The sequence below is a fragment of the Aliigemmobacter aestuarii genome (genome assembly GCF_004799285.1).
GTDB classification, from domain to species: Bacteria; Pseudomonadota; Alphaproteobacteria; order Rhodobacterales; family Rhodobacteraceae; genus Aliigemmobacter; species Aliigemmobacter aestuarii.
In genome coordinates this window covers 337,591-563,723 of record NZ_SSND01000001.1, presented here as the reverse complement: position 1 = coordinate 563,723, position 226,133 = coordinate 337,591, and the positions used below count along the sequence as shown (strand labels likewise).

Annotated in this window: 209 protein-coding genes and 3 tRNA genes (2 of these 212 only partly in view); 114 read left to right on the top strand and 98 right to left on the bottom strand. The window is 67.0% G+C overall.

Translation table 11 applies throughout. The features are described from left to right. From E7811_RS02630 to E7811_RS02565, 14 genes are all read left to right on the top strand, one after another. Positions 1–450, top strand: partial view of a Glu/Leu/Phe/Val family dehydrogenase gene (locus tag E7811_RS02630; protein ID WP_136393032.1) — the 3' portion only. 981 nt of this gene lie to the left of the window's left edge; only the last 450 of its 1,431 coding nucleotides appear in the window; its start codon lies off the left edge, out of view; the stop codon is at positions 448–450. 134 nt (positions 451–584) lie between these two features. Continuing rightward, positions 585–1,001 carry a TadE/TadG family type IV pilus assembly protein gene (locus E7811_RS02625; RefSeq protein WP_136393031.1) on the top strand — a complete coding sequence of 139 codons (417 nt, stop codon included), beginning with the start codon at positions 585–587 and terminating at the stop codon, positions 999–1,001. A 3-nt stretch (positions 1,002–1,004) separates the two neighbouring features. Beyond that, the gene (locus tag E7811_RS02620) at positions 1,005–2,321 is read left to right on the top strand and encodes a pilus assembly protein TadG-related protein (RefSeq protein ID WP_136393030.1); all 1,317 of its coding nucleotides are present in this window, start codon (positions 1,005–1,007) and stop codon (positions 2,319–2,321) included. 161 nt (positions 2,322–2,482) lie between these two features. Continuing rightward, a complete protein-coding gene (locus tag E7811_RS02615; RefSeq protein WP_136393029.1) occupies positions 2,483–3,007 on the top strand; it encodes a dTDP-4-dehydrorhamnose 3,5-epimerase family protein in 525 nt (174 codons plus the stop codon). Next, the gene (locus E7811_RS02610; protein ID WP_168732906.1) at positions 3,000–4,388 is read left to right on the top strand and encodes a glycosyltransferase family 2 protein; all 1,389 of its coding nucleotides are present in this window, start codon (positions 3,000–3,002) and stop codon (positions 4,386–4,388) included. Before E7811_RS02615 ends, E7811_RS02610 begins: the two co-directional genes overlap by 8 nt. 51 nt (positions 4,389–4,439) lie before the next feature. Beyond that, a complete protein-coding gene (locus E7811_RS02605; protein WP_136393027.1) occupies positions 4,440–5,690 on the top strand; it encodes a sarcosine oxidase subunit beta family protein in 1,251 nt (416 codons plus the stop codon). A 117-nt stretch (positions 5,691–5,807) separates the two neighbouring features. Next, positions 5,808–6,104, top strand: a complete 297-nt coding sequence (locus E7811_RS02600; protein ID WP_136393026.1) for a sarcosine oxidase subunit delta — start codon at positions 5,808–5,810, stop codon at positions 6,102–6,104. After that, complete coding sequence (locus E7811_RS02595; protein ID WP_136393025.1) at positions 6,101–9,043, top strand: sarcosine oxidase subunit alpha family protein; 2,943 nt, start codon at positions 6,101–6,103, stop codon at positions 9,041–9,043. The genes E7811_RS02600 and E7811_RS02595 overlap by 4 nt, the downstream gene beginning before the upstream one ends. Beyond that, positions 9,036–9,578 carry a sarcosine oxidase subunit gamma gene (locus tag E7811_RS02590; RefSeq protein ID WP_136393024.1) on the top strand — a complete coding sequence of 181 codons (543 nt, stop codon included), beginning with the start codon at positions 9,036–9,038 and terminating at the stop codon, positions 9,576–9,578. The genes E7811_RS02595 and E7811_RS02590 overlap by 8 nt, the downstream gene beginning before the upstream one ends. Next, complete coding sequence (locus tag E7811_RS02585; protein WP_211092076.1) at positions 9,578–10,723, top strand: amidohydrolase; 1,146 nt, start codon at positions 9,578–9,580, stop codon at positions 10,721–10,723. The genes E7811_RS02590 and E7811_RS02585 overlap by 1 nt, the downstream gene beginning before the upstream one ends. A gap of 62 nt (positions 10,724–10,785) precedes the next feature. Then, on the top strand, positions 10,786–12,783 hold the full coding sequence (dnaG, locus tag E7811_RS02580) for a DNA primase (protein ID WP_136393022.1): 1,998 nt from the start codon (positions 10,786–10,788) through the stop codon (positions 12,781–12,783). Positions 12,784–12,896: 113 nt separating this feature from the next. After that, positions 12,897–14,897 carry an RNA polymerase sigma factor RpoD gene (gene rpoD / locus E7811_RS02575; RefSeq protein ID WP_136393021.1) on the top strand — a complete coding sequence of 667 codons (2,001 nt, stop codon included), beginning with the start codon at positions 12,897–12,899 and terminating at the stop codon, positions 14,895–14,897. Between the two features lie 103 nt (positions 14,898–15,000). Next, entirely contained in the window at positions 15,001–15,504 is a 504-nt protein-coding gene (locus E7811_RS02570) for a hypothetical protein (protein WP_136393020.1), read from the top strand. Positions 15,505–15,741: 237 nt separating this feature from the next. Beyond that, a complete protein-coding gene (locus tag E7811_RS02565; RefSeq protein ID WP_136393019.1) occupies positions 15,742–16,158 on the top strand; it encodes a secondary thiamine-phosphate synthase enzyme YjbQ in 417 nt (138 codons plus the stop codon). A 3-nt stretch (positions 16,159–16,161) separates the two neighbouring features. Here the strand turns inward: E7811_RS02565 and yghX are convergent, their stop codons facing one another. Further along, complete coding sequence (gene yghX / locus E7811_RS02560) at positions 16,162–17,049, bottom strand: YghX family hydrolase (RefSeq protein WP_136393018.1); 888 nt, start codon at positions 17,047–17,049, stop codon at positions 16,162–16,164. 169 nt (positions 17,050–17,218) lie between these two features. Between yghX and E7811_RS02555 the strand changes: the two genes are divergently transcribed. The 3 genes from E7811_RS02555 (at position 17,219) to ribD (ending at position 19,396) form a co-directional block, all read left to right on the top strand. Next, a complete protein-coding gene (locus E7811_RS02555; RefSeq protein ID WP_136393017.1) occupies positions 17,219–17,581 on the top strand; it encodes a hypothetical protein in 363 nt (120 codons plus the stop codon). A 238-nt stretch (positions 17,582–17,819) separates the two neighbouring features. Further along, positions 17,820–18,287 (top strand): transcriptional regulator NrdR, encoded by a 468-nt coding sequence (gene nrdR, locus E7811_RS02550; RefSeq protein WP_136393016.1) that lies wholly within the window; start codon positions 17,820–17,822, stop codon positions 18,285–18,287. A 14-nt stretch (positions 18,288–18,301) separates the two neighbouring features. Then, positions 18,302–19,396, top strand: coding sequence for a bifunctional diaminohydroxyphosphoribosylaminopyrimidine deaminase/5-amino-6-(5-phosphoribosylamino)uracil reductase RibD (gene ribD, locus E7811_RS02545; protein ID WP_136394198.1), 1,095 nt, complete (start codon positions 18,302–18,304; stop codon positions 19,394–19,396). A gap of 97 nt (positions 19,397–19,493) precedes the next feature. Here the strand turns inward: ribD and E7811_RS02540 are convergent, their stop codons facing one another. Genes E7811_RS02540 through E7811_RS02530 form a run of 3 tightly spaced genes read right to left on the bottom strand, consistent with a single transcriptional unit; the run spans position 19,494 to position 22,360 of the window. After that, positions 19,494–19,922 (bottom strand): VOC family protein, encoded by a 429-nt coding sequence (locus E7811_RS02540; protein ID WP_136393015.1) that lies wholly within the window; start codon positions 19,920–19,922, stop codon positions 19,494–19,496. Between the two features lie 60 nt (positions 19,923–19,982). Continuing rightward, positions 19,983–21,341: a surface lipoprotein assembly modifier gene (locus tag E7811_RS02535; RefSeq protein WP_136393014.1), complete on the bottom strand. Its 1,359-nt coding sequence runs from the start codon at positions 21,339–21,341 to the stop codon at positions 19,983–19,985. Next, positions 21,341–22,360 carry a hypothetical protein gene (locus tag E7811_RS02530; RefSeq protein ID WP_168732883.1) on the bottom strand — a complete coding sequence of 340 codons (1,020 nt, stop codon included), beginning with the start codon at positions 22,358–22,360 and terminating at the stop codon, positions 21,341–21,343. The genes E7811_RS02535 and E7811_RS02530 overlap by 1 nt, the downstream gene beginning before the upstream one ends. A gap of 244 nt (positions 22,361–22,604) precedes the next feature. Between E7811_RS02530 and thyX the strand changes: the two genes are divergently transcribed. Next, positions 22,605–23,510, top strand: a complete 906-nt coding sequence (thyX, locus tag E7811_RS02525; RefSeq protein WP_136394197.1) for an FAD-dependent thymidylate synthase — start codon at positions 22,605–22,607, stop codon at positions 23,508–23,510. Between the two features lie 147 nt (positions 23,511–23,657). On the opposite strand, the gene E7811_RS02520 is transcribed toward thyX, so the two are convergent. After that, a complete protein-coding gene (locus E7811_RS02520) occupies positions 23,658–23,924 on the bottom strand; it encodes a hypothetical protein (protein ID WP_136393012.1) in 267 nt (88 codons plus the stop codon). Positions 23,925–24,162: 238 nt separating this feature from the next. Here E7811_RS02520 and E7811_RS02515 point away from each other — a divergent pair, with 238 nt between their 5' ends. Continuing rightward, positions 24,163–24,489, top strand: coding sequence for an arsenate reductase family protein (locus E7811_RS02515; protein WP_136393011.1), 327 nt, complete (start codon positions 24,163–24,165; stop codon positions 24,487–24,489). Between the two features lie 80 nt (positions 24,490–24,569). Here the strand turns inward: E7811_RS02515 and E7811_RS02510 are convergent, their stop codons facing one another. Then, positions 24,570–24,776, bottom strand: a complete 207-nt coding sequence (locus tag E7811_RS02510; protein ID WP_136393010.1) for a cold-shock protein — start codon at positions 24,774–24,776, stop codon at positions 24,570–24,572. 200 nt (positions 24,777–24,976) lie between these two features. On the opposite strand from E7811_RS02510, the gene E7811_RS02505 reads away from it, so the two are divergent. Beyond that, a complete protein-coding gene (locus E7811_RS02505; protein WP_136393009.1) occupies positions 24,977–25,333 on the top strand; it encodes a hypothetical protein in 357 nt (118 codons plus the stop codon). A gap of 16 nt (positions 25,334–25,349) precedes the next feature. Here the strand turns inward: E7811_RS02505 and E7811_RS02500 are convergent, their stop codons facing one another. From E7811_RS02500 to thrS, 5 genes are all read right to left on the bottom strand, one after another. Then, the gene (locus E7811_RS02500; RefSeq protein ID WP_136393008.1) at positions 25,350–25,877 is read right to left on the bottom strand and encodes a DoxX family membrane protein; all 528 of its coding nucleotides are present in this window, start codon (positions 25,875–25,877) and stop codon (positions 25,350–25,352) included. A 4-nt stretch (positions 25,878–25,881) separates the two neighbouring features. After that, complete coding sequence (locus E7811_RS02495) at positions 25,882–26,622, bottom strand: HvfC/BufC N-terminal domain-containing protein (protein WP_136393007.1); 741 nt, start codon at positions 26,620–26,622, stop codon at positions 25,882–25,884. Then, positions 26,619–27,485: an MNIO family bufferin maturase gene (bufB, locus tag E7811_RS02490; RefSeq protein WP_136393006.1), complete on the bottom strand. Its 867-nt coding sequence runs from the start codon at positions 27,483–27,485 to the stop codon at positions 26,619–26,621. Before bufB ends, E7811_RS02495 begins: the two co-directional genes overlap by 4 nt. Before the next feature lie 59 nt (positions 27,486–27,544). After that, entirely contained in the window at positions 27,545–27,838 is a 294-nt protein-coding gene (locus E7811_RS02485; RefSeq protein ID WP_136393005.1) for a BufA1 family periplasmic bufferin-type metallophore, read from the bottom strand. A gap of 221 nt (positions 27,839–28,059) precedes the next feature. Then, the gene (gene thrS / locus E7811_RS02480) at positions 28,060–30,009 is read right to left on the bottom strand and encodes a threonine--tRNA ligase (protein WP_136393004.1); all 1,950 of its coding nucleotides are present in this window, start codon (positions 30,007–30,009) and stop codon (positions 28,060–28,062) included. Positions 30,010–30,258: 249 nt separating this feature from the next. Here thrS and E7811_RS02475 point away from each other — a divergent pair, with 249 nt between their 5' ends. The 3 genes from E7811_RS02475 to E7811_RS02465 all read left to right on the top strand — a co-directional run bounded on the left by E7811_RS02475 (position 30,259) and on the right by E7811_RS02465 (position 32,702). Next, the gene (locus E7811_RS02475) at positions 30,259–31,011 is read left to right on the top strand and encodes an alpha/beta hydrolase (protein WP_136393003.1); all 753 of its coding nucleotides are present in this window, start codon (positions 30,259–30,261) and stop codon (positions 31,009–31,011) included. Positions 31,012–31,130: 119 nt separating this feature from the next. After that, a complete protein-coding gene (locus tag E7811_RS02470) occupies positions 31,131–31,988 on the top strand; it encodes an alpha/beta hydrolase (protein WP_246020169.1) in 858 nt (285 codons plus the stop codon). A gap of 3 nt (positions 31,989–31,991) precedes the next feature. Next, positions 31,992–32,702, top strand: a complete 711-nt coding sequence (locus E7811_RS02465) for an alpha/beta fold hydrolase (RefSeq protein ID WP_136393001.1) — start codon at positions 31,992–31,994, stop codon at positions 32,700–32,702. A 53-nt stretch (positions 32,703–32,755) separates the two neighbouring features. Here E7811_RS02465 and phaZ read toward each other — a convergent pair whose 3' ends face one another. Continuing rightward, positions 32,756–34,051: a polyhydroxyalkanoate depolymerase gene (gene phaZ, locus E7811_RS02460; protein WP_136393000.1), complete on the bottom strand. Its 1,296-nt coding sequence runs from the start codon at positions 34,049–34,051 to the stop codon at positions 32,756–32,758. A gap of 103 nt (positions 34,052–34,154) precedes the next feature. Between phaZ and phaC the strand changes: the two genes are divergently transcribed. The 4 genes from phaC to E7811_RS02440 all read left to right on the top strand — a co-directional run bounded on the left by phaC (position 34,155) and on the right by E7811_RS02440 (position 38,247). Further along, positions 34,155–35,948: a class I poly(R)-hydroxyalkanoic acid synthase gene (gene phaC, locus E7811_RS02455; RefSeq protein ID WP_136392999.1), complete on the top strand. Its 1,794-nt coding sequence runs from the start codon at positions 34,155–34,157 to the stop codon at positions 35,946–35,948. Between the two features lie 142 nt (positions 35,949–36,090). After that, a complete protein-coding gene (locus tag E7811_RS02450) occupies positions 36,091–36,540 on the top strand; it encodes a Phasin (protein ID WP_136392998.1) in 450 nt (149 codons plus the stop codon). A 150-nt stretch (positions 36,541–36,690) separates the two neighbouring features. After that, positions 36,691–37,254: a polyhydroxyalkanoate synthesis repressor PhaR gene (gene phaR / locus E7811_RS02445; protein WP_136392997.1), complete on the top strand. Its 564-nt coding sequence runs from the start codon at positions 36,691–36,693 to the stop codon at positions 37,252–37,254. 42 nt (positions 37,255–37,296) lie between these two features. Next, entirely contained in the window at positions 37,297–38,247 is a 951-nt protein-coding gene (locus tag E7811_RS02440; RefSeq protein ID WP_136392996.1) for a LysR family transcriptional regulator, read from the top strand. 50 nt (positions 38,248–38,297) lie between these two features. Here E7811_RS02440 and E7811_RS02435 read toward each other — a convergent pair whose 3' ends face one another. The 18 genes from E7811_RS02435 to E7811_RS02350 all read right to left on the bottom strand — a co-directional run bounded on the left by E7811_RS02435 (position 38,298) and on the right by E7811_RS02350 (position 55,521). After that, positions 38,298–39,491 (bottom strand): DegT/DnrJ/EryC1/StrS family aminotransferase, encoded by a 1,194-nt coding sequence (locus tag E7811_RS02435; protein WP_136392995.1) that lies wholly within the window; start codon positions 39,489–39,491, stop codon positions 38,298–38,300. Between the two features lie 144 nt (positions 39,492–39,635). Continuing rightward, complete coding sequence (locus tag E7811_RS02430) at positions 39,636–40,937, bottom strand: NAD(P)/FAD-dependent oxidoreductase (RefSeq protein ID WP_136392994.1); 1,302 nt, start codon at positions 40,935–40,937, stop codon at positions 39,636–39,638. 8 nt (positions 40,938–40,945) lie between these two features. Continuing rightward, positions 40,946–42,301, bottom strand: coding sequence for a glutamine synthetase family protein (locus E7811_RS02425; protein ID WP_136392993.1), 1,356 nt, complete (start codon positions 42,299–42,301; stop codon positions 40,946–40,948). Between the two features lie 20 nt (positions 42,302–42,321). After that, positions 42,322–43,002 (bottom strand): type 1 glutamine amidotransferase, encoded by a 681-nt coding sequence (locus E7811_RS02420; protein ID WP_136392992.1) that lies wholly within the window; start codon positions 43,000–43,002, stop codon positions 42,322–42,324. 87 nt (positions 43,003–43,089) lie between these two features. Next, the gene (locus tag E7811_RS02415; RefSeq protein ID WP_136394196.1) at positions 43,090–44,424 is read right to left on the bottom strand and encodes a glutamine synthetase family protein; all 1,335 of its coding nucleotides are present in this window, start codon (positions 44,422–44,424) and stop codon (positions 43,090–43,092) included. Positions 44,425–44,607: 183 nt separating this feature from the next. Further along, positions 44,608–45,435, bottom strand: a complete 828-nt coding sequence (locus tag E7811_RS02410) for an ABC transporter permease (RefSeq protein WP_136394195.1) — start codon at positions 45,433–45,435, stop codon at positions 44,608–44,610. Next, the gene (locus E7811_RS02405; RefSeq protein WP_136392991.1) at positions 45,435–46,319 is read right to left on the bottom strand and encodes an ABC transporter permease; all 885 of its coding nucleotides are present in this window, start codon (positions 46,317–46,319) and stop codon (positions 45,435–45,437) included. Before E7811_RS02405 ends, E7811_RS02410 begins: the two co-directional genes overlap by 1 nt. Positions 46,320–46,367: 48 nt before the next feature. Continuing rightward, on the bottom strand, positions 46,368–47,090 hold the full coding sequence (locus tag E7811_RS02400; protein ID WP_136392990.1) for a transporter substrate-binding domain-containing protein: 723 nt from the start codon (positions 47,088–47,090) through the stop codon (positions 46,368–46,370). Between the two features lie 103 nt (positions 47,091–47,193). Continuing rightward, positions 47,194–48,027, bottom strand: coding sequence for an ABC transporter ATP-binding protein (locus tag E7811_RS02395; protein WP_136392989.1), 834 nt, complete (start codon positions 48,025–48,027; stop codon positions 47,194–47,196). An 85-nt stretch (positions 48,028–48,112) separates the two neighbouring features. Next, positions 48,113–48,886: a phosphate/phosphite/phosphonate ABC transporter substrate-binding protein gene (locus tag E7811_RS02390; protein ID WP_136392988.1), complete on the bottom strand. Its 774-nt coding sequence runs from the start codon at positions 48,884–48,886 to the stop codon at positions 48,113–48,115. Beyond that, entirely contained in the window at positions 48,883–49,326 is a 444-nt protein-coding gene (locus E7811_RS02385) for a tellurite resistance TerB family protein (protein WP_136392987.1), read from the bottom strand. The genes E7811_RS02390 and E7811_RS02385 overlap by 4 nt, the downstream gene beginning before the upstream one ends. Beyond that, a complete protein-coding gene (locus tag E7811_RS02380; RefSeq protein WP_136392986.1) occupies positions 49,326–49,619 on the bottom strand; it encodes a DUF1330 domain-containing protein in 294 nt (97 codons plus the stop codon). The genes E7811_RS02385 and E7811_RS02380 overlap by 1 nt, the downstream gene beginning before the upstream one ends. 3 nt (positions 49,620–49,622) lie before the next feature. Beyond that, positions 49,623–50,540, bottom strand: coding sequence for a PhzF family phenazine biosynthesis protein (locus tag E7811_RS02375; protein ID WP_246020168.1), 918 nt, complete (start codon positions 50,538–50,540; stop codon positions 49,623–49,625). A 13-nt stretch (positions 50,541–50,553) separates the two neighbouring features. Then, entirely contained in the window at positions 50,554–51,333 is a 780-nt protein-coding gene (locus tag E7811_RS02370; RefSeq protein WP_136392985.1) for a 23S rRNA (adenine(2030)-N(6))-methyltransferase RlmJ, read from the bottom strand. Positions 51,334–51,454: 121 nt separating this feature from the next. Then, the gene (locus E7811_RS02365) at positions 51,455–52,420 is read right to left on the bottom strand and encodes a calcium-binding protein (protein WP_136392984.1); all 966 of its coding nucleotides are present in this window, start codon (positions 52,418–52,420) and stop codon (positions 51,455–51,457) included. A 345-nt stretch (positions 52,421–52,765) separates the two neighbouring features. Continuing rightward, a complete protein-coding gene (locus E7811_RS02360; RefSeq protein ID WP_136392983.1) occupies positions 52,766–54,409 on the bottom strand; it encodes a CTP synthase in 1,644 nt (547 codons plus the stop codon). 176 nt (positions 54,410–54,585) lie between these two features. Next, complete coding sequence (gene secG, locus E7811_RS02355) at positions 54,586–55,044, bottom strand: preprotein translocase subunit SecG (RefSeq protein WP_136392982.1); 459 nt, start codon at positions 55,042–55,044, stop codon at positions 54,586–54,588. Positions 55,045–55,125: 81 nt separating this feature from the next. After that, positions 55,126–55,521, bottom strand: a complete 396-nt coding sequence (locus E7811_RS02350) for a DUF6524 family protein (protein ID WP_136392981.1) — start codon at positions 55,519–55,521, stop codon at positions 55,126–55,128. Between the two features lie 183 nt (positions 55,522–55,704). On the opposite strand from E7811_RS02350, the gene E7811_RS02345 reads away from it, so the two are divergent. Together E7811_RS02345 and E7811_RS02340 are read left to right on the top strand one after the other, a co-directional pair. Continuing rightward, positions 55,705–57,003, top strand: coding sequence for an adenylosuccinate synthase (locus tag E7811_RS02345; protein WP_136392980.1), 1,299 nt, complete (start codon positions 55,705–55,707; stop codon positions 57,001–57,003). A gap of 4 nt (positions 57,004–57,007) precedes the next feature. After that, a complete protein-coding gene (locus E7811_RS02340) occupies positions 57,008–57,283 on the top strand; it encodes a DUF2842 domain-containing protein (RefSeq protein ID WP_136392979.1) in 276 nt (91 codons plus the stop codon). A 51-nt stretch (positions 57,284–57,334) separates the two neighbouring features. Here E7811_RS02340 and E7811_RS02335 read toward each other — a convergent pair whose 3' ends face one another. After that, positions 57,335–59,911, bottom strand: coding sequence for a hypothetical protein (locus tag E7811_RS02335; protein WP_136392978.1), 2,577 nt, complete (start codon positions 59,909–59,911; stop codon positions 57,335–57,337). 137 nt (positions 59,912–60,048) lie between these two features. Here E7811_RS02335 and E7811_RS02330 point away from each other — a divergent pair, with 137 nt between their 5' ends. Then, on the top strand, positions 60,049–60,717 hold the full coding sequence (locus tag E7811_RS02330) for a thiamine diphosphokinase (RefSeq protein ID WP_136392977.1): 669 nt from the start codon (positions 60,049–60,051) through the stop codon (positions 60,715–60,717). 12 nt (positions 60,718–60,729) lie between these two features. On the opposite strand, the gene E7811_RS02325 is transcribed toward E7811_RS02330, so the two are convergent. Next, positions 60,730–61,689, bottom strand: coding sequence for a DMT family transporter (locus E7811_RS02325; RefSeq protein WP_246020166.1), 960 nt, complete (start codon positions 61,687–61,689; stop codon positions 60,730–60,732). Between the two features lie 163 nt (positions 61,690–61,852). Here E7811_RS02325 and E7811_RS02320 point away from each other — a divergent pair, with 163 nt between their 5' ends. From E7811_RS02320 to E7811_RS02310, 3 genes are all read left to right on the top strand, one after another. After that, positions 61,853–63,256, top strand: a complete 1,404-nt coding sequence (locus tag E7811_RS02320) for a calcium-binding protein (protein ID WP_168732904.1) — start codon at positions 61,853–61,855, stop codon at positions 63,254–63,256. Between the two features lie 70 nt (positions 63,257–63,326). Beyond that, positions 63,327–64,586 carry a calcium-binding protein gene (locus E7811_RS02315; protein ID WP_136392975.1) on the top strand — a complete coding sequence of 420 codons (1,260 nt, stop codon included), beginning with the start codon at positions 63,327–63,329 and terminating at the stop codon, positions 64,584–64,586. A 119-nt stretch (positions 64,587–64,705) separates the two neighbouring features. Beyond that, complete coding sequence (locus tag E7811_RS02310; protein ID WP_136392974.1) at positions 64,706–65,857, top strand: calcium-binding protein; 1,152 nt, start codon at positions 64,706–64,708, stop codon at positions 65,855–65,857. Between the two features lie 35 nt (positions 65,858–65,892). Here E7811_RS02310 and E7811_RS02305 read toward each other — a convergent pair whose 3' ends face one another. Together E7811_RS02305 and E7811_RS02300 are read right to left on the bottom strand one after the other, a co-directional pair. Then, the gene (locus E7811_RS02305) at positions 65,893–67,266 is read right to left on the bottom strand and encodes an L-serine ammonia-lyase (protein ID WP_136392973.1); all 1,374 of its coding nucleotides are present in this window, start codon (positions 67,264–67,266) and stop codon (positions 65,893–65,895) included. 130 nt (positions 67,267–67,396) lie between these two features. Beyond that, the gene (locus E7811_RS02300) at positions 67,397–68,083 is read right to left on the bottom strand and encodes a glutathione S-transferase family protein (protein ID WP_136392972.1); all 687 of its coding nucleotides are present in this window, start codon (positions 68,081–68,083) and stop codon (positions 67,397–67,399) included. 285 nt (positions 68,084–68,368) lie between these two features. Here E7811_RS02300 and rpiA point away from each other — a divergent pair, with 285 nt between their 5' ends. The 5 genes from rpiA (at position 68,369) to E7811_RS02275 (ending at position 74,455) form a co-directional block, all read left to right on the top strand. Continuing rightward, complete coding sequence (rpiA, locus tag E7811_RS02295; protein WP_136392971.1) at positions 68,369–69,154, top strand: ribose-5-phosphate isomerase RpiA; 786 nt, start codon at positions 68,369–68,371, stop codon at positions 69,152–69,154. A 4-nt stretch (positions 69,155–69,158) separates the two neighbouring features. Continuing rightward, a complete protein-coding gene (gene gor / locus E7811_RS02290; protein WP_136392970.1) occupies positions 69,159–70,517 on the top strand; it encodes a glutathione-disulfide reductase in 1,359 nt (452 codons plus the stop codon). A 55-nt stretch (positions 70,518–70,572) separates the two neighbouring features. Next, entirely contained in the window at positions 70,573–71,766 is a 1,194-nt protein-coding gene (gene hflK / locus E7811_RS02285) for an FtsH protease activity modulator HflK (RefSeq protein WP_136392969.1), read from the top strand. Beyond that, positions 71,766–72,653: a protease modulator HflC gene (hflC, locus tag E7811_RS02280; protein WP_136392968.1), complete on the top strand. Its 888-nt coding sequence runs from the start codon at positions 71,766–71,768 to the stop codon at positions 72,651–72,653. Before hflK ends, hflC begins: the two co-directional genes overlap by 1 nt. A 359-nt stretch (positions 72,654–73,012) precedes the next feature. After that, on the top strand, positions 73,013–74,455 hold the full coding sequence (locus E7811_RS02275) for a DegQ family serine endoprotease (protein ID WP_168732903.1): 1,443 nt from the start codon (positions 73,013–73,015) through the stop codon (positions 74,453–74,455). 71 nt (positions 74,456–74,526) lie between these two features. Here the strand turns inward: E7811_RS02275 and E7811_RS02270 are convergent, their stop codons facing one another. The 3 genes from E7811_RS02270 to E7811_RS02260 all read right to left on the bottom strand — a co-directional run bounded on the left by E7811_RS02270 (position 74,527) and on the right by E7811_RS02260 (position 76,257). Further along, entirely contained in the window at positions 74,527–75,174 is a 648-nt protein-coding gene (locus E7811_RS02270; protein WP_136392966.1) for an HD domain-containing protein, read from the bottom strand. Continuing rightward, positions 75,171–75,728, bottom strand: coding sequence for a peptidoglycan-binding domain-containing protein (locus tag E7811_RS02265; RefSeq protein ID WP_246020164.1), 558 nt, complete (start codon positions 75,726–75,728; stop codon positions 75,171–75,173). The genes E7811_RS02270 and E7811_RS02265 overlap by 4 nt, the downstream gene beginning before the upstream one ends. Positions 75,729–75,855: 127 nt before the next feature. Then, on the bottom strand, positions 75,856–76,257 hold the full coding sequence (locus E7811_RS02260; RefSeq protein ID WP_136392965.1) for an OB-fold nucleic acid binding domain-containing protein: 402 nt from the start codon (positions 76,255–76,257) through the stop codon (positions 75,856–75,858). Positions 76,258–76,423: 166 nt separating this feature from the next. Between E7811_RS02260 and E7811_RS02255 the strand changes: the two genes are divergently transcribed. Together E7811_RS02255 and E7811_RS02250 are read left to right on the top strand one after the other, a co-directional pair. Further along, positions 76,424–76,747: a 2Fe-2S iron-sulfur cluster-binding protein gene (locus E7811_RS02255; protein ID WP_136392964.1), complete on the top strand. Its 324-nt coding sequence runs from the start codon at positions 76,424–76,426 to the stop codon at positions 76,745–76,747. After that, on the top strand, positions 76,747–77,469 hold the full coding sequence (locus tag E7811_RS02250) for an FG-GAP repeat domain-containing protein (RefSeq protein ID WP_136392963.1): 723 nt from the start codon (positions 76,747–76,749) through the stop codon (positions 77,467–77,469). The genes E7811_RS02255 and E7811_RS02250 overlap by 1 nt, the downstream gene beginning before the upstream one ends. Before the next feature lie 43 nt (positions 77,470–77,512). Here E7811_RS02250 and E7811_RS02245 read toward each other — a convergent pair whose 3' ends face one another. The 3 genes from E7811_RS02245 to E7811_RS02235 all read right to left on the bottom strand — a co-directional run bounded on the left by E7811_RS02245 (position 77,513) and on the right by E7811_RS02235 (position 79,251). Next, on the bottom strand, positions 77,513–78,178 hold the full coding sequence (locus tag E7811_RS02245) for an SDR family NAD(P)-dependent oxidoreductase (protein ID WP_136392962.1): 666 nt from the start codon (positions 78,176–78,178) through the stop codon (positions 77,513–77,515). A gap of 15 nt (positions 78,179–78,193) precedes the next feature. After that, positions 78,194–78,640: a DUF1178 family protein gene (locus tag E7811_RS02240; protein ID WP_136392961.1), complete on the bottom strand. Its 447-nt coding sequence runs from the start codon at positions 78,638–78,640 to the stop codon at positions 78,194–78,196. A 71-nt stretch (positions 78,641–78,711) separates the two neighbouring features. Then, the gene (locus E7811_RS02235; protein WP_246020162.1) at positions 78,712–79,251 is read right to left on the bottom strand and encodes an NUDIX hydrolase; all 540 of its coding nucleotides are present in this window, start codon (positions 79,249–79,251) and stop codon (positions 78,712–78,714) included. A gap of 268 nt (positions 79,252–79,519) precedes the next feature. On the opposite strand from E7811_RS02235, the gene E7811_RS02230 reads away from it, so the two are divergent. From E7811_RS02230 to thpR, 3 genes are read left to right on the top strand one after another with little or no spacing between them, the layout of a single operon-like run. Then, positions 79,520–80,086: a glutathione peroxidase gene (locus E7811_RS02230; RefSeq protein ID WP_246020161.1), complete on the top strand. Its 567-nt coding sequence runs from the start codon at positions 79,520–79,522 to the stop codon at positions 80,084–80,086. 17 nt (positions 80,087–80,103) lie between these two features. Then, positions 80,104–81,258 (top strand): acetoin utilization protein AcuC, encoded by a 1,155-nt coding sequence (locus E7811_RS02225; protein WP_136394189.1) that lies wholly within the window; start codon positions 80,104–80,106, stop codon positions 81,256–81,258. After that, on the top strand, positions 81,255–81,800 hold the full coding sequence (gene thpR / locus E7811_RS02220; protein WP_136392960.1) for an RNA 2',3'-cyclic phosphodiesterase: 546 nt from the start codon (positions 81,255–81,257) through the stop codon (positions 81,798–81,800). Before E7811_RS02225 ends, thpR begins: the two co-directional genes overlap by 4 nt. Before the next feature lie 14 nt (positions 81,801–81,814). On the opposite strand, the gene E7811_RS02215 is transcribed toward thpR, so the two are convergent. Next, positions 81,815–83,050: a 3-deoxy-D-manno-octulosonic acid transferase gene (locus E7811_RS02215; protein WP_136392959.1), complete on the bottom strand. Its 1,236-nt coding sequence runs from the start codon at positions 83,048–83,050 to the stop codon at positions 81,815–81,817. 264 nt (positions 83,051–83,314) lie between these two features. Between E7811_RS02215 and E7811_RS02210 the strand changes: the two genes are divergently transcribed. Both E7811_RS02210 and E7811_RS02205 read left to right on the top strand, forming a co-directional pair. Beyond that, entirely contained in the window at positions 83,315–84,352 is a 1,038-nt protein-coding gene (locus E7811_RS02210; RefSeq protein ID WP_136392958.1) for a cytochrome-c peroxidase, read from the top strand. 119 nt (positions 84,353–84,471) lie between these two features. Next, the gene (locus E7811_RS02205; RefSeq protein ID WP_136392957.1) at positions 84,472–85,023 is read left to right on the top strand and encodes a hypothetical protein; all 552 of its coding nucleotides are present in this window, start codon (positions 84,472–84,474) and stop codon (positions 85,021–85,023) included. 55 nt (positions 85,024–85,078) lie between these two features. Here E7811_RS02205 and E7811_RS02200 read toward each other — a convergent pair whose 3' ends face one another. The 8 genes from E7811_RS02200 to E7811_RS02165 all read right to left on the bottom strand — a co-directional run bounded on the left by E7811_RS02200 (position 85,079) and on the right by E7811_RS02165 (position 94,522). Continuing rightward, positions 85,079–86,488, bottom strand: a complete 1,410-nt coding sequence (locus E7811_RS02200; RefSeq protein ID WP_136392956.1) for an amidase — start codon at positions 86,486–86,488, stop codon at positions 85,079–85,081. A 91-nt stretch (positions 86,489–86,579) separates the two neighbouring features. Further along, on the bottom strand, positions 86,580–87,605 hold the full coding sequence (locus E7811_RS02195) for an extracellular solute-binding protein (protein ID WP_136394188.1): 1,026 nt from the start codon (positions 87,603–87,605) through the stop codon (positions 86,580–86,582). Positions 87,606–87,802: 197 nt separating this feature from the next. After that, positions 87,803–88,606: an ABC transporter permease gene (locus E7811_RS02190; protein ID WP_136392955.1), complete on the bottom strand. Its 804-nt coding sequence runs from the start codon at positions 88,604–88,606 to the stop codon at positions 87,803–87,805. Then, positions 88,599–89,510: an ABC transporter permease gene (locus E7811_RS02185; protein ID WP_136392954.1), complete on the bottom strand. Its 912-nt coding sequence runs from the start codon at positions 89,508–89,510 to the stop codon at positions 88,599–88,601. The genes E7811_RS02190 and E7811_RS02185 overlap by 8 nt, the downstream gene beginning before the upstream one ends. 4 nt (positions 89,511–89,514) lie before the next feature. Continuing rightward, entirely contained in the window at positions 89,515–90,588 is a 1,074-nt protein-coding gene (locus E7811_RS02180) for an ABC transporter ATP-binding protein (RefSeq protein WP_136392953.1), read from the bottom strand. Between the two features lie 96 nt (positions 90,589–90,684). Beyond that, on the bottom strand, positions 90,685–92,142 hold the full coding sequence (locus tag E7811_RS02175) for an amidase (protein ID WP_136392952.1): 1,458 nt from the start codon (positions 92,140–92,142) through the stop codon (positions 90,685–90,687). Positions 92,143–92,240: 98 nt separating this feature from the next. After that, positions 92,241–94,088 carry an ATP-binding protein gene (locus E7811_RS02170; protein WP_168732902.1) on the bottom strand — a complete coding sequence of 616 codons (1,848 nt, stop codon included), beginning with the start codon at positions 94,086–94,088 and terminating at the stop codon, positions 92,241–92,243. 116 nt (positions 94,089–94,204) lie between these two features. Further along, a complete protein-coding gene (locus tag E7811_RS02165) occupies positions 94,205–94,522 on the bottom strand; it encodes a DUF6476 family protein (RefSeq protein ID WP_136392950.1) in 318 nt (105 codons plus the stop codon). On the opposite strand from E7811_RS02165, the gene E7811_RS02160 reads away from it, so the two are divergent. The 4 genes from E7811_RS02160 to E7811_RS02145 all read left to right on the top strand — a co-directional run bounded on the left by E7811_RS02160 (position 94,521) and on the right by E7811_RS02145 (position 99,043). Continuing rightward, positions 94,521–95,576: an RluA family pseudouridine synthase gene (locus E7811_RS02160; RefSeq protein ID WP_136392949.1), complete on the top strand. Its 1,056-nt coding sequence runs from the start codon at positions 94,521–94,523 to the stop codon at positions 95,574–95,576. The genes E7811_RS02165 and E7811_RS02160 overlap by 2 nt on opposite strands. After that, the gene (locus tag E7811_RS02155) at positions 95,573–96,340 is read left to right on the top strand and encodes a hydroxypyruvate isomerase family protein (protein WP_136392948.1); all 768 of its coding nucleotides are present in this window, start codon (positions 95,573–95,575) and stop codon (positions 96,338–96,340) included. Before E7811_RS02160 ends, E7811_RS02155 begins: the two co-directional genes overlap by 4 nt. A gap of 123 nt (positions 96,341–96,463) precedes the next feature. Continuing rightward, positions 96,464–98,245, top strand: coding sequence for an IlvD/Edd family dehydratase (locus E7811_RS02150; RefSeq protein WP_136392947.1), 1,782 nt, complete (start codon positions 96,464–96,466; stop codon positions 98,243–98,245). A 63-nt stretch (positions 98,246–98,308) separates the two neighbouring features. Next, a complete protein-coding gene (locus E7811_RS02145; RefSeq protein WP_136392946.1) occupies positions 98,309–99,043 on the top strand; it encodes an SDR family oxidoreductase in 735 nt (244 codons plus the stop codon). 17 nt (positions 99,044–99,060) lie between these two features. On the opposite strand, the gene E7811_RS02140 is transcribed toward E7811_RS02145, so the two are convergent. Continuing rightward, positions 99,061–99,783: an SDR family oxidoreductase gene (locus E7811_RS02140; RefSeq protein WP_136392945.1), complete on the bottom strand. Its 723-nt coding sequence runs from the start codon at positions 99,781–99,783 to the stop codon at positions 99,061–99,063. Between the two features lie 208 nt (positions 99,784–99,991). Between E7811_RS02140 and E7811_RS02135 the strand changes: the two genes are divergently transcribed. From E7811_RS02135 to E7811_RS02105, 7 genes are all read left to right on the top strand, one after another. Beyond that, positions 99,992–100,678: a GntR family transcriptional regulator gene (locus tag E7811_RS02135; protein ID WP_136392944.1), complete on the top strand. Its 687-nt coding sequence runs from the start codon at positions 99,992–99,994 to the stop codon at positions 100,676–100,678. Further along, positions 100,675–101,520 (top strand): fumarylacetoacetate hydrolase family protein, encoded by an 846-nt coding sequence (locus E7811_RS02130; protein ID WP_136392943.1) that lies wholly within the window; start codon positions 100,675–100,677, stop codon positions 101,518–101,520. The genes E7811_RS02135 and E7811_RS02130 overlap by 4 nt, the downstream gene beginning before the upstream one ends. Before the next feature lie 213 nt (positions 101,521–101,733). Continuing rightward, positions 101,734–102,630, top strand: a complete 897-nt coding sequence (gene rpoH / locus E7811_RS02125) for an RNA polymerase sigma factor RpoH (RefSeq protein WP_136392942.1) — start codon at positions 101,734–101,736, stop codon at positions 102,628–102,630. A gap of 252 nt (positions 102,631–102,882) precedes the next feature. Continuing rightward, positions 102,883–103,575 (top strand): phosphatidylserine decarboxylase, encoded by a 693-nt coding sequence (locus tag E7811_RS02120; protein WP_136392941.1) that lies wholly within the window; start codon positions 102,883–102,885, stop codon positions 103,573–103,575. Between the two features lie 3 nt (positions 103,576–103,578). Continuing rightward, positions 103,579–104,334: a CDP-diacylglycerol--serine O-phosphatidyltransferase gene (pssA, locus tag E7811_RS02115; RefSeq protein WP_136392940.1), complete on the top strand. Its 756-nt coding sequence runs from the start codon at positions 103,579–103,581 to the stop codon at positions 104,332–104,334. 122 nt (positions 104,335–104,456) lie between these two features. Beyond that, the gene (locus E7811_RS02110; RefSeq protein ID WP_136392939.1) at positions 104,457–105,476 is read left to right on the top strand and encodes a Gfo/Idh/MocA family protein; all 1,020 of its coding nucleotides are present in this window, start codon (positions 104,457–104,459) and stop codon (positions 105,474–105,476) included. Between the two features lie 5 nt (positions 105,477–105,481). After that, positions 105,482–106,417 carry a capsular polysaccharide export protein, LipB/KpsS family gene (locus E7811_RS02105; RefSeq protein WP_136392938.1) on the top strand — a complete coding sequence of 312 codons (936 nt, stop codon included), beginning with the start codon at positions 105,482–105,484 and terminating at the stop codon, positions 106,415–106,417. Positions 106,418–106,608: 191 nt separating this feature from the next. Here the strand turns inward: E7811_RS02105 and E7811_RS02100 are convergent, their stop codons facing one another. The 3 genes from E7811_RS02100 to E7811_RS02090 all read right to left on the bottom strand — a co-directional run bounded on the left by E7811_RS02100 (position 106,609) and on the right by E7811_RS02090 (position 111,223). Beyond that, positions 106,609–108,435 (bottom strand): M3 family oligoendopeptidase, encoded by a 1,827-nt coding sequence (locus tag E7811_RS02100; RefSeq protein ID WP_136392937.1) that lies wholly within the window; start codon positions 108,433–108,435, stop codon positions 106,609–106,611. A 113-nt stretch (positions 108,436–108,548) separates the two neighbouring features. After that, positions 108,549–110,147 (bottom strand): ATP-dependent DNA ligase, encoded by a 1,599-nt coding sequence (locus E7811_RS02095; protein ID WP_136392936.1) that lies wholly within the window; start codon positions 110,145–110,147, stop codon positions 108,549–108,551. Next, the gene (locus E7811_RS02090) at positions 110,144–111,223 is read right to left on the bottom strand and encodes a ligase-associated DNA damage response exonuclease (protein ID WP_136392935.1); all 1,080 of its coding nucleotides are present in this window, start codon (positions 111,221–111,223) and stop codon (positions 110,144–110,146) included. Before E7811_RS02090 ends, E7811_RS02095 begins: the two co-directional genes overlap by 4 nt. 312 nt (positions 111,224–111,535) lie before the next feature. On the opposite strand from E7811_RS02090, the gene E7811_RS02085 reads away from it, so the two are divergent. From E7811_RS02085 to E7811_RS02055, 7 genes are all read left to right on the top strand, one after another. Further along, the gene (locus tag E7811_RS02085; RefSeq protein WP_168732960.1) at positions 111,536–112,927 is read left to right on the top strand and encodes a circularly permuted type 2 ATP-grasp protein; all 1,392 of its coding nucleotides are present in this window, start codon (positions 111,536–111,538) and stop codon (positions 112,925–112,927) included. 4 nt (positions 112,928–112,931) lie between these two features. Continuing rightward, a complete protein-coding gene (locus E7811_RS02080) occupies positions 112,932–113,882 on the top strand; it encodes an alpha-E domain-containing protein (RefSeq protein WP_136392934.1) in 951 nt (316 codons plus the stop codon). Further along, positions 113,882–114,691 carry a transglutaminase family protein gene (locus E7811_RS02075; RefSeq protein WP_136392933.1) on the top strand — a complete coding sequence of 270 codons (810 nt, stop codon included), beginning with the start codon at positions 113,882–113,884 and terminating at the stop codon, positions 114,689–114,691. Before E7811_RS02080 ends, E7811_RS02075 begins: the two co-directional genes overlap by 1 nt. Before the next feature lie 31 nt (positions 114,692–114,722). After that, on the top strand, positions 114,723–115,448 hold the full coding sequence (locus tag E7811_RS02070; RefSeq protein WP_136392932.1) for a proteasome-type protease: 726 nt from the start codon (positions 114,723–114,725) through the stop codon (positions 115,446–115,448). Between the two features lie 247 nt (positions 115,449–115,695). Then, the gene (locus tag E7811_RS02065; protein WP_136392931.1) at positions 115,696–116,334 is read left to right on the top strand and encodes a TetR/AcrR family transcriptional regulator; all 639 of its coding nucleotides are present in this window, start codon (positions 115,696–115,698) and stop codon (positions 116,332–116,334) included. Further along, a complete protein-coding gene (locus E7811_RS02060; RefSeq protein ID WP_136392930.1) occupies positions 116,331–117,638 on the top strand; it encodes a phenylacetate--CoA ligase family protein in 1,308 nt (435 codons plus the stop codon). Before E7811_RS02065 ends, E7811_RS02060 begins: the two co-directional genes overlap by 4 nt. A 1-nt stretch (position 117,639) precedes the next feature. Continuing rightward, positions 117,640–118,401: an enoyl-CoA hydratase/isomerase family protein gene (locus E7811_RS02055; protein WP_136392929.1), complete on the top strand. Its 762-nt coding sequence runs from the start codon at positions 117,640–117,642 to the stop codon at positions 118,399–118,401. On the opposite strand, the gene E7811_RS02050 is transcribed toward E7811_RS02055, so the two are convergent. Together E7811_RS02050 and E7811_RS02045 are read right to left on the bottom strand one after the other, a co-directional pair. Further along, complete coding sequence (locus E7811_RS02050) at positions 118,389–119,342, bottom strand: alpha/beta hydrolase (RefSeq protein WP_136392928.1); 954 nt, start codon at positions 119,340–119,342, stop codon at positions 118,389–118,391. The genes E7811_RS02055 and E7811_RS02050 overlap by 13 nt on opposite strands. Next, the gene (locus E7811_RS02045; RefSeq protein ID WP_136392927.1) at positions 119,339–119,623 is read right to left on the bottom strand and encodes an SCP2 sterol-binding domain-containing protein; all 285 of its coding nucleotides are present in this window, start codon (positions 119,621–119,623) and stop codon (positions 119,339–119,341) included. Before E7811_RS02045 ends, E7811_RS02050 begins: the two co-directional genes overlap by 4 nt. Positions 119,624–119,697: 74 nt before the next feature. Between E7811_RS02045 and E7811_RS02040 the strand changes: the two genes are divergently transcribed. The 5 genes from E7811_RS02040 to E7811_RS02020 all read left to right on the top strand — a co-directional run bounded on the left by E7811_RS02040 (position 119,698) and on the right by E7811_RS02020 (position 124,821). Next, entirely contained in the window at positions 119,698–120,327 is a 630-nt protein-coding gene (locus tag E7811_RS02040; protein ID WP_136392926.1) for a tetratricopeptide repeat protein, read from the top strand. 17 nt (positions 120,328–120,344) lie between these two features. After that, a complete protein-coding gene (locus tag E7811_RS02035; RefSeq protein WP_246020159.1) occupies positions 120,345–123,239 on the top strand; it encodes a helicase-related protein in 2,895 nt (964 codons plus the stop codon). Between the two features lie 75 nt (positions 123,240–123,314). Beyond that, positions 123,315–123,593: an RNA-binding S4 domain-containing protein gene (locus E7811_RS02030; protein ID WP_136392925.1), complete on the top strand. Its 279-nt coding sequence runs from the start codon at positions 123,315–123,317 to the stop codon at positions 123,591–123,593. A 49-nt stretch (positions 123,594–123,642) separates the two neighbouring features. Next, positions 123,643–123,981, top strand: a complete 339-nt coding sequence (gene fdxA / locus E7811_RS02025) for a ferredoxin FdxA (RefSeq protein ID WP_136392924.1) — start codon at positions 123,643–123,645, stop codon at positions 123,979–123,981. Positions 123,982–124,311: 330 nt separating this feature from the next. Continuing rightward, positions 124,312–124,821: a CarD family transcriptional regulator gene (locus tag E7811_RS02020; protein WP_136392923.1), complete on the top strand. Its 510-nt coding sequence runs from the start codon at positions 124,312–124,314 to the stop codon at positions 124,819–124,821. Positions 124,822–124,883: 62 nt separating this feature from the next. On the opposite strand, the gene cobS is transcribed toward E7811_RS02020, so the two are convergent. Then, on the bottom strand, positions 124,884–125,630 hold the full coding sequence (gene cobS / locus E7811_RS02015) for an adenosylcobinamide-GDP ribazoletransferase (protein ID WP_136394185.1): 747 nt from the start codon (positions 125,628–125,630) through the stop codon (positions 124,884–124,886). Positions 125,631–125,725: 95 nt separating this feature from the next. On the opposite strand from cobS, the gene cobT reads away from it, so the two are divergent. Beyond that, positions 125,726–126,736: a nicotinate-nucleotide--dimethylbenzimidazole phosphoribosyltransferase gene (gene cobT / locus E7811_RS02010; RefSeq protein ID WP_136392922.1), complete on the top strand. Its 1,011-nt coding sequence runs from the start codon at positions 125,726–125,728 to the stop codon at positions 126,734–126,736. A 24-nt stretch (positions 126,737–126,760) separates the two neighbouring features. Here cobT and E7811_RS02005 read toward each other — a convergent pair whose 3' ends face one another. Then, the gene (locus E7811_RS02005; protein WP_136392921.1) at positions 126,761–127,216 is read right to left on the bottom strand and encodes an Lrp/AsnC family transcriptional regulator; all 456 of its coding nucleotides are present in this window, start codon (positions 127,214–127,216) and stop codon (positions 126,761–126,763) included. Between the two features lie 133 nt (positions 127,217–127,349). Here E7811_RS02005 and hppD point away from each other — a divergent pair, with 133 nt between their 5' ends. Continuing rightward, positions 127,350–128,444 carry a 4-hydroxyphenylpyruvate dioxygenase gene (gene hppD, locus E7811_RS02000; RefSeq protein WP_136392920.1) on the top strand — a complete coding sequence of 365 codons (1,095 nt, stop codon included), beginning with the start codon at positions 127,350–127,352 and terminating at the stop codon, positions 128,442–128,444. Between the two features lie 174 nt (positions 128,445–128,618). Here hppD and E7811_RS01995 read toward each other — a convergent pair whose 3' ends face one another. Continuing rightward, positions 128,619–131,846 (bottom strand): pilus assembly protein PilP, encoded by a 3,228-nt coding sequence (locus E7811_RS01995; protein ID WP_136392919.1) that lies wholly within the window; start codon positions 131,844–131,846, stop codon positions 128,619–128,621. Between the two features lie 171 nt (positions 131,847–132,017). On the opposite strand from E7811_RS01995, the gene E7811_RS01990 reads away from it, so the two are divergent. Then, positions 132,018–132,764, top strand: coding sequence for an SIMPL domain-containing protein (locus tag E7811_RS01990; RefSeq protein ID WP_136392918.1), 747 nt, complete (start codon positions 132,018–132,020; stop codon positions 132,762–132,764). Between the two features lie 55 nt (positions 132,765–132,819). Here the strand turns inward: E7811_RS01990 and E7811_RS01985 are convergent, their stop codons facing one another. From E7811_RS01985 to E7811_RS01975, 3 genes are all read right to left on the bottom strand, one after another. After that, positions 132,820–134,112 carry an O-acetylhomoserine aminocarboxypropyltransferase/cysteine synthase family protein gene (locus E7811_RS01985; RefSeq protein WP_136392917.1) on the bottom strand — a complete coding sequence of 431 codons (1,293 nt, stop codon included), beginning with the start codon at positions 134,110–134,112 and terminating at the stop codon, positions 132,820–132,822. A gap of 210 nt (positions 134,113–134,322) precedes the next feature. Next, positions 134,323–134,586, bottom strand: coding sequence for a hypothetical protein (locus E7811_RS01980; protein ID WP_136392916.1), 264 nt, complete (start codon positions 134,584–134,586; stop codon positions 134,323–134,325). A gap of 309 nt (positions 134,587–134,895) precedes the next feature. Continuing rightward, a complete protein-coding gene (locus E7811_RS01975; protein WP_394345605.1) occupies positions 134,896–135,339 on the bottom strand; it encodes an Lrp/AsnC family transcriptional regulator in 444 nt (147 codons plus the stop codon). A 99-nt stretch (positions 135,340–135,438) separates the two neighbouring features. On the opposite strand from E7811_RS01975, the gene E7811_RS01970 reads away from it, so the two are divergent. After that, on the top strand, positions 135,439–136,032 hold the full coding sequence (locus E7811_RS01970; protein ID WP_136392914.1) for a LysE family translocator: 594 nt from the start codon (positions 135,439–135,441) through the stop codon (positions 136,030–136,032). Here the strand turns inward: E7811_RS01970 and E7811_RS01965 are convergent. Then, a complete protein-coding gene (locus E7811_RS01965) occupies positions 136,029–137,030 on the bottom strand; it encodes a hypothetical protein (protein WP_136392913.1) in 1,002 nt (333 codons plus the stop codon). The two genes, E7811_RS01970 and E7811_RS01965, sit on opposite strands and share 4 nt — an antisense overlap. An 81-nt stretch (positions 137,031–137,111) precedes the next feature. Here E7811_RS01965 and E7811_RS01960 point away from each other — a divergent pair, with 81 nt between their 5' ends. Beyond that, positions 137,112–137,534, top strand: a complete 423-nt coding sequence (locus tag E7811_RS01960; RefSeq protein WP_136392912.1) for a hypothetical protein — start codon at positions 137,112–137,114, stop codon at positions 137,532–137,534. Positions 137,535–137,536: 2 nt separating this feature from the next. On the opposite strand, the gene E7811_RS01955 is transcribed toward E7811_RS01960, so the two are convergent. Then, a complete protein-coding gene (locus E7811_RS01955; protein WP_136392911.1) occupies positions 137,537–138,331 on the bottom strand; it encodes a dimethylarginine dimethylaminohydrolase family protein in 795 nt (264 codons plus the stop codon). A 57-nt stretch (positions 138,332–138,388) separates the two neighbouring features. Further along, a tRNA-Tyr gene (locus E7811_RS01950) sits at positions 138,389–138,472 on the bottom strand. A 154-nt stretch (positions 138,473–138,626) separates the two neighbouring features. Between E7811_RS01950 and rlmB the strand changes: the two genes are divergently transcribed. Continuing rightward, positions 138,627–139,415, top strand: a complete 789-nt coding sequence (gene rlmB, locus E7811_RS01945; RefSeq protein WP_136392910.1) for a 23S rRNA (guanosine(2251)-2'-O)-methyltransferase RlmB — start codon at positions 138,627–138,629, stop codon at positions 139,413–139,415. A gap of 177 nt (positions 139,416–139,592) precedes the next feature. Continuing rightward, entirely contained in the window at positions 139,593–140,048 is a 456-nt protein-coding gene (locus E7811_RS01940) for a CoA-binding protein (RefSeq protein WP_136392909.1), read from the top strand. A 206-nt stretch (positions 140,049–140,254) separates the two neighbouring features. On the opposite strand, the gene E7811_RS01935 is transcribed toward E7811_RS01940, so the two are convergent. Further along, complete coding sequence (locus tag E7811_RS01935; protein ID WP_136392908.1) at positions 140,255–140,575, bottom strand: phosphoribosyl-ATP diphosphatase; 321 nt, start codon at positions 140,573–140,575, stop codon at positions 140,255–140,257. Further along, positions 140,572–141,333, bottom strand: coding sequence for an imidazole glycerol phosphate synthase subunit HisF (gene hisF, locus E7811_RS01930; protein WP_136394184.1), 762 nt, complete (start codon positions 141,331–141,333; stop codon positions 140,572–140,574). The genes E7811_RS01935 and hisF overlap by 4 nt, the downstream gene beginning before the upstream one ends. Positions 141,334–141,494: 161 nt before the next feature. Here hisF and E7811_RS01925 point away from each other — a divergent pair, with 161 nt between their 5' ends. Beyond that, positions 141,495–142,439 (top strand): hypothetical protein, encoded by a 945-nt coding sequence (locus E7811_RS01925; protein ID WP_136392907.1) that lies wholly within the window; start codon positions 141,495–141,497, stop codon positions 142,437–142,439. Here E7811_RS01925 and hisA read toward each other — a convergent pair. Next, positions 142,436–143,155 (bottom strand): 1-(5-phosphoribosyl)-5-[(5-phosphoribosylamino)methylideneamino]imidazole-4-carboxamide isomerase, encoded by a 720-nt coding sequence (gene hisA, locus E7811_RS01920; protein ID WP_136392906.1) that lies wholly within the window; start codon positions 143,153–143,155, stop codon positions 142,436–142,438. The genes E7811_RS01925 and hisA overlap by 4 nt on opposite strands. A 143-nt stretch (positions 143,156–143,298) precedes the next feature. On the opposite strand from hisA, the gene E7811_RS01915 reads away from it, so the two are divergent. After that, entirely contained in the window at positions 143,299–143,682 is a 384-nt protein-coding gene (locus E7811_RS01915) for a DUF2147 domain-containing protein (RefSeq protein WP_136392905.1), read from the top strand. A 46-nt stretch (positions 143,683–143,728) separates the two neighbouring features. On the opposite strand, the gene E7811_RS01910 is transcribed toward E7811_RS01915, so the two are convergent. From E7811_RS01910 to E7811_RS01880, 7 genes are all read right to left on the bottom strand, one after another. After that, positions 143,729–144,643 carry a glutaminase gene (locus E7811_RS01910; RefSeq protein ID WP_136392904.1) on the bottom strand — a complete coding sequence of 305 codons (915 nt, stop codon included), beginning with the start codon at positions 144,641–144,643 and terminating at the stop codon, positions 143,729–143,731. Continuing rightward, complete coding sequence (gene hisH / locus E7811_RS01905; protein WP_136392903.1) at positions 144,643–145,284, bottom strand: imidazole glycerol phosphate synthase subunit HisH; 642 nt, start codon at positions 145,282–145,284, stop codon at positions 144,643–144,645. The genes E7811_RS01910 and hisH overlap by 1 nt, the downstream gene beginning before the upstream one ends. 46 nt (positions 145,285–145,330) lie before the next feature. Continuing rightward, positions 145,331–145,918, bottom strand: a complete 588-nt coding sequence (hisB, locus tag E7811_RS01900; protein WP_136392902.1) for an imidazoleglycerol-phosphate dehydratase HisB — start codon at positions 145,916–145,918, stop codon at positions 145,331–145,333. A gap of 103 nt (positions 145,919–146,021) precedes the next feature. Beyond that, a tRNA-Gly gene (locus E7811_RS01895) sits at positions 146,022–146,096 on the bottom strand. 327 nt (positions 146,097–146,423) lie between these two features. Beyond that, positions 146,424–146,498, bottom strand: a tRNA-Gly gene (locus E7811_RS01890). Between the two features lie 110 nt (positions 146,499–146,608). Then, on the bottom strand, positions 146,609–147,853 hold the full coding sequence (locus tag E7811_RS01885) for a glycerate kinase type-2 family protein (RefSeq protein WP_136392901.1): 1,245 nt from the start codon (positions 147,851–147,853) through the stop codon (positions 146,609–146,611). Beyond that, the gene (locus E7811_RS01880; protein ID WP_136392900.1) at positions 147,850–149,733 is read right to left on the bottom strand and encodes a heavy metal translocating P-type ATPase; all 1,884 of its coding nucleotides are present in this window, start codon (positions 149,731–149,733) and stop codon (positions 147,850–147,852) included. Before E7811_RS01880 ends, E7811_RS01885 begins: the two co-directional genes overlap by 4 nt. A 199-nt stretch (positions 149,734–149,932) precedes the next feature. Between E7811_RS01880 and E7811_RS01875 the strand changes: the two genes are divergently transcribed. Then, positions 149,933–150,937, top strand: coding sequence for a CobW family GTP-binding protein (locus tag E7811_RS01875; protein ID WP_136392899.1), 1,005 nt, complete (start codon positions 149,933–149,935; stop codon positions 150,935–150,937). Positions 150,938–150,985: 48 nt separating this feature from the next. On the opposite strand, the gene E7811_RS01870 is transcribed toward E7811_RS01875, so the two are convergent. Continuing rightward, positions 150,986–153,421, bottom strand: a complete 2,436-nt coding sequence (locus E7811_RS01870; RefSeq protein WP_136392898.1) for a DUF3131 domain-containing protein — start codon at positions 153,419–153,421, stop codon at positions 150,986–150,988. Positions 153,422–153,563: 142 nt separating this feature from the next. Here E7811_RS01870 and E7811_RS01865 point away from each other — a divergent pair, with 142 nt between their 5' ends. Further along, positions 153,564–157,118, top strand: coding sequence for a glycosyltransferase (locus E7811_RS01865; RefSeq protein WP_136392897.1), 3,555 nt, complete (start codon positions 153,564–153,566; stop codon positions 157,116–157,118). 196 nt (positions 157,119–157,314) lie between these two features. Here the strand turns inward: E7811_RS01865 and E7811_RS01860 are convergent, their stop codons facing one another. From E7811_RS01860 to E7811_RS01845, 4 genes are all read right to left on the bottom strand, one after another. After that, positions 157,315–157,929 (bottom strand): hypothetical protein, encoded by a 615-nt coding sequence (locus tag E7811_RS01860; protein ID WP_136392896.1) that lies wholly within the window; start codon positions 157,927–157,929, stop codon positions 157,315–157,317. A gap of 247 nt (positions 157,930–158,176) precedes the next feature. Next, positions 158,177–159,601: an FGGY family carbohydrate kinase gene (locus tag E7811_RS01855; protein ID WP_136392895.1), complete on the bottom strand. Its 1,425-nt coding sequence runs from the start codon at positions 159,599–159,601 to the stop codon at positions 158,177–158,179. Further along, on the bottom strand, positions 159,598–160,821 hold the full coding sequence (locus E7811_RS01850) for an NAD(P)/FAD-dependent oxidoreductase (protein WP_136392894.1): 1,224 nt from the start codon (positions 160,819–160,821) through the stop codon (positions 159,598–159,600). Before E7811_RS01850 ends, E7811_RS01855 begins: the two co-directional genes overlap by 4 nt. Then, on the bottom strand, positions 160,814–162,250 hold the full coding sequence (locus E7811_RS01845) for an NAD(P)/FAD-dependent oxidoreductase (RefSeq protein WP_136392893.1): 1,437 nt from the start codon (positions 162,248–162,250) through the stop codon (positions 160,814–160,816). Before E7811_RS01845 ends, E7811_RS01850 begins: the two co-directional genes overlap by 8 nt. A 275-nt stretch (positions 162,251–162,525) precedes the next feature. Here E7811_RS01845 and dctP point away from each other — a divergent pair, with 275 nt between their 5' ends. Beyond that, a complete protein-coding gene (dctP, locus tag E7811_RS01840) occupies positions 162,526–163,563 on the top strand; it encodes a TRAP transporter substrate-binding protein DctP (RefSeq protein ID WP_211092097.1) in 1,038 nt (345 codons plus the stop codon). Positions 163,564–163,763: 200 nt separating this feature from the next. Here the strand turns inward: dctP and E7811_RS01835 are convergent, their stop codons facing one another. After that, entirely contained in the window at positions 163,764–164,549 is a 786-nt protein-coding gene (locus E7811_RS01835; RefSeq protein ID WP_136392892.1) for a CbiX/SirB N-terminal domain-containing protein, read from the bottom strand. Positions 164,550–164,672: 123 nt separating this feature from the next. On the opposite strand from E7811_RS01835, the gene E7811_RS01830 reads away from it, so the two are divergent. The 5 genes from E7811_RS01830 (at position 164,673) to E7811_RS01810 (ending at position 171,129) form a co-directional block, all read left to right on the top strand. Beyond that, positions 164,673–166,388 carry an SH3 domain-containing protein gene (locus E7811_RS01830; protein WP_136392891.1) on the top strand — a complete coding sequence of 572 codons (1,716 nt, stop codon included), beginning with the start codon at positions 164,673–164,675 and terminating at the stop codon, positions 166,386–166,388. A 139-nt stretch (positions 166,389–166,527) separates the two neighbouring features. After that, the gene (locus tag E7811_RS01825; protein ID WP_136392890.1) at positions 166,528–167,520 is read left to right on the top strand and encodes a hypothetical protein; all 993 of its coding nucleotides are present in this window, start codon (positions 166,528–166,530) and stop codon (positions 167,518–167,520) included. Positions 167,521–167,793: 273 nt separating this feature from the next. Next, positions 167,794–168,447: a protein-L-isoaspartate O-methyltransferase family protein gene (locus E7811_RS01820; RefSeq protein ID WP_136392889.1), complete on the top strand. Its 654-nt coding sequence runs from the start codon at positions 167,794–167,796 to the stop codon at positions 168,445–168,447. Between the two features lie 46 nt (positions 168,448–168,493). After that, positions 168,494–169,879, top strand: coding sequence for a TolC family outer membrane protein (locus E7811_RS01815; protein ID WP_136392888.1), 1,386 nt, complete (start codon positions 168,494–168,496; stop codon positions 169,877–169,879). A gap of 143 nt (positions 169,880–170,022) precedes the next feature. Then, positions 170,023–171,129, top strand: coding sequence for a hypothetical protein (locus E7811_RS01810; RefSeq protein ID WP_168732901.1), 1,107 nt, complete (start codon positions 170,023–170,025; stop codon positions 171,127–171,129). A gap of 87 nt (positions 171,130–171,216) precedes the next feature. On the opposite strand, the gene E7811_RS01805 is transcribed toward E7811_RS01810, so the two are convergent. The 3 genes from E7811_RS01805 to E7811_RS01795 form a co-directional block, all read right to left on the bottom strand. Then, positions 171,217–171,543: a DUF6280 family protein gene (locus tag E7811_RS01805; RefSeq protein WP_136392886.1), complete on the bottom strand. Its 327-nt coding sequence runs from the start codon at positions 171,541–171,543 to the stop codon at positions 171,217–171,219. A gap of 317 nt (positions 171,544–171,860) precedes the next feature. Next, complete coding sequence (ygfZ, locus tag E7811_RS01800) at positions 171,861–172,649, bottom strand: CAF17-like 4Fe-4S cluster assembly/insertion protein YgfZ (RefSeq protein ID WP_136392885.1); 789 nt, start codon at positions 172,647–172,649, stop codon at positions 171,861–171,863. A 54-nt stretch (positions 172,650–172,703) separates the two neighbouring features. Further along, entirely contained in the window at positions 172,704–174,458 is a 1,755-nt protein-coding gene (locus E7811_RS01795) for an ABC transporter ATP-binding protein (protein ID WP_136392884.1), read from the bottom strand. A 245-nt stretch (positions 174,459–174,703) separates the two neighbouring features. Between E7811_RS01795 and E7811_RS01790 the strand changes: the two genes are divergently transcribed. Then, positions 174,704–175,864, top strand: a complete 1,161-nt coding sequence (locus tag E7811_RS01790; RefSeq protein WP_246020284.1) for a pyridoxal-phosphate-dependent aminotransferase family protein — start codon at positions 174,704–174,706, stop codon at positions 175,862–175,864. A gap of 204 nt (positions 175,865–176,068) precedes the next feature. Here E7811_RS01790 and E7811_RS01785 read toward each other — a convergent pair whose 3' ends face one another. Genes E7811_RS01785 through ccmI form a run of 3 tightly spaced genes read right to left on the bottom strand, consistent with a single transcriptional unit; the run spans position 176,069 to position 178,055 of the window. Next, a complete protein-coding gene (locus E7811_RS01785) occupies positions 176,069–176,299 on the bottom strand; it encodes a DUF1289 domain-containing protein (protein WP_136392882.1) in 231 nt (76 codons plus the stop codon). Next, positions 176,296–176,781 carry a Holliday junction resolvase RuvX gene (gene ruvX, locus E7811_RS01780; protein ID WP_136392881.1) on the bottom strand — a complete coding sequence of 162 codons (486 nt, stop codon included), beginning with the start codon at positions 176,779–176,781 and terminating at the stop codon, positions 176,296–176,298. Before ruvX ends, E7811_RS01785 begins: the two co-directional genes overlap by 4 nt. Then, entirely contained in the window at positions 176,778–178,055 is a 1,278-nt protein-coding gene (ccmI, locus tag E7811_RS01775) for a c-type cytochrome biogenesis protein CcmI (protein ID WP_136392880.1), read from the bottom strand. The genes ruvX and ccmI overlap by 4 nt, the downstream gene beginning before the upstream one ends. Positions 178,056–178,355: 300 nt before the next feature. On the opposite strand from ccmI, the gene E7811_RS01770 reads away from it, so the two are divergent. The 7 genes from E7811_RS01770 (at position 178,356) to E7811_RS01740 (ending at position 185,504) form a co-directional block, all read left to right on the top strand. Beyond that, a complete protein-coding gene (locus tag E7811_RS01770) occupies positions 178,356–179,603 on the top strand; it encodes a sarcosine oxidase subunit beta family protein (protein WP_136392879.1) in 1,248 nt (415 codons plus the stop codon). Between the two features lie 109 nt (positions 179,604–179,712). Next, positions 179,713–180,036, top strand: coding sequence for a sarcosine oxidase subunit delta (locus tag E7811_RS01765; protein WP_136392878.1), 324 nt, complete (start codon positions 179,713–179,715; stop codon positions 180,034–180,036). Beyond that, positions 180,033–183,044: a sarcosine oxidase subunit alpha family protein gene (locus tag E7811_RS01760; RefSeq protein WP_136392877.1), complete on the top strand. Its 3,012-nt coding sequence runs from the start codon at positions 180,033–180,035 to the stop codon at positions 183,042–183,044. Before E7811_RS01765 ends, E7811_RS01760 begins: the two co-directional genes overlap by 4 nt. Next, a complete protein-coding gene (locus E7811_RS01755) occupies positions 183,037–183,588 on the top strand; it encodes a sarcosine oxidase subunit gamma (RefSeq protein ID WP_136392876.1) in 552 nt (183 codons plus the stop codon). Before E7811_RS01760 ends, E7811_RS01755 begins: the two co-directional genes overlap by 8 nt. A gap of 173 nt (positions 183,589–183,761) precedes the next feature. Then, a complete protein-coding gene (locus E7811_RS01750; RefSeq protein ID WP_136392875.1) occupies positions 183,762–184,187 on the top strand; it encodes a hypothetical protein in 426 nt (141 codons plus the stop codon). An 85-nt stretch (positions 184,188–184,272) separates the two neighbouring features. Beyond that, positions 184,273–184,875 (top strand): superoxide dismutase, encoded by a 603-nt coding sequence (locus E7811_RS01745; RefSeq protein ID WP_136392874.1) that lies wholly within the window; start codon positions 184,273–184,275, stop codon positions 184,873–184,875. 185 nt (positions 184,876–185,060) lie between these two features. Further along, positions 185,061–185,504, top strand: coding sequence for a host attachment family protein (locus E7811_RS01740; protein ID WP_136392873.1), 444 nt, complete (start codon positions 185,061–185,063; stop codon positions 185,502–185,504). A 74-nt stretch (positions 185,505–185,578) separates the two neighbouring features. On the opposite strand, the gene E7811_RS01735 is transcribed toward E7811_RS01740, so the two are convergent. Next, positions 185,579–186,148, bottom strand: coding sequence for an LOG family protein (locus tag E7811_RS01735; RefSeq protein WP_136392872.1), 570 nt, complete (start codon positions 186,146–186,148; stop codon positions 185,579–185,581). 111 nt (positions 186,149–186,259) lie between these two features. Here E7811_RS01735 and E7811_RS18090 point away from each other — a divergent pair, with 111 nt between their 5' ends. Both E7811_RS18090 and E7811_RS01725 read left to right on the top strand, forming a co-directional pair. Further along, the gene (locus tag E7811_RS18090; RefSeq protein WP_246020157.1) at positions 186,260–187,630 is read left to right on the top strand and encodes a LysM peptidoglycan-binding domain-containing protein; all 1,371 of its coding nucleotides are present in this window, start codon (positions 186,260–186,262) and stop codon (positions 187,628–187,630) included. Positions 187,631–187,694: 64 nt separating this feature from the next. Continuing rightward, a complete protein-coding gene (locus E7811_RS01725) occupies positions 187,695–189,551 on the top strand; it encodes an ABCB family ABC transporter ATP-binding protein/permease (RefSeq protein ID WP_136392871.1) in 1,857 nt (618 codons plus the stop codon). Positions 189,552–189,578: 27 nt separating this feature from the next. Here E7811_RS01725 and E7811_RS01720 read toward each other — a convergent pair whose 3' ends face one another. The 3 genes from E7811_RS01720 to E7811_RS01710 form a co-directional block, all read right to left on the bottom strand. Next, positions 189,579–190,625 (bottom strand): calcium-binding protein, encoded by a 1,047-nt coding sequence (locus E7811_RS01720; RefSeq protein ID WP_136392870.1) that lies wholly within the window; start codon positions 190,623–190,625, stop codon positions 189,579–189,581. Positions 190,626–190,745: 120 nt separating this feature from the next. Next, a complete protein-coding gene (locus E7811_RS01715; RefSeq protein WP_136392869.1) occupies positions 190,746–194,438 on the bottom strand; it encodes an efflux RND transporter permease subunit in 3,693 nt (1,230 codons plus the stop codon). Next, on the bottom strand, positions 194,435–195,553 hold the full coding sequence (locus tag E7811_RS01710) for an efflux RND transporter periplasmic adaptor subunit (protein WP_136392868.1): 1,119 nt from the start codon (positions 195,551–195,553) through the stop codon (positions 194,435–194,437). Before E7811_RS01710 ends, E7811_RS01715 begins: the two co-directional genes overlap by 4 nt. 339 nt (positions 195,554–195,892) lie before the next feature. Between E7811_RS01710 and E7811_RS01705 the strand changes: the two genes are divergently transcribed. From E7811_RS01705 to der, 3 genes are all read left to right on the top strand, one after another. Beyond that, positions 195,893–196,540 (top strand): hypothetical protein, encoded by a 648-nt coding sequence (locus E7811_RS01705; RefSeq protein ID WP_136392867.1) that lies wholly within the window; start codon positions 195,893–195,895, stop codon positions 196,538–196,540. A gap of 82 nt (positions 196,541–196,622) precedes the next feature. Continuing rightward, positions 196,623–197,981 (top strand): outer membrane protein assembly factor BamB family protein, encoded by a 1,359-nt coding sequence (locus E7811_RS01700; RefSeq protein ID WP_246020156.1) that lies wholly within the window; start codon positions 196,623–196,625, stop codon positions 197,979–197,981. A 63-nt stretch (positions 197,982–198,044) separates the two neighbouring features. Further along, entirely contained in the window at positions 198,045–199,517 is a 1,473-nt protein-coding gene (gene der / locus E7811_RS01695; RefSeq protein ID WP_136392866.1) for a ribosome biogenesis GTPase Der, read from the top strand. 28 nt (positions 199,518–199,545) lie between these two features. Here the strand turns inward: der and E7811_RS01690 are convergent, their stop codons facing one another. The 7 genes from E7811_RS01690 to miaA all read right to left on the bottom strand — a co-directional run bounded on the left by E7811_RS01690 (position 199,546) and on the right by miaA (position 209,181). Continuing rightward, complete coding sequence (locus E7811_RS01690) at positions 199,546–200,778, bottom strand: MFS transporter (protein ID WP_136392865.1); 1,233 nt, start codon at positions 200,776–200,778, stop codon at positions 199,546–199,548. A 66-nt stretch (positions 200,779–200,844) separates the two neighbouring features. Continuing rightward, positions 200,845–202,941, bottom strand: a complete 2,097-nt coding sequence (locus E7811_RS01685) for a dipeptide ABC transporter ATP-binding protein (RefSeq protein ID WP_136392864.1) — start codon at positions 202,939–202,941, stop codon at positions 200,845–200,847. Between the two features lie 93 nt (positions 202,942–203,034). Further along, positions 203,035–204,243: an ABC transporter permease gene (locus E7811_RS01680; protein ID WP_136392863.1), complete on the bottom strand. Its 1,209-nt coding sequence runs from the start codon at positions 204,241–204,243 to the stop codon at positions 203,035–203,037. Positions 204,244–204,255: 12 nt separating this feature from the next. Further along, the gene (locus tag E7811_RS01675; protein WP_136392862.1) at positions 204,256–205,302 is read right to left on the bottom strand and encodes an ABC transporter permease; all 1,047 of its coding nucleotides are present in this window, start codon (positions 205,300–205,302) and stop codon (positions 204,256–204,258) included. Positions 205,303–205,414: 112 nt separating this feature from the next. Next, positions 205,415–207,058 (bottom strand): ABC transporter substrate-binding protein, encoded by a 1,644-nt coding sequence (locus E7811_RS01670; RefSeq protein WP_246020155.1) that lies wholly within the window; start codon positions 207,056–207,058, stop codon positions 205,415–205,417. A 238-nt stretch (positions 207,059–207,296) separates the two neighbouring features. Beyond that, entirely contained in the window at positions 207,297–208,094 is a 798-nt protein-coding gene (locus E7811_RS01665; protein ID WP_136392861.1) for an AraC family transcriptional regulator, read from the bottom strand. Positions 208,095–208,293: 199 nt separating this feature from the next. Further along, positions 208,294–209,181: a tRNA (adenosine(37)-N6)-dimethylallyltransferase MiaA gene (gene miaA, locus E7811_RS01660; RefSeq protein ID WP_136392860.1), complete on the bottom strand. Its 888-nt coding sequence runs from the start codon at positions 209,179–209,181 to the stop codon at positions 208,294–208,296. Positions 209,182–209,374: 193 nt separating this feature from the next. On the opposite strand from miaA, the gene pyrH reads away from it, so the two are divergent. From pyrH to lpxB, 13 genes are all read left to right on the top strand, one after another. Then, positions 209,375–210,100, top strand: a complete 726-nt coding sequence (gene pyrH, locus E7811_RS01655; protein WP_136392859.1) for a UMP kinase — start codon at positions 209,375–209,377, stop codon at positions 210,098–210,100. Positions 210,101–210,397: 297 nt separating this feature from the next. Continuing rightward, entirely contained in the window at positions 210,398–210,961 is a 564-nt protein-coding gene (gene frr / locus E7811_RS01650; RefSeq protein ID WP_136392858.1) for a ribosome recycling factor, read from the top strand. 26 nt (positions 210,962–210,987) lie between these two features. Further along, complete coding sequence (gene uppS, locus E7811_RS01645; protein ID WP_136392857.1) at positions 210,988–211,731, top strand: polyprenyl diphosphate synthase; 744 nt, start codon at positions 210,988–210,990, stop codon at positions 211,729–211,731. Continuing rightward, complete coding sequence (locus tag E7811_RS01640) at positions 211,728–212,561, top strand: phosphatidate cytidylyltransferase (protein WP_246020154.1); 834 nt, start codon at positions 211,728–211,730, stop codon at positions 212,559–212,561. The genes uppS and E7811_RS01640 overlap by 4 nt, the downstream gene beginning before the upstream one ends. A 3-nt stretch (positions 212,562–212,564) precedes the next feature. Continuing rightward, the gene (gene dxr / locus E7811_RS01635; RefSeq protein WP_136392856.1) at positions 212,565–213,752 is read left to right on the top strand and encodes a 1-deoxy-D-xylulose-5-phosphate reductoisomerase; all 1,188 of its coding nucleotides are present in this window, start codon (positions 212,565–212,567) and stop codon (positions 213,750–213,752) included. 5 nt (positions 213,753–213,757) lie between these two features. Continuing rightward, complete coding sequence (rseP, locus tag E7811_RS01630; RefSeq protein WP_136394178.1) at positions 213,758–215,095, top strand: RIP metalloprotease RseP; 1,338 nt, start codon at positions 213,758–213,760, stop codon at positions 215,093–215,095. Positions 215,096–215,187: 92 nt separating this feature from the next. Further along, a complete protein-coding gene (locus E7811_RS17860) occupies positions 215,188–215,337 on the top strand; it encodes a hypothetical protein (protein WP_168732900.1) in 150 nt (49 codons plus the stop codon). Between the two features lie 138 nt (positions 215,338–215,475). Continuing rightward, positions 215,476–217,866 (top strand): outer membrane protein assembly factor BamA, encoded by a 2,391-nt coding sequence (gene bamA, locus E7811_RS01625; RefSeq protein WP_136392855.1) that lies wholly within the window; start codon positions 215,476–215,478, stop codon positions 217,864–217,866. Then, entirely contained in the window at positions 217,866–218,438 is a 573-nt protein-coding gene (locus E7811_RS01620) for an OmpH family outer membrane protein (protein ID WP_136392854.1), read from the top strand. The genes bamA and E7811_RS01620 overlap by 1 nt, the downstream gene beginning before the upstream one ends. A gap of 59 nt (positions 218,439–218,497) precedes the next feature. Further along, positions 218,498–218,986: a 3-hydroxyacyl-ACP dehydratase FabZ gene (fabZ, locus tag E7811_RS01615; protein ID WP_136392853.1), complete on the top strand. Its 489-nt coding sequence runs from the start codon at positions 218,498–218,500 to the stop codon at positions 218,984–218,986. Next, positions 218,983–219,765 (top strand): acyl-ACP--UDP-N-acetylglucosamine O-acyltransferase, encoded by a 783-nt coding sequence (gene lpxA, locus E7811_RS01610; RefSeq protein WP_136392852.1) that lies wholly within the window; start codon positions 218,983–218,985, stop codon positions 219,763–219,765. Before fabZ ends, lpxA begins: the two co-directional genes overlap by 4 nt. After that, positions 219,762–220,568 carry an LpxI family protein gene (locus E7811_RS01605; protein ID WP_136392851.1) on the top strand — a complete coding sequence of 269 codons (807 nt, stop codon included), beginning with the start codon at positions 219,762–219,764 and terminating at the stop codon, positions 220,566–220,568. The genes lpxA and E7811_RS01605 overlap by 4 nt, the downstream gene beginning before the upstream one ends. Continuing rightward, on the top strand, positions 220,565–221,704 hold the full coding sequence (gene lpxB / locus E7811_RS01600) for a lipid-A-disaccharide synthase (protein ID WP_136392850.1): 1,140 nt from the start codon (positions 220,565–220,567) through the stop codon (positions 221,702–221,704). The genes E7811_RS01605 and lpxB overlap by 4 nt, the downstream gene beginning before the upstream one ends. A gap of 79 nt (positions 221,705–221,783) precedes the next feature. Here the strand turns inward: lpxB and mnmA are convergent, their stop codons facing one another. Then, a complete protein-coding gene (gene mnmA, locus E7811_RS01595; RefSeq protein ID WP_136392849.1) occupies positions 221,784–222,923 on the bottom strand; it encodes a tRNA 2-thiouridine(34) synthase MnmA in 1,140 nt (379 codons plus the stop codon). Positions 222,924–223,080: 157 nt separating this feature from the next. On the opposite strand from mnmA, the gene sciP reads away from it, so the two are divergent. From sciP to ligA, 3 genes are all read left to right on the top strand, one after another. Continuing rightward, a complete protein-coding gene (gene sciP / locus E7811_RS01590; RefSeq protein WP_136392848.1) occupies positions 223,081–223,359 on the top strand; it encodes a CtrA inhibitor SciP in 279 nt (92 codons plus the stop codon). A 95-nt stretch (positions 223,360–223,454) separates the two neighbouring features. Then, positions 223,455–224,171 carry a response regulator transcription factor CtrA gene (gene ctrA / locus E7811_RS01585; RefSeq protein WP_136392847.1) on the top strand — a complete coding sequence of 239 codons (717 nt, stop codon included), beginning with the start codon at positions 223,455–223,457 and terminating at the stop codon, positions 224,169–224,171. Between the two features lie 540 nt (positions 224,172–224,711). After that, on the top strand, positions 224,712–226,133 hold the 5' portion of the coding sequence (ligA, locus tag E7811_RS01580) for an NAD-dependent DNA ligase LigA (protein ID WP_136392846.1). It continues 726 nt past the right edge of the window; 1,422 of the gene's 2,148 nt are visible here — the first part of the coding sequence; the start codon lies at positions 224,712–224,714; its stop codon lies beyond the right edge, outside the window.

The window sequence follows — 226,133 nt, the reverse complement described above, 5'->3', positions numbered from 1 at the left end:
ATCGAGGCCGCCAACGGGCCGATCACCTTCAGCGCCGACGAGATCCTGCGCCGGAAGGGCACGGTGATCATCCCGGACATGTATGCCAATGCGGGCGGCGTGACGGTCAGCTATTTCGAATGGGTCAAGAACCTGTCGCACATCCGTTTCGGCCGGATGCAGCGCCGCGCCGAAGAGGCACGCTCGCGCCTTCTGGTCGAAGAACTGGAACGGCTGTCGGCCGACAAGGGGCTTGGCTGGACGCTGGCCGATGACTTCAAGGAACGTTTCCTGACCGGCTCGGACGAGCTGATGCTCGTGCGGTCGGGTCTGGATGACACGATGCGCACCGCCTATCAGGCCATGCGCGAGGTCTGGCACAGCCGCAACGATGTCGAGGATCTGCGAGTCGCGGCCTACATCGTTGCGATCGACCGCGTGGCCAAAACCTATCGGTCCAAGGGGCTATGAGCCTGTAAAACCGAAATTGTTTCACGATTCGGGACTGCGGCCAGATTTGTGCCGCAGTTCCGCCCTTAATGCGCCAGCTTGGGCGATCACACCGGGTGTCGGGTGGGGTAGTGCATTCGAAAGGTGAGCTGCCCATGTGGAACTGTGCCCCAAAGAGTGCTCTGGCGTGGATCAAGCGTCAGTTTTGTAAAGAAGACGGCGGAGCCACCGTCGAGGTCATCATCTGGATGCCCTTCTTCGTCATCCTGTTTTCGCTGGTTGCGGAAACGGCGCTGATCTTCGGTGGCAAGGCCCGCATCGAGCGTGTGGTGCAAGATGTGAACCGTGCCGTGTCTGTTGGTCGTATCCGTGACCTGAACGAGGCGGAAGAACGCGTGAAGACCGCGATTGCGGATCTTGCCCCGCGGGCTGTCGTCACGACCACGGTGACGGACGGGATCATCCGGACTCAGGTCCTTGTGTATATTAGCGATTTTTCGACGCTCAGCTTCATCGATGCGTTCGACGACGTCCAGATGGCCGTCGTGTCCCAGCATTTTGCGGAGATCTGACCGATGCGCGGAAAAATCCGGAACCAAATCAATGCCTTCGTCCGCAAGGACGAAGGCGCCTCAACCGTAATGGCGCTGTTTTTCGGCTTCTCGATGCTGATGCTTTCGGGCTATGCCATCGACCTGTCGAACGCGATGGCCGTCAGGACACAGATGCAGGTCGCGGCCGATGCCGCCGCCCATGCCGCCATCCTGGAACGCGAATTCGGAACGCCGGAAACGGCGGTTGCGAAGGCGCTTGAGATCGCTGAAAGGAACATGCCCGCCGACCGGCACGGCTTTGTCATCGAGGCGCAGGACGTGCAGTTCGGCGACTATGATCCGGCCACGACCGTCTTTACCCCCGACCCCGATGCGACAGGCGCCGTGCGGGTGATCGCGCGCCGCACCACCGACCGCGGCAACCCGCATGGCAACTACTTCCTTGCCCTCGCGGGGATCGAGACGATGGACATCGTCACCGGTTCTGTCTTCGTCACCTACCGCCCGACCTGCCTGCGCGAAGGCTTCGTGGCCGAGCTTGAGGTCGATCTGCAATCGAACAACGAATACAGGGCCGGATTCTGCATCCATTCCAACAACACCATCTCGTTGAACAACAACAACATCTTCGAGACGGGGACGGTGGTTTCGCTGTCAGACGTGGACAATCTGGAACTGCCCAATTCGGGCTATGAACAGAACGAGGGCCTGCGCGAGGCGCTGCGGGAAGGAACGTGGAACATCCGCATCCTGGAACGGATCGACAACATTATCGCCGGTCTTTATGCGATGGATGACCGTTTCGTGCCCGACTACATCCTTGGCAGCGGCATGCTTACGCTGTCCACCACCAACCTGAACGCCAGCCATTTCACCTCGGGCCGGGTTCACACCTACGATTGCCCGACAAGCAACGGACGGTTGAGCTTTGCCAACGGCACGATCCTGCGCGACGTGGTGCTGGTGACGGACTGCCAGATCAAGATGGGCAACCAGATGGTGCTGGAAAATGTCGTGATCGCCACGACGAACACGGCGTCCAAATCCATCTATGCGCCGCAGGACCTTCAGATCGGGCGCGACGACAACTGCGCCGAAGGCGGGGGCTCGCAGCTGATCACGATGGGATCGGTCGATGTGGCCGGGAACCTGAAGATGTACGGCGGCCAGATCCTTGCCAAGGTCGATGTCTCCTTCGCGGCGAATGCCGGCGGATTGCACGGGGCCGCGATCGTGGCGGGCGGGACCATCTCGGGCACGTCCAACATGGACATGGGTTTCTGCGGTTCGGGCATGGAAAACAACTTCATGGCCGAATACTTCCGGCTCGCGATCTGATCTGGCGGCGTGTGCCAACAGATCAGGGGCTTGGCCCGGAAGCGCCCCGGAAGTGCCGCCTAGGCACCCCGGCAAGGACCCTGAACAGGACCACCGCGCAGCGTTGCTTTTCGCTGCGCGGTGTCGTCTTGTAGGGGCTGAGCCAACAGGCGGAGGCCCCCGTGGTCACACTCGACGATTTCACTGACGATGCACCCTGGGTACCCGCCACGCCGGCCTTCGCGGACCTCGCGGTCGAGAACCAGATCGAAGGCCTCCGGCTGCGGCGGCTGGTGTCGAACTCGGACGGGCGGGGGACGCTGACCGTGCTGATGACGGATCTTCATGATCCGTCCTTTGTCACGCCGCATGTCTATCACGTGATGGCCGAAGCCGGATCGGTCCGGGCCTGGGTCTATCACAAGCGGCAAAGCGACCGGCTGGCCTTTCTTGCCGGCAGCTTCCGGGTGGTGCTTTACGACCTGCGACCCGAAAGCCCGACGCGCGGCGCGCTGAACGTGCTGGACGTGGGGGCGGCCAATCCGGTGCTGCTGACAATTCCGGCCTTCGTGGTGCATGGGGTTCAGAACCTTGGCCATGAGGCCGCGCATTTCATCAACATGCCGACCCGGGCCTACGATCCGGCGCATCCCGACAAGTCGCGCCTCGATCGCGATCATCCGGGCATCCCCTACCGCTTTGGCTGACGCGCCCGCGATCAGCGTGATCATGGCCACCTGGGGCAGGGGGCGGCACATCCTGCCCTCGGTCCTTTCGGTCATGGAACAGGATCGCGACGACTGGGAACTGCTGGTCGTGGGCGATGCCTGCGCCGATGATACCGAGGCGGCGTTGCGCCCCTATCTTTCGCCGCGCCTGCGCTGGCTGAACCTGTCTGACCGCGTGGGCAGCCAGAGCGGCCCGAACATGGCCGGGATCGACCACGCCCGCGCGCCGCTGATCGCCTATCTGGGCCACGATGACATCTGGGAACGGTTCCACCTGTCCAGCCTCGTCGACCTTTTTGCCGCCCGGCCCGAGGTGGATTTCGCGGTGGCGGGTAGCCTGTTCCACCTTCCCACCGGCATCCGGGGGGGCATCGTTTCGGGCCTCTTTTCCGGGGATGGCGCGGTGCCCGACGGCGAGAGGCCGCATTTCTTCCCGCCCAGTTCCTTCGCGCATCGGCGCGCCGTGATCGACCGCATCGGCGGCTGGCGCCGGCCCGAGGCGATCTCGGCCCCGGTCGATGCCGATTTGCTGACGCGGGCACGGGCGGCGGGGATGGTCTTTGCCTCGACCGGGCGGCTGTCCTTGCACAAGTTCGCCGCCGGGCATCGCTATCTCAGCTATCTCAGGCCGTCGAGCGAGGAACAGGCGGCCATGCTCGAACAGGTGCGCCAGCCCGACCGCGGGCCCGCGCTGGATCGCCTGATCGCGGAATCGCAGGCGGCGGGCCGGTTCATGACCATGCGCATCGCGGATTTCGGGGCACTGCCGCCGGGCGAGGTGGCGCGGCAAAACGCCGTTCGCAAGGGGATCGAACGGGCCGGTGCCGCCCTTCTGCGGCAGGGGGCGGTGATGACGCCCGAAGCCTCGTTCTGCGCGATGGACTGGCAGGACGCTCCCCGCGACGGTATCCGCTGGACAAGGCTGAACCCCCGGCCGAAGGTGCTGATCCCGTTCCGGGGGCACGGTTTCGCGCTGATGCACATCGTCATGGCGCATCGTGATCCGGCGGCGCTGGCGGCGCTGCGGCTGGCCTGCAACGGCTCCCCGCTGGCCTGCGAACCCGCGGGGCCGGTGATCGCGCCGGCGGGCGGGGCGGTGGCCCGGCGCCTGTTCCGCGCCTGCCTGCCTCTGCTGCACGACGCCCCCTCGATCCTCGATCTTGACCTAGATCCCGACCAGGCGCCCGCGCCCGGAAGGCCGGGGATCGGCCATGGCGACATCAGCCTTGTTCCGGCCGCGCCCTTCACCGGAAAGCCGGGGCCGGTGGGCCGGTGGGCTGCGGCAAGGAACCGCGAGCGCCTTGCCCGCTTGCGACAAAGCCTGTCGCAGTCAGGCAAGGAATCCGATGCGATCCCTTGATTATTGCCACCGATCGCGGTCCAATCCGCCATCGGTGAAGGGAGACGGTCCATGCGCTATTCCGGCTTGAAGGTCCTTGGCGAAGGACTCTTTGGCAACAAGGGCTGGAAACCCGCGTGGCGCGATCCCGCGCCCAAGGCCGAATATGACGCGATCATCATCGGCGGCGGCGGGCACGGGCTGTCGACGGCCTATTACCTGGCCAAGAACCACGGGATGACCAACATCGCGGTTCTGGAAAAAGGCTATCTGGGCAGCGGCAACATCGGCCGGAACACGACCATCGTGCGCGCCAACTACTTCCTGCCGGGCAATTCGGAATTCTACAGCCATTCGCTGAAGCTGTGGGAAGGGCTGGAATCCGAACTGAACTACAACGTGATGCATTCGCAGCGCGGGCTGATCAACCTGTTCCATTCCGACGGACAGCGCGACGCCTTCGCCCGGCGCGGCAATGCGATGATCAACCAGGGCGATGACGCGATCCTGCTGGACCGCGAGGGCGTGCGCGAACATCTGCCCTATCTTGATTTCGAACAGACCCGCTTTCCGATCTATGGCGGGCTTCTGCACCCGCGCGGCGGCACGGCGCGGCATGACGCGGTGGCGTGGGGCTATGCGCGCGGCGCCGACCGGCGCGGCGTCGACCTGATCCAGAACTGCGAGGTGACGGGCATCGACGTTTCCAACGGCCGGGTGACAGGGGTGCAGACGACGCGCGGCGCGATCCGGGCCAAGAAGGTGGGGATCGTGGTCGCGGGCCGCTCCAGCCAGGTCGCCGCGATGGCGGGCATGCGCCTGCCGATCGAAAGCCACATCCTTCAGGCCTTCGTCAGCGAGGGGCTGAAGCCGGTAATCCACCATGTCATCAGCTTCGGCATGGGGCATTTCTACATCTCGCAATCCGACAAGGGCGGCCTCGTCTTTGGCGGGGATCTGGATTTCTATGCCTCCTACGCTGCGCGGGGCAACCTGCCGATGGTGGAACATGTGATGGAAGCGGGCATGACACTGATGCCGATGATCGGGCGGGCGCGCGTGCTGCGGTCCTGGGGGGGCATCATGGACATGTCGCCTGACGGATCGCCCGTCATCGACCGCACCCATGTGGACGGGCTGTTCCTGAACTGCGGCTGGAACTACGGCGGCTTCAAGGCGGTGCCGGCCTCGGGCTGGTGCATGGCCCATCTGATGGCCACCGGCCAGCCGCATGACGTCGCCCGCCGTTTCCGGCTTGACCGTTTCGCCACCGGCCACCTCATCGACGAGGAAGGCACGGGCAGCCAGCACAACCTGCATTGAGAGGCGCGCGATGACCCGGCACCTGCACCCGGCCCGATCCGAGGACGCCTCCGGCGGGGGTATTTCGATCAGGTTGAAGCCCCGTTTCCTTCCCCTCCAGCCAGTCGAGGCGATCTGATGCGTATCCCATGCCCCCTGTGCGGCACCCGTGACCGGCGCGAGTTCTATTACTACGGGTCGGATGACTATCTGAACCGGCCCGCCGCCGATGCGCCTGCCGCCGCCTGGGATGACATGCTGCACAACCGCGACAACCCCGCCGGGGTGACGCGGGACCTGTGGTATCACGAAACCGGCTGCGCCCAGTGGCTTGCGGTGACGCGCAACACCGTCACTCATGAAATCCTTGGTTCCGAACTGGTGGCCGATCTGAAGACCGGGCCGAAATCCGCGCGGAAAGGCGGTGAGAAATGAGGATCGAGGGCAAGGGGCTGATCGACCGCGACAGCCGGGTGGGCTTTCGCTTCGACGGGCGCGACTACATGGGGTTCAAGGGCGATACGCTGGCCTCGGCGCTGTTGGCCAATGGCGTGCGGCTGGTCGGCCGGTCATTCAAGTATCACCGCCCGCGCGGCATCCTGACCGCCGGATCGGAAGAGCCGAACGCGCTGGTCGAGATCCTGGAAGACGGCCAGCAGACCCCGAACACCCGCGCCACGGTGCAGGAGATCTTTGACGGGCTTCAGGCGAAAAGCCAGAACCGCTGGCCATCTGTCCGGTTCGACGCGCTGGCGATCAACGACCTTGCCGCGCCCTTCCTTTCGGCCGGGTTCTATTACAAGACCTTCATGTGGCCGCGCGCCTTCTGGGAAAAGCTGTATGAACCGGCGATCCGCCGCGCCGCGGGACTGGGAAGCCTTTCGGGCCGCCATGACGAGGCCGTCTATGAAAAGGCTTTCGCCTTCTGTGATCTGCTGGTGATCGGTTCGGGTCCTGCCGGGCTGATGGCGGCGCTGACGGCGGGCCGCGCCGGGGCGGATGTGATCCTTGCCGACGAGGATGCCCGCATGGGCGGCCGCCTTCTGGCCGAGACGGGCACCGTCGGCGGGCAGCATGGCCCCGACTGGGTGGAAGAGGTTCTGGGCGAACTGCGTGCCATGCCCAATGTGCGCCTGATGACGCGGACCACCGTGACCGGTGTCCATGACGACGGCACCTATGCCGCGCTGGAACGCGTGGGCCTGCATGTGGCGCCGCGCCCGAACCTGCCGCGCGAGTGTTTCTGGAGGATCGTCGCACGGCAGGCGGTTCTGGCCTCGGGCGCGCTGGAGCGGCCGATTGCCTTCCCCTCGAACGATCGGCCGGGCATCATGATGGCGGGGGCGGTCAGGGCTTATCTGAACCGCTGGGGTGTGGCGCCCGGCAAGCGCGTCACGCTGTTCGCCAATACCGACGCGGCCCGCGCGACCGCGCGCGACCTGATGGCCGCGGGCGTCAAGGTCGCCGCCATCATTGACCCGCGCCCCGACGCCTCGACCGTCGAGGATTGCCCGGTCTACGCGGGGGCGCAGGTGATCGACACCGCCGGGCGGCTTGGCCTGTCGCGGATCACCATCGCGCACCGCGGGTCTGAGTTCCGGATAGAGACGGATTGCCTGGCCATGTCCGGCGGCTGGAACCCTACGGTGCACCTGACCTGCCACAAGGGCGGGCGGCCCGTCTGGAACGAGGCGCTTGCGGCCTTCGTGCCCGCGCCCGGTGCGGTGGCCGGGCTGATCCCGGCGGGGTCGGCCAACGGGGCGATGTCGACCGCTGCCTGCCTGCGTGAAGGCCGGGATGCGGCCCTCAGCGCCCTGGCCGCGCTGGACCGCAGCGCGCCCGATGTGCCCCTGCCCGAGGCCGAGGACGACACCTATGGCATCGCGCCGCTCTGGCATGTGCCGGGCAAGGGCGGCATGTGGAAGCGCCAGTGGCTTGATTTCGCCAATGACGTGACGGTCAAGGACGTGAAGCTGGCGGCGCAGGAAAACTATGCCTCGGTCGAGCATATGAAGCGCTACACGACGCAGGGCATGGCCCCCGATCAGGGCAAGAATTCGAACGTCGCGGCGCTGGCAGTTCTGGCCGATGCGACGGGGCGCGGGATTCCCGAAACCGGCACCACGACCTTCCGGCCGCCCTTTGCGCCGGTGTCGGTCGCGGCGATGGGTGCGGGCGGGCGCGGCAAGGGCTTTGCGCCGCAGCGCTTCCTGACTTCGCACGAGGCCAGCCTGGAACGCGGCGCGCCGATGATCGAAGCGGGGATGTGGTATCGCCCCAGCTATTTCCCGCGCCCCGGCGAGGCGACCTGGCGCGAGGCCTGCGACCGCGAGGTGGCGATGGTGCGCCATGCGGTGGGCATCTGCGATGTCTCGACGCTAGGCAAGATCGACATTCAGGGCCGCGATGCAGCGCGGTTTCTGGATTTCGTCTATACCAACACCTTTTCGACCCTGCCGGTGGGGCGCGTGCGCTATGGCCTGATGCTGCGCGAGGATGGCCATGTGATGGATGACGGCACCACCGCGCGCCTGGGCGAGACGCATTTCCTGATGACCACCACGACCGCCGCGGCGGGCCAGGTGATGCGGCATCTGGATTTCGTCCGGCAGGCCTATTGCGCGGGCTGGGACGTGCATTGCCTCTCGGTCACGGAAAACTGGGCGCAGTTCGCGGTGGCGGGGCCGAAGGCGCGGGCGCTTCTGAATTCCGTCCTCGATGCGCCGGTCGATCCGGAAGCCTTCCCGTTCATGGCCTGCGGTCCGGTCCGGGTGCACGGAGTCGACGCGCGCCTGTTCCGCATCTCGTTCTCGGGCGAGGAAGGGTACGAGATCGCGGTGCCCGCGCGCTATGGCGAGGCGCTGTTCCGCGATCTTCTGGCGCGGGCCGAAACGATGGGCGGCGGCCCCTACGGGATGGAGGCGCTGAACGTCCTGCGACTGGAAAAGGGGTTCATCACCCATGCCGAGATTCACGGCCGCGTCACGGCCTTCGACATCGGGATGGAACGGATGATCAGCCCGAAGAAGGATTGCATCGGCAAGGCGGCGGCGCAGCGGCCCGGCCTCATGGGGCCGGAGCGCGAACAGCTTGTCGGCCTCAAACCCACGTTGCCCGACCAGATGCTGACCGCGGGGGCGCATCTGTTCACCCCCGGCGAGGAAGTCTGCCGTGCCAGTGATCAGGGCTATGTCACATCGGTCGGGCCATCGGCGACGCTTGGTCACTGGATCGGGCTGGCCTTCCTGAAGAACGGCCGCGCCCGCAACGGCGAGATGGTGCGGGTCGTCGATCACCTGCGCAAGATCGACATCCTCGCCGAGGTCTGCGACCCGGTGTTCCACGATCCCGAGGGGAGAAAGCTCCGTGCCTAGTCTGATCGCGAAAACCCCGCTTGAGGGAACATGGCCCGTAACCCACGGCGGGCTGACGCTGGCCGAGGTGGAATTGACGCGGGTGACGTCTGTTTCCGCGCCCAAGGTGGGCCGGGATCTGGCCGCGGGGCTGAAGGCGCTTGGTGTCAGCTTTCCAAAACCGAACCAATTCACAGGCTTTGACGCGGTCAGGATGGTCTGGACCAGCATGGATCAGGCATTTATGATCGGCGGCGATCCTTCCGGCCTGTCCGGCGCGGTGATGACTGACCAGTCCGATGGTTGGGCCTGCCTGCGGCTTGAGGGGGCGGGGGCGGATCAGGCGCTGATGCGGCTGGTGCCGCTGGACCTGCGCCGGGATGCCTTCCCGCCCGGCGCTGCGGCGCGCGCGCCGCTCAATCACATGCAGATGATCCTGATGCGGCTGGAGCCCGACTGTTTCGAGCTTCTGGTATTTCGGTCGATGGCCAGAACCGCCTGGCACGAGATCGAGGAAGCGATGAAATCGCTTGCCGCCCGCGCGGGCCTTGTCTGATGCTGACGAATGCCGATCTGGTCGAACTGACGGCCTTCCGGCATGCGCTGCACCGCAGGCCCGAAGTTTCCGGTGAAGAACGGGAAACCGCCGCGACCATCGTCGAGGCCCTTTCGGCGCTGCGGCCCGATCATGTCATTACGGGGTTGGGCGGTCATGGCGTGGCGGCGGTCTTTGCCGCACCCGCGCCGGGGCCGACGGTGATGTTCCGCGCCGAACTGGATGCTCTGCCGATCACCGAGCTTTCCGGCGCTGCCTATGCCTCGGAACTGCCGGGGCGCGGGCACCTCTGCGGCCATGACGGGCACATGACGATCCTGATGGCGCTGGCGCGGCTTTTATCGCGCAGGCCACCCGCGAAGGGCCGGGTCGTCCTGATGTTCCAGCCCGCGGAAGAAGACGGTTCAGGCGCTGCCGCCGTGCTGGCCGATCCGCGCTTTGCCGACGTCGCCCCCGACTGGGCCTTTGCCATCCACAACATGCCGGGCGTGGCCATCGGCGAGGCGCTCTTGGCCGAGGGGCCGGCCAATTGCGCATCGATGGGGCTGGCGATGACCTTCACCGGCAGGACCTCGCACGCAAGCCAGCCCGAGGCCGGGGTGTCGCCCGCGCCCGCTCTGGCCGAACTGATCCCCGCGCTGTCGGCCCTGGGGCAGGGGGGCGCCCTTGGGCCGGATTTCCGGCTGGTCACGATCACCCACGCGCGCCTTGGCGAACCGGCCTTCGGCATCGCGCCGGGCGAGGCGCATCTGTGGGCAACGCTGCGCACGCTTGGGGATGAGGGGATGGCCGACCTGCTGGCCTCGGCCACCGCGCTGGCCGGGGATGCCGCCGCCCGGCACGGTCTTTCGCTGTCGATCAGCCATCACGATGTCTTTCACGCCTGCACGAACGACCCCGAGGCGACGGCGATCCTGGCGCGCGCTCTGGACGCCTGCGGCATCGCGCACCGGCCCGACGATCTGCCGATGCGCGGGTCCGAGGATTTCGGGCGGTTCGGCGCGCAGGCGAAGGCCGCGATGGTGTTTCTGGGCTCGGGTCGCGACCATCCGCGCCTGCACAACCCCGATTACGACTTTCCCGATGACCTGATCCCGATCGGGGCGCGCATCTTCGAACGGATCGCGCGTGACCTGCTGGACTAGGGGGCCGCATCTTTCCGGCCATCCGACTGGACTTCACGCCCCCTTGGCCCGATATTCCGGACATGTCGCTGCCTCCCGGATTCCTTGACGAACTGCGAAACCGCGTGACGCTTTCCTCGGTCATCGGCCGGAAGGTGACCTGGGACATGCGCAAGTCGAACCAGGCCAAGGGCGATTTCTGGGCGCCTTGTCCCTTTCATCAGGAAAAATCGGCCTCGTTCCATGTCGATGACCGCAAGGGGTTCTATTACTGCTTTGGCTGCCATGCGAAGGGCGATGCGCTGTCCTTCGTGAAAGAAACCGAAAACGTGGGGTTCATGGAGGCGGTCGAGATCCTGGCGCGCGAGTCAGGGATGACGATGCCCGCCCGCGACCCCCGTGCCGCCGAAAAGGCCGACCGGCGCAGCCAGCTGGCCGAGGTGATGGAAGAGGCGGTGAAGTGGTTCCGGCTGCAGCTTCACGCTTCGGGCGGGGCCGAGGCGCGGGCCTATCTGGAACGGCGCGGGCTGCCCGGCCCGGCGCAGGACCGGTGGGAAATCGGCTGGGTACCGGATCAGCGGCAGGGGCTGTTTCACGCGCTGACCGCAAAGGGTGTTGCGCCCGATCTTCTGGTCGATGCCGGACTTTGCGCCCGCCCCGACGAGGGCGGCGCGCCCTTTGACCGGTTCCGGGGGCGGGTGATGTTTCCGATCCGCGACGGGCGCGGGCGCTGCATCAGCTTCGGTGGCCGGTCGCTGGACCCGAAGGCGCGGGCCAAGTACCTGAACGGGCCGGAAACCGACCTGTTCGACAAGGGGCGAAGCCTGTTCAACATCGCCCGCGCGCGTGAGGCGGCGGGCAAGGGACAGACGCTTCTGATGGCCGAAGGCTACATGGATGTGATCGCCCTGTCCGAAGCAGGGTTCGGCGCGGCGGTCGCGCCGCTTGGCACGGCGGTGACCGAAGACCAGTTGCGCCTGATCTGGCGGATCCACCCCGAACCGATCGTCATGCTGGACGGTGACGCGGCAGGCCAGCGCGCCGCGCTCAGGCTGATTGACCTGGCCCTGCCGCTGATGGAGGCGGGGCAGGGCCTTCGCTTTGCTGTCCTGCCTCAGGGGCTTGATCCCGATGACCTGCTGCGCAGCGCCGGGGCAGGCGCCATGCAGCAGGTGATCGACGCGGCCCAGCCGATGGTCCGCCTTATGTGGCAGCGCGAGACCGAGGGGCGCGATTTCGACAGCCCGGAACGGAAGGCCGCGCTGGACAAGTCGTTGCGCGCGACGCTGGCGCGCATCGCGGACCCGTCGATCCGGGCGCATTACGGCGAAGAGATCAAGGACCTGCGGTGGCAGCTTTTCGGCCGTGGCGGGCGGAAGCCCGCGCGCGGCGCCTCGGGCTTCCGCCCGTTCCAGGGGGGCGCACCCGGTGGCTTCGGGCGCGGCGGGCGCTTCGTGCAAGCCCCCGCCGTGCCGATGCCCGCGACGCGCGCCTCGCTTCTGGCCAGCGGGGCCGAGACCGCGGCCGATTTCGTGCGCGAGGCCGTGATCCTTGCTGCCTGCATCCGCCATCCCGCGCTGGTGGCGAAGTTCGAAACCGCGCTGGAACGGCTGGAATTTTCGACCAAGGGCCACGACCGGCTGCGCAACCTGCTGCTGTATCACCACGGGCGCGACGATCTGGAACAGGCGCTGCAGGCCGAGGCCCCGGTGGATGCCGACGAGGTGCTGCGCCACCCCCATGTTCTGGCCACCAGTGCGATCCGGGCCGGGGCCGATCCGGTTGCCGCGGAAACCTGCGTGGCCGAGGCATTGGCGCGCCTTCAGGCCGATCGTGCGCACAGGGTTGAAATCCGCGACGCCGAGGACGATCTGAAAGGGGTTGTCGACGAGGGGCTGACCTGGCGCCTGTCGCGCGCCGCCGCCGATCGGCAAAGCGCCGCCCGTGGCCCGCAGGACACCAAGGGCGACGCGATCCTGGCCTCGAACGGGGTCGAACTGGACCGCGAGGAACTGGAACGTGCCCGGCGCCTGCACGAGTCGATCGACTTCACCCGGGGCGGTCGGCCCCGCAACCATTAGGCAACGAGGAGGGGCCAAACAGGGAAAAACACCGCCCGCGCCCTTTCCCCCGCCGTGATTCGCGTTATTGATTCGTAACGCCCGCAGACCGATTCGCCCCCGAAGGAGCATCCATGGCCCTCAAAGACACCGACGACGCCAAGACCGAAGATCAGGATACCGAAGCCTCTCTGGACATGAGCCAGGCGGCGGTGAAACGGATGATCGCCGAGGCGCGCGAACGTGGCTACATCACCTATGATCGCCTGAACGCCGTCCTTCCGCCCGATCAGGTTTCCTCGGACCAGATCGAGGATATCATGGCGATGCTCAACGAAATGGGCATCGAGGTCCGCGAGGAGGACAGCGAGGAAGCCGAAGAGGGCGACGTCGCGGGCGAGCTGGTGGAAACCTCCACCTCGCGCGAGGTGGCGATTGCCGGCGGTCCTTCGGAAACGCTGGACCGCACCGACGATCCGGTGCGGATGTATCTGCGCGAGATGGGGTCGGTCGAACTGCTGAGCCGCGAGGGCGAGATCGCCATCGCCAAGCGGATCGAGGCGGGCCGCAACACGATGATCGCCGGGCTCTGCGAAAGCCCGCTGACCTTCCAGGCGATCACGATCTGGCGCGACGAACTGCTGAATGAAGAAATCCTGCTGCGCGATGTGATCGACCTCGAGGCGACCTTCGGCCGGTCGCTGGATGGCGATGACGACATGGAAGGCACGGCGCTGGACGACCTGCCCGAGGGGACGCCTGCCTCGTCGCGCAACCGCAACGGTTCGGACGAGCCCGAACTGGATGCCGACGGCAACCCGCTGTCGCGGGAAGGCGACGACGACGAGGACGACGACGCCTCGAACATGTCGCTGGCCGCGATGGAATCGGCGTTGAAGCCGCGCGTCCTGGAAACGCTGGAACTGATTGCGCGCGACTATGCCAAGCTGTCCGACATCCAGGATCGCCGGATGCATGCGGCGATGAACGAAACTTCGCGGTTTTCGCTGGAAGACGAGGCCGCCTATCAGAAGCTGCGGTCGGAAATCGTTCTTCTGGTCAACGAATTGCATCTGCACAACAACCGGATCGAGGCGCTGATCGACCAGCTTTACGGGATCAACCGCAAGATCATGTCGATCAACTCGGGCATGGTGAAGCTGGCCGATCAGGCCCGCATCAACCGCCGCGAATTCATCGACGAATACCAGGGCTATGAACTTGACCCGACCTGGCTTGACCGGATGGCGGCGAAGTCGGGCCGGGGCTGGCAGACCCTGATCGAAAAGCACCGCGACCCGATCGAGGGCCTGCGTGCCGAGATGGCGCAGGTCGGCCAGTATGTGGGCGTCGATATCTCGGAATTCCGGCGCATCGTTTCCCAGGTCCAGAAGGGCGAAAAGGAAGCCCGTCAGGCCAAGAAGGAGATGGTCGAGGCGAACCTGCGCCTGGTGATCTCGATTGCCAAGAAATACACCAACCGCGGTCTGCAATTCCTTGACCTCATCCAGGAAGGCAACATCGGCCTGATGAAGGCGGTGGACAAGTTCGAATACCGCCGTGGCTACAAGTTCTCGACCTATGCGACCTGGTGGATCCGCCAGGCGATCACCCGGTCGATCGCCGACCAGGCCCGCACGATCCGCATCCCCGTGCACATGATCGAGACGATCAACAAGCTGGTGCGCACCGGCCGACAGATGCTGCACGAGATTGGCCGCGAACCGACGCCCGAGGAGCTGGCAGACAAGCTGCAGATGCCGCTGGAAAAGGTCCGCAAGGTGATGAAGATCGCCAAGGAACCGATCAGCCTTGAAACCCCGATCGGGGACGAAGAGGACAGCCAGCTTGGCGATTTCATCGAGGACAAGAACGCCATCCTGCCGCTCGACAGCGCCATTCAGGAAAACCTGAAGGAAACCACGACGCGGGTGCTGGCCAGCCTGACCCCGCGCGAGGAACGCGTGCTGCGGATGCGCTTTGGCATCGGCATGAACACCGACCATACGCTGGAAGAGGTGGGCCAGCAGTTCAGCGTGACCCGCGAGCGCATCCGCCAGATCGAGGCGAAGGCGCTGCGCAAGCTGAAACACCCCAGCCGCAGCCGCAAGCTGCGCAGTTTCCTGGATCAGTAAGGAAAAACGCCCCCGGAAGGGGGCGTTTTGGTTTGGAGGCCCGTGGGGTATGTCTCAGAAAAGACAGCCGTTTGTTCCAATTTCGGATGAGCAGAAGCGAAGCATGATTGTTTCGATGATTGCTGTTGCGGAAGACTATGAAGCCAGTGAAGAGCTGCTGGCAGGAAAAGTTGATCCTAGGCATGGTCGTGCCGCTAATCTGCTCGGACTCCTAGCGTTTGAAATCCGTTTGAAATGTGCAGTTCTTGTGGATACGGGACAACGTCCTGTATCCCATAGTTATGATAAGTTGTTGTATTTACTATCTGAATCGGCGCGGCTTCGAATAGTTGAACTTGCTACTGACAGATCTGCGGGACATGTAGATTTCTCGCGGTTCGAAGAAATCCTTCGCAGGCTTTCTCGTGCATTCACACTTGGTCGTTACGATTATGAATTGAATGATCAGCGGCAGCCACATGAGGCGAGAGAAGCCGGATCCGTTTGGATCGCTAACGGTGGAGATCCATTTGAGGCTGATGTTGCCTTTTTCCCAATGGAGCGCGAAGCGCTAAATTTTGGGCTTGCTACATGGCTGCAAGAGAACACCGACACTTTATTGGCCTAACCGCCCCTGAATTTTCGCGCACGCCAACCTGACCATCTCCGCCCGGTTAACAGGGGCCTGCAAGGCCCCCCGGGCAGCGGATGGCCGGCCCGGCGGCCAGCCGCTTTGGGGACGCCAGCGCGATGATTGAGGTCGCGCGGATGTGGCCCTATAAAGCGGCGACCACAACCTTTGGTGCGGCAGGCCCCGGCCATCCGCTGCCCTTTCGTTCTCTCCCCCCTCAGGCCCCTCAAGCCCATGCACATCACCCTGACCATCCCCACCCATGGCCCCGGCCTTTACGAGATCACCCGCCAGGTGCGGGACTGGGCCGAAGGGGCGGGACTGTCCGAGGCGGTGCTGACGCTGATGATCCGGCACACCTCGGCCAGCCTTCTGATCCAGGAAAACGCCGACCCCGAGGTGCGGACCGACTTGACCGAATTCTTCAACCGGCTGGTTCCGCCTTCGGATCATCCCTCGATGTCCTTTCTGACCCACACCTACGAAGGCCCCGACGACATGCCCGCGCATATCAAGGCGGCCCTTCTGCCCACCTGCCTGACGATCCCCCTGATTGGCGGGCGGCTGGCGCTTGGCACATGGCAGGGAATCTACCTGATGGAACACCGCCGGGCGCCCCATGCCCGGCAGGTCGCGGCCGTCCTGCGCTGACGCTCAGGCAAGGTATTTCCCGAACCAGTCCAGCGTGCGCTGCCAGGCAAGTTCCGCCGCCGCCTGATCGTAGCGCGGCGTCGTGTCGTTGTGAAAACCGTGGTTCACGTCCGCATAGACATGGGCCTCATAGGTCGTGCCCGCCACCTTCAGCGCCGCCTCGTATTCCGGCCAGCCCGCGTTGATGCGGTCGTCCAGACCGGCATAGTGGATCAGCATCGCCGCCTTGATCTTCGCCACATCCGCTGCGTTCGGCTGGCGGCCATAGAAAGGCACGGCGGCGCGCAGTTCCGGATAGGCCACCGCCGCGGCGTTGCAGACGCCACCGCCATAGCAGAACCCCACGATCCCCACCGCGCCGGTCGATCCCTCATGCGCCATGAGATGTTCCACCGCCGCGAAGAAATCGTTCATCAGCTTTGCCGGATCGACTTGCTGTTGCAACGCGCGGCCTTCGTCGTCATTGCCCGGATAGCCACCCACGCTGGTCAGCCCGTCCGGGGCCAGCGCCAGATACCCCGCCTTGCCAAGGCGCCGCGCCACATCCTCGATATAGGGATTGAGCCCGCGGTTCTCGTGCACGACGACCACGGCGGGCAGCTTTCCGGCGGCCCCTGCCGGTCGCGCCATCAGCCCGCGCACCTCGCCATGCCCGTTGGGCGAGGGGTAGGTGACATATTCGGCGCTGATCGCCGGATCGTCCATCGGCACCTGCTGGGCCAGGGCATAATCCGGTTTCAGCATGTTCAGAAGCGCCAACGCCGTCAGCCCACCCACCGCGAACTTGCCCGCGCGGTCCAGAAATTCACGCTTCGTGATTTTTCCGTGGGCATAATAGTCATAAAGTTCAAGAAGTTCCTGGTCGAAATCCTTTGCCGTCATCCGTGTCATCGCGCATCCTCCCCTGCTTCTGTCCTGGCCAAGGATAACCGCCCAAGGGCGGGATTTCCGCTCACATTGAGGTGACGGGGAGGGGACGGAGAATTGACGGGCGGGGGGAAGCGCCGCGGCCCCTTCCGGAACGGCGCCGAGCGGTCTATCCTTGGCGCAATTGCCGGAGATGACGATGTATCGAACGATTGCCGCTTTCCTTCTTTCCGTCACCGCCGCCGGGGCGGGCATGCCGACCGTGACGCCCCTCGGGCCGGGCAGTTTCGCCGTCCATCCCGAGGGTGGGCTTTCCGCGACCGAGGCCTTCTGCGCCGCGGGCACCTATGCGCGGGGCACGCTCGGTCTTGCCACATCCGACCGGATCTGGCGTACCTCGCCCGTGCCTCGTCCCGCGGGCCAGTCGATGACCTTTTCCACCAGCCCCGAAGGCGCGGCACCCGTGACGGGCCTTCTGCTCTTTGGTCCTGATGACGGATCGGTCACCGTAGGTTTCGCAAGGGCGCTTTGCGCCGCCGTGCGCGATCTAGACTGATCGGGCATGATGCCCTATCGCGCGGGCAGGCCAGCGCCCTAGCCGAGCCGGAAATCCTGTCCGCGCCGTCCGGTCCCTCGGGAATTGAGTCCGCCACGCCACACCTGGCGCCCCCAATATCCTGCGCCCCGAATTTCGCGCTAGGCGAAATGCGCCGCCTTGCGCTAGGGTCTGTGGATAACTGGGGACGGATACCCCAGACCCGAGGCAGACAGACAAGAAACAAGGGGGACGGCCGATGCGCTGCCCATTCTGCGGTAACATCGATACCCAAGTGAAGGATTCCCGGCCCGCCGAGGATCATGTTTCCATTCGCAGGCGGCGCTTTTGCCCGGCCTGTGGCGGGCGTTTCACCACCTATGAACGGGTTCAGTTGCGCGACCTCGTGGTGATCAAGTCCAGCGGCAAGCGCGAGGATTTCGACCGTGACAAGCTGGAACGGTCGATCCGTATCGCCATGCAGAAACGCCCCATCGACCCCGACCGCATCGACCAGATGATCTCGGGCATCGTGCGGCGGCTGGAAAGCATGGGCGAAACCGACATTCCCAGCCGGACGATCGGCGAGATCGTGATGGAAAGCCTCGCGCGGATCGACACCGTAGCCTATGTCCGCTTCGCCAGCGTCTACAAGAACTTCCAGGCGGCGGACGACTTTGACAAGTTCGTCTCGGAACTGCGCCCCGGCATCAAAGAGGACGAGTGAGCGACACCGCCCACATGGCCCATGCGCTGGCTCTGGCCGCGCGGGGGCTTGGAAACACATGGCCTAACCCGGCGGTCGGATGCGTGATCCTTGCCGGGGGGGCGGAAACCGGCGGTCCTGACAGGGGCCGCATAGTGGGGCGCGGTTTCACCCAGCCGGGTGGCCGCCCCCACGCCGAACGCCTGGCGCTTGACATGGCCGGGGCGGCCGCACGGGGCGGCACGGCCTATGTCACGCTCGAACCCTGCGCCCATCATGGCAAGACCCCGCCCTGCGCCGAGGCGCTGATCGCCGCAGGCGTGGCGCGCGTGGTGACGGCGCTGACCGATCCCGATCCGCGCGTTGCGGGCAAGGGCCATGCGATGCTGCGCGCGGCGGGCATTGCCGTGACCGAAGGCGTGATGGAAGACGCCGCGCGCCGCCTGAATGCGGGCTTCCTGAAACGCGTGACCCGCGGGCTTCCTTTCGTCACGCTGAAGATGGCCGCCACGCTGGATGGCCGGATCGCCACCGCGTCGGGCGAAAGCCGGTGGCTGACAGGCTCCGGGGCGCGCCGCGCCGTCCATGCGATGCGGATGCGGCACGATGCGGTGATGGTGGGGGCGGGCACCGCCCGCGCCGATGATCCCGACCTGACGGTGCGCGACATCGGCGCAAGGCACCAGCCGGTGCGGATCGTGATCGACAGCCGCCTTGCCCACAGCCCCGACAGCCGCCTGGGCCGCAGCGCGCGCGACGTGCCGATCTGGATGCTCCATTCCCCGGATGCCCCGGCGCCGTCCCGCGCGGCCTGGGCCGCCACCGGGGCCGAACTCATCGAGGTGCCCGCGCAGGATGGCCGCGTCGATCTGCGCGCCGCACTCGGGGCGCTGGCCGGAAGGGGGCTCACGCGCGTCCTTTGCGAAGGGGGCGGGCAGTTGGCCTCGGCGCTTGTCGGCGCGGGGCTTGTCGACGAACTGGCGGTCTATCACGCCGGTTGCCTGATCGGCGCCGAAGGTGCCCCCGTGCTTGGCCCGCTGGGAATCGGCCCGCTGGCCGATGCGCCGCGCCCGCGCCTTCTGGACGTCACTGCACTTGGCCCGGATGCCCTGACCCGTTGGGCCTTCTGAGCCTGCCGCGCTTTCCTTCTGTCGATGGCATCATTGGGGGGCATGGCAAAGCCAGGAAGGGGGCTGACGGCCCCCCGTTGCCCCCGTTCCGCGGTCCCTACCAGTGGCCCGTGTTCGGCATCGAAACCCAGGGTTCGGCCGGTTCCTTCGCCCCGCCCATCTGCAACAATTCGATCGAGATATTGTCGGGGCTGCGCACAAAGGCCATGCGGCCGTCGCGCGGGGGCCGGTTGATCGTCACGCCATTGTCCATCAGGTGCTGGCACATGGCGTAGATGTCCTCGACATCATAGGCGAGGTGGCCGAAATGCCGGCTGTCCGATGGCAGGCCTTCGTCCCCGTCCCAGTTCCAGGTCAGTTCCACCGGGCATTCCGGCTGGCCGGGCGGGGCCATGAAGACCAGCGTGAAACGGCCCTGCTCGTTCTCATAGCGCCGCGTCTCTTCAAGCCCCAGAAGGCGGTAGAAGGCCATCGATTTCTCAAGGTCCAGCACCCGGACCATCGTGTGAAGGTAACGGATCTTCATCGGTCGTCTCCTTTGACGGTTTTCCCCGAACCTAGCAGAGCGGGGGCCGATTGCGACCCCTCAGAAGGCGCTTTCGAAACCCAGCGACAGGCCAAAGTCGCGCGCGTCGAACAGGCCGACGTTGGATCGCGTCTCGCCCGCCGTCACCTGCAGCGTGGGCACAAAGCCCATGTAATCGACCTGCTCGAAAGTCATCGACAGGTTGGCCGAAAGCCGGTCGTCCTGCCGCCCGCCGGGTGCATAGCGTGACCGGTCATAGTCGCGCCGCTCGAACTCTACCCCGGCCGAAAGGCGGATGCCCTGCACGGGTTCCGCCTTGGTCCACCCGAGCCGCAGGCTTTGCGCGTCATGCGCCATCTCCACCGATCGCGACCAGGTCCGGGCAAGGCCGATCTCGGCCTGCAGCCGGTCGCGGTTGGCAAGTTGCCGGACCCAGCCGAAATCGGCCTTTGCCTCGTCCGAGGATTGCAGCGTGCTGTCACGCCGCCAGTTGCGTTCCGCCGCGAAGGCCAGTTGCACCGCGTCCCTTCTGCCGATCGACCGGTCGAATTCGGCCTGCAGTTGCAGATAGTCCGACAGATCCTCGCCGCCGTACCAGTTGTGGCCGAAGGTCGCGCCAAGACCGATCCCGAAGGGCGACTGCACCGGGTCGATCTGATGCCGGATCCCCGCCTCGATCGCCGAATAGGCGAAATCGCTGCCCGTCGCGCCGGGGGCGATGCGCTTGGCCTCGGACGACAGCCACACCGATTTCTGCATCGCCGAAAAGCGCAGTTCCGTCGTCGAATATTCGCCCGGAAGCAGCCGGTAGGTGGCGGTCACGCCGGCCGTGGCCTCATACCCCGACAGCGCCCGCGCGGCGCCGCTCAGGTCCACGGGAAAGCCGTAGAACCAGAACGAATTCCGCCGCGATCCGTTGTTCACGTTCGACGAGGGCGAGGCCGAGAAATGGAAGTCGAACACCCAAGGGTTGCGCGACCGGACATAGGTGAAAGCCTCTTCGGCCTCGGCCCGGGCGCCCGGATCCGGTGCGACCTCTGCCGCCCGGCGCAGCCACAGTTGCGCCGCCGTCCGGCGTTCGTCCGAGGCAAGCGCCTGCGCCATCACCATGGCCGAACCGAACCGCAGCCTGTCTTCCCCGGCCAGTCGCCAGGCTGACCGCGCCGCCGCCTGCGCCTCGTCCGTGCGCTCCAGATCGCGCAGCGCCTGGCTTTTCAGGATCAGCGCCTGCACGTCGCCCGGATCGCGCGACAAAAGCGCATCGACCAGTTCCAGCGTCCGGCCGGGTTCGCCCGTATCCAGCAGGATCTGCGCCGCGACCCGCATCTCTTCGGGTGACAGGCGGGTTTCCGCGTCTGCGGCCCCCGCTGTGACGCCGGCGCAAAGCGCCAGCGCCCAGGTCAGACGGGGCAGGCGCATCAGTTGGAGTCGCGATAGACGATAAAGCCGCCGGTTTCGCGCATCGTCACGTTGTCGAGTGTCGGATATTCCGCCTCGGACACCACGATGCCCACGATCTCTTCGGCATTGGTGCCTGACATCAGCGCATAGTAGCGACCGGATTCATGTTCGCGCGGGCCATCCGACGTTGCCACGGTATTGCCGACCTCGCCGAGGATTTCACCGTTGCGGTCCATCACGCCCGGTCCGATCTTGAACAGCAGCACCGGAAGCCGCGACTGCCCCACCTCGGTATCTTGGCTCAGCAGGTCAAGATAGGCATCCGTCACGTCATTGCCCTGCAGGTCGATGTAGCGCCGGTTGCGGATCTCGCCGCGCACCGCTGCGCCGTCGTTGAAATCGTCGAAGTCGATGTCGATCACCGCCCGGCCCTGGGTGAAGCCGACGCCGCCGCTGCCGCTGAAGTCGCGCACCGCCGCGTAATCGCCCCGATAGCTGGCCTGACCCGACCGCGGCAGGCGCACGCCACCGTCACGCTGATAGATGAACCCGCCAAACCCATAGGTGCGATAGTCGCCGGTTCGCACGATTGCGAATTTCGTCCGGCCCGACCGCGACACGCCATAGATGGCACGGTGGTTGAACTGGTTGATTTCCTCCCCGGTCAACGGGTCGGTGGCCTTCAGCCGCGCTTCGTAGACGGCGTAGGGGCCGATCGCGCTGACCGCGCGGCCGCGACGATAGGGGCGGTCGCCGTCAAAGGCCAGGCCGTCGACGGCGAACGTATCGGTGGCGCGGTCATAATTCACCGAACTGACCCGGCCGTTGCCCGAATCCGCGTCATCGGCATCGCCTCTCGGCTCATACCGGATGATCCGGCTGGATGACGTGGGGTTCTGCGTGCCTGGCGGATAGTTGAGATCGCCCGAGATGCCGTCGCCGCCGCCATCATCGGTGCCGCCGTCGGTACCGCCATCGGTGCCACCGTCGGTGCTGCCGTCCTCGGCAACGAAGGGATTTCCTGAACAAGCCGCCAACAACAACAATACCCAGAGTGCGTGTCTTGCGCGCGCCATCTTTTCTGTCCCATTACCAAAGGTCTTGAGCGAAAACGTGCCGGAAAAACCCTTGTTCGTCAACGCCCTTGCGCGGTTTCTTAAACTGGGCGGGGGATTGACGCAGGAAGGCAACACGCCGCATATGGCGGTTTCCGCGGGGCCGCCTGCTAGATATAGTGTCAGACGACTCGCGCCCGCAGACATTTCACGAAAGGCCATGCCGATGCCCCTGACGCCCGACCAGATCGCCGAAATCGAAAGCCAGCGCGCCAACCCGCGCCCGACCCTGCGCGCCGTCTCGGACGGGATGGAGGCGCATCTGTACCGCGCGCATCAGGTTCTGGATCACGGGTTTATCCGGGTGATCGACTACATGGGCGACGATGCCGCCATCGTGCAGGCCGCGCGCGTCAGCTATGGGGCGGGCACGAAACACGTCCAGAACGACGAAGGGCTGATCCGCTATCTGATGCGGCACTGGCACTCGACCCCGTTCGAGATGTGCGAGGTCAAGCTGCACGTCAAGCTGCCGGTCTTCGTCGCCCGCCAGTGGATCCGCCACCGCACCGCCAACGTCAACGAATACTCCGCCCGCTATTCGATCCTCGACCGCGAATTCTATATCCCCGCGCCAGAACAGCTGGCCGCGCAATCGACGGTGAACAACCAGGGCCGGGGCGAGGTGCTTTCAGGGGCCGAGGCCGCGCGCGTGCTGGAAACGCTCAAGCGCGATGCCGCGCAATGCTATGACGATTACGAGGCGATGCTGAGCCAGGACGGCCAGCAGGGCCTGGCCCGCGAACTGGCGCGGATGAACCTGCCGATGAACATTTACACCCAGTGGTACTGGAAGACCGACCTGCACAACCTGTTCCACTTCCTGCGCCTGCGCGCCGACGCCCACGCGCAATACGAGATCCGCGTCTATGCCGAGGCCATCTCCGCCTGCGTGAAGGACTGGGTGCCCCTGGCCTATGCCGCCTTCGAGGACTACCGCATGGGCGGCGTCACGCTGTCGGCCAAGGCGATTGCGGTGTTGAAACGGCGCCTCGCCGGGGAAGCGGTGGAGCAGGCGGATTCCGGCATGTCCAAGGGTGAATGGCGGGAGTTTTGTGAGGTGTGGGGGTGAGTCGTTTTTCTGGGCGGTTTAGCGGCTCAGAGGCTGTTTTCGACCTGTCGCCCTGCCAAATATCTGAACGAGCGTAGCGCAGGCCCCCCACGAAAAACCCCCGCCGAACCGGCGGGGGTTGGGTACCAGGGAAACACTGTAACCGGATCACTCTTTCGCGGGGCGGCTCGACACCTGGCCACCCGTCAGGGTGCTGCCGATGTTGCCCCAGCCGCCGTTGCCGCCGCCCGAGACGAAGCTGGCCACGCCACCGTTGCCTTCAAGGCCAAGCGCCTCTTTCAGCGGCGAGTTGTTGCCGCCGCCGCCGCCCTTGAGGGCCGAGGCCATCGACTTGGCGTTGGTCGGGTTGTCGGCCAGAACGGGGCTTGCCAGGGCAAGCAGGGCTGCGGCCAGTACTGCGGTCGTCTTGGTCATCTCGTTTCCCCCCATGTCGGTTGATGACAGTCAAGTGCAGGGCATTACGGCCCGGCGCGCCCGACGGATCGCCCGATCACGCGGATGTCATCCCGCGCCAGCCTGCCGTGATCGGGCCAAGGCCCCGCCCGCCCGGCACCTTGCAAGCGGCGCGCGCGCCCCGTAATCCTGTCGCCAACGGCCGATCCGGCGGCGACTGAAGCCCCGGACCCGCCCCAGGCACGAAAGGTTGCGGCACATGATTCTCTACGGCATTCCCACTTGCGATACCTGCAAGAAGGCGCAGAAGGCGCTGGAAGCGGCGGGACATTCCGTCAGCTTCCGCGACATCCGCCGCGACCCGCTGACCGCGACCGAGATCGCCCGTCTGGTGGCGGAATTCGGCGACCGGCTGATCAACCGGACGTCAACCACCTACCGGGGATTCAACGATTTCCTGAAGGCGTCCGAGGCCGAGGTGCAGATCGCCGAGGCCCCCACGGTGATGAAGCGCCCGGTGATCGAGGCGGACGGGGCGCTTTACCTCGGCTGGGATGAGGCGGTGCAGGCGAGCCTGCTGAAATGAACCGGCCCACCGGGCGGGGTGGGCCGGAATTCCGTTCGGAATCAGGGGGTTGGGCTTCCGTTTCCGGTGCCCGAGGCTGATCAGAGCAGTTTCAGGTCGCTGGCCGAGGCGCGACCGTCGCGGCCCGCCTGAAGTTCGTAGCCGATCTTCTGATTGTCGTTCAGGCCCTTGAGTCCGGCGCGTTCCACCGCCGAGATATGCACGAACACATCCTTGCCGCCATCATCGGGGGCGATGAAGCCATAACCCTTGGTGGCATTGAACCATTTGACGGTGCCGGTCGGCATTCCGCATCTCCTCTTCAGTCTTCCCGGATCGCGGGATTGCGCCGGGCCGTGCAGCAGGTCTTTCTTGGTCGTCTTGCTGCCAGAGACAGGAGGCGGTCGGAAAGTCTGTCGTCACTGGAAAAATCATGCCAGAACGCCCAAGTAAATCAAGCGTCGCGAAAGGACGGCCTTCGGCGGCGCGAAAGGCAGGAAAGAAATTCATGCGCAACGCGGCACTCGTTCTGGGCATCATCGGCGGCCTCTGGGCCATGGTGATCGGGTTCTTCGGCTATGGCTATACCGTCTTCATCGACACCTATGGCGAAGTGCCGGATCTGGCCACGCAGGTGCAGAACCCGGCGCTGATCAAGGCAGCCGGGTTCCTCGCGCCGATCCTGGCGATTGCGGGCGGGGCGATGGCGCGGTCGGCCAATATGGTCGCGGCGGCGCTTCTGGCAGTGGCGGGGGTGCTGGTGTGGTATGCCTTTGGCTTTGGCGTCTTCACCATGTTCCCGATCGGGATGTGCATGCTGGGCGCGATCCTCGCACTCGCCGCGCGCCAGCCCGACCCGCACTAGCGCAGGCCCAACCCCGCTAGCGCAGACCCAGCATCCGGTCGGCCGAAAGGGGCCCGGCGCCCTTGGCCACAAGCACAAGCAGCAGCAGGATCCACAGCGCCCGCTGATCAAGGATGACGGCATCGGGCAGCCGGTCGAACCACGCGCCCCAGGGCACGCCATGGCCGATGATGTCGGTCGCGCTCTGCACCACGACAAAGCCGATCATTCCAACTGCGGCGAGCCGCGTGAACAGCCCCAGGATGATCAGCGTGGGCAGGATGAATTCGGCCAGCGTCCCCGCCACCACAACCAGGCGGTGGAACAGCCCCAGTTGTCCCGGATCATAGCCCGCCGCCTCCATCGCGCGGGGAAAGATCTGGGCATAGGCCCCCAACGAGGGCGACAGCACGCCGAAAAGGCCGGGGCCGGGCTTGGTCGTGCCCGATCCCCAGAAATACATCAACAGCACCCCGGCAAAGACGATCCGTGCCAAGGTGGGCAGGGTCGGGGCGGACAGGCGTTCGATCTCGGCGGCGAGCCGATTGTAAAGTGTTGCGATCATCGGATCACTCCCTTGTCAGTGCGGTGAGGGCACCGCCCCCGATCAGGATGGAAAGAAGGCCGCTCAGGTCCGGAAGCGGCCCGGCCGCCTCCAGCGCTTCGGCCACGGTCGCGCCAGCGGCCAGTGCCGTGATGAACGCGGCCCCGCCCGCCGGCAGCAGATGCGGCGCCGGATCAAGGCCGGGACGCAGGATCACCACATCCTCCGGCCTGCGCGCGGACGGGGCGGGCGTGCCCCGCGCATGAGCGGACCAGATGCCATGGACGGGCCAGTCGGACCGGATCAGCCGAAGCGCGGGGGAAAGGCCAAAGCGGGCGGCCATGAACTCCTCGGCCGACAGGTCGGCCAGATCCGAATGGGCGAGGGGGGCCGCATCGGCCGCGTGATAGCTTTCGCGCAACGCCAGTTCCAGCCGCGCGACATCCGCCAGATAGGGCAGGTGCGCCACCGGCGGAAAGCCGGTCAGGAAAGCGGGCATCTCGGCGCCGTAAAACATCAGCATCCGGCTTTGCGGGGGATGGGCGCGCAGGAAGACCCCGGCCATCGCCTGAAAGAACTCGGTCCCCAAAAGATCCCGAAGCAACGGGAATCCCTGTTCCAGCGCCTTGGTCAGGCTGACGGCCACATTGTTGCGATAGACATCGAACCGACGGCCCGCAGGACGCCTCGCGGGATCGATCAGGCCGGGCGGGACCGGGCGTTCGGGGTCCAGAAGGGCGGCGTGGAATTCGGCCTGGCCTGTCATGCCCGCCCCCCGGCCATAACGGCGCCCATGATTGCGGCGGCGCGGGCGGCCTCGGCCGCGAGCGTGGGCCAGTCGGGCACGTCATTGTCCCATTCGATCAGCGTCGGCAGCGCGCCGCCGCGGGCGATGCTGCGCGCGTAAAGCCGCCAGACCGGATCAGCCACTTCGGCCCCGTGGCTGTCGATCAGCAGGGGGGCGCCGTGATCGTCTGCATCCACGTCATGCCCGCCCAGATGAACCTCGCCCACCAGATGCAGCGGGAACCGGTCGATATAGGCGTCCGTGTCCCAGCCCTGGTTGGTGCAGCTGACATGGACGTTGTTGACATCCAGAAGCAGGCCACAGCCCGTGCGGCGGGCGATCTCGGTCAGGAAGTCGATCTCGTCCATCTCGGTCTCGGCGAAGGCCAGATAGGTGGACGGGTTTTCCAGAAGCATCCGGCGGCCCAGGGTGTCCTGCACCTCGTCGATGTGCCCGGCCACGCGGTCAAGCGTGCGGGCCGTGTAGGGCAGCGGCAACAGATCGTTCAAAAAGGCGCCCTCATGGGTCGACCACGCCAGATGTTCGGAAAAGCTGGCAGGCTTCAGCCAGTCGCACAGCCGCTTGAGCCGCGCGAGGTGGTCGGGGTCAAGCCGTCCCTCGCCGCCAATCGACAGGCCCACACCATGCACGGAAAGAGGAAACCGTTCGGCCAGGTGGCGCAACTGCGCCAGCGGGCGGCCGCCGTCGCCCATGTAGTTCTCGGCATGGATTTCCAGCCAGCCGACCGGGGCAGGGTCCTGAAGGATCGCGGCGAAATGCTGCGGCTTGTAGCCGACACCGGGCATGGCGGGCAGATGGCGGAGCGGGGCTTCATCGAACATCGGCGACCTCTTTAATCGGAAAGCTCCCTTCCGGCATAGGGCCGGAAGGGAAGGCTGCATCAACCTTGCGGCAGATCACGGTCGAGCGCTTCGAGGCTGCCCATCCGACCGTCGGGCAGTTCCATCGTCGCGCAGGTGCCGGTCGGCACGAGCTTCCAGGCGTTGCCCTGATAGTCCACGGTCGAGGTGCCGGCGCAGCTCGTACCCGGGCCGGCAGCGCAATCGTTCTGACCGGCCAGCGAAACGCCAAAGCATTTTTCGTTGGCGTCCTGGGCGGTGGCCGGGGTCACGGTCGCCGAAAGAGCGGCTGCCAGAGCGCCCGCCACGGCGAGGGTCTTGACGTGCTGAGACATGAGGAATTCCCTTGGTTGACTGGTTGATTTCACAGTGATGCCGCACTGTTGCGACACCTCCAGTCGTATGCGGCGGATTGCCTCACCGGCCAATCACAGACCCGTGCTTGACGCCGCCGTGAGCGTTTCGGCATCTGCGGCAAGGTCGCGCCGCAATGCCGCAAAAATAAAAAACGCCGGATGGGATCCGGCGTTTTCATTTGTTTTCAAAGTGTTCGAGATCAGCGCAGGTCTGGCGGAAGCGCCTCGGCCGTCAGTTCGGCTACAATCTGATCCAGCGATTTCGTTTCAGTCCGCGTTTCACCAAGGCGGCGGACTGAAACAGTTCGCTCTTCGACTTCCTTCATGCCCACGGCCAGGATCACGGGAACCTTGCCCACGGAATGTTCGCGGACCTTGTAGTTGATCTTTTCATTGCGAGTGTCTGCTTCGGCCCGCACGCCCGCTGCCGTCAGGGCCGAAACGACCTCGGCCACGAAGGGATCGGCATCCGACACGATCGAGGCCACCACCACCTGACGCGGCGCCAGCCAGAACGGAAGCTTGCCCGCGTGGCTTTCGATCAGGATGCCGATGAAGCGTTCGAAACTGCCCAGGGTGGCGCGATGCAGCATCACCGGGCGATGCTTCATCCCGTCTTCGGCGACGAAATTCGCGTCCAGCCGTTCGGGCAGCACGAAATCCACCTGAAGCGTGCCGCATTGCCAGTCCCGCCCGATCGCATCGGTCAGCACGAATTCCAGCTTCGGGCCATAAAAGGCACCTTCGCCGGGGTTCATGATGAAATCGTAGCCCGCCGCGCGGGTCGCATTGGCCAGCGCCGCCTCGGCCCGGTCCCAGACATCATCCGACCCGGCCCGGTTTTCCGGGCGGTCCGAGAATTTGATCTTGAAGCTTTCGAACCCCAGGTCGCGATAGATCGCCGACAGGAATTCGATGAAGCGCTTCGTTTCGCTTTCGATCTGGTCCTCGCGGCAGAAGATATGCGCGTCATCCTGCGTGAAGCCGCGCACCCGCATGATCCCGTGCAGCGCGCCCGAAGGTTCATAGCGCGCGCAGGATCCGAATTCCGCCATCCGCAAGGGCAGGTCGCGATAGGATTTCAGCCCCACGTTGAAGATCTGCACATGGCAGGGGCAGTTCATCGGCTTCAGCGCGTTGATCGTCTTTTCGCGGGCGTGTTCCTCGTCCACCTCGACGATGAACATGTTTTCCTGATAGTTGGCCCAGTGGCCCGAGGCTTCCCACAGCTTGCGGTTCACCACCTGGGGCGTGTTCACCTCGACATAGCCGCCGCGCTTCTGCTGACGGCGCATGTAATCCTGAAGTGTGGTGTAGATCGTCCAGCCGTTCGGATGCCAGAAGACCTGACCGGGCGCCTCTTCCTGCATGTGGTAGAGGTCCATCTCGCGGCCCAGCTTGCGGTGGTCGCGCTTGGCGGCTTCCTCAAGCATGGTCAGATGGGCCTTCAGATCCTCGCGGTTCTTGAAGGCCACGCCATAGATGCGCTGCAACTGCTTGTTCTTCGCGTCGCCGCGCCAGTAGGCGCCCGCCACATGCATCAGCTTGAACGCATCCGCCGGAACCTGCCCTGTGTGTTGCAGATGCGGGCCGCGGCACAGGTCCTGCCAGGGACCGTGCCAGTACATGCGGATCGGCTGGCCATCATCGGGGATCGCCTGAACCAGTTCCACCTTGAAGGGTTCGCCGCGCTCTTCGTAATAGGCGATGGCGCGGGCGCGATCCCAGACCTCGGTCCTGACCGGATCGCGGGCGTTGATGATCTCTTTCATCTTTTTTTCGATCGCGCCCAGGTCCTCGGGCGTGAACGGTTCCTCGCGGTCGAAGTCGTAATACCAGCCGTCCTTGATCACGGGGCCGATGGTGACCTTCACATCCGGCCAAAGCTCCTGCACGGCGCGGGCCATGATATGCGCCAGATCGTGCCGGATCAGTTCCAGCGCCGGGGCATCGTCCTTCAGCGTGTTGATGGCGATGGTCGCGTCCGACGGGATCGGCCATTGCAGATCCCAATGCGCGCCGTTCACCTGCGCCGAGATCGCCGATTTCGCCAGCGACGTGGCAATGGAGGCGGCCACTTCGGCCGGGGTCACGCCGGCGGAAAAGTCGCGCTTGTTGCCATCGGGAAAGGTGAGGGTGATCTGGGACATGTCGTCCTCCTCGTCGGTTTGGCGCCCACGGAACGCCCGGTTGCGGGTTATGTCGGCCGCTCAATGCGCCCTCGCGCGGGGAAAGTCAATCGGGGCATGGCCTTGGCCGCCGAAGGCCGCCCCGCATGGCCCCCCGCGCGGCGGGGCCGGGGGCGCGCCTGCCCGCGCGAAAAGCCTGGACGATCGCCCAGGCTCTGGCCGATGGGGCCGTGGCGCGGTATAGACGGAACGAATGTAACCGGGGGCCGCATGACCGAATTCCTGACCACGCCGCAAGGCCGCCGCATCGCCCATGACCGCCTGCACGGATCCGGGCCGGGGGTGGTGTTTCTTGGCGGCTTCCGGTCCGACAAGGAGGGCACAAAGGCGCTTGCCTTGCAGGCCTGGGCCGAACGGACCGGCCGCGCCTTCCTGCGCTTCGATTATTCGGGGCACGGGCAATCCTCGGGCGAATTCCTGGACGGGGCGATCGGCGACTGGTTCGAGGATGCGCTGGCCGCGATCATCGCATTGACGACGGGGCCGCAGGTCCTTGTCGGTTCGTCGATGGGGGGCTGGATCTCGCTTCTGCTGGCCCGGACGATCCCGGACCGCATCGTGGGCCTTGTCGGGATCGCCGCCGCCCCCGACTTCACCGAAGACAGCATGTGGGCGGGCTTTTCCGAGATCCAGCGCCGCGCGCTGATCGAGGCGGGTCAGGTGGCATTGCCATCGGAATATTCGGACGAACCCTACATCATCACCCGCCGCCTGATCGAAGAAGGGCGCGGGCGGCTGGTGCTGCGCAGCCCGTTGAACTGCGGCTTTCCGGTGCGGCTCTTGCAGGGCACGGCCGATGCCGATGTGCCCCCGGCGGTGGCCCTCAGGCTGCTGGACCACCTGACAGGGCCGGACATCCGGCTGACCCTTGTGAAGGGCGCGGATCACCGTTTTTCGACGCCCGATTGCCTGGCGCTGATCGAGGCGGCTCTCACCGAGATCCTTGGGAAAGGTGCTGCATGAGGTCTTTTGGCAAGTGGCTGGGTCGTGGTCTTGTTTTCATTTTTTCTGTAATTGTTGCGGCGTCGTTTCTTTTTCCGCGCGATCATGTAAGTGAAAATATTACAAATCTTGGCAATGCCTTGCCGGATGATATTGATTCATATCTTCAGGAAGCTGAATCGCAAAATTCGAACATTACACCCGGTGCGGAGCGGCGGATCGTCTGGGCCGTCGAACCGGGCCGCAGGACGCCCGTCGCGGTCGTCTACCTGCACGGGTTTTCCGCCACGTCCGAGGAAATCCGCCCCGTTCCCGATCGCGTTGCCGCAAGTCTTGGCGCGAACCTCTACTTCGCGCGCTTGACCGGGCACGGGCAGGATGGCGCAGCGCTCGCCGCTGCGCGGGCCGATGACTGGATCGCTGACCTGTCCGAGGCTCTGGCCATCGGGCGGCGGATCGGCGACCGGACGATCCTGATCGCGACCTCGACCGGGGCGACGCTGGCCAGCTTTGCGGCGACCGACGCGGCGGCTTCCGAGGGCCTCGCCGGGGTGGTGATGATCTCACCCAACTTCGGGCTGCGGTCGGTCGCGGGGCGCATCCTCGACCTGCCCTTGGCGCGCTGGTGGGGGCCGGTCGTCGCCGGGGCCGAACGCAGCTTCACCCCCCAGAACGAGTCGCATGCCCGCTGGTGGACGACGCGCTATCCCACGACTGCGCTGTTCCCGATGGCGGCACTGGTCCGTGCGGCGCGCGATCTGCCGTTCGATCGGGCGCAGGTCCCTGCGCTGTTCCTGTTCTCGCCCGATGACCGGGTGATCGACCCGGACGCCGCCGCCGAGGTCGCCCGCGCCTGGGGCGGACCGGTGCAGGTCGAACGCCGCCACATGGCACCGGGGGACGATCCCTATTCCCATGTGATCGCGGGCGACATCCTGAGCCCCGGCCAGACGGCGGAAACGGTCCAGCTGATCCTGACCTGGGCGCGGGGGCTCTGAGACATGTCCGATCCCGTCCTTTTGATCCCCGGAATGATGTGCGATGCCCGGCTTTACCGGCATCAGATGAAGGTCCTGTCGCGCGACCGGGCCGTGATGGTGGCGCCCCTGACCGGGGCTGCGACCGTGACCGACCTGGCCGCCGCGATCCTTGCCGTGGCGCCGCCCCGCTTCGCCCTTGTCGGGCTGGGGCTTGGCGGGGATGTGGCGCTGGCCATCCTGGGGCGGGCCATGGCGCGGGTGACGCGGGTCATCCTGATGTCGACCGACCCTCTGGGCGAGACACCCCAGGCCGCCGCCGCCCGCGAGCCGAGGATGGTGGCCGCCCGCTCCGGCCGCCTGGACGAGGCCCTGACCGGGGAAATTCCGGACAACAGCCTGGCCGACGGCCCGCAAAGGGCCGAGATCCTCAGGCTTCTGCGTGACATGGCTTGGGGGCTGGGGCCGGATGTCTTTGTCAGCCAGAGCCGCGCGATGCAGCGTCGCCCCGATCAGCAGCGCGTGCTGCGGTCGGCCCGGTTGCCCGCGCTGATCATGGCGGGCGCCGAAGACAGGCTTGTGCCGCTGCGCCGCCAGCAGTTCGCCGCCCATCTGATGCCTTTCGCCACGGTTCGCCAGATCGAGGGGGCGGGGCATCTTTTGCCGCTGGAACAGCCCGAGGCCGTCACAAGCGAAATGATCGCGTTCCTCGCCGGTCCGATGATGCTGCGCTAGAAGGCGGGGCAGGGCGGACCTTGGGCCGCGCCGCCCCCCCCGGAACACGGCGATCAGGCCCCCGAAGCGAGCCGGATCGACGGTTTGGCGGGCTTGCGCGGCGCGGGCGTGTCGGCCCGTCCGGAATGTTCGTCGATGAAATTCAGAACGAGCGGGCGGATGTTCAGGCGCCAGCTCTTGCCCGCGAAGATGCCGTAATGCCCGGCGCCGGGTTCCACATGGTGGGCCTTCTTCGATTCGGGCAGCCCGGTGCACAGCTTCAGCGCCGCGACGCACTGGCCGGGGGCCGAGATATCGTCATTCGCGCCTTCCACGGTCTTGACCGCAACGCGGGTGATCGCGCCGATGTCCACATGCTTGCCCGCCACGGTGAATTCGTTGCGCGCGATCTCGCGGTTCTTGAACACGCGCTCCACCGTCGACAGGTAGAACTCGGCGGTCATGTCCATGACGGCCAGGTATTCGTCATAGAACCGGTTGTGCGCATCGTGATCCGACGCTTCGCCCCGGGCGGCGCGCATGATCTGGTCCTGGAAGGCCTTGGAATGGCGTTCCCAGTTCATCGACATGAAGCCCGCCAGTTGCAGAAGCCCCGGATAGACCAGCCGCCCGGCGCCCTTGTACTTGAACCCGACGCGCTGGATCGCCCACTGTTCCAGCTGGCCCATCGTCACCCGGCGGCCGAAGTCGGTGACTTCGGTTGCGGCGGCGTCCGGGTCCACCGGCCCGCCGATCAGCGTCAGGCTGCGCGGCTGCGCCTCGGGGTCCTCGCCCGCCAGATAGGCGGTCGCGGCCAGTGTCAGCGGGACCGGTTGGCAGACGGCGATCACATGGGTGTCGGGCCCCAGGGCGCGCATGAAATCGACAAGATAAAGCGTGTAATCCTCGACATCGAACTTGCCGGCGGAAACCGGGATGTCGCGCGCATTGTGCCAGTCGGTCACGAAGACGTCGCAATCGGGCAGGAGCGAGGCCACGGTCGACCGCAACAGCGTCGCGTAATGGCCCGACATCGGCGCCACCAGCATCACGCGCCGCGCCATCGGTTCACGGCGGCGGACGGAAAACTGGATCAGGTCGCCGAAGGGGCGTTCCACCACGCGGACCACATCGACCAGATGGTCGGTGCCGTCCGGCCCCACGATCGACCGGATGCCCCAGTCGGGCTTGGCCACCATGCGGGCAAAGGTCCGTTCCGTCACGTCGCCCCAGGCGGCGGTCATCTGGAAGATGGGGTTCATCGACAGCGCGAAAGCCGGATAGGACGCCATCGCACGCGCCGTCGCGCCCAACCATTCGTTGGTGTTGCGCATGCTTTCCATCAAGTCGTAGGTGGCCATGTACTTCATGCGCGTCCGTGTCCCTTCACCGACTGAGTCCAAATCGTCGCTTTAAACGCGGCAAACCCCAAGCTATGCTGCGTAGCGGCGAGGATAGGGGGGAAAGATTAACATGACAACTGAAGAGAAGGACGCAGGCGAGCGGCTCGAGCGGCTGAACGCCAATCTGGCCAAACTCGACGAGTTGTCCAAGCGTCTCACGTTGGCGCTATCACACCGCAAACAGGCTGATCCGTCGCTGCACGGGCCCAGTCAGGACGTCTACGTGAAGGCCGCCGCAGCCTATGTTGCGGAAATGATGCAGAACCCGTCGAAAATTCTCGAAGCCCAGGTGAACTACTGGGGCAAGACGCTCAAGCACTATGTCGATGCCCAGCAGGCGCTGCTTTCGGGCGAGTTCAAGGCCCCTGCGGACCCGACCCCGAAGGACCGCCGATTCGCCAATCCGCTTTGGGAAAGCCATCCGTTCTTCAACTATCTCAAGCAGCAGTACCTGCTGAATTCCGAGGCGATCACCGGGGCTGCGGCCGCGCTGGAACATCTGGAACCTTCGGAAAAGAAGCGCGTGGAGTATTTCACGCGCCAGATCGTCGACATGATGTCGCCGACGAATTTCCTGGGCACCAATCCCGACGCGCTGGAAAAGGCGATCGCGACCGATGGCGAAAGCCTTGTCCAGGGGCTTGAAAACCTCGTCCGCGACATCGAAAGCAATCAAGGCGAGCTTCTGGTCACGCTGGCCGACAAGGAAGCCTTCCGCGTCGGCCAGAACATCGCGACGACGCCCGGCGCGGTCGTCTATCGCAACAAGATGTTCGAACTGATCCAGTATGCGCCGACGACCGAGACGGTGCACAAGACGCCGCTGCTGATCTTCCCGCCGTGGATCAACAAGTTCTACATTCTTGACCTGAAACCGCAGAACAGCCTGATCAAGTGGATCGTGGACCAGGGTTTCACCCTGTTCGTGGTCAGCTGGGTCAATCCGGATGCTTCCTATGCCGACGTGGGGATGGATGACTATATCCGCGACGGCTTCATGCAGGCGATGGTCGAGGTCCGCCGCATCACTGGCGAGGAACAGATCAACTGCGTGGGCTACTGCATCGCGGGCACCACGCTTTCCCTGACGCTGGCGCACCTTCTGAACCACGGCGACAAGTCGGTGAAGTCGGCCACGCTGTTCACGACGCTGACCGATTTCTCGGATCAGGGCGAAGTGGGCGTGTTCCTCAACGACGACTTCGTTGACGGGATCGAACGGCAGGTCGCACAGGACGGGATCCTGTCCAAGCTGTTCATGTCGCGCACCTTCAGCTTCCTGCGATCGAACGACCTGATCTATCAGCCCGCGATCAAGAGCTACATGATGGGGGAAACCCCGCCTGCCTTCGATCTGCTGTTCTGGAACGGTGACGGCACCAACCTGCCGGCAAAGATGTCGGTGGAATACCTGCGCGGCCTGTGCCAGAGCGACGAGTTCTCGAAAGGGACCTTCACGGTGATGGGGCGCCCCGTCAGCCTGAAGGACATCACCCTGCCGGTCTGCGCGATCGCCTGCGAGACCGATCACATCGCCGCCTGGAAGGGCAGCTTCAACGGCGTCCGCCAGTTCGGCTCGAAGGACAAGACCTTCATCCTGTCGGAGTCCGGCCATATCGCCGGCATCGTCAACCCGCCCACCAAGGACAAGTACGGCCATTACACGAACGACGGGCCGATGACGACGCCGGACGAGTGGAAGGCAGGCGCGACCTATAACAAGGGGTCATGGTGGCCCCTGTGGAAAGAGTGGCTGGCGAAGCGCTCGGGCAAGCAGGTTCCGGCCCGCGTGCCCGGTGATTCGACCAACCCCGTCCTGGCCCCGGCGCCGGGAACTTACGTTACGGCAATCCCAAAGGCTTGATTCAAGGCCGGAATTCCGAACGGCACGCGCTCTCCTCGCGGTTTTGCTGCAGCGCAGAAAAAGAGGTTGATTTTCTGCACTGCAGCATCTATGTTCCTTTCATCAGGAAACGGGCCAAGCCCGAACCATTTGGAGCAAGACAATGACCAAGACCCCCGACTTCACCAAAGTCATGCAGGACATGATGGCTTCGTTCCCGGTTGACGCGGCTGCGTTCCAGAACGCGTTCAAGACCCAGGCCGCCATGGGCGAGAAGCTGTCGAAAGTGGCTCTGGAAGCCGCTGAAAAGTCGACCGAGATCACCGCCAAGTGGGCCAAGGACGCGATCGCCAAGATGTCCGACGCCACCAAGGCGAAGGCTGATCCGGCCGAATACACCAAGGCCGCTTCGGACCTGGCTTCGGCTGCTGCCGAAATGGCTGCCGAGAACATGGCTGCCTTCGCCGAGGTCGCCAAGAAGGTTCAGATGGAAACCGTCGAACTGATGCTGGCCGCCGGCAAGGACGCGACCGAGGAAGCCACCGCTGCCGTCAAGAAGGCCACCGCCGACGTGACCGCGGTTGCCAAGAAGGCCGCTGCTGCCGCGAAGTGATCTGACGATCGCCCGCGTCCTCCACTCCTCCCTGTCGGAAGACGCGAAAGGGCGGGCCTCGGTGCCCGCCCTTGTTTTTTTTCTGCACTGCCGTAAGGTTTTCGGCAGCGCAACAAGAAAGACGCTGCAAAGATCAAGGGAGGGAGGCCGATGGCCGATACCGACAAGCCGCTGCTCATCAAACGCTATGCCAGCCGCCGCCTCTACAACACCGAGACCAGCGACTATGTCACGCTCGAGGATATCGCGGGCTTCATCCGCGCCGGGCGCGAGGTTCAGATCGTCGATCTGAAATCCGGTGACGACCTGACCCGCCAGTATCTGCTGCAGATCGTGGCCGAACACGAAGCCAAGGGCGAGAATGTCCTGCCGATCAACCTCTTGACGGATCTGGTGCGCAGTTACACCTCGGGCATGCAGTCGATGGTCCCGCAATTCCTGCAATCCTCCTTCGACATGCTGCGCGAAAGCCAGTCCAAGATGATGGAGAACTGGCAGCACCTGCCCAACCCGATGTCGGGCGTGCCGGGGTTTGAGGCGATGCGCAAGCAGCAGGAGGCGTTCCTCAAATCCATGATGGGCGGGATGAAGGGCTGGGGCACCTCGGGCCCCGTGCCCGAGGCCGAGGACGAAAAGGAAAGCCCCGCGAACGACGAACTGGCCCAGATCAAGAAGCAGTTGGCCGAACTTCAGTCGAAGCTGTCCAAGCTCTGACCTGACGGGGCAGGCGCGGGCGGGCGCGGGGAAGGGGACGCGATGGCCGAAACCCAGGGCCGCGTGACATTATGGGCGGCCGAGGTGTTCCTCGCCGCGGCCGAAGAAGGTGCGATTTCCGCGGCTGCCCGTCGGCTGGGATCGTCGCCATCGGCCGTCAGCCAGCAGATTTCCGGGCTGGAAGCCGCACTGGGGGCGGTGCTGATCGACCGCGCCGTGCGACCCCTCAGGCTGACGCCCGCGGGCACAATGTTCCGCCGCCATGCCCAGACCATGCTGAAGGCCGAGGCCGAGGCCCGCGCCGAACTGGCGCTTGCGGACCTGTCCGGGCTCACCACCCTGCGTCTTGGCATGATCGAGGATCTGGACGGCGACGTAACGCCGCGGCTTTTGTCGGGGCTTGCCGGGCGTCTGGCGGGCTGCCGCTTCCTTCTGGAAACCGGCCCCAGCCACCGGCTTCTTGACCAGCTTGAGGCGCGCGCGCTGGATGTCGTCGTTTCGGCCGAACTGGGCACCGAAAAACCGGGCGAGGATCAGTCGCTGGAAATCCATCCGCTGATGGCCGATCCCTTCGTCGCGGTCTGGCCACGGGGGCAGGCGGGGGCCGATCTGCCGATGATCCGCTACACCGCGCGGCACCTGATGGGGCGCCAGATTGCGGCGCATCTGGCACGGCTGAACCTGTCCTACCCGTCGCGCTTCGAACTGGACAGCTATCACGCGCTGCTGGCGATGGTGGCCGATGGCGCGGGTTGGGCGATGCTGACCCCCCTCGGGCTTCAGCACGCAGGCGCGGTCGCCGACCGGATCGAGGTTTCGCCCTTGCCCTTCGCGCCGCTGGAACGGTCCATCGCGCTGACGGCCCGGGCGGGCGTCCTGCAGGACCTGCCGGCACGGATCGCCGTCGATCTTCGCGGCCTTCTGGCTGACAGGGTGATTGCGCCCTCGCTTGCGCGCTGGCCGTTCCTGTCCTCCGCGCTCCGCCTCGCCTGAGCGGGGCGGGCGGATACCCGTTCAGCGGCCCCTGATCAGAGTCCCCCCGATCAGCGGCCCAGGGCTTCGGACGCAGCCGCGATCAGCGCGTCGGCGATGAAATCCAGATCGGCCCGGGTCAGACGCACCGGCAGCCGCACGTCGCAGGCCCGCATCAGCATCGCGCGCGTCTGCGGCAGCTCGGGCGTCTCGCCCAGGAATTGCCAGTTCCAGAAGGCGCGCGCGTTGTCGTCCGACAGGCCGAAGACCTGAACCACTACATCCCGCGCCTTGGCCGCCCGCTGGAAGGCACGCGCCTGTTCATCCGTGTCAAAGCCCACAAGGTTGAACTGGATCGAATCCGGCGCGCGTTTCTCGGGCGCCAGCGGCGGCGGCACATGCAAGAGGCCCGAGGCGTTCAGCCGCGCGGCCACATGGTCATGGTTCTCGCGCCCCTTGCGGACGCGCTCGGCCACCAGCGGAAGTTGCGGGCGGATCACTGCCGCTGACAGGTTCTGCATCCGCATGTTGTAAAGCGGCAGCCTGTTCTGCCAGGCGACATAGCTGTTCTGCAGGCCCGGATGCTTTTTCCAGTTGTGTTCATAGGCGCCCGACATGATGACCGCCCGCGCGGCCAGTTCGGGATCGTCGGTGATCAGCATCCCGCCTTCGCCCGCATTCACCAGCTTGTAGGACTGAAAGCTGAAGCAGCCGATCTTGCCGATCGTGCCGATGGTTCGGCCATGCCATGTCGTACCCAGCGAATGGGCTGCGTCTTCGACGACCGGCACACCTGCGGCGTCGCAAAGCCGCATGATCGCGTCCATGTCCGAGGTGTGGCCGCGCATGTGGCTGATCAGAACCGCCTGCGCCCCGGGCAGCTTGGCGGCGAAATCGGCCATGTCCACCCGGTAGTCCCGGCCGACCTCGACCAGGACCGGCACGCAATCGGCATGGACCACCGCGGAAGGCACGGCAGCGAAGGTGAAGGCCGGAATCAGCACCCGCGCCCCCGCCGGAAGGTCCAGCGCCTTCAGCGAAAGGAACAGCGCCGCCGAACAGGACGACACCGCCAGCGCATAGCGCGCACCCAGCAGTTCGGCGAATTCGGCTTCAAGCAGCGCCACCGGCGCGCCTTCGGGGGCGGTGTAGCGGAACAGGTCGCCCGATTGCAGCAGCGCCTCGATCGCCTCGCGCGCCGCCGCCGGAATCGGCTCGGCGTCATAGACATTCGGGGCGGGGCTGTGCTGTCCGTCGGGGGCCATGTGCAGTATTCCTGAAACCTAGCTTCGGGAAATCTGTATATGACGGCGCGCATGAGGGCCAGCGACAATTCGGTAACGCGCGGCCTTCTGCCGGGTCGGGGGGCTGTCTGCCCCCCCCCCCCCTTTCCTGACGGCGGTGCCGTGTCAGAGGCCCAGGCGGTCGCGCATCGAATACCAGGTCATCGCCGCGACCAGCATCGGCCAGCGCAGCGCGACGCCACCGGGAAAGCGCGGCTGCGGCAGGCTTGCCATCAGGTCGAAACGGTCGGTCTGTCCCTGAACCGCCTCGGCCATCATCCGCCCCGCGAGCGTGGCCAGTGCCACCCCATGCCCCGAATAGCCCGAGGCCGACCAGACATTCGGCCGGGGCCGCGCAAAGCAGGGCATGCGGTTCATGGTGATGGCCAGTGTCCCGCCCCAGGCATAGTCGATGCGGGCGTCGGCCAGATGCGGATAGACCTCCAGCATCGGCTTCGACACCGTCTTGACGATGTCGGGGAACTTCCAGCCATAGCTTTCCCCGCCGCCGAACAGAAGCCGCCCGTCTTCCGACAGATGCCAGTAGTTGACGACGAACTTGGTGTCCGCGACCGCCACCGGGCGCGACAGGACCGTTGCGGCCCGGTCGCCCAGGGGTTCGGTCGCCACGATGAAGTTGTTGATCGGCATCACCTTGGCCGCGACCTTCGGCTCCAGCGATCCGAGATAGCCGTTGCAGGCCAGGATCACCTGATCGGCCACCACGCGACCCCGGTCGGTGCGCACCACGGGGCGCGGATCGTCGGTGATGTCATGGACCACCGTGCCTTCATGGATCACCGCGCCCGCCGCCGCCGCGGCCTTCGCAAGGCCGATGGCGAAGTTCAGCGGGTGGATGTAGCCCGCGCCCCAGTCGATCTCGCCGCCCTGATAGACGGGCGATCCGATGAGGGCGCGGATCCCCTCGCGGTCCAGAGGTTCCAGCCGGTCGTAACCGTAGTCGCGGCGCAGCTTTTCGGCATAGGCGTGGGTTTCACGCACCTCGGCTGCGGTCCAGCAGGCATGGGCGATGCCCGGCCGGAACGAAAGCGGCATGGCATGATCGGCGATCAGCGACCGGACCAGCGCCTTGGCTTCTTCGGCCACATCCCACAGGCGGCGGGCGTTTTCGCGTCCGGCCACCTTTTCGATCCAGACCTGATCCTGCCGCTGGCCCGAGCCGACCTGCCCGCCGTTGCGCCCCGAGGCGCCGAAGCCCACGCGATGCGCCTCGACCAGAACCACCCGGCGCCCGGCCTGTGCAAGGTGAAGCGCCGCCGAAAGTCCCGTGAACCCGCCGCCGATCACGCAGACATCGGCCCTGACCTCGCCGCGCAGGGGCGGGAACGGATCGCAAGGCGCGGCGGTCGCAGCATACCAGGAGGCAGGGTATTGGCCCGGCCGGTCATTCGCAAAAAGAAGGTTCATCCCCGGCCTCAGACGTTCAAGAGCAGGTGCTCGCGCTCCCACGGGCTGATGACTTGCAGGAACTCCTTGTATTCATTGCGCTTCACGCTGTCATAGACCTTGCAGAACTCGACCCCCATGACCTCTTGCAGGGCGGAATCCTCGTCCAGAAGGTCCAGCGCGTCGCCCAGGTTCACCGGGATCTCGTCGCTGTCGATATAGGCCGATCCGGTGAATTCGGGGCGCGGCGCGCGCTTTTCCATCAGGCCGAGATAGCCGCAGGCAAGCGTCGCCGCGATGCCCAGATAGGGGTTGCAATCCATCCCCGGCAGGCGGTTTTCCACCCGGCGCGCGGCAGGGCCTGAAATCGGCACGCGCAGCCCCGTGGTGCGGTTGTCGCGGCCCCATTCCAGGTTGATGGGCGCGGCGAAATCCGGGACATAGCGGCGATAGCTGTTCACATAGGGCGCCATGAACGCCACCGCCGCCGCCATGTGATGCTGCATCCCGCCGATGAAATGGGCGAAGGCCTCGGTCTCCACGCCTTTCGGACCGGCAAAGATGTTCTTGCCCGACTTGGTGTCGACGATCGATGTGTGAATGTGCATCGCTGATCCAGGCTCGCCCGCGATGGGTTTGGCCATGAAGGTGGCGAAACAGTCGTGGCGCAGCGCCGCCTCGCGGATCAGTCGCTTGAAAAAGAACACGTCATCGGCCAGCCGCACCGGATCGCCATGAGCGAGGTTCAGTTCGATCTGGCCGGCGCCGCCTTCCTGAAGGATGCCGTCGATTTCCAGCCCCTGCGCCTCGGCGAAATCATAGATGTCGTCGATCACCTTGCCGTATTCGTCGACCGCCGACATTGAATAGGCCTGCTTGCCCGCAGCGCGCCGCCCGGTGCGGCCCATCGGCGGCTGCACGGGGATGTTGGGGTCGATGTTTCGGGCGGTCAGGAAGAATTCCATCTCGGGCGCGACCACCGGCCGCCAGCCCTGTGCCTCGTAAAGGCTGACGATCCGCCGCAGGACGTTACGCGGCGCGAAGGGCACGTAGTTGCCCTCCTGGTCCTTCGCGTCATGGATGATCTGCAAGGTCACGTCGGCCGTCCAGGGGGCGGCCGTCGCCGTGCTGAAATCCGGTTCCAGGATCATGTCGGGTTCGGTAAAGGCGTCGAAGGGGCTGTCGGCCCATTCGCCCGTGATCGTCTGCAGGAAGATGGAATTCGGCAGGAAATAGCTGGTTTGCTTGGCGAATTTCGCGGCAGGCATCGCCTTGCCACGGGCCACCCCGGCCATGTCCCCGATGATGCATTCCACCTCATCGACCTTGCGGCCGGCAATGAAATCCTGTGCTGCCTCAGGCAGTTTCTTCGTCCAATCGGACATGCGTCACACTCTTGGTTTGCTCACCCTCGCGGGTGCTTGAAAAATTCGGCTATGCGACGCGCAATCATCTTGTCGTCAAGCGGCGTGCCAAGGCGCGCGCCCGCCTCGGCCATCAGGTCGTCGGGAACGACGCCCTTGCCCCTTGTCTTCATCAGCCCGTCGACGAATTCCGACCGGAATTCGGGATGGGCCTGCACCGTGAAGATGCGGTCGCCATAGACCAGCGCCGCGTTTTCACAGAAATCGTTGCAGCCAACGACCGTCGCCCCCTCGGGCACGCGCGTCACCTGATCGCGGTGCCAGGCGTTGAGCGTGACCGTCTCGCCTTCAAAGTCATAGCGGGTCGGGCCGACGGCCCAGCCCTTTTCGTAGCGTTCCACCTTGCCGCCAAGGGCCTGCGCGATGATCTGGTGGCCAAAGCAGATGCCCACCATCGGCACACCCTCGGCATAGGCGCGGCGGATGAAATCCTCGAGCGGCGGGATAAAGGGATGATCCTCGTAGGCGCCATGGCGCGAACCGGTCAGAAGCCAGCCGTCGCAGTCATGGACATCCTTGGGAAACTCCATGTCGACCACGCGATAGGGCACGAAGGTAAATCCGTGCCCGTCCAGCAGTCGGGCGAACATGTCGGGATAATCCCCCATCTCGGCGGCGAGTTGGTCGGGGGCGAGGCCGGTTTGCAGGATGCCGATCCGCATGCAGGGTCCGTGCGTTGTGTTTCGGTCAGGATACGCCCGTGCCCCCCGTTGCGACAAGGGGGGCAGGGCGGGAAGATCGGGCCACGGTCAGACCGTGTCGAGGTAAAGCTCGGTCCGTTCCTCGGGGCTCAGTTCGCTGATGTAATGCACTTCCTGCCGCTTGGTCAGGACGAGGTTGCGGATCAGCTCGGGCGAAAAGATCCGGGGCATGATGGCGCTGCCCTCGAAGGCGTCGATCGCGTCGCTCCAGTTGGCCGGGATCTGCGGCAGGTCCATCGCATAGGCATTGCCGGTGATGGGCGAGGGAGGTTCCAGTCCGTCCTCGATCCCGTTCAGCGCGCCGCCCAGGATGGCCGCCAGCATCAGGTAGGGGTTCACGTCGCCCCCCGCAACCCGGTGTTCGATGCGCCGGGCCGACGGGCTGCCCGCCGGGATGCGGATCGCGCTGGTGCGGTTCTCGTAGCCCCAGCAGATCGCCGTCGGCGCGTGCTTGCCCGGCACAAGCCGTTCATAGCTGTTGTCATGCGGCGCAAAAATCAGCGCGCTGTCATACATCGCATCAAGGCACCCGGCCACAGCGTTGCGCAGCAACGCAGTCCCCTTCGGCCCGCCGGAATCGAACACGTTGTCGCCGTTGCGGTCGATCAGCGAGAAATGCGTGTGCAGGCCCGAGCCGGAATATTCCAGATAGGGCTTGGCCATGAAACTGGCGGCAAACCCGTGCCGCCGGGCCAGACCCTTCACCAGCATCTTGAACAGCCAGGCATCGTCAGCGGCGCGCAGCGCGTCGTCGCAATGCATCAGGTTGACCTCGAACTGGCCAAGGCCGGTTTCGCTGGTTGTCGTGTCGGCGGGAATGTCCATCGCCTCGCAGGCGTCGTAAAGATCGGTGAAGAACACGTCGAAGGCATCGAGCGCCCGGATCGACAGGGTTTCCGCCGCCTTCCGACGCTTGCCCGACCGGGGCGAGGGCGGCACCTGCAGCGTCTTGCCGCTGTCGTCGATCAGGAAGAATTCCATCTCCATCGCGACGACCGGCGTCAGCCCGTGGGTCTTGAAACGTTCGACAATCGACCGCAGCGCATGGCGCGGATCGCCTTCATAGGGTTGCCCGTTTTCGCGGAACATCCAGATCGGCAAGAGCGCGGTCGGCGCTTCAAGCCAGGGCATCGGCATGAAGCCCCGTTCGGTCGGGCGCAGAACGCCGTCCTGGTCGCCCTGTTCGAAGACCAGGGGGCTTTCGTCGATATCCTCGCCCCAGATGTCGAGGTTGAGGACCGAGAACGGGAACCGCGTCCCGTTCTTGACCACATTCTCGGCAAAGCGCGCAGGCACCCTCTTGCCCCGCGCTTGTCCGTTCAGATCCGCCGCAGCCACACGGATCGTGCGCACATGCGGGTGCTTTCTCAGATAGTCCTTCATCATGATCGTTCTGGCAGAGGCATGACCGCCGCAGCCTGGCCCGGGCGGAATGGCCCCGGCGGCTGCGGTTCCGGATCATGCCCTTGATCCATCCCCTGTTTGATCCATGCGACCCGGGGCCGGACACATGTCTGCCGCAGCGGGTTCGGGCGACGGCCCGATAATTTGATCAAAAATAAGCTACTACCGGATCAACTGCGGACGCAAGCGAATTCTGCTGCGCGTGTTGGTCGGAAGATGGCGGTTCAGGCGGCGGTTCACCGCGCCGAACAGCCCGATCAGCAGAAGCGTCAGCAGGATGAAGTAGAAGGCGACGATGGGGTAGGGGACGAAGGGGTTGAACGTCTTGTCCGCGAAGTAGTTCGCGTAATAAAGCGCGTCGCCCCTTTGCTGGAACGCCGGGAAGCCCGAAAAGAACACCAGCGTCGTGGCGTGGAACAGGAAGATCGCCTCGTTCGTGTAGGACGGCCACGCAAGGCGCAGCATCGTCGGCCACTGGATGCGGCGGAATCGCGACCAGCCCGTGATGCCATAGGCATCGGCTGCCTCAAGATCGCCCTTCGGGATCGACCTGAGGGCACCATAGAAGATTTCGCCGGTATAGGCCGCCGTGTTCAGGAACAGAACGATCAGCGCGCCGGCCCAGGCCTTGGTCAGCCAGCTTGTCTGCACCGTCAGGCCAAGGATCTCGATCCCCGCGCGCGGCAGCAGAACCAACGCCTCGTAGGCCAGGAAGAACTGGATGAACAGCGGCGAGCCGCGGAAGACGAAGATGAACCATTCCGCCGGTTTGCGCAGCCAGGGATTGCGGTGCATCTTGCCCATGGCCAGCGCATTGGCGAAGACGAAGCCCAGAATCAGCGCCATCGCGCCGAAATAGACGTTCCAGATCAGGCCCGAGCCGATCAGGGTGAATTGCTGGCACAGCGTGAAATCGGACCGCGGCAACAGGTTTTCGCCGATGCCGATCGACCGGAACGCATAGCCCTGGATCGTTTCCCAGCAGGTCATCATCGCGCGCCTGCCTTTCGCAGCATTTCACCCGCAGCGGTGGCCTGGCCGTGGCTCAGCCGCGTCGTGATCCGGCTCAGGACGATCTCGGACACGCGGGTGAAGGCAAGGTAGAACACCAGCAGGAACAGGAAGTACCACAGCCGCCAGTCGGGGTGCGGATAGGCGAAGGCCTGCGTCTTGGTCCCGCCCAGTTCGCGCGCCCAATAGACGATGTCCTTGACGCCCAGAAGGAACAGAAGCGGCGTCGCCTTGATCAGGATCATCCACAGGTTCGACAGGCCGGGCAGGGCATAGACCCACATCTGCGGCACAAGGATGCGCCGGAACACCTGGCGCGGCGTCATGCCATAGCTTTCGGCGGTTTCAAGCTGCGCGCGCGGCACCGCCTGCATCGCCCCGTAAAGGACGTTCGCGGCAAAGGCGCCGAAGACGATGGCGAAGGTGATGATCGCCAGCCCGAAGTTGTAGGCCGAATGGATGATGGCCGGAGAGGAGGAATGAGGCACCTTCGCCTCGGGGCAGACCCGGAATTCCAGGCCCTGCCGGATCGGTTCCGACCAGTCGGGGCAGCGCACCTGATGCGTCAGCCATTCGATGCCCTGATCCAGCGCGATGACGAAGAACAGGAAATAGATGATGTCGGGCACGCCCCGCACCATCGCGATATAGCCCTTCCCCAGAAGGCCAAGCGGGGCGAAATGGCTGCGGGCCGCCATGGCGCCGCCGAAGCCGAACGCAAGCGCCACCGGCGCGGTGATCGCCAGCAGCAGAAGGACCGTTCCGAAGGACAGGTAGAAATCGATGTGCTTGCCTGTGGTCAGGTAGCACATCATCCACTGCAGGCCTTCGATGGCTTTGGGATCGGCGCAGAATTCGAACATCAGGGGGAAACCGGACGGGCAGGGGATACCCCCCGCCCGTCCATTGGATCAGAACTTCTTGGCTTCGGGGCCGAAGTGCTTTTCGATCGCCGCGTTCAGCGTGCCGTCGGCCTTCATCGATTCGATCGCCGCGTCGAACTTGGCGCGCAGCTCGTCGTCGCTGTCACGGAAGCCAAGGCCCACACCGCCGCCAAGCGCGACGTCGTCGCCCACGAACATCAGCTCGCCGTTCGACTGTTCCACGAAGGGACGCAGATAGTCCTTGTCGGCAAAGACCGCCACGGCCTCGCCATTGCGCACGGCGGCGATGGTTTCGTCGGGGGTGGGGAATTCCAGCAGCGTGGCGCCCGATTCCGCGATATAGGCCGCCTGGATGGTCGAGACCTGCGCCGAAACGACGCCGCCCGCGATGTCGGCATCGGCCGAGGCCGCGGCATAGGCCGAGGCGGCCGGCGGGAAGTAGTTTGCCGAGAAGTCGATGATCTCTTCGCGCTCTTCGGTGATCGACATGCCGGCGATGATCACGTCATAGTTGCCCGACTGCAGGTTCGGGATGATCGAATCCCATTCGTTGGTGACCCACTCGCAGGTCAGCCCGGCGCGCTTGCACATCTCGTCGCCCATCTCGCGCTCGAACCCGGCGACCTGGCCGGCATCGTCGATGAAGTTGAAGGGCGGGTAGGCGCCTTCGGTGCCAAGGCGCACGGTCTGGGCTGCGGCGATGCCACTCGAAAAAGCCACGAGTGCGGTTGCAAGAAGCAGTTTCTTCATGAGTCGTTTCTCCTGTTGGACGACTGGTTGATACCATCAGATTGGGCCGCGCCGGGGTACAGTGCAAGGGGCGGGGCGCTGCCATCGCCGCCCTTGCGATGGGTCAATGGGACGTGGCCGAAAGGAACCCGCGCAGCCGTTCGCTTTGCGGATTGCCGAACAGTTCGTTTGGCGGGCCTTCCTCTTCGATCTTCCCAAGGTGCAGGAAGATGACGTGGTCGGACACATCCGCCGCAAGCTTCATGTCATGGGTCACAAGGATCATGGTCCGGCCTTCGTCGGCCAGCGCCTTGATCACCTTGACGACCTCCTGTTCCAGTTCCGGGTCCAGCGCGCTGGTCGGTTCGTCGAACAAAAGCGCGCGCGGCTCCATGCACAGCGCGCGGGCGATGGCGGCGCGCTGCTGCTGGCCGCCGGAAAGCTGCGCGGGCCAGGCATCGGCCTTGTCTGCGATGCCGACCTTGGACAGGTATTCGCGGGCCTTGACCTCGACCTCCTTCGGGTCGCGCCGCAGCACGGTGAGCGGCGCCTCCATCACGTTCTGGAGGATGGTCATGTGGGACCACAGGTTGAACTGCTGGAACACCATCGACAGGTTGGTGCGGATGCGGATCACCTGCGCCCGGTCGGCCGGATGGCGGTTGAGCCCCTCGCCCTTCCAGTGGACGGATTCGCCCTCGAACCGGATGTCGCCCTGCTGGCTGTCCTCCAGCAGGTTGCAGCACCGCAGCAGCGTGGATTTCCCGGATCCGGACGACCCGATGAGCGACACGACATGACCGCGACGGGCGGTCAGGTCGACCCCTTTGAGCACTTCCAGTTGGCCGTAACTCTTGTGCAGGTCACGGATTTCGATCACCGGCGTTTCGGTGTCCGGCGCTGCGATTGTCTTCTTGGCGGTCACGGTGTCTCGCTGTTCTTCTTTGGTGGCCGTCATTCCCCTTGGCGGGGAAGTAGGGCCGAAAATCTGGCCTGATGCAACGGAGAATCTGCCGGTTTGCAGCCGGAACCCGGCATTTTGCTCAGTCCGATCGCGCAAACTGGTCAGGTGCCAGAGGATTGGGCACCGCCAGATAATCCGCCGGGGAAAGGCGCACAAGCCCCCTGATCCGCAGTGTCGCGCGGTCGCTTTCCGACAGCGCGTCGATGGCCCGCGCGACACATCCGGCAATCAGGTCGGCATCCTGCGCGGGCCCGGTGATCAGCGGCAGGCCGGGGGTGGGATCGGTCCGGCCCACGACCTTCAGCAGGGCGGCCAGCGCGGGATCGAACCGCTGGATCAGCGCCCATGTCACCGCATCCAGAGCGGCGATGTCGGCTCGTCCCTCGGCCACGGCCTGTGCCGATGCCCGATGCGCCCCGGTCGCCGGTCCGGGCGGCAGCCGGATGCCGATCCGCGCGGCATGGGTCTGGGGCGCGGCCCAGCCCGATTGCGAAAGCGCCTCGTTATAGGCCAGTGGGGCGCCGTCGAAGTCCGCCGCATCGCCCCGGCCGTCCCCGGCGCGGGCCACAAGGATGCTGCGGTAATGGCCCGGCGGGCAGCCTTCGACCCCGTAATCGGGTGTTCCGACCAGCCGCACCTGGCCGTGAAGCCGCGCCCGGAACGGATAGCCGCAGGTCTGCGACAGGATCAGGTCGGGCGATTTCCAGGCAGGCCAATAGGCCCCTTCGCCCCGCGTCAGCCGATCCGGCGCGTCGATGCCCTTGGCCCTCAGCCCGTCGCGGATCAGCGCCCACAGACGGTCGTTCGCGGGCTGGCATTCGGCCCGGTCATACATGGCCAGAGATGCGATCACTCCGCCCCCCGGGCCGCCCTTTGCCGGGCCAGCGCGTTTTCGGGATCGGTCAGGCCCAGAAGCCGGGCAACCATCCGCAACAGCTGTTCCTCCTCGGAGGCGCGGTCGCCATCGGCCAGCGCGACCGACCACAGCGCCTGCATCAGCGCCGTGCGCTCCTCGATCGGGACCGCCTCTTTCAGCGCGCGGGTGAAGCGGACGGTGTCGGGCGCCTCGGATTCCAGCGTCTCGGCCTCGACCCGCAGCTTTGCCGCCTCGAAGGGCGACAGGCCATAGCGCTGCATCAGCACGCGGTCGATCCGGTCGACCTCGGGTTCGGAATAATGGTGATCGGCCCGCGCGACCCGGACCAGAAGCGCCGTCAGCGCCAGCCGCGCCTCGGTTTCCGGCAGGGGGGCGGGCGAGGGGGCCAGTAGCCCGCGCAGGAATTTCTCGAACATCAGCCGTCCCAGCCTTCGACGATGATCATGTCCACCTCGGACACCGGCAGCCTGAGCGCCATGGCGCGCCGGTATTCGGGCGAGTTGTAGCAGGCCACCGCCTGATCGTAGCTGTCGAACTCGATCACCACGGCGCGCGGCTTGGCCTGGCCTTCGGTCACGTCCTGACGGCCGCCCCGCACCAGAAATCGCGCGCCATATTTGGCGAAGGCTTCGGCATTGGCCTGGCGGTAGGCCTCGTAGGCCACCGGATCATGGACCAGCCCATGCGCAACCCAGTATCCCTTCGGCATGTCTCACTCCTCTGCTGGCGGGCGGATGCGCCCCTCTGCGATCGGCACCGCCGATCCCGCGATGCGCACCGCCTCGATTCCGTCGCGCCCCATGTCCACGGTCAGCCGCAGTTGGCTGGGCCGGCCCATTTCGGCCCCCTGGAGCAGGGTAAAGCGGCTGGTGCCCGCGGGAAGAACCCGCGCCGCGCGCAATTGCGCCGCAAGGATCGCGGTCGCCGACCCCGTGGCCGGGTCCTCGGGGATGCCCGCGGTGGGCGAGAACATCCGCGCGCGGAAATCCGTGCCCGTCCCGGCGGTATAAAGATAGGCGCTGTCCACCCCGGCGGCCTCCATCAGCGCCGACCAGTGCGGCTCGATCGGGCGGGCGCGGGCGAGCGTCGCCGCATCGGCTACCGGCACATACAGAAACGCAGGCCCCCCCTGCCACAGCCCCGGCCGGTGCGGGCCGAAGCCCAGATCGGCAGGCCCAAGGTCCAGCGCGGCGGCGATCAGCGCCTCGTCGGCGCGGCCCGGCGCGGCATGGGGCACCACGGGGGCGGTGAATTCCGCCATCACCCGGCCACCCTCGCGGCTGACACGCACCGGAACCAGCCCCGCCTCTTCCTCAAGCACGAGGTCGGCGGTGAAATCGCCCGGGCCCCGCGCCATCGTCGCCAAGAGGATCGCGCAGCCGATGGTCGGATGCCCGGCGAAGGGGATCTCGGCCGTGGGAAAGAAGATTCGCACCCGCGCCGTGTGGGCCGGGTCGGCGGGCGCCATGACGAAGATCGTCTCGGACAGGTTGAACTCGCGCGCGATCCGCTGCATCTGCGCGGTCGACAAGCCGTCGGCCCCCAGCACCACGGCCAGGGGATTGCCCGCATAGGGCGTGTCGGTGAACACGTCGAGCGTGCGGAAATCCAGCATCAGGCCTTGCCCCATCCCCACGGCCCCCTCACGCCCCGGCGCCGAACAGGCGCCCTACCTCGGCCGCGGCCTCGGCCATGCCCCAGGGCGGGTTGATGACAAAAAGGCCCGAACCGATCATCCGGTGCCCTTCGCGCACGGGGGGAAAGCCCACCTCATGACGCAGTGCGCCGGGGTGGTCGCGTTCCAGCGCGGCCAGCATCGGGCGATGCGCGCCGCTGGACAGGATCGGATACCACAGCATCAGGATGCCCACGTTCCACTTGCGGTGGATCGCGGCCAGGTGCTTTGGGATCGCGGCGTAATCCTCCTTCACCTCATAGGACGGGTCGATCAGCAACACCCCCCGGCGCGGCGTGGGCGGCGTGATCGCCAGCGCCGTCTGGAAGCCGTCGGCCTTGTAGAGATGCGCCTCCCATCCCTCCATCGCGGCCTTCAGCGCGGCGTGTTCCTGCGGGTGCAGTTCGGCCAGGTGGATCGTGTCGGTTTCCCGCAGCGACAGCGCCGCGATCAGGGGCGAGCCGGGATAGGCCTGCGGACCGTGCATCACCCGCACCTCGTCAAGCCGCTGGCGGTAGGGATGGCCCGCGGTCAGCCGTTCGGCCAGCCGCCCCACGCCCTCGGCCGCCTCGCCGGTCCTGACCGCCTCGGGCGCCGACAGGTCGTAAAGCCCCCGGCCCGCATGGGTTTCGATGTAGCTGAGGGGCTTGTCCTTCTGCGTCAGGTAATCCAGCACCCAGGCCAGAAGCGCATGCTTCTGCACATCGGCCGGATTCCCCGCGTGATAGAGATGTTGGTAGGACAGCATGGCGCGAGGGTAGGGGGGATGTCAGGGGCGGGCAAGGGGGGATGGTGATCTGTTGCCGGACGCACGCCGCCCCCCTCCCCATCCCTCCCCACAAGGGGGAGGGGGAACATTACTTCTGCTCTCAGACCACGTCGTCGTAGTAGGAGAAGTGCCGCAGCCCGAGGTTCAGGCCCCGTCCGAAATCCAGGATCAATGTTGCTCCGTTGGCAATGTCTGCGGAAAGGTTGCTCACCACTGACAGTGTCCCTTCCTGTCGGTCGACGACGATAAACTGTTCAACCGGATCAAAGCCGGTTGCTGCTTCGGGCATATCGTCAAAAACCACCTTGCCCTCAAATGCCTCTGAAACCGAGATACGGTCGTCGCTGAGATTGAAGTCGGCAACATTGCCGACATGGCGCAGCGAAAACTGATCCAAGTCTTCCAACCTTAGCGTATCACGCCCAGTGCCGAGTCGGATCGTGTCTGGTCTCACCACCGAGAAAGCCGATGCACCAATAACGATTGTGTCCCGACCACTGCCACCAAAAAGCATCTCACCATGTGCCACATCCCCTTGGATGGTATCGTTCCCGTCACCGCCGTCCAGCCGGGCTCCATCCGAACCTTGGGCGAAACGCACCGTTATCTGGTCGTTTCCGCCCCCGCCGCGCAGGATCAGGTTTGTCACAGCCTGGAAGTTTGAACCAAGTTCAAGCGTGTCGTTGCCGCGTCCTCCGGAAACCGTCAGGGCCGTTGCACGCCCCAAACCGTTGTTGAAAACTGAAATCAGGTCGCGCCCGTTCGTGCCTGTGATCGTGAAGGACGACGGGCTTGTGGAGGAAAGGTCAAGGTCGATCGCATAACCTTGGGCTTCAACACTGTTCAACCCTGCGCCGCCGGTCGACAGATTGACCCGGCTCAGGCTGCCTCCGAGGTTCACGTTGTAGACGATGGTGTCAAAGCCGGTTCCGCCATTGAAAACTGTACCTTCAAGACTTGGAACCAATCGCCCGCCGACAAACGACACCCCCACGCCGGCCAGCGTGTCGTTTCCGGCGCCCCCATTGAACTTGCTTCTTGCCGATGCGGAATAGAACTGGAACATGTCATCGCCGCCAAGGCCGAAGTAGCTTGCGCCAACCCTACTTGTGGCAGAGATGAAATCGTTAAACTGCGTACCGCGCATGATGTGATAGTGCTCCTAAAGGCTGTTGCCGGGGCACAGTATCAGAGATCAAGCAATTGAATACGGGTTTGTCGGGGGCGATATCCCGGCTCGGCCAGTGATTTGCACCGTATCGTCACGTTTCTGCACATTGTGGTCATGCTTGGTGCCTGACCTCCTGCAATGCGCATCGGGGTACGCGGCGGGCGCTGCGTGGTTTTTGCTGAAAGTCTCCGCGAAAGCAAGACAGGTCCGACTGTGGTTCGGTCGCCGTTTCGAGGTACCTCACACCAGCCGTGACGTCTCCACCGCCGCGCGGACGAAATCGGCGAAGAGGGGGTGGGGGGCGAAGGGTTTGGATTTCAGTTCCGGGTGGAACTGGACGCCGATGAACCAGGGGTGGTCCTTGACCTCGACGATCTCGGGCAGGCGGCCGTCGGGGCTCATGCCGGAAAACACCAGCCCGCAGGATTGCAGCTTGTCGCGGTATTTCACGTCCACCTCATAGCGGTGGCGGTGGCGTTCCTCGATCTGCGTCGCGCCATAGACCTCGGCCACCTTCGAGCCGGGCGTGAGCGCGGCGGTATAGGCCCCCAGCCGCATCGTGCCGCCCTTGTCGTCGCCGACCCGGCGTTCGACGCGGTGGTTGCCCTGCACCCATTCCTTCAGGTGGTAGACGACCGGGGTGAAGCGCCGGGCGCCGGCCTCGTGATCGAATTCCTCCGACCCGGCATCGGCGACACCGGCGAGGTTGCGGGCCGCCTCGATCACCGCCATCTGCATGCCAAGGCAGATGCCCAGATAGGGGATGCCCTTTTCGCGGGCGAATTGCGCGGCCTTGATCTTGCCCTCGGTGCCCCGTTCGCCGAAGCCGCCGGGCACGAGGATGGCGTGGAAGCCTTCCAGCCAGGGCGCCGGGTCCTCGCGTTCGAAGATCTCGCTGTCGATCCATTCCGCGCGGACCTTCACGCGATTGGCCATGCCGCCGTGGGTCAGCGCCTCGGCGATGGACTTGTAGGCGTCCTCAAGCTGGGTGTACTTGCCCACGATCGCCACGCGCACCTCGCCCTCGGCGTTCTCCAGCCGGTCCATCACGTCTTCCCAGCGGGCCATGTTCGGGCGCGGGGCAGGGGCGATGCCGAAGGCGTCCAGCACCGCCTGGTCAAGCCCGGCGTGATGATAGGCCAGCGGCGCCTGATAGATCGTCTTAAGGTCATAGGCGGGGATCACCGCTTCTTTCCGGACGTTGCAGAACAGCGCGATCTTCTCGCGCTCCTTTTCCGGGATCGGGTGTTCGGACCGGCAGACCAGCACATCGGGCGCGAGGCCGATGGATTGCAGTTCCTTCACCGAATGCTGGGTGGGTTTCGTTTTCAGCTCGCCCGAGGCCGACAGGTAGGGCAGCAGCGTCAGGTGCATCAGGATCGACTGGCCGCGCGGCCGTTCATGGATGAACTGGCGGATCGCCTCGAAGAAGGGCAGGCCCTCGATGTCGCCCACGGTGCCGCCGATCTCGCACAGCATGAAATCGACCTCGGATTCGCCGATGCGCAGGAAATCCTTGATCTCGTTCGTCACGTGCGGGATCACCTGGATCGTCTTGCCCAGGTAGTCGCCGCGCCGCTCCTTCTCCAGCACGTTCATGTAGATCCGGCCCGACGAGATGGAATCGGTCTTGCGCGCGGGCACGCCGGTGAAGCGTTCGTAGTGGCCAAGGTCCAGGTCCGTCTCGGCGCCGTCATCGGTCACGAAGACCTCGCCATGTTCGAAGGGCGACATCGTGCCGGGATCGACGTTCAGATAGGGGTCGAGCTTGCGCAACCGCACCGAATAGCCCCGCGCCTGCAACAGCGCCCCGAGCGCCGCCGAGGCCAGGCCCTTGCCAAGGGACGAAACCACGCCGCCGGTGATGAAAATGAAGCGTGCCATGTGGCCTCCCGTGAAATCGTTCGGTTGCGATTCGGCTGCAAGGAATCACAGCATCACGGGAGTCGACCTATAGCCGAACCCAAGGGCCCGCGCAACCGGACCGCAAGATGATGGTGGATTATGCCGGCTGCCGACAAAAGGTTGTGGTTTTCGGGCCGGATGGCCCGAGGTCGGGCTTAGTTGCCAGCAGCAGGAGCCGGAGCCGGGGCGGGCGCGCTGCCTTCCGCCGGGGCGGCGGGGGCGGGCGCGGGTTCTGCAGGGGCGGGCGCGGCCGGTTCCTCGACGCGCGGGGGCGTCAGCGGCGCGGTCGGGTCCGACGGCGGCAGCAGGTCGGTGCCAAGCGAGGGTGCGACCGGCGCCGTGGCCGGGGCGGGCGCCTCGCCGCCGATCTGGTCCACGACCGAGGAGCCTGCGGAATTCTTCGCGGCGATGATCGTCAGCGTGATCGAGGTGATGATGAAGGCGATCGCAAAGACCCAGGTCAGCTTGGTCAGCGCATTGGCTGCGCTGCGCCCAGAGATAGCGCCGCCACCGCCGCCCATGCCAAGCCCGCCGCCTTCCGAGCGTTGCAGAAGCACGACGCCGATCAGAAGCAGGGCGAGGATCAGATGGATGGTGAGGATGACGTTTTCCATGGGGCCTTCCGGATGCTGACGCGCCTATCTAGGCGGAAGGGCGGGGGCGCGCAAGGGTGAAGGGGCGCGGGGTGATACGCGTCAGCCCTCGATTTCGTCCACGCTGGCCTGGCCCGACAGTTTCTGCCGCAAGATCGACCAGGACAGGCCGATTCCGAGGATCAGCGACAGCGCAAGGATCGCCAGCCACAGGTTCAGGCTGCGGTTGGCCAGCGTCATAAGGCCCCAGTCATGCAGCACCCAGAGCCCCGCGCCGAAGATCGCGCCCACGAGGATGATCCCGAACGCCCCGATCGACCGCAGGGTCGCCACCCCATAGACCATGTAGCCCACGCCAAGGATCAGCCCCAGAAAGACCGCCAGCGCCATCTGGTCCGAGAAATTCGCCTGCACCCAGCGGACATAGTTCCAGTCCGTTGGGTTGAAGGTGGCCGTCAGCAATGCAAAGGCCCCGATCCAGCGCAGCAGTATCCCCATGATCCGGCCCCCCCTTACCCGTTCCGTCACCCGTTCCGGCCCGCGCACCCTGCCGCGCCCGGCCCGGACTGGTCAAGGGATCGATACGCCGGGACCGCGCCGCGTCGATTTTGCTGTTTCCTGTCGGGGACGCGTTCTTTATAGGGGCAGCGGTTTCACCTGACGCGGGAAGGATCTCCGATTATGGCCAACGTGGTTGTCGTGGGCGCCCAATGGGGCGACGAGGGCAAGGGCAAGATCGTCGACTGGCTGTCGGAACGCGCCGATGTGATCGCGCGCTTTCAGGGCGGCCACAACGCGGGCCACACGCTGGTGATCAACGGCAAGGTCTACAAGCTGAACGCGCTGCCTTCGGGCGTGGTGCGCGGCGGCAAGCTTTCGGTCATCGGCAACGGTGTGGTTCTCGATCCCTGGCATCTGGTGGACGAGATTGCCAAGATCCGCGAGCAGGGCGTCGAGATCAGCCCCGAAACGCTGATGATCGCGGAAAACACGCCGCTGATCATGCCCTATCACGGCGAGCTGGACCGCGCGCGCGAGGCGCAGGCGACGGGATCGAAGGCCAAGATCGGCACCACCGGTCGCGGCATCGGCCCGGCCTATGAAGACAAGGTCGGCCGCCGGGTGATCCGGGTGGCGGATTTGGCGGATCAGGCCACGCTGGAACTGCGGGTCGATCGGGCGCTTGTGCATCACAACGCGTTGCGCGCGGGCCTCGGGCTGGAACCGATCGACCGTGACGCCACCATCGCGCGCCTTAACGAGATCGCGCCGCAGATCCTGCCCTATGCCGCCCCGGTCTGGAAGGTGATGAACGAGATGCGCCGCGCGGGCAAACGCATCCTGTTCGAAGGCGCGCAGGGTTCGCTTCTGGATATCGACTTCGGCACCTATCCCTATGTCACCTCCTCGAACGTGATCGCCGGTCAGGCGGCGACGGGCGTGGGCCTTGGCCCCAATGCCATCGACTTCGTCCTGGGTATCGTCAAGGCCTACACGACCCGCGTCGGCGAAGGCCCGTTCCCGACCGAACTTCAGGACGACACCGGCGAACGCCTGGGCAGCCGCGGGCGCGAGTTCGGCACCGTGACCGGGCGCAAGCGCCGTTGCGGCTGGTTCGACGCCGCGCTGGTGCGCCAGACTTGCGCCATTTCCGGCATCAACGGCATCGCGCTGACCAAGCTGGACGTGCTGGACGGGTTCGATGTGCTGAAAATCTGCGTGGGCTATGACCTTGACGGCAAGCGGCTGGATTACCTTCCGATCGCCGCCGATCAGCAGGCGCGTTGTGTGCCGGTCTACGAGGAAATCGAAGGCTGGCATGAATCGACCGAAGGCGCGCGGTCCTGGGCCGATCTGCCGGGTGCGGCAATCAAATATGTGCGCCGGATCGAAGAGCTGATCCAGTGCCCCGTCGCGATGCTTTCCACCAGCCCGGAACGCGACGACACGATCCTTGTCACCGATCCCTTCGCGGACTGATCCGATGGCCCTGCGCTACAAGACCCGCAAGCGGCTGTCGCTCCTGATCCTGGTCGTGGGGCTGCCGCTTTATGTTGTGGCGGCGGTGACGCTGGTGAACTGGGCCGACCGGACCTTCGGCCGGCTGCCGATCTGGGCCGAGTTCCTTGTCTATGTGGTTCTGGGCTTCCTTTGGGCGATGCCCTTCCGGGCAATCTTTCGCGGCGTGGGCCAGCCCGACCCCGAGGCCGTGACCCGCGCCGAAAAGGAAAAGGCGGAAGGGCCGGGCCCCTCCGCCTGATCGGTGGGGAGGGTGGCAGCCCTCGACCCACGGGTTCGGACGCGGCTTCGGTCAGCCGGTGAGCTTCTTTGCCTCGGACAGAAGGTGCGACAGGTCCGTCAGCGCATATTGGCCACGCTTGACGCGCTGGATCTTGCCCGCACGCAGCAGGTTGCCGAAGCTGCGCAGGCTGTCCTCGCGTGACGGGATCTCAACGCTCTGGATCGCGTTCACCTGGCGGATGATCTGCGGCCGGGTGAAATGCGGGCGGCCCTCGACGGTCGCGGTATAGGCCGCTGCGGCCTCCAGCAGTTCCGAAAGGCTTTCGGCGCCCAGGCGGTCGGCGAATTCCGCGAAACCGGCGTTGTCGACAAAGATGTTGGCGTCATCGCCGGCGATGTCGTCGTCCTCGTCGTCAAAATCGTCGGCCACCGCCGCCGCCGCGCCACCGGCGACGATACGGCGCGGACGGATCGGCCCGACGGAGGCGGGGGCTGGCACCGGAGACGCTACAGGCGACGCCACAGGGGACGCTTGCGCCGGGGCCGCGCCGTCCGAGGCGCGGCGGTCCACGCGCTGTTCGGACACCAGGACAAGCGGCGTCGGCCGATCGGTCGCCCCGACCGTGCGTGTCCCCTCGCCGGGCGCCGGGCGGACGATGCGCGACAGGTCGCTCTTGTAGGGGTCGATGCGATCGTTGTCCGAGGATTTCGCCTCGCCCGCGACCTTGCGTTCGGCCACCGTCGCTGCGACCGCCGCCTTGAGATGGGCAATCGCCGACAAACGGCGGCGGTTTTCCGGCCCATGCATCTCGCTGTCGGTCTTGGCGATCAGCCGGGTCACGGCATCCTCGCCGGAACTGCGTTCCAGCGTGCGCCGTCCCGGACGGGTCGGCAGCACCGGGCGCGCGGGGCGGACAGAGCCGGACGCCGGGGGCGCCTCGGCCTCATCCTCGAGCGCGGACAGTTCGCGCATCAGATCGGCTTCGGCTTCGGGCGACAGTCGGCCGTCAGCCGGATCGGCGCCGGCGGCTTCGGTTGGCCAGTCCTCGGCCTGCGTTTCCTCGGCCTGCGTTTCCTCGGCCTGCGTGTCTTTGGCCTGCGTGTCTTTGGCCTGCGTGTCCTCGTTGGCAGCGACCGGCGGTTCGGCGGTGTCCTGCGGCGCGGTTCGACCTTCGGCAGGGGTCACACGGCGCACCTTGATCACCCGCGCGCGGGCACGTTCGATCTTTGCGGCGACCGGCGCGGCTTCGCTGTCTGCAGCGTCGGCATCCGTGTCGGCCTCGACGGCTTCCGCAGCCTGCACTTCGGGCGCTGCGGCGTCCTGCGCTGCGGGTTCGATGACCGGATCATCCTCGTCGTCGAATCCGGTGGACGGGTCCTCGGCTTCCTCGGCCCAGATGTCACGACCCCCGGCGGCATCCCCCGCCGCGTCCCCGGCCGCATCGCCGTCCACATCTTCGGCCACATCTTCGCCCAGTTCTTCCAGCCGGTCTTCGGCAACGGCCGCCGCAAGCGGGGCCTCCGGTTCGGCGATGTCCGCCCCGACCGGATCGGCCTGCGGCTTCAGGTCGTCCAGGATGGCAAGATCTTCGTCGTCATCCGCCTCGCCCATCAAAGGCGACGCGGTGGCCTCCGGTTCGGCGGGGGTCTCAAGCTGCGCGAGGATCGACGACAGGTCGTCTTCTTCGTATGTCACGGCCTCGGCTTCCGCGGACGGCGCCGAAAGCTCTTGCAGGTCATCGGCGATGGCATCCTCGACCGCCTCGGCATAATCCTCGGGCAGGATGTCGTTCAGGTCGCCCGTGGAAAGATCGTCGGCGCGCGCCTCGGTTTCGGGCAGCAGGTCTTCGGCCACTTCATCGGCAACCGTTTCCGGCGTCGTGTCGGCTACCTCTTCGGAGAGGGACGACAGCACATCGGCCACCTCGTCGCCTGCGGCGAACCCGGCGTGCTGATCCTCGGAATATTCGTCATCGGAAGGAAGCGTTGCGGCTGCGGGCGCCTCGGCAACCGGAGCGTCCTCCAAAGCGGGTGCAGCCACAGGGGCCGCGACCGACGCGGCGATGGTCGTCGCCGTCCCAGCCTGTCCAGTCTGGGCTGCTGCCTGGGCGGCACGGATGCGGGCAAGCTTGGCCGCCACGCTTTCCGAAATCTCGGCCTGATCGTGCAGCACGGGGGCTGCGGCCGGGGCAGGTTGCGGTTCGCGGGCGGGGATATGGACGACAGGCCGCGACGCTTCCGCCACCGGCTCTGCTGCCGGGGCTTCCGCGACAGGCTCGGCGGTGGGGGCTTCGGGCGAAGCGGCCGCTTTGGCCTCACCGACATCTGCGACCGCATCGGCAACCGCCGCCGGGGACGCCAGAGGCGCCTGCGCCGGGACAGAGGCATCCGCCTCGCCCGCCCGCAGGATCACCCCGTTTTCCTGGATCTTCGCCTCGACCCGGCGCTGGATTTCGCGTTCGGCGATCCGGTGCAGCATGGCCGCGTCGGGTTGCGGCGGCTCGGCACCGAAATAGCGATCTTCGGCTGCGAGGTCGCGGAAGTACTCGGCAATCGCCTTCATCGTGTTGAAAGGGTCGTCGAACCCCTCCAACGTGCAGGAGAAGGTGCCGTAGGACACCGTGAGGATTTTACTCGCGCCCACCATCGGATGCTCGCCTTCTACAAAGTCACCGACCCAATCTACGTCGCTGGCGTTCGATTCCGTGGACAGATAGGGGTAATTTGAAGGATTGATTATGGCCCCGACCCGCCAACCTTGCCTTAATTGAGAACAGTATCCGCATGAATCAACCGATTGTCGAATCTTTGCAGGGCGTCACGCTTGTCGCGGGTGGCCCGGTCCGGCGCCGGGATCTGGCGCTGGCGATGCGGCTCGCGCCCGTTGCCGTGGCGGCGGATGGCGGCGCCGCGCATCTGCTGCGCGCGGGCATCCCGCCCGTTGCCGTGATCGGCGACATGGACTCTCTCTCCGACGACATGCGCCGCGCGCTTCCGGCGGGCGTGATCCATCCCGTCGCCGAACAGGAAACCACGGATTTCGACAAGGCGTTGCGGCATGTGGCGGCGCCCTTCGTTCTGGCGCTCGGGGTGCTTGGCGGACGGCTTGATCACGAACTGGCCGTCCTTAGCGCGCTTGTCCAGCGCGGCGCCGGGCCGCCCTGCATCCTGCTGGGTGAACGCGACGCCGTCTTTGCCGCGCCGCGCGACCTGACATTGCGGCTTGCTCCCGGCGACCGGCTGTCGCTGTTCCCCCTGACCCGGATCGAGGGGCGGTCCGAGGGCCTGCGCTGGCCGATCGACGGGCTGACCCTGGCCCCCGACGGCCGCATCGGCACCTCGAACGAGGCGATCGCACGCCGGGTGCGGCTGGAATTCGACGGGCCGGGGATGGTGGTGATCCTGCCGCGCAAGCGGCTCAGGTCGGTGCTTGCGGCATTGGTCGGGCCCTAGGCAGCGCCGCCGTCAGAAGGTGGCGTCCGTCATCGACTGGGTGGCGCGCCGCTTGCGTGCGGCCACCTGTTCGCGCCAGATCACATAAAGCCCCGATCCGACGATGATCGCGATCCCGACCCAGGTCAGCGGATTTGGGAAGTCGCTGAAGATCAGATAGCCCAGGATCACCGCCACCGGAATCTCGAAATAATGCAGCGGCGCGACGGTCGAGGCCGGGGCGAACTTCAGCGCATAGGTCATGCACATGTGGCTGACCCCGGCCCAGAACCCTACGCCGAACAGCCACAGCCAGACGATGCCCTGCGGCATCACCGGGTCGAGCTCGGCAATCCCCGATCCATCCGCCAGCGCGATCACCGGGGCGCAAAGCAGCACGCCGGCGAGCGACGTGTGCAGCTGCATCGTCACCGGATGGATTCCCTTCGACATCGCCCGCGTCACCAGCATGTAGGCGGCGAACAGGAAGGCCGTCCCCAGCGGATACAGAACCACCAGCCCGAAATTGGCGAAGGCCGGCTGGATCACCAGCATCGCCCCGCCGAACCCCACGACCGAGGCCGCGATCCGCCGCGGCCCCACCTCGTCGCCGAACAGGATCTTGCCGATGAACAGAAGGATGAAAGGTTCGACAAAGACGATGGCCAGCGCGTCGGCAATCGGCATCACCGCGATCCCCGCGATGAAGCAATAAGTCGACAGGACCAGAAGCACCGCGCGCAGGAACAGCATCCCCGCCATGCCGCGCCCGATCCGCCACGACAGGCCCATCACCAGCGCGACCGGGATCATCAGGAGGCCCTGGAAGAAGAACCGCGCAAGCGTGACCTGGCCCACGGGGATCGTGTCGGCCGACAGTTTCGCCGCCACGTCCAGCAGCGGCGCCAGCACGCAGAAGGCAAGCATCAGCAGCACCCCCGCGACGGGGCGGTCGCCATAAGGAATGGCAGAGATCGGTGCGGCGTTTCCCATGCCGCCAGTCCTAGCGGCTGCCCGGAACGGCGTCCATCGCGAAAGCGGCACGCGGGGCCTCTCTGCACCAGACTTGCCACAGGCCCGGTAGGCAGGCATCTTCTTTGCCATCAGGCCCGGCATGCGACGCCGCGGCGAAAATCATTTTCCGGAGACACCCGCCATGGCATTGCGCGTACCCTATACGGATATCGAAAGCGGCCTGGATGACGCCATCCAGCTTTCCCCGATCGACGAGGGGGCGATCGTGATGACCGGGATTGTCGTCGAATCCCTTTTCCGCAACGGGATTGCGGGCGAGGGATCGGGATACGAGGTCATCGTGGAGGGCACGGTGCGCGGGTCTTCCAGCGGGATCGTCCTCGGTTCGGAATTCGCGGCGGACAATACGCTGACGGTCCATGCGGGCGGCGCGGTTTCGGGTTTCAACCTGGGCGCGGCCGTGCTGGGAAACCGGGCCAGGATCGACAACGCCGGGGCGATCTTCGGACCGAACTACGCGGTCGGCTTTTTCATCGATGCGCCGGACGAGAAGGCGGTTTTGGTCAACAGCGGCCGCATCGTCGGCGGTGTCGCGGGCGTCACGGTCCTGTCGTCCCCCGCCGGGACGATGGAGATCGTCAACAGCGGCCTGATCCTGGGCGAGGTCGTCTCTTACGCGCCCTTCGACGCGGGCTCCACCGTGCGCGAAATCATCACGAACAGCGGTCGCATGGTGGGCGATGTCTTCACCCGCGCCGGGGATGACAGGCTGGACAACGCGCGCGGGACGATCGTGGGCACCGTCGACCTCGGCGCCGGAAACGATACCTATGCGCCGGGTGCCGCGCGGGATGTGGCGATCGGCGGGGACGGGCGCGACCTTCTGGATTTTTCCGCCTCGACCGGCGTCCGGGTGTTTCTGGACGGCTCGGGCACCAACACCGGGGCGGCGGGTTCGGACAGCCTGACCGGGTTCGAGGATATCCTTGGTTCGGCAGCCGGGGCAGACCAGTTGCGCGGGACGGGCGACGCGAACGCCATCGCAGGCTTCGGCGGCAACGATACGCTGGAAGGGATGGCGGGCAACGACACGCTGACCGGCGGGGCGGGGAACGATTCCCTTGATGGCGGAACCGGTAACGACCTGCTGGCAGGCGGCGCGGGGCTTGACGTCCTGCTGGCCAGTGCGGGGGCGGACGTTCTGCGCGGCAATGGCGGGGCGGACCGGCTGACCGGCGGGGCCGGGCGGGATACGCTGACGGGTGGCGCGGGGGCGGATGATTTCATCTACCTCGCCCGCGTGCAGGGCGGCGACACGATCACCGATTTCGGCCGGGGGAACGACGACATCCACATCAAGGCCAGCGCCTTTGGCGGCGGGCTGCGAGCCGGGGCGCTTGACCCCGACCAATTCGTCGCCCGCGCGAGCAACCGGGCGCTCGATGCCGATGACCGCTTCATCTTCCGCACCACCGACAAGACGCTGTGGTTCGACGCGAACGGCAGCGCGGCGGGCGGGCTTTTGCTGGTGGCCGACCTTCAGGCCAGCGCCACGCTGACTGCGGGCGACATCGTGCTGATCTGATCGCGGTGGGGTGCCATGAACAATCGCGTGCCGGGCACGTCCGGCACGCCCTGAAACAAAGGGAACGGCCATGCTTTACATCACGGGCTACAGGTCTGCCCTTGTCGACCTGAACGCGGACAACAGCGTCCTTGTCACGCGCACGGGGGTCGTCGGGGCGACCGGGCCTGTGGCGATCTCGGGCACCACGCCGGGAAACTACGTCTATACGGCCGGGATCGTCCACGCCGTGCGCGCGGTCGTGATCTCGACCGGGGCGACCAACTTCTCCAACACCGTGGTGCAGGTGTCCGACACCGGGATGCTGAACGGTGTCTTCTCGGGGCTGGAAATAACCGGGCGGAATGCCCGCGTGTTCAACGCGGGTGAAATCCTGGGCGGTCTGACCGGCGTCAGCTTCGCGGGAACCGGCACCGGATCCTACAGCAGCTTCACCAATCACGGCACGGTCTATTCCGCCGATGGAAGCGCCATCCTTCGCGGCAGCGGTTCGACCACGGAAACCCTGCGCATCCGCAACACCGGCCTGATCGAGGGCGAAAGGGCGGCTCTTTCAGATAACGACGCCGTCGCGACCGAGATCGTGATCAACCGGGGGCTGATCGTGGGCGACCTGCGGTTCGGGCGTGGCGCGGACATCTTCGAGGGCCGCAGCGGAACCGTGGACGGGCTGATCGACCTTGGTGCAGATGCCGACATCGCCCGACCGGGCCGCGAGGCCGAAACGATCCAGGGCGGCAGCGGGGCCGATATCCTTGATTTCTTCAACGGAGCCGCCGTCGTCGTGGACCTCAGCAACGGAACCGATGGCACGGGCCGCGCTGCAGGCGACGTCTATCTGGGGTTCGAGACGGTCCACGGATCGCGCGGCGGCGCAGACCGGATCACGGGCGACGCGCTGGCGAACACGTTGCGCGGCTTCGGGCTGGCCGACACGATTTCGGGCGGAAACGGCAACGACCGCATCGACGGCGGCGGCGGGGCGGACCTTCTGTCCGGGGGCGGGGGCAACGACGCCTTCATCTATGCCTCCAGCGCCGAAGGCGGCGACCGGATCACCGATTTCGCGTATGTCGCGGGCAACAACGACATCTTCCTCATCAGCGCCAGCGGCTTCGGGGCAGGGCTTGCCCCCGGTGCCTTGTCAGCGGGCCGGTTCCGCGCGCGCGACGACAACCGCGCGCAGGATGCCGACGACCGTTTCGTCTTTCGTACCACCGACAAGACGCTGTGGTTCGACAGGGACGGCAACGGCGCCGCCGCGCCGGTGCTGATCGCCGATCTCCAGCCCGGGGCGACACTGACGGCGAACGATATCCTTCTGGTCTGAGGCGGCGCCACCATCGGCGGCACCGGCACCGGCACCGGCACGGGCCAATTACTTTGGCCGCGGGATGTGGTATGTCATGCGGAAAGTTGACCAGTTGACCCACCAAAGGGGTATGTACGATGGCCTTGATCGAGGGAACGAACCGTTCGGAACTGCTCATCGGCACGGACGAGGGCGACGACATCTTTCTTTACGGCGGCAATGACACGGTTCGGGGCCTTGGCGGCAACGACGGTCTGTGGAGCAGCAGCGGCAACGATCTGTTCATCGGGGGCGAGGGCCGCGACAGGATCGACTACCGGAACGATCCGGCCGGGATCCTGTTCGATTTCCGCACGGGACAGGCCATCGACGGCTGGGGCAACACCGACCGGTTCCAGACCGTCGAACGCGTGGTGGGCAGCCGGTTCGATGACCGGCTTTTCGGCAACGGCGCCGACAACAGCTTTTCCGGCGAGCGTGGCGATGACCTGATCAACGGCGGCGGCGGCGAGGATTTCATCTGGTTCGGCCGGACGGCGAATGCCGTTGTCGTCGATCTGGGCAATGGCACGGCCCGGGGCGAAGGCAATGACACGCTGGTCAGCATCGAACACATGGGTGGATCGAACTTTGCCGACCGGCTGACCGGAAGCGACAGCGACAACTGGATCAGCCCCGACCAGTTCGGCGACATCTACACGCCGAACTATCGCCGGGGCGGGGCCGATACGGTGGATGGCGGGGGCGGGTTCGACACCGTCAGCTACTGGAATTCGCTGGCGGCGGTGACGGTCAACCTCGCGCTTGGAACCGGCCGGGACGGCGCGGGCAACACCGACAGGCTGCGCAATGTCGAGGCGGTCGAGGGTTCAACCTTCAACGACCGCCTGACCGGCGACACCCGCGGCAACCTTTTGGCTGGCATCGAGGGGCGCGACCGGCTGATCGGCGGCAGGGGACGGGACACGCTGGAAGGGGGCGAGGGCAACGACCGCTTCGTCTTCCTCGAACGGACGGATACCGGCAACGTCATCACGGACTTCGCCACCGGTGACCGGATCGAGATCGGCGTGGCGGGTTTCGGCGGCGGGCTCGTGCGCGGCGCCCTTGCTGCCGAGTCGTTTGCGGCAAGGGCTTTTGCCGGGGATGCCGACGACCGCTTTCTTTACCGTCAGTCCGACGGCAAACTGTGGTTCGATGTCAACGGCAACGCGACGGGCGGGCGCACGCTGATCGTCGATCTGGCCGATGGCACGGCACTGACCGCCGCCGACTTCGTGCTGATCTGAGGATGCCCCCGGCACGCCCGGGGGCGCTTCCATGTTCAGCAGTTCGGCACGTTCACCGCCAGCCCGCCAAGCGAGGTTTCCTTGTATTTCTCGTGCATGTCGTGGCCGGTCTGGCGCATCGTCTCGATGCAGGCGTCAAGGCTGACCAGATGCTTGCCGTCGCCTCGCATCGACAGCGAGGCGGCGGATACCGCCTTGATCGCACCCAGGCCGTTGCGTTCGATGCAGGGCACCTGCACAAGCCCCTTCACCGGGTCGCATGTCATGCCCAGGTGATGCTCAAGCGCGATCTCGGCGGCGTTTTCCACCTGTTCGGGCGTGCCGCCCAAAACAGCGCAAAGCCCCGCCGCCGCCATCGCGCTGGCCGATCCCACCTCGGCCTGGCAACCGCATTCCGCCCCCGAGATCGAGGCATTGTGCTTGCACAGGCCCCCGATGGCCGCGGCGGTCAGCAGGAAATCCCCGATACGCGAGGGATGCGCCCCGGGCACATGGTCCAGCCAGTAGCGCAGCACCGCCGGCACCACGCCCGCGGCCCCGTTGGTGGGCGCGGTCACGACCTGTCCGCCGGCCGCGTTTTCCTCGTTCACCGCCATCGCATAGACGCTCATCCAGTCGTTGATCGTGTGCGGCGCGGTCAGGTTCAGCCCGCGTTCGGCGATCAGCTGGTCATGGATGCCCTTGGCGCGACGGCGCACCTTCAGCCCGCCGGGCAGGATGCCTTCGCCCTTCATGCCCCGGTCGATACAGTCGTTCATCACCTGCCAGATCCGCGCGATGCCGCTGTCAAGCTCGGCGGCTGACCGGAAGCAGAGTTCGTTCGCACGTTTCATCTGCGCGATCGACAGGCCCGACTCCGCCGCCATGCGCAGCATCTCGGCCCCGGATTCGAACGGATGGGGGCAGCTGGCACGGGTCTTTGCCGCCTCGCCCATGGCCAGTTCGGACTCAGTCAGCACGAAGCCGCCGCCGATCGAATAATAGGTTTCCTGAAGGATCACGTCGCCCTGCGCGTCGGTCGCCTTCAGGATCATCCCGTTCGCGTGGCCCGGCAGGTTCGGGCCATAGTCGAACAGCAGGTCCGAGGACGGATCGAAGGCCAGCGGCGGCAGACCATCGACCTCGATCCGCTTCGTCTCGCGGATACGGGTCAGCGCAGCATCGGCCTTTGCGGCGTCATAGCTGTCGGGGCGGAAACCGGCCAGCCCGAGGATCGTCGCCCGGTCCGTGGCATGGCCCACGCCGGTGAAGGCGAGCGAGCCGTGCAGGCTGGCCTTCAGCCCGGCGAACTGGAAGGGGCTGGCGCGCAGCTTGTTGAGGAACCGCGCCCCGGCCACCATGGGCCCCATCGTGTGGCTGGACGACGGGCCGACGCCCACCTTGAAGATGTCAAAGACGGAAAGGAACATTGGGCGGCCATCCGGGTGCTGTTCTGCGCCCGCCCAAGATGCGCCAGCGGCCCCCGCAGGCAAGGCTGAAAACCGACATGCGCCGATGAAATGCGCCATTCCCGGTGCCTGCCAGGCCAGCCACGCGGGTCTAAAGCGCCGCTCCCTCGGGCGGTGAGGGCGGCGCCGGTCGGGTAAAGGGCCGGGGTGTCATCCCTTCGGCGACGCAAAGGGCCGTGACGCAGGGCCGTTTCTCAAGCTCCGTCGCCAGCCGCCCCAGTGCCGGAAAATCCTCGGGGTGGAACCAGTCGCAGTCATCCGGGGGGTAAAGCTGCGACCAGCGCATCATGGCCGCCACATAGATCGACAGGATCGAGGGCGGGTCGAACAGCGCGGGCGCCGCCGCCGCCGCCTGATCGAGGATCCCGAAGCTGCGGATCATCCGCGCCCGTGCCAGCGCCGCATGGCCTGCCCGCCCTTCATCGGTCACGTACAGATGGGGGTAGAAGACCTGACGCAGGTCGGCATGCGCGGTGTTGGCCATGAAGAACAGCCACTTCAAGGCCCGGGCCCGGTCTGGCGCATCCACCGCCGGGAACAGCCCGCCGCCGTGGCGATCGGCCAGCCACACGAGGATCGCGCCGGTCTCGCTGATCGGGCCGTCGGGCGTTTCCAGCGTCGGGATCAGCCCGGCGGGGTTCAGCGCCCGGTAGGCCGGGCTGTCCTGCGCCCGCACGCGCCGGTCGACCAGTGCGGTGCGGTAGGGCAGGCGCAACTCGTCCAGCGCGAGCCGGATGATCAGCGAGGCATTGTCGGGGGCGTAATGAAGGACATACATCGGCGGGGGCTCCTTTGCCGACCACTGTCGGCCCGTCCACCCCGGACATGCGCGCCGGAAAGCGACGCTGCACCGCCCTTGACGACCGTGGCGCGGCGGTGCCGCGGGGAATTGCGCAGTTGCACAAGGATGAAACACGGCGTGGGCGCGCGGGCCGCAAACGCCCTTTTCGCGGCGGCGATCGGGGCCGCGTCGGGCGCCTGCGCGTTTTGCCCTCGCGCGCGGGCGAGGCTTTCCCTATAACGCGGGTCAGCCAACGCCCCCTTCTGCCAGAGGAGCCCGCCCATGTCCGCCGATCTGTCGCCCATCGACAAGGCCAAGTTCGTTGCCGCCAAACGCGCGGTGGATTTCGTCGAGGACGGCATGAAGCTGGGCCTCGGCACCGGATCGACGGCGGCCTGGATGGTGCGCTGCCTTGCCGAACGTATCCGCGAGGAGGGCATCCGCGTTCAGGGCGTGCCTACCTCGACCCGCACCGCGGAACTGGCGCGGCAACTGGGCATCCCGGTGGTCAGCCTGGATGACGCGAAATGGCTGGACCTGACGATCGACGGGGCAGACGAGTTCGATCCCGGCCTGAACCTGATCAAGGGCGGCGGTGCGGCGCTGCTGCAGGAAAAGATCGTGGCCACGGCAAGCGACCAGATGATCGTGATCGCCGACGCGGCCAAGGAGGTGACGCAGCTTGGCGCCTTCCCGCTGCCGGTCGAGGTCATTCCCTTCGGCTGGCAGACCACCAAGGCGCTGATCGAGGAAACTCTGGTCAGCATGGATGTGATGAACCGCGACTGCACGCTGCGCATGAACGGCGAGGCGCCGCTGGTCACCGACGAGGCGAATTACATCATCGACCTGCACCTCAAGCGCATCGGCAACCCGCGCCAGCTGGCGATGGTCCTGAACCAGATCCCCGGCGTGGTGGAAAACGGGCTGTTCATCGACATCTGCGACATCGTGGTGATCGGCCATGGCGATGGCCGCGTGACGGTACGCGACATCAACGCGGGCACCGTCAGTGACGACCGGGTGGAATTCGCCCCGACCGACAACATCTTTGCCGACCTGGATTGACCGTATGGCTTTTGACTTCGACCTGTTTGTAATTGGTGGCGGCTCGGGCGGGGTGCGCGCGGCGCGCATCGCGGCCTCAGAAGGGGGCGCGAAAGTGGCGCTGGCCGAGGAATACCGCATGGGCGGCACCTGCGTGATCCGGGGCTGCGTGCCCAAAAAGCTGATGGTCTATGCCAGCGAATATCCCGGCGCGATCGAGGACGCCCGCGCCTATGGTTGGGATGTCACGGCGGGCGGCTTCGACTGGACCGCGTTCCGGGGCAAGCTGGAGGCCGAATTGTCGCGGCTGGAGGCCGCCTATCGCGGCGGGCTGTCGGGGGCGGGCGTCACCGTCTTCGACCAGCGCGCGACCCTTGCCGATGCCCATACGGTCGAACTGGCCGACGGGCGGCGCCTGACGGCCGCGCATATCCTCATCGCCACCGGCGGGCGGCCTTTCGTGCCCGACATTCCCGGCGCCGAACTGGCCGTCACCTCGAACGAGATGTTTCAGCTCGAATCGTTGCCGCGCCGCGCGCTGGTGGTGGGCGGCGGCTTCATCGCCAGCGAATTCGCCTGCATCCTTAATGGGTTGGGGGTGAATGTCGCGCAATATTACAGGGGCGCGCAGATCCTGCGCGGCTTCGACGACGAGGCGCGCGGCCATGTCGCGAACGCCATGCAGGCCAATGGCGTGGCCATCCACTGCGGCACCGACGTGATCCGCCTGGAAAAGACCGGCGGAGGCATTCGCGCGGTCGCCACCGACGGCAGCGAACGGGAATTCGACCTGGTGCTTTACGCCACCGGACGCAGGCCCAATTCCGCCGGGCTCGGGCTTGAAGCCCTGGGCGTGGCCCTTGGCCGCAATGGCGAGATCATCGTGGATGACTACAGCCAGACGGCAGTGCCCTCGATCTATGCCGTGGGCGATGTCACGGACCGCATCAACCTCACCCCGGTCGCGATCCGCGAAGGGCATGCCTTTGCCGATACCGTCTTCAATGGCCGGCCCCGCAAGGCCGATCACGAGCTTGTGGCCAGCGCCGTCTTCACCCAGCCGGAACTGGGCACCGTGGGCCTGACCGAGGAAGCCGCGCGCGACCGGGAACCGATCGAGGTCTATGCCGCAGCCTTCCGTCCGATGCAGAGCCTGTTCGCGGGCCGGCCCGACCGGGTGCTGATGAAACTGATCGTCTCGCAGGCCACGCGCCGCGTGCTGGGATGCCACATCGTCGGCCCCGGCGCGGGCGAGATGATCCAGCTTGCCGCCATCGCGGTGAAGATGGGCGCGACCAAGGAAGATTTCGACCGCACCGTCGCCGTGCATCCGACCATGTCGGAAGAACTGGTGACGATGCGGAATCCGGTGCGGAAAACTTGATTTTCGCGGCGGAATGACCAGTTAGCACAAGACGACAACGAGATAGGGAAGAGGCATGTCTAACGGTGGACCCTGGGGCGGCGGTGGCGGCGGCGGCGATGATCGCGACGGCCGCGGCAATGACGGGCGCGGCCCGCGCAGGCCGGGGCAGGAAGGCCCGCAGATCCCCGAGATCGACGAGATCATGAAGAAGGGGCAGGAACAGCTTCGCGTGCTGATGGGCGGCAAGGGCCGCACCGGCGGTGGCGGGCGCGGGCCGGGAGGGCCGGGCGGCAATCCGATGGGTCCGCTGTTCACCCGCCAGGGGCTTGGCCTTGCCGCGCTTGCGGCGGCGGGGCTTTGGGCCTTCATGTCCTTCTACACCGTCAAGCCCGAAGAACGTTCGGTCGAACTGTTCCTGGGCGAATTCTCGAACATCGGCCAGCCGGGCCTGAACTTTGCGCCCTGGCCCCTTGTCACCGCCGAGATCCTTCAGGTGACCGGCGAACGCCAGACCGACATCGGCACCGGCCGCAGCGGCGAACTGGACAGCGGGCTGATGCTGACGCGCGACCAGAACATCGTCGACATCGAATTCCAGGTGGTCTGGAACATCAACGAAACGGCGCCGCAGGATTACCTGTTCAACCTCAAGGACCCCGCCGAGACGATCCGCGCAGTGTCGGAATCGGCCATGCGCGACATCATCGCCCGGACCGAGCTTGCGCCGATCCTGAACCGCGACCGGGGCCGGATCGCCACCGACCTGCGCGCGGCCATCCAGCAGACGCTGGACAGCTACAATGCGGGCATCAACGTGGTGCGGGTGAACTTCCAGAAAGCCGACCCTCCCAGCGAGGTGATCGACGCCTTCCGCGCCGTGCAGGCCGCACAGCAGGAACGCGACCGGCTTGAGAAAGAGGCCGACGCCTATGCCAACCGCGTCACCGCTGGCGCACGCGGTGAGGCCGCGCGCCTTGTCGAGGACGCCGAGGCCTATCGCGCCCGCGTGGTCAACGACGCCGAGGGCGAGGCGAGCCGCTTCCTTGCCGTCTACGAAGAATACAAGAAGGCCCCGGAAGTGACCCGGCGGCGGATGTATCTGGAGACGATGGAAAAGGTTCTGGGCGACATGAACAAGGTCATCCTTGACGGTGTCTCGGGGGGCGAGGCGGGGCAGGGTGTCGTGCCCTTCCTGCCGCTGAATGAACTGGCCCGGCCGCCTGCGGGCACCGCTGCGGCCTCGACCGTCACCGGAGGAGGCAACTGATGACGAAGGCAGCTTACATCCTTCCCGTGATGGTGATCGCGGGCGCGGCGGTCCTGTCGTCGATGTTCATCGTGGACGAACGCGAGAAGGCGCTGGTCCTGCAGTTCGGTCAGGTCAAGGCCGTCAAGGAAGAGCCGGGTCTGGGCTTCAAGATCCCGCTGATCCAGGAAGTCGTGCGCTACGAGGACCGCATCCTTGGCCTGCAGACGCAGCCGCTGGAAGTCACGCCGCTCGATGACCGGCGTCTGGTCGTCGACAGCTTCGCGCGCTGGCGGATCGTCGATCTGGTCAACTTCCGCGAGGCCGTCGGCCCCGGCGGCGAGGATGCGGCACTTGTCCGTCTGGACCGGATCATCAATTCCGCGATCCGCGAAATCCTCGGCGGCGTTCCGTCGAACGCGGTGCTGTCCGAAGACCGGACCGGCCTGATGAACCGCATCCGCGACCGCGCCCGGCAGGAGGCGCTGAGCCTCGGCGTCGAGATCATCGACGTCCGCCTGACGCGCACGGACCTGCCCGACCAGAACCTTGCCGCGACCTTCGCGCGGATGCGAGCCGAACGCGAACGCGAGGCCGCCGATGAAATCGCCCGCGGCGGTGAGGCCGCGCAGCGCGTCCGCGCCAGCGCCGACCGGACCGTGGTCGAACTGACGTCGGAAGCGCGCAAGCAGGCCGAGGTGGTCCGCGGCGAGGCCGATGCGCAGCGCAACGGGATCTACGCCGAAGCCTTCGGGCAGGATCCGGAATTCTTCGCCTTCACGCGGTCGCTGACGGCTTATGAACGGGCGCTCAGGGCGGGCAATTCCTCGATCGTGATGCAACCCGACAGCGCCTTCTTCGAATACCTCAGAAGCGACTCGGTTCAGGCCCCCGCGCCGGGCCAGTAAGCCCAAGGCCGCGACCCGGGCGAACCACAGCCTGACTGCAGGGGCCGGCGCATGCGTCGGCCCTTGTCAGTTTGGCTGACCCGCCGTCACGGGGGCGGGCGGGCAGTGCCGCCGCCTTTCCCACCCCGCGCGGCAAGGCGCCGACGGGCGCATGTGCCTCTTGCCCTTCCGGGCGGGGGATGAAACATTTGGCCCCTCTGGATCACAAGCGATTGAGCGGTCGCGACCGGGTTTGCATTGCCATTTGCAGTGCCTACCTGTTGAGTTGTGGTCGCGCCGGTGACGCCGGTGCGACGGAATGGAAGCCGAAAAGGAGTCTTGCGGTGAATTCCCTTGCCATTTCCCGAACCGAAGCCCCGATGCGCGCGCGCATCAGCGGGCTGTTCGCGGCCCTTGCCCTTGGCCTTGCGCTGGCCCTGGGGCAGGCGGGCGCCGCCGGGGCGCGGGGCGCGCCGGAAAGCTTTGCCGATCTGGCTGACCAGATCAGCCCCTCGGTCGTCAACATCACCACCTCTTCGGTCGTCTCGGCGCCGACGGGCAACATGCCGCAGGTTCCGCCCGGCTCGCCCTTCGAGGATTTCTTCCGCGACTTCATGGACCGCGACGGCCAGGGCAACCGCGGCCCGCGCCGGTCCGAGGCGCTTGGGTCGGGCTTCGTGATCTCAGAGGATGGCTATATCGTCACCAACAACCACGTCATCGAGGGCGCGGACGAGATCGAGGTCGAATTCTTCTCGGGCAACCGCCTGAAGGCCACGATCATCGGCACCGACCCCAAGACCGACATCGCGCTTCTGAAGGTGGAAAGCGAAACCCCGCTTCCCTTCGTCAGCTTCGGTAATTCGGACCTGATGCGCGTGGGCGACTGGGTGGTGGCGATGGGCAACCCCCTGGGCCAGGGATTTTCGGTTTCCGCCGGGATCGTTTCGGCGCGCAACCGGGCGCTGTCGGGCACCTATGACGATTACATCCAGACCGACGCGGCGATCAACCGCGGCAACTCGGGCGGGCCGCTGTTCAACATGGATGGCCAGGTGATCGGCGTGAACACCGCGATCCTGTCGCCCAACGGCGGTTCCATCGGGATCGGCTTTTCCATGGCGTCGAATGTCGTGACCAAGGTGGTCGACCAGCTGCGCCAGTTTGGCGAGACGCGCCGCGGCTGGCTGGGCGTGCGCATCCAGGACGTGACCCCCGACGTGGCCGAGGCGATCGGGCTGGAGGCCGCCAAGGGCGCCCTGATCACCGATGTGCCGGACGGCCCGGCCAAGGATGCCGGGATGCAGGCGGGCGACGTGATCGTGAATTTCGACGGGCAGGACGTGGCCGATACCCGCGACCTGGTGCGTCGCGTGGCCGATGCCCCGGTGGGCGAGGCGGTGCGCGTCGTCGTGATGCGCGAAGGCAAGACCGAAACCCTGATGGTCACGCTCGGCCGCCGCGAAGAGGCGGAGGCAGGCGAAACCGCCGAGGCTGGCGCGCCGGATGCGCCTGCCGAACCGGCCGAGGCGCAGGTTCTGGGGATGACGGTGGTTCCCGTCACCGATGACATGCGCGACGGACTTGGCCTGCCGCCGGGCAGCGAGGGCCTTGCCGTGACCGAGGTCGACGTGACGACCGAAGCCTACACCAAGGGCCTGCGCGAGGGCGACGTGATCACCGAGGCGGGCCAGCAGAAGGTGGCGCGCATCCAGGACCTCGAGGACCGGATCGCCGAGGCGAAGGACGCGGGCCGCAAGTCGATCCTGCTTCTGGTGCGTCGCCAGGGCGACCCGCGCTTTGTCGCGCTGTCGGTCGAATAGGCGCGGCACGCCTGACGGAAAGGCAAGGGGCGGCGGGGCAACCTGCCGCCCCTTTCCATTGGTCGCAGGCGTCAGCCGAGTTCCGCCAGAAGCTGGCTGCGGAAACGGGCCATCCACTCGGCCCGTTCGGCGGCGATCCGGCGCCCTTCGGCGGTCAGCATGCCAGCCGCCACCGGGAACAGCTTGACCTCCAGATGATCCAGCGCGAAACGACGGTCGTCCAGCGGCCGGTCGCACGCTATCGGATCGGCATCGTCGAACAGCGCCGCCCCCATGGCCCCCGCCACGCAGAACAGGCGCGCGATCCCGATCGCCCCGAGCGCCTCAAGCCGGTCGGCATCCTGAAGGATGCGCGCCTCGACCGTTTCGGGCGTGATCCCGGCGGAAAAGCTGTGCGCGGCGATCGCATGGGCGGTGGCGGCGATTCTGTCGGCGGGAAAGTCCAGCGCGCGCAGCACCACGGCCGCCGCCTCGGACGACAGGGTCGAGGCGCGGGCGCGGTCCGGGTGATCCTTGGGCAGGTTGACCAGATCGTGCAGATAGGCCGCCGCCATCAGCACCGCCCGGTCGGCCCCGGGCGCATCTGCATCGGCGATGCGCTGGCAATTGGCCCAGACCCGGCGCAGGTGGCCCAGGTCATGCGCGCCATCCGCCTGATCGGCCCAGGCCGTGGTGACGGCGCGTTCCAGCGCATCCCGAAGGGTGGATGGGTCTGTCACCGCAGGTCGGCCGCAGCCAGCCCCAGTTCGCGCGCCGCGGCCAGCGACAGGCGCGCGCTGTCCAGGCCGCGCGGCGCCTGAAACCGCCGGATCGCCTCGCGGGTGGCGGTGTCAAGCTGGCCCGTCACCGGGGCCAGATAGATGCCGCGCGCCTTCAGCGCCCGCTGCAGGCTGGCCACGAATTCCACCGTCACCTCGTCAAGGCAGGGGGTGCGGAACCAGACGGTGCGGCGGTCCTCGACGATGCGCTGCCGGGTTTCGGTGGCATAGGTGGCGGGGGTCGTGACGCGGCCCTGATCATCGGTCACCGCAGGCGTCACCAGCACCTGTTCGCTGACCGTCTCGATCACGGCAGGCGTTATGTCCTCGGCCCAGCATTGGCCCTCGCGCCGGGGCGGTTCGGTCAGCCGCAATTCGGCCGAAAGGTCGGCGGTGCCCGGCGCCTCGGGCAGGGGCGCGCCCTGCTGGCAGGCAGCCAGCGTCAGGGCCAGGACGACCGGGACGAGGCCGTACCGACGCGTCGGCCGTGCGGAGGTTTGCCCTGATGTCATCATCTGCCCGATGTCTGCTGCCCGGTTCCTGCTGCCCGATCCCGTGGCTCGTCGGTCTTGCCGCGGGCCGGATCGGCGCGGATCATAGCGGCAAAGCCCGGACCGCGAAAGGCCGGCCTTCTGCGCCTCGTCAGGGCTGGTCGGCGGCGCGGGTGCCGTCATGGCGGAAGGACGGATCCAGAAGCCGGTCGAGCATGTGCGAGATGTCCTCGATCACCTCGGCCACCACATGGACCACGCCGGCCTCGCGCTGCAACCGGCCCGTGACCCGCAGCATCCGCCCGGCAATCACCGCACGCCGGAACCGTTCATAGGTCTTGGCCCAGACCACCACATTGGCAACGCCGGTTTCATCCTCAAGCGTCAGGAAGATGACGCCCTTGGCGGTGCCGGGTCGCTGCCGCACAAGGACAAGCCCCGCGACACAGACCCTTGCACCCTGCGGCGGTTCGTCCAGCCGGACATGGGGCAGGGCGGCGGGCGGGCGCGGCCAGGTGCCGGGCGGGGGCGTCGGGGTCAGCCAGTCGGGCATGGGCGCGGGGGACCTGTTGGATAGATATGGTGTGAACAATCATAGAACATCGCCGCTGGACGACAAGATCATGTCGTCGATGTGCGGGCAGCACTGGCAAATCCGCGCCATTTCGCCTATGTGGCTGACAGACACCGAAGACAAGGCCGGAAAGAGGCGGAAGATCATGGCAAAGATCACCTATGTGGAATTTGGCGGCAAGGAACATGTGGTCGAGGTCGCGAACGGCCTGACCGTGATGGAAGGGGCGCGCGACAACGGCATCCCCGGAATCGAGGCGGATTGCGGCGGTGCCTGCGCCTGTTCGACCTGCCACGTCTATGTCGATCCCGCCTGGGTCGGCAAGCTGCCGAAGAAGGACGCGATGGAAGAGGACATGCTGGATTTCGCCTATCAGCCCGATCCGGTCCGGTCGCGCCTGACCTGCCAGCTGAAGGTCTCGGACGCGCTCGACGGTCTGGTCGTCCACATGCCGGAAAAGCAGATCTGATGCCAGGCTGGGCACAGGTCGGTGCGGCGATCCTGGGGCTTCTGGCCCCGATCCTCGTGCCGATGTCCGCGCTCGCGGACGTGACCGACGCGCGGCTCATCAATCCCACCCCGCGCTATTTCCACGGCGTCCTTGGCAAGCGGCAGGAATGGGCGGCGGTCGAGATCACCGATGACCGCGGCATGGTGCTGACCGTCAACCTTCCCGAACATCAGGTGTTCGAGGATTACGCCCCCCGCCTGTGGGACGTGGACGGCGACGGCGACCGCGAGATGGTCACCGTGCTGACCGATGTGAACCTCGGCGCCGCGCTGGCGGTCTATGACGAAACCGGGCTTGTTGCGGCGACCGGCCATATCGGCGAACCGCAACGCTGGCTGGCGCCGGTTGGCGCGGGGGACCTGGACGGTGACGGCCGGATCGAGATCGCCTATGTCGACCGGCCGCACATGAAGAAGGACCTCGTCTTCCTGCGGCTGGAGGATGGGGCGCTGCGCGAACTTGGCCGGGTGCCCGGCGTCACCAACCACCGGATCGGCTGGAACTATGTCGCCGGTGGCGTCCGCGATTGCGGCGACGGGGCCGAGGCTATCCTGTTCGACGCGTCCATGCGCCAGATCGTGGCGGTCCGGATCGGCGATACGAAGCCGCGCGTTCTGGGTCATGCCACATGGGCGGCGCTTGCGCTTACGCTGGAATGCAAACCCTTCCCGAAGGGGTGACGCCGACGCCGCCGATATTACACACCTTCGGCGGCTGACCGGTTCAGAAGGGCAAGGCCCGCCCGTCCCAGGTTTCGAAAACCCCCGTCCGGTCCGTGGAAAGCGCGTCGAAGCGGTCCATCAGCCCCGCTGCCGCCTCGCGGGCGGGGATATCGGCGGCGCTTCCGCCCATGTCGGTGCGGACCCATCCGGGGTGATAGATACCCACGGCAAGCCCCTCGGCCGCCAGATCGGCGGCAAGGTTGCGGCCAAGGTTCAGAACCGCGGCCTTCGAAGCGCGATAGACATAGCTGCCGCCCGGCGCCCGCGCATCCGACCCCATCTGCGATGACAGGATCGCGATCCGGCCCGGGCCGGAACGGAGGTTGGGCAAAAGCGCCTGCACCGTCAGGAAGACACCCGTGACATTGACCGCGAAGGTTTCCGCCCACATCGCGGGCGGATAGCCATCGGCCAGCGCCTGCCCCTTGTCGGGATAGATGCCCGCATTGCACACCAGAAGGTCGACGGGCCGCCCGTCAAGGCGCGCGGCCATCGCCCGGATCGACGCGGGATCGGCCATGTCGGCCTGTTCCCAGTGGACCCCGGAGGGCCCGCCGCGCGATGCGTCGCGCCGCGTGCCGATCACGGTCAGCCCCCGCAGAAGCGCGGCATCGGCAAGCGCCGCGCCGATGCCCCGGTTCGCGCCGGTGATCAGGATCGTCTGCATCGGTCGCCCCCTGCCTCAGTTCGTCTTGCGGGCCGGCATGAAGGGCAGCGGCGCCACCGGCACACCATCCTCGATCAGCTTGCGCGCCTCGTCGGGTTTCGCCTCGCCATAGATCGACCGTTCCGGGGCATTCCCGGCGTGGATCTTCCGCGCTTCGGCGGCAAAGTTCATGCCGACATATTCCGAACTCTCCTCGACCTGGCGGCGCAGGGTGGCCAGCGCCTCTTCCATTTCGTTGCGAGGCTGGCGCAATGCCGTGGCTTCCGCTTCGGCGGGCGGGGTGGTGGCGGCCTTGCGTCCGGGGCGGACGGACGGCGCCATCAGGGCCTTTTCCACCTTCGCGGACCCGCAGACGGGGCAGGTGACAAGCCCGCGCGACGAAAGCCCCTCGAACGCCTCGCCCGAGGGGAACCAGCTGTCGAAGCGGTGATCACCGTCGCATTTCAGATCGTAGCGGATCATCTGCCGTTCCAGCGCGCTAGATGGCCCATGCCATGCGCCATGGGCGAGAGTTATTCAGGCCGGGGCGAATTTCAAGCCTTGGCGGCCGGCGCGCGATCAGCATCGGCAGGGTGCCCTGACAGCAGCACCGCCTCGCATCCCGCAAGGATTTGCCGCAACTCGGGTTCGGCGACCTTGGCGGCGGCCTTCGCCGCAGTGAACCACTTGCGCCGACGTTCGCCGCGTTCGGGATAGCGATCCAGCAATTTCCCCACCCGCATCGGATAGACGGCCACGACGCAGGGCAGGTCCTCGCGCGACTTGCCCTGACGGGCCCGCGCCTTGACATAGCTGTAGTACCCCAGCGGCTGTTCGGCGATCTCGCCCTCGACACCGGCTTCCTCGAACGCTTCGCGGGCGGCAGAGCCGGCTCCGCCCAAACCGTCGATCGGCCAGCCCTTCGGGACCAGCCACCGCCCGGTATCGCGGCTGGTGATCAGCAGAACCTCGACATGCTTGCCCTTCTTGCGCCAGCACAGCGCACCATATTGCGACCGCGACGGCGCCGCACCTTCCGCGTGGGAAGGGTCGTCATGTTCTGGGTCGGGTCGCATTTCCGTTGCGCGTTTCATGGCTGTGCCTGCCTGTGTCGAACCTGCTCTGCCGCGCACCGTTCACGGGACATGCCCGCCGGTCGCTCTTGTCATCTGCGGGGCCATCTGGCCGTTAGCGATATGGTGCGTCCGGATGTCGCGGATTTCAAGGCCCTTGCGCGGGATTCTGCCTGAAAATATTGGAAAATGCGGTATTTGATTGCCGCCGTGGCCGACCTATCTCACTCTCATGAAGGATAGGCCAGCCCGTTTTTTCAGGGGCGCCACAACCGGGGGAGATTTCGCCATGGCCGGAACCGCAATCCTGCACCGCCCGATGGGCCGCCGCCTGTTCCTTGGCGGTCTGGCCGCGGGGGTCTGGGCCAGTGTCGCGCCCGCCTCGACCGGCGCGACGCAGTCGTTCCGTTTCGCCTCGATCGACGGGGGCACGATCGACCTGGGCGACTGGCGCGGCGGCCCGGTTCTTGTGGTCAACACCGCCTCGCTTTGCGGCTTTGCCCCGCAGTTCGACGACCTGCAGGCGCTGCAGGACCGCTACGGCTCGCGCGGCCTGAAGGTGCTGGCGGTGCCCTCTGATGACTTCCGGCAGGAACTTGCGACCGAGGCGGCGGTCAAGGACTTCTGCGAAACGAATTTCGACCTGACCCTGCCGATGACCGAGATCACCCATGTGAAGGGCCCCGAGGCGCATCCGTTCTTTGCCTGGCTCAAGGCCGAACACGGGTTCGAGCCGGGCTGGAATTTCAACAAGGTGCTGCTGGACGGCGAAGGTCGCGTTGCGGGCACCTGGGGCGCACCGGCCAAACCCCTGGGCCGGGCCATTACCAGCCGGATCGAGGCGCTGCTGCCGTGACAGGGGCCATTGCGGCCGTGGCACGGCGGGCGCCCGTTGCCGCGGGCTATGCCAAGCAGGCCAGCCCCCAGACCGCGCCGCTGTTCCTCGGGTCGGAAATCTATCGCGGGTCGAGCTATGGCGGGCTGCATCCGCTGCGCGTGCCGCGCGTTTCCACCGTGATCGACCTGTGCCGGGCGATGGACTGGTTCGCGCCGGGACAATATCGCACCAGCCCCCGCGCAAGGCCTGCCGCCCTGACCCTCTGGCACACGCCCGATTACGTCCAGGCCCTTGCCCTGGCCGAGGAAAGCGGCGCGGTTTCCGATGACATCCGCCGCCGCCACGGCATCGGCACCCTGTCGAACCCGGTCTTCCCCGAAATGTTCCGCCGACCGGCGACGGGGGCAGGGGGGATGATGCTGGCCGCGGAAATGGTGCGCGACGGCGGCATCGTGCATGTGCCGGGGGGCGGCACGCATCACGGCCTGCCCGACCGGGCGAACGGGTTTTGCTATTTCAACGACGTGGTCCTTGGCATGCTGGCGCTGCGGCGGCTGGGGGTCTCGCGCATCGCCTATGTCGATATCGACGCGCATCACTGCGACGGGGTCCAGCATGCCTTTGCAGGCGACGCCGAGGCGCTGCTGATTTCCGTTCATGAAGAAGGCCGCTGGCCCTTCACAGGTGCGCTGTCCGACGATGGCGGGGGAAACTGCTTCAACCTGCCGGTGCCGCGCGGCTTCAACGACACCGAGATGCGCGCCGTGCTCGAAGGGCTGATCCTGCCGCGCCTTGTTGCCTTCCGGCCCGAGGCGATCGTGCTGCAATGCGGGGCCGACGCACTGGACGAAGACCCGCTGTCGCGCCTTTCGCTGTCCAACAACGCGCATCGGGCGGTGGTCGCGACGCTGATGCCGCTGGCGGCGCGGCTGATCGTGACAGGCGGCGGGGGCTACAACCCCTGGTCCGTGGGCCGGGCGTGGGCCGGGGTCTGGGCCACGCTGAGCGGTCAGGAGATCCCCGACCGGCTGCCCGATGCGGCGCGCGCCGTCCTTGCCGGGCTGGACTGGGGCGGCGGTGGCCGGGCGCGCCCCGCGCCCGCGCTGATCGACACGCTGGCAGACGCCCCCCGCGAAGGCCCCGTCCGGCCCGAGATCCGTGACCGGCTGGCCCGGCTGGCCGTCCGATGATCCGCGCCTTCCTTGGCCTCGACCTGCCCGCCGACATCCGGTCGAGCCTTGCCGTCGAACAGTTCCTGCTGCCGCTGCCCCGCCGGGTCGACCCGCCGGAATTCCACCTGACGCTGGAGTTTCTGGGCGAACAGCCCGAGCCGATCCTCGACGCCGTCAACGAAGGGATGGAGGCGCTGCGCAGCCCGTCCTTCGATATGGCCCTGTCGGGGATCGGGCATTTCGGGGGGGAACATCCCCGTGCCGTCTGGGCCGGGGTGGCGCCCAATCCGGCGCTTGAGGCGCTTCAGGGCAAGGTCGCCCGCATCTGCCGGATGGCCGGGGTCCGGCCCGAGCGCCGCCGTTTTCATCCGCATGTGACGCTTGGCCGGTTCACGCCGCCCGACGCCATGGAGACGATGCGGCTGGAACGCGCCATCGTCGACCGCGCCGGGTTCCGGACGCCGCCCTTCCCGGTGCGCGAGGTCGTCCTGTTCCGGTCCCATCTGGGGCATCGCGGCGCGCATTACGAACCGCTCGCCCGCTATCCGCTGACCGGCTGAACCGGCCTTCCGGGCTATGGCAGCGGGGCGGGGGGCAACGCGGCCTCGAACGCGGCCAGAAAATCCCGGTCGTCCGCGCCGGGCGCAAGGATCCGGCCCGCCGCCTGCGCCAGATCCTGCTGGCGCTCGGGCGTCAGGCCCGCCAGCGCCGCGGCCAGATCCGCCGGCCCGGCAACGGCCAGCGCGCCCCCGCCGGCCTGCAACGCGGCAAAGGGTTCGGCGAAGTTGCCGATTGAGGGGCCGTGCAGGATGGCCGACCCATGGGCGGCGGGTTCAAACGGCGTATGCCCGCCCCGGTCGGCGAAGGTCCCGCCAATCACCGTGGCACCGGCCATCCGGTACCAGAGCGGCATTTCCCCCAGCGTATCGGCCAGGTAGACGCGCGTTTCGGACCCCGGCACCTCGCCCCGGCTGCGCTGCGCCACCGGCAGCCCGCGCCCTTCGATTCCGGCCCGGATCGCGGCGGCGCGGTCCGGATGGCGAGGGGCGAGGATCAGCAGCCCGAACCTGTCCTGCGTGGCAAAGGCATCAAGGATCGGCCCCTCTTCGCCCTCATGGGTCGAGGCGGCCAGCAGCGTGGCCGCCCGGGGCGCAGGGGGGGCAAAGGGCGGGGCGGCCGTGTCGTCTGCGCGTGCCGCCTGCGCCTTCAGCATCAGGCGCGGGCCGATCGCCGCAGGCGGCAGGCCAAGGCGGATCAGCCGGGCCTCCGATGCCTGATCCTGCGCCGAGACGAATGCGAGCCGGGCGAGCGTGTCCGCGATCAGGCGCGGCGCCAGCCGCGACCAGCGGCGCGCCGACCGTTCCGAGATGCGCGCCCCGATCCACAGCACCGGCATCGCGCGCGCATGGGCCTGCGCCACACGTTCCGGCCACAGTTCGTTTTCCAGCGTGATCAGCGCCACCGGGCGCCAGTGATCCAGGAACCGCCGCACCGCGCCCCGGCTGTCGAATGGCGCCAGCCTGACAGCGGTGCGGGGCAGGGCCCAGCCGATCAGCATGCGCCGCGCGGTTTCGCTGTTGCAGGTCACGATCAGCGACAGGTCGGCCCGTTCGGTCAGCAACCGTTCGATCAGCCAGCGCGCCGAGGTCAGTTCGCCCAGGCTTGCGCCATGCAGCCAGACCCGCCCCGGCAGGACCGGATCGGACGACATCGGCAGCGCCAGCCGGTGCCACAATGCCCCGCGCATCGTCCGCCCCAGGGCCGAGCCGATGGCTGTCGTCAGCCACAGCACGGGCTGTGCAAGGGTCATCAGCAATCGGTAAAGGGTCACGTCGCGTCTCCGGCCGGTGCCGGAAGGATTAGGCGCGGCACGCCACCGGCGCAACCGTTTGGTTCTTTCGACGGGGCAACGGCGGGAAACGGCCGCGCGATCCGGCCTGTGACAACCCGCCACGGGCCGGGCAGGGGGCCAGCCAGCGTTCCGAGAATTAGAATTGATCTAAATCAATGTCCCCTTGACCAAAGTCAATAAGGTCCCCTCGAACGCGCCGAAACGATTGATCGGGAGACTGACATGCGCCTTATCCTTTCCGCACTGGTCGCAACGACCGCCCTTGCCGGGGCAGCCCAGGCCGATGCCCTGCGCGACAAGGCGGCCGAATTCTTCAAACCGCTGCCCTCCACGATTCCGGCCCTGAACGAAAACACCGTGACCCCGGAAAAGGTGGATCTCGGCAAGGCGCTGTTCTTCGATCCCCGCCTGTCGGCCTCGGGTGTGTTCTCGTGCTATTCGTGCCACAACCTGACCACGGGCGGCGACGACAACATGGAAACCTCGGTCGGCCACGGTTGGCAAAAGGGGCCGCGCAACTCGCCCACCGTGCTGAACGCCGTTCTGAACGAGGCGCAATTCTGGGATGGCCGCGCCGAAGACCTGGCTGCCCAGGCCAAGGGGCCGATCCAGGCGGGCGTCGAGATGGCCAACACGCCCGAAGCGGTCGAAGCCACGCTGAACTCGATGCCGCAGTATGTGGACTGGTTCAAGGCCGCCTTCCCGGGCGAGGAAAACGCGGCCAACTTCGACAACATGGCCAAGGCGATCGAGGCCTTCGAGGCCACGCTGATCACGCCCGCGCCCTTCGACGCCTGGCTGAACGGCGATGACAACGCGCTGAGCGCCGACCAGAAGGCGGGGCTTGAGCTGTTCATCGACAAGGGCTGTTCGTCCTGCCACTCGGGCGTGAACGTCGGCGGCCACGGCTATTATCCCTTCGGCCTGATCGAAAAGCCCGGATCCGAAATCCTGCCGGTGGGCGACAAGGGCCGCTTCTCGGTCACCGAGACTGCGGATGACGAATACGTCTTCCGCGCCTCGCCGCTGCGCAACATCGACCAGACCGCGCCCTACTTCCACTCTGGCAAGGTGTGGGACCTGAAGGTCGCGGTGCAGATCATGGCTGAAAGCCAGCTGGGCGAGGAACTGTCGGACCAGGAAGCCGATCAGCTGGTGGCCTTCCTGGGCAGCCTGACCGGCAAGGTTCCCGAAGTCACGCTGCCGCTGCTTCCGGCCGAAACCACCGGAACGCCGCGCCCGACTTCGGAAGTCAAGTAACGGGTGCGTCCAGACTTCGTCTTGCGGGCGGCCTTCGGGCCGCCCTTTTTTCTTCCGCAATTTGCCCAAGTCGCCCGCCATGGTCCGCGCCGACGTTTGTTGTTCTGATGGAGTGTCCGATGGTTCGTCCTGCCCTTGTCTTCCTTGCCCTGGCCGTGACCGGCCCCGTGATCGGCCCCGTGATCGGCCCAGTCGCCGCACTTGCGCAGGAAGGTGCACCGCTCAGCGCCTGCGTGATCGGGCAATGGGTCATGGTGCCCGGCTACCCCGATCCCGGCACGATCCAGACCGAAGACAACGGCGCCTGCGTCGTCGAGATGCAGAACCGCGATGTGGTGTCGCATCCGCCGGGCGATCTGGTGCAGGTCGCCTCGCCGGGAACGGCGCGGCCCTCGGCCCCGCCCGCACCGGGCAGCCTGGCCAGACCGACTCCCGGCTCCTGGACCTGCGCAATCCCGAACGCGACCGACGGCGCGATCCAGTTGTCGATCACCGACGGGGGTGGCTATTCGGTCGCGGGCCAGCAAGGCACGTGGTCGGCGATTGACGCGCAGTCGATCGAATTCGAGAATGGCCCCTATGCGCTTGCAACGGCCGTGGTTGTGGAGGATTCCATCCGCTTCATGCCGCCGGGTGGCGCGGCGGAAATCGTCTGCATCCCCGGCGGCTGATCCGCCAGGCTATCCCTGACGGCAAAGGCATCGGCCGCAGTCAAATCGGTGTCGGTCAAATCGGTGGCGGGCGCCGCCCCGGCCAGTCCGTCGCGCGGTGGTATTGCTGCCCCGCCGCCAGCACGGCGGCATCCGCCCCGGATCGCCCGATCAATTGCATCCCCATCGGCAGCCCGCCCGCGCCGAATCCGCAGGGCAAGGCCAGGGCGGGCAGGCCGATCAGGCTGACCGGGATCACGATCTCCATCCAGCGGTGATAGGTGTCCATCGCCCGCCCGTTGATCTGTTGCGGCCAGCGCCAACCGGCGGGGAAGGGCCAGACCTGCGCCGAGGGCATCACCAGGAAATCGAACCGGTCGAACAGCCGGGCCGCCCGCATATACCAACGCGACCGGATCACGCTGGCCTCGTGGACGGCGGCGGCACTCAGCGACAGGCCCTGTTCGATCTCCCACAGGCTTTCCGGCTTCAATTGCGCGCGCTTGGCCGGATCGGCGTAAAGCGCGCCCTTCGACCCCGCGCTCAGCATGGCGCGCAGGGTGATCCACGCCTGCCACAGCTGTTCGGCAGGGAAGGGGGGCGCCACCTCCTCGACCCTCGCCCCGAGACCGGACAGCACGGAAAGCCCGTCCCTGCACAGGTCAAGGATGCCCGGCTCGCAGGGATAGGCGCCGCCCCAGTCCCCCAGCCAGCCGATCCGCCTCCCGGTCAGGTCGGTTTCCAGCAGATCGGGCCAGGGTTCGGTCGGGCGCGGAAAGGGCACCTCGGGGTTCTCGCCCGCGATGACCTGCAAAAGCCGCGCGATGTCTTCCACATTGCGCGCCATCGGCCCTTCGGTGGCCAGCGTCGCCAGATGCGTGTCGCCCACCGCATCCTGCGGCACCAGCCCCCATGTGGGGCGGAAACCATAGACATTGCAGAAGGCCGCCGGGTTGCGCAGGCTGCCCATCATGTCAGACCCGTCGGCGACCGGCACCATCCGGGCGGCCAGCGCCGCCGCCGCCCCGCCCGACGATCCGCCCGCCGTGCGCGAGGCGTCGTAGGGGTTCAGCGTCACGCCATGCACCGGGTTGAACGAATGGCTGCCCTGTCCCCATTCCGGCGTGTTGGTCTTGCCGATCAGGATCGCGCCCGCCGACCGCAGCCGCGCCGCCAGCAGGTCGTCCTTCACCGGCACATGATCGGCATGGACGGGCGACCCCCAGGTCGTCCTGATCCCGGCCGTCGCCACCAGATCCTTCACCGCGAAGGGGATCCCGTGCAGCCATCCCGCGCGCGGCGCGTCATCGGCGGCGCGCGCCTCGGCCATCAGCCGGTCCGCGTCTCGCAGCGAGACGATGGCGTTCACCGCGCCGTTCACCGCCCCGATCCGGTCCAGAAAGGCGGCCATCACCTCCGAGGGCGCGATCCGCCGCGCCGCGATCGCCCGCGCCAAGTCGCTGGCCGACCAGTCGGTCAGAGTCATCCCTTGCCCTTCAACCTGATGAAAATACCCTGGGGGGTGCGGGGGGCAAAGCCCCCCGCCGCCGCGCCGCGCATGCCGCGCGGCGCAAGCCTTACTTCAGAAGCTCGGTCCAGATCGCCGTCTGGTACTCCATCGACTTGGCCGAACAGGTGGGCAGGAACACGCCCTTGTCCTTGAACTCGTCCGGCACTACGACTTCGGGCGCGGTCTGCATGTCCTCGGGCATGAACGGGGCCGACCCCTCGATCCCGTTCGAATAGCGCGCGAAGGCCGAGATCATCGCGGCGTTCTCGGGCTGCATGACGAAGTCCATGAACTTGTAGGCCTCCTCGACGTTCTGCGCGTCCTTCAGCAGCATCATCGAATCCATCCAGACGATGTAGCCTTCCTTCGGATAGCCGTATTTCGCATCCGGGTTGGCCAGACGCACCCGCATGGACGAACCCGACCAGTTCACGCTGGCAGCCCAGTCGCCGTTGGCCACCTTCTCGGTCGCGCCATAGTCCATCGAGATCCAGTGCGGCTTTGCGGCCAGGAGCTTGTCACGCGCGGCCTTGAGGTGTTCGGGGTTCTCCGAACAGGGCTCGCCGCCCACATACATCAGCGCCAGCGAGATCACGTCCAGCATCTCGGGCACGACGTTGACCTTGCCCTTCAGCTCGTCGGGCACGTCAAGGAAGATGCCCGAGGTGTTCACATCCCCGCCATAGACCGAGGTGTTGACCACGACGCCGGTCGTGCCCCACTGCCATGGGATCGACCATTTCCGGCCCTCGTCCCACTGCACGTTGCGCCACTGATCGGTGATGTTGGCGTGGTTCGGCAGCTTCGACAGGTCAAGCTCGACCGCCAGCCCCTTCTCGCGGAAGATCGGCACATAGTTGGCCGAAGGCACCACGAGGTCGAACCCGTGTCCGCCCGCCTCGATCTTGGCCAGCGCGGCGTCGTTCGAATCGTAGTCGGTGACGGTGACCTTGATCCCCGTCTCGGCCTCGAACTTGGCCATCAGTTCGGGGCTGGTGTAGTTGCCCCAGTTGAACAGCTGCAACTCTCCCTCAGCCGAGGCCAGCGAGGTCGTGGCCAACAGCAGGGCCGTGGTTGCGGTCAGTCTTTTCATCATCGTCATTCTCTCCTTGTTGCGATGGCCCGCGTTCCTTTCGCGGGTCTTGGTGTTGATCTAAAGAAACACGTATTCGCCACGCGTCAGTGTAAGGGTGCCGAATTGCCCGCCCGGCAGGGTTTCGTTCACTTTCCCAAGGCCAAGCCTGACGGCGTCGCGTGGCATTCAGCGTCCTTTCCGGAACAGGTCCCTCGTTACTCTTTCTTGCGTGTCAGCAGGAAGAACGCCGACAGCAGCAGCACGGTCAGGACCAGAAGCGCGGTCGAGATCGCGTTGACCTCGGGCGTGATCGCCCGGCGCAACTGGCCCAGCATGTAGGTGGGCAATGTATCCTGCCCGCCGGATTTCACGAACTCGGTGATCACCACGTCGTCGAGGCTGATGACGAAGGCCAGCATGGCGCCCGCGATGATCCCTGGCAACAGCAGGGGCAGCGTCACCCGCCGGAAAGTGCGCCAGGGCGTGGCGTAAAGATCGGCCGCCGCGGTTTCCAGCGACAGGTCCATCCCTTCCAGTCGTGCCCGGATCGGCAGATAGGCGAAGGGCACGCAAAAGGCCGAATGGGCCGCGATCAGATAGCCAAGCCCCTGATAGCCCGTCGCCACCTTGATCGAGGCGAAAAAGATCAGAAGCGCCACGGCGGTCACGATCTCGGGCACCATCAGGGGCTGGTTGATCATCACATAGACGAATGTCTGCCCCTTGAAGGCCGCCCGCCGCGTTGTGCCAAGCGCGGCCATCGTCGCCACGGTCGTGGCGATCACGCTGGCCGACGACGCGATGATGAGCGACCGCAGGGTGGCTTCCTTGACCTGCCGGTTGGCCCAGGCGGCCTCGAACCACTGAAGCGAAAAGCCTTCCCAGACGGCGATGCTTTTCGAGGCGTTGAAGGCATAGATGACCAGGGTGAAGATCGGCAGGTACAGGATCACGAAGGCAAGGATCGCGACCGCCGCGAAACCCGGAATCCGCGAGACGGAAAAGCTGCGGTCAGCCATGGGGGTTGCTCCCCTTGCTGGCGGCGCGGACGTAGAACAGAAGCGCCACCATCACGATCATCAGAAGCGTCATCGACAGCGCCGCACCCAAGGGCCAGTTGCGGGCCTGCCCGAACTGCAGTTCGATGAAATTGCCGATCATCATGTTCTTGCCGCCGCCCAGGACGCGGGGCGTCACATAGGCCCCCAGCGAGGGCACGAAGACCAGGATCGACCCGGCCACGATGCCGGGCTTCACGATCGGCAGGATCACCCGGCGCAGCACGCGCCAGCGGCTGGCGTAAAGGTCGTATCCCGCCTCAAGCAGGCGCATGTCGAACCGGTCGATGGCGGCAAAGAGCGGCAGCACCATCAGCGGCAGATAGACATAGGCCATCCCGATCAGTACCGCGACATCGGTATAGACGATCTGGATCGGTCGTTCGATCACCCCGAGCCAGATCAGGAAGGTGTTCAGAAGGCCCTCGTTGCGGATCACCTCGTTGATGGCGAAGGTCCGGATCAGAAGGTTGGTCCAGAACGGAATGGTGATCAGGAACAGCCACAGCGCCCGCGACCGCGGCGGCCGAGTGGCGATGAACCAGGCGGTGGGAAAGCCGATGGCGAAGGTGATCACGGTGGTCAGGAAGGACAGTTTCACCGACCGCCAGAAGATCGTCAGATGGGCATCCGCCAGCTTGTAGGTTTCGTCGAAGATGTCCTTGGTGAAAAGGATGCCGATCCAGGCGTCGAGGCTGAAGATCCATTCCACATTGCCATATTGGCCGGGGGTCAGGAAGGAATAGACCAGGACGATCAGCAGCGGGCCCGAGGCCGCGAAGGTCAGCAGGATCAGGGCCGGCGTGACCAGCGCCCAGGCGTTGCGGGTGTTGGCGGCGCGGACGGCGTCTTCGGCGGCACTCATCCCCTCAGTCCCCCAGAACCTGCACCGCGCCGGGCGCAAGGCGAAGGCCCACGATCTGCCCTTCGGACAGGCCCGCGTCGCCCGAGGCCGGGCTTTGCAGCCGCGCCACCACCTCCTCGCCATCCGACAGCATCAGGTGGCAATGGGTGTCGGTGCCGAAATAGACCAGATCGCGCACCGTGGCGCGGATCGTATCGGCCTCGTCCTCGGCGGTCAGCCGCACCTGTTCGGGGCGCACCGCCAGCGTCACCTTCCGGCCCTCGTCAACCGGGGTCAGCCCCTCGACCGCGAGCGAATGGCCCGACCCGAGCCGCGCCGCGCCTTGGACGATCGTCGCCGGAAGGAAGTTCGATTCCCCGATGAACGAGGCCACGAAGCGGTTCACCGGCCGGGTGTAGATGTCGCGCGGGCTGCCGATCTGCTGGATCTTTCCCGCGCTCATCACGCCGATCCGGTCGGACATGGTCAGCGCTTCCTCCTGGTCATGGGTGACGAAGATGAAGGTGATCCCGGTTTCATGCTGAAGCCGCTTCAGTTCGGTCTGCATCTCCTTGCGCAGCTTCAGGTCCAGCGCCGAAAGCGGTTCGTCCAGAAGCAGCACCTTGGGTTGCGGCGCAAGCGCCCGCGCCAGGGCCACGCGCTGCTGCTGGCCGCCCGAAAGCTGGCTGGTCTTGCGCCCGGCCAGCGCCTCGAGCTTGACCAGCGCCAGCATCCGTTCCGTCGTCTGCCGCACCTCGGCCTTGGGGCGGTTCAGCATTTCCAGCCCGAAGCCCACGTTTTCCGCGACGGTCAGATGCGGAAACAGCGCATAGGACTGGAACACAGTGTTCACCGGGCGCTTGTTCGGCGGCAGGTCGGTGATGTCGGCCCCGTCCAGAAGGATCTGCCCGCCGGTGGGCATCTCGAATCCCGCGATCAGGCGCAGAAGCGTGGTCTTGCCACAGCCCGAAGGCCCCAGAAGGGTAAAGAACTCTCCCTTGCGGATCGTTACCGACACATCGTCAAGCGCCCTGACGGCATGGTCCCCCTGTCCGAAGGTCTTGACGGCGTTTCGGGCCTCCACGGCGATATCGTTCACCGGCACGTCTCCCTGTCATCCGATCACCTTGAGGTGATTCAGTTGTGTATTTTGATCATATTTTCGGCTCGATCCCCGTGATGCAAGCGTTTTCCCCTAGATCAGGGCCGAAACATCGGGCCGCCTGCCTGCCCAGGGGGCGGCCCGTTCCAGTTCTGCACAAAGCGCGATCAGTTCTTCGTCCGTGCCGAAGGGGGCCGCCAGATGGATACCCACAGGCAACCCGTCGCCCGTCATCCCAAGCGGCACCGAGGCCGCGGGCTGGCCCGAGGCGTTGAACACCGCGCAGAACGGGGAGTAGGCAAAGATCCCCTCGGGTCCGATCCGGTAGGCCACGTAATCCTCGGTCCGGTGGGCGAAGCGGCCGACCATCGCGGGCGGTTCGGCCAGTGTGGCCGACAAGAGGATGTCGATCCCCGCGCCACCGCCCTCTGGGCCGAATTCCGCCGCCATCTGACGGCCGAAGGCGTGGATCTCGCCCACCGCTTCAAGATAGCGGGTGGGGTGCAGCGTGCCGGCATGGGCCACCGCGCCGCGCCCGACCCCTTCGACCAGATCGGAACTCAGAGCGCGCCCCTTCAGCGCCTTCCCGATGCCAAGCGCGGTGCCAACGGCCACGATATCGGTCCATGCCCGCATCATCATCGGCACATCGGCCCGCGGCAGGTGCGGCACGACCTCGTGGCCGAGGTTTTCCAGAAGGCGGCCCGCCTCGCGCACGGCGCGGGCCACCTCGGGGTGGATTGCATCGCCGGTGAAGGTCGAGTCGCAGATCCCGATCCGCAGGCGGCGCGGCGGGCGGCTGATCGCCTGCGCATGGCCCGCGCGCAGGGGCGGGGCCCAGTAGGGCGCCCCCGGATCGGCCCCGGCGCAGGCGTCCAGCATCACCGCCGTATCGCGCACCGACCAGGTCAGGAAGCCGTCGATCGCCATTCCGGCCCAGCCTTCGCCCACATAGGGCCCGTCGGGCAGGCGGGCGCGGGTGGGCTTGAAGCCGAAAAGCCCGCAGCACGAGGCCGGGATACGGACCGAACCGCCCCCGTCGGACCCGTGGGCAAAGGGCACGATCCCCGCGGCGACCGCCGCCCCCGCGCCCCCTGACGACCCGCCGGGCGTGCGGTCGGGGTTCCAGGGGTTCCGGGTCGGCCCGCCATAGACCGCGCTTTCCGTCGCGGCCCCGATCCCGCCCTCGGGGCTGGTGGTGCGGCCGAAGGTGACGACGCCGGTCGCCCGGATGCGGTCGAAGATGGCGCTGTCCCTGCCGTAGGTCGTGTTCGCCAGAAGACGCGAGCCGTTGTGCGACGGGAAATCCACCGCCTCGCAGCCGAGGTCCTTCAGAAGGAAGGGCACGCCGCGGAACGGCCCGTGCGGCAAGCCCCGCGCGATCGACCGGCGCGCGATGTCTTCCTGCATCAGGACCACCGCGTTCAGCGCCGGGTTCAGCCGGGCCACCCGGTCCAGCGCGGCCTCCAGCATCTCGGTCGGGGTGACCTCGCCCGAGGCCAGTCGCGCGGCCAGGTCGGTGGCGTCGCGGGCCTGAAAGGCATCCAGCATGGCGGTTCTCCGGTTCTATCGGCCCCCCATGCTGCGACGTGCCGCCGCAGAGGTCCAGCCCTGATTTGCCAGCGACGATGTCGCATGCAGACCGTGGTTCAACCGCTGATTGCATCCGGTCTTGCGCGGGCCGACAGCACCCGCAGAAGCTCGGCCCTCAGGATCGCGGCCTCCACCGGCTTGCCGACGAACCCGTCAAAACCCTGATCGGGCAGGTGCCCGCTGGCGGCGGCTCCGGTTTCGGCGGTCATCGCCAGGACCGGCACGTTTCCACCGCCCGGCAGGGCGCGGATGGCGGCCAGCGTCGCGGTCCCGTCCATGTCCGGCATGTTCAGATCCAGCAGCACGACCCCGGCCGGGTCCTGCCCGAGCAGCCCAAGCGCAGCGGTGCCCGACCGCGCCTCGGACACCCCGCAGCCCAGCTGTTCCAGCATGTGCCGCGCGACCATCAGGTTCGATGCGATGTCGTCGACGACGAGGACGCGCAAGCCGTGCAACCGCGCATCTGGCCCGGTGGCCGGTTCCCGCCCGCCGGAACCGCTCCTGCCGGAACCGCTCCCGCCCGAAGCACTCTCGCCCATATCTCGCCCTTCGGTATCTCGCCCTCCGGCTTCGCTCGCCTCGGCCGGGGCGACCGGTTCCAGGGGCAGGGTCAGCACGAAATGCGCGCCGGTGCCGGGCGCGCCGGTCAATGGCGCCAGCGCAAGATCGCCCCCCATCTGGCGCAGCAGCCCGCGCGAGATGGAAAGCCCAAGCCCGCGACCGTGGCCGGTCCTGTCCTGGGTGACATAGCGCTGGAACAGCCGTTCGCGCAGGTCCGGCGCAATGCCCGTGCCTGTATCGGTCAGGTCGATCCGCAGCATCGGCGCCGCGGCAACGCCCGTCGCCGGCGCCTGAACGCTGGCCGACAGGACAATCTCGCCCTCGGTAGTGTGTTTCAGCGCGTTCGACAGAAGGTTGGTCAGACATTGCCGCAGCCTCTTGGCGTCCAGCATCGCCATGCCCGGAACCTCGGGCGCGACGTCAAGCGACAGCGCCACCCCGGCGGCCTCGGCCGCGGGGCGGAACAGTGCGACCGTCGCCGCCAGTTGCGCCCGCAGGTCCGTCGGGGCCGGTCGCAGCGGAAGCCGCCCTTCGTCCACGGCGGTCACGTCAAGGATGTCGTCCAGCAGTGTAGCCAGCCCCTCGGCCGAGGCGATCAGGACCGACAGGCGTTCCCGGCTGGTCTGGTCGGTGCTGCGCGCCAGTTCCGCCCGGCCAAGTCCGAGGATCGCGTTCAGGGGCGTGCGCAATTCATGGCTCATCTGCGCCATGAACCGGGTCTTGGCTTCGTTGGCGGCCTCGGCGCGGGCCTTTTCCTGCGCATTGGTCCGGTGCAGTTCGTGGTTCGATGACAGTGCCCCGAGGCCATATGAGATCGTGCCGAGGATGCACAGCAGGCTGAAGATCGCCACGGGGCTCAACGGGCCTTCGCCCTTCTGCCACCAGAACACCGTGTTCGTTGCAATCGCGGCCAGCGTCACCGCCGCCATGCCCGCGCGCCCGATCGGTAGATAGATCGCCCGGATCGTGGAAAGATGCATCACCGTGGCCGTGCCAAGACCCACGGCAAAGGCCTTGGCATAGGGCGAGGGGTGGTGCCAGATCAGCGCCGCGGGCGCGGTGAAGGCCAGTTCGACGATGAAGATCGCCGCCAGCGCAAGGGCATGGCGCAGCGGTTCGGCATCGGGGTCCAGATCGCGCATCGCCCGGTCGCCGATCGCCTCGAACGTCAGGTGGACGATGATGCAGGCCAGGATGACCCAGCCTGGAAGGAACAACCCCGACAGCAGATAACCAAGGCCCGAGGTGACGACGCGAACGGGCAGTTCGCGTTGCAGCACCTGGCGCTGCAACAGCACCAGATCGCGTCGCGAAACCGATCTGCCTTCAGGGGTGTCGGCCATGCCCGGCCCTTCCTTCCCGTGCTGCCTCTGGTCCGCCATGGCAGGCCAAGCCGCACGACCTGTCAAGCCCGTCCCGCGGCTCCGGCCGTCGTCCGGGTCAGCGGTTGGGCGCAGAGTCAGGGGGTGATCCCGCCCAACGGGATTTCCTGCCGAAGCGTGCCGTCTTCGCGGAAGATCAACAACCGCTGATCCTCGGTCACCACGGCGAACCAGCCGATCCCCTGGGTATAGGCGGTGGCGCGGGCGCCTTCGGGCAGGGTGATCGACGAAGGCATGACCGGCCCGCGGTCAAAGGCCTGCGGCATCCGGGTGACAATCAGCGCAACGACCGTTATGACACCCCCGATCATGGTGAGCGTCAGAACGATCACCAGCCATTTCAGAAACGTCAGGCTGGGCGGCAGCCTTTCGCCATCCTGCGGAGTGTCATCCATGGCATCCCTTTCCGGCCCCGAGGGGGCAATGATCCGTGTGACCGTGGGCGACGACCTGCCCGGCGAACGCCTTGATAAGGCGCTCGTCGCACTTGTGCCAGAGGAAGCGTCGCTGTCGCGGTCGCGGCTGATGAAGCTGATCGCCGAAGGCGCGGTCAGCCGGGCAGGCCAGCCCGTGACCGATCCCAAGACCCGCGTGGCCGAAGGCGAGGTCTATGATATCGCCCTCGGCCCCGCCGAAGACATCGACGCCCTGCCGGAAGACATCCCCCTGTCGGTCGTCTGGGAAGACGACGACCTGATCGTGATCGACAAGCCCGTGGGCATGGTCGTGCACCCGGCACCGGGCACGCCGTCGGGCACGCTGGTCAACGCGCTTCTGCACCACTGCGGCGACACGCTGTCGGGGGTCGGGGGGGCGAAACGGCCCGGCATCGTCCATCGGATCGACAAGGACACCTCCGGGCTTCTGGTCGTGGCGAAATCCGACCGCGCGCATCACGGTCTTGCCGCCCAGTTCGAGGCCCATTCCGTCAACCGGCATTATCTGGCGGTCGTCCACGGCGTTCCCGATGCCGCCGACCCGCGCCTGCGCGGCGTGCGCGGGGTGGGGTTCGAACCCGGCGGGGTGATCCGCATCGCCACCCAGATCGCCCGCCACAAGACCGACCGCCAGCGGCAGGCCGTGGTCGAGGCGGGCGGCCGCGTCGCGATCACGCGGGTGCGCGTGGTCGAACCGCTGCACGGTGTGGCCGCGCTGGTCGATTGCTGGCTGGAAACGGGGCGCACGCACCAGATCCGGGTTCACATGGCCCATGCCGGTCACGGGCTGATCGGCGACCAGACCTATGGCGGGCGCCGCAAGGTCGCACCCAAGGCGGTGGGCGAGGCGGCGGCCGATCTGGCCAACGGTTTTCCCCGGCAGGCGCTGCATGCGGCGACGCTGGGCTTTGAACATCCGGTCAGCGGCGACTGGCTGGAATTCGAAAGCCCGGTCCCGGCCGACATGGCCGCGCTGATCGACGCACTGCGGGGGCAGGGCGGCGGCGCATGAGGTTTTCGGCCAACCTCGGGTTCCTCTGGGCCGACCTGCCCCTGCCCGATGCCATCCACGCCGCCGCTGCGGCAGGTTTCGACGCGGTGGAATGCCACTGGCCCTATGACACCGACCCCGGCGCGGTGCGGGCGGCGCTTGGGGAAACCGGGCTTGCCCTGCTGGGGCTGAACACCCGGCGCGGCGATCCGGCGGCAGGCGACTTCGGCCTTTCGGCCCTTCCCGGGCGCGAGGCCGAGGCGATTGAGGCCATCGACGAGGCCATCGCCTATGCCCGCGCCGTGGGGGCGGGGCATGTGCATGTGATGGCGGGAAACGCATCGGGGGCGGCGGCGCGTGCCAGTTTCGAAGGCGCGCTGCGCCACGCCTGCCGGGCGGCCGCGCCGTTCGGGATCGCCATCGTCATCGAACCGCTGAATGCCCATGACGCGCCCGGTTATTTTCTGAAGAATACCGCGCAGGCAATTGAAATAATTGAATCAATCGGCGCGCCGAACCTGAATCTGATGTTCGATTGCTATCACGTCGGGCGGACCGAGGGCGCGGTCGAGGCGCGACTGCGGGCGCTGCTGCCAAAGGTCGGGCATATCCAGTTCGCCGCCGTTCCCGATCGCGGCCCGCCCGATCACGGCGCGGTCGATTACCCCCGCCTGTTTCAGGTCATCGCGGGCCTCGGCTGGGATCGCCCGCTGGGTGCCGAATACCGACCCGGCGGCGACACGATGGCCACCCTCGGCTGGCTCGCTGCGGCAAGGCGGATCTGACCGGCGCGGAATTCCGGCCATCGGGGCGCCGCGCTTTGTCCTTGCATTTGGTATACCAAATGGGAATCCTCTGCCGAGGACTGGCGCCCGGATGTGGCGGGGCAGGGCCAACGGGAGAACAAGATGTCAGACACGCGCGCCAACCGGCGTTTCCGGTCGCAGGAATGGTTCGACAACCCCAACAATCCGGGGATGACCGCGCTTTATCTGGAGCGTTACCAGAATCACGAATACACCCGCGCCGAGTTGCAAAGCGAACGGCCGATCATCGGAATCGCGCAGACCGGCAGCGACCTTGCCCCCTGCAACAAGATCCACGTCTTTCTGGTCGACCGGATCAAGGCGGGCATCCGCGAGGCGGGCGGCATCCCGATGGAGTTTCCGGTTCATCCGATCCAGGAAACCGGCAAGCGCCCGACCGCCGCGCTGGACCGCAACCTGGCCTATCTCAGCCTTGTCGAGGTGCTGCACGGCTATCCGATCGACGGCGTCGTGCTGACCACGGGCTGCGACAAGACCACGCCCGCGCTGCTGATGGGGGCGGCGACGGTGGATCTTCCGGCGATTGCCCTGAACGGCGGGCCGATGCTGGATGGCTGGTGGCAGGGCAAGCGCGCGGGATCGGGCACGATCATCTGGGAAAGCCGCCGCCTTCTGGCCGAGGGCCAGATCGACTATGAGGAATTCATGCGCCGGGTCTGTTCCTCGGCGCCGTCGCTTGGCCATTGCAACACGATGGGCACGGCCAGCACGATGAACGCGATGGCCGAGGCCCTGGGCATGTCGCTGACCGGGAATTCGGCCATTCCCGCGCCGTTCCGCGAACGCATGGCGATGGCCTACGAAACGGGCAAGCGCATCGTGCAGATGGTGCTGGAGGATCTGAAGCCCTCTGACATCATGACGCGGGCCGCCTTCGAGAATGCCATCGTCGTGAATGCCGCGATCGGCGGGTCCACGAACGCCCCGCCCCACCTTCAGGCCATCGCCCGCCATGTGGGCGTTGAGCTCGACGTGCGCGACTGGGAAGCCATCGGTTATGACGTTCCCTTGATGGTCAACATGCAGCCTGCGGGCGAATATCTGGGCGAAAGCTTTTTCCGCGCGGGGGGCGTGCCTGCGGTGATGGGCGAGCTGATGAAGGCCCACCGCATCCACCGGGACGCGATGACCGCGACGGGCCGCACGATGGGCGAAAACCTGGCCGGATGGGAAAGCCTCGACCCTGCGGTGATCACGCCCTACGACGCGCCGCTTCGGCAGAATGCGGGGTTCAAGGTGCTGTCGGGCAACCTGTTTGACAGCGCTCTGATGAAGACCAGCGTGATTTCCGCCGACTTCCGCGCGCGCTTCCTGTCGGAACCGGGCAACGAGGGCGTGTTCGAGGCCCGCGCGGTGGTCTTCGAGGGCCCCGAGGATTACCACGACCGGATCAACGACCCGGCGCTGCAGATCGACGAACGCACGATCCTGTTCATCCGGGGGGTTGGATGCGTGGGCTATCCGGGTTCGGCCGAGGTGGTGAACATGCAGCCACCCGACGCGATCATCCGGCAGGGGATCAAGCACCTGCCGACGGTGGGCGACGGGCGGCAGTCGGGCACGTCGGAAAGCCCCTCGATCCTGAACGCCAGCCCCGAAAGCGTGGTGGGCGGCGGGCTGGCCCATCTGCGCACGGGCGACAGGGTGCGGCTGGACCTGAACGCCTCGACCATGAACGCGCTGGTCGATCCGGCGGAATGGCAGGCGCGGATCGACGCCTGGACCCCGCCCGAGATCGTGCACCAGACCCCCTGGCAGGAAATCTACCGCACCCATGTGGGGCAACTGGCCGATGGCGGTTGTCTTGAGCTGGCCACGGCCTATCAGAAGATCGGTCGCACCTTGCCGCGCGACAATCACTGAAACGGCCCCCCGCGGGAACGGCTGCAGCCGTCCGGCGGGGGGCAGACCGAAAGCGAGACTGCCATGAAGACGATCATCATCACCGGGGCCGGGTCCGGTATCGGCCGCGCCACCGCCCGCGCCTTTCTGGATGCGGGCTGGCCGGTGGGCCTTCTGGGACGCCGGGCCGAGGCGCTGGAGGAAACCGCGGGCGGGCACGACCGCGCGCTGATCCTGCCCTGCGACATCACCGACGAGGCGCAGGCCGATGCCGCCTTTGACCGGGCGGTCGCGGCCTGGGGGCGGCTTGATGTCCTGTTCAACAACGCGGGCATCATGCTGAAAGGGACCACGATCGACGAGGTTCCGATCGATGACTGGCGGCAACTGATCGACGTGAACCTGACCGGCAGCTTCATCGCTGCCCGCGCCGCCTTCCGCGTGATGCGCCATCAGACCCCGCAGGGCGGGCGGATCATCAACAACGGCTCGATCTCGGCCCATGCGCCGCGCCCCGGTTCGGTGGCCTATACCGCGTCAAAGCATGCGATCACCGGCCTGACCAAGACGATCAGCCTGGATGGTCGCCCCTTCGGCATCGCCTGCGGGCAGATCGACATCGGCAACGCCCTGACCGAGATGGTGACGCAGATGACGAAGGGCGTGCCGCAGGCCGACGGGTCCATTGCGGTGGAACCGGTGATGGACGTGGCCGATGTGGCGCGGTCGGTCCTTTACATGGCCAGCCTGCCCCCCGGTGCGAACGTCCAGTTCATGACGGTGATGGCCACGAACATGCCGTTCATCGGGCGGGGCTGAGGCCGCGCGGGCATCGCTCAGAGCGTCATGCCGCCGTCGATGGCAAGGCTCTGCCCGGTCATGTAGGCGCTTTCGTCGCTGGCCAGATAGATCGCCAGATCGGCGATCTCGTGCGCCCGGCCAAGGCGGCCCATCGGCTGGCGCGCGACGAAGGCAGTCATCGCGGCGTCATAGTCGCCGGTGGCGCGCAGCCGGTCGTGCAGGCTGGGGCTGTCCACGGTGCCCGGGGCGATGCAGTTGCAGCGGATGCCCTTTGTAACATAGTCCCGCGCCACCGATTTCGTCAGCCCGATCACCGCGGCTTTCGACAGGCCGTAGATGAACCGGTTGGGCACCCCCAGCATCGACGACACGACCGAGGCGATGCCGATGATCGACCCGCCCCCCGTGGCGATCATGTGGGGCAGGGCGGCCTGGATGGCATGGAAATGCGGCCGCACGTTCAGGTTCATGGCAAAGTCGAATTCGTCGTCGGTTGCCTCCAGCACGGTGCCGGAATGGACAATGCCGGTGCAATTCACAAGGACCGTGGGCCGCGCCTCTGTCACCGCGCGTTTCAGCGCCGCGGCGTCGGTTGCATCAAGCGCAAGACGCTCGGCCACCTCAAGCCCTTCCAGCAGTGCGCCGTTCAGATCCGCCGCGACCACATGCGCCCCCTCGCGCGCGAAGGCTTCGGCAATCGCGCGGCCAATCCCCTGACCCGCCGCCGTGACAAAGGCCCGTTTGCCCTGAAGTCTCATCCCATCCTCCCTTCGTGCCAGCACGGGCGCCGGGGCGTTCCGGTCGCGCGATGGCCAACCCTTGCCCGGACCATCCCCGGAAACCGGCGGCGGATCAACCGTCTGCCGCCCGTGGTATACCATTTTGCGCCGCTTGCCCTTGACGCGCCCGCCGGAATGGCTCTGTTCTGGGGGCCGATATCGCCGGGGATCGCCGACAGGGGCCTTGATGACGGAAACGGTTCTTGCCGAACAGATCGCGACGCGCCTGCGCCGGGACATCCTGCGCGGAACGCTGCCGCCCGGCGCCCCGATCAAGGAACGCGACAACGCCAGCGACCTTGGCGTCAGCCGCACGCCGATGCGCGAGGCGATCCGCATCCTGGCCAAGGAAGGGCTGGTGGAACTGCGCCCCTCGCGCAGCCCCATCGTGGCCCGCCCCAACGTCAAGGACCTGGCCGACCAGACGCTTGTCCTGATCGCGCTGGAAAAGCTGTCGGCCGAACTCGCCTGCACCGCCGCGACCGGTGCCGATCTGGACCGCATCGCGGGGATCCTGGCCACGATGGCCGACCGTTTTGCCGAAACCGACCCGCTCGACATGTTCGAGATCGACATGTCCTTCCACACCGCCATCGCCGAGGCGTCGCACAACCGCGCGCTGGCCGAAACCCATCGCGCCTTTCTGCAGCGGCTTTGGCATGCGCGCTTTCTGGCCGCCCGGCAGAAACGCGCCCGCGACCGGGTGCTGCAGGAACATGGCCGCATCCTCGATGCGCTGCGCGCCCGCGATCCGGTGGCGGCGCGGATGGCCATCGAACGCCATCTAGGGCATCTTGCCGACGACATCCGACGTGTCGTCGCGACCGAGACGCCCGGAAAAGACACCACGACCAACAAGGGAGACGCCACATGAAACTCTTGCGTTACGGGCCTGCGGGCCAGGAAAAGCCGGGCCTTCTGGATGCCGAGGGGCGGGTCCGCGACCTTTCGGGCAAGGTGGCCGATTTCGCCGGGGCGGATGTGTCCCTTGCGGCGCTGGACCGGATCCGCGCGCTGGACGTGGCCAGCCTGCCGGTTGTCGAAAATCCGGGGCGGATCGGGGCCTGCCTGGCCTCTGTGCCGAATTTCTACGGCATCGGCCTGAACTATGCCAAGCACGCCGCCGAAACCGGGATGGAACCGCCGAAGGAACCGATCCTGTTTTCCAAGGCGGCCTCGTCGCTTTCGGGGCCGTTCGACCCGGTGGTGATCCCGCGCGGATCGGAAAAGACCGACTGGGAAGTGGAACTGGGCGTCGTCATCGGCCGCGAGACGCAATACGTCACAGAAGCCGAGGCGCTGTCCTGCGTGGCGGGCTACTGCACGATCAACGACGTGTCTGAACGCTCGTTCCAGATGGAACGGGGCGGGCAGTGGATGAAGGGCAAATCCGCCCCCACCTTCGGCCCCGTGGGCCCGTGGCTGGTGACGGCCGACGAGGTGCCCGATCCGCAGACGCTTGACCTCAGCCTGTCGTTGAACGGGCAGGTGGTGCAATCCTCGAACACCGACGACATGATCTTCGGCGTGGCCGCGATCGTCTCGTACATGAGCCAGTTCATGCGCCTGATGCCGGGCGACATCATCGCCACCGGCACGCCTTCGGGCGTCGGTCTGGGGATGAAGCCGCAGCGCTTCCTGCGGCCCGGTGACGTGATGGAACTGACGGTGCAGGGTCTGGGCACCCAGCGACAGGAGGCGGTGGCCTCGCACTGACGCGCAGGCGGCGCCCGAGGCGTTGCTCCGGGTGCCGCACGCCTGACATTCGCGTGACCGCCATGTAATAATCGTTCACATGCGACGGAGGATTGCCCATCTGACGTGAAAAGCCCGTAACGTGGCTGGCATCTTGCAGCACGGGACCGGGCGCATTATCTTGCACGGTCCTTGCGGGGCGCGAGGCACGCAAGGACAAGGAGGGGCATCGACATGACCACCTATACCAATCTTCCCGCACCGAGCCCGGAACAGGGGCTTAACCGCTACATGCAGGAAATCCGCAAGTTTCCCCTGCTGGAGCCGGAAGAGGAATACATGCTGGCCAAGGCCTGGGTCGATCATCAGGACCCGCAGGCCGCGCACCGTCTGGTGACAAGCCACCTGCGCCTGGCGGCCAAGATCGCCATGGGCTATCGCGGCTATGGCCTGCCGCAGGCCGAGGTGATCTCCGAGGCGAACGTGGGCCTGATGCAGGCCGTCAAGCGGTTCGACCCCGAAAAGGGCTTTCGCCTTGCCACCTATGCGATGTGGTGGATCCGCGCCTCGATCCAGGAATACATCCTGCGGTCGTGGAGCCTTGTGAAACTGGGCACCACCAGCGCGCAGAAAAAGCTTTTCTTCAACCTGCGCAAGGCCAAGGCCAAGGTCGGCGCGCTGGAAGACGGCGACCTGCGCCCCGAGAACGTCGCCCAGATCGCCAAGGACCTTTCGGTGACCGAGGACGAGGTGATCGAGATGAACCGCCGCCTGTCGGGGTCCGATGCATCGCTGAATGCGACCATCGGTTCGGATGGCGAAGGCAGCAGCCAGTGGCAGGACTGGCTCGAGGACGAAGACAGCGACCAGGCCGCCGACTATGCAGAGCGCGACGAACTGGAACTGCGGCGCGAACTGCTGGCACAGGCCATGTCGGTGCTGAACGAACGCGAACGCGACATCCTGGTGCAGCGCCGCCTGTCGGAAGACGCCGTGACGCTGGAGGACCTGTCGGAAAGCTACGGCGTCAGCCGCGAACGCATCCGCCAGATCGAGGTGCGCGCCTTCGAGAAGCTGCAAAAAAAGATGCGCGAACTGGCACGCGGCAAGGGCATGACCGTGCCGGTCTGAAACGGATGAGATGCCGCAAGGCGAGGGGGCGGCCCGTCAGGGGCTGCCCCCTTTCCGTTGTGATCCGAAGCGGTCCGTGGCGCCGTGCGACGATGAAGGTTTTTCCCGCAAGTGCTGCGCTGCCGATGAAGCCGGACGGCGAGAAAGCCAAGCGCCCAAAGCCCTGCCCGGCAGCCGCCCGCCAAGGATGCCGCAGCCGCCGGATAGCCTTTTCCATTGCCGAAAGCCCGCCGTGGCGCTAGAGGGCGTGGCATGAAAATGCGTGACACATTCCTCAAGCCGATGCACCCGGAAGGGTGGCGGTTCGTGCCGGTCTTCGGGCTGGTGACCCTGGTTCTGTTCTGGCTCTGGCAGCCTTTGGGCTGGATCGGGCTGGGGCTGACTGTCTGGTGCTACTATTTCTTCCGCGACCCAAAGCGCGCTGTGCCGCAGGGCAAGGGGATCATGGTCTCGCCCGCCGATGGCGTGGTTTCGTTGATCGAACCCGCCGTGCCGCCCGCCGAACTGGGCCTGCCCGCCGAACCGCTGACCCGCGTGTCGGTCTTCATGTCAGTGTTCAACTGCCATGTGAACCGCGCCCCGATCGCCGGCACGCTGGAAAAGATGGCCTATCGCCCCGGCAAGTTCCTGAACGCCTCGCTCGACAAGGCATCCGAGGACAACGAACGCAACAGCCTGCTGATCCGGATGGAGGATGGCCGCCCGCTGGTCGTGGTGCAGATCGCGGGGCTCGTCGCCCGGCGCATCGTGCCCTTCGCGCGCGAAGGCGACGGGCTGCGCACCGGCGAACGCTTTGGCCTGATCCGCTTCGGCTCGCGTCTCGATGTCTACCTGCCGCCCGGCGTGGAGCCGCTGGTCGGCCTTGGCCAGACCATGGTGGCCGGGGAAACGGTCCTGGCCGAGATCGGCCGCGGCAACAGCCCCCGCAGCGTGAAGGTCGAATGACCGATGGCCGAACGCCGCAAGCTTCACCTCGCCCAGATCCTGCCGAACCTGCTGACGATCGGCGCGCTCTGCGCCGGGCTGACGGCGATCAAATGGGGGATCGACGGGCGTTTCGGCCTTGCGGTCGGGTTCATCATCCTTGCGGCGATCCTCGACGGGCTTGACGGGCGCATCGCGCGGCTTCTGAAAAGCGAAAGCTCGATCGGCGCCGAACTCGACAGCCTCTGCGACCTCGTGAACTTCGGCGTGGCCCCGGCGGTCGTGCTGTATCTCTGGGCGTTTCAGGACGTGATGACGCGCGAAGGCTGGATCGGTGCGCTGATCTATGCCGTGGCCTGCGCGATGCGCCTTGCCCGCTTCAACATCGGCGCGCGCGAGCCAGACAGCGATGGCACGGTATTTCGCGGCGTGCCCTCGCCCGCGGGGGCGCTTCTGGTCCTTTTGCCGATGCTTCTGGCAAATACCTTCGGCACCGGCAAGCCCGCGCTGGAACCCCTGATTGCGCTCTGGCTGGTGGCGGTGGCCTGGCTGATGGTGGCCACCTTCGAGACCCCGTCGTTCAAGAAGCTGACCTTCTATGCCGACAACGTCCGTTACATCGTGCTGGCGGCGGTCGCGCTGGTGGCGGCGCTTCTGTCCTACCCGTGGATCACGCTGCTGGTCTTCGATCTCGGGTATCTGGCGCTGATCCTGTGGTGCATCATGCGCCACCTGACCGGGTCGCCGCCGGATGCCGCGAACGGCCAGACCGACGATTGACTGCTGGCGAATGACGGCTGGTGACTGGCGACTGAAGCCGGTGCCGTGCGGGCCGCGGGCCATTGCAGCCGGACCGCGCGCCCGCTAGCCTTGCGGGCGGCGACAGGACAGGAGGGGCGGCGATGCAACCGGTCAGATGGGGCGTGCTTGGGGCGGCGAAATTCGCGCTGACACATATGGCGCGGGCGATCAACGAAGCCGACGGCGCCGTCTTCGCGGCCCTCGCCACCTCGGACGTCTCGCGGGCCGACGCGTTCCGCGCCTTCGCGCCAGCCATTCGCGTCTTTGCCGATTACGACGCGCTGCTGGCCGATCCGGAAATCGACGCTGTCTTCATCCCGCTGCCCAATCACCTGCATGTCGAATGGACGCTGAAGGCGCTTGCCGCGGGCAAGCATGTGCTGTGTGAAAAGCCCGTCGCGATGCGCGCCGAAGAAATCGACACGCTGATCGCTGCGCGTGACGCCCGCGGCCTTCTGGCGGCCGAGGCCTTCATGATCGTTCATCACCCGCAGTGGCAACGCGCCCGCGACCTGATCGCCGAAGGCGCGATCGGCCGGGTGGCGCATGTGGATGCGGCCTTTTCCTATGACAACCGGGCCGATCCCGGCAACATCCGCAACCGCCCGGAAACCGGCGGCGGGGGAATCCGCGACATCGGCGTCTACACCTACGGCTCGGTCCGCTTCGCCACCGGGGCCGAACCCATGATGGAAAGCCTCGCCGCGCGCATCGTGCGCGAGAACGGCGTCGACACCTGGGCGCAGGTCACCGGCGACATGAAGGGACCTGCGGGCCGTTTCACCTATTCCGCGATGACCTCGATGCGGCTTTTCCCGCGGCAGGAAGTCACCTTCCAGGGCAGCGAAGGCATGCTGCGCGTGGCCCCCGCCCCGTTCAACGCCGGCACCCATGACATCGCGCAGATCGAACTGCACCGCCCCGGCCAGGTCGTCACCATCGAACGCTTCCCGGCGGTGCGGCAGTACAAGCTCCAGGTCGAGGCGTTCTGCCGGTCGGTCCGGCAGGGCACGGCCTATCCCTGCCCGCTGGAATTCTCGCGCGGGACGCAGGCGATGATCGACCGTGTCTTCGCCGTGGCAGGCGACATCCCCACCCCCGAAGGCATGCGGTCGGCCTGACGCGCATGGGTGAATTCGTCCTGCACCTTCCCGACAGCCAGCTGCAGGACCCCGCGCGCCTGAAACCCTTCTACCGGCGTCTGGCCGACGGCTTGGCCGAGGCGGGCCACGCGGTCCGGCTGATCCGCCATGACCGTGACCGGATCGAGGGCGAGGTGGCGGCCGATACGGCGTTTCACATCGTGGATCACGGTCGGATACAGCACCCCCGCGTCCTGAACGCGGGCATCGCCTATGTCTACCCGTTCTGGAACCTCGATCCGCATGGCATCCGCGCGCTGTCGTCGATCGCCGCAATGCCCTTCGACGCAGGCACCGTCGACGGCCAGGCCGCCCGCGCCTTCATGGCCCGCCAGCGCCAGCGGCTCGTCGCCGCGCGCGTCTCGCGCTATGACCAGCCCCAGGACGTGGCGCCCGTGCCTTCGGGCTGCATCGCCGTCTTCCTGCAATCCGAGGCGCATCGCGATCTGGCGGAAACCTGCTACCTCAGCCTGCGCGAGATGGTCGGCGCGGTGATCGCCCGCGACGATCCGCGCCCGATCGTGATCAAGCCCCATCCCCGCGATCTGGACCCCGAAACGCGGGAATTCCTCCACCGTATTGCCCGCAAGGATGCCCGCGTGCAGGTGATGGACGCCAACATCCACGACATCCTCGCCGCCTGCGACTGCGTCGTGACGATCAATTCGGCCGTGGGAATCGAGGCGATGTTCCACCGCAAACCCGTGGTGTTGTGCGGCCGGGCGGATTTTCACCACAACGCGGTGCCCTGCCACCGGGCCGGCGCGGTGGACCGGGCCATCGGAAAGGCGATGCGCCGCAACTGGCCGCACGGCCGCTTCCTTTACTGGTATTTCGGCATCCAGTGCGTCAACGCGATGTCCGAGACGCTCGTGGAGGACGTGCTGGAACGGGTGCGCGCGGCGGGCCATCGCGCCTGACCCGGGTCAAAAGGGGGCTTTCCGCCCCCTCGCCGCCTGCGGCGGCTCACCCCCGAGGATATTTTTCGACAGAAAATACGATCCGATTCCCGGTTTCATTTTCTGTCCGGAAATATCCTCGGGGGGTGAATTTGGCGAAGCCAAAGAGGGGGGCAGACAGCCCCCCTTCCTGTTCCGGTCCGGGCCCGGTCTCAGCCCTCCATCCCTTCCAGCTCGTCGATGAAGCCCGCGATCATCGACAGGCCTTTGTCCCAGAACTTCGGATCGCTGGCATCCAGCCCGAAGGGGGCCAGCAGGTCCTTGTGGTGCTTCGATCCGCCCGCCTTCAGCATCTCGAAATACTTCTCTTCAAAGCCCGGCAGGCCGCTTTCGTAGACGGCATAGAGCGCGTTCACCAGCCCGTCGCCGAAGGCATAGGCATAGACGTAGAAGGGCGAATGGACGAAATGCGGGATATAGGCCCAGAAGGTCTCGTAGCCGTCCATGAAATCGAAGGCATCGCCCAACGATTCCGCCTGAACACTCATCCACAGCGCGTTGATGTCGTCCGGCGTCAGTTCCCCTTCGGCGCGGGCGGCGTGCAGCTTGCATTCGAAATCATAGAAGGCGATCTGGCGCACGACCGTGTTGATCATGTCCTCGACCTTGCCCGCCAGCAGGGTCTTCCGTTCCGCCGGGGTCTTCGCGCCCTCCAGAAGGCGGCGGAAGGTCAGCATCTCGCCGAAGACGGAAGCCGTTTCGGCCAGCGTGAGCGGGGTGGAGGACAGAAGCTCGCCCTGTCCCGCCGCCAGAATCTGATGCACGCCGTGGCCCAGTTCATGGGCCAGCGTCATCACGTCACGCGGCTTGCCCAGATAGTTCAGCATCACATAGGGATGCACCGTCGTCACGGTCGGATGCGCGAAGGCGCCGGGCGCCTTGCCAGGCTTCACGCCCGCGTCGATCCAGCCTTTCGTGAAGAAGGGTTCGGCCAGTTCCGCCATGCGGGGAGAGAAGGCGGCATAGGCCTCGCTCACCGTCCGGCGGGCGCTGTCCCAGTCCACCGTCTTCGGCGGCTCGAGGTTGAGGGGCGCGTTGCGATCCCAGACCTGAAGCCGCTCCAGCCCCAGCCATTTCGCCTTGAGCCGGTAGTAGCGGTGGCTGAGCTTGGGATAGGCCGCGACCACCGCGTCGCGCAGCGCCTGCACCACCTCGGGTTCGACATGGTTCGACAGGTGACGGCCATGCTGGGGCGTGGGCATCTTGCGCCAGCGGTCGTGGATTTCCTTTTCCTTGGCCAGCGTGTTGTGGACGCGCGCGAAGAGCTTGATATGCTTGTCGAATTCGGCAGCGAGCGCGCGGGCGGCTGCCTCTCGCTTCGTGCGGTCCGCATCGGTCAGCAGGTTGAGCGTGGATTCGAGGTTCAGTTCTTCGGCCTCGCCCGCGACGGTGAAGGTCAGCCCGGCCATCGTCTCGTCGAACAGCCGGTTCCAGGCGGCGGCCCCGACGGTCGATTGATCGTGGAGGAACTTCTCAAGCTCGTCCGAAAGCTGGTGCGGGCGCATCGCGCGCATCCGGTCGAAGACCGGCTTGTAGCGCGCCAGATCGGCGTTCGCGGCCAGAAGGCCTTCAAGATGGGCGTCGTCCAGCCGGTTGAATTCCAGGCTGAAGAAAACCAGCGGCGTGGTGAAGGCGGTGACCCTGTCCTGCGCGTCGGCCATGAACTTGGCGCGTTCGCTGTCCATCGTGTTCTGATAATAGCGCAGGCCCGCATAGGACATGATCCGTCCGGCGGTGATGTCGATCGCCTCGTAGTCCCGTACGCAGGCCAGAAGCGCCGCCGCGTCAAGCCCGGCGAGCTTGCCTTCGTAGCGGGCGGCGAAATCGGCGCAGGCCTTTTCCAGCCAGCCCATGTCACGCGCAAATTCGGGTGCATCGGGGGCGGCGTAAAGATCGCTCAGGTCCCAGTCCGGAAGCTTCCCGAGGCCCCCTGCACTAGCATTGGCATCGAAGACGGGGCGGGGCAGGGGCAGGACCATCGGAAAACCTCTTTCATGCGTTTGCCCTGATCTAGGTCCGCCCCCGCCCTTTTGACAACCCCTGCCGCTGGGTTCCTGCCGTCGCAGGGGGCAGACACCCCCCCCTTGCGCGCTTATCGTTCCGCCCGCGGGGGCAGCAGGGCGCGCAGGCTGTCCAACGTGTCGATCTCGGCCACTGTCTTGTCCCGGCGCCAGCGCAGGATGCGCGGGAAGCGCAGCGCGATCCCCGATTTGTGGCGCGGGCTTTCCTGAATGCCCTCGAAGGCCAGTTCGAAGACCAGTTCGGGCACCACCCGGCGCACCGGGCCGAAGCGTTCCAGCGTATGGGCCTTGACCCAGCGTGTGACCTCGGCGAATTCGGCGTCCGTCAGCCCGGAATAGGCCTTGGCGAAGGGCAGAAGATCGTTGCCCGCGCGGATCGCGAAGGTGAAATCGGTGTAAAGCGCCGCGCGCCGCCCGTGGCCCGCCTGAGCATAGATCATCACCGCATCGACCGTGTAGGGGTCGAGCTTCCATTTCCACCAGTCGCCGCGCCGCCGTCCGGTGAAATAGGGGCTGGCCGCGCGTTTCAGCATCAGCCCCTCGGCGCCCCTGTCCCGCGCCGCTTCGCGGGTCCGGGCGAGCGTCTCCCATCCGGTCAGCGCCACCAGCGGCGAGACCGCAATCGGCACGCCCGGCGGCAGACCCGCGACCAGCGCCTCAAGCCGGTCGCGCCGTTCCGCGAAGGGCACGGCGCGGATGTCGCGCCCGTCGGCCTCCATCAGGTCATAGGCCAGAAACCGCGCCGGTGCCTCGGCCAGCACCTTGCGCGGCACGCTCTTGCGCCCGATCCGGCGTTGCAGGGCGGCGAAGGGCAGGGGCGCCGCGCCTTCGCCCCAGGCAAGGATCTCGCCGTCCAGCACCGTACCGGGGGGCAGGGCGCGGGCAAGGGGGGCGAATTCGGGGAAGCGATCGGTGATCAGTTCCTCGCCCCGCGACCAGACCGCGAAGGCCCCCGGACGGGCGACGATCTGGCCCCGGATGCCATCCCATTTCCATTCCGCCCGCCAGTCCGCCGGATCGCCCAGGCTGTCGGGCGCGGCCTCCAGCCCCGAGGCCAGCGCGAAGGGATAGGGGCGCGACCCGCCGCCGGCGGTTGGCGCCAGCAGGTCCGCAAGCGTGATCGCGACCGGTGTCCAGTCGCCCATCAGCCGGTGTGCGACCGCCGCCGCGTCCTGACCCGTGGCTTCGGCCAGCGCGCGCGTCATCAGCCCCTGCGCCACCCCCATCCGGAAGCCGCCGGTGATCAGCTTGTTGAACAGGAAGCGTTCGTCGGCGGGCATGGTGGCCCATGCGGCAAGGATCGCGGCCTTGCGCGCCTCGGGCGGCTGATGGGCGAGGTCAGAAAGCGAGGCCATCGTTTCGGCCAAACCCGCGCTGGCCGCGGTCGCGGAAGGCGGGGGCAGGACAAGGGCGATGGTTTCCGCCAGATCGCCGACCACGGCATAGCTTTCCTCGAACAGCCAGTCGGGCAGGCCCGCGGCCTCGGCCGCCCAGGTGCGAAGTTCGGTTGTCGTGACCGCACGGCGCGGCCTGCGTCCGGACAGAAGTGCCACGGTCCAGAGGATGTCGGCCTCGGGTGCGGCGCGGAAATGGGCCGTCAGCGCGGAAAGCTTGGCGGATGTCTTCGTTGTGCCGTCCAGCACGGCGAATAGGGCGGCAAGGCGTTTCATTCCCGAATGGCCCCGCCTTCCGCGTCCGGTTCGGTCGGCAGGGCGTGATCGCCCGCCTGATCCGGGCCCTGATCCGCCCCCACATCAGCCTCTTCGCCCGCGAACTCGGTCTCGACCACGCCTGCCTGATATCCCTGGTCTTCCAGCCAGCGCCGGAACGGGCCGGTATAGCCGTGGGTGACAAAGACACGGTCCGCCCCGGTGGCGCGGATCGCGTCGGTCAGCCCCACGAAATCGGCATGGTCCGAGATGACAAAGCCCGTGCCCAGACCGCGCCGGCGCCGGATGCCGCGGATCGCCATCCAGCCCGAGGCGCTGGCCTCGGCCATCTCGCCAAGCCGCCGCGCCCATGTGCTGCCGACCGCGCCCGGGGGCGCGAGGACCAGCGCGCGGCGCAGGTCGGCGCCCGTTGTGTCGGCAAGGCGGGCCGTCGGGGGCAGGGCATATCCCACGCCGCGCAGCGCAACATTCACCGCTTCGACCGCGCCGTGGGCCACGATCGGCCCGATCGACGGGTCCAGCCCGGCAAGCACCCGTTGCGCCTTGCCAAGCGCATAGGCCCCAATCACCGAAACACGCCCCGCGGCGGCGTTTTCCGCCCACCACCGGTTGATGCGTGCCATGACAAGGGTATTGGGCTCCCATCGAAAGACGGGCAGGCCAAAGGTGCATTCCGAAATGAAGGCATGGCAGCGGATCGGCTCGAAAGGTTCCGACAGGCCATCGGGCGCGGTCTTGTAGTCGCCCGACACGACCCAGACCTCGCCCCCATGTTCCACGCGGACCTGCGCCGACCCCGGCACATGGCCCGCCGGATGGAAGGATACCGTCACGCCGTTGATCGTGACGGCCTCGCCATAACCCGCGCAATCCACCCGGATCGGGCCCAGCCTGTGGCGCATGACGGTCGCCGTGCCGGGGGTGGCCAGATAAGCGCCGTGGCCCGGGCGGGCGTGATCGGAATGGGCATGCGTGATCACCGCGCGGGCGACGGGCCGCCACGGGTCGATGTAGAAATCGCCTGCGGGGCAATGGATGCCCCGGTCGGTGAAGGTCAGAAGGGGTGTTTGGCCCATGGGCGGATGATAGCGCGGGCCGTGGCGCCGGACAGCCCGCAATCGGCCCGCAACCGGCCCGTGTTCTTGCAGCGTCCTTGCGGCCGGGTTCGCCGTCCATCCGGCTGGTGGCGGCCAGCCTTCAGGACCGGAGGTGGAGAAATTTGCACAAATTTTCGGCATTTGCCGGTTTTGCGGTCGAAATCCCCCCTTTCCGGCCTGCCCGGCGCGCCAATCCCTTTCTTCGGGGCCAAGGAGTTGCTTAACATCGGGGCAGAAGCCGTGCGGACCGTGACAGGGCAGAGGGCCAGCGTGACCACCTATTTCAACGAGATGTTCGAGAATGGCGCGGTGCGCGCGCCCTACCGCAGGCTTGAAGACTGGACGCGCGCGATGCCTGCCGAACTGCGGCAGATGAAGCAGGCCGAGGCCGAGGCCCTGTTCCGCCGCATCGGCATCACCTTCGCCGTCTATGGCGAGGGCGGCGATCCCGACCGGCTGATCCCCTTCGACATGTTCCCGCGCGTCTTTTCCAATGCCGAATGGACGCGACTTGAACGCGGGATCAAGCAGCGGGCGCGGGCGCTCAATGCCTTTCTGGCCGATGTCTATGGCCGGGGCGAGATCGTGCGCGCAGGCCGCATCCCCTCGCGTCTCGTCTATCAGAACGAGGCCTATGAAAAGGCGGTAACGGGGTTCCTGCCCCCCAAGGGCGTCTATTCGCATATCGTGGGCATCGACCTTGTCCGCACCGGCCCGGACGAATTCTTCGTTCTGGAAGACAACTGCCGCACGCCCTCGGGCGTCAGCTACATGCTGGAAAACCGCGAGATCATGATGCGGATGTTCCCCGACCTGTTCCGGGAAAACCGCATCCTGCCGGTGGACGGCTATTCCGGACGGCTCAGGCACACGCTGGCAAGCGTCGCACCCGCGAAATGCGATCACGATCCCACCGTCGTGATCCTGACACCGGGCCATTTCAACAGCGCCTATTACGAACATTCCTTCCTGGCCGACCTGATGGGCGTGGAACTTGTGGAAGGGCAGGACCTCTTCGTCGAGGGCGAATTCGTCTTCATGCGCACGACCGAGGGACCAAAGCGCGTGGACGTCATCTATCGCCGGATCGACGATGCCTTCATCGACCCGCTCTGCTTTCGCCCCGACAGCATGCTGGGCGTGCCGGGGCTGATGGATGTCTACCGTTCGGGGGGCGTCAGCATCTGTTCCGCCCCCGGCGCGGGCGTGGCCGATGACAAGGCGGTCTACACCTACGTGCCGGAAATGGTGCGCTTCTATCTGGGGGAGGAGCCGATCCTGCAGAACGTGCCCACCTGGCAATGCGGCAAGTCCGATGACCTGAAATACGTGCTGGACCATCTGGCCGAGCTGGTGGTGAAAGAGGTGCACGGATCGGGCGGCTACGGCATGCTGGTGGGGCCGAAATCCACCGCCGAACAGGTCGAGGCCTTCCGCGCGCGGATCGTGGCCGATCCGGGCAACTACATCGCGCAGCCCACGCTGGCGCTGTCAACCACGCCGACCTTCGTGAACGAAGGCATCGCCCCGCGGCATGTGGACCTGCGGCCCTACTGCCTTGTGGGCGAAACGATCGAACTGGTGCCGGGCGGGCTGACCCGTGTGGCGCTGACCGAAGGCAGCCTTGTCGTGAACTCGTCGCAGGGCGGGGGCGTCAAGGACACCTGGGTATTGGCGGAGTGACGCGATGCTGAGCCGGACCGCAGACAACCTGTTCTGGATCGCCCGCTATATGGAACGGGCCGAAACCGCCGCGCGGCTGCTGGAAGTGGGCAGCCGGATCTCGCTTATCCCGTCGGTCCATGGCTATCGCAGCGAATGGGACAGCCTGTTGCAGGCCACCGGCACCGCCGAGGGCTTTGCCCGCAAGTATGGCGAGGCGGTGCAGCGCAACATCGAAAGCTACCTGTTCTTCGACCATGACAATCCCTCGTCCGTGGCCGCCTGCATCGTCCGCGCACGGGAAAACGGGCGGATCGTGCGCACGGCGCTCACGACACAGGTCTGGGACGCGCTGAACACCGCCTTCCAGGAACTGCGGCAGCTGGAACGGATGCCGCGCAGCGAACTGGACCTGTCGCGCCTGACCGAATGGACGATGCGCCATGCCGCGATGGTGCGTGGCGCGATCGATGCCACGCTTCTGCGCAACGACGGGTTCAACTTTCTCAACCTCGGCTACTATCTGGAACGCGGCGACTCCACCGCCCGCCTGATGGACGTGAAATACTATGTCCTCTTGCCGCGGGTCGATTTCGTGGGGTCGGGGCTGGACAACTACCAATGGGCAACGCTTCTGCGCGCAATGAGCGCGCATCGCGCCTTCCACTGGGCCTATGGCGGCGAGGTGACGGCGGGAAAGATCGCCGATTTCCTGATCCTCAACCCGCAATGCCCCCGGTCGCTGATCACCTGTGTTGCGGGGATGAACAACCACCTGGGCCGGCTGGCCAAGGCCTATCGCCGCACGACCGAGGCGCAGGACAGGGCAGCAGCCCTTCAGGCCGCGCTGGAATCCGTCACCGTGGACCAGATCTTTGACGAGGGGCTGCACGAATTCCTGTCGCGCTTCATCCGCGAGGCGGCCGATCTGGGGCGGACGATCCACGAATGTTACCTGTCGGGGGATGTGCGCTGATGCTGCTGACCGTCGATCATGTCACCCGCTATACCTATGACGCGCCGGTGCGCGGCGTGGTGCAGAGCCACCGCCTGACGCCCTCGCAGTTCGACGGCCAGACCGTCCTTGACTGGCAGGTCAGCGTCACCGACGGCCAGCCGGGAGGACGTTTTCGCGACGGGGCGGGGGACTGGGTGCAGGGCTATTCCGTGTCCGGCCCGGTGTCCGAGATCGTAGTCACCGTTTCGGGCCGTGTGGAAACCCGCGATCTAGCGGGCGTCCTGCGGGGCCACAAGGAAAGCATCCCGCCCGAGGTCTATCTGCGCGACACGGCGCCGACCGCGCCCGATGTGTCGCTGCGTGAGCTTGCGACGAGGGGGGCGGGGCAGGGCGACGCGCTGGCCACGGCCCATGCGCTGTCCGCGGCCGTGGCCGACGCCATCGCCTATCGTCCGGGCGTCACGCATGCCCACACCACCGCCGCCGAGGCGCTGGCCCTGGGCGAAGGCGTCTGCCAGGACCATGCCCATGCCATGATCTCGGTCGCACGGCTGAACGGCCTGCCCGCGCGCTATGTCTCGGGCTACCTGTTCGCGGCCGCCGACGGTACCCCGCACGAGGCGGCCCATGCCTGGACCGAGGTCTTTGTCGCGGGGCTTGGCTGGATCGGCTTTGACCCGGCCAATCGCTGCTGTCCGGATGAACGCTATATCCGACTTGGCTCGGGCCATGATGCACGGGACGCGGCACCGATCCGTGGCATCGCACGCGGTCCGGGGGCAGAGGCGCTGGATGTCGCAGTTGCGGTTCTGGCGGCGGATCAATAGGGTTCGGCGCGGAATCTGGGGGAAGCCGGTCATGACCTACTGCGTGGGCCTGTTGCTGAACGAGGGAATGGTGCTGCTGTCGGACACCCGCACGAACGCGGGGCTCGACAATATTTCCACCTATCGCAAGATGTTCGTGTTCGAGGAACCGGGCGAACGGGTCATCGCGATCATGACAGCAGGCAGCCTGTCGGTGACGCAGACCACCATCGCCCGCCTGCGCGAGGCGGTCGAGGACGGCGACGCCAGCGGCGAGACCTCGATCATGCTGGCGCCCACGCTTTTGAAGGTGGCTGAGATCGTCGGCAACATGCTGGCCTCGGTGCGGGCGGATGTGGACGAGAAGCTGTCGACCATGCGCCAGCACGCCTCGGCCAGCCTGATCGTCGCGGGCCAGCGCAAGGGCGGCGCGATGCGGCTGTTCCTGATCTACCCCGAGGGTAATTTCATCGAGGCGACCGAGGATACCCCGTTCCTGCAGATCGGCGAACACAAATACGGCAAGCCGATCCTCGACCGGGTGGTGCGGCCCGAAACCTCGCTGGCAGACGCGCAGAAGGCCGTCCTTCTGTCGATGGACTCGACGCTGCGGTCGAACCTGTCGGTGGGCATGCCGCTTGACCTCGCGGTGATCGAACGCGACGCCTGCCGCGTGACCCAGGCCCGCCGGATCGAGGCCGGGGACGAGGGCTTCCGCGCCATGAGCGAAGCCTGGAGCCAGGCCTTGCGAGACGGGTTCACCAAGATCAGGCTGTGATCCCGGCATGGACCGGGCAGGGGGTACCCCGGGCAGGGGGGCTGTCTGCCCCCCTCTTTGGCTTCGCCAAATTCACCCCCCGAGGGTATTTCCGTCAGGTTGAAGGACAATTTGATTAAAATACGTTTCAACCTGATCGAAATACCCCGGGGGTAGCCTTTCGGCACGAAAGGCGCAGGGGGCAGCGCCCCCTTTTTTTCGGCATTCAGGGCTTGCATAAAAATGAAAATGGATTCATTTTCATTAAATGAACGCGCACGAAACCCTATCGCACCGTTTTGCCGATCATCTGATCCGTCAGGCCCAGGGGCAGCCCAAGGGCCGCCGGACCGAGGCGCAGATCGCCGCCGCGGCCTGCGGCCTGCTGGACAGGATGGAGCCGCAGGAGTTGCAGATCCTCGAGATCTGCGGTGCCGCCGGGATCTCGACGGGGACGTTCTACATCTATTTCCGTGACCGGGCGGCCCTGCTGGACCATCTGCTGGATGGTTTCGTCACCTTCCTGCAAGAGCGGATGCGCGCGGCGTCAAACGCCGGCGGGGCCGCGGCGGGGGCGACGGCGGCCTATTTCGACCTGTTTCGTGCCAATGCCGGGCTGATGCGCTGTCTGATCCATGGCGGCGCGGGGTTTCCTGCGGCGCGGGAGGCATTCCAGCGCCTCAACCGGGACTGGATCGAACGGATCGTTGCCGCGGCCGCCCGCCGCCCCGGCGCGCCGCCGACGGACGAGTTGACCCGGCGTGCCTACGCGCTTGGCGGGATGGTCGACATGTATCTGTCGGCGCTTTTCCTGACACAGGATCAGGGGCTTGCCGCAGTGTCGGGTGACCGGCACGCGGTTCTCGAGACGCTCAACCTCATCTGGGAACGGGGGATGCAGGGATGATGGCGATACCGGGCGCGGAACGCATGGGGGCCGGTGCGCTGGCCGCGCATCAGGCTGCCGCATGGGCGGCGCAGCGCGACCATGTGGCCGGGAACTCGGCCTTCTACCGTGCGCTCTGGCAAGGGAAGGCACCACCTGTGCGGCTGGAGGATCTGGCCGCGCTGCCCTTGTCGGACAAGGCGCAGTTGCGGCTGTCGCAGGCCGTGCATCCGCCCTTCGGCGATTATCTGGCCGCGCCGCGCGCGCAGGCGAACAGGTTGCACCGGACCTCGGGCACGACGGGGCAGGCGATGAACCTTGCCATGTCGGCGCGCGACAGCCGAATCACGCAGATCGTGGGCGGGCGCTGTCATGCGCTGGCCGGTCTGTCGCCCGATCATACCGTCGTGCATTGCCTCAACTATCAGATGTGGATGGGGGGTGTGACCGACCATCTGACGCTTGAGGAAACCGGCGCGCTGGTCGTGCCCTTCGGCGTGGGCGGCACCGAGCTTCTGGTGCGGACCATCCGCGAGGTGGGGATCGACGCGATTTCCTGCACACCGTCCTATCCGGCCGTGCTGGAACAGGTGATCCGCGATCATTTCCCCGGTCTGGCCCCGCGCGATCTGGGGTTGAAGCTGGGTCTTTTCGGGGGCGAGCCGGGGGTGGACGACCCCGCCTTCCGCGCCCGGATGATGGAGACATGGGGGATGCAGGCGCGCAACGCCAATTACGGCGTGTCGGATGTGTTTTCCAACTTCGGCTCGGAATGCGCCCATGACACGGCGCTGCACTTCGTGGCTGCTGATGTCCTGTGGCCCGAGCTGATCGACCCCGACACGACCGAGCCCATCCCCTTGCAGGCGGGCGCGCGGGGCGAACTGGTGCTGACCCATCTGATCCGCGATTGCCAGCCGCTCGTGCGGTTTCGGACCGGCGACATCATCGCTATCGAGGCGACCGATCCCTGCGCCTGCGCCTGCGGCTGCACCGGGTTCCGGTTCCGCGTGGTGGGGCGGTCCGATGACATGGTGGTGGTGCGCGGGTTGAACATGTTTCCCACGATGGTGGCGGCGGTCATCAACGAATTCCCCGAACTTTCGGGCGATTACCGGATCAGGCTGACATCGCCCCCGCCATGGGACAGGCTGCCCGTCCTGGCTGAACTGGCCCGGCCCGGCCCCGCGCCCGAGGGGTTGGCCGCACGCGTCGCGGCGGCGATCAAGTCGAAGCTGGGCGCCTCTGCCACGGTCGAGCTGTTGCCTGCAGGCAGCCTGCCGCGCACCGAGGGCAAGACGAAACGCGTGCTGAGGGAGTATTGAGATGGCTGGGTTCACTTATGACACCGTCCTGTCGGAACTGGGCCAAGGCGGCGTGCGGACCATCACGCTGAACCGTCCCGGCAGCCTGAACGCGATGAACCGGGCGCTGATCGACGATCTGGCGCGCGCCTTTGGCGATGCCAACGCCGATCCGGCGACGCGGGCGATCATCCTGACCGGGGCGGGCAATGCCTTTTGCGCGGGCGATGACCGGCGCGAACATGTCCACCCGGAAGGCGAGGCCGAGGCGCGCGATCTGGTCACCGCGATCCAGCGCGCGACCCATGCCATCGTCCTGGGGCCGAAGCCGGTGGTGGGGGCGATCAACGGCTGGGCCGTGGGCGGCGGGTTCGAATGGGCAATCAACTGCGATTTCCCGATCTGGGCCGAAAGTGCGCGGGGGTTCTTCCCCGAGGTCTCGCTCAACCTGTTCGTGACCGGGGCGGTAACCACGCTGTTGCCCGCGCTGGTGGGGCTGAACCGCGCGCGCGAGATGCTGTTCTTTGGCGAACGCTATGCGGCGGCGGCGTTGCTGGAGATGGGCGTGGCGTGGAAGGTGGTGCCCGATGCCGATCTGATGGCGACCGCGCGGGCCACGGCGGAACGGCTGGCTGCGCTGCCGCCCCTGTCGGTCAGGGCGATGAAGCGGGTGCTGAACGCCGCCGCCCTGCCCGACATCCACCGCGCGCTGGCGCTGGAGACGGACGCGACCGTGGCGGGCTTTCTGGACCCGGAGACGACACGGCTTCTTCAGGCCTTCTGAGGCGTCGAGGCGGCAAAAAGCTCTGCCGCGCGGTCGAAGAAGAGTTTCCGCACCTCGGGGCCTTCCATGATGACCTCATGTTCGGCGCCCGGATAAAGGTCCAGCCGTCCCTTTGGCCAGGCCGCCATGCGCAGATGGATCGGGGCCGGGTCCACGACCTTTTCCGCCGTGCCAAGCGCGCAGATCGTGGGTATCCCGGGCGAGGGCAGCATCGCGAGCCGCGCACATTCCCTCAGCGCCGCGTGCAGCCAGCCAAGCGACGGCCCGCCAAGCGACAGTTCCGAGTGTTCGGTGACCTGCCGCTTCATCCAGGCGAACATCTCGGGGTCGGTGGTCAAGACGTTCCCGGCAAAGGGCGCATCGGCCACATAAGAGGCAGGCCCGGTGCTGGGGGCATAGCGATTCGCCATCCCCACGAAGCGCGACAAGGACGACAGCGCCATCGCCGCGGGCCGGGCCGAGGCCGACAGCAGGATACCCCACATCGGCGCGGAAAAAACGGCCGAGGCGACGGGCAACCCGTTCATCAGAGCGCGAAGGCCGATGCAGCCGCCCATCGAATGGGCCAGAAGGTGGAACGGCCGGGGCAGGTCCAGCGCCTCGGCCATGTCCATCAGCGCGGCGATGTCGCGCTGGTATTCGTCGAAATGCCCGACATGGCCCGTCATCGGATCGGGAAGCGCGCGCTGCGCAAGCCCCTGGCCGCGCCAGTCGATTGCCAGCGTCTGATAGCCGCGCGCGGCCATGTCGGCGGCGGCGCGCCCGTATTTCTCGACATATTCGGTGCGGCCGGGGAACATCAGGACGGTGCCTTTCGTTCCCCCCGGCCAATGCGCCGCGCGGATCCGCACGCCATCCCGCGCGGTCAGCCAGAAGGCGCGTCCCCCGTCCGGCCCTTCGGCCAGATCGGCGTGAAGGGGGGCGGGGGGCGGCAGCGTCACCCCAGGACGCCGCCCAACTGCATCGCAAGGCCCATGCTGCCGTCGACCTTCAGCTTGCCGGTCATGAAGGCCATCGTCGGGTTCATCTCGCCCGCGAGGATCGCCTGGAACACCTCGGCCTCGGCGGTCAGGGTCACGTCGGCCTCTTCGTCGCCTGCCCGCACGCCCTGGCCATCCAGCATGATCGCGCCTTCGCCGGGAATGACGAACTTGGCCACGCCGTCGAAGCGCGAAACCTTTTCGGACAGTTTCTGGACGGCTGCGGTGATGACATCGCTCATGGGGTTCTCCTCGGTCCCGATTTCTTGACTGGCGGGATATGGATTTTCCCCGCCCTGTTGCTACATTTGCAGTTATGGAAGCGCGCGGGCCAATTCTCAATCGTATCGTTGCGGCAGTCTGGCTGATTTTCGCCGCCTGCCTGCCTGCGAACGCGCAGGAGGCCCCGCAGGACGCCCCGCAGAATGCCCCGCAGGATCCCCCATCTTCTGCAGGCGCCGGACCGGAGGCGGGGGCGCTTGACGCCCTTTACGAAACGCTGAAGACCGCCGAGGCCGCAGAGGCCAAGCGCATCGAGCGCGAGATCTGGCGCGAATGGTCGCGGTCGGGGTCGCCCGCCTTCGACCTTTTGCTGGAACGTGGCCGCAAGGCGATGGAACAGGGCGACCCGCAAGCCGCCATCGAACACCTGACCGCGCTGATCGACCATGCGCCGGGCTTTGCCGAAGGCTGGAACGCGCGCGCCACGGCCTATTTCCAGGCCGGTCTGCATGGCCCCTCGGTCGCGGACATCCGGCAGGTGCTGGCGCTCAACCCGCGCCATTTCGGGGCGATGGCCGGCTTCGGGATGATCCTCGAAGAAGCCGGTCAGACCGAACAGGCCCGCGCCGTCTATCAGGCGGCACTTGCTATACATCCCCATCTCGAGGGGGTAAAAGAGGCGCTCGAACGGCTTGAAAAGGCCGAAACCGGGCAGGACCTCTGAACTGAAGGCAGTCAGCGATGTCGAAAGGGCGGGTTACGGCGGTCCTCGGGCCGACGAACACGGGCAAGACCCATTACGCCATCGACCGGATGCTGGCGCACCGGACGGGGGTGATGGGCTTTCCGCTGCGGCTTCTGGCGCGCGAGGTCTATGACCGGATCGTGGCGCAGCGCGGCCCCTCGGTGGTGGCGCTGGTCACTGGCGAGGAACGGATCGTCCCGGAACGCACGCAATACTGGATCTGCACCGTCGAGGCGATGCCGATGGAGATCGGCGCCGATTTCGTGGGCGTGGACGAGATCCAGCTTTGTGCCGACCCCGAACGCGGACATGTGTTCACCGACCGCCTGTTGCGGGCGCGGGGACTGCTGGAGACCATGTTCATGGGATCCGACAGCATGCGCGGGGCCATCGCCGCACTGGTGCCGGGCGCGCAATTCCTGCGCCGCGACCGGTTTTCCACCCTGTCCTGGGCCGGATCGAAAAAGATCAGCCGGATGCCAACGCGGTCGGCCATCGTCGGCTTTTCGGTCAGCGACGTCTATGCCATCGCGGAACTGATCCGTCGCCAGAAGGGCGGCTGCGCGGTGGTGATGGGCGCGCTTTCCCCCCGCACCCGCAACGCGCAGGTCGAACTCTACCAGAATGGCGATGTGGATTATCTGGTGGCCACCGATGCCATCGGCATGGGGTTGAACCTTGATATCCGCCATGTGGCCTTTTCCGGCACGTCGAAATTCGACGGTCGCCGCATCCGTCCGCTGTTTCCCCATGAACTGGGCCAGATCGCGGGCCGCGCCGGACGGCACACCGAACCCGGTACCTTCGGCGTCACGGGCGAGGCGGGGGCACTGGACGCGGATGTGATCGAGGCGATCGAGGAACACCGCTTTGCCCCCGTGCGCAAGCTGCACTGGCGCAACCCCGATCTGGATTTCGGTTCGTCCGAACGGCTGATCGCGTCCCTTGAGGCGCCCACCGACAACGAATGGCTGACGCGCTCGCGCGAGGCAGACGACCTTCAGGCGGTCAAGGTCCTGTCCGACCTGCCCGAGGTGCGCGCCCGCCTGACCGGTCCGCAGGCGGTGCGGCTTTTGTGGGACGTCTGCCGGGTGCCCGATTTCCGGGGCATCTCGTCGGCCGAACACACCACGCTTCTGACGCGGATCTTCGGATTTCTGGCTGATGGCCGGGTGCCGTCGGACTGGCTGGCGAAGGCGGTGCAGCGAATCGACCGGACCGAAGGCGACATCGACGCGCTGTCGAAACGGCTGGCCTATATCCGCACCTGGACCTATGTGGCGCAACGCAAGGGCTGGGTCGAAGACGAAAGCCATTGGCGCGACGAAACGCGCGCTGTAGAAGACCGACTGTCGGACGCGCTGCACGCCCGTCTGACCCAGGCATTCGTTGACCGGCGCACATCCGTGCTGATGCGCCGGTTGAAACAGAAGGAGACCCTCGTGGCCGAGGTGAATGACAAGGGCGAAGTGACGGTCGAAGGCGAATTCGTCGGCCGTCTGGAAGGCTTCCGGTTCCGTCAGGACGAAAGCAAGTCGCCCGACGAGGCGAAGGTGATGCGGCAGGCGGCATACGAGGCGCTGCGCCCCGAGTTCTATCTGCGTGCCGACCGCTTCTACAACGCGCCCGACACCGAGATGGATTTCACCGAACAGGGCGGGCTGATGTGGGGCTCGACCGCGGTGGGCAAGCTGGTGGCCGGGGCCGATGTGATGAAGCCGCAGGTCGAGGCCTTCGTCGACGACGAGGCCGGGGGCGACGTGGCCGAAAAGGTCCGCCGCCGCCTTCAGCATTTCATCGACCGCAAGGTGGCCGCGCAGTTCGAACCGCTTCTGGCGATGAGCCGCGACGAAACCCTGACCGGCCTTGCCCGCGGCTTTGCCTTCCGTCTGGTCGAAGGGCTGGGTGTCCTGCCGCGCGATGGCGTGGCCGACGAGGTCAAGGCGCTGGACCAGGACGCGCGCGGCGCTCTGCGCAAGCATGGTGTGCGCTTCGGGCAGTACACGATCTTCCTGCCCGCGCTTCTGAAGCCCGCGCCCACGCGCCTGCGTCTGGTGCTGTGGTCGCTGAAGGAAGGGCTGGCCGAGTTCCCCGAAAGCCCGCCGCCCGGTCTTGTCACGATTCCGAACCTGGAAATGGTGCCGCGCATTCATTACACGCTTTCGGGCTATTACCCGGCCGGGTCGCGCGCGATCCGGATCGACATGCTGGAACGGCTGGCCGACATCCTGCGCCAGAAGGACAGCCGCGCCGGGTTCGAGGCGACGGCCGACATGCTGTCGATCACCGGGATGACGCTGGACCAGTTCGCCGACCTGATGGGCGGGCTTGGATACAAGGGCGAAAAGGGGGAACGGGTGAAGGCCAAGGCAGCCGAACCCGTGCCTGCGCCCGAGGCGCCGGTGTCCTCGGCACCTCTGACCGAGGATGACCACGTGCTGAACCCGCCGCCGCCGCCGGAACCGGCGGCAGAAGAGGGCGCGGAAGCCGCCGCGCCCGAGATGGAGGCGTTCTATACCTTCACCTGGGCGCCGCGTCCGCGCGGACCGCGCCGCGAAGGCGGCGACCGGCGCGAGCGTGGCCCGCAAGGGCAGCAGGGCAGGGGCCGTCGCGAGGCCGCGCCCGGCGGCGATGCCGCAGGCGAAGGCGCGCGCCGCCCCGCCGGTGGCGGCCGCGGTGAAGGCAAGCCCGAAGGTCGCGGTGAAGGCAAGCACGGCGGCAAGCCGCGCCACAAGGGCGGCAAGCCGGAAGGCCGGGGAGAAGGCCGGGGCGGCCACGACCGTCAGGCCGACAAGGGCCGCGCCTTCGAGGCCCGCCCGCCGCGCAAGGAAAAGCCGGTCGATCCCGACAACCCCTTTGCCGCGCTTCTTGCGCTCAAGGGCAAGCTGTAAGCGCGCGGGGTGGGGCGCCTTCGTCCCGGGGATGATGCGACGGACCGGGGCGGCGCCCCGGGCCCGCGCCCGACCATGCGGATCGACAAATGGCTTTGGCAGGCGCGCTTTTTCAAGACGCGCGGCCTTGCCACCGATCTCGTCGCGGCAGGGCATCTGCGCCTGAACGGCCAGCGGGTTGCGAAACCCGCGCAGGCGGTGGGTGCGGGCGACACCCTGACCTTTCCGCAGGGCGGGAGGGTGCGTCTGATCCGTGTCACCGGGTTGCCCGGCCGGCGCGGCCCCGCGTCCGAAGCACAATCGCTTTACCTTGATCTGGACGCGCCGGCTGCGGCACCTTCCCCGCTTGAATGATCTTTGGGGTTCGGCTAGCAAGGCGGCGACCGGAATTCGGAGGTTCGCCATGACCTATGTCGTGATCGACAACTGCATCGCCTGCAAATACACCGACTGCGTCGAGGTGTGCCCGGTCGACTGCTTCTATGAAGGCGAGAACATGCTGGTCATCCATCCGGATGAATGCATCGACTGCGGCGTCTGCGAACCGGAATGCCCCGCCGATGCGATCCGCCCGGACACCGAGCCGAGCATGGAGGAATGGGTCGAGTTCAACCGCAAGTATGCCGAGATGTGGCCGGTCATCACCACCAAGAAGGACCCGATGCCCGGCTACGAGGAACGCGACGGCGAAAAGAACAAGCGCGAGAAGTATTTCTCGGAAGCGCCCGGCTCGGGCGACTGACCGTCCGCCGCGATCCCCGACCGGTCGCAAGCCGGGTCACGGGGCGAATCGATTCCCTGCATGGCTGGCCTGACCTTGCGTCAACGTGATGGGAAACTGTGTGTTTTCAGGCGCCGCAACGTGGAATCACCCGGATGGCCACAGTTGGAATCATGCGTTTTTTGTGATATACACTTGTTACAAACAAACATGATGGATGCCTGATCCCGGCTCAGGACTGCTCGCCTGAGACGGTATTGCTTGCGACTTTCGGTCCGTGACGCCGGGGATACCCTTCCCGGTCGGTCCTTTGTCGTGAATGGGGTCCGGCTCTGTGAGGAAGCGACCTGAATGACCAAGTCCAAGAAGCCCGAATTTCGTCCTGACGAGTTCGTCGTCTACCCCGCCCATGGCGTGGGAAAGATCATGTCGATCGAAGAACAGGAAATCGCCGGTATCCGGCTGGAGCTGTTCGTCATCTCCTTCGAGAAGGACAAGATGACGCTCCGCGTGCCCACCCACAAGGCGACCGAGATCGGGATGCGCCAGCTGTCGACGCCGGAACTGGTTTCCAAGGCGCTGGACACGCTGAAGGGCAAGGCCAAGGTCAAGCGCGCCATGTGGTCGCGCCGGGCCCAGGAATACGAACAGAAGATCAACTCGGGCGACCTGATGGCCATCGCCGAGGTGGTGCGCGACCTGCACCGCACCGATGACCAGCGCGAACAGTCCTATTCCGAACGCCAGCTTTACGAAGCGGCGCTGGAACGGCTGACGCGCGAGGTGGCCGCCGTGTCCGGCGTGGACGAGGCGGGCGCGCAGAAGAAGGTCGATGACGTGCTGCTGAGCCGCGCCGCCTGATTGCCCCTCGGGACTGTCGAACGGAAGGGCCGCGCCGATCGGGCGCGGCCTTTTCGCATCCGTCAGATCAGCGCGCAGAAGACGGCGAGGCTGGCGGCTTCGGCCAGCTGTTGCGCCGCCCCCAGAACGTCGCCCGTCTGCCCGCCGATCTTGGCCCGCGCGAGGGCCGCCACGGCCAGCGCGACGGCGGCCACGGCCAGCGCCATCGGCACGGCGCCCCATCCGGCAAAGGCCAGCGCCGCAAGCGTCGCCACCCCCGCCGCTTTTGCCGCCACCGCACCCGAAGGACGCCCAAGGCTTTGCGACAGGCCGGTGCCGCGCGCGTTCGGCAGCCCCGCCATCAGTGCCGCCATTGGCACCCGCGACAGCGCCGCCGAGGCGATCAGGGGGGCCACGACCCAGCCCGCATCAAAGGCATGGGCCAGCGCCGACCAGCGCATCAACCCCACGATCACCAGTGCCAGAACGCCGTAGCTGCCGATCCGGCTGTCCTTCATGATCTCCAGCCGCCGCTCGCGGGTCCAGCCACCCCAGAACCCGTCCGCCGTATCGGCCAGCCCGTCCTCGTGCATCGCGCCGGTGGCCATGATCTGCACCGCCAGCGCCAGCGCCGCCGCCGGGCCCGCAGGCACCCCGGCCCATAGCGCGACCGCAGCCGCAACGGCGGCGAGGCCCGCCACGATTATCCCGGCAAGGGGCCAGGCCCATGCGGCCGAAGGGCCGGCAGGCGGGCGCGGACTGGCGGGCAGGGGCAGGCGCGTCAGCAGCATCACCGCCCCGCGCAGGCCCTGCGTCAACCTGTCCGCGATGTCGTATTCGGCCATCAGATGCCCTTTCCATACTGGCGCCAGCCCTTTGCTTCGGATAGCCAAGGCGGCGACAAGGATCAACGAAGGATCAACCGATGTCCGCCCCCTTTGCGACGCTTGCCGAATTCGAAACGCTGCTGGGGTCGATGCCCGGCCCCGATCAGGCGGCCCGCACGGACGCAGAGGCGCGCAATGGCCAGTTGACGAAGCCGCCGGGCGCGCTTGGCCGGCTCGAGGATCTGGCGATCTGGTATGCGGGCTGGCGTGGCACCGGGCGTCCCCGACTGGAAGCGCCGCAGGTCATCGTCTTTGCCGGCAATCACGGGGTGACCGCGCGTGGCGTGTCTGCCTTTCCGGCCGAGGTGACGGTGCAGATGGTCGCCAATTTCCGCGCGGGCGGGGCCGCGATCAACCAGCTCGCCCGTGCCTTCGGTGCGCGGATGGACGTGCACGCGCTTGAACTTGACCGCCCGACCGCGGATTTCACCGCCGCCCCCGCGATGACCGAGGCCGACTGCGTGGCCGCGCTGGCCGCCGGATGGGCCGCCGTCGATCCGGCGGCCGATCTTCTGGTCGTGGGCGAGATGGGGATCGGCAACACCACCTCGGCCGCGGCGATCGCGATGGCGCTTTACGGCGGCGAAGCTGCGGACTGGACGGGCCGCGGTACCGGCGTCGATGACCGGGGGCTGGCCGTGAAGACGCAGGTCGTGGCCGAAGGCGTGGCCCGTCATGCCCCGGCGGCACCCTTGCAGACCCTCGCGCGCCTTGGCGGCCGCGAGGTGGCGGCGATGGCCGGCGCGATGGCGCGGGCGCGGGCGGAACGCATCCCGGTGATCCTGGACGGGTTCATCGCCTGCGCTGCGGCTGCGGTCCTGGCTGAAACCGCCCCCGGCGCGCTTGATCACGCGGTCGCGGGCCACCAGAGCGCCGAGGGCGCCCATGCCCGTCTTCTGGCCCGTCTGGGCAAGGAGCCGCTGCTGAACCTCGGGCTGCGCCTTGGCGAAGCGTCGGGCGCGGCGCTGGCGATCGGCGTGCTGAAGGGGGCCATCGCCTGCCATTCCGGCATGGCGACCTTTGCCGAGGCGGGCGTCAGCGACGGCTGAGGCATCGCCCGGCTGTCGCGCGCCTCACGTCGGCAAGGCGGCGTCCGTCTTCATCTGGTCCATCACGATCTGGCTTTGCACCCGCGCCACCGCCGGGTGCGGCAGGATTTCCTGATGGATCAGGCGGTTCAGCGCCGGCAGGTCGGCGCAATAGACCCGCAACAGGTAATCTGCCTCGCCGGTCAGGGTCCAGGCGCTGATGATCTCGGGCCGGGTCGACACCAGCGTGACAAAGCTGCGCGCGGCTTCCGGCGCGTGCGTGGCCATCTGCACCTGAATGAAGGCTTGCACCGAAAGCCCGATCCTTTCAGCGTCCAGCCGGGCGGCATAGCCACGGATGTAGCCTTCGGCCTCAAGCCGCTGGCGGCGGCGCCCCGCCTGGCTTGCCGAAAGGTTAAGCCGTTCGCCCAGTTCCTGCGCGGTCAGCAACGCGTTCTTCTGTACCTCGGCCAGCAGGCGGGAATCGGTCGGGTCAAGCATTGCGGGAATCCTGCATGATTTGATTACATGATGCGGGAAGTCGACAGAATGGAAAGGGAAATGATCCCAGAATGCGCAAAACCGGCATCGGTTTCGCGGTAAACTCGGATCATCACGCGCACAGGAGATCCCCATGGGACCGTTCCCCCATTCCGCCCCGAAGGCGACGATCAGCCCCGCCAATCCGGCCGGGACCGACGGGTTCGAATTCGTCGAGTTCGCCCATCCCGAACCCGAAACCCTGCGGGCGCTGTTCACCCGCATGGGCTATGAATGCGTGGCCCGTCACAAGGCCCGCGCGATCGAGCTTTGGCAGCAGGGCGACATCACCTATGTCCTGAACGACGAGCCGGGCACGCATGGCCGCGATTTCGTGGAACAGCACGGCCCCTGCGCGCCCTCGATGGGCTGGCGCGTGGTCGATGCCGCTCATGCTCTGTCCCACGCCGTCGCGCACGGGGCCGAGGAATACACCGGCCCCAAGACCATCGACGCGCCTGCGATCCTGGGGATCGGCGGATCGCTGATCTATTTCATCGACCGCTACGGCCCGGACCAGAATCCCTATCGTGAGGAATTCGACTTTCACGCCGCGCCCAAGCCCGCGGGTGTCGGGTTCCATTACCTCGACCACCTCACCCACAACGTCCACCGGGGCAACATGGACAGGTGGTTCGACTTCTACGGTCGTCTCTTCGGCTTCCGTCAGATCCGGTTCTTCGACATCGAAGGCAAGTACACCGGCCTGCACAGCCGCGCGTTGACCTCGCCCTGCGGGCGCATCCGCATCCCGATCAACGAGGATCGCGGCGAAACCGGGCAGATCGAGGAATACCTCAAGCGCTACAATGGCGAGGGCATTCAGCACATCGCGGTTGGCACCGACGACATCTACGCCGCCACCGACGAGATCGCCGCGCGCGGCCTGCGCTTCATGCCCAAGCCGCCGATGGCCTATTACGAGGCCAGCCGCGACCGCGTCCAGGGCCACGAGGAACCGCTGGACCGGATGGCCAGGCATGGCATCCTGATCGATGGCGAGGGCGTGGTGGACGGCGGCGAAACGCGCATCCTCCTGCAGATCTTTTCAAAGACGGTGATCGGCCCGATCTTTTTCGAGTTCATCCAGCGCAAGGGCGATGATGGCTTTGGCGAGGGCAACTTCAAGGCCCTGTTCGAGTCTATCGAGCGAGACCAGATCGAACGCGGCGTGCTTGTCGCGGAATAAGAACCCGACTGGTGAGTCCGACTGGGGAGAGTCGGAGTGGGGGAGTCCGACTGGGGAGGAGGGGCGGGCGGCGGGCCACAGGTTCGTCGCCCGTTTCCGTTTGCCGGGGCGTTTGCCCAGTTGTTTTGCGGGTTGTTTTTCGGGGTGTTTTTTTGGGGTGTTTCCCCTTGCGGGTCAGCCCTTTGGCATTGCCAGAACCAGCATCCTGCCGCCCTTCTGATAGCGCACCTCGCTGGCGGTGATGGCGGCCACGCGGCCGCCGTCCAGACGGTCGCCCACCTTGATCTTCTTGTAGCGTCCGTTGCTTTCGCGGATCAGCGCGTAGCGCTTGGACTGCGTTCCATAGACGCCGATCAGGTTCAGTTTCGACAGGTTGATCGCGTTCACGAAGGTCGCGTTCTTGGCGACCACGCCCTTGGGCGCGCTGCCGCGGCTGGCCGAGGCGGAAACCTCGGGTTCGTCATCGGCCTCGGGCGCGGAAAAGACCGTCGGCGCATCGGGGGGCGATGGTGTGCGGACCGCGGCGCGCTGCGTGGGCGCCGGTTCCGGTTCCGGGGCGGGGGGCGGCGCGGGTTCGGTGGGCACGGCACGGACGGCGGCGGCGGCCGCTGCCTGCACGGCGCGCGACAGATCGTTCGGGCGCGCGGCCGGGCGGCGCGATACCTGCACGGCCAGCGGGCTGGCACTGGCAAGCCGTGCCTCTTCCGCGGCAAGTTCATCGGCCACGGCGGCTTCGGCGGCGGCGGCGGCCGCTGCGGCAATCGAAGCGGCTTCGGTCGCCTTGCGGGCGTCTTCGGCCTTGCGCGCCTCCTCTGCGGCGGCGACCACGGCGGCGGGCCTCAGGCGGGGACGAAGACTGGCAAAGCGGGCGTCCTCGGGGATCGCCAGATTGGCATCCTCGCCACCCTCGGCAGAGGTTTCGGCCGAAGGATCGGCAGCCGGATCGGCAGTTCCGTCGGCCGGTGCTTCGCCGGTGGTGTCAGCCGGTGCTTCGGTCGGCGGCACCAGCGCCGCAGGGCGCCCAAGCGGGCGGAAACCGGCCAGCGCCGGATCGGCCTGAAAGACATCGGCGCCGGTGGGTTCCGCACTCGCCGTTAGGGCGCCCTCGGTCGTTGCGGCATTGTCCCCCGGTTCGGCGGGCGCATCGGCGGGGGGCAAGGCGGCCTCGACCGCGGTTTCAGGGGCTGCTTCAGGCGCGGTTTCTGGCGCGACCTCGACCACGGGGCGGGCAGGCGGGGCCAGCGGCGGGCGACCGGCAACCAGAAGCACGCCATCGGGCGTCACCACACCTTCGGGCGTCGGCTTGATCCGGCCCTCGGCGTCGAATTCGTAAAGCGTGCCGAACGGCGGTGGCGGGGCCTGCGCGGCGGGCGGCGCGTCCGAGGCGGCGTCCGGGCTGGGCAAGGCCAGCGGATCGAGCGGCTGCGGTGGCGTATCCATCGACGACAGCACGATTTCGCCCTGCGCCGCCGTGCCGGCATCCTGTGCGGCGGCCGCGGGCATCTCGGCCCCGGCACCGGCCCCCGAGGCGGCATCGGCGGGCGGCGCATCGGAAAGCGCGGTCTCCGCAGGCCCCGCCGTCACATCCTCGGGCAACTGGCCGTCGGCCTCGGCCTCGGCGATCGACATCGCTTCGGGGTCCTGGCCATCGGCGAGCGCCTCGTCGTCGATCGCCGGTGCCGTGTCGGCTGCGGCAAGCGCCGTGTCGGGTGCATCGGTCGCGGGTGTCTGCGGTTCGGCCTGTTCGGCCGTCGCAAGCGCCGTATCGGTCGCGCCATCGCTGTCCGAGGATGAGGCGAGATAGATCGACGACCAGGCGGCGATGATCGCCAACACCAGAAGCAGCACGCCGGTCAGGATCAGGCCCAGATAACGCGGCTTGCCACGGGTCGGCGCCCGATTGAACCGCGCCAGCGCCTTTTCCGCCACATCGGGGGAAAGGCCCGGTGCGGCTTCGGCGGCGCGGGTCCGCGCGGCGGGGGGCTTTGCCTTCGGCTTTGCCGCGGGCGCAGCGGTCTTGGCAGGCTTCAGCCCCGGAATTCCCGGGGCGGTGACGAGGGCCGACAACGCCTTGCCCGCCGATTTCGCGGTGGCAGCCCCGAACTGTCCAGCGGCCTTGGCAGCCTTGCCGGCGGTTTCCTTCGCGCGCGCAGCGGGGGCGGCTTCCGGTTCTTTCCCCGCCAGCTCTTTTCCCGTCGGCTCTTTCCGGGCGGGCGGTTTCGGGGCAGGTTGTTTCGGGGCAGGCGCGGGGCCTTCGCGCGTGGCGCGCAGCGGTTCCGGGCGGCGGCGGCTGGCGAAGGTGGGGGCCTCTGGCTGTGCGGCCGTCTCGCCTTCGGTTGCGGCGGCCTTCTGGGCTGATCCGGCGGTCGCGCTGGCGTCCTCGCCGCCTCCGGCTTCGCTGGCACCGAAGGGGGCAAGGCTGACGCGCGCCGCCCGTGCCGTCAGGACCGGCGTCGTGGTGTCCAGCGCGCGGGCCAGCGCGGCTTCGGCCTCAAGGTCATCGACGATGTCAAGCGCGACAGGCGCCTCGTCTTCCATCGTGAGCGGCGGCAGGTCGGGGTCGACCATCGGCGGCATCTCGTGGATGCCTGGGTCAAGCGGCACCTCGACCGGCGCCTCGGGCCGCAGGTCATCGTCATCCGGAAAGGGGATTTCATACGGCGCGTCGGGTTCAAGCTCGGGCTCAAGCTCGGGCTCTTCCTCGGGCACGACCTCGGGTTCGGGAAGCGGCTCGTCCTCGGGCTCCGGCTCGGGGCCGGGCACGGGTTCCGGCTCCGGCATCGGCGCTGGCAGGGGTTCCGGCCCGGGCAGCGGTTCCGGTTCCGGCGCAGGCAGGGGCTCGGGCTCCGGAACCGGGTCCGGCTGCGCGGGTTCGCGATGCAGGATCGTGACCGGCGCCTCGTCGCGTTCCACCGGCTGATCGGCCGATTTCGTGGTGCCAAAGAAAGGCTCGCCGGCAAAGTCCTGCCCGTCCGGGATCGCCACGAAGGAAACGGGGTTGAACTTGTATTGCTGGGCGAACTGTTCCGCCTCGGCCAGCGTTTCCTTTGCGACGACGGCAACCTCCACCTCGTCGCCTTCCCCCCACCAGTCGAAGGCCAGTTCCTCGACCCGGTAGGGCGTGCGCCCTTCAAGCGCACGGGCAATCTGGGCGCGGCGGCTGTCGTCATCAGGGCCGGGGGCGTGAACCCGGTCATACAGGATCTGGCTGTTCGGGATGATCAGCTTGGTCGCAAAACCCGACGGCGACAGACCAAGCGCCGAGCGGCGCAAGTAGGTCAGCGCTTCCCCCAGATCGGGCGCGTCAAGCTCGGCAACCCCGATCTCGGTCCAGCCACGGCCACTGCGATGCAGCAGGCCGATGCTTTCATGGGTGAGGTTCAGCGCGAAATTCGGTTTCATTGCATGGGTCTAGCACAGATCTTTCAGGCCCGTGGAGTCTGCCCCCCGCGCCCATCCCTTCCTACAGCAGCTTTCCGCCGAAAGAAAGAAATATGCCGGTTGCCTCCAAGGACCGGGTTGCGGCCTGCGTCACAGATGGGAATGCTGTCGCCACATTTCAGGAGGTTCCCGATGCGACCGATTGCCCGCCGACTTTTTCCCGTACTGGCCCCCAAACTGGCCCCCAAACTGGCCCCCGCGCTGGCTGTCGTGGCCCTGGCGTTGCCCGCCGCACCCCTTCCCGCGCTGGCCGATGATGCGGCGCGGATCACCGTGACCGGCGAAGGCCGTGTCGATGCTGCCCCCGACATGGCCACGATCTCGCTTGGGGTCACGACCGAGGGCAAGACCGGGGCCGAGGCGATGGCCGCCAACACCGCCGCGCAATCCCGCGTTCTGGCGCAGCTGCGGGGCGCGGGCATCGAGGATCGCGACATCCAGACCAGCGGCCTGTCGCTGAACCCGAACTGGGATTACGGGTCCTCGAACGGGTCGGGCCGGATCACCGGCTACACCGCCTCGAACATGGTCAATGTCCGCGTGCGGGATCTTGCCCGATTGGGCGAAATCCTCGATGCCTCGATCGGCGAAGGGGCGAACACGCTGAACGGCGTGTCCTTCGGCCTGATTGATCCCGCCCCCGCGATGACCGAGGCGCGCAAGCGTGCCGTTGCAGAGGCGCGGGGGATCGCGGAAACCCTGGCCCAGGCTTCGGGCGCGGAACTGGGTCGGATCCTGTCGATCACCGAGGGCGGCGGATATGGCGGACCTGCGCCGATGTTCCGCGCCGAAGCCGCCGCGGCCGAGCCCGTTCCCGTCGCTGCGGGCGAGGTTTCGACCGTGGCCACCGTGACAATCGTCTGGGAAATCAAAGAGTAAACCGGAAATCCCGCGGCGGGGAATACCCCCGCCGCGGGCCCGGTTCAGGCCCGTTTCAGGCCGATGCGGCGGCCAGCGCCTGATCCAGATCGGCGATGATGTCGGCCACGTCCTCGATCCCGATCGACAGGCGCACCACATTGGGCGCGGCTCCGGCGGCGGCCAGCTTTTCGGGCGGCAACTGCCGGTGCGTGGTCGAGGCCGGATGGATGATCAGCGACCGCGCATCGCCAAGGTTCGCCACATGGCTGAACAGTTTCAGGTTGTTCACCAGCTTGACGCAGCCGTCATAGCCCGATTTCAGCGCCACCGTGAACAGCGCGCCCGCGCCACGCGGGCAGATCCGCGCCACCCGGTCGTGATAGGGCGAACTGTCCAGCCCGGCATAGGTGACGTAGTCGACGCGCGGATCGGCCTCCAGCCACTTGGCCACGGCCATCGCGTTTTCCACATGCTTCTGCATCCGCAAGGACAGCGTCTCGATCCCCATCAGCGTGTAATGCGCGCCCTGCGGGTTCATCGTCATCCCCAGATCGCGCAGGCCGATGGCGATGGAGTGGAAGGTAAAGGCCATCCCCCCGAGCGCCTGATGGAAATTCAGCCCGTGATAGGCCGGTTCCGGTGCGGCGAGCGACGGGAACTTGCCCGAGGCCGACCAGTCGAACGTGCCTGCATCCACCACGATCCCGCCCGTCACGGTGCCGTTGCCGGTCAGGTATTTCGTGGCCGAATGGACGACCAGCGTCGCCCCGTGCTTGATCGGGTTGCACAGATAGGGGCTGGCCGAGGTGTTGTCGACGATGAGCGGCAGGCCCACTTTCTTCGCCACGGCCGCAACCGCATCCAGATCGGTGATATAGCCGCCGGGATTGGCGATCGACTCGCAGAAGATCGCGCGGGTGTCGTCATCGACCGCCGCTTCGATCGCCGCCGGGTCGTCGAAATCGACGAATTTCGTGGACCAGCCGAACTTGCGGATCGTGTTGGTGAACTGCTGGATCGTGCCGCCATAAAGACGGGTCGAGGCGATGATGTTGCGCCCCGGTTCCATCAGCGGGAACAGCGCCATGATCTGCGCCGCATGGCCCGAGGAACAGCAGATCGCGCCCACGCCGCCCTCAAGCGCGGCGACACGTTCGGCCAGCGCCGAAATCGTCGGGTTGGTCAGGCGGGAATAGATGTAGCCCACCTCCTGAAGGTTGAACAAGGCGGCCGCGTGATCGGCATCGCGGAACACATAGGCGGTTGTCTGGTAGATCGGGATCTGCCGCGCGCCGGTTGCCGGATCGGGATTTGCGCCCGCGTGAACCTGCAACGTATCGAAACCGGGCTGTCTCGCCTCTGTCATGGTGGCCTCCCTCTGTGGTGTCATGGATCGGAGGCGAGGTTAGGGGAAACGCGCCCGGCATACAATCGCGGCCACGGCCCACGGCATGGTCGGCCCGCGGATCGGGAAGGCTTGGGCCGGGGAAAGGGGAATTCGGAATATCGGACCGAAGTGGGCGGGAAATCCGGAATAATATCCCTGTTTCAGCCGGTATTTGGGGGGATTCCCCCTTCAGCCGGTCGCCTCGTCCAGCGCGGCCTGCGCGGCCAGATGCGCGCGCATCGCCCAGTGGCAGGAGTCCGCCTCGGGCCGGGGGCAGGGCACCCTCTGGCCGTCGATCCGCATTTCCCAGCCACGCGGCCCGGCCGTCACCGGAAAGACCGTGCCATCGGGCGCGGTGACGCTGGCCACGGCGGGGGCCTCTGGCGGGGTGACGCAGGCCGTCAGCAGCAACAGGGCGGAACCGGCAAGGGCAGGGCGCAGGGGGCGGGGCATGGGCAACTCCGTTTCGCGTTTCCCCATCCATCGCGCAAGCCCGCGCCTCCTGCAAGCCTTCCGCCACGCTGCCCCTGCCGTCGTTACACAGCGCCCTTCGCGGCGGCGTGCCGGGTCGTGCCGAGAGCCGGTCGACCGGCCGACTGCAACGGGCGGCGCATCTGTCCCTAGGCCCACGGCCCGCTTTGACGGTGAACCCGGCGAACAGTGGGCGATGTTCTTTCGCCATCCGCCAAAAAACCATATCAAAATCAAGGTTTTGGCCGCGATGAAAGGGGTTTTCGCCTCCTGATCCCGGTCAGGGTGCGATCAGGCGCGGTCATCCTTGGGGCTGCCCATGACGACATAGGTTGTCAGCGTCTGCACCTGCGGCAGGGCGCCCAGTACCTCGGTATGGAAATGCTTGTAGGCGGCCAGATCGGCCGCCTCCACCCGCAACAGATACTCCACGGTGCCGGTGATGTTGTGGCATTCCCGAACCTCGGGCGCGCGGGCGACGGCGCGTTCGAACGCCTCTTGCGCGACCTTCGTGTGCTGGTTCAGGCCTACGGTGATATAGGCCACGAAGCCCACGCCCAGTTTCGCCGGATCAAGCACAGCGCGATAGCCCTTGATGATCCCACGCCGTTCCAGATCCTGCACCCGCCGCAGACAGGCCGAGGGCGACAGTCCAACCCGTTCGGCCAGCGACAGGTTCGGCAACCGCCCGTCGCGTGAAAGCTCGCGCAATATTCGCGTGTCTATGGCATCCATATTCTGCATTAATTGCAAGTATATGGCAGAAAAAACAAAATTTGCAATCTCGTGGCGCAGATTTTCTGCAATTGTTGCGCTGATGTATGGAGTTGCCTGATGACCTTTGACAGCCTTCTTGCCCTGCTGGTCTTTGCCTTCGTGACCTCGGTCACGCCGGGGCCGAACAACCTGATGCTGATGACCTCGGGGGCGAATTTCGGCTTCCGGCGGACGGTGCCGCACATGCTTGGCATCAGCCTTGGCCATGCCTTCATGGTGTTCCTCGTGGGGCTGGGGATCGACCGGGCGTTCCGCGTGGTGCCCGGCCTGGACCTGGGGCTGAAGATCGCGGCGGTGATCTACATGCTGTGGCTGGCCTGGAAATTCGCCCATGCCGACGCACCGGGCGAGGGGCGGGCCGGCGCGCGGCCCCTGACCTTCCTGCAGGCCGCGGCCTTCCAATGGGTGAACCCGAAGGCCTGGGCGATGGCACTGGGGGCGGTGGCGGCCTATGTGCCACATCCCTCGGTCTCGGCCTTCGCTCTGTTGGCGCTGGTCTTTGCGGCGGTGAACCTGCCTTCGGTGTCGGTCTGGGCCTGGGCCGGGCAGGGCGTGCGGCGGATCCTGTCCTCGCCCCGTCGCCTGCGGCTGTTCAACTGGACGATGGCGGGGTTGCTGATCCTGTCGCTTGTCCCGGTGCTGCGCGTCTAGCGCATCCACAGCCCTTCGCGTTTGAGCGTGTTGCGGATGAACTGTTCCTTTCGGGGCAGGTCGGACCGGTCGAACAGCGCGCGGGCCTCGGCGCCCTTTCCCTGATAGAGGAATTTCTGGAAGGGTTTGTATTCCTTCAGCACCTTCTTGACCGGGTTCGGGGCGGCCACCTGTTCCAGCACCTCGACCACGCGGTCGCCCTCGCGGGCGTAAAGCAGCGGCAGCGCGCGCCAATGGCAGGTCACGTCCCCGTCAAGGCCCGCAAGCTCCGGTCCGGGCCGGCCCCCGCCGAAGGAATGGATGACCAGCGGCAGCACCACCTGATCAAGCCACGGGTTCAGTTCCTGGCAGACAAGTTCGGCCGGGCGGTTGTCGCGCACCTCGACGGCCCAGTCGCGAAACCGCGTGCCGAAGGCGCGCGGGCTGCGGTGAAAGAACCACCCGGCGTTGAAGTACAGGTATCTCTGCCAGTAGTCATCGGGATGCGACCTGTCCAACGAACTTTCAAAATCCAACCCGAACCGGTCATACAGCGATTTCCAGGTTTCTGTGAGGTTCGGCCCATAAAGTTCTGACTTTGGCCAGGTATTTTCCCTGTTCATCGAAGCGGACGGTTTATCAAAATCGAACATGACCGCGCCGAGGTCGCCGGTGACAAGCGTATCGGTGTCCAGAAACAGGAAGGGTTCGTCCGGCAGCGCCAGAAGCGCCTCGATCTTGTTGCCATGGGGATAGGACGGCCCGAAGGTCGTGGCATCGAACGGGATGATCTCGGCCCCCAGGTCGGTCAGCAGGGCGCGCAACGGCCCGTCCGGCAGGCGCGGATCGCCGGGCCATTTCCCCCCTGGCGCGGGTTCGGCCAGGAAAAGCTTGCCGCCAAAGCCGGGCGAACAGGCCTTCAGCGAGGCCGCCAGCAGAGCCGCCTCATACCCGAGCCGCCCCGGCTGGACCACGGCCATGACATTGAATCGTTGCGGTGCGGCCTTTGCCTGCGCCATAGTCTGCACTGCCCCATCCCGGTTTTTGGCGACTATAGGCGGGTGCCAACCGGGACGGAAGATTTATTGACGGAGGTTTTGATGCGTTCCCTCATTCTGGCACTGGCCCTTTCGACCGCCGCCGCCCCGCTTGCCGCGCAGACCGATTTCACCACGCCCGAAGGCGCGGCGATGATCCATCAGTCCATCAAGGACCAGATCCTGGCGTTCCGCCCCGATGGCGATCTGGATTACATCTACTTCACCGCCGTCCTCGGCTGGCGCTGCGGCGTCAGCGCGTTGTATTACGGGTTCAACGACGAACCCGTCGCCACGCCCTTTCCGCTGGAACCCTGCCATCGCGACCTGCGCAACCCGAACACGATGACGGGCGACATGTCGCAGTATCCGATCTTCATCACCGTGCCGAAGGGCAGCGCCGAAAAGGTCGTGCTGCGCGTCGTCTATGACAACGGGGCCGAGGCGATGTTCGAATCGCCCCGCGCGAAGAACCTCGTCAACTGACGTCAGGACGGCGTGAACCGCAGCGACAGGCAGGACATGCCGCCATCGAGCTTCGCGCATTCCGAATTCCCGATCTCGCGCAGGTCATAGCCCGCCGCGACCAGCGCATCCCGGGTGCGGGGAAAACCCGCGGGCATCAGGACGATGTCGTTGAACCGGATCGTGTTGGCCGCCGCTTCCTCGCCGGGCGCGGTATGGATCACGCGATAGCCCTTGAAACAGCCCGAGGCATCCAGCCGTTCGGTCGCTAGGATGGTTTCGCCATCGAGGAGCGAACAATCGGTCTTGAAATGCAGCACGCCCGGCGGCGTGTGCACCTCGCGCACGGTGTGGCCCCAGTCGGCCACGATCCGGGCAAGCTCGGCGATCCCTTCGGCATTGGTGCGCGCCGACCGGCCGACGAGGATCTCGGTCTCGGTCGTCAGGATGTCGCCGCCCTCGATGAAGCTAGCCGCGCCCTCGATCCGCCGCACCCGGGAATAAAGCGCCTCAAGCTGCGGCGCCATCTCGGCGGCCTCGCCCAGGCGTGAAGGCGCGCCGGGACGCATCACCACCGCGCCCTCGGGCAGGCACAGCGCCGTATCCTCGACGAACACGCTGTCGGGATAGGCATCGAGCGGCCCCAGTTCCACCACCGTGGCCCCCGTCGACCTCAAAGCCGCGATGTAATCGGCATGATGCGCCTGCATCCGCGCCAGATCGGGAGTGCCGGTATCGACCGCGCGCAGGCCCCGGGCGATGGAGGCGGCGGGCGCACGGGTGATGGCATGGGAAAAGCGGAAGGAACGGTCGGTCATGGCGGCTCCGATGTTGACCGGTCCGGTGTAGCCTGCCTGTTCGGGAAGGGAAAGGGATGGTGGGCGACCCTGGAATCGAACCAGGCATGAGTCGCCTCGGCGGAGTTACAGTCCGCTGCCGCACCTTGCAGCACGTCGCCCACTGGAGGCGGGGAATAACGGACCCCCTCGGGGGCGTCAAGGGGCGAAGGACGCGCGCCGCCGCGAAAATTCCGCGGCATGGAAGGGGGCCTTTCCGCTTGCGCCCGGGGGCATCAAACCGCATTGTCGCCCCGATCTGAAACGGGGGAAAGCCTTGGCCAAGAAACCGGCATGGGTGGTCGACAAGGAACGCGCGAAACGCGCGGCGGCACAGGAAACGCTGTGGCTCTTCGGGCTGCATGCGGTGCGCGATGCCCTGATGAACCCGGCGCGCGAAAAGCTGCGCCTCGTCGTGACGAAGAACGCCTTCGACAAGCTGGAAGAGGCGATGACCGCGGCCGGTATCGCGCCCGAAATCGTCGACCCGCGCAAGTTCGACGTGCCGATCGACGAAGGCTCGGTCCATCAGGGCGCAGCACTCGAGGTCAGGCCGCTGAACTGGGGTCGGCTTGACGAGGTCTGCATCAGCGGCAAGGGCGCGCCGCTGGTCGTGTTGCTGGACCGGGTGACCGATCCGCATAACGTGGGCGCCGTCCTTCGCTCGGCCGAGGTGTTCGGCGCGCGGGCGGTCATCGCGCCGCGCCATCATTCCGCGCCTGAAACCGGCGCGCTGGCCAAGACCGCCAGCGGCGCGCTGGAACGCCAGCCCTATCTCAGGGTGACGAACCTTGCCGAGGCGATGGAAGAGCTGAAGGCCATGGGGTTCACCCTGCTCGGCCTCGATGGCGAGGCGGAAACGACCCTTGCCGAGGGACTTGCCGGGGCGGGCGACCGCCCGGTGGGGCTGGTCCTCGGCGCCGAAGGGCCGGGCCTGCGCGACCGGACGCGGGACACCTGCGACCGGCTTGTTCGCATCCCCTATCCGGGGGGGTTCGGTTCGCTCAACGTGTCGAACGCGGCGGCGGTGTCGCTTTATGCGGCGGCCACGCGAGGAAAGGGATAGGGCGCACCTGTGATCACGTCTGCGCGATCATCCCTTAAATCCGCGCCGGTGTTGCCTAACTTCCATAGTGGGAAGCGGGGCCGGAACCCCCGTTTCCGTCTTCACTGTCCCTCGTTCCGTGACTGGCGCCCGGGCCCCGTTGCCCGGGCGTTCTTTATTTCCGGGGATTGAAAATCCATGTCACATGCCGCCAGCTCACCTGCCTCCGGCGTCGAAACCACCGATGAAACCCTGCGCCGCATCCTTCGGGACAGCCGCGTGATCGCGTTGGTTGGCTGGTCGCCGATACCCGACCGCCCCAGTCATCGCGTCGCGCGCTTTCTGGCCGGGCGGGGCTATCGCGTGATCCCGGTCAATCCCGGCCAGGCGGGGCAGGACAGCGGTCTGGGCGAGCCCGTGCGCGCCTCGCTTGCCGAGATCGGGGAGGCGGTCGACATGGTCGACATCTTCCGCCGCTCCGAAGAGGTCGGCGCCGTGGTGGACGAGGCGCTGGCCCGTCTGCCGGGGCTCAAGACGATCTGGATGCAGCTTGGCGTGATCGACGACGCCGCCGCCGCCCGTGCCCGCGCCGCCGGCGTCACCGTCGTGATGGACCGCTGCCCGGCGATCGAGATCCCGCGCCTGGGCCTGTGACGCCCATGAAAAGAAGGGGGGCTGTCTGCCCCCCACTTTGGCTGCGCCAAATTCACCCCCCGAGGGTATTTTCGTCAGGTTGAACGACAATTTGAGTCAAACTTGTTTCACTTTGGCGCAAAAATCCTCGGGGGTGAGCCGCCAGAGGCGGCGAGGGGGCGGCAAGCCCCCTTTTCCCTTATGTCGGCCGGGGTTCGGACCGGGGGTCAGGGCGTGCCGCGGGCGGCTTTCTCGGCAAGGCCCGAGGTGCCGTCGCGGCGGTCAAGCTCGGCCAGGACATCGTCAAGCGTCACGTCGCGGGCGGCCAGCATGACGAGCAGGTGGTAAAGGACATCCGCGGCCTCGGAGGCGAGTTTTTGCCGGTCGCCCCTGACCGCCTCGATGATCGCCTCGACCGCCTCCTCGCCGAATTTCTCGGCGCATTTTTCTGGCCCTCTGGCCAGGAGTTTCGCGGTCCAGGAGGTGTCAGGATCGGCGCCCTTGCGGGCGGCGATGGTCGTGGCGAGGCGGGACAGCGCGTCGGTCATGTCAGCCTCACCGGGATGCCTGCCGCGGCCATGTGCGCCTTGGCCTCGTGGATCGTATGGGTGCCGAAGTGGAAGATCGACGCGGCAAGGACCGCGCTGGCGTGGCCTTCGGTGACGCCTTCCACCAGATGATCGAGCGTGCCTACACCGCCCGAGGCGATCACCGGGATCGACACGGCATCGGCGATGGCCCGCGTCAGCGGGATGTTGAAGCCCGCCTTCGTGCCGTCGCGGTCCATCGAGGTCAGCAGGATCTCGCCCGCGCCCTTCGCGGCGACGGTGCGGGCGAAGTCGACCGCGTCCACGCCCGTGGCACGGCGCCCGCCGTGGGTGAAGATCTCCCACCGGCCGGGTTCGACGGTCTTTGCGTCGATCGCCACCACGATGCACTGGCTGCCGAAGCGGTCGGCGGCCTCGGCCACCACATCGGGGTTGGCGACGGCGGCCGAGTTGAACGAGACCTTGTCCGCCCCGGCCAGAAGCAGCGCCCGCACGTCCTGCTGCGTCCGCACGCCCCCGCCCACGGTCAGCGGGATGAAGCACTGTTCGGCGGTGCGGGTGACGAGGTCGAACATCGTGCCGCGGTTTTCATGGGTAGCGTGGATGTCAAGGAAACACAGCTCATCCGCGCCCGCCGCGTCATAGGCCTTGGCGGCCTCCACAGGGTCGCCCGCGTCGATCAGGTTGACGAAGTTCACGCCCTTGACCACGCGGCCATCGGCGACATCGAGGCAGGGGATGATGCGGATTTTCAGCATGGGCCGACCGTGCTTGCAGGCGTTGCGCCCTACATAGGCGGTGATGGCGCTCATGGCCAGCGGGCTTTTTCCGCCGGTTCCGACAAAGCCGTTTGGGCAGGCGCGGTTTTCTGCAAGGATCACGGCGCAAGGCCATGCAGATACGCCTACCGGAGCACGGAATGCCCGAACGCCACGCAAGTCGTCAGACGGGACCCCGGACAAAACCCGGCATACGCTATGTCGCGGCCTCGCTCTCGCTTGGCCTGATCGCGGTATGGGGTTCGGAAAACCTGTTCTGGACGGTGCCGCAAGCGCCAGTAAGGCCGCTGGAACTGCTGGTCACATGGGCGGCCTATTCGCTGGTTTTGGCGGCGGCCTTGTCAGCGGTGCTCTGGGCCGGGTTGGGCGGGTGGCGCGCCGCGTTCATGGGAGGCGCGATCCTGGGGTTTGGCGTCGAAGGAGTGATCGTCGGCACGATGTATGAGTCCTTTCCGCTGCAACTGATCTGGACACCTTTGGCCTGGCATGCGCTGTTGACGGGGCTGGTTGTGTTTGCATTCGCGCGCCGCCTCGCACAGGGGCCAGTTGCGGTGCAGATTGCCGGGCTTGTGGTGCTGGGGGTATTGGGGGCCACCTGGGGGCTTTACTGGCCCATCGAGATTGACGCCATGCCGGGCCACGAGGTGACGCTGCCTTATCTTGTCGGCCTCGCCCTGCCTGTTGTGGCTGCTCATGTCCTGCTTGATCGTTTGGGGCCGCTCCACCCGCCGGGGCCCCTGCTGCTGTGGGCCGCGCCGGTGGTTATGGCGCTGTTGTGGCTTCTGCGCGCGTCCCTGAGCGGCGCGTTCATCGTGCTGTCATGTCCGGCGATGATCTTCGTGACCGTCTGGGCCATGCGCAGGCTTGGCCGCGCGGGACAGCCTCTTGACTTCGGGTCCGCCGTTCCCCTGTGGCGCCACGCCCTTTTCCTGCTCTTTCCCCTGACCGTCGCCCTTCTGGTCGTGCCGGGCTGGCAGGCCCTTGGCGCGGTGGCCGTCAACATCCCGGTGGCCTGGTCGACAGGCGTCATCGGGGCCGGACTGTGGCTTTGGCTGGTCGACCGGGCAGCGCGCACCGCGCGCTAGCCGCGAAGGGCGGCGATCGCCTCTGCCAGGTCAATCGCCCCATCGTAAAGCGCGCGGCCCGAGATGGCGCCGGCGATCACGCCGGTTTCGCGGAGCGCGATCAGGTCTTCCATCCGGCTCACGCCGCCCGAGGCGATCACCGGGATCGTGACGGCGCGGGCCAGAGCCTCGGTCGCCTCGATGTTGGGGCCGGCCATCGCGCCGTCGCGGTCGATGTCGGTGTAGATGATGGCCGCGACGCCCGCATCCTCGAAGCTGCGGGCCAGATCGGTGGCCATCACGTCGGTCTCGGTGGCCCAGCCCTTGGTGGCAACGCGGCCCTTGCGGGCGTCGATGCCCACGGCGACGCGGCCGGGGAAGGCGCGGGCGGCCTCGCGCACCAGATCGGGGTTTTCGACCGCGACCGTGCCAAGAATCACCCGCGAAAGCCCCTTTTCCAGCCACATCGCGATCGTGGCCATGTCGCGGATGCCGCCGCCCATCTGCGCGGGCACGCTGACGCGGGCGAGGATCGCCTCGACCGCCTCGGCGTTCACGGGGCGGCCCGCGAAGGCGCCGTTCAGGTCCACCAGATGCAGCCATTCGCAACCCGCATCCTGGAAGGCCCGCGCCTGTGCGGCGGGGTCTTCGCCAAAGACCGTAGCGGCCTCCATGTCGCCGCGCAGCAGGCGCACGCATTTGCCGTCTTTCAGGTCGATCGCGGGATAAAGGATCATGGCGCACACCTTTCCGTGGTTGGTGCGGTCTTTGCCACGGGCCGGCCCGCAGGCGCAAGGGGCGCGCGACCCGACGTCACGCTTGCCAGAGGGGCGGGCCTTGCCGGATGATCCGCCGCATCAGCTTCAGGGAGGAGGAAGCCATGCGGAAACTTGTACTGGGCGCGGTCTTGGCAATGGCGGCGACAGCCGCGCAGGCCGACCCGATCGTGGGCATGTGGCAGACGCAGGAGGATGACGGGGCCTATGCCCATGTCTCGATCAAGCCCTGCGGCGGCGCCTTTTGCGGAACGATCGCCAAGACTTTCAAGGACGGTGCCGAATACGCGTCCGAGAACATCGGCAAGCAGATCGTGATCGACATGGTTCCGGCCGGCGGCGGCAAGTATGAAGGCAAGGTCTGGCGACCGTCGAACAACAAGATCTATGTCGGCAAGATCGACCTTGCGGGCAGCGCGATGAAACTTTCGGGCTGCGTCGCGGGCGGGCTGATCTGCGCCAAGCAGAACTGGCAGAAGGTCAACTGAGCCTTCGGCGCGCGGGGACGGGGCAGGGGAAGTCGGGGCAGGGGCTTCAGCCAAAGACCGACCAGCCTGCCTCGCGTGCCAGCCATTCCACCGCCTCGGTGCCCAGCTTGGAATTGCCCTGTTCGTTCAGGCCCGGCGACCAGACCGCGATCGAGGCGCGACCCGGCGCGATCACCAGGATCCCGCCGCCGACGCCGGATTTGCCCGGCAGGTCCACGCGAAAGGCGAAATCGCCCGACCCGTCGTAATGGCCGCAGGTCATCATCAGCGCATTGATCCGCCGCACCCGGGCGGGCGAGACCAGCCGTGGCCCGGTCGCGCCCCCGCCGATCAGGAACCGTCCGGCGCGCGCAAGCTGCATGCAGGACATCTCGATGGCGCATTGATGGAAATAGGTGCCGCAGGTCAGCTCGGGCGGGTTCACCAGATTGCCATGGGCCGCCATGAAATGCGCCAGCGCGAGGTTGCGGTGGCCCGTCGCCTGTTCCGAGGCGGCGACCGCGCGGTTGATGTGGATGTCGTCATCCCCCGCCGCTTCGCGCAGAAAGCGCAGGATCTCTCCCAGCACCTCGCGTGGGGCATGGCCCGACAGGATCGCATCCGTCACCACGAGGGCGCCCGCGTTGATGAAGGGGTTTCGCGGGATGCCGTTCTCGTGCTCCAGCTGGATCATCGAGTTGAAGGCAAGGCCGGAGGGTTCGCGCCCGACGCGGGTCCAGAGCTGATCGCCCAACCGCCCAAGCGCTATGGCCAGCGTGAAGACCTTGCTGACCGACTGGATGGAAAAGGGCACACGCGCGTCGCCCGTGGCATGGGCGCGGCCATCGGCGGTGACCACCGCCATGCCGAAGGGCACCGTTGAGGCCCGCGCAAGTTCCGGGATGTAATCGGCGACGCGGCCCCTGTCGGCGGCGCCCGCCATCGCCGCCCCGATCCGGTCGAGGATCGGCTGCAGCTCCATCAGGGGGCCCAGCGAAGGAAATTGCCGATCAGGCGCAGGCCCACGGCCTGGGATTTTTCCGGGTGGAACTGCGTGCCGACGACGGTGTCGCGCCCGACGATCGCGGTGATGTCGCCCGCGTAATCGCAATGCGCAAGCCGGTGCGCCGGGTCATCCACCCGGAAATGGTAGGAATGGACGAAATAGGCGTGATCGCCCGTGCCTATGCCGTCGAGCACGGGATGCGGATGGTCGATCACCAGATCGTTCCAGCCCATGTGCGGCACCTTCAGAATGGGGTCGGCCGGGGTGATGCGCACCACCTCGCCACCGATCCAGCCAAAGCCCGGCGTGTCCTCGTATTCCCGCCCCCATGTCGCCAGCATCTGCATGCCGACGCAAATGCCAAGGAACGGCCGCGCCCGGACGCGGACGGCTTCCTCCATCGCCTCGAAAAGCCCGCCATGCGCCCCGAGCGCCCGGCGGCAGGCCGGAAAGGCCCCGTCGCCCGGCAGGACGATGCGGTCGGCGCGGGCCACGTCCTCGGGCCGGTCGGACACGATCACCGTGCCCGCCCCCAGTTCGGCCGCCATCCGCTGCAACGCCTTTTCAGCGGAATGCAGGTTTCCGCTTTCGTAATCGACGAGAACCGTCAGCGCCATTCTTCCATCCCTCAAGCGTCCGAATTTTCTTCGAAAATTCAGGGTCTCACAGCATGCCCTTGGTCGAGGGGATGGCATCGGCCTTGCGCGGGTCAACCTCGACCGCCATGCGCAGGGCACGCGCCACCGCCTTGAACGCGGCCTCGGCGATGTGGTGGCTGTTCAACCCATGCACCATGTCCAGATGCAGCGTGATGCCGCCATGGGTGGCCAGCGCCTGGAAGAACTCGCGCACCAGCTCGGTGTCGAAGGCGCCGATCTTCGACGTCGGGAAAGCGAGGTTCCAGACCAGATAGGGCCGCCCCGACAGGTCCAGCGCGCAGCGCACCTGCGCGTCGTCCATCGGCAGGGCGCATTCGCCGTAGCGGCGGATGCCGCGCTTGTCGCCCAGGGCCTGCGCCAGCGCCTGCCCGAGCGCGATGCCGCAATCCTCGACCGTGTGGTGGTCGTCGATATGCAGGTCGCCCTCGGCGCGCAGGGTGATGTCGATCAGCGAATGGCGTGCCAACTGATCGAGCATGTGATCGAAGAAGCCGACCCCGGTCCGGATGTCATAGCTGCCGCTTCCGTCCAGGTTCACGGTCAGCTCGATATCGGTTTCGGCCGTCTTGCGGGCGATCCGGGCCTTGCGCATGGGGCATCTCCGCCATTGTGTTGCGCGCGCCTTATAGGCCGCGCCCGGCCGCTTGGAAAGCGCCAAGGCCGCCGCAGATGCCGTTCTGATGCAAGGAAGAAACTGGAGCGGGCGATGAGATTCGAACTCACGACCCTAACCTTGGCAAGGTTATGCTCTACCCCTGAGCTACGCCCGCACTCCGTGCTGAGGTTCCTAGACCATGGCGCAGGCAAGGGCAAGGGGGACCCGTGCGCGTCCGTGCGGAAAGCATGGGTGGAAAGAAAGGGGGGGCTGTCTGCCCCCCTCTTTGCCTTCGGCAAATTCACCCCCCGAGGGTATTTTCGTCAGGTTGAAAGGCAATTTGATTCAAATGCCCTTCATTCTGGTCCAAGTATCCCGGGGGTGAGGGCCGCAAGGCCCGAGGGGGCAGCGCCCCCTCTGTCGGCACGTCACCGGCGCGACCCATAAACGAAGAAAGGCGCCCCTCGGGGCGCCTCTTCTCGGCTCTTGCCGGTGGTCCATCTGGAGCGGGCGATGAGATTCGAACTCACGACCCTAACCTTGGCAAGGTTATGCTCTACCCCTGAGCTACGCCCGCCCCCTTGGACCGTCCGTCTGGACAGGCGGTGATTTATTCAGTCGCGCCGGGGGGTGCAAGAGGGAAAATGAACAGCCCCCGCGATTTTCTGCACGACCCCGCCGCGCGGCCTATCCCAGCATGAGGATCTGGATGTCGGCGACATTCGTGCCGGTCGCCCCGGTCACCAGCAGATCGCCCGAGGCCGCCAGCGCGGCGTTGCTGTCATTGTTGGCCAGAAGGGCCGTCGGATCCTGTCCGGCGGCGCGGATCCGGGCCGCCGTTCCGTCATCGACAAGCCCCCCTGCCGCCTCGGTCGGGCCGTCGCGCCCGTCGGTTCCGCCGGACATGAAGACCCAGGGGCCGGGCAGGCCGGAAAGTGCCATCCGAAGGGCAAGGTCCTGATTCCTTCCCCCTTTTCCGGTTCCGGTCAGGGTGACGGTGGTTTCCCCGCCCCAGACAAGGCAGAGGGGACGGGGGGCGATCCGCGCGGTTTCGACGATCCGGCGGGCGGCCTCTGCCACGTCGCCCTCAAGCGGCTGCGCCTCCAGCCGGGCAGGAGACATCCGGCAGTCGGCCCGCGCCGCCTCGGCGGCGATCCGGTTCGAGGCGATCAGGTGGTTTTCCGCCGGGGGCAGCGGTGGCACCGGTTCGTCCGGTCGCGTCAGATGGGCGCGCACGGCGCCGGGCAGCGCAGGCCAGAGGCCCGCCCGTTCCAGAAGCGCGCGCGCCTCGGCGCGGGTTCCGATCGGGGCGACCGTCGGCCCCGAGGCGATCACCCTGAGGTCATCACCGATCACGTCCGACAGGATGAAGGCCGTGACCGGCGCGGGGGACGCGCGGCGCAGGAAGCCGCCGCCCTTGAGCTGCGACAGTTGCTGGCGGACAAGGTTCATCTGCCCGATGTCGAGCCCCCCCGCCAGCAGTGCCCGGTTCACCGCCACCTTGTCGGCCAGCGTGAGCCCCTCGACCGGCGCGGGCACCAGCGCCGAGGCCCCGCCCGAGACCAGCGCCACGATCCGGTCACTGGCTCCGGCGCCGTCCAAGAGCGCGAGGACCGCGCGCCCGGCGGCCTCGCCGCCCGCATCGGGCACGGGGTGGCCCGCGGCCATTACCGTGGCACCCGGCAGGGGGCGGGCGTTTTCATGGTTGGTGACGGCCAGCACCTGATCGGGCGCGAGGCGCGCGATCGCCGCACGGGCCATGGGCAGCGCGGCCTTGCCGATGGCGATCACGATCAGCCGCCCATCTCCGGCGGGGCGCGGCACCGGGTGCCGGTCCAGCGCCGCCTCCAACGCCCGTTCCGGGTCGACCGCCGCCACGGCGGTCCGGAACATCCGCGCCGCTTCCGCGCGCATCGGGGCATGATCGGTCATCGGTCGCTCCGTATCGGGTCGAAAAGAAGCCGCAGGCCGTTCAGCACGACCAGCAGCGTGCCGCCTTCATGGCCGATGACAGCGACGGGCAGGGGCAGCGACAGAAAGAGGCTTCCCGTCACCAGCAGCACCATCGCCCCCAGGGCGAAGACGAGGTTCTGCCGTATCACGCGCGCCGTCCGCCGGGCAAGGCGGTGGGCATGGGCGAGCCTGCCCATGTCTTCGGCCAGAAGGGCCACATCGGCGGCCTGAAGCGCCACTTCGGACCCGGCGGCGCCCATGGCGATGCCCACATCGGCCCGCGCCAGTGCAGCGGCATCGTTCACCCCGTCGCCCACGAAGGCCACCGCCCCCTGTTCGGCCAAGGCGGCGACCAGGGCCACCTTGTCGGCGGGCAGCAGTTCGGCGTGGATTTCGTCGGCGGCAAGGCCCAGATCGGTGCCGATGCGATGGGCCACGGCGCGGCGGTCCCCCGTCATCATCACGATCCGTCCGACCCCCTCGCGGCGGAGCGCGGCCAGCCCTTCGGCCGAGGTGGCGCGCGGCTGGTCGGCCACGGTGGCCGCCCCGATGATCCGCGGCCCGCGGCCAAGCATCACCATCGTTTCGGTGCCGTCCAGCAGAGTGCCGAGCGGGGCTACATCGGCCCCCATCCGGGCCGCCATGCGGGTGTTCCCGGCCCAGAGCGCGCCTTGCGCATCCGCGCCGGTCAGCCCCTCGCTGGGATGGGCGTGGATGGCGCCGACGGGAACCGGGGGCAGCCCGTTCCGGTCGGCCTCGCGCCGGATCGCCGCGCCGATCGGATGTTCCGAATGGGCCTCGATCCCCGCCAGCAGACCCAGGAAATCCTCGCGCGTGCCGTCAAGCACGCGGATGTGGCGCACCTCGGCCCGGCCGGTGGTCAGGGTGCCGGTCTTGTCGAAGGCGAAGGACCGCACCTCGGCCAGGGTTTCAAGCGCGGCGCCACCCTTGAACAGCACGCCCCCCCGCGCAGCGGCCGACAGGGCCGACAGGATCGCCGCGGGGACCGAGATCACCACCGCGCAGGGGCTTGCCGCGACAAGGACCGTCGCCGCCTTGTAAAGCGCGGCATCCCCCGGATGGCCAAGCCAGCGGAAGACCGCGTAGGCCAGGATCGACCCGGCGAGGACCGCGATCGTGTAGCGCTGGCCGAACCAGGCGGAAAAGCGTTCCGACGGGGCCTTGGCGGCCTGCGCCTCGGTCACCAGCCGGATCATCCGCGCCACCGTGCTGTCGGCCACGCCGCGCAGCACCTCGACGGTCAGCACACCGTCCAGGTTCACGGTCGCCTCGTGGACGGCCTGGCCCGGTTCCTTGCGCACGGGCAGCGATTCGCCGGTGACGGTGCTTTCGTCCATCGCCGCGGCGCCGTGCAGGATGCGACCGTCCACCGGCACCCGGCCGCCCGGTCTGACAACCACCCGGTCGCCGGGCGACAGTGCCTCGACCGGCACCTCCTCGGTCGTGCCGTCGGCGGTCAGCCGGAAGGCGCGGTCGGGGCGCAGGTCCATCAGCGCCTCGACCGCCCGGCGGGCGCGTCCCATCGCCAGATGTTCCAGCGTTTCCGAGATCGAGAACAGGACCAGAAGAACCGCCCCTTCCATCGCCTCGCCAACGGCAAGGGCGGCGACCGCGGCCAGGACCATCAGCAGGTCGATGTCGAGCCTGCGTTCGGTGAAAAGCGCGCGCAGGGCCGAAATCGCGGCCGGGATGCCGCCTGCGCCATAGGCCAGCGCCAGGCCCGCCGTCTGCAGCGGGGCCGCCGCGGGAAACAGCCATCCCGCCACCGCGACGCCAAGGCCCGCCACGGTGGCGACCGACAGGCCCACGTCGCGCAATTCGTCACGGTCGAGGGGCATGGGGGGCCTTTCTGCTGCCGTCGCCAGACTGGACCCCCCGGACTAGACCCGAACTGTCGCCAGGGGGCAAGGGGCGGGGGGCAAAGGGCGGGGGGCAAGGATACGGGCAGCGCGCGCGGCCTTGCTCTCGGTCCCGGCATCGGCCACATCTGGCGCGACGCAAAGACCCCGGACCGCCCGCAAGCCAAGGAGCCCGCCGATGCCCCGCATTCCCGTCACCATCCTTACCGGGTTCCTCGGCGCGGGAAAGACGACCCTGCTGAACCGGCTGATGTGCGAGCCGGGATTCGGCGACACGGCGGTGATCGTCAACGAATTCGGCGCGGTGGATATCGACGGAGGGCTGGTGGAACAGGCGGGCGACCGGGCCTTCGCATCGTCCACGGGCTGTCTCTGCTGCACCGTGTCGGGCGATGTGCGGCTTACCCTTCTGCGGCTGAAGGACGAGGCAGAAAGCGGCAAGGGCCCGGCCTTTTCCCGCGTGGTCATCGAAACCACCGGGTTGGCCGATCCCGCCCCGGTCATGCAGACCTTCATGACCAATGACATCATGCTGGACAATTTCGTCCTGAACGGGGTCGTCACCGTGGTCGATGCCGCAAACGGCGGCGCAACGCTCGACCGGTTCGAAGAGGCGCGGCGGCAGGTCGCGGTGGCCGATCTTCTGGTCGTGTCCAAGACGGATCTGGCCGATCCCGCGCCGCTTCTGGACCGGCTTTCCGGGATGGCGCCGAATGCGCGGGTGATGACCGCCCCGGACCTGCGCGCCGAAGACCTGTTCTCGCTCGCCGCCGCCGATCCGGCGGGGGCGGCGCCGGTTCCGGCGCGCTGGCTGCGTTTCGGCGATGCGCCGGCGGTTCATCATCACGACGGCGCGGATGTGGCCAGCTACTGTTTCATGGCCGACCGCCCGGTCGAGGGGCGGGTGATCCACATGGCGATCGGCGCCTTGCAGAACAGCTTCGGCCCCGACCTTCTGCGCCTGAAGGGGATTGTCGAGCTGGCCGAGATGCCCGGAAAGGCGGTCGTCCTGCATGTCGTCCAGCATCTTCTAAGCCCGCCCCGGACGCTTGCGGAATGGCCCGAGGGGATGGAGGGGTCGCGCCTTGTCCTGATCGCCGCAGGCAAGGGGCGGGCGGAGATTCCCGCGATGCTCGCGGCTTTCCTGCCCGAATTCCGGCAGGTCGGGCAGGGCTGGCGGTAGGGCTCTGGGGGCAGGGCTCTGGGGGCAGTACGAAGGCTGAACCCGGCCTCAGGCCGGTTTGCGGCCCCGCAGGATATAGGCGATGGCCTGAAGGATCACGCCGTTGGTGTTGATGTCGGTATAGCCTTCGGTGGGCTTCCCGCTGCGGCTGTAGATGCCCGAGGCGAAGCCGCCCACCGGCAGCGCCGCCTTGCGCCGGACCAGATCCACCATCGCCTGCGAAAGCGACTCGGGCCGGGTGGCAAGCCAGAGGTAGGCCGCCTTGCTGCTGATCATCCGCGCCTCGTTCTGGAAGGTGGTCGAGGCATAGACCGGGTCGCGGTCGATCGCGACCACGGTCCAGGGCCGGTCGGGGTTGTTCAGGTCAAGCCCCTGATAGGAAAACCACGGCGCACGGTCCATCGGCCCTTCGGACGCGCAGACGATCTGCCCCGTCTCGGCATGGGTCTGGCGCTGCGCCTCCCACAACAGCCGCGCCAGCCGGTCGCCCGGCCCGTCGGCCCCGAACTCCACCGCCTCCATCAGCAGCGGTTCCGCCCCCAGCGGGCCGATCCGGGCGATATGGTAGAATAGCGCCATGTCGCGATCCGCCCATGAGTCGGCGTCAAGATCGGGATAGCGGGTCGAGGCGGCAAGGCCCCAGGCCCCAAGGGCCCGCGCCGTGTAGGGCGTGCATTGCGACAACGACGGTGGCGCGCGCCGGCCCGCCGTCACCGATTCCAGTTCGCCGTTGCGGATCATCGCGGCCAGATCCCAGCGTCCGACCCGATCCGCCACCTGCGCCGTCAGCGCCGGATGCCGGCCCAGGGCCGACAGCGCCGACATCAACCGCCCCGTGTCGCAGGCGTTGAAATCCGCTGACAGCGTGGCCAGACGGTTGGTCGCGATCTCGGCCGGGGGCAGGGGATGGCCGTTGATCATCGCCACCGGCAGCGCCGCGACCAGCGCCGTCGCGCGCGACAGGAATTCGGGCTCGTCGATCAGGTGGATCTCGCGGGCGGCGATGGTGGCGAAGATCAGGCTGGCCAGGTCCCACATCGTCAGAACCCGGTACGACATCGAATAATCGGGCCCGAAAAGCCGGGTCGAGGGGCAAAGGCCCGTCGCGGGTTCGGTGGTCTCGGTCACATAGGACCACGCGCGCCGGGCATCCGCAATCAGTTGCGTGCGGTCGTCGGCAGGGGCGGCGGGCGCCAGGACTGGCGCCGCTAGTGCCGTCCGCGAGGCCAGGAACCGTGCATAGACCGGGTCCTGCGGCATGAGGGCGGCCAGATGGTCGGCGGGCGCGGCCACCACGGCCCCGCCTTCCTCCGTTGCGGTCTTCAGCGCGGCAACGATGGCCTGTTGTCCGGCCCAGGTGGCATAGGCCTCGGGCGGGGCGACCAGAAGAACGTCGCGCATCGGTGACAACCGTTCGATCCGTTCGGCCACCGCATTCTCGGCGGGCAGGATCACCACGTCGCGGAACAGGATCGCCCCGTCCTGATCCAGCAGGTTGCCCGCCCCCGGCGCGCCAAGGTCGATCATGCCCCGGATGCCGTCCCGGGCCAGCGCGTCCGGGCCCGGCAGGGCGGCATCGGCCTGGCGCACGGCCCAGCCCGCAACCCCAGCGTCATCGCCGGCGAAGCGTCCGAAAGGCAGGCCCTCGCCCTCAAGCGCAGTGGCCGTTGCCGCAAAGGCATCGGCCAGCGCGGCAGGCGCCCCGGCGGGCGGCGCGATCAGCGCCAGGGACAGCCGGCGCCGATTGCCGGGCGCGGCCCAGAGGATCACGTCGCGCGGCAGGTTGGCAAAGACCAGAAGATCCTCGATCGCCCCGGTGATCCGTGCCGCCATCGTCCCGATCCGCTCGCGCAGGGTATCGGTGGGCACGGCGGCCAGTTCGGACCAGGGCAGGCTTAGCCGCACCGCAGGCCCGTCTTCCAGCCAATCCTCGAACCCCTCCAGCGGATCGGCCATTGTCAGGTCCGGCGTGATCGATCCGACCAGGCAGGAAACCCGGTCGCCCGAATAATCGGGCGCGGCGGCCCCTTCGGCGTCCGAGGCGACAAGGCCCGCGCGGAACCCGGCAAGGCGTGCCGCGTCCACATCGACCATTCCCGGTTCCTGATCCGCGGCACTTGCCGACACCAGGGTCACCGGCCACAGGTCAGGCCCCAGAACGGCCTGCGCCATCTGCCGTGCGGTCCCGGCCCGCCGCATCTGGAAATAGGGTTTCGATTCGACCAGCCCGTCGATCACGATCAGCGGTTCGGCCAGCCCCGGGTATTCACCGAAGAGGCGGCGCAGGAAGTCGGTCAGCGGCCCCTCGGGGGGCAGGACGCCGGGGTCGAAGGAAAGCCCGAACGGGATCCGCGCCTGCACCAAGGGCGTCAGCGCCTCGGTCAGGCGGGCCACGTCGGCATCGGGAGGCACCGGCCCGATGTCGAGGAACATCGCCGTCAGCGTGGTCTGGCCCAAGGCCCCCGCCGGCAGGAGGGAACCCATCGCCCCGATCAGGGGCAGGCCTTTGAGGAATGTACGTCGATTCAGCGGCATCGGTGCCAAGCTATCTGCAAGCGCCGTGGCACAAAAGCGCATTTCGCGATCTTTGGATCATATCCTTTTGTGTGAAGATGATCCTTGTGGCATGAAAATGGCACTCATGGATGGATCGAATTCACCTTCGGATCAGCGGCCGGACCACGGGCCGCCCCACCGGTCAACCGACGCAGAACAACAGGCCGGCACGCCGCTTCTGCTGCACGGACCGGTCTTTTCCGACCCGGGACACCGCAGGGCGCGGATTCTGAAATGGGTGCTTTTCGCCGTCATCCTCTTTGCGTCCGCATGGTTCGCCGGGTTTTCGGCCAGCATCTACCGCGTGGAAAAGCTGCCGGGGGCGGCGCTTCTGACGCGGCCGGACGATGCGACCGACCGGCTTTTCCAGGAAACTCCGATCGGCGCGCCGATCCCGGCAGCGACCGAGGCACCCTATGCGGCGGTCCGCAATGCGCCGCTGTGCGACCTCTCCGCAGCGGATGCCCCGCCCGAACTCAGGCGGCACGGGCTGCATCTTGCCTCGGGGCGTGACTGGTCGGGCGACCTGCTGGGACAGGATTGCGGCGTGATCGGATCGATCTATGCCGACATGATGCGCGTCGATGCCGCGACGGGCTTCATCCGCACGCTGGAGCCGGAACTGGCCAATGCCGACCTGCTGCGCGAACGCCTGGGCCCGGCGGGCGCGGCGATGCGGATCTTTCCGGTGGCCTATCTGGACATGCCCGCGACCGTTCCCGAAGATCCCCCCGCAAAAGGGGCCGCCGACGCGGACGCAGAAGGGGCCGCCGACGGGGCCGCCGCCGCACCGCGCACAGCAAGCCTTCTTGAGGATCCGGCGGGGCGTGCGATCCTGGCGCAGGCGCTGGCCGATTTCGCAACCGCCGAGGGCCATTCCGGCCTCTGCCTCGAGGCGTCGGGCGTGGCGGACGTCTGGGCGGGGGGGCTGCGCGACCTGCTGGCCGATCTGGGCGCGCGCCTCGCGCCTGCGGGCGGGGAAACCTGCCTGATCGTCCCGGCGAACAGCCGGATCTGGCGCGATCCCGCGGTCGTCGCGGCCAGCACGCGGGTGGTGATCCAGATGTTCCAGAGCGGGTCCGAAGGCATCGGCCCCTCGGCCCTGGCCCCGCAGGACTGGATCGACCTGACGCTTGCCGACATCGCCGCCCTGCCGGAGGCCGGGAAGGTGGTTCTGGCCCTGGGCAACTTCGGACAACTCTGGAAATCCGGCGCGCCCGCGACCGAACGGATCGGCTTTGCCCAGGCCCATGTGATGGCCGCCGATACCGGCGGCAGCGCCGCTTTCGGCGGGCAGGCGCTGAATACGCTTGTCACCCATGCCGAGGTGAATTCCGGACCGTCGCGCGTCTGGCTTCTGGATGCGGCCTCGTTCCACAACCAGATGGTCCGCGCGAAGGGACTGGGCCTGCGGTCGGTCGCCCTGTGGTCGGCCGGGACCGAGGACCCCGGCGTCTGGCCGGTGCTTTGGGCCGATGCGACCGGAAAGGCCGTGACCGAGTCCGATCTGGCGGCGGTTCCGATGGATCATCGTGTCGTCTATCGCGGCGAAGGTCCGGTGCTGACGCTGGCCGAGGCACCCGCCACCGGCCAGCGCCGGATCACGCTGGACGCCGGGAGGGGCCTGATCACCGCGCAGCGCTGGCTGGCCCCTCCGCGCCCCTACATCATCGACCGTTCCGCCCGGCGGAACGAGAACGTCGTCGTCCTGACCTTCGATGACGGCCCCGATGCCGAACAGACGCCCGCCATCCTCGATATCCTGCGGGACAAGGCCGCCCCTGCGGTATTCTTCACCCTCGGCCAGAACGTGCTGAAGGCCCCCGACGTGGCCCGCCGGATCGTGGCTGACGGACACGAGATCGGCAGCCACACCTTCTTTCACCCCAACACCGACGCCATCAGCGACACGCGCCTGACCGCGGAACTGAACGCGCTGCAACGGCTGTTGCGGGCGGTGACGGGGCAGGGAACCGTACTGTTCCGCACGCCCTACGGCAGGGGCACCGGCCCGGCCACCGGGCGCGAGGCGCGACCGCTGGCCCAGATCGACGGGCTTGGATACCTGACGATCGGAAGCGATGTCGTCCCGCCCGACTGGGAAAGGGCCACGGTTGACGACCTGCTGTATCACACCTTCACGGGGCTTGAGGGAGGGGGAAGCCGCGTGATCGTCCTGCACGATGCCGGCGGCGACCGCAGCACCACCATCGCGGCACTGCCGCAGATGATCGACGCCCTGCGCGAGGCGGGCTACCGGATCGTGTCGCTGTCCGAACTGCTGGACATCCCGCGCGAGGCGCTGATGCCCACCGCCACCGGCCCCGCGATCTGGTTCGACCGGGCTTCGTTCGCCGCGCTGTCCTTGTGGGGCAAGGGGCTGTTCTGGGTGTTCTGGGCGGTGATCCTGTTCGGGCTGGCGCGGTCGCTGGCGGTGCTGGTCCTGGCGCTGTCGCGGCGCCATTTCCGCCGCCCGGCCGAACCGTTCCTGCCCCCCGTGACCGTGCTGGTCCCGGCCTATAACGAAGAGGCGGGCATCGTCGCGTCGGTCCGCACGGTGCTGGCCTCGGACTACCCCGACCTGCGGGTGATCGTGGTCGATGATGGCTCGCGCGATCACACCTTCGATCTGCTGCAGGCCGAATTCGGGCAGGACCCCCGCGTCCGGATCATCCGCGAGCGCAATGCCGGCAAGTGGATGGCGCTTGACCGGGCCTATGACGCGCTAGAAACCGATTTTGTGGTCGCGATGGATGCCGATACGGTGATCGCGCCCGACGCGGTGCGGCTCTTGATGCAGGCTTTCGCCGATCCGCAGGTCGGGGCCGTGGCGGGGATGGTGCGGGTCGGCAACCATGGCAAGATGCTGACGCGGCTTCAGGCGCTGGAATATGTCACCGCCCAGAACATCGACCGCCGCGCGGCCGAACGGCTGGGGGCGATGCTGGTCGTGCCGGGCGCGATCGGCGCCTGGCGGGCCGAGGCGGTGCGGCGCGCCGGTCTTTACACCAACGACACCCTGACCGAGGACGCCGACCTGACCGTCGCGGTGCAGCGCGCGGGCTATCGCGTGGTCTTTGAAGAGGCCGCCTATTCCGTCACCGAGGCGCCCGAAACCCTGCGCGCATTCCTGCGCCAGCGCCTGCGCTGGACACTGGGCATGATGCAGACAGGCTGGAAACACCGCGCGGCCCGGCGCGAGGGGCGGGCCGTGGGCTGGATCGCCATTCCCGACCTCTTTCTGTTCGGGATCGGCCTTGGCCTTCTGGCCCCTTTGGCCGACATCGTCTTTCTGGCGGCGCTGGCCGATCTGGTGATCTCGGGCGGGCTTGATGCCTGGTCCGAACCCGAGGCGGCGTCCTGGACCGTCGTCTTGGCCTATCTGGCGTTGCCCGCGATGGATGCGGTCGTGGCCGCGCTGGCGATTCTGTGGGACAGGCACGAACGCGGCTGGCTGCTGCTTCTGTTGCCGGTCCAGCGGCTTGTCTACCGGCCGCTTCTCTACATCACCGTCTGGCGCGCGGTGATCCGGGCGCTGTCGGGGCGGCTGGCGGAATGGGGGCGGCAGCGACGGGCGGGAAGCGCAAGGCTGCCGCTCGATGGCCAATCCGCGAAGGGGGGATGACCGCCCTGCCTGGCGGCCGGTAGATTGCCGCAACCACCGCCGATAGACCCCACCGCGATCAGGGCGTTGCGCAAAAAAATGCCAGGGACGATCCGCCCCCGGTAAAAAACGACCCCGGAAAAAAAGGCCACGCACAATCAGGCCCCGGATACCCGTCCCGCGTGGCCGATATGCCGCCGGCCGCGCGAAAAAGGCGTCAGCCGCGGAAGACCTGGCAGCCCGTCGTCGCGATTTCGCCCGCGACCACCGGATAATCCCGCCGCGGATTGAGGATCAGGTCCTGCAACCCGGTCAGCTTGCGTGCGCAGGCCTCGGTGTCGCGCGCTGTGACGCCCGCGCCGCCGATGTAGATGTCCAGCCACGGATGCCCCTTGTAGCCGGTGTGGCAGGGGCCATCCTGCGGGCGGGTCCCGTCGCCGCAGACATCCTCGACGATGGCGTATTTCTGCAGGCGCGGGATGTAGAACCGCGTGCCCGGCGGGAAATCCAGCGTCTGGCGGCGGTTCTCGATCACATGGCCGACGGCGATGGTGATCGGGTCGCGCCATGTGCCCTTGCCCCCCGCCTTGCGGTGGATCACCGGTTTCGAGATCTCGGCCGATCCGGGCGGCGTGTTGTCCCAGTAGCCATATCCGGTCAGGAACGCGCGGAACCGCACCTCGGCATTGCCGCTGGGGCTGTTCGAGGACGAAACCGACAGGACGCGTTGCGCGGGCGAAAGCCCGTCCGCAAGCGAGGGGGCGGAAATGCCCGTCATCGTTACCGCGGCGATGCCCGCAACGCGGGCCGATTTCCGAAGGGTCTTCAACATGCTCTGCCTCGTCTCCGTGGTCGCGTTTCCCATGGGTAGGCCAGAACGGGTTTATGAACCGCAAATGCGGCACGGTCATGGCGAAGACAGGGGAAACCGGCGCAACTCATGATTTGGTGGGGTCGAAGATGTGGGCTTGTGCCCGACCGTTCAAGGCATGTTGACAAGGAACCTGTCACCACGGGGCGTTTCCGGCGGATTTCCGCACATCGCCCCGCATCGTGGCGCCGCGATGGCAGGCGGGCTGTCAGGTTCCGTCGGGCGTTGCCGCCTGCGCAAATCCTTCGACGGCGTGGCGCGCGGCAGCGAACCGGGCGCGGCGCGCGGCCCCGGGGACGGGGCGAGGGGCGATCCTGTGCCCCACCGGGGGCGGCGCCAGTTCAAGCCCCGCGCCCTGCGCGGCCAGCGCCGCCGTGCCTGCGGCGGTCAGCTCCGGTTCGGCGGCGATCGTCAGCGGACGTTGCAGCGTGTCTGCAAGGGTCTGGCAGAACCACGGGTTGCGGGTCATCCCGCCGTCGATCGAAAGCGCATGACCCGCAGGCGCGCCCATGGCCTCGATCACCTCGGCCATGCGGAAGGCGACGCCCTCCAGCAGCGCCTGCATCAGGTCCGCCGGGCTTGTTTCCAGCCCCATGCCAAGCCAGGCGCCGCGCGCGCGGCGGTTCCAATGCGGGCAGGCCAGCCCCGCCAGCGCCGGAACAAAGGCAAGCCCCGCGTCGATCGCGCTGTCGCGGGCAAAGCCGTTGATCTGGTCCCAGCCGGAAAACAGCCCCAGTCCGCGCGCCCAGTTCACCGCGGACGAGGCCGCATAGACCCCGCCATCCAGCGCATAGACGGGCGGCTCGCCCCGAAGCTGCCAGGCGACCGTGGGCAGGCAGCCCGCGCGCGACCGGTCCAGCCCGCCCGTCAGCATCAGCGCAAAGGCCCCGGTGCCGAAGGTGATCTTGCCGTCGCCCGCCGCGCGGCAACCATGCCCGTAAAGTGCGGCCTGCTGGTCGGTCACGCTGGCGGTGACGGGGATGCCGCGAATGGCGCCGAAATCCCCCGTGGTGGACCGGATCGGCGGCAGCGCCTCGGCCGGTACGCCGTGCAGGGCGCACAGGTCTGCATCCCAGGACAGCGTCTGAAGGTTCATCAGCCCGGTGCGCGAGGCGGTCGTCACATCGGTCGCGAAGGTCCCTGCGAGACGGTCCAGAAAGAAGGCGTCCGTTGTTCCCAGACGCAGGCGTCCCCCACGCGCAAGGGCTGCGGCCTCGGGCACATGGCGCAGGACCCAGCCCAGTTTCGAGGCCGAGAAATAGGGATCCAGCGGCAGCCCCGCGCGGGCCAGCGACAGGTCTTCCGCCCCGTCGGCCTTCAGCCGCGCGCAGGTTTCTTCGGTGCGGGCGTCCTGCCAGACGATCACCGGTGTCAGCGCCCGCCCGGTTCCTGCGTCCCAGGCAAGGCAGCTTTCGCCCTGATTGTCGATCCCGATGGCGCGGGGGGCATGGGGCAGGGATGCCTCGATGCAGGCCGCAAGATGTGCGATCAGTTCCTCGGGGTCATGTTCGACCCAGCCGGGGCGCGGATAGATCTGCCGGTGTTCGCGGTTCAGGACCGGTGTCAGCCGCCCGTCTTCGCCCGCGATCAGCGCCCGGGTCGAGGTCGTGCCCTGGTCGAGCGCGAGGATCATCCGCCCTCCTCCAGCCGCACGACAAGCCTGCCGCTGGCCCCGGCGGGCAGGATCGACAGCGGCAGGGTGATCCGCCGTTCGGGCCGCGCGCTGATCGTCCGCGACAGGATCTCGGTCCCGTCCAGCGTCAGCGTCAGCCGTCCGCGCAGGGGCCGCGCGGCGCGCAGTTGCAGGTCGGGCAGGCCGTCCGATCCGGGACGGATGCGGGCGGGCAGGGCATAGGCAAGGGCGCCTTCGGCCGCGACGGTCAGCGTCGGGGACGGCAGGCCGCGTGCCAGATCCGCCGCGATGGCCACGCCGATGCGCCGCCCCTCGGCCCAGCACCAGCCCGCGGTTTCCACCCCGCGCAGCGCGTTGCCCGCGGCGAAATAGGCCGGGTCCGAACAGCGCCCGTCGCTGTCCACCACCGGCCCGCGCGTGGCCGGGTCGATTTCCAGATGCCCGGTCAGGGCCAGCGCGTTTTCCGGCCGGAACCGCCCGGAAAGGATCACCCCGTCGCAGGCCAGATCGCGCGGGCCGTCCGGCCCTTCCAGCGTGACGCCCGTCACCCGGTCGTGGCCGTGGATCGCGGCGATGCGGGTCCGGCCCCAGAACGGCACCCCCATCAGACGCGGCAGCAAGCCTGCGGGCCAGCGCGCCAGCGGCCGGGCCTCGGGTGCGGCCATGCCGACAGGGCGCATCCCGGCGTGGCGGCACGTCAGCAGCGCCGAAAAGGCCACCAGTTCCGAGCCGACGATCAGCGGGCGGCGGAACGGCGTGATCCCCTGCAGGTAGACCAGCCCCTGCAACGCGCCCGTGTTCAGGATGCCGCCCGGCTTTTCCCCCCCGATCAGCCGGGCCGCGCGGCTTGTCTCGCGGCAGCCCGTCGCCAGAAGGACGCGGCGCGCGCCGATCTCCATCGCGCCCTTCGGCGTGCTGACCAGAAGCCGCCCGCCGGGATGGATCGCGATCACCGATGTCTCGCAATGGATTTCCGCCCCCGCCGCGCGCGCCTCGGCGGCCAGTCGCGCGGCATAGGCCCGCCCACCCATCACCCGGCGGAATTCGCGCATGCCATAGGGGGAATGGCCACAGTGGCGCGGGATGCCGCCCGGTTCGGCCTCGCGTTCCAGAACGACGACATGGCCCGCGCCCGCCGCACGTGCCGCCACCGCGGCGGACAGGCCCGCAGGCCCCGCGCCGATGATCGCCAGATCGCAGAGCGGGCGCAGGTCAGTCATCGGCGTGCCCCCCGCCGGTTTCGCTGCCGATGTCCGCATCCCCCGTCATCGGCACCGCCAGACGCCCCGCCGTGATCCGCGCAAGTTCCGCCGAACAGTAAAACCCCTGGCAGCGCCCCATCGTGACGCGCGTGCGCCGTTTCAGGCCCGCCAGCGTCTGCGCCGGGATCGGGCCGGACAGCGCGGCCTCGATCTCGCGCCGGGTCACCATCTCGCAATGGCAGACGATGCCGCCGTTGCCGGGGCACTGCCAGTCGCGCGTGCCCTCGTCGGTCAGCGCGGGCATCCGGGGCACGACCGGCGCGGCAACCGGCCGGCCCGCGAGGCCCATGCCCTGCGCCAGCCCCCAGACATGGCGCGCGGTGCCAAGCGCCGAGGACAGGCCGGTGGACCGGATGCCCCCTACGGTGATCGCGGCCCGGCCGTCATGCGCGCGGATCTGGTAATCCTTGAACTCGGTCGCGGGGCGCAGGCCGGCATAGGTGGCCGTCACCTCCATCCCTTTCAGGCCCGGCAGGATTTCTTCACCCCGCCGCATCAGCGCGGCCAGCGTTTCCGGGACCAGTTCGGCGCGGGCGCGGTCGTCCTGATCCTCGGCGGTGGGGCCGACAATCAGGTTGCCGAAGGCGGTCCGGCAGACGACGATCCCCTTGGTGATCTTCGAGGGCACCGGCAGCAGGATATGCCCGGCCAGACGCGCCGCCGCCTTGTCGTAGACGACAAACTGCCCCTTGCGCGGGCGCAGCGTGAAATCGCGCCGCCCGTGCAGGATCTCGTCGACCAGATCGCCGAAATTCCCCGCCGCGTTGATCGCGAAGCGCGCCCGGACGGGGCCGCGCGCCGTATCCAGATGCCAGGCCGCCCCGTCATATTCCGCGGATAGAAGCGCCGCCGATGTCATCAGCCTCGCGCCGTTCTCGACCGCCTGGCGCAGATAGGCATGCGGCGCCGACCAGGGGTCGACCAGGTATTCCCCCGGCACGCGGAAGGCCGCCCTGACGCCGGGGCCAAGGCCCGCTTCCAGCGCCCGCACGCCTGCCACGGTCAGGGGTTCGACATCGTCCACGCCGTTTTCGCGGGCCTGCGCGATCAGGTCCGGCAGGGCGGTGGCCTCGTCCTCGGTCCAGGCGATGACCATCGCCCCCGACCGGATCAGCGGCAGGTTCAGGCTTTCGTGGATGTCGAGGTATTCCCGGTAGCCCGCCTGGACGCAGGCCAGTTCCAGCGATCCGGGGGGCGCGTCGAAGCCGGTGTGCAGGATCGCCGAATTGCCCTTCGATGCCCCGTCCAGCACATCGGCGGCGCGTTCGATCAGCACCACCCGCGCGCCCTCCAGCGTGAAGCGCCGTGCAAGCGCGCAACCGATCACGCCGCCGCCGATGATGGCGGCATCGAAGGGCGAATCTGCAACGGGCGCGGGTCGGGTCATGGCGGCCAGCCTGCGGGGAAACCGACCCTTGCGTCAATCGGCGGCGCGGCACCTCCGAAACGATTGCTTCCTTTTGCGTCACAATGAAAAGATTCTGTCTTTTTTGCCCATCCGGAAAAGAAACCATCTCGACGGACAGCCCGTCGCGGGCTTACGCTTTTTTCGTCGGCTCACCGATATCCGATGAGATCGAACGGCCCGCCAAGAGGCCGGACCCTTCCAACAGAGGAGAAAGACGCATGACCGAAAAACTTCTATCCCCGTCCGAGCGGATTCTGGCCAGCCGCCGGAAGTTCCTCAAGACGGCAGGCCTTGGCGCGGCGGCGACGACGCTGGCCGCGCCCTATGTCAACGCGCAATCCGCACCGATCAAGTGGCGGCTGCAGACCTATTCCGGCGCGCCGCTCGGCGCCCATGTGATCAAGCCGCAGATCGATGCCTTCAACGCCGCGGCGAACGGCGAGATGGAGATCGAGCTTTACTATGCCGACCAGCTTGTGCCGACGGCGGAACTGTTCCGGGCCATGCAGGCCGGCACGATCGACGCGGTGCAGTCGGACGACGCCACGATGGCCTCGCCGGTCGATATCTCGGTCTTCGGGGGATACTTCCCGTTCAACACCCGCTTCAGCCTCGATCTGCCGGCGATGTTCGCCTATTACGGGCTGAACGATATCTGGGCCGAAGCCTATGGCGAGGTCGAGAACGTCACCTGGCTGTCGGCAGGCGCCTGGGACCCGCTGCACATCTTCACCAAGGACCCGATCCGCAGCCTCGCCGACATGAACGGCAAGCGCGTCTTCGGCGTGCCGACCGCAGGGCAGTTCCTGTCGCGCTATGGCCTCGTGCCGGTGACAGTGCCGTGGGACGACGTGGAGGTGGCCCTGCAGACGGGCGAACTGGACGGCGTGGCCTGGTGCGGCTTCACCGAGGCCTATGAGGTGGGCTGGGCCGATGTCTGCAACTATGCGCTGACCAACAGCGTGACCGGCGCCTGGTGCGGCAGCTATTTCGCCAATACCGAAAGCTGGAACAAGGTGCCGCCGCATCTGCAGCAGCTGTTCCGCTCGACCATCGACCAGTCGCACTATTACCGGAACGTCTGGTACTGGGGCGGCGAGGCCAAGCTGCGGGTCGAGGGCGAGAAGATGGAACTGACCTCGCTTCCGGCCGAGGAATGGGCACAGGTCGTGGCCGACGCGGCCGGTTTCTGGGACGAGATCGCCGCATCGAGCCCCCGCGCGGGCAAGGTGGTGCAGGCCTTCAAGGACTATGCCGCCACGATGGAAAAGGCCGGCTATCCCTATCGCTGATCCGGCCCGGATTGCGGATCGAAGGGGGGCGGGCGACCGCCCCCTTTTTCTGCCCCAGGGGGCGCGGGGGGCCCTCGGCTGGGGGGATCGACCCCCCGCCGAGGGCATTGCCATGGGATGCGGCAACGGCGGGTCTTCACGCCCCGGCGATGCGCGGGCGGCGACGGGTTCGCCGGGTATTTGGATCAGGTTGAAGATGGTCAGGCGGGGGCCATTTGCAGGGCCGGCGCCGCTTGCAGGGCATCGGCGATCAGGCGCGCCGCGTCGGAATGTTCGCCGATCGCGGGCAGAAGCGTGCCTGTGAACCCGGCTTCGGCCAGTGCCTCGGGCACGTCCTGGGCGACATGGCCCGCGCGGGTGGCGAAGAAGGGAAGGCAGATGGCCGGGCCCGAGATGCCGCGCGCTGCATCGGCAAGGAAGGGCGCTTCCTCGACATAGCCGGTCACGACGGCTGCAAAGCCCGCTTCCCGCCGCAAGGACGCCGCCATTTCCTCGGTGATGGTGGCCGAGGCGCGCGACACCTGGCTGCCATGCGCGGCAAGGATCAGCGTTGCGCCTTCGGGGGTGATCCCGTGCGCGGCGGCCCCGTCCCGAGCGGCGCGCGCCAGAAGGGCGGGCATCTCCGGGTCATGTCCGAAGGCGGGCAGCTGGCGCAGGCCCTCGCCCCCGGCGGCGGCGAGCTTCTTTGGCAGGTTCGTCCGGGTGAACCAGCCTTCGGCCATGAAGAACGGATAGATCACCGGCCGGTCGAGCCCTGCCAATGCCCGTGCCAGCGCGCCATCGGCGGCCAGCGTGGCGGCCCGGACCGTCCAGCCCGGACACCACATCGCGACCCGCACCGCGAGCGCGGCGAGCCATGCCTCCTGCGGTTCGGGATCGGCGGGCGAGCCATGGGCGACGATCAGCGCCGAGGGGCGGGCGGCCTGGGGCGCGCCACAGGGCGGCGAGGGCAGAGGCGCTGGCGGAGGGCTTGCTGTGGTCTTCATCGGCGGCAGGATAGGGCGGGGGGCGGCAATGTCCAGCCTGCGGGGCGGCAAGGGGCCATGCTTGCTTGATCTGTCGCGCATGGGGGGCCTATGCTGACCGGGTCATCGGTCAGGGAGGGCTTCATGCGGATCAACGCGATGCGGAAGGTGCAGGGTGTTCTTGCGCTGGCCCTCGGCCTGTCGTGGATGGTGGCCGCCGCCGCGCAGGCGCAGGACGGCCCGTGGTACGGCGGATATGCCGCCGATCTGCCCGCCGGCGCGGTTGCGGCGATCGAGGTCGACCTGACCCAGTTCGCAGGCCAGCCGACCGGCCTTGCCGATTTCCGCCTGACCGGCCGCACCAACGGCACCTGCCCCGAGACGATGCACCCGGAATTCTGCGACGAACTCGCGCTCCGGTCGGCACGTCAGGCGCAGGGCGATGCCTCGGCACTGGCGGTGCGGGTCTTTGGTGTCAGGCTGGAACGGGACGTGGCCCATATCGCCTTTGCCTTCGCCGACCGGGGCGAGATGCGGCTTCTGGAACTGCGTCCCGGCGCGCGCGGGTATCAGATGGCGGTCTATCATCCGGCGCGCGGGCTGGACATGCGGACGACGGCATGGCGGCGCGCGCATCCGTGCCAGACCACGCGCTGCCCGCCCGATCCCCGGATCGAGGCGCTGCGGCGCAATCCCTATCCGAACCTCGGGCTTCTGGCCGACGTGGGCTTTGCCGAATCCTTCCCTCTGACGCTGGACAGGATAGCCGAGGCGCATCGCGACCGCCGTCCGCCCGCCCCGTCCACGCCTTCGGGACTGCCCGACATGTCGGGGATCGGCGGCACCTGGCGGATTCTGGATGACGCGGGGCGCGAGGTCGGGCTTCTGGCGATGCGCCTGCGCGATCGCGAGGTGACCGGGCGCGGGGTGTTCTACAACCGGCCGGGTCTGCCGCCGCGCGCCGAGGTGCAGCCGATGTCGCAGGCAACCGCGCCCGACCGGGTGCAGGTGGAATTCTACGTCCACAATGCCGGGGGCGGGGACACGCACGGCGGTTCGCTGGTGATGGCGATGCCGGTCCGGGATGGCCGGATCCGTGCGTCTTGGGGCAAGTATGGCCAGTGGCTGCCGGTCACGCTTTATCGCGACGGGCCCTTCGATGCCAATCGCATCCCCTGGTCGGAAACGGTGACGCCGCCCAAACCGCAACCGCCCAAACCGCAACCGCCCAAGCCGCAACCCCCCGAACCGAAGCCCGACCTGTTTCGCGGGGCCGAGTTCATGGTGGACACGCCGAGCCGGTCGCGCAGCGTGCTTGAGGTTCATGCGGCGCGGGCGATCTCGTCGGTCGTGGTCGGGCGGCTGGAGCCGGGGACGATGGGCATCCGGGTTCTGGAATGCACGCGCGGCCTGACGATCGAGACGTTCCGCCGTCCGCAGGTGGCGGGCAACGAAAAGGCCCTGCGCGGCGGCTGGTGCGAGATCGAGGCAGGACGCGTGAAGGGCTGGGTGCAGGCGTTCCACCTTGCACTGGTCGGGTATCAGGGCTGGGTGCCGCCACAGCCGAAACCCGAGCCTCAGCTGCGTGACGTGCCCTTCCGGGTCAAGGCGCTGCCGCAGGGCCGGGATACGGTGCCGGTCCATGTCGCACGGGCGATCTCGTCGAACCTGGCGGGCGGGCTTGGGGCTGATGCCCGGGGGATCGAGGTGACGGAATGCGAACCCCGCCTGACCCTGCGCCAGTTCCGCCAGCCGAAGGACCCGGCAAATGCCCGGATTCTGGAAAAGGCCTGGTGCGCGGTCCGTTTGGGCAAGGTGAAAGGGTGGGCGCAGGCGAAATACCTGACCCCCCAGCGATAGCGCGGGCGAAAGGTCCGGCGGGATTTGCCCGCCGAGCGTGCTGGCGGGCCTTCCGGGGGATCGCCGGCTGTGGCAGACTTCGCCCCGCTTCGGCGACGATTTGAGTATTGATGCGCGACAGGAACGGAGAATTCAGGGCATGTGGGATTTCAGCATCGGCAAGGCAATGTCACTCATGGCGCAGACCGCGCCCTTTCTGGTGTTCAGGGCCATCGTCTATTTCGGGATCACGGCGGCCCTAGTGATCGCCACCGGCACCGGGGCGGGCGTAGGCTGGGGCATCGGCGCCTTCGGCGACGAGGAGTTCCGCGCACAATCGACCGCGTGGGGTGCCTTCGGCGGCTTCGGGCTTGTGGCCGGGGTGCTGTTCTTTCTGCGCGACTACCTGCTTTACATCGTGAAGGCAGGCCATATCGCCGTGATGGTGGAGTTGCTGGAGGGCGGGCAGATTCCCGGCGGCAAGGGCCAGATCGCCCATGCCCGCGCTGTCGTCACGGAACGCTTCGGGCAGGCCAGCACGCTGTTCGCGCTGGATCAGCTGATCAAAGGGGTGATCGGCGCGATCACCGGGCTGGTGCAGGGCCTGCTGTCGATCCTGCCGATCCCCGGCCTTGACCGGATCATGGGGATCGTGCGCGCCTATCTGCGCATGGCCGTCGGGCTGGTGGACGAGGTCATCCTTGCCCATGCGATCCGCACCCGTTCGCAAAACCCCTGGGCCAGCGCGCGCGAGGCGCTTGTGCTTTACGGCCAGAACGCGCGGCCGATGCTGGTCAATGCCGCATGGCTGACAGCGATCGTCTATCTTCTCGCCTTCGTCGTCTTCATCCTGATGCTCGCCCCGGCGGCGGCGGTGGTCTATCTGATGCCCGGCGCCTGGTCGGCGGGGGGGCTGGTCTTTGCGCTGGTCTTTGCCTGGGCGGTGAAGGCCGCGCTGATCGAACCCTTCGCGCTGGCCTGCCTGCTGCAGGTCTACTTCAAGGTGACAGAGGGCCAGACGCCGAACCCGGAATGGGAGGCGAAGCTGGAACGCGCCTCGGACAAGTTCCGCAAGCTGGGCGAGCGGGCGATGGGTTGGGCGGGCCTGGGCCGGACGCGGGCGGATGCCACGGCACCGGCGGGCGACGCCTGATCGCGACGCCGCCCCGGCGCCCCGACGCCCCGCAAGGCGGGTGGTCGGGGCGCTGACGTGGCGGATGCTTGCCGGCTCTGCCGGTCCCGCCTTGGCGGGGGGAAGGCCGCGGTTGTGCGCCGCGATTTAACGCGCGGCGAAGATCCGGAATACGCCGGAAGGGCTTGACAACACATGCGTCCGGCTGAATGTGAGTGCGACATTCGCCATGTTGCCGTCCACCCGGTTCTGTGGCATCACAGAAACAGCCGAGGCCAGACTAAGAGCTTAGAAATGACCGAATTCGCACAGCGCCGCACGATGATGGTGGACACTCAGGTCCGCCCGTCGGATGTGACCAAGTTCCCGATCATCGAAGCGATGCTGACCGTCCCGCGCGAGGTGTATGTGCCAAGCGAAAAACGCGAGGCGGCCTATATCGGCGAGAATGTCGACATCGCTCCGGGCCGCGTGGTGCTTGAACCGCGGACGCTGGCCAAGCTGCTGGATGCGCTGGATATCCAGCCCGACGAATTGGTGCTGGATCTGGGCTGTGGCCTTGGCTATTCGACCGCCGTCATCGCGCGTCTTGCCGATGCGGTCGTCGCGGTCGAGGAAAACGCCGATCTGGCCGCTGCCGCGCAGCGCACGCTTTCGGCGGAAGGCGTGGACAATGCCGCCGTGATCGAGGGTGCGCTGGTATCCGGTGCGGCCAAACACGGCCCTTATGACGTGATTACCGTGCAGGGCGGGGTCGAACAGATCCCCCAGGCGCTGATCGACCAGTTGAAGGATGGCGGCCGCATCGGTGCGGTCTTCATGGAGGGTGCGCTTGGCGCGGCCCGTGTGGGGTACAAGGTGGACGGCCAGGTGACCTGGCGTCTGGCGTTCAATGCCGCGGCCCCGGTGCTTCCGGGATTTGCCGCACAACGGGGCTTCGTGCTCTGACATCGCTGGCGGATACGGACCCTCTGTGAGGGCGGAAGGATTGAACATGCGTTTTCTGAAGACAGCCACGGTCGCGGCGTTCACACTCATTTCCGCCACTGTCGCACCGCTTGCGGCCTCGGCCGAGACGCTGACCGACGCGATGATCGCGGCCTATCGCAATTCGAACCTTCTGGACCAGAACCAGGCGCTGCTGCGCGCGGCCGACGAGGACGCGGCCATCGCGCTGGCCCGCCTGCGCCCGGTGATCAACTTCACGGTGCAATCGACCTACCGCTGGCAGGAAACCTCGAACTTCCTCGGCCAGCCGATCACCACCGATGATCTTTCGACCAGCGCGGCGCTGACTGCCGACATGAACATCCTCGATTTCGGGCGCGGGGCGCTTGCCGTCGAGGTGGCCAAGGAAAGCGTGCTGGCCACGCGCGAGGGGCTGGTCAACATCGAACAGCAGGTGCTGGGTGCGGCGATCCAGGCCTTCGTGCAGGTGCGGCTTGCCCAGGAAATCGTGGACCTGCGCCAGTCGAACGTCCGGCTGATCACGCAGGAATTGCGCGCGGCCCAGGACCGTTTCGAAGTGGGCGAGATCACCCGCACGGATGTGGCCATCGCGGAATCGCGGCTGGCCGCGTCGCGTGCGAACCTTGCCGCGGCCGAAGGCGATCTGGCCGTCGCGCGCGAGGCCTACAAGGCTGCTGTCGGTCGTTATCCGGGCAATCTGGCGCCCCTGCCCGGGACGCCCGCGCTGCCGAAATCGTTGCAGGCCGCGCGTGACGTGGCGGTGCGGACACATCCGCAGATCAAGCAGGCGCAGCGGCAGGCGGCCATCGCGGACCTCAACGTCGCGCGTGCGCAGGCCGACACCAGGCCCACGCTGACCGGGCGCGCCTCGGTCGGTCTGGCCGAGGGCGGCAACACCTCGAACACGCTGTCTCTGACGCTGAACCAGACGATCTATGCCGGCGGGCAGCTTGCCGCCCTCTATCGCCGGGCCATCGCCCAACGCGAGGCGGCGCGGTCGGGCCTGTTGCAGACCTCGGTGCAGATCGAACAGCAGGTCGGCAATGCCTGGGCCAATCTCGAGGTCACCAATGCCTCGATCCAGGCCACCGACCGCCAGATCGCGGCCGCCCAGACCGCCTATGACGGCGTGCGGGAAGAGGCGAAGGTCGGTTCGCGCACCACGCTTGATGTGCTGAACGCCGAACAGGAACTGCTTGATGCGCGCGCGGGGCGGCTTCAGGCCGTCGCCAACCGCTATCTCAGCGTCTACGGCGTGTTGCAGTCGATGGGCCTGCTGACGGTCGATCACCTGAAGCTGGGGATCCCGACCTATGATCCGGCGGCCTATTACAACACGGTGAAGAACGCCCCGGTGCACAGCATTCCGGGCGCAAAACTGGACCGTATCCTGAAATCCATCGGCAACTGACCGTCGGGGCGGATGCCGGATCGGGTGGGGCGTGGCGGCCAGCGCAAAGGCGTTCGCCCCTTGCCGGCATTTTCTTGTAAGACGCGGAACGGTCGGCTAGACTTTCGCAACAAGAAGATTTGGGGCCGGGCATGTCCGAACCGATGAGTTCCGTGGAAATCGAGGATGTGCTGTCCTCCATCCGGCGCCTTGTGTCGGAAGACCTGCGCCCGCAACACCGCCCGCAAACGCCCGCTTCGTCCACACCTTCCGCCGGGGCTGACCGTCTGATCCTGACGCCCGCGCTGCGCGTCGTGGGGAACGAACCGGCCGAGGCCGCGCCCGCCCCGCAGGGCCTGCAGCCTGTGGCCGCGCCCGTCCCCGAGGTGGGGGCGGAACTGGCGACGCCTGCGGCGGAGCTGCCGGAAACCTTCGGCCATGCGGAACCCGAACCCGCGCCCGAAGCCATGTCCGAAGCCATGTCCGAAGCCGCCGCCGATCCGGCATGGTGGTCGGACGAAGTGGCCTTTGCGGACATGGCCGCGCCTTCCGAGCCCGCGCATTTTGACGATCCCGCCCAATCGACCGAATCCTCACAAGCGGCTGAACCCGCCCAATCGGCTGAACCGGATGCCGCCTCGGTGATCGAGGATGTCGTCGCGGGGCTGTCGCAGCAGGACTATGACGCCAGTTGGGAACCCGAAACCGGCGATCCGATGGACGATCACCCGGCGCTGCACTGGGCCGACGGGGCATGGGCCGAACCCACCCCGCGGATGCCCGCCTTCGACCGGATCGACGAGGCAGAGGAGGCCGAACTCGCCGCGCGTGATCAGGTGGGCGAGCCTGTCCATGCCTGGGCGGAAGGCGACTGGGACGCGACCGTGACGTCCGGTGACGAGGCGCTGCAGGCCGGGTCCTTTGCGGATCCCACGCCGGATGTGGTGCCCGATCCTGCGCCGGCGGATGCCGCGATGGCCGACCGCGCCGAGGCCGAAGCCATCGCCGCGATCGCGGCGATGGAGGTCGTCGACGATCTGGAACAGGCCACGATGGCACGCCTGGCCGAGGAAGCCGCCGATGCAGAGGCGGAAGTCGGCCTGTTCGATGCCGAGGACGGCGTCATGGACGAAGAGGCGCTGCGCGAAGTCGTGCGCGACATCATCCGCGACGAATTGCAGGGCAGCCTGGGGGAACGCATCACCCGCAACGTGCGCAAGCTGGTCCGGGCCGAGGTGGCCCGCGCTCTGGCCGCGCGCGAATTCGACTGATCCTCCTGAACGTCCTTCGCGCAAAGGAAAACGCCCCGACCATGATCGGGGCGTTTCCAATTCCGGTGTCTGGCGACCGTGAGCCGCTCAGGCGGCTTCGGCCTGATCGGCTTCCATCGCGGCACGGCGTTCGCTTTCCTCGCGCGAGAGCGCGACCGAGGTGCGCACGCCCTTGGAGACGAATTCCATCAGGCCCTTGACCACGCGCTCGTTCGGGTCGATCCCGGCGCAGGACAGAACCTCGCGCCCGTCGCGCGACCGCGCCCAGCGGGCGATCTGTTCGGGGCCATTCCCGTATTTCTTGTCATCCGCAATGGCATCGTCCAAAGCGGCCAGCACAACGGCGGCAAACAACTTGCGGGCGCGCTGCCCCTGTTCGAAGTTGAATGCGGTGCTGTCAACAAAATCGGCCATTTTGTCGTCCTGTTCTTGCTCTTGCGTTTTCCGACGTCCGGCGAATATGGCGTTTTCTGAACGATTCGGTATCGCGTCTTTGGAATGACTGCCATGCGTTCCGTGCATGGCTGTCGCAAAGGCGTTACCGTATCTAGTTGGAAACCCGGGCCGCGTCCCGCCAGATATGGGGCCGATGTCTGGATTATCAACCCTTTGGTCAGAAATTTGACACAAATGAGGGTCGGGGCGTGAACGATCCTGTGGACATTCCCGTATTGGTGGCGGTCGGGCGGTGCCTTCGCCCGAAAGGGGTCACAATGGTCAACGGCCGGGGGTCAACGGCCGGGCGCGTCGGGGTCGCGCGTGACAGTGGCGTCTCCCGCGGTCAGGGGGCCGTCGGCGCGATCGAAACGCAGATGCGCGATGGCCAGGCCGCCCGACTGGGTGAACAAGACACCGGCCTCGCGGTCGCCCGACAGAATCGGCGTGCCCACCGGGGCCGCCCCCGAGATCCGCACCCGCGCCAAGCCCTTGCGCAACTCGGTCTTGTGCTTCATCCGCGCGGTCACCTCCTGGCCCACGTAACAGCCCTTGCGGAAATCCACGCCCTGTAACCGCTCGAACCCGGCTTCGAGGATGTAGCTGTCATCGGGGACAAGCTCGATCCCGCTTTCGGGGATGACATGCGCGACGCGGATCGCGTCCCAGTCGATCTTCGGGTCGGCGCCGGGCGTGTCGGAATAAAGCCGCCAGCCCAGGGCCGGGTGGCGCGGATCGGCCAGCGCGCCCGCGGGCGCTGGGCCAAGCCCCTTGCTGACATGCAGCGGCGACGGCGTCAGTGTCACATCCGCCCGCAGGCGATACATCGAAAGGCGCCTGAGCGTGGCGTCGGCCAGCCGTTCCGGCAGGTCGATCATCAGCCGCCCGGCGCTGCGCACCACAAGGAAATCCGCCAGATACTTGCCCTGCGGGGTCAGCAGCGCGGCCCAGACGATGCCATCGGTCCCGGCAAGCGGCCGCACGTCATTCGTCACCAGACCCTGAAGGAAATGGATCGCATCCGCGCCGCCCAGGTCGATCAGGCGGCGGTCGTCGCAGCGGTCTGGCGTGTTGATCGCGGTCATCGGCATCCCCGGTTCAGGCTGGTGATATAGGAACGACGCAGGGCAGGGGAAGGGTCAGCCCTGAAACTGAAGCCGGCAGAGATCGGCGTAAAGTCCGCCCCGCGCCAGCAGATCCTCGTGCCGGCCCTGATCGACAACCCGCCCGCGATCCATCACCACGATCCGGTCTGCCGCCCGGATCGTCGACAGCCGGTGCGCGATCACCAGCGTCGTGCGCCCCTCGCCAAGCCGCGCCAGCGCGTCTGACACCAGCGCCTCGGACTGGGCATCCAGTGCGCTGGTCGCTTCGTCCAGCAGCAGCACAGGCGCATCCGACACCAGCGCGCGGGCAATCGCGATGCGCTGCCGCTGGCCGCCCGAAAGGCCCGATCCCCGCGGCCCGGCCGGCGTATCAAGGCCAAGGGGCAGCGCGTCGGTGAATTCGGCCACATGGGCCGCTTCCACCGCAGCGCGGATACGCGCCTCGGGCAGGTCGCGGCCAAGGCCGATGTTCTCGCGCAGGGTTTCGTCGAACAGCGCGCTGTCCTGCGTGACCACGGCGAACTGTGCCCGCAGGTCGGCCAGCGACAGGTCGGCCGTGTCCACCCCACCCATGAGGATGCGGCCCGAGGTTGGCTGCAAAAGCCCCGTCAGAAGGCCGAAGACCGTGCTTTTCCCCGCGCCCGACGCCCCGACAAGCGCGGTCGTCCGCCCGGCGTCGGCGGTGAAGGTCGCGCCGTTCAGGACCGGAAGGTCGCCATAGCCGAAGCACACATCCTCTAGCCGGATCTCGGGGGCGCCTCCGGGCGCGCGGGCGGTGGCCGGGGCACGCGGTGCGGGATGTGTGTCGAACAGCCGGTATATGCGCTCAAGCGAGGCCGCGGCGATCTGCCAGATTCCCACCATGTCGCCCAGTCGCCGGATCGGCTGGAAGGTCAGCGCCATCGCGGTGAAGAAGGCCATGAACTCGCCCGTGGTGCGGTCGCCCGATGCCACCTCGCGTCCGCCCAGCATCAGTACGGTGAAAAAGCCGATGCCGGTCACCACGTCGATCATCGCCGGGATCGTCGCACGGCCCATGATCATGCGGATTTCCGCCCGCACGATCTGTCCCACGATCCTGCGGAACCGGCTGACCTGGTAATCCTCCATCCGGTTCAGCTTGATCGCCTGGATGCCGTGGAAGATCTCGTCGAGGCGCGTCGCGCGCAGCCCCGCCTGCGCCCGCATCTGCGCGGTCTTGCGCCGGATGTAGCGCTGCACCACCACCGCAGGCGCGATCAGCAGCGGCGCGCCGACCAGCGCCGCCAGTGTCCACAGCGGATCGATCGACAGCGCCACGGCAAAGAGCGAAATCAGCGCCACCGCATCGCGCCCGACCCCGGTGATGACCGAAGACCAGACGCCTTGCACTGCGATCGTGTCGCCCTGCACCCTCTCGATCAGGGCACCGGGCGCGTTGTCCTGAAAGAACCGCCCGTCCAGTGTCAGGATATGGGCCAGAAGATCCGCCTGCATCGCGGTCGAGGATTTCTGCGCCACCGTCGTCAGCATCGTCTTGGCTGTCACGGATGTGACCGCGCGGGTAAGGAACAGGCCCAGGATCGCCAGCCCCACCCAGACCAGCGCACCTTGCCCGCCGGGCGCGAAGACCCGGTCGAAAAGCGGCTCGATCAGCCAGGACAACGCCCCGAGCGTCGCCCCCTCGATCACCATGAACAGGGCGGCCAGCGCCATCAGCCCCGCATGCGGCCTCAGGTAGCCCGACCAGAGCCGGGCAAACAGCCTGCGCGAGGAATAGCGCGGATCGGGGGCAGGGTGACGCGTCACGGGCAGGTCCGGTCAGGATCGGTTGCCCCGGTCTATCGCCAAACTCCCCGGCTTCGCAAGGCGCGAGGCCCCGTTGACCTTGCACCGGGGCAGGCGTAGCCATTCAGGCGGAAACCTGCGGAGCCCGTTCCATGCCCCCCGAAAACCGACCCGCCGCCCCCAGCCTTGCCCCCAGCCTTGCCCCCAGCCTTGCCCCGAACCTTGCCCATGGTCGCCCCTATCTGGCCATTCCAGGCCCTTCGGTCATGCCGGACCGGGTGCTGAACGCCATGCATCGCGCGGCGCCGAACATCTACGGCGGCGCCCTTTACGACATGGTGGCCAGCCTCTGGCCGGACCTGCGCGCCCTGGCGGGCACGACGCAGAATGTGGCGATCTACATTGCCAACGGCCATGGCGCCTGGGAGGCGGCGAACGCGAACCTCTTTTCGCGTGGTGACCGTGCGCTGGTGCTGGCGACGGGGCGGTTCGGCATCGGCTGGGCCGAGTCGATCCGCGCGATGGGGGTTGCGGTCGATGTGCTGGATTTCGGCCGCTCTTCGCCCGTCGATCTGGCCCGCGTGGAAGAGGCGCTGAAAGCCGACCGGACCCACGCGATCAAGGTGGTGACGGTGACCCATGTGGACACCGCCAGTTCCGCCCGCAACGACGTGGCCGCGTTGCGCCGTCTTATGGACGATCTTCACCATCCCGCCCTTCTGGCGGTGGATTGCATCGCCTCGATGGCCTGCGACGAATTCCGGATGGATGACTGGGGCGTGGACGTGACCGTGGCGGCCAGCCAGAAGGGCATCATGGTGCCGCCGGGGCTGGGCTTCGTCTGGTTCTCGGACCGGGCGCTGGAGCGGTGCCGCGAGGCGGACCTGCGCACGCCCTACTGGGCCTGGGAGCCGCGCGCGCGCGGCACGGAATTCTGGCAGCACTGGGCAGGCACGGCGCCCACGCATCACCTTTTTGCGCTGCGCGAGGCGCTCGACATGATTGGCGAAGAGGGATTGCCCAACATCTGGGCCCGCCACGAGACCCTCGCGCGCGCCGTCTGGGCGGCCTTCGCGGCCTGGAACCGCGGCAATCCCGAAATCCGCCTGAACATCGCCGATCCCGCCCACCGCGGGCGCGCGGTGACGGCCGCCCGGATGGGCGGCGCGCCCCATGCCACGCGCCTGCGCGACTGGTGCGAGCAGCGCGCCGGGGTCACGCTGGGCATCGGGCTTGGCATGGCGCTGCCCGGCGATCCCGAATGGCACGGCTATTTGCGCGTGGCCCATATGGGGCATGTGAACGCCCACATGACGCTGGGTGTCCTGTCGGTGATGCAGGCCGGGCTCGAGGCACTGGAGATCCCGCACGGGGACGGCGCCCTTGCCGCCGCCGCCACCGAGATTGCCCGCGCCACACGGGCCTGAGAGCGGGCCCTGAGGCCGGGCAGGGGGCTTTCCGCCCCCTCGCCGCCTCTGGCGGCTCACCCCCGAGGATATTTGCCGACAGAAAATACGACGATCCGGATGCCGGATTCATTTTCTGTCCGGAAATATCCTCGGGGGGTGAATTTGGCGCAGCCAAAGAGGGGGGCAGACAGCCCCCCTTTTCCCGTCATCCGTTCGGGCGCGTCAATCGGCGAGGCGTGCGGCGCGGCCGCCGCGGCGCTTGCGCAGGCGGGGGGCGCGGGCCGGAAGGTCCGCCATAACGCCCGCGCGTTCCTCGTGTGTCATGCGCGACCAGCGGCCGATTTCGTCGATCGTGCGCAGGCAGCCCACGCACAGCCGTTCCTCGGGATGCACGACACAGATCTTGACGCAGGGGCTTTGCACCTCGTCGCGCTTCCAGACCTCGTCCTTCACTCTGCCCGCTCCCGTTTCAGATGCGCCATCCGGTCCAGCGCTCCCTGCAAGATATATCCGGCTGCGACCGCGTCGATGACCTCTTTGCGACGTTTTCTGGACGCATCCGCCTCCAGCAGTGCCCTTTCTGCCGCAACGGTGGACAATCTTTCGTCCCAGAAGCCGATCGGCAGGGGCGTGAGGCCCGACAGGTTGCGCGCGAAAGCGCGGGTGGCCTGCGCCCGCGGTCCTTCGCTGCCGTCCATGTTGCGCGGCAGGCCGACGACAAACCCGACCACCCCGCGTGCCGCCACGATCTTCAGCAGCTCGGCTGCGTCCAGCGTGAACTTCACCCGCCGGATCGTGACCGTGGGCGTGGCAACGCCCCGCAGCACGTCCGACAGGGCGACGCCGATCGTCTTCTCCCCGAAGTCGAGCCCGGCAAGGCACCCGACCGGCGGCAGGGCATCGGCAAAGCCGGCCAGGTCGGCATGAACGCTCACTCGGCCACACCGGCCTGTTCGGCGGCGGCTCGCACCAATGCCAGATCTTCGGGGCGTTCGGCAAAGCGGCCTTGCGCCTCGGTCCAGATCGCACGGGCCCGGTCGGTTTCGCCCAGCGTGCCAAGTGCGCCAATCAGGCGGGCCCATTCCTGCGCGGTGCCGCCTTCGCTGGCCAGCCGGTCGTTCAGTCCCTCGACCATGCCGCGGATCATCGCCTGCCGGTCTTCGTCGGACATCCCGGCAGCGGCCTCCATGTCCTCGGCGGTCGGGCCGGGCATCGCGCCGACCGCTGCACCGGGGGCCGCCCCCGCCGGGGGCATCACATAGTCGATCCCGGCAAGCGCGGCCATGTTCTCGATCTGGGCGCGCAGCGGCGGAACCCAGGGCGCGTCCGGCGCCGATCGTTCGAGCAGCGGGCGCCAGATGCGGAAGGCCATGTCGGGACGACCCGTCTGGGCGAACATGAGCCCGGAATAGTAAAGCGCGGTCCCGTTCTCGGGATCGCGGCGCAGGGCCTCGGTCAGCGCCACTTCGGCCTCGGGGCTGATGTAGCCCCCGGCGGCAAGGATCATCAGCTCGGCAAGGATCGCATGGTCCTCGGCGGTCGAGCGGGGATCCTTCAGCGCGATGATCTGGCGCTGCGCCTCGTAGGCGGCGCGGAAATTGCCAAGCGCCGCCTCGTTGCGGGCCAGCAGTTCCTGGCCCTGGATGTCGTTCGGGCGTTCGGCGACGGCGGCGCGCAGCTTGTCCACCAGTTCCAGATAGGCGGCATCCGGCGTCGGCCGCTCCATGGCCGCGATCGCCGGGGCCGCGTCGGCCTCGGCCACGTCCTGAGCCGGACGGGTGGAGCGCAGCTCGTCGGCCATGGCCAGCCTGTCCTTCAGCGGCATGTCGGGATAGCCCGGCGCCCCGATCCGTGCATAAAGCGCGAAGGATCCGAGGACAGCTAGCGCCGTCAACCCGATCAGCACCGCGCGTCCGCCCGCAGAGGCGTTCGCGGCAGCGCCGCTGCCCAGCTTCACGGCGCGGTCGGCCTCCAGCACGCGGCGCGAGATTTCGGTGCGCATGCGTTCGGCGTCCTCGGCCCCCAGAACCCCACGGGCGAGGTCGCGATCGACCTCGGCCAGCTGGTCGCGATAGACCCGCAGGTCGTAGGCGGCGGCCGGGTCGTCTTGCAGCGTGGCGCGGCGGAAGGCCATGTAGAGGATGCCGGCCACGGCCACCGCCAGCGCGGCGGCCACGAGCCAGAACATGGTAAGCGGTGTGCCGGGCATGTCGTCTCCTTAAGTCTGCCCCCCATGTATCGTTTCCCGCCTTCCGGAAAAAGGTGCAAACCGCCGCAGCCACGGGACATTGGCGCAATCGTGTTGCAGGGGCGGACCACCCCTTGCGGCGGGCGCGGCCGGTGGTCCGGCGGGCACCGGAGGGCCCCCGGGCGACCGCCAAACGGCCACCCGGGCGGCAGCATGTCGCGCCATGTCGCATTTTTCCGGATTGTGCCGCTTGGAGGAGCGGATAAATCTCCTCCGCGTTCCAAAACCCGGAAGATCCCGGCCACAGGGGAAAGGCTGACCATGAAACGCTATTCCGTCTTTGCCATCGCCCGTGAGGCGCTTCGGTACCACCAGGGGTGGGAACGCGCCTGGAAAAGCCCGGAGCCGAAGAAATCCTACGATGCCATCATCGTGGGCGCAGGCGGGCACGGCCTCGCCTCGGCCTATTATCTTGGCAAGAACTACGGTATCACCAATGTCGCGGTGATCGAGAAGGGCTGGCTCGGGGGCGGCAACACCGGCCGCAACACGACGATCATCCGGTCCAACTACCTGCAGGACCCGTCGGCCGCGATCTATGAAAAGGCCCGCGCGCTTTACGAGACGCTGAGCCAGGACCTGAACTACAACGTGATGTTCAGCCCGCGCGGCCTTCTGATGCTGGCCCAGACCCATCACGAGGTGCGCGGCTACCTGCGCACGGTCCATGCCAACAACCTGCAGGGCGTGTCGACCGAATGGATCGGGCCCGGGCGGGTGAAGGAACTGGTGCCGATCATCAACATCGACGGGCCGCGCTATCCGGTCCTCGGGGCGCTTTACCAGGCGCGTGGCGGCACCGCGCGGCATGACGCGGTGGCCTGGGGCTATGCGCGGGCCTGCTCGGCGATGGGGATGGACATCATCCAGCAGTGCGAGGTGACGGGCGTCACCCAGTCGAACGGCGTCGTGACCGGGCTTGACACCACGCGCGGCCACATCGGCTGCAAGAAGCTTGGCATCGTCGTGGCCGGCCATTCCGGCCAGCTTGCGGAAATGGCGGGCTTCCGCCTGCCGATCGAGGCCGTGGCGCTGCAGGCGCTGGTTTCCGAGCCGATCAAGCCCTGCATGGACGTGGTCGTGATGGCCAACACCGTGCACGGCTACATGTCGCAGTCCGACAAGGGCGAGATGGTGATCGGCGGCGGCACCGACGGGTTCAACAACTACACCCAGCGGGGCAGCTTCCACCATATCGAGGAAACGCTCCGCGCGCTGGTCGAGACCTTCCCGATGATCTCGCGACTGAAGATGCTGCGGCAGTGGGGCGGGATCGTGGACATGACCGGCGACCGTTCGCCCATCATCTCGAAGACGCCGCTCGGCAACTGCTTCATCAACTGCGGCTGGGGCACCGGCGGGTTCAAGGCGATCCCCGGTTCCGGCTGGGCGATGGCGGAACTGATGGCCAAGGGCGAACCGGGCCCGCTGGCCGCCGAATTCTCGATGTGGCGCTTCAAGGAAGGCCAGTTCATCGACGAAAGCGTGGCGGCAGGGGTGGCGCACTGATGGTCGCCGCGGGACGAGAAGATTTTTCGTACGAAAAATCTTCGGCGGCGAAAAATCTTCGTACGAAGATTTTTCCGACCCGGCCGAAGATGCAGAAAGAGGCACGCACATGCTGATCCTGGAATGCCCCTGTTGCGGCGTGAAGGCTGAAGAGACCGAACTGTCGCCCGGCGGCGAGGCGCATCTGAAGCGTTTCGGGCCTGGCTCCTCGGACGAGGAATTCGAAGCCTACATGTTCGCCCGCAAGAACCCCAAGGGCGTGCATTTCGAACGCTGGCGCCATGCCTATGGCTGCGGCAAGTGGTTCCTGGCCGCGCGCTGCACGGCCACGCTCGAGGTGTTCGGGACCTATCCCGCGCAGACCTCCGAACCGCCCGCCGACATCGTGGCGAAGATCAAGGCCAAGCGGCCTGACTGGAAGGGTTACAAATGAGCACGCGTCTGGCAAGGGGCGGCCGCCTGATCGACCGCGGCGCCGCACAGGAATTCACCTTCAACGGCAAGCGGATGAAGGGCTTCAAGGGCGACACTCTGGCGGCGGCCCTGCTGGCCAATGACCAGATGCTGGTCGGCCGGTCCTTCAAGTATCACCGTCCGCGCGGCATCGTGGCTTCGGGCGCCGAGGAACCCAACGCGCTGGTCAACATGGGCGAGGGCGGGCGGTTCGAGCCGAACCAGCGCACCACGACGACGGAACTCTTCGACGGGCTGACGGCGACCAGCCAGAACCACTGGCCCAGCCTCGAATTCGACGTGGGCGTGGTCAACAACTATGCCGCGCGGTTCCTGCCCGCGGGCTTCTACTACAAGACCTTCATCCATCCACGCGCGGCCTGGAAGCACCTGTTCGAACCGATCGTCCGTCAGTCGGCGGGCCTTGGAAAGGTGCCGAAGGATCGTGACGCGGACCGCTACGAACAGGCCTATGCCTTCTGCGACGTGCTGGTTGCGGGTGGCGGGGTCGCGGGCCTTCAGGCCGCGCTGGTCGCAGGCCGCGCCGGCGCCCGCGTGATCCTTCTGGAACAGGCCCCGCACTGGGGCGGGCGGGCGCCGGTCGACGGAGTCGAGATCGACGGCAAGCCGGCCGAGGCTTTCGTCGAGGCAGCCCTGGCCGAACTTTCGGCGATGGAGAACGTCACGCTTCGCACCCGCTGCATGGCCTTCGGCGTCTATGACCACGGCTATGTGCTGGCCGAGGAACGCGTGGCCGACCACACGCCCGGCGACGGGCGCCCGAAAAAGCGCCTGTGGCGCATCCGCGCGGGCCGCATCGTTTCGGCCACCGGCGCGATCGAACGGCCGCTGTCCTTCGCGGGAAATGATATTCCCGGCGTGATGCTGGCCAGCGCCGTGCGCGACTATGTCGTGAACTGGGCTGTCAGCCCCGGCGACCGCACCGTGGTCGTCACCAACAACGACGATGCCTACCGCACCGCCATCGCGCTGAAAGAGGCGGGGCTCGATGTGCCCGCGGTGATCGACGCGCGTCCGAACGTGACGGGCGATCTGCCCGCGAAGGCGCGCGCTCTTGGCATCCGGATCGAGACGGGGTCGGCCATCGTCAAGGTCAAGGGTTCGAAGCGTGTCACCGGCGTCGCCATCGGCCTGCAGGCCGGCGAAGGGGCCGCGCGCGAGGAAATCGCCTGCGATGCGGTGGCGATGTCGGGCGGATGGTCGCCTGTCGTCCACCTGTGGAGCCATTGCGGCGGCAAACTCGTCTGGGACGAGGCCGCCGCCCACTTCCGCCCCGATGCCGCGCGCCCGCCGATCACCCATGATGGCAGTGCGATGGTCATCGCAGCGGGCGCCGCGAACGGCGCGCTTCCGGCGGGCGAGTGCCTGGCCGATGCCGACCGCGCCGGGGCCGAGGCGGCCCAGGCTCTGGGCATGAAGCCGAAGAAGGCCAAGGCGCCCGAGGCCGCAGCCCCCGCCGAGGCGCGGATGGAGCCGGTCTGGATCATGCCGCAGGGGGCGGGGCCCGCGCTGCGCATGAAGATGTGGCTCGACTACCAGAACGACGTGAAGGTGTCCGACGTGCAGCTTGCCGCGCGCGAGGGCTATACCAGCGTCGAACACACCAAGCGCTACACCACGCTCGGGATGGCGACGGATCAGGGCAAGCTGTCGAATATCAACGGTTTGGCCGTCCTCGCCGACAGCCTGAACGCCGAGATCCCGCAGGTGGGCACCACAACCTTCCGCCCGCCCTACACGCCCGTCACCATCGGTGCACTGGCGGGCGAGTCGCGGGGCGATATCTTCCAGCCGCTGCGGCGCACGCCGATGCACGCCTGGCATGAAGCGCAGGGCGCCTATTTCGAACCCGTCGGCCTGTGGCGCCGCCCCTACTGCTATCCCCGCGCGGGCGAGACGCATGAACAGGCGGTCCACCGCGAGGTGACGAACACCCGCGAACGCCTGGGCCTGCTGGACGCCTCCACCCTTGGCAAGATCATCGTCAAGGGCCCGGATGCGGGCCGCTTCCTCGACATGCTTTACACCAATGTCATGTCGTCGCTGCCGGTGGGCAAGTGCCGCTATGGCCTGATGTGCAACGAACAGGGCTTCCTGTCGGATGACGGCGTGGTGGCGCGGATCGACGAGGACACCTGGCTTTGCCATACCACCTCGGGCGGGGCCGATCGCATCCACGCCTGGATGGAAGACTGGCTGCAATGCGAATGGTGGGACTGGAAGGTCTACACCGCCAATGTGACCGAACAGTATGCACAGGTCGCCGTGGTCGGACCGAACGCGCGCAAGCTGTTGGAAAAGCTGGGCGGTATGGATGTCAGCCGCGAGGCGCTGCCCTTCATGCAATGGGCCGACGGGGAACTGGGCGGCTTCCGTTGCCGGGTCTACCGGATCTCGTTCTCGGGTGAACTGTCCTACGAAATCGCCGTGCCCGCCTCGGAGGGGATGGCCTTCTGGAAGGCGCTGAACGACGCCGGGGCCGAATTCGGCGCGATGCCCTATGGCACCGAATGTCTGCACGTCATGCGGGCCGAAAAGGGCTTCATCATGATCGGCGACGAAACCGACGGTACGGTCACGCCGCTGGACCTGTGCCTTGACTGGGCGGTGTCGAAGAAGAAAGCGGATTTCCTCGGCAAGCGCGGGATGCAGCGCACCTATCTGGCCAACCCCGAGCGGTGGAAGCTGGTGGGCCTGGAAACGCTGGACGGGTCGGTCATCCCCGACGGGGCCTATGCGGTGGCGCCGGGCGTGAACGGCAACGGCCAGCGCAACACCGAAGGCCGCGTGACATCGACCTATTACAGCCCGACGCTGAAGCGCGGGATCGCGATGGGTCTGGTCCGGCGCGGTCCGGAACGGATGGGCGAAACGGTGGAATTCCCGAAGGTGGGCGGCGGCAGCGTCAAGGCGCGCATCGTCAGCCCGGTCTTCTACGACAAGGACGGGGAGAAGCAGAATGTCTGAACCGGTTTCGGCACTGGGCGGGGCCACGCATCAGGGTTTCGCCACCATCCGCGAGATCGGCCCGCTGGGCATGATCACCCTGCGCGCGAAACCCGATGTGAAGGGCCTGGCGGCGGCCGTGAAGGCGGTGACGGGCACGGCCCTTCCCGCGCAACGGCGGATCGAGGTCAACGGCGACCGCGCCGCAGGCTGGATGAGCCCGGACGAATATCTGCTGATCCTGCCCTATGCGGATGTGGCGGCGGGTCTGGCCGCGCTGGCGGCCAAGCTGAAGGGCGAACATCACCTTGCGGTCGATGTCTCGGACGCGCGCGCGGTGTTCCGCATCGAGGGCGCGAAGGCCGATCAGGTTCTGGCCAAGCTTTCCCCGGTTGACCTTGCGCGGCTGGAACCGGGCGAACTGCGCCGCAGCCGCGCGGCCCAGGTGGCGGCGGCCTTCTGGAAGGATGGCGAGGGCTACACGCTGGTCAGCTTCCGGTCGGTCGCGGGCTATGTGATGGGCCTCCTGACCCATTCGGCACAGACGGGCAGCGAATTGGCCTGATCCCGGCGGATGATCGAAAAAAACGGCCTCGTGCAAGCATTGCGCGGGGCCTTTTGCTGTGCCAAGCAAACCGGAAATGGTTTTGTCGTGCAGGATGTCATGCGGTTCCGGTTTCCTTGCATCGGGCCACTTTTCGCGCCCGCACCCCGTTCTGCAAGTGAAGGAGAGTTGCCTTGCGTTTGCCTGCCATTGCCTCTGGCCTTGCCTCTGCCCTGGCCCTTGCGATGGCTGCAGCCCCGGCGCTGGCCGAACCCCTGACCTATGTCTGCCTGCTGACGCAGGGCGCGAAAGAGGGCACGTGGATTTCCCCGCAGGTCGTCATCCTGCACGATCCTGCCAAGCGGCTGGTTGTCGTCAACGATCCGGTCGTGATGGCCTTCGGCGGACAGCCAGTGGCAGGAGAGGTGAAAGTCGACAACGCCAAGCGCATCACTTTTGGCTGGGATGTCCGGGAAATCGTGGCCGTGGGCGGGCGCAAGGCGATGACGATGCGCTATCGGGGAACTTTCGTGAAGGCCACTGGGGCCTTCTCTCTGGCGGCCAGTCCTTTGGGCTATTCCAACGGTTTCGAGGGCCGCGGCACCTGCGTCCGGCGATAGACGTTCCTTGCCCGTGCCCTTGACCTTCCCGGGCCAAGCCCTCTTATAGGGGGTAACGCAATTCCGCCTGAACAGGAGAAGACAGATGGCTTTCACCCTTCCCGATCTGCCCTATGCCCATGACGCGCTGGCGTCGCTCGGCATGTCGAAGGAAACGCTCGAATACCACCACGACCTGCACCACAAGGCCTATGTCGACAACGGCAACAAGCTGGTCGCCGGAACCGAATGGGAAGGCAAGTCGCTTGAGGATGTGGTGCGCGGCACCTATCAGGCAGGCGCCGTGGCGCAGAACGGCATCTTCAACAATGCCAGCCAGCACTGGAACCACAACCTCTTCTGGGAGATCATGGGACCGGGCGAGAACAAGAAGATGCCCGGCAGCCTGGAAAAGGCGCTGGTCGAGGCCTTCGGGTCGGTCGAGAAGTTCAAGGAAGATTTTGCCGCAGCCGGCGCAGGCCAGTTCGGTTCGGGCTGGGCGTGGCTCGTGAAGGATAAGGACGGCAGCCTGAAGGTCACCAAGACCGAAAACGGCGTGAACCCGCTGTGCTTCGGCCAGACCGCGCTTCTGGGCTGCGATGTGTGGGAACATTCCTACTACATCGACTTCCGCAACAAGCGCCCGGCCTACCTGACCAACTTCCTGGAAAAGCTGGTCAACTGGGAAGCGGTCGCCGCCCGCATGTGATCCGGACCCGGTTGCGGGGCAGGGGGCGCGGGCCAGGATCCGCGACCCCAACCCGCCATCAAGGCCCGCCATCAGAACCCGCCGGAGCGATCCGGCGGGTTTTTCCGTATCCGGGTTCTTTCGCCCGGCGATCTGCGATCTTATGTCGATTAGGAAGATCAACCCTGAAGAACGGAGGAGAGGACATGTTGCTTCCCAAAGGTGCATGGGTGGTGGTTGCCGATGGTGAAAAGGCGATGATCCTGGAAAACAAGGGCACGCCCGCCGCCCCGAAGCTGGCGGTGATCGCCCGCGACGAGGCTGATCCGGTGGTCGGCGCCTCGGACCGTCCGGGGCGGATGATGGACGATGGTCCGGGGCAGCGGTCCGCGCTTGAACAGCCCGATTATGCGCGCCTGAACGCGGAACGCTTTGCCACCGATCTGGTCGAGATGCTGGATCGCCGCGCCCGTCGCGGCCGGTTCGAGAAACTGGTGCTGGTGGCGCCGCCGCAGGTTCTGGGCGCGCTGCGCGACGAGATGGACGATACGCTGCGCGGCCTCGTCGTGGCCGAAATCGACAAGACCCTGACCAATCATCCGATCCCCAAGATGGCCGAGATCATCTCGGCGGAGATCGACAGCCTGTGACAGGCGCGGGCGGTGGCAGGCGCTGCCGCCGCCCCTTCGCCCGCGTCGCCCCTGCGGTTTCGCTGCCCCGAGCCTTAGCCCGTCACCACCGGCGACAGCCGGGCGCGCAGGGCAGAGGTCAACGCGGCGACATCCGGCACGCAGGCGAAATGCCCCATGATCGTGCGTTCGGCGAAACCCTGTTCCACGATATGCGACAAGAGCGCCACAAGCGGCTGCCAGTAGCCATCCGTGTCCAGCAGCAGGATCGGCTTGTGGTGCAGCCCGATCTGCGCCCAGGTCACCACCTCGAAGAATTCGTCCAGACTGCCCGCGCCGCCTGGCAGGACGACGATCGCGTCCGAGTTCATGAACATCACCTTCTTGCGTTCGTGCATGTCCTCGGTGATGACCATCTGCGTCAGGTCGCGCTTGCCCTGTTCGCGGCCCAGAAGATGCACCGGGATCACACCCATCGTCGCCGCCCCGGCCTTCTGCGCGGCGCGGGCGACCTCGCCCATCAGGCCCACGTCGCCTGCGCCATAGACCAGCCGCCAGCCCTGTTCGGCGATCATCCGGCCGACATCGGCGGCTGCGGTGCTGAAGGCGGGGTTCCGGCCGGGACGCGAGCCGCAGAAGACGCAGACGGAATGCAGTGTGGTCATCGGGTCCTATCCTGAAAAACAGTTGCCTTCCCGGGTCATATCGGGGTTCCTATGCGAAAGCAAAGAGGACCCGTGCGGCAGGTGCGCCGCCGAAGGGGCGATGGGGAAGCGATGAAGGTCTGGAACGATCTGGGCAACGGGGCGCGCGCCGCGCTTCTGGCAGGCGGGGCTGCGGTTCTGGCCGGGGCGGGGTGGTTGTGGCATGGCCAGGCCCCCGCGCCGCAAGAGACGGAGTCATCCCCTGCCGGGGTGATGCAAGCCGAACCCGCCACCGCATCGGCCCCTGCAGCCTCAGCCCCTGCAGCCGCCGCGCCCGAGTCCGCGCCCGCCGCGCAGGACACCGTGGCCGAGGCGGCACCCGAAGCTGCGCCCGAACCGCCGGGGTTCGATACGGTGCGGATCGAAACCGACGGCGCCGCATTGGTCGCCGGGCGGGCCGCGCCAGGGGCCGGGGTTGCGGTTCTGGTCGACGGGGCCGAGGTCGCTTCGGTTCCGGCAGACGGTACGGGGGCATTCGCTGCGCTGTTCACGCTGCCACCCTCGGATCAGCCGCGCCGGATGACGCTGGAAATGGTGCTGGCCGACGGGGCGCGCGTCGCCTCGACCGACGAGGTCGCCATCGCCCCCATCGCCGCGCCCGTGGTCGCCGCCGCTGCCGGCAGTGAGGCGCCGCAACCGGCAGAGACCGCCGAGACGCCGCCCGCCGCGCTTTTGGTGACGGATGCCGGGGCAGCGGTGCTGACGCCGCCGCCCGCCGATGTGCCGGTGTCGATCGACGCCATCAGCTATGCGCCTGACGGGGCGGTGCTGGTGGCCGGACATGGCGCGCCGGGGCAATCGCTGCGGCTTTACCTGGACAATGCCGATGTCGCTCTGGCCGAGGTCGGGGCGGATGGCACATGGTCGGCCCCGCTGACAGGCATCGCCCCCGGCCTCTATACGCTGCGCGCCGATCAGCTGGATGCGGCGGGCAAGGTCCTGTCGCGGTTCGAAACGCCCTTCAAGCGCGAAACGGTCGAGGCGCTGGCCGCCGCCGCCGCGCCTGAAAGCGCGCCCCCCGCCGCCACGGCACCCGCGTCCGATCCTGCCCCGCCAGCCGCATCCGCCGAGGCCCCTGCGACCGCCCCGACCACCCCCGCCCCGACTACCCTTGCAACGGCCGCCCCAGATCAGGCCGCGCCCGTGGCGCCTTCGGCGCCGCCCGCGACCGCAAGCGCGACGGATGGCGCCACCCTGACCGCTGCCGAACCCGCCACACCCGCCGCGGCCCCGGCAGGCGATGCCGCGCCCGTGGCGCCCGCACCGCCGCCGCCCCTGACGGTGACGGTGCAGCCGGGCTTCACGCTCTGGCGCATCGCGCGCGAGAATTTCGGCGATGGCGTGATGTATGTGCAGGTCTTCGAGGCCAACCGCGACAAGATCCGCGACCCGGACCTGATCTATCCCGGACAGGTCTTCACCATCCCGAAACCGGCGGAATAGCGGCTCTGGCCATTCCGCGCGGCGGGGCTTAGGAAAGGCGGACAAGCACGAAAGAGGCCTGTCCATGCGTCGCCCCTCCGCCAACGCCACATCCTCCGACATGCCGCAGACGCAGGTCAGCGGCTGGCAGACGATCCGTCGGGTCCTGCCCTATCTCTGGCCCGCGGGCGAGACCTGGGTGAAGCGCCGCGTGGTGCTGGCCATGGTCATGCTGGTTCTGGCCAAGGTCGTGTCGGTCTCGACGCCCTTCTTCTACAAGGCCGGGGTGGATGCCCTTGCCGGCGACACGCCCGACACCGGCACGCTTCTGGGCCTGACGGCGGTCGGCCTGACCGTCGCCTATGGCCTGGCCCGGCTGGGGGCGGTCGCCTTTGGCGAGCTGCGCGATGCGATCTTCGTTCGGGTCGGGCAAAGGGCGCTGCGCAAGCTGGCGCTGGAAACCTTCACCCATATCCACCGCCTGTCGATGCGCTTTCACATCACGCGCAAGACCGGGGGCCTGAGCCGGATCATCGAACGCGGCGTCAAGGGCGTGGATTTCCTGCTGCGCTTCATGCTGTTCTCGATCGGGCCGCTGATCCTTGAACTGTCGATGGTCGCGATCATCTTCGCGCTACTGTTCGGCTGGGCCTATATGGCGGTGGTCGTCATCACCATCGCGCTTTACGTCACCTGGACCTTCAAGGTCACCGAATGGCGGGTGAAGATCCGCCGCCAGATGAACGATCAGGACACCGACGCCAACCAGAAGGCTGTGGACAGCCTGCTGAACTTCGAGACGGTGAAATATTTCGGCGCCGAAGCGCGCGAGGCCGCGCGATACGACCGGGCGATGGAAGGCTATGAACGCGCCGCCGTCCGCACCGGCCAGTCGCTGTCGCTGCTGAACGCGGGTCAGGCCTTCCTGATCACGGCGGGGCTGGTGATCGTGATGGTGATGGCCGCGCGCGGCGTGGCGGCGGGCCAGCTGACTGTGGGCGATTTCGTCATGGTCAACGCCTACATGATCCAGATCACCATGCCGCTGAACTTCCTCGGCACGGTCTATCGCGAGATCCGGCAGGCGCTGGTCGACATGGGGTCGATGTTCGAACTTCTGTCCCAACCGGCCGAAGTGACGGACCGGCCCGGCGCGCCGGATCTGCGCGTGTCCGGCGGGCGGGTCGATTTCGACCGGGTGGAATTCGGCTATGAGGCCGCACGTCCGATCCTCAGGGGCATCTCGTTCTCGGTCGAGCCGGGGCAGCGCGTGGCGCTGGTCGGGCCGTCGGGATCGGGCAAGTCGACCATCGGGCGGCTGCTGTTCCGCTTCTACGACGTGACCGGGGGCGCGGTGCGGATCGACGGGCAGGACCTGCGCGAGGTCACCCAGGATAGCCTGCACGCCCGCATCGGCGTGGTGCCGCAGGATACGGTGCTGTTCAACGACACGATCCTTTACAACATCGCCTATGGCCGCCCCGAGGCGAGCCGGGCGGAAATCGAGGCGGCGGCGAAGGCCGCGAAGATCCACGATTTCATCCTGTCCCTGCCCGAGGGGTATGAAACCACCGTGGGCGAACGCGGGCTGAAGCTTTCGGGGGGCGAAAAGCAGCGCGTGGGTATCGCGCGCACGCTGTTGAAGAACCCGCCGATCCTGCTTCTGGACGAGGCAACCAGCGCGCTGGATACTCAGACCGAACGCGACATCCAGGAAAGCCTTCTGGCCATGGGCGAGGGGCGCAGCGTGATCACCATCGCGCACCGCCTGTCCACGATCCAGGACGCCGACAAGATCATCGTGCTGGAAGCGGGTCGCATCGTCGAGGAAGGCACGCACGAGCGGCTGCTGTCGCTTGGCGGGCGCTATGCCGCGCTTTGGGCGCGCCAGTCGGCAGAAGAAGAGGAAGAACAGGAAAAGGCGGCCGATCCGGCCGCCTGACCTGCATCCCGTGCCGCCCCGATCCGGTTAGCCGCGCACCAGCACCAGATCGCCGATGGTCAGGGCTTCGGACCCGATGACATTGGCGATGGTGCGCCCGTTCATCAGGATCAGGTTGCCGGAGTTGTCGCCGTTCGGCACGATGTTCAGCACGACCGGTTCTTCGTCGCCGTTGCCGTCGAAGCTGGGCGTGTAGTGGATCTCGAGCCGGTCGCCGGCCGTATAGTCCTCGATCCGCGCCACATCGGCCAGATCGATGCGGGTCTGGTCGATCTGGAAGAGGTCGTCGCCCTCGCCGCCCACGGCGATGTCGCCCGGTCCCAGCAACAGCACGTCATTGCCTGCGCCGCCGAAAAGCGAATCCACGCCGTCGATCGTGCTGCCGTTGGCCTGGGTGGACAGGCCCGAGGACAGGCCCACGATCGTGTCCTCGCCGTCGCCGCCATAGATTTCGTCGGCCTCGGACCCGCCTTCCAGCAGGTCGTTGCCCGCGCCGCCGAACAGGCGGTCGCCGCCCCCGTTCCCGAGGATGGTGTCATGGCCTTCTTCGCCAAGCGCGATGTCGAAACCGGTGCCCGCGTCGATCAGGTCGTTGCCGTCGCCGCCCAGGACAATGTCATTGCCCTCGCGCATCCGGATCACGTCATCGCCCTCGCCACCTTCGGCATAGTCGCCGCCGGCCGATCCTTCGAGCACATCATCGCCACGCCCCAGGAAGAAGGCCAGGTCCATCTCTTCCTCGGCGCTCAGCGTGTCGTCGTCATTGGTTCCCAGGACCTCGCGCGAGTAGGCGTCAGGATCGTAAAGGTCAGAGCCGCCCGGTTCGACTGAACTGTCGTCCTCGCCGCCGTCCACGGTGTCGTTTCCGTCGCCGTCGCCGCCATCGACCGTATCGTCGCCGTCGCCGTCGCCGTCCCCGCCGTCGACGGTGTCATTGCCATCGCCCGAACCGCCGGGGCCGGTATCATCGCCTGCGCCGTCCTCTTCCGCGGTCTGCGAGGAATCGAAAAGGCCGACATCAAGGGCGAAGACGCCCAGGAACAGCATCATGTATGTTGCGTAGATCGGGTCCATTCGCGGGGCCTGCCTTTGGCATTGCTTGCTCGATGGCCCGGTTATTGCCCGCGATTAAGGGAAAAATTGGGCGAAACCGCGGAGGTTTCGCCTTGATTGTTCGCGATCCGTCACCAATCGCTATTCGGCGGCCCGCAGCGGCGGAGAGGGCGGCAGGCCTTCGTCGGGCCGCGCCGCCGGCGGGTGCTGCGGCCCGGCGCCCTCGGGCGCGGGGGCATCGTCATCCCACTGGATCACCGGCGATTTCACCCGATGGGCCGCCCGCGCCAGCGCGATGTCGCGCGCGTCGCGGCTGTCCGGCCCGATCGACAGCGCGCGCAGGCGCCGCATGGTGCGGTATGCGCCTTCCCCGGCCCAGAACCGCAGCGCCAGAAGCGCGGGCGTCAGCATCAGGGTCAGCACGGTCGAGACCGCCAGCCCGAAGACCACCGCCGTGGCAAGCTGTTTCCACCACATCGCCGTGGGGCTGTCGATGGAATAGCCGCCGTTGATGAAATCGAGGCTGAGCCCGAACATCATCGGCGACAGGCCCGCCATTGTCGTGATCGTCGTCAGAAGTACCGGCCGGATCCGCTGTTCGGCGGTGCGCACGATCGCCTCGACGCGCGGCATGTAGGCCGAGAATTCCTGATAGGTGTCGATCAGCACGATGTTGTTGTTCACCACGATCCCCGCCAGCGCGACGATCCCCACCCCGGTCATGATGATCGAGAAGGGCTGCTGCATCACCATCATGCCGATCAGCACCCCGGTGGTGGACAGGATCACGGCGACCAGCACCAGCACCGAATGGTAGAAGCTGTTGAACTGCGCCAGAAGGATGATGAACATCAGCCCAAGCGCCCCGGCGAAGGCCTGCATCAGGAAGGCGCCAGACTCCGCCTGCTCTTCCTGGTCGCCCGTCCATTCCCAGGACACGCCCTGCGGCAGCGGGTTTTCGGCGCGCAGCCACTGGCTGATCGTCTCGATCCGTTCGTTGGCGTTGATCGGCACCAGCGTCAGGTCATCGGCGGACAGGCCATTTTCCTGCGCGATGCCCGCCAGCACGTCGGTGTCGGCCCCGGCTGCCACCACCGCGATCAGGCCGCGGTCGGGTGCCATCACCTTGGCCAGGCCATCGGCCACATCGGCCTTGACGTCGTAATAGCGCTGCTGGTCCACCCGGTCGATCTGGGCCAGCTTGCGCACGGGTTCGCGGGTCACGAAATTCGACAGGGGCACCAGACCGTCCCGCGTGCGCACCTTGAGCGTGTCGAGCGTGGACAGGACGCGGCTGTCCTCGGGCAGGCGCACGCGGATCTCGATCTCTTCGTCCGAGCTTTCGACGCGCATCGTGTCCAGCAGGATGCCGCGCGTCACAAGCTGGACCATGCCGCCCACCGTGGCCACATCCGCGCCGAACCGGCCCGCCTGCGCCACGTCCACGCGGATCTGCCAGTCAATGCCGGGCAGGGGGGTCGTGTCTTCGATGTCGATCACGCCTTCCAGCGTCTCGAACCGGTCGCGCACCCTGGACACGGCCTGTTCCAGCGCGGGGAAATCGTCGCTTTTCAGCCGCAGGTGCAGCGCCTTGCCCGAAGCCGGGCCACGGCTTTGCGACAGGGCGTCGATCTGGATGCCGGGTATCCCGCGCATCCGTTCCAGCACGCGTTCCAGCACCACATCGCCGTCAAGGTCGGGCCGGTCCTTGCGCGTCTCCCAGGGCTTCATCTCGATCTGGATCTGGCCGATGGTGTCGCGCGGGGCCTGCGCGCCGCCGGTGTTGGCGTTCAGCCCGCCTTCGCCCGCAAAGGCAAAGACCGATTCAACCCCTTCCTCGTCCAGCGCATAGGCCTCGGCCTGGCGCAGCAGGGCATCCTTTTCGGCCAGCGAAAGGTTGCCGCGCGCGCGGACATAGACGATGGCCTGTTCGGTTTCGGATTCGACGAAGAAATCCACGCCCAGGTTGTTTTCCCGATAGATCAGGAAGCTTGTCACCACCACGCCGATGACAAGGGCGATCGTGACCAGCGGCATCACCGGGTTGCCCGCGATCAGGTGGATGACGCGACCAAAGCGGGTGCGCTGATACCCTGCGCGGATCGGGCGGGGCTTGCGGGCGATCTTCGCGGCCTCAAGCGCGATCGAGGCGCCGATCGCCCCGAGCGCAAAGATCGCGGGACCAACAAGATAGGGCAGAAGCCCCGAAACCTCGCGCGTGCCGGTCAGGTAGCCGGGGTTGATCGTCTGCATCGCGCCCACGAACATCACCGCCCAGGCCAGGGGCACCAGCGCCGCGCGCAGCCACCAGGGCAGCGGCTTCAACAGCGCCGCCGTCCGGTCGAACTTGCGCGTCATTCGGCCCGCGACCCCGCCCATCACCGGCAGATAGATCAGCGCGACCACGATGCTGGCCGACAGCACGAAGATCAGCGTGACGGGAAGCATCCCCATGAACTCGCCCGCGACGCCGGGCCAGAACAGCATCGGCAGGAAGGCGCAAAGCGTGGTCGCGGTCGATGACACCACCGGCCAGAACATCCTTTTTGCGGCCTCGGTATAGGCGGCCATCGGGCCGGAGCCTTCGGAAATCCTCTTGTCGGCATATTCGACCACGATGATCGCGCCATCCACCAGCATCCCCACCGCAAGGATAAGGCCGAACATCACGATGTTCGATACGCTGATCCCCATCACCGCCATCAGCGCGAAGGTCAGGAAGAACGACGTTGGAATGGCAAAGCCCACCAGCAGCGCAGACCGCGTGCCAAGGCTGGCCAGAACCACGATCATCACCAGCGCGATGGCGGTCAGCACCGATCCTTCCAGCTGGCTGACCATGCTCGATACGGTCGTCGACTGATCGAGCGAGGGCGTCACATGGACCGCGTCACGCATTTCCGCAGGCCAGGTCGCGCGTGCGGCCTCCACCACCTGGCGGACCTCGGTGGCCGTGTCCATCAGGTTGAAGCCCTTGCGCTTGACCACCTGGATCGCCACCGTGGTTTCCCCGTTGTAGCGCGCGGTGCCGCGACGGTCCTCGAAGGTCAGGCGAATGTCGGCCAGATCGCCAAGCGTGATCACCCGGTCGCCGTTGACCTTGACCGGCAGGCCATAGACATCCTGCGGCTTGTCGAACGAGGACGGGATCTTGACCGAAAAGGCCGAGCTTCCGGTTTCCACCTCGCCCGCCGCGATCAGCTGGTTGTTGTTGACCACGACCGAGATCAGTTCGCCTGCGGTCACGTTGTAGGCTTCAAGTTTCAGAGGGTCGATCACGACCTCGAGCATCTCGTCCCGGTGCCCGGCCAGTTCCGCCTTCAGAACCGCCTCCATCCCCTCGATCCGGTCCTGAAGGTCCTTGGCCGCGCGGATCAGCGTCCGTTCCGGCACATCGCCCGACAGGGCCACGATGATGATGGGAAACTCGGAAAAGTTGATTTCGTTGATCGAATATTTCTCGGCCCCGCTGGGGAACTTCGCCTCGGCCGTGTTCATCTTGTCACGGACATCGGCGATGGTCTTGGTCTTGTCCCAGCCGAATTCGAATTCCAGCGCCATCCCGGCATAGCCTTCGGCGGCCGTGCCCGACATGGTCTTCAGCCCGTCGAGACCCGACAGTTCGGTTTCCATCACCTTGACCAGCATGGTTTCGGCATCGGCCGCCGAAATGCCGGGGAAGGGGACCGAGATGAACAGCGCCGGGATGTCGATGTCGGGCTCGCCCTCCTTGGGAAGGGTGATGTAGGCGCCAAGCCCCGCGACCACCGAAAGCACGATGAAGGCCACGACCATCCGCGCGCGTGACGCGGCCCAGTCGATGATCGCGTTCATTCCGAAGGCTCCCCGTCGGCGGTGGCATAGGTGACCGCGACAGCGACGCCGTCGATCACGTATTCCTGGCCGACAAGGATCACGTCCGCCTCATCCGGCAGGCCCGACAGCCAGACGCCCGCCGGCGTGTCGCGCAGCACCGAAACGGGCAGGAACTGCGCGCGGCTTTCGGCATCGACGATCCGCACGCCAAGCCGCCCCTCATCGTCCAGCGTCAGCGCCGATCCGGGCAGCAGATGCGCCTTTGCCCCTTCGGCCGCGATCAGGATCTCGGCCGTCTGGCCGTCGCGTATGTCCAGATCGGCATTGGCAACGGTCACTTCCACGCGGAAGGTGCGCGTGGTGGCATCGGCCGACCGCGACAGGAAACTGACACGCCCCGTCACCTCTTGCCCGGTGACAAGCCGCGCCCCCGCCAGCGCGCCGACGGTGATCTTCTGCACCTCGGTTTCCGGCACGAAGCCCACCAGCTTGATCGGGTCAAGCTGGATCACCGTGGCGCAGGACGCCCCCGGCTGCAGCAACGCCCCAAGCTCGGCGGTGTCGGTTTCCAGAAGCCCGTTGAAGGGCGAGGCGATGGTCAGCCGGTCGATTTCTTTCAGCGCGGCGGCGACGCCCGCCTCGGCGGCCTGAAGCGCCGCGCGGGCCGATACGGCGCGGGTTGCGCTGGCGAACCCGTCCTGTTGCAGGCGGTCCGCCGCATCGGCGTTGATGCGGGCTTCGGCCAGACGCGCCTCGGCCTCGGCCAGAGAGGCCTGCCGCGTGCCGGGGTCGATCTCGCACAGGGTCTGTCCGGCGGACACATAGGCGCCCCGGCGCAGCGGTTCCGACACCACCAGCCCCGAGATTTCCGCCTTGACCTCCACCTGCCGGGCGGCTTCGGTGCGCCCGCGCAGGATCACCGCATTGTCCACCGGCTGCGCCGCGCTCTTGCGCACCAGAACCGAAACGCGGCGGGCGTTTTCGGCCATCGTCTCGGCGGGGGTATCGGTCTGGGCGGCGGCGGGTGGTGCGCTGTCGGCCGCGGCCATCGCCTTCAGCCGGTCGCGTTCGAAGACGAGGGCGTAAAGGGCAACAAGCACCACGATCGCCGTCATCAGGGGCAGAATACGCATCGTCACCTCATCGTGCCGGACCAGGCACGCCCTTCGGATACACCCCCGGAGGGCTATCACAAAGCCATTCCGGGGCAATCGTCGCAAGTTCCGTGTCTAACGTGATACGCTAAACCATACGGTTCAGATTACTTGTTCCGGGAAAAGGCCGCAAGCGGGCGGCACGATGGCGATTTTGCGGAAATCTATGAGGCAGGCAAACCCGCCGATGCGGTGGCGCGCCTGTCCGCGGTCGCGCCCCGGAGCGATCCATCCGGGGGGCAGGATCTGGGTGCAGGGCTTGGCAAGGGCTTTGCCTTGCGTGTAAGACGTCAGGCAAACATCAGGAAGACCGGTCACATGAGTCAGCCCGACAGCTTCATCGAGGAAGTGAGCGAAGAGGTCCGCCGCGACAAGCTGTTCGCGCTGTTCCGCAAGTACGGCTGGATCGGCGTCCTTCTGGTCGTCCTGACCGTGGGCGGCGCTGCCTGGAATGAATGGCAGAAATCCACCCGCGCGGCCTCAGCCCAGGCCTTTGGCGATGCGATCCTGACCGCGCTGGATGCCGAAACGCCCGAGGCCCGCCGTACCGCGATCGCCGGGATCGACGCCACCGGCGACAAGGCGGCGATCCGCGCGCTTCTGCTGGCCTCCGATCCGACCGAGGATCGCGCGGCCTCTCTTGCCGCGCTGCAGGCGCTGGCCGAGGATCCGGCGCTGCCGGTCGTCTACCGCGATCTTGCGATCCTGCGCCGCGTCATCCTTCTGGGAGCCGAGGCGCCGGTAGCCGACCGCCACGCAGCGCTTGATCCGATCGCCGCGCCGGGCCGGCCCTATCGCCCGCTGGCGCTGGAACAACTGGCCTATCTTCTGGTCGAAGAAGGCAAGAAAGACGAGGCCGTGGCCGCCTTGCGGGCGCTGACCGAGGATCAGGCCGCACCTGAAGGCTTGCGTCAGCGCGCATCACAGATGATTGTGGCCTTGGGCGGGGAAACCGCCGAAGGCTGAGGCCCCGGTCTGGCCGCCAGCGCAAGGCTGCGCGGCACGGGGTAGACGACACAAGGTTGCGGAACAGGTGGGGGCGGATCAGGTGAAGCGCATATCGAAAGTCTCGGGGGTTGCATCCGGTCTTGCCCTGACGCTGATCCTGTCGGCCTGCGCGGAAAAGGAACTGATCCTCGAAGGCGAACGCTTCGACGTTCGAACGCCGCTTGAGGCAAGCCTCGCCGTCGAGGGCCAGCCCGCGCCGACCGATCCGGCCGCCGCCGTCGCCAACACTGCCACGCCGATCGCGCTTCCCGCGATGACGGCGAATGCTGACTGGACGCACCGGGGCGGAAATGTCCGCCATGTTTCGCCGCATGGTGCCCTTTCGGCGCAGCCGACCCGCGTCTGGAGCGCGCCGATCGGCACCGGCAACAGCCGCAAGAACCGGATTTCGGCCGCACCCGTCGTGGCCGAGGGACGCATCTTCACGATGGATGCCGTCAACACGGTGACCGCCACCGCGACCAGCGGCGCGACGCTGTGGTCTGTGCAGCTTGTCTCGCAGACGGGCGATTCCTCGGAAGTCTCGGGCGGTGGTTTGGCTTATGGCTCGGGACGCCTTTTCGCCGCGACCGCCTTTGGCGAGGTGCTGGCCATCGACCCGGTGACGGGTGCGACGGTCTGGCGCCAGCGCCTTGGCGCGCCCGTCACCGGCGCCCCGGCGGTGGATGGCGGTATCGTCTATGTCGTGGGCCGCGATGGCGGTGCCTGGGGCGTGGACGTGGCCGATGGCCGCGTGAAATGGACGCTGACCGGCACGCCGACGCGGTCGGGGATGATCGGATCAGCCGCCCCCGCGATCACCGACCGCGCCGTGATCCTGCCCTTCGGATCGGGCGAGGTGGTCGCAGCTCTGCGCAAGTCGGGCGTGCGGGTCTGGGGCCAGGCCGTGGCGGGCGAACGCCGGGGCCGGGGCTATGCGGGTTTCACCGACATCACCGGCGATCCGGTGGTGTTGGGGTCCACCGTCTATGTCGGCACCCCTGCGGGCCGCACGGCGGCGTTGTCGGCCTCGGGCGGCGAACGCATCTGGACGGCGAACGAAGGGGCGCTCGGGCCGGTTCTGGTGGCGGGCGACTCGCTCTTTCTGGTGAATGACGAGGCGCGCCTTGTCCGGCTCGACGCCGCGACCGGGGCCCTGATCTGGTCGGTCGAGATGCCCTATTTCACCGCCGAGAAAATCAAGCGCCGGAAAGAGATCACCGCCCATTACGGCCCGGTCATTGCCGGCGGGCGGATCGTCGTGGCCTCGGGCGACGGGCTTCTGCGGCTGTTCAACCCGGTCGACGGCAGCCTTGCCGGCACCGCCGAGATCCCCGGTGGCGCGGCCAGCCAGCCCGCGCTTGCGGGTGGCGCGCTGTATGTCGTGGGCGCGAACGGGCAACTTCACGCTTTCCGTTGACGCCCCTTCGGTGTATGGGCGCAGGCTTGACCGGATGATGCGACGCCCGCGGAGGGCCGTAAGATGACCTTTACCCTAGCCATCGTGGGCCGCCCGAACGTGGGCAAATCCACGCTTTTCAACCGCCTCGTGGGCCGCAAGCTGGCGCTGGTCGATGACCAGCCCGGCGTCACGCGCGACCTGCGCGAGGGCGAGGCCCGCCTGTTCGACCTGCGCTTTACCGTGATCGACACCGCGGGGCTTGAAGAGGTGACGGATGACAGCCTTCAGGGCCGGATGCGGCGTCTGACCGAACGCGCGGTCGACATGGCGGATGCCTGCCTGTTCCTGATCGACGGTCGCGTCGGCGTCACGCCCTCGGACGAGGTCTTTGCCGACATCCTGCGCCGCCGGAACGCCCATGTGATCCTTGGCGTGAACAAGGCCGAGGGGCGTGCGGGCGAGGCCGGGGTGATCGACGCCTGGAGCCTTGGCCTCGGCGATCCGGTGCCGCTGTCGGCCGAACATGGCGAGGGGATGGATGACCTCTATCGCATCCTGCGCCCGATCGCGGAACAGTTCGAGGAACGCGCCGCTCAGGATGCGCCCGTCGTCGATGTGGACGTGACCGAGACCGAGGGCGACGAGGAAGCCGATCCCGAGGCCCACAAGCCCACCGCCCGCAAGCCCCTGCAGATCGCCGTGATCGGGCGGCCCAATGCGGGCAAGTCCACGCTGATCAACCGGATTATTGGCGAGGACCGCCTGCTGACCGGGCCCGAGGCGGGGATCACCCGCGATGCGATCTCGGTCCGGGCCGACTGGATGGGCACGCCGGTGCGCATCTTCGATACGGCGGGCATGCGAAAGAAGGCGCGGGTCGTCGACAAGCTGGAAAAGCTGTCGGTGGCCGACGGCCTGCGCGCGGTGCGCTTTGCCGAAGTGGTCGTCGTCCTGCTGGATGTGGAAATTCCCTTCGAACAGCAAGACCTGCGGATCGCCGATTTCGCCGAGACCGAAGGTCGCGCGGTCGTCGTCGCGGTGAACAAATGGGACCTCGAGGATGAAAAGCAGGACAAGCTGGCCGAACTGAAGGAAATGTTCGACCGGCTTCTGCCGCAGCTGCGCGGCGCGCCCCTTGTCACCGTCTCGGCCAAGACGGGCCGGGGCCTCGACCGGCTGCACGGTGCCATCCGGCGCGCCCATGACATCTGGAACCGCCGCATCACCACGGCCCGGCTGAACAGCTGGCTGACCGCCATGACCGAGGCGCACCCGCCGCCCGCCCCCGGCGGCAAGCGGATCAAGCTGCGCTACATGACCCAGGTCAAGACCCGCCCGCCGGGCTTTGTTGTGATGTGTTCACATCCCGAACTGATGCCCGAAAGCTACCGCCGCTATCTGGTCAACGGCCTGCGCGACCATTTCGACATGCCGGGCACACCGATCCGGGTGACGTTCCGCGGGCAGGGCGACAAGAACCCGTTCAAGGAAAAGAAGAACTGGGGCGCCCCCAGCCGCCTTCGCAAGCACCTGGACAAGAAGAAACCGCAGTAAGGATAAGATTTTTCGCAGAAAAATCGGATTATCGTGTCTTCGCAGAAGACTCGGTTTCCTTGCGTGTCAGGGCAATGCCTGCGCCCACCAGCGCCGAGGCCGCCGCGATATAGGCCGCGATGGCCCACATCTGCGCGGGGAAGTCATGGCCCCGGTCGATCAGCGCGCCGGTCACGATCGGGCCGATCGCCGAACCCAGGACCATGACAGCGGCCGCCGTGGCCTTGATCGCGCCGATATGCCGGGTGCCGTAGAATTCGGCCCAGAAGGCCACCGGAACCGTCGATTGCGCGCCCGATGTCATTCCCATCAGGATGATCGCCGTCGCCGCCGCTCCAAGCCCGTCGATACCCGCAAACAGCAGGTAGAAGGCGGCCAGCGGCAACTGGTAAATCGGCATGAGACGCGCCGTGCCGAACCGGTCCACCGCCCAGCCCGAGGCCATCATCGCCGCGATCGTGGCCAGCGAATAGACCGGGAAAAGGGTCACGAGGGCCGCGTGCCCCCAGCCCTTCACCTCGGCCAGGTGGACCTGATGGAAGAAGAAGGCGGTGTTGAAGGCCGCCGGCGCCAGCAGCATCGGAAAGGCCGACCAGAACAGCGGATGCCGCAGGGCCTGCCCCCGGGTCCAGTGGCGGTCACCCATCCCCAGGGATTGCGATTCGCTGGCCATGCTCTGCGGCGTGCGTTCCAGCTTCAAAAGCCAGATCAGCAGCGGCATCGCCGCGACGATCAGTAGGGCCGAGCCGAACCACAGCGTGCGCCAGTGGATCGCCTGCTTCAGCGCGACGAAGAGGATCGGCAGCGTGGCCTCGCCCACCGAATAGCCAAGCGCCGCGATTGCGAGCGCCCGCCCGCGCGAGGCGACGAACCAGCGCGCCATGGCGATGCCCGAGACATGGCTGACCATTCCCTGCCCGAAGAAACGCAAGAGAAAGATCACCCCTACCAGCGTTCCTGCAAAGGGGTTCAGCGCCATCGCAAGGCAGGCCAGGGCCAGCCCCGCCAGCACCCAGGCCCCCAGCCTGCGGACGCGGAACCGGTCGGTCAGCCCGCCGGCCCACAGCATCACCGCCGCCGAGACCGTGGTGGCAAGGCCGTAGATCCCGCCCCAGTCCCCGTGGCTCAGCCCGAATTCCGCACGGATCTCGGCCGCGAAGATCGAGATGAAGAAGGTTTGCCCGAACGAGGACAGCAGCGCCAGAAGAAAGCCCGCGAACAGGAACTTGGCATTGCCGCGAAGGAAGGCGAGGAAGGGCATCGGGGATCACGCGCGGAACATCCCTGCCTACGTTTCACGCCGGATTCCAAAAGGGAAGCCCTGCCGCTACTCCGCCGCGATCTTGATCACCGGTTCCATTCCGGCCAGTACATCGTCCGGCAGGTGACACTTGATCTGATGTCCGCCCTCAAGCGTGCGCAGCGGCGGCACCTCTCGGTCGCACAGCCCCCCGGGTACTTGCGCCTTCCAGCGGCAGCGCGTCTGGAAGGGGCAGCCGGGCGGTGGGTTCATCGCCGAGGGGATGTCGCCTTCCAGCACGATGCGCTTCTTCTTCACATGGGTGTCGGCGATCGGAACCGCGGACAGAAGCGCCTCGGTATAGGGGTGGTAGGGCGGCTGGAACACCTGATCGGTGGTGCCCATCTCCACCACATGGCCCAGATACATCACCATCACCCGGTCGCTGAGATAGCGCACGATCGACAGGTCGTGGCTGATGAACAGAAGCGTGGTGCCGTTTTCCCGCTGGATGTCCATCAGAAGGTCGGTCACGGCGGCCTGAACGGACACATCCAGCGCCGAGACGGGTTCGTCGGCGACCACCACCTTGGCGCCACCCGCGAAGGCCCGCGCGATCCCCACGCGCTGCTTCTGCCCGCCCGACAGCTGGCGCGGCATCCGTTCGGCGAAGGCGCGCGGCAGCTTGACGAGGTCCAGCAGTTCCAGCATGCGCCGGTTGCGGTCTTCGTCATCCGTGCCGACACCGAAGATTTCGAGCGCGCGGATGATCTGTCGCCCCACGCTCATCGAGGGGTTCAGCGTGTCGAAGGGGTTCTGGAACACCATCTGCACGCCCGAGATCGTTTCGGTCGACCGTTTCTCGATCGGCGTGTTCTGGATGTCGCGGTCGTACAGCATGATCTTGCCCGAGGTCGCGGTTTCCAGCCCCATCAGCACCTTGGCGAAGGTGGACTTGCCGCAGCCCGATTCCCCCACGATGGCCAGCGTCTCGCCCGCGCGGGCCTCGAAGGACAGCGTCTCGTTGGCCTTCACCACCTTGGCCGGACCGCCACCGAAGACGCCCCCGCCCGAGACTTCGTAGTATTTCTTCAGGTCCTCCATCCGCAGCACGACCTCGCCCACGGGGGTCTTGTGGTGCTGGCGGGCGGCGCGCGGCGGGGCATCCCAGTCGATCTCGGCGAACTTCAGGCAGCGGCTTTCGTGGCGATGCGCGTCCGGCACGTCGAACATCGGCACATCGGTCGCGTTGCAGCGACCCTCTTCGAAATGGTCGCAGCGTGGGCCGAAATTGCACCCTTTTGGCCGTTCATGGGGCAGGGGAAAGTTGCCCGGAATGGCCACCAGCGGGCGCGCGTTCTTGTCCGCCCCGGGCAGCGGGATCGACCGGAACAGCGCCTGGGTATAGGGATGGCGCATCTTGTCGAAGACTTCCTCGACATTGCCGGTTTCCACCGCCTCGCCCGAATACATCACGCAAAGCCGGTCGCAGACCTCAAGCACGAGCCCGAGGTTGTGGCTGATGAACAGCATCGAGGTGCCGTATTTTTCCGCCAGGTCCTTGACCAGGTCGACGATCCCGGCCTCCACCGTCACGTCGAGCGCGGTGGTCGGTTCGTCGAGGATCAGGAGCGAGGGCTTGGACATCAGCGCCATCGCGATGACGATCCGCTGCTGCTGGCCGCCCGACAGCTGGTGCGGGAAGGAGCGCAGGATCCGGTCGGGGTCGGGCAGCTTCACGTCGGCGACGATCTGGCGCGCGAGCTCCCAGGCCTTTTCCTTGGCCATGCCCTCATGGATCATCGGCACTTCGGCCAGCTGCGCCCCGATCCGCATCGCGGGGTTGAGGCTGGCCATCGGCTCCTGATAGATCATCGCGATTTCTGATCCCCGGATCGCGCGCAACTCCTCTTCGCCCATCGTGGTCAGGTCGCGGCCCTTGAAGCGGATGCGCCCGCCGACGATGCGGCCGTTCTTGCCGAGGTCCCGCATCACCGCAAGCGCCACGGTGGATTTGCCGCAACCCGACTCGCCCACCAGCCCCATCGCCTCGCCCGCCATGACGGTGCAGGAGAAATCCATCACCGCCGGGATCTCGCGAAGCCGGGTGAAGAAGGAAATCGATAGGTTCTCGATCTCGAGGATCGGCTGGCTGGGGTCCCAGGATGGGGTCGCGTCGGCCATGGGGCTCTCCTTTGGCGGGCGGCGGGTCCGGGGGCTCTGCCCCCGGACCCCCGGGATATTTTCAGACAGAAAATGCGGCGGGGGATGTCCGCATCAGTCCTTCAGGCTTTCCTCGCGCAGGCCGTCGGCCAGAAGGTTCAGGCCAAGCACGAGGCTCATCAAGGCCAGCGCGGGCACGATGGCGGGGTGGGGGAACTGCGACAGAAGCCGGCGGCCCTGGTTGATCGTCGATCCCCAGTCAGGGCTTTCGGGCGCCACGCCGAGGCCGAAGAAGCCGAGCGTGCCCAGAAGGATCGTCGTATAGCCGATGCGCAGGCAGAAATCGACGATCAGCGGGCCACGCGCATTGGGCAGGATTTCCCACAGCATGATGTACCACGGCCCTTCGCCGCGCGTCATGCCCGCCGCCACATAGTCGCGTGACTTGATGTCCATCACGAGGCCCCGGATGATCCGGAAGACGGTGGGTGCGTTGACGAACACAACCGAGACGAAGACGTTCAGCAGGTTCGGGTCCATCGACCAGATCCCGGTCGGATCGGCGTCGAAGGCAAGGCCCGCATAGACCCAGAGCCCGAACAGAAGCGTGATCCCGACGTAGAGGTTCCGCCGCGCGGGCGAGGTGAAATAGCGCGAGTTCCACAGGATCGAGAAGAAGATGATCGGGAAGACGAACAGCACCGCCGCCATGATGTTGGGGATCGAGGCGCGCCAGCCCTCGGTCGACCAGGGCATGGTGACCAAGGGCCCGGCCAGCTGGATTTCCGGCGTGACCAGCAGGTAGAACAGCAGGATCACCGGGAAGGCGAGGACGAGGTTCGCCACGAAGGACAGCCCGGTGTCGAGCTTGCCGCCGAAATATCCCGCGGGCAGGCCCAGGGTGATGCCCACCATGAAGGCGAAGGCGGTGGCGGCGGGGGCGATGGACAGGACCGAACGCGCGCCCATCACCATGCGCGAGAAGACATCGCGCGCCAGGTTGTCGCCGCCCAGAAGGTAGTGGCCGTAGGCGCCTTCGGCCGCGCCCCTGACGGGTGTGCCGGGCAGGACGTTCTTCATCCCCGAGATCTGCGTCAGCGGATCATGCGTGGCGATCAGGTTCGCGAAAAGCGCGGTGAAGACCCAGAACATGACGATGCCGAAGCCGGTCATGCCGACGGGGCTGTCGAACAGCTTGCCGTAAAGGCCGAGCCTGCGCTTGTAGAGGATCGACAGGGCGAAGGTCGCGGCCAGCGCGATCCAGACCGGCCAGAAGCGGCCGGCGAGCGCTGCGGTGATGTCGAGAAATCCCAAGGGTTCCATTCTGCCGTCTCCTCAGGAAATCCGGATGCGGGGGTTGAGGTAGGCATAGCCCACGTCCGAGATGAGCTGCGTGATCAGGACCACGACCACGGCCACGACCGAACAGCCAAGCAGCAGTTCGATGTCGTTGTTGCCCGCGGCCTGCACCAGCGTCCAGCCGAAGCCCTTGTAGTTGAACAGCGTCTCGACGATCACCACGCCGTTCAGAAGCCACGGGAACTGCAGCATGATGACGGTGAAGGGCGCGATCAGCGCGTTCCGCAGCGCGTGGCGGATCACCACGTTGCGGAAGCTGACGCCCTTCAGGCGGGCGGTGCGGATGTATTGCGCCGTCATCACCTCGGCCATCGAGGCGCGGGTCATCCGGGCGATGTAGCCGATCCCGTAAAGCGCGATGGTCAGCACGGGCAGGGTGAAATTCTCGAAGGTGATGTCATCGGCGGCCGAGGTCGCGATGCCCTTGAACCATTTCAGGCCCGTCACCGACGAGGCGAAGATCGTGATGAAAAGGACGCCCGAGACATATTCGGGGGTGGCGGTGGTGGCGATCGAGAAAGTCGACAGTGACCGGTCCAGGCGCGAGCCTTCGCGCATCCCGGCGAGGATCCCGATCAGCAGCGCCGAAGGCACCATGACCAGCATGACGCAGAGCATCAGCCATCCGGTCAGGCCGAGGCGTGTGCTGATGACGTTGGACACCTCTTCGCGGAACACCTTGGAAAAGCCCCAGTCGCCCTGCAGCACGCCGCAGAAGCGCGGCGCCTCGTCCGCAGGCATGCCCGCGTCGATGCAGCGGCCCCGCGTCGTGCCGTTCTCGTCGGTGTAGGTCCAGCCGGGAACCACGCCCAGCCATTCCCCGTAACGCGCCAGGATCGGCCCGTCATAGCCGTTCTTCTCAAGCCAGCTTGCCACCTCGGCATCGGTGATGCGCGTGCCGACCTCGGACTTTGCCAGCTTTTCGAGGTTCGGCGGAAGCGTGGTGAGGAAGAAAACCGCGAAGGTGATGCACAACGCCGAGAGGATCAGCGTCACCAGACGTTTCGTCAGGAATCGAATCATTCCCGTGCGCCCTTTCCGTAATGGGACCAGCCCCGGCAGTCATGCTGCAGGTCACCGGGTCACGAAGGTGCAGAGGGGGGCGCGGTCTGTTCCGCACCCCCGCCCGACGGGATCAGGCCGTGATCGACCACTTGTAGTGGTGATGTTCGAAGGTCGCGTGCATGTCGCAACCCGACACCTTGTCCGAGACATGGCGATAGAGCGAGCGCCAGTAGGGCTGCACCATCACGCCTTCGTCCTGCATGATCTTTTCGATCTTCTCCATGACGACCCGGCGCTTGTCGGCATCGGCGATGGACAGGGCCTCGGCCAGGGCCGCGTCGAACTCGGCGTTCGAGAAGGCCGTTTCGTTCCACGCCTCGCCCGAGCGGTAGGCGAGTGCCAGAACCTGCACACCCAGCGGACGCATGTTCCACTCGGTGGCCGAGAAGGGATACTTCGTCCAGTCGTTCCAGAAGGTCGAACCCGGCAGGATCGTCCGCTTGATGTTGATGCCGGCGTCGCGGATCTGGGCCGCCACCGCGTCGCAGGTCGCCGCCTGCCAGCCATCGTCGAGCGAGATCAGCTCGAATTCATGGTCGGCCTTTCCGGCGGCCTCGATCTCGGCCTTGGCGGCAGCGGGATCGACCACCAGCGGCGGAAGCTGGAAGTATTCCGGGTGGATCGGGCAGACGTGGTGGTTTTCGGCCACGGTGCCCTGATTGTTGTAGCCCAGTTCCAGGATCACGGCATTGTCCACGGCCTTGATCAGCGCGCGGCGCACGTTGACGTCCGTGTATTCTTCGGCAAGCTGGTTGAAGCGCACCGCCAGGGTGGCCGAGGTCACGGCTTCGGACTTGGTCCAGCCCAGACCGTCGAAGATGTCGACGAATTCGCCGGTCGTCTGGTAGGTCGCGTCGATCTCTTCGGCTTCGGCGGCGGCGACGACAGCAGCCGGGTCGGTGCCGAGGTCGATGTATTCGATGCGGTCAAGATAAGGGCCGCCATAGACATCGGTGCCCCACCACGGCTGGTCAGCCTTGACCAGAACAGCCTTCACGCCGACTTCGAAGGTCTCGGGCTTGTAGGCGCCGGTGCCGGGCGAGGCCAGCGGGTCGCCGTTGTCATAGGACTTGTGGACCACGGCCGCAGGATAGTCGGCCATGCCCGCGATAAGGGTGATGTCGGGGGCAGGCAGGACAAGCTTCACGGTATGGCTGTCGACGACCGTCACCGCGCCGTCGCGGACCATCTTCTTGTCGGCATCGACCAGACCGCCCATGCGGCCGGCCATCGAGTTGCCCTCGACCCCGGCTTCACACCAGCGCGCGACGTTGTGGGCCACGTCTTCGGCGGTGAAATCGTCGCCGTTCGACCACTTCACGCCCTTGCGGACGAAAAGCGTGTATTCGGTCGCGTCCTCGTTGACCTGCCAGTTGTCCAGCAGCATCCCGCGGATCGATCCGTCATTGTTGTATTCGACCAGGTATTCCAGCCAGCCGCGCGTGAAGTTCGCGATTTCCGACCAGTCGGCGGTGCGCGGGTCCTTCAGCGCCTTGAGCGACATCTGCATGCGCAGCGTGCCGCCCGCAGTCTGCGCCTTCGCCTCGCCCGGCATGGTTGCGCCGATCAGGCCATAGGCCGCAGCCGCGCTGACGCCAAGGGCGGTGGAGCGGGCGAGGAACTCGCGGCGGCTCATCTTGCCGGCGCGCACCTCGTCGGCATACATCGAGGCCGCCGGATGGATCGCCTCGGCGGTGGGTTTCGTGTCAAACATCGTCTTCTCCCTGACAGGTATTTATTGTTCTTCAGGGCACCATTCCCGACACGCGCCGGACGACCGGAGCGGAACGAACGGCTAGGCTCCCCTGCGCGCATTGCGCAATTTTTTTGCCCCGGCGTCAACGCTTGGTTTCGGCATGTCGGGAAACATTTGCGACATCGGCGCGTGTCGGAACCGTACCAGTCTTGTCGCTAATGGACATTGATCCGGACGACCCAGAGCCCCGAAAGGATCATTCGGCGCGGCGGAAGGCCGTGGGCGACAGGCCGGTCTGATGCTGGAAGGCGCGGGTGAAATAGGCCGCCGAGGTGAATCCCAGTTCGTCGGCGATCTGTCCCACGGGCTTGCGGGTTTCCTTCAACAGTTTGCGCGCCTCGAATGTCAGGCGGTCGTGCAGCAGGGCCGAGGCCGGCTTTCCGCAGGTCTGCCGGCAGCACCGCGACAGATGCGTGGGCGTCACGCCAAGCGCCGCCGCGAAATCCGCCACACGCATGCCCGACCGGAAATCCCGCTCCAGCAATGCGGTGTAGCGGGCGACCAGCCGCTTTGTCGCATCGGCTTTGGGCGCGTCCTCCTGTTGCCGGGCGATCTGGCGTTCCAGCCAGACCCCCAGCAACCCCAGGTAATGCCGCGTCGCGCGGTCATGGGCGGGGGTGTCGCTGTCCATCTCGCGCCCGACGGCGTCCAGGATCACGTTCAGTTCCTGCTGGACAAAGGTTTCCTTGATCCGCAGGTGATGCACGTCCCGTGGCAGCGTCACGTCACAGTCGCGACCGAAAAATACCGCAGTGCCAAAGACTTGCGGACCGACTTCAAAGCCGTGCATGACGCCTGGGGGAATGAACACCGCGTTGTTTGCCGTGTAGCCCCGCGTCGATCCGGCAATGGTGATCCGTCCCTGGCCCTTGGTGAACCACAACAGAAGCGGCTCCGAAAGGGACCGCATGGCCTCCACCCGCCAGCGCCCGCCGGTGGCAAGTCTGGGGATGGCGACAAGCCGCAGTTGCGACAGGGCCGAGAGGTCGTTCATGGTTGCTCCGACGGTCTTGATCTCATTGGGATCGGGAGAACGGGCATGATGTCACTCACACGGTGCTTAAGGTAAGCCGCCCATGCCCCGACACCCAAGCAAAAAAATGGCATGAGCGGGAAGAAATGCGGCCGACCGGCAGACTGCCGCCCGCCGGGGCCGTTTCTGGCGGAAAGCGGCCGATCGGCGGGGCCCCCGGTCAGGGAAGCGCAACCCCAACCCAATGCGCCATGCGATTGCGAAACCACGTTCTCTGGCGTTTGGCATATTGCCGCGAGGCGGCCTTGGCGGCCTCGACGGCCTGATCGAGCGTCATTTCGCCCGCCAGCACCGCCACCAGTTCGGGCGCCCCGATCGCACGGGCTGAGGGATGGGCGGGGTTCCAGAAGGGCAGTTCGGCGCGCACCTCGTCCAGCGCGCCCGCCGCCATCATCGCCTCGAATCGCGAATCGATTCGCGCCGCCAGCCAGTCGCGATCGGGACGCAGGACAAAGGCCGCCGCCCCGGACAGCGGCAAGAGCGGCGCCGGCGTTGCGTCCTGCCACTCGGCCAGCCCCCGGCCCGTGGCGCGCCCGACCTCCCAGGCGCGCTGGATGCGGGCGGGGTTCAGCCGGTCGATCCGGGAAAGGGTCGCAGGGTCAAGCTCGGCCAGCAGGGCCTGTGCGCCCTCATCGGCCATCCGCGCGTCGGCCTCGGCGCGCACCGCGGGCGGGACCGGCGGAATATCCGCCAGCCCTTCGGTCAGGGCGGTGAAGTACAGCCCGGTGCCCCCCACGATCACCAGCCGCCGCCCTTCCTCCAGAAGCCCCGCGACCTCGCGCAGCCAATGGCCTACAGAATAGTCCTCGTCGCGCCCGACATGGCCATAAAGCCTGTGCGGCAGCCGCGCCTCGTCCTCCGCCGAGGGGCGGGCGGTCAGGATGCGCCAGCGGGCATAGACCTGCAGCGCATCGGCGTTCACGATCACGCCGCCCCCGCGGGCTGCGATTTCCATCGCCAGCGCCGACTTGCCGCTGGCCGTGGGGCCCGCGATCAGCACATGGGTGCCGTCCGGAACCGAACCGGCGATCCGGGAAAGGTCGATCATCGCGCGCCCGCCTCTTTCCTTCTGGCCCAATTCGCTTTCATTCTGGCCGAAATATCCCGTGGGTCCGGGGACAGCGCCCCCGGCCTGCGCCGGTCGTCCGCAACACCCGTTGAACCTGCCGCCGTTTTCCGACATTTTGCGCCGCAGTCCAACACCCAACCGTCCGTCACCCAAGCAACAGATAGGCCCATCCATGTCCGAGGCACCGGCAGTCACCTATAACCGCGTCATGCTCAAGATCTCGGGCGAGGCGCTGATGGGCGACCAAGGCTATGGGTTGAACCCGCCCACCGTCCAGCGCATCGCGCAAGAGGTGAAGTCGGTCCACGATCTGGGCGTCGAGATCTGCATGGTCATCGGCGGCGGCAACATCTTTCGCGGGCTCGCCGGTTCGGCGCAGGGGATGGAACGGACCACCGCCGATTACATGGGGATGCTGGCCACGGTGATGAACGCGCTGGCGATGCAATCGGCGCTGGAACAGCTGGGTGTGTTCACCCGCGTGATAAGCGCGATCCCGATGGATCAGGTCTGCGAACCCTATATCCGCCGCCGTGCCGTGCGGCACCTCGAAAAGAAGCGTGTCTGCATCTTCGCCGCCGGAACCGGGAATCCCTATTTCACCACCGACACCGCGGCCACCCTGCGCGCCAACGAAATGGCCTGCCAGGCGGTGTTCAAGGGCACCAAGGTCGATGGCGTCTACGACAAGGACCCCAAGAAGCACGCCGATGCCAAACGCTATGACTCGGTCGGCTATGACGAGGTGCTGGAAAAGAACCTGGGCGTGATGGACGCAACCGCAATCGCGCTGGCGCGCGACAACAAGCTGCCGATCATCGTCTTTTCGCTCGACGAACCGGGCGGCTTCCGCGGCATCCTTGCGGGCAAGGGCACCTACACCAAGGTTCAGGGCTGACCCCCGCCGTACTGGCAAACCCCGGCAACCCCCGGAAACCCCCGGCAGGCCCATTTCGATGCCGCGCGACAGATCCCGCCCGTGCTGTCGACGGGAAGCCCCTGAAGCGGTGCCGCGAAAAATCCGCTTTGCTTTTGCTTGCGGGGCAGGGGCGCGCGGATCCGCCGTGACCAATCATTCCCCCGGTCCTGTCTCCTCGCCGATCCCGCCAATGGGTCTTTGAATTTCCGCGTCACATCGCTAGAAGGGGCGAAAGGCCGCCCCGCGGTGCAACAACAACAGGCGGAAAGCTGACCCATGTCTGATGATCTTGATATCGACCTCGACGACATCCAGCGCCGGATGGACGGCGCGATGGCCTCGCTGAAGATGGAATTCGCATCCCTGCGCACGGGCCGCGCCTCGGCCTCGATGCTGGATGCGATCCAGGCAGATGCCTATGGCCAGATGACGCCGATCAACCAGCTTGGCACGGTCAACGTGCCCGAACCGCGGATGGTCACGATCAATGTCTGGGACAAGGGCATGATCAACAAGGTCGAAAAGGCGATCCGCGAAAGCGGGCTGGGGATCAACCCGGTGGTGGACGGGCCGATCATCCGCCTGCCGATCCCCGAACTGAACGAGGAACGCCGCCGCGAATTGACGCGCGTGGCGGCCCAATATGCCGAACACGCCCGCGTCGCGATCCGCAACGTGCGTCGCGACGGGATGGACCAGATCAAGAAGGCCAAGGCCGCGGGCATGTCGGAGGACGACCAGAAGATGTGGTCCGAAGAGGTGCAGACCCTGACCGACAAGGCGATCGCCTCTGTCGACAAGGCGCTTGAGGCCAAGCAACAGGAAATCATGCAGGTCTGACCTGTATCGTATCAGGGGCATCCGAATTGGCCAGCACGACACCGCGCGAGACGGCCCCGAAGCCCCGGGCTGCGGACCATGTCGCCATCATCATGGATGGCAACGGTCGGTGGGCCACGCTGCGCGGCTGGCCGCGCCTGGTGGGCCACCGCAAGGGCGCCGAGCGCGTGAAGGAAATCGTGCGCTGCGCCCCGGATCTGGGGATCCGCTGGCTGACGATCTATGCCTTCTCGACCGAGAACTGGAAGCGCTCCACCGAAGAGGTGCTGGGGCTGATGTCGATCTTCGCCCGCTACATCGAACGCGAGGCCGACAGGCTGGCCGCAGAGGGTGTGCGGATGCGTTTCATCGGCGATCGCTCGCGGCTTGACGCCAAGCTGCAACGCCTGATGGCCGGGATCGAGACTCGCACGGCGGGGCTGTCACGGCTCAACCTGACGGTGGCGATCAACTATGGCGGCCGGGACGAGATCGTGCGCGCCATGCGCCGCATCGCGGACGAGATCGCCGCAGGCCGCCTGCGCCCCGATGCCGTCACCGACGAGGTGATCTCGGCCCATCTGGACACGGCCGATCTGCCCGACCCCGATCTGGTGATCCGCACCTCGGGCGAGACGCGCACCTCGAACTTCCTGCCCTGGCAGTCGGCCTATGCCGAATACGAATTCACCGAAACGCTCTGGCCCGATTTCACACCCGATGAACTGGGCCGCATCGTTGGCCGCTTCGGCCAGCGCGAACGGCGTTTCGGAGGAGTGACCGGCGCGTGAGCGGGGCCGGGGCATCGGGCGGCGCCGCGGGCGCGCGTTGGGGCGACCTGAAGGCGCGGGTGCTGTCGGCCATCGTGATGATCGTCGTCGGCCTCGTGGAAATCTGGCTGGGCGGCTGGCCCTTCGCGGCGCTGGTGATCCTGGCCTGCGGGGCGATGATCTGGGAACTGGCGCGGATGACCGAAGGGCGCGCCTCGTTGCCGCCTGTCGGTCTGGGCGTGCTCGGGGCCGCGGCGCTTCTGGCGATCGAGCTGCTGCCGCAGGATCGCGGCTGGACCCTGCCCGTGGCTGCCGTGCTGGCGGCGCTTCCGTCGCTGGCGGGGCTTCCGGGCGGGCGGCGGCATCGCCGGGCCTTCGTGCCCTATGCCTTCCTCATCATGCTGACCGGCCTTGCGCTGATCTCGCTCCGGGCCGATCCGGGCCTGCCGGTGATCCTGTGGATCGTCGCCGTGGTGGTCGCCTCGGACGTGGCGGGCTATTTCGCCGGGCGGACGATCGGCGGGCCGAAGTTCTGGCCAGCGATCAGCCCCAAGAAGACCTGGAGCGGAACCATCGCCGGGTGGATCGGCGCGGCGCTGGTGGGGCTTGTCTTTGTCCAGGCGGGTTGGGGCGGCTGGGGCCTTGTCGCCCTGTCGCCGCTGGTGGCCTTCACCGGGCAGATGGGCGACATCGCGGAAAGCTGGATCAAGCGCCGGACGGGCGTGAAGGACAGTTCCAACCTGATTCCCGGCCATGGCGGGGTGATGGACCGCTTCGACGCGCTTGCCACGGCCACGGTCCTTGTCTGGGCGCTGTCCTTCGTGATGCCCCTGCCGCTGGCCGGGGGATAGCCGATGCGTAGGGTATCGGTCTTTGGCGCCACCGGGTCGATCGGGGAATCCACCTTTGACCTGATGATGCGGGCGGGCGGGCCTTCGGCCTTTGAAACGGTCGCGCTGACCGGCGGGCGCAACGTCGCGCGTCTGGCGGAAATGGCCCGCGCCCTGCGGGCAGAAATCGCCGTGACCGCGCATGACGACGCGCTTGCGGACCTGCGCGCGGCGCTGGCCGGGTCGGGGATCGAGGCCGCGGCAGGCGCCGCCGCGCTGGTCGAGGCCGCCGACCGCCCCGCCGACTGGGTGATGAGCGCGATTGTCGGCGCGGCGGGTCTGGCGCCGGGGTTCCGCGCGCTGCGCCACGGCACGACGCTGGCGCTGGCCAACAAGGAATCGCTTGTGACGGCCGGCCCCCTGCTGATGGCCGAGGCCCGCCGCTACGGCGCCCGCATCCTGCCGGTGGACAGCGAACACAGCGCGATCTTTCAGGCGCTGGTGGGCGAGGACATGGCCCGCGTCGAACGGATCATCGTCACCGCCTCGGGCGGGGCGCTGCGCGACTGGCCGCGCGACCGGCTGGAACAGGCCACCGTGGCCGATGCCCTGGCGCATCCGAACTGGGCGATGGGGCAGCGCATCACGATCGATTCCGCCTCGATGTTCAACAAGGCGCTCGAGGTGATCGAGACGCGGGAATATTTCGGGATCGACCCGGACCGGATCGAGGTGCTGATCCATCCCGAAAGCATCGTCCATTCGCTGGTGGGCTATGTCGACGGGGCGGTGATGGCGCATATGGGCGCGCCCGACATGCGCCACGCGATCGGCTATGCGTTGAACTGGCCCGACCGTGCGCCGCTTCCGGTTGCACGGCTGGATCTGGCACGGCTTGGCAGCCTGACCTTCCGCGCGCCCGACATTGACCGCTTTCCCGCCCTGCGCCTTGCGCGCGAGGTGATGGCGATGCGGGGCGGGGCAGGGGCGGCCTTCAACGCCGCAAAGGAAATCGCGCTGGATCATTTCATCGCGGGGGGGCTGCGGTTTCCGCAGATGGCAGCTGTCGTCGAAGAGACGCTTGCCCGGCTTTCGCGCGACAATCGCCTTCAAAAAGCCCCCCTGACCCTTGAGGAAGTGCTGGAAACAGACCATCTGGCAAGGCAGGAGGCCACGCGCGTGGCCCGGGCGGCAGGCAACGGAAACGGGTGACGGGCTTGGATTTCTCGACGATATTCTCGACGCTGGGCGGCGGACTGTGGACGATTGCCTTCTTCATCATTGCCCTGTCGATCATCGTCTTCATCCATGAATACGGGCATTACATCGTGGGCCGCTGGTCGGGCATCCATGCCGAGGTCTTTTCCATCGGCTTCGGTCCTGTGTTGGTCGCGCGCACCGACAGGTGCGGCACGAAATGGCAGATCGCGGCGATCCCCTTCGGCGGCTATGTGAAGTTCATGGGCGATGCGAACGCCGCCTCGGGCGTGGATGGCGACGCGATGGCCGGGCTCAGTGCCGAGGAGCGCCGCCATACGATGCACGGCGCGCCGCTTTGGGCGAGGGCCGCCACCGTGGCCGCGGGGCCGATCTTCAACTTCCTTCTGACCATCGCTGTCTTTCTGGGTTTTCTGTGGACGATGGGCATCGCCACCGACGAACCCGTGGTGGGCAAGCTGAAACCCACGCCCTATGTGGGCGAGACGATCCGCCCCGGCGACCGGATCATCGCGCTGGCCGGACAGCCGACACCGGATTTCGAAGCCTTCTCGACGGCGATGGATGGCCTTCCCGCAGTGCCCGAGGTCGATTACCGCGTGATCCGCAACGGGCAGGAGATCGACCTGAAAGGCCCGCACCCGCTGCCGCCGCTGGTGGGGCAGGTGCATCCCTTGTCGGCGGCGGGCGATGCCGGGCTGAAGGCGGGCGACGTGATCCTTGCGGTGGACGGCCGCGCGGTGGCCACCTTCGCCGAACTGCCCGCGATCGTCGAGGCGACGGGGGACAAGCCCCTGACGCTGACGATCTGGCGCGAGGGCGCGCAAGAGGATGTCACGCTGACCCCGCGCCGGCGCGACCTGCCCAAGGCCGAGGGCGGCTTTGAAACCCGCTGGCTGATCGGCCTGACGGGCGGGCTGGTCTTTGAACCCGCCACCCGCACCCCCGGCCCGGTCGAGGCGATGCGGCTTGCCCTGACGCAGACCTGGGATCTGGCCGTGACCTCGATGTCGGGCCTCTGGCACATCGTCACCGGCGCGATTTCCACCTGCAACATCTCGGGCCCGATCGGCATGGCCGACATGATGGGCGAGGCCGCGCGCGGCGGGGTCGAGGAGTTCTTTACCCGCCTCGCGGTGTTGTCGCTGGGGATCGGCATCCTGAACCTTTTCCCGATCCCCGTGCTGGACGGCGGACACCTCGTGTTTCACGCTTACGAGGCGGTCACCGGCCGCCCGCCTTCGGAACGTGCGATGCGCATCCTGATGACGGCGGGTCTTGCGCTTCTTCTGTCCTTCATGCTGTTCGCGATCTCGAACGATCTGTTCTGCACCTGACGCCCTGCGCGAAACCCCGCGGGCCGGACGCCAAAATCTGGCCACATTCCCGGGCTAGGTATCGCGTGCGCAAGCAGAAGGACTGAACCGTCATGCAAACCGTCTTGAAGGGCTATCGCGGGCTATCTTTCCTCGTCAATCTCAACTGGGATTGGCTGTTCACGCTTGGCACCGTCATCGTGGGCCTGCTGGCCGGCGCCTTCCTGGGCTCTGCCCTGATGCAGCCGATGATGGCCCCCTGATCCCCCATATGTGGTATTGCGCAACAGATTGCGATTGATCCGCAACTGTGGCCCCGATCCGGCGCCATCCGTTTTGACAAGGCCCGCCAATCCCGCTAGTCAGGAAGTCGGACAGATATCTTTTGACGGGGCGGACAGATGACCAAGGCGACATGCGCGACACCGGCGCGGGGCACTGGCAAGGGGGCGCTCCTGCGTCGCGCCGCCGTCGCGGTTTTCCTTTCCGGAACCGCCGTTTGCACCACGATCATCGGGCAGGCTTCGGCACAGAGCTATGCCTTCACCCAGGTCGAGATCGAAGGCAATGACCGCGTCGATGCGGCCTCGATCCTGCGCTTCGCGGGAATCGGTCGGGGCCAGCAGGTCAGCGCGGCCGAACTGAACGACGCCTATCAGCGCATCGTGAATTCGGGCCTGTTCGAGACGGTGGAACTTGCGCCGCAGGGCGGCACGCTGGTGATCAAGGTCAAGGAATACCCGACGATCAACATCGTCAACTTCGAGGGCAACCGCCGCATCAAGGACGAACAGCTGGCCGAGATCGCGCAGTCGAAATCGCGCCGCATCTATTCGCCCGCCCAGGCCGAACAGGACGCCGCCAACATCACCGAGGCCTATCGCCAGTCCGGCCGCCTTGCCGTGACGGTGGAGCCGCGTATCATCCGCCGTTCGGACAACCGCGTCGATCTGGTCTTCGAGGTCGCCGAGGGCCGGGTGGTCGAGAACGAGCGCATCTCGTTCGTCGGAAACCGCGACTATTCCGACCGCCGCCTGCGGCAGGTCCTGGAAACCAAGCAGGCGGGCATCCTGCGCACCTTCATCCAGCGCGACACCTTCGTTGCCGACCGGATCGAACTGGACAAGCAGCTTCTGCGCGACTTCTACCTGTCGCGCGGCTACATTGATTTCCAGGTTCTGGACGCCACCGCCGAACTCGCCCGCGAACGCGACGCGACGTTCGTCACCTTCACTGTCCGTGAAGGGCAAAGCTTCCGTTTCGGCCAGATCAGCGCATCGAGCGAGATCGACGAGATCGACGCCGCCGAATTCGAGGCGCTGCTGCGTATCCGTCCGGGTGTCACCTATTCGCCGTCGATCGTGGAAAACAACATTGCCCGGCTGGAAAACCTTGCCCTGCGCAAGGGGCTGAACTTTGTGCGTGTCGAACCGCGCATCAGCCGGAACGACCGTGACCAGACGCTGGACGTCGATTTCGTGCTGACCCGCGGTCAGCGCATCTTTGTCGAACGGATCGACATCGAAGGCAACACGACCACGCTGGACGAGGTCGTGCGCCGCCAGTTCACCACGGTCGAAGGCGATCCCTTCAACCCGCGCGCCATCCGGCAGTCGGCCGAACGCATCCGCGCCCTTGGCTTCTTCTCGGATGCACGGGTCGAGGCGGAACAGGGCTCGGGCCCCGATCAGGTCGTCGTCAACGTCGATGTCGAGGAACAGCCGACGGGCTCGCTCAGCTTCGGGGCCTCCTATTCGGTTTCGAACGGGGTGGGCGTCAATGTCGGCCTGACCGAGACGAACTTCCTTGGTCGCGGGCAGACGGTGGGCATCAACGTGTCGTCGGGGACCGACAGCACGTCGTCCTCTCTCTACTTCAAGGAACCCGCGCTTCTGGGCCGGGATCTGGAGTTCACGTTCAACAGCTATTACAACGTGACGGACAACGAGAATTCGTTCTACGACACGCGGCGCATTGGGATCATCCCGTCGATCGAATTCCCCATCGGCGAGTTCAGCAGGCTGCAACTGCGCTATTCGATGAAGAAGGACACCGTGCGCAGCGTGGATCGCGGCATGGTCGACGATCCGGCGACGCCCGAAGACGAAACCTCGAACGGGTCCTCGCGGATCCTTCTGCGCGAGGAACGTCAGGGCAGCCCGTTCAGTTCCTCGATCGGCTATACCTTCAGCTACGACACGCGCATCGGCGGGCAGAATCCGAACGGCGGCATCCTGCTGCGCTTCGGGCAGGACTTTGCCGGTGTGGGCGGTGACATCGAAAGCGTGACCACCTCGGCCCTGGCCCTTGCAGAAACCAAGGTCTTCAACGAGGACGTGACGCTGCGCGCCGTGGTTGAGGGCGGGGCGATCAAGATGCTGAACGGCGGCACCAGCCGCGTCACCGACCGCTTCTTCGGCAATGGCAAGATCCGTGGCTTCGAACCCAACGGCATCGGCCCGCGCGACCTGACCGCGACGAACGAGGACGCCCTGGGCGGCAACCTGTTCGCCGTCGCCCGTTTCGAGGCGGAATTCCCGCTTGGCCTGCCCGAGGAATACGGGCTGACCGGCGGCGTCTTCGCCGACGTGGGTTCGGTGTGGAGCCTCGATGACGTGCGCGGCACGGCCGGCCCGGTGGATGACGGCCTGAACTTGCGGTCCGCGGTCGGCGTGTCGCTGTTCTGGACCACGGCCATTGGTCCGCTGCGCTTCAACTTCTCGCGCGCGATCAACAAGGAAACCTACGACAAGGAACAGAACTTCGACCTGACCATCTCGACGAAGTTCTGATGTTCCGGGCGCGGCTCGTGCTGGCGTTGGCGGGGGCTGCACTGTCAGCCTCGCCCGTGCTTGCGCAGGACGCGTCGTCCCTGCCGCTGTCGCAGCCATTGCCCGAAGCGCCGCAGGTCCTGCTGCTGTCGCAGGACAGGCTGTTTTCCGGCACGCTTTACGGCAAGGCCGTGCAGGCGCGGATCGAGGAAGCCTCGCGCGGGCTTCAGGCCGAAAACCGCCGGATCGAGGCCGATCTCGAAGCCGAGGAACGCGCGCTGACCGAACAGCGCAAGACCCTGCCGCCCGACGAATTCCGCACCCTTGCCGAGGCCTTCGACGCCAAGGTCGAAGGCATCCGCGCGGCCCAGGAAGCCAAGGCGAGGTCGATCACGCAGGATCGAGAGACCGAACGCCAGCGGTTCTTTGAAACCGCCGTTCCGATTCTTGCCGAACTGATGGCCGAACAGGGCGCGGTGGCGATCATCGACAAGAATGCGGTGATCCTGTCCTTCGACCGGATCGACATCACCGATACGGCCATTGCGCGGATCGACGCCAAGCTGGGCGACGGATCGGCCCTGCCGGAATAGGCCCGGCTTGCCCGCCGGGGTGCGAATTGCTAACCAAGGCGGAAATCATGGAGACCCCGATGACCGACGCCCCGGAAAATGCAGGCGATGCCGCGACCCTTTCCGCCGATCTGGCACTGATCCAGCGCATCCTGCCGCACCGCTATCCGTTCCTTCTGGTCGACAAGGTTCGCGACATCGTACCGAACACCTCTGCCGTCGGCATCAAGTGCATCACCTTCAACGAACCCCAGTTCCAGGGCCATTTCCCCGGCAAGCCGGTGTTTCCGGGCGTCCAGATCGTCGAGGCGCTGGCCCAGACCTCGGGCGTGCTGGTGGGGGTGTCGATGGATCTGGCCGACAAGAACCTGCTGGTCTATTTCATGGGCATCGACGCGGTGAAATTCCGCCGGATGGTGGTGCCGGGCGACGTGCTGGAACTGCATGTCAGCGTCAAGCGCGGCGGCGGCAAGGTGTGGAAGTTCGAAGGCCGCGCCATGGTCGAGGGGGAACTCGCCTGCGAATGCGAATTCACCGCCATGATGGACCTGCCGAAGAAATCCGCATGACACAGATCCACCCAAGCGCCATCGTCGAACCTGGCGCCGTGATCGGCGAAGGCTGCACGGTCGGCCCCTTCGCCATCATCGGACCCGAGGTGACGCTTGGCCGGGGCGTGGTGGTGAAATCCCACGCCGTCGTGACCGGCTGGACCGAGGTGGGCGACGAGACTGTGATCTTTCCCTTCGCCTGCGTGGGCGAGGTGCCGCAGGACCTGAAGTATCGCGGCGAACGCACGCGGCTGATCGTGGGCGCGCGTTGCCGCATCCGCGAGGGCGCGACGCTGAACACCGGCACCGAAGGCGGCGGGGGGCTGACGCAGATCGGCGACGATTGCCTGCTGATGACGGGCGCCCATGTGGGCCATGACGCACGGCTTGGCGACCGGGTGATCCTGGCCAATCAGGCCGCCATCGCCGGACATTGCCAGATCGGCGACGACGTGATCGTCGGCGGGCTGTCGGGGGTGCATCAATGGGTGCGCGTGGGCCGTGGCGCGATCATCGGCGCGGTCACGATGGTGACGAATGACGTGTTGCCCCATGGCCTCGTGCAGGGGCCGCGTGGCGATCTGGACGGGCTGAACCTTGTCGGGCTGAAGCGGCGCGGCGTCGACCGGGCCGAGATCACTGCACTGCGGGCAGCCTATCAGATGCTGGCGCAGGGCGAGGGTACCTTCCTTGACCGCGCCCGCCGCCTGGCCGAGGAAACCGACAGCACCCATGTGCGCGAGATGACCGATTTCATCCTGTCGGCCTCGGACCGGTCTTTCCTGACGCCGAAATGACGGATACGGCGATCATAGCCGGGGCGGGCCGTCTGCCCGCGGCCTTGGCCGCCGCGATGGCCGCACCGCCGCTTGTCTGCGCGCTCGAGGGCTTCGCCCCCCAGGGGATCGCCGCCGATCTGGTCTTTCGGGTGGAACGGCTGGTGCCGTTCCTGCGCCAGTTGCAGGACAGGGGGATCGGCCGCGTCGCCTTTGCCGGCGCGGTGCAGCGCCCGCGGCTGGACCCGGCGCTGTTCGATCCTCTGACCGCGCAGATGGTGCCGCGCCTTCTGGCCGCGATACAGGGTGGCGACGACGCCACGCTGCGCGCCGTGATCGCCATCTTCGAAGAGGCAGGCCTGGCCGTTCTGGGGGTCGAACAGATCGCCCCCGATCTGGTGCCCGGCCCCGGCGTTCTTTGCGGGGCACCCGGTCCGGCGGACGAGGCCGACGCCGTCCGCGCTGCTGCCATCGTTCAGGCCTTGGGGGCGGTGGATGTGGGGCAGGGGGCGGTCGTTGCGCAGGGACTCTGCCTCGCGGTCGAGGCCCTGCCGGGCACGGATGCGATGCTTGACTGGGTGGCACAGACCGCCCGCCGCCCCGACCCGGCCGGGGCGAAGGGCGTCTTCTACAAGGCGCCCAAGCCCGGACAGGACCGCCGCGTGGACCTGCCCACGCTTGGCCCCGACACCGTCACCCGCGCCGCCGCCGCTGGCCTCGCGGGCATCGCCTGGGAGGCGGGCGGCGTGATCCTCCTGGACCGGGCCGAGATGGTGGCGCGGGCCGGTGCGGCGGGGCTTTTTCTCTGGGCGCGCCAGCCATGAGGCTGTTTGTCGTCGCGGGCGAGCCTTCGGGCGACCGCCTCGGCGCGGCGCTGATGGCGGGGCTGAAGGACCTCGCCCCCGGCGTGACCTTCGCCGGTGTCGGGGGGCCGCTGATGCAGGCCGAGGGGCTCGACAGCCTCTTTCCGATGGAGGAACTGTCGGTCATGGGGCTGGTCGAGGTCCTGCCGAAATACCTCCACCTCAGGCGCCGCATCCGCCAGACGGCCGAGGCCGCACTGGCCAGCGGTGCCGATGCGATCATCACCATCGACAGCCCGGATTTTTCCCTTCGCGTGGCGCGGATCGTGAAAGCCGCGCGCCCCGGCTTCCGCACGATCCATTACGTCGCGCCCTCTGTCTGGGCCTGGCGGCCGGGACGGGCGGCGAAGATGGCCCGCGTCATCGACCATGTGCTGGCACTTCTGCCGTTCGAGCCGCCCTACATGCAGGCGGCGGGCATGACCTGCGATTTCGTGGGGCATCCGGTGGTGGCCGAACCGCTGGCCTCGCCGCAGGAGGCCGCGCCGTTCCGGGGGGCAGGGCCGCTGGTCCTGGCCCTGCCCGGATCGCGGCAGGGTGAGGTGCGCCGCCTGGCCCCGGTGATCGGGCAGACGCTGGCGCTGGTGAAGCTGCGCCATCCCGGCGCGAAGGTGGTGCTGCCCACCGTGCGCGGCGTGGCCGACCTCGTGCGCAGCCTCGCGGCCGACTGGCCGGTGCAGCCCTGGATCGTCGAGGATGCCGCCGAAAAGCGCGCGGCCTTCGCCGCGGCCGATGTGGCGATCGCCGCCTCGGGCACGGTCAGCCTGGAACTTGCGGCCAACGCCTGCCCGATGGTCATCGCCTACGACATGCATCCGATGACCTTGTGGCTGATGCGCCGCGCCGCGCTGATCGACACGGTGACGCTGGTCAATCTGGTCTCTGAAACCCGCGTCGTCCCCGAGTTCATCGGCGACCGGTGCCGCCCCGACCTGATCGCCCCGGCCCTGCTTGCGCTTCTGGACGATGCCGATGCACGGGCGGCACAGATGCGGGCGATGGAACTGACGATGGACCGGCTCGGCCGCGGGGGCGAACCGCCGGGCCTGCGCGCGGCGCGGTCGGTTCTGGCGCATCTGCCGCAGGCTTCAACCTGATCGAAATACCCCCGCCGGAGGCAAGATCTTTCGAAAGATCTTGCCAAATTCCTTCAAAGGAATTTGGCCCGCTTCCCGCCTACCGACCGCGCCAGATCCAGCCGCCGCCCAGGATGCGGCTGCCCTCGGGCGCATAGAAGACGCAGGCCTGCCCGGCGCTTACGCCGTCCTCGGGCGTCAGCAGTTCCACCTCGGCCTCGCTGGCAGAGAGCGGGCGGACGATGGCAGGGGCGGGCGGCCGGGTGGACCGGACCTTCACGTTCACATGCCATTCCGCCTGGCTGGCAAAGGGCGCATCCCCCAGCCAGTTGATCTCGCGCACCGGTATGGTTCGGGTGGACAGCGCGGCCTTCGGCCCCACGATCACGCGCCGCGCGTCAGGGTCCAGCCGCACGACATACAGCGGCTCTTCCAGCCCGCCGATGCCAAGGCCCTTCCTTTGCCCGATGGTGTAATGGATCACCCCGCGGTGGCTTCCCAGCACGCGGCCATCCATGTCGACGATCTCGCCCGGATCGGCCGCGCCGGGGCGCAGCTTTTCGATCACCGCGGCATAGTTGCCATTGGGGACAAAGCAGATGTCCTGGCTGTCGGGCTTGTCGGCCACCGGCAGCCCGTATTTCGACGCCAGCGCGCGCGTTTCCGCCTTCGACGCCAGATGACCCAGCGGAAAGCGCAGGTAATCCAGTTGCTCGGGCGTGGTCGAGAACAGGAAATAGCTCTGGTCGCGGGCCGGGTCGGCGGCACAGTGCAATTCCGCCCCCGCCGCGCCCATCTTGCGCTGGATGTAATGGCCCGTCGCCATGCAATCGGCGTCCAGATCCTTGGCCGTGGCCAGAAGGTCCTTGAACTTCACCCGTTCGTTGCAACGGATGCAGGGCACCGGCGTCGCGCCCGCCAGATAGGCATCGGCGAATTCGTCGATCACCGCCTCGCGGAAGGTGTTCTCGTAATCCAGCACGTAATGCGGAAAGCCCATCGTTTCGGCCACGCGGCGCGCGTCATGGATGTCGCGGCCCGCGCAGCAGGCGCCTTTCTTGGCCAGGGCCGCGCCGTGATCGTAAAGCTGCAGCGTGACACCCACCACGTCATAGCCTTCCTCGGCGAGCATCGCAGCCACGACCGAGGAATCGACGCCCCCCGACATCGCGACCACGACGCGCGTGTCCTTCGGAGCCTTGGCCAGACCCAGCGAGTTCAGCGGTTGATCAAGCGCCATCGGACCATGCCTTTGCGGGGAGAGGGCGGCCGCGCCGCCGGAATTCCAGCGGAATATAGGAAAATGCTCGGCACACTCAACCCCGGGCTTCACCCTTGTTTAAACACAGGCCGCCAGTCTGGCGCCGTTTGCGGGTGTGTGCAGGAAGGAGTGCGCCATGTATCTGAAAAAAGTCCACGGTCCGCGGCAGGTGACGCTGCCGGACGGGACAATCCTTTCGCGGGCCGATCTGCCGCCGGCCGACACGCGCCGCTGGGTGGCCAGCCGCAAGGCCATCGTGGTGCGGGCCGTGGCGCACGGCCTGATCACACGGGCAGAGGCCTGCGAACGCTATGGCCTGTCGGAGGAAGAGTTCCTGCTGTGGCACGACGCGGTGGCCCGGCACGGCCCCGACGGGCTGAAAGTGACGGCGCTTCAAAAATATCGACAACTTTAGATTGTTTTCTCATTTCGTTCTGCCACAGTAACGTGCGGTTAACCATTACGCTTCCACATTCCCTGACGAACCTGGCTTCTGACGGAGACATTCGAATGCGCATCTTACTGGTTGAGGACGACCCCACCACCTCTCGCAGCATCGAGCTGATGCTGACCCATTCCAACCTGAACGTCTATTGCACCGACCTGGGCGAGGACGGCATCGATCTGGCCAAGCTTTACGATTACGACCTGATCCTGCTGGACCTGAACCTTCCCGACATGAGCGGGCATGAGGTGCTGCGCCAGTTGCGTCTTGCGCGGGTGGAAACGCCGATCCTGATCCTGTCGGGGGCCGACGATACCGACAACAAGATCAAGGGGTTCGGTTTCGGGGCCGATGACTATCTGACCAAGCCCTTTCACCGCGACGAATTGATCGCGCGTATCCATGCCATCATCCGCCGGTCGAAGGGCCATTCGCAATCGGTGATCCGGACGGGCCAGGTTTCGGTCAACCTTGACGCCAAGACGGTGGATGTGGACGGAACGCCCGTGCACCTGACCGGCAAGGAATACCAGATGCTGGAACTTCTGAGCCTCAGGAAGGGCACCACCCTGACGAAAGAGATGTTCCTCAATCACCTTTACGGCGGCATGGACGAACCCGAACTGAAGATCATCGATGTCTTCATCTGCAAGCTGCGCAAGAAACTGGCAGAGGCGACGGGCGGTCAGAACTATATCGAAACGGTCTGGGGCCGGGGCTATGTGCTGCGCGACCCCACGCCCGACACGGGGAACCTGCGCAAGATCGCGATGGGGGCCTGACCCGCGCGTGCCGTGGCACGCTCCCGGTGCCGCCCGCGCGCGCATGCGTCCGCGCCGGTCCTGCACCGCGTCCCCGAGGCAAGCGACCCCGCCACCCAAGACAAGCGGCCCCGATGGCCTTTGCGCCCGATGCAAGGCGAACGACAGGAACCGCGAAAGGCCGCCCGTTCTTTTGCGGACAAGCGTCTTCGATGGTCCGTGTGTCAGGTGAGCCGCTCGCCCGAAGGCCCGTGCGTCAGGTTGCCCGTGCATCCGGCGGCTGATGTGCCGGGTGGCTGATGCGCCCGGTTGCCCATGTGCCCGGTTGCCCATGTGCCCGGTTGCCCATGTGCCCGGTTGCCCGTGCGCACGATGGCCACAGCACCGGGTTGCCCGCCCGGTGGCCCTGACCCAATTCAGCCAGCGCGCCCGGGCGTCCATGTGCCCCTTGGTCGGTGCGGGGGGGGGGCGCGGCGGTCGGCCACGGGGCCCGATGGCAAGGCGCTGGATTTCCCGGCGTCGCTCTCCTAAACCAAGGGGACGGCAGGCGCGGAGGGTGGAATGACGGTGAACGGGGCGGCGAACGGGGCAGCCGACAGGGCGGTGGAGGCTCTGACCGAGGCGGAAGCGCGCGCCGAGCTGGACCGTCTGGCCGCGGCCATCGCCCGCGCGAACCGCGCCTATCACACCGAGGACGCGCCGGAGATCCCGGATGCCGACTATGACGCGCTCAAGCGCCGCAACGCTGCGATCGAGGCGCGTTTTCCGGCCCTGAAACGCCCCGACAGCCCCAGCGAACAGGTGGGGGCAGCCCCCGCCGAAGGCTTTGCCAAGGTCCGGCACGAGGTGCGGATGCTGAGCCTCGAAAACGCCTTCGACGAAGAGGACGCCGCCGATTTCGTCGACCGGGTGCGCAAGTATCTGGGCCACGCGGGCCCCCTGGATTTCACCGCCGAACCCAAGATCGACGGGCTGTCGCTGTCGCTCAGGTACGAGGGCGGCGTGCTGGTTCAGGCGGCAACCCGCGGCGACGGCGAGGTGGGCGAGAACGTCACCGAAAACGCCCGCACCATCGCCGACATTCCCCATCGCCTGACCGGCGCGCCCGATGTGCTGGAAGTGCGTGGCGAGGTCTACATGAGCCACGCCGATTTCGCCGCGCTGAACGCGCGCCAGTCCCAGCGGGGCGGCAAGACCTTTGCCAATCCGCGCAACGCGGCGGCCGGATCGCTGCGCCAGCTGGATGCCCGGATCACGGCCGACAGGCCGCTGAGGTTCTTCGCCTATTCCTGGGGCGCCCATTCGGCGCCGCTGGCCGCCACGCAGATGGGCGCGATCGAACGGCTGGGGCAGCTTGGCTTTGCGGTGAACCCGCTGACCCGTCTCTGCGACGGCCCGGAGGCGCTCATGGCGCATTACCGCGTGATCGAGACGCAGCGCGCGACGCTCGGCTATGACATCGACGGGGTCGTCTACAAGGTCAATGATCTGGCGCTTCAGGCGCGGCTCGGCTTCCGGTCGACCACGCCCAGATGGGCCATCGCGCACAAGTTTCCCGCCGAACTGGCCTGGACCCGGCTCGAGGCGATCGACATCCAGGTGGGCCGGACCGGGGCGCTGTCGCCGGTCGCGCGCCTGTCGCCCGTCACCGTCGGCGGGGTCGTCGTGTCGAACGCGACCCTGCACAACGAGGATTACATTGCCGGACGCGACGCGCGCGGCAACCCGATCCGCGAGGGCAAGGACATCCGCGTGGGCGACTGGGTGCAGGTCTACCGCGCGGGCGACGTGATCCCGAAGATCGCCGATGTGGACCTGTCGCGCCGACCGGCGGATGCGGTGCCCTACGAATTTCCCACCCTCTGCCCGGAGTGCGGCTCGCCCGCCCTGCGCGAGGAGGGCGACGCCGTCCGCCGCTGCACCGGCGGGCTGATCTGCCCGGCGCAGGGGGTCGAACGGCTGAAACACTTCGTCTCGCGCGGG

What these genes read in the sequence shown, in the direction of transcription:
- E7811_RS02240 (WP_136392961.1), bottom strand. Translation starts at nt 78,640, where the DNA reads ATGATCCGCTACGATCTGAAATGCGACGGTGATCACCGCTTCGACAGC.
- E7811_RS01885 (WP_136392901.1), bottom strand. Translation starts at nt 147,853, where the DNA reads ATGACCGATCATGCCCCGATGCGCGCGGAAGCGGCGCGGATGTTCCGG.
- E7811_RS02165 (WP_136392950.1), bottom strand. Translation starts at nt 94,522, where the DNA reads ATGGATGACACTCCGCAGGATGGCGAAAGGCTGCCGCCCAGCCTGACG.
- E7811_RS02510 (WP_136393010.1), bottom strand. Translation starts at nt 24,776, where the DNA reads ATGCCGACCGGCACCGTCAAATGGTTCAATGCCACCAAGGGTTATGGC.
- E7811_RS01990 (WP_136392918.1), top strand. Translation starts at nt 132,018, where the DNA reads ATGCGACCGATTGCCCGCCGACTTTTTCCCGTACTGGCCCCCAAACTG.
- E7811_RS01940 (WP_136392909.1), top strand. Translation starts at nt 139,593, where the DNA reads ATGTCACATGCCGCCAGCTCACCTGCCTCCGGCGTCGAAACCACCGAT.
- E7811_RS01815 (WP_136392888.1), top strand. Translation starts at nt 168,494, where the DNA reads ATGCGTTTTCTGAAGACAGCCACGGTCGCGGCGTTCACACTCATTTCC.
- E7811_RS02555 (WP_136393017.1), top strand. Translation starts at nt 17,219, where the DNA reads ATGACGATGTATCGAACGATTGCCGCTTTCCTTCTTTCCGTCACCGCC.
- hisA (WP_136392906.1), bottom strand. Translation starts at nt 143,155, where the DNA reads ATGATCCTTTATCCCGCGATCGACCTGAAAGACGGCAAATGCGTGCGC.
- E7811_RS01955 (WP_136392911.1), bottom strand. Translation starts at nt 138,331, where the DNA reads ATGACCGACCGTTCCTTCCGCTTTTCCCATGCCATCACCCGTGCGCCC.
- E7811_RS02495 (WP_136393007.1), bottom strand. Translation starts at nt 26,622, where the DNA reads ATGACAGGCCAGGCCGAATTCCACGCCGCCCTTCTGGACCCCGAACGC.
- E7811_RS02385 (WP_136392987.1), bottom strand. Translation starts at nt 49,326, where the DNA reads ATGTTCGAGAAATTCCTGCGCGGGCTACTGGCCCCCTCGCCCGCCCCC.
- E7811_RS01720 (WP_136392870.1), bottom strand. Translation starts at nt 190,625, where the DNA reads ATGGACCCGATCTACGCAACATACATGATGCTGTTCCTGGGCGTCTTC.
- E7811_RS01690 (WP_136392865.1), bottom strand. Translation starts at nt 200,778, where the DNA reads ATGCCCTTCCTCGCCTTCCTTCGCGGCAATGCCAAGTTCCTGTTCGCG.
- ribD (WP_136394198.1), top strand. Translation starts at nt 18,302, where the DNA reads ATGGCCCATGCGCTGGCTCTGGCCGCGCGGGGGCTTGGAAACACATGG.
- E7811_RS02160 (WP_136392949.1), top strand. Translation starts at nt 94,521, where the DNA reads ATGGCATCCCTTTCCGGCCCCGAGGGGGCAATGATCCGTGTGACCGTG.
- bamA (WP_136392855.1), top strand. Translation starts at nt 215,476, where the DNA reads ATGACCAAGGCGACATGCGCGACACCGGCGCGGGGCACTGGCAAGGGG.
- E7811_RS02005 (WP_136392921.1), bottom strand. Translation starts at nt 127,216, where the DNA reads ATGCTTGACCCGACCGATTCCCGCCTGCTGGCCGAGGTACAGAAGAAC.
- hisF (WP_136394184.1), bottom strand. Translation starts at nt 141,333, where the DNA reads ATGCTGAAAATCCGCATCATCCCCTGCCTCGATGTCGCCGATGGCCGC.
- E7811_RS01665 (WP_136392861.1), bottom strand. Translation starts at nt 208,094, where the DNA reads ATGAACGACCTCTCGGCCCTGTCGCAACTGCGGCTTGTCGCCATCCCC.
- E7811_RS01765 (WP_136392878.1), top strand. Translation starts at nt 179,713, where the DNA reads ATGCTGATCCTGGAATGCCCCTGTTGCGGCGTGAAGGCTGAAGAGACC.
- E7811_RS02540 (WP_136393015.1), bottom strand. Translation starts at nt 19,922, where the DNA reads ATGAAGATCCGTTACCTTCACACGATGGTCCGGGTGCTGGACCTTGAG.
- E7811_RS02375 (WP_246020168.1), bottom strand. Translation starts at nt 50,540, where the DNA reads ATGGGGCAAGGCCTGATGCTGGATTTCCGCACGCTCGACGTGTTCACC.
- E7811_RS02085 (WP_168732960.1), top strand. Translation starts at nt 111,536, where the DNA reads ATGTTCGAGAATGGCGCGGTGCGCGCGCCCTACCGCAGGCTTGAAGAC.
- E7811_RS01725 (WP_136392871.1), top strand. Translation starts at nt 187,695, where the DNA reads ATGCGTCGCCCCTCCGCCAACGCCACATCCTCCGACATGCCGCAGACG.
- pssA (WP_136392940.1), top strand. Translation starts at nt 103,579, where the DNA reads ATGGCCGAACGCCGCAAGCTTCACCTCGCCCAGATCCTGCCGAACCTG.
- E7811_RS02185 (WP_136392954.1), bottom strand. Translation starts at nt 89,510, where the DNA reads ATGAGTGCCGCCGAAGACGCCGTCCGCGCCGCCAACACCCGCAACGCC.
- E7811_RS01680 (WP_136392863.1), bottom strand. Translation starts at nt 204,243, where the DNA reads ATGGAACCCTTGGGATTTCTCGACATCACCGCAGCGCTCGCCGGCCGC.
- E7811_RS02345 (WP_136392980.1), top strand. Translation starts at nt 55,705, where the DNA reads ATGGCCAACGTGGTTGTCGTGGGCGCCCAATGGGGCGACGAGGGCAAG.
- E7811_RS02095 (WP_136392936.1), bottom strand. Translation starts at nt 110,147, where the DNA reads ATGAAACGCCTTGCCGCCCTATTCGCCGTGCTGGACGGCACAACGAAG.
- E7811_RS02190 (WP_136392955.1), bottom strand. Translation starts at nt 88,606, where the DNA reads ATGGCTGACCGCAGCTTTTCCGTCTCGCGGATTCCGGGTTTCGCGGCG.
- E7811_RS02505 (WP_136393009.1), top strand. Translation starts at nt 24,977, where the DNA reads ATGCGCAACGCGGCACTCGTTCTGGGCATCATCGGCGGCCTCTGGGCC.
- E7811_RS01810 (WP_168732901.1), top strand. Translation starts at nt 170,023, where the DNA reads ATGAGTTCCGTGGAAATCGAGGATGTGCTGTCCTCCATCCGGCGCCTT.
- E7811_RS01915 (WP_136392905.1), top strand. Translation starts at nt 143,299, where the DNA reads ATGCGGAAACTTGTACTGGGCGCGGTCTTGGCAATGGCGGCGACAGCC.
- E7811_RS01755 (WP_136392876.1), top strand. Translation starts at nt 183,037, where the DNA reads ATGTCTGAACCGGTTTCGGCACTGGGCGGGGCCACGCATCAGGGTTTC.
- E7811_RS02565 (WP_136393019.1), top strand. Translation starts at nt 15,742, where the DNA reads ATGCACATCACCCTGACCATCCCCACCCATGGCCCCGGCCTTTACGAG.
- E7811_RS02040 (WP_136392926.1), top strand. Translation starts at nt 119,698, where the DNA reads ATGGAAGCGCGCGGGCCAATTCTCAATCGTATCGTTGCGGCAGTCTGG.
- E7811_RS02315 (WP_136392975.1), top strand. Translation starts at nt 63,327, where the DNA reads ATGCTTTACATCACGGGCTACAGGTCTGCCCTTGTCGACCTGAACGCG.
- E7811_RS01685 (WP_136392864.1), bottom strand. Translation starts at nt 202,941, where the DNA reads ATGGCCGACGCGACCCCATCCTGGGACCCCAGCCAGCCGATCCTCGAG.
- rpiA (WP_136392971.1), top strand. Translation starts at nt 68,369, where the DNA reads ATGTCCGCCGATCTGTCGCCCATCGACAAGGCCAAGTTCGTTGCCGCC.
- E7811_RS02065 (WP_136392931.1), top strand. Translation starts at nt 115,696, where the DNA reads ATGAACGCGCACGAAACCCTATCGCACCGTTTTGCCGATCATCTGATC.
- E7811_RS17860 (WP_168732900.1), top strand. Translation starts at nt 215,188, where the DNA reads ATGCAAACCGTCTTGAAGGGCTATCGCGGGCTATCTTTCCTCGTCAAT.
- hisB (WP_136392902.1), bottom strand. Translation starts at nt 145,918, where the DNA reads ATGCGCAAGGCCCGGATCGCCCGCAAGACGGCCGAAACCGATATCGAG.
- dnaG (WP_136393022.1), top strand. Translation starts at nt 10,786, where the DNA reads ATGTCGCTGCCTCCCGGATTCCTTGACGAACTGCGAAACCGCGTGACG.
- E7811_RS02395 (WP_136392989.1), bottom strand. Translation starts at nt 48,027, where the DNA reads ATGACGGCCACCAAAGAAGAACAGCGAGACACCGTGACCGCCAAGAAG.
- E7811_RS02440 (WP_136392996.1), top strand. Translation starts at nt 37,297, where the DNA reads ATGGCCGAAACCCAGGGCCGCGTGACATTATGGGCGGCCGAGGTGTTC.
- gor (WP_136392970.1), top strand. Translation starts at nt 69,159, where the DNA reads ATGGCTTTTGACTTCGACCTGTTTGTAATTGGTGGCGGCTCGGGCGGG.
- E7811_RS01675 (WP_136392862.1), bottom strand. Translation starts at nt 205,302, where the DNA reads ATGATTCGATTCCTGACGAAACGTCTGGTGACGCTGATCCTCTCGGCG.
- E7811_RS02340 (WP_136392979.1), top strand. Translation starts at nt 57,008, where the DNA reads ATGGCCCTGCGCTACAAGACCCGCAAGCGGCTGTCGCTCCTGATCCTG.
- E7811_RS02210 (WP_136392958.1), top strand. Translation starts at nt 83,315, where the DNA reads ATGCGCCTTATCCTTTCCGCACTGGTCGCAACGACCGCCCTTGCCGGG.
- rpoH (WP_136392942.1), top strand. Translation starts at nt 101,734, where the DNA reads ATGACCACCTATACCAATCTTCCCGCACCGAGCCCGGAACAGGGGCTT.
- E7811_RS02585 (WP_211092076.1), top strand. Translation starts at nt 9,578, where the DNA reads ATGCTGACGAATGCCGATCTGGTCGAACTGACGGCCTTCCGGCATGCG.
- E7811_RS01790 (WP_246020284.1), top strand. Translation starts at nt 174,704, where the DNA reads ATGCCGGACCGGGTGCTGAACGCCATGCATCGCGCGGCGCCGAACATC.
- E7811_RS02100 (WP_136392937.1), bottom strand. Translation starts at nt 108,435, where the DNA reads ATGGTCCTGCCCCTGCCCCGCCCCGTCTTCGATGCCAATGCTAGTGCA.
- E7811_RS01855 (WP_136392895.1), bottom strand. Translation starts at nt 159,601, where the DNA reads ATGATCCTCGCGCTCGACCAGGGCACGACCTCGACCCGGGCGCTGATC.
- E7811_RS02365 (WP_136392984.1), bottom strand. Translation starts at nt 52,420, where the DNA reads ATGTTCCAGTTCTATTCCGCATCGGCAAGAAGCAAGTTCAATGGGGGC.
- hppD (WP_136392920.1), top strand. Translation starts at nt 127,350, where the DNA reads ATGGGACCGTTCCCCCATTCCGCCCCGAAGGCGACGATCAGCCCCGCC.
- E7811_RS01875 (WP_136392899.1), top strand. Translation starts at nt 149,933, where the DNA reads ATGCCCCGCATTCCCGTCACCATCCTTACCGGGTTCCTCGGCGCGGGA.
- ygfZ (WP_136392885.1), bottom strand. Translation starts at nt 172,649, where the DNA reads ATGACCGCGATCAACACGCCAGACCGCTGCGACGACCGCCGCCTGATC.
- E7811_RS02195 (WP_136394188.1), bottom strand. Translation starts at nt 87,605, where the DNA reads ATGAAAAGACTGACCGCAACCACGGCCCTGCTGTTGGCCACGACCTCG.
- E7811_RS01760 (WP_136392877.1), top strand. Translation starts at nt 180,033, where the DNA reads ATGAGCACGCGTCTGGCAAGGGGCGGCCGCCTGATCGACCGCGGCGCC.
- E7811_RS01770 (WP_136392879.1), top strand. Translation starts at nt 178,356, where the DNA reads ATGAAACGCTATTCCGTCTTTGCCATCGCCCGTGAGGCGCTTCGGTAC.
- E7811_RS02035 (WP_246020159.1), top strand. Translation starts at nt 120,345, where the DNA reads ATGTCGAAAGGGCGGGTTACGGCGGTCCTCGGGCCGACGAACACGGGC.
- E7811_RS01980 (WP_136392916.1), bottom strand. Translation starts at nt 134,586, where the DNA reads ATGCCCCGCCCCCTGCGCCCTGCCCTTGCCGGTTCCGCCCTGTTGCTG.
- frr (WP_136392858.1), top strand. Translation starts at nt 210,398, where the DNA reads ATGTCTGATGATCTTGATATCGACCTCGACGACATCCAGCGCCGGATG.
- E7811_RS02425 (WP_136392993.1), bottom strand. Translation starts at nt 42,301, where the DNA reads ATGTCCGATTGGACGAAGAAACTGCCTGAGGCAGCACAGGATTTCATT.
- thpR (WP_136392960.1), top strand. Translation starts at nt 81,255, where the DNA reads ATGATCCGCGCCTTCCTTGGCCTCGACCTGCCCGCCGACATCCGGTCG.
- E7811_RS02570 (WP_136393020.1), top strand. Translation starts at nt 15,001, where the DNA reads ATGATTGTTTCGATGATTGCTGTTGCGGAAGACTATGAAGCCAGTGAA.
- E7811_RS18090 (WP_246020157.1), top strand. Translation starts at nt 186,260, where the DNA reads ATGAAGGTCTGGAACGATCTGGGCAACGGGGCGCGCGCCGCGCTTCTG.
- E7811_RS02605 (WP_136393027.1), top strand. Translation starts at nt 4,440, where the DNA reads ATGCGCTATTCCGGCTTGAAGGTCCTTGGCGAAGGACTCTTTGGCAAC.
- E7811_RS01970 (WP_136392914.1), top strand. Translation starts at nt 135,439, where the DNA reads ATGACCTTTGACAGCCTTCTTGCCCTGCTGGTCTTTGCCTTCGTGACC.
- E7811_RS02600 (WP_136393026.1), top strand. Translation starts at nt 5,808, where the DNA reads ATGCGTATCCCATGCCCCCTGTGCGGCACCCGTGACCGGCGCGAGTTC.
- E7811_RS02140 (WP_136392945.1), bottom strand. Translation starts at nt 99,783, where the DNA reads ATGAGACTTCAGGGCAAACGGGCCTTTGTCACGGCGGCGGGTCAGGGG.
- E7811_RS02620 (WP_136393030.1), top strand. Translation starts at nt 1,005, where the DNA reads ATGCGCGGAAAAATCCGGAACCAAATCAATGCCTTCGTCCGCAAGGAC.
- E7811_RS02360 (WP_136392983.1), bottom strand. Translation starts at nt 54,409, where the DNA reads ATGGCACGCTTCATTTTCATCACCGGCGGCGTGGTTTCGTCCCTTGGC.
- E7811_RS02420 (WP_136392992.1), bottom strand. Translation starts at nt 43,002, where the DNA reads ATGCGGATCGGCATCCTGCAAACCGGCCTCGCCCCCGACCAACTCGCC.
- E7811_RS02055 (WP_136392929.1), top strand. Translation starts at nt 117,640, where the DNA reads ATGGCTGGGTTCACTTATGACACCGTCCTGTCGGAACTGGGCCAAGGC.
- E7811_RS01735 (WP_136392872.1), bottom strand. Translation starts at nt 186,148, where the DNA reads ATGACCACACTGCATTCCGTCTGCGTCTTCTGCGGCTCGCGTCCCGGC.
- E7811_RS02135 (WP_136392944.1), top strand. Translation starts at nt 99,992, where the DNA reads ATGACGGAAACGGTTCTTGCCGAACAGATCGCGACGCGCCTGCGCCGG.
- E7811_RS02410 (WP_136394195.1), bottom strand. Translation starts at nt 45,435, where the DNA reads ATGACCTGCTGGGAAACGATCCAGGGCTATGCGTTCCGGTCGATCGGC.
- E7811_RS02175 (WP_136392952.1), bottom strand. Translation starts at nt 92,142, where the DNA reads ATGCTGGATGCCTTTCAGGCCCGCGACGCCACCGACCTGGCCGCGCGA.
- thrS (WP_136393004.1), bottom strand. Translation starts at nt 30,009, where the DNA reads ATGTCCCAGATCACCCTCACCTTTCCCGATGGCAACAAGCGCGACTTT.
- E7811_RS01935 (WP_136392908.1), bottom strand. Translation starts at nt 140,575, where the DNA reads ATGACCGACGCGCTGTCCCGCCTCGCCACGACCATCGCCGCCCGCAAG.
- yghX (WP_136393018.1), bottom strand. Translation starts at nt 17,049, where the DNA reads ATGACACGGATGACGGCAAAGGATTTCGACCAGGAACTTCTTGAACTT.
- E7811_RS01705 (WP_136392867.1), top strand. Translation starts at nt 195,893, where the DNA reads ATGAGTCAGCCCGACAGCTTCATCGAGGAAGTGAGCGAAGAGGTCCGC.
- hflK (WP_136392969.1), top strand. Translation starts at nt 70,573, where the DNA reads ATGTCTAACGGTGGACCCTGGGGCGGCGGTGGCGGCGGCGGCGATGAT.
- E7811_RS02155 (WP_136392948.1), top strand. Translation starts at nt 95,573, where the DNA reads ATGAGGTTTTCGGCCAACCTCGGGTTCCTCTGGGCCGACCTGCCCCTG.
- E7811_RS01805 (WP_136392886.1), bottom strand. Translation starts at nt 171,543, where the DNA reads ATGGCCGATTTTGTTGACAGCACCGCATTCAACTTCGAACAGGGGCAG.
- E7811_RS01715 (WP_136392869.1), bottom strand. Translation starts at nt 194,438, where the DNA reads ATGAACGCGATCATCGACTGGGCCGCGTCACGCGCGCGGATGGTCGTG.
- E7811_RS01740 (WP_136392873.1), top strand. Translation starts at nt 185,061, where the DNA reads ATGTTGCTTCCCAAAGGTGCATGGGTGGTGGTTGCCGATGGTGAAAAG.
- E7811_RS01865 (WP_136392897.1), top strand. Translation starts at nt 153,564, where the DNA reads ATGAAAATGGCACTCATGGATGGATCGAATTCACCTTCGGATCAGCGG.
- E7811_RS02205 (WP_136392957.1), top strand. Translation starts at nt 84,472, where the DNA reads ATGGTTCGTCCTGCCCTTGTCTTCCTTGCCCTGGCCGTGACCGGCCCC.
- E7811_RS02335 (WP_136392978.1), bottom strand. Translation starts at nt 59,911, where the DNA reads ATGGTGGGCGCGAGTAAAATCCTCACGGTGTCCTACGGCACCTTCTCC.
- phaR (WP_136392997.1), top strand. Translation starts at nt 36,691, where the DNA reads ATGGCCGATACCGACAAGCCGCTGCTCATCAAACGCTATGCCAGCCGC.
- E7811_RS01985 (WP_136392917.1), bottom strand. Translation starts at nt 134,112, where the DNA reads ATGACAGAGGCGAGACAGCCCGGTTTCGATACGTTGCAGGTTCACGCG.
- pyrH (WP_136392859.1), top strand. Translation starts at nt 209,375, where the DNA reads ATGTCCGAGGCACCGGCAGTCACCTATAACCGCGTCATGCTCAAGATC.
- E7811_RS02170 (WP_168732902.1), bottom strand. Translation starts at nt 94,088, where the DNA reads ATGGCCGACACCCCTGAAGGCAGATCGGTTTCGCGACGCGATCTGGTG.
- E7811_RS01850 (WP_136392894.1), bottom strand. Translation starts at nt 160,821, where the DNA reads ATGACTGACCTGCGCCCGCTCTGCGATCTGGCGATCATCGGCGCGGGG.
- E7811_RS02260 (WP_136392965.1), bottom strand. Translation starts at nt 76,257, where the DNA reads ATGCCCGACTGGCTGACCCCGACGCCCCCGCCCGGCACCTGGCCGCGC.
- E7811_RS01620 (WP_136392854.1), top strand. Translation starts at nt 217,866, where the DNA reads ATGTTCCGGGCGCGGCTCGTGCTGGCGTTGGCGGGGGCTGCACTGTCA.
- E7811_RS01880 (WP_136392900.1), bottom strand. Translation starts at nt 149,733, where the DNA reads ATGCCCCTCGACCGTGACGAATTGCGCGACGTGGGCCTGTCGGTCGCC.
- E7811_RS02625 (WP_136393031.1), top strand. Translation starts at nt 585, where the DNA reads ATGTGGAACTGTGCCCCAAAGAGTGCTCTGGCGTGGATCAAGCGTCAG.
- E7811_RS02320 (WP_168732904.1), top strand. Translation starts at nt 61,853, where the DNA reads ATGGCATTGCGCGTACCCTATACGGATATCGAAAGCGGCCTGGATGAC.
- der (WP_136392866.1), top strand. Translation starts at nt 198,045, where the DNA reads ATGACCTTTACCCTAGCCATCGTGGGCCGCCCGAACGTGGGCAAATCC.
- fdxA (WP_136392924.1), top strand. Translation starts at nt 123,643, where the DNA reads ATGACCTATGTCGTGATCGACAACTGCATCGCCTGCAAATACACCGAC.
- E7811_RS01825 (WP_136392890.1), top strand. Translation starts at nt 166,528, where the DNA reads ATGTGGGATTTCAGCATCGGCAAGGCAATGTCACTCATGGCGCAGACC.
- E7811_RS02350 (WP_136392981.1), bottom strand. Translation starts at nt 55,521, where the DNA reads ATGGGGATACTGCTGCGCTGGATCGGGGCCTTTGCATTGCTGACGGCC.
- rpoD (WP_136393021.1), top strand. Translation starts at nt 12,897, where the DNA reads ATGGCCCTCAAAGACACCGACGACGCCAAGACCGAAGATCAGGATACC.
- bufB (WP_136393006.1), bottom strand. Translation starts at nt 27,485, where the DNA reads ATGTTCGATGAAGCCCCGCTCCGCCATCTGCCCGCCATGCCCGGTGTC.
- E7811_RS02325 (WP_246020166.1), bottom strand. Translation starts at nt 61,689, where the DNA reads ATGGGAAACGCCGCACCGATCTCTGCCATTCCTTATGGCGACCGCCCC.
- E7811_RS01995 (WP_136392919.1), bottom strand. Translation starts at nt 131,846, where the DNA reads ATGAAACCGAATTTCGCGCTGAACCTCACCCATGAAAGCATCGGCCTG.
- E7811_RS02310 (WP_136392974.1), top strand. Translation starts at nt 64,706, where the DNA reads ATGGCCTTGATCGAGGGAACGAACCGTTCGGAACTGCTCATCGGCACG.
- E7811_RS01830 (WP_136392891.1), top strand. Translation starts at nt 164,673, where the DNA reads ATGCGGATCAACGCGATGCGGAAGGTGCAGGGTGTTCTTGCGCTGGCC.
- E7811_RS02430 (WP_136392994.1), bottom strand. Translation starts at nt 40,937, where the DNA reads ATGAACCTTCTTTTTGCGAATGACCGGCCGGGCCAATACCCTGCCTCC.
- phaZ (WP_136393000.1), bottom strand. Translation starts at nt 34,051, where the DNA reads ATGAAGTACATGGCCACCTACGACTTGATGGAAAGCATGCGCAACACC.
- E7811_RS02475 (WP_136393003.1), top strand. Translation starts at nt 30,259, where the DNA reads ATGACCGAATTCCTGACCACGCCGCAAGGCCGCCGCATCGCCCATGAC.
- E7811_RS02075 (WP_136392933.1), top strand. Translation starts at nt 113,882, where the DNA reads ATGCTGCTGACCGTCGATCATGTCACCCGCTATACCTATGACGCGCCG.
- E7811_RS02465 (WP_136393001.1), top strand. Translation starts at nt 31,992, where the DNA reads ATGTCCGATCCCGTCCTTTTGATCCCCGGAATGATGTGCGATGCCCGG.
- E7811_RS02080 (WP_136392934.1), top strand. Translation starts at nt 112,932, where the DNA reads ATGCTGAGCCGGACCGCAGACAACCTGTTCTGGATCGCCCGCTATATG.
- E7811_RS01965 (WP_136392913.1), bottom strand. Translation starts at nt 137,030, where the DNA reads ATGGCGCAGGCAAAGGCCGCACCGCAACGATTCAATGTCATGGCCGTG.
- E7811_RS02515 (WP_136393011.1), top strand. Translation starts at nt 24,163, where the DNA reads ATGATTCTCTACGGCATTCCCACTTGCGATACCTGCAAGAAGGCGCAG.
- E7811_RS02235 (WP_246020162.1), bottom strand. Translation starts at nt 79,251, where the DNA reads ATGAAACGCGCAACGGAAATGCGACCCGACCCAGAACATGACGACCCT.
- E7811_RS02265 (WP_246020164.1), bottom strand. Translation starts at nt 75,728, where the DNA reads ATGATGACATCAGGGCAAACCTCCGCACGGCCGACGCGTCGGTACGGC.
- E7811_RS02105 (WP_136392938.1), top strand. Translation starts at nt 105,482, where the DNA reads ATGGGTGAATTCGTCCTGCACCTTCCCGACAGCCAGCTGCAGGACCCC.
- E7811_RS02060 (WP_136392930.1), top strand. Translation starts at nt 116,331, where the DNA reads ATGATGGCGATACCGGGCGCGGAACGCATGGGGGCCGGTGCGCTGGCC.
- lpxB (WP_136392850.1), top strand. Translation starts at nt 220,565, where the DNA reads ATGAGGCTGTTTGTCGTCGCGGGCGAGCCTTCGGGCGACCGCCTCGGC.
- E7811_RS01870 (WP_136392898.1), bottom strand. Translation starts at nt 153,421, where the DNA reads ATGGGTTCCCTCCTGCCGGCGGGGGCCTTGGGCCAGACCACGCTGACG.
- E7811_RS02305 (WP_136392973.1), bottom strand. Translation starts at nt 67,266, where the DNA reads ATGTTCCTTTCCGTCTTTGACATCTTCAAGGTGGGCGTCGGCCCGTCG.
- thyX (WP_136394197.1), top strand. Translation starts at nt 22,605, where the DNA reads ATGCCCCTGACGCCCGACCAGATCGCCGAAATCGAAAGCCAGCGCGCC.
- sciP (WP_136392848.1), top strand. Translation starts at nt 223,081, where the DNA reads ATGTATCTGAAAAAAGTCCACGGTCCGCGGCAGGTGACGCTGCCGGAC.
- E7811_RS02120 (WP_136392941.1), top strand. Translation starts at nt 102,883, where the DNA reads ATGAAAATGCGTGACACATTCCTCAAGCCGATGCACCCGGAAGGGTGG.
- E7811_RS01860 (WP_136392896.1), bottom strand. Translation starts at nt 157,929, where the DNA reads ATGTTGAAGACCCTTCGGAAATCGGCCCGCGTTGCGGGCATCGCCGCG.
- E7811_RS02450 (WP_136392998.1), top strand. Translation starts at nt 36,091, where the DNA reads ATGACCAAGACCCCCGACTTCACCAAAGTCATGCAGGACATGATGGCT.
- E7811_RS01910 (WP_136392904.1), bottom strand. Translation starts at nt 144,643, where the DNA reads ATGGAGCTGCAGCCGATCCTCGACCGGATCGGGGCGGCGATGGCGGGC.
- E7811_RS02435 (WP_136392995.1), bottom strand. Translation starts at nt 39,491, where the DNA reads ATGGCCCCCGACGGACAGCACAGCCCCGCCCCGAATGTCTATGACGCC.
- E7811_RS02110 (WP_136392939.1), top strand. Translation starts at nt 104,457, where the DNA reads ATGCAACCGGTCAGATGGGGCGTGCTTGGGGCGGCGAAATTCGCGCTG.
- ctrA (WP_136392847.1), top strand. Translation starts at nt 223,455, where the DNA reads ATGCGCATCTTACTGGTTGAGGACGACCCCACCACCTCTCGCAGCATC.
- mnmA (WP_136392849.1), bottom strand. Translation starts at nt 222,923, where the DNA reads ATGGCGCTTGATCAACCGCTGAACTCGCTGGGTCTGGCCAAGGCTCCG.
- cobT (WP_136392922.1), top strand. Translation starts at nt 125,726, where the DNA reads ATGTCCGCCCCCTTTGCGACGCTTGCCGAATTCGAAACGCTGCTGGGG.
- E7811_RS02535 (WP_136393014.1), bottom strand. Translation starts at nt 21,341, where the DNA reads ATGCGCCTGCCCCGTCTGACCTGGGCGCTGGCGCTTTGCGCCGGCGTC.
- E7811_RS02215 (WP_136392959.1), bottom strand. Translation starts at nt 83,050, where the DNA reads ATGACCCTTGCACAGCCCGTGCTGTGGCTGACGACAGCCATCGGCTCG.
- E7811_RS02400 (WP_136392990.1), bottom strand. Translation starts at nt 47,090, where the DNA reads ATGAAGAAACTGCTTCTTGCAACCGCACTCGTGGCTTTTTCGAGTGGC.
- ccmI (WP_136392880.1), bottom strand. Translation starts at nt 178,055, where the DNA reads ATGCCCGGCACACCGCTTACCATGTTCTGGCTCGTGGCCGCCGCGCTG.
- E7811_RS01835 (WP_136392892.1), bottom strand. Translation starts at nt 164,549, where the DNA reads ATGAAGACCACAGCAAGCCCTCCGCCAGCGCCTCTGCCCTCGCCGCCC.
- E7811_RS02370 (WP_136392985.1), bottom strand. Translation starts at nt 51,333, where the DNA reads ATGCTGTCCTACCAACATCTCTATCACGCGGGGAATCCGGCCGATGTG.
- E7811_RS02520 (WP_136393012.1), bottom strand. Translation starts at nt 23,924, where the DNA reads ATGACCAAGACGACCGCAGTACTGGCCGCAGCCCTGCTTGCCCTGGCA.
- miaA (WP_136392860.1), bottom strand. Translation starts at nt 209,181, where the DNA reads ATGATCGACCTTTCCCGGATCGCCGGTTCGGTTCCGGACGGCACCCAT.
- E7811_RS02415 (WP_136394196.1), bottom strand. Translation starts at nt 44,424, where the DNA reads ATGAAGGACTATCTGAGAAAGCACCCGCATGTGCGCACGATCCGTGTG.
- E7811_RS02380 (WP_136392986.1), bottom strand. Translation starts at nt 49,619, where the DNA reads ATGCCGAAGGGATACTGGGTTGCGCATGGGCTGGTCCATGATCCGGTG.
- fabZ (WP_136392853.1), top strand. Translation starts at nt 218,498, where the DNA reads ATGACCGACGCCCCGGAAAATGCAGGCGATGCCGCGACCCTTTCCGCC.
- E7811_RS02145 (WP_136392946.1), top strand. Translation starts at nt 98,309, where the DNA reads ATGAAGACGATCATCATCACCGGGGCCGGGTCCGGTATCGGCCGCGCC.
- E7811_RS01925 (WP_136392907.1), top strand. Translation starts at nt 141,495, where the DNA reads ATGCCCGAACGCCACGCAAGTCGTCAGACGGGACCCCGGACAAAACCC.
- hflC (WP_136392968.1), top strand. Translation starts at nt 71,766, where the DNA reads ATGACGAAGGCAGCTTACATCCTTCCCGTGATGGTGATCGCGGGCGCG.
- E7811_RS02250 (WP_136392963.1), top strand. Translation starts at nt 76,747, where the DNA reads ATGCCAGGCTGGGCACAGGTCGGTGCGGCGATCCTGGGGCTTCTGGCC.
- nrdR (WP_136393016.1), top strand. Translation starts at nt 17,820, where the DNA reads ATGCGCTGCCCATTCTGCGGTAACATCGATACCCAAGTGAAGGATTCC.
- E7811_RS02070 (WP_136392932.1), top strand. Translation starts at nt 114,723, where the DNA reads ATGACCTACTGCGTGGGCCTGTTGCTGAACGAGGGAATGGTGCTGCTG.
- E7811_RS02485 (WP_136393005.1), bottom strand. Translation starts at nt 27,838, where the DNA reads ATGTCTCAGCACGTCAAGACCCTCGCCGTGGCGGGCGCTCTGGCAGCC.
- E7811_RS01975 (WP_394345605.1), bottom strand. Translation starts at nt 135,339, where the DNA reads ATGGATGCCATAGACACGCGAATATTGCGCGAGCTTTCACGCGACGGG.
- E7811_RS02275 (WP_168732903.1), top strand. Translation starts at nt 73,013, where the DNA reads ATGCGCGCGCGCATCAGCGGGCTGTTCGCGGCCCTTGCCCTTGGCCTT.
- E7811_RS02030 (WP_136392925.1), top strand. Translation starts at nt 123,315, where the DNA reads ATGCGGATCGACAAATGGCTTTGGCAGGCGCGCTTTTTCAAGACGCGC.
- E7811_RS01845 (WP_136392893.1), bottom strand. Translation starts at nt 162,250, where the DNA reads ATGACCCGACCCGCGCCCGTTGCAGATTCGCCCTTCGATGCCGCCATC.
- secG (WP_136392982.1), bottom strand. Translation starts at nt 55,044, where the DNA reads ATGGAAAACGTCATCCTCACCATCCATCTGATCCTCGCCCTGCTTCTG.
- E7811_RS02500 (WP_136393008.1), bottom strand. Translation starts at nt 25,877, where the DNA reads ATGATCGCAACACTTTACAATCGGCTCGCCGCCGAGATCGAACGCCTG.
- E7811_RS02045 (WP_136392927.1), bottom strand. Translation starts at nt 119,623, where the DNA reads ATGAGCGATGTCATCACCGCAGCCGTCCAGAAACTGTCCGAAAAGGTT.
- E7811_RS02300 (WP_136392972.1), bottom strand. Translation starts at nt 68,083, where the DNA reads ATGTATGTCCTTCATTACGCCCCCGACAATGCCTCGCTGATCATCCGG.
- E7811_RS02230 (WP_246020161.1), top strand. Translation starts at nt 79,520, where the DNA reads ATGGCCGGAACCGCAATCCTGCACCGCCCGATGGGCCGCCGCCTGTTC.
- E7811_RS01820 (WP_136392889.1), top strand. Translation starts at nt 167,794, where the DNA reads ATGACCGAATTCGCACAGCGCCGCACGATGATGGTGGACACTCAGGTC.
- E7811_RS02330 (WP_136392977.1), top strand. Translation starts at nt 60,049, where the DNA reads ATGAATCAACCGATTGTCGAATCTTTGCAGGGCGTCACGCTTGTCGCG.
- E7811_RS02200 (WP_136392956.1), bottom strand. Translation starts at nt 86,488, where the DNA reads ATGACTCTGACCGACTGGTCGGCCAGCGACTTGGCGCGGGCGATCGCG.
- lpxA (WP_136392852.1), top strand. Translation starts at nt 218,983, where the DNA reads ATGACACAGATCCACCCAAGCGCCATCGTCGAACCTGGCGCCGTGATC.
- hisH (WP_136392903.1), bottom strand. Translation starts at nt 145,284, where the DNA reads ATGGCGCTGACGGTTCTCGTCGATTACGAAAGCGGAAACCTGCATTCC.
- E7811_RS01960 (WP_136392912.1), top strand. Translation starts at nt 137,112, where the DNA reads ATGCGTTCCCTCATTCTGGCACTGGCCCTTTCGACCGCCGCCGCCCCG.
- E7811_RS02090 (WP_136392935.1), bottom strand. Translation starts at nt 111,223, where the DNA reads ATGGGCCAAACACCCCTTCTGACCTTCACCGACCGGGGCATCCATTGC.
- E7811_RS01670 (WP_246020155.1), bottom strand. Translation starts at nt 207,058, where the DNA reads ATGTTTGACACGAAACCCACCGCCGAGGCGATCCATCCGGCGGCCTCG.
- E7811_RS02245 (WP_136392962.1), bottom strand. Translation starts at nt 78,178, where the DNA reads ATGCAGACGATCCTGATCACCGGCGCGAACCGGGGCATCGGCGCGGCG.
- dxr (WP_136392856.1), top strand. Translation starts at nt 212,565, where the DNA reads ATGCGTAGGGTATCGGTCTTTGGCGCCACCGGGTCGATCGGGGAATCC.
- E7811_RS02255 (WP_136392964.1), top strand. Translation starts at nt 76,424, where the DNA reads ATGGCAAAGATCACCTATGTGGAATTTGGCGGCAAGGAACATGTGGTC.
- E7811_RS01745 (WP_136392874.1), top strand. Translation starts at nt 184,273, where the DNA reads ATGGCTTTCACCCTTCCCGATCTGCCCTATGCCCATGACGCGCTGGCG.
- E7811_RS02405 (WP_136392991.1), bottom strand. Translation starts at nt 46,319, where the DNA reads ATGTTCGAATTCTGCGCCGATCCCAAAGCCATCGAAGGCCTGCAGTGG.
- phaC (WP_136392999.1), top strand. Translation starts at nt 34,155, where the DNA reads ATGACAACTGAAGAGAAGGACGCAGGCGAGCGGCTCGAGCGGCTGAAC.
- E7811_RS01605 (WP_136392851.1), top strand. Translation starts at nt 219,762, where the DNA reads ATGACGGATACGGCGATCATAGCCGGGGCGGGCCGTCTGCCCGCGGCC.
- E7811_RS02020 (WP_136392923.1), top strand. Translation starts at nt 124,312, where the DNA reads ATGACCAAGTCCAAGAAGCCCGAATTTCGTCCTGACGAGTTCGTCGTC.
- E7811_RS02595 (WP_136393025.1), top strand. Translation starts at nt 6,101, where the DNA reads ATGAGGATCGAGGGCAAGGGGCTGATCGACCGCGACAGCCGGGTGGGC.
- E7811_RS02150 (WP_136392947.1), top strand. Translation starts at nt 96,464, where the DNA reads ATGTCAGACACGCGCGCCAACCGGCGTTTCCGGTCGCAGGAATGGTTC.
- E7811_RS01710 (WP_136392868.1), bottom strand. Translation starts at nt 195,553, where the DNA reads ATGCGTATTCTGCCCCTGATGACGGCGATCGTGGTGCTTGTTGCCCTT.
- E7811_RS02130 (WP_136392943.1), top strand. Translation starts at nt 100,675, where the DNA reads ATGAAACTCTTGCGTTACGGGCCTGCGGGCCAGGAAAAGCCGGGCCTT.